At 37.5% G+C, this 193,396-nt stretch carries 135 protein-coding genes, 1 tRNA gene, 2 pseudogenes and 1 riboswitch; of the genes and pseudogenes, 68 read left to right on the plus strand and 70 right to left on the minus strand.

Annotated elements, in window-relative coordinates:
- Nucleotides 1-55: 55 nt before the first annotated feature.
- Together BC008_RS03315 and BC008_RS03320 are read right to left on the minus strand one after the other, a co-directional pair.
- On the minus strand, nucleotides 56-499 hold the full coding sequence (locus BC008_RS03315) for a serine/threonine protein kinase (protein ID WP_058183118.1): 444 nt from the start codon (nucleotides 497-499) through the stop codon (nucleotides 56-58).
- Nucleotides 500-697: 198 nt separating this feature from the next.
- Complete coding sequence (locus BC008_RS03320; RefSeq protein ID WP_027843254.1) at nucleotides 698-2,092, minus strand: hypothetical protein; 1,395 nt, start codon at nucleotides 2,090-2,092, stop codon at nucleotides 698-700.
- 188 nt (nucleotides 2,093-2,280) lie between these two features.
- On the opposite strand from BC008_RS03320, the gene BC008_RS03325 reads away from it, so the two are divergent.
- From BC008_RS03325 to BC008_RS03335, 3 genes are all read left to right on the plus strand, one after another.
- Nucleotides 2,281-4,092 (plus strand): proline--tRNA ligase, encoded by a 1,812-nt coding sequence (locus BC008_RS03325; protein WP_027843253.1) that lies wholly within the window; start codon nucleotides 2,281-2,283, stop codon nucleotides 4,090-4,092.
- A 146-nt stretch (nucleotides 4,093-4,238) separates the two neighbouring features.
- Nucleotides 4,239-5,045, plus strand: a complete 807-nt coding sequence (locus tag BC008_RS03330; RefSeq protein ID WP_027843252.1) for an LmeA family phospholipid-binding protein — start codon at nucleotides 4,239-4,241, stop codon at nucleotides 5,043-5,045.
- Nucleotides 5,046-5,118: 73 nt separating this feature from the next.
- Nucleotides 5,119-5,694, plus strand: a complete 576-nt coding sequence (locus tag BC008_RS03335) for a GerMN domain-containing protein (RefSeq protein WP_027843251.1) — start codon at nucleotides 5,119-5,121, stop codon at nucleotides 5,692-5,694.
- A 116-nt stretch (nucleotides 5,695-5,810) separates the two neighbouring features.
- On the opposite strand, the gene BC008_RS03340 is transcribed toward BC008_RS03335, so the two are convergent.
- From BC008_RS03340 to efp, 3 genes are all read right to left on the minus strand, one after another.
- The gene (locus BC008_RS03340; protein ID WP_027843250.1) at nucleotides 5,811-6,155 is read right to left on the minus strand and encodes an ArsR/SmtB family transcription factor; all 345 of its coding nucleotides are present in this window, start codon (nucleotides 6,153-6,155) and stop codon (nucleotides 5,811-5,813) included.
- A 62-nt stretch (nucleotides 6,156-6,217) separates the two neighbouring features.
- The gene (accB, locus tag BC008_RS03345; protein WP_027843249.1) at nucleotides 6,218-6,769 is read right to left on the minus strand and encodes an acetyl-CoA carboxylase biotin carboxyl carrier protein; all 552 of its coding nucleotides are present in this window, start codon (nucleotides 6,767-6,769) and stop codon (nucleotides 6,218-6,220) included.
- Between the two features lie 561 nt (nucleotides 6,770-7,330).
- Nucleotides 7,331-7,888 (minus strand): elongation factor P, encoded by a 558-nt coding sequence (gene efp / locus BC008_RS03350; protein ID WP_027843248.1) that lies wholly within the window; start codon nucleotides 7,886-7,888, stop codon nucleotides 7,331-7,333.
- A 496-nt stretch (nucleotides 7,889-8,384) separates the two neighbouring features.
- Here efp and BC008_RS03355 point away from each other — a divergent pair, with 496 nt between their 5' ends.
- A complete protein-coding gene (locus BC008_RS03355; RefSeq protein WP_027843247.1) occupies nucleotides 8,385-10,916 on the plus strand; it encodes a sigma 54-interacting transcriptional regulator in 2,532 nt (843 codons plus the stop codon).
- A 157-nt stretch (nucleotides 10,917-11,073) separates the two neighbouring features.
- Here BC008_RS03355 and BC008_RS03360 read toward each other — a convergent pair whose 3' ends face one another.
- Together BC008_RS03360 and BC008_RS03365 are read right to left on the minus strand one after the other, a co-directional pair.
- Nucleotides 11,074-12,354, minus strand: a complete 1,281-nt coding sequence (locus tag BC008_RS03360; protein WP_058183119.1) for a DegT/DnrJ/EryC1/StrS family aminotransferase — start codon at nucleotides 12,352-12,354, stop codon at nucleotides 11,074-11,076.
- A 358-nt stretch (nucleotides 12,355-12,712) separates the two neighbouring features.
- Entirely contained in the window at nucleotides 12,713-15,784 is a 3,072-nt protein-coding gene (locus BC008_RS03365) for a zinc-dependent metalloprotease (RefSeq protein ID WP_027843246.1), read from the minus strand.
- A 499-nt stretch (nucleotides 15,785-16,283) separates the two neighbouring features.
- Between BC008_RS03365 and BC008_RS03370 the strand changes: the two genes are divergently transcribed.
- Nucleotides 16,284-18,059, plus strand: coding sequence for a pentapeptide repeat-containing protein (locus tag BC008_RS03370; RefSeq protein ID WP_036265354.1), 1,776 nt, complete (start codon nucleotides 16,284-16,286; stop codon nucleotides 18,057-18,059).
- Here the strand turns inward: BC008_RS03370 and BC008_RS03375 are convergent.
- Nucleotides 18,056-18,901 (minus strand): oxidoreductase, encoded by an 846-nt coding sequence (locus BC008_RS03375; RefSeq protein ID WP_036265360.1) that lies wholly within the window; start codon nucleotides 18,899-18,901, stop codon nucleotides 18,056-18,058. The genes BC008_RS03370 and BC008_RS03375 overlap by 4 nt on opposite strands.
- Nucleotides 18,902-19,243: 342 nt before the next feature.
- A complete protein-coding gene (locus BC008_RS03380) occupies nucleotides 19,244-20,194 on the minus strand; it encodes an aldo/keto reductase (protein ID WP_027843244.1) in 951 nt (316 codons plus the stop codon).
- 267 nt (nucleotides 20,195-20,461) lie between these two features.
- Here BC008_RS03380 and BC008_RS03385 point away from each other — a divergent pair, with 267 nt between their 5' ends.
- The 9 genes from BC008_RS03385 (at nucleotide 20,462) to BC008_RS03425 (ending at nucleotide 28,098) form a co-directional block, all read left to right on the plus strand.
- Nucleotides 20,462-20,740 (plus strand): SemiSWEET transporter, encoded by a 279-nt coding sequence (locus BC008_RS03385; RefSeq protein WP_027843243.1) that lies wholly within the window; start codon nucleotides 20,462-20,464, stop codon nucleotides 20,738-20,740.
- Nucleotides 20,737-22,383 carry a B12-binding domain-containing radical SAM protein gene (locus BC008_RS03390; protein WP_027843242.1) on the plus strand — a complete coding sequence of 549 codons (1,647 nt, stop codon included), beginning with the start codon at nucleotides 20,737-20,739 and terminating at the stop codon, nucleotides 22,381-22,383. Before BC008_RS03385 ends, BC008_RS03390 begins: the two co-directional genes overlap by 4 nt.
- Before the next feature lie 69 nt (nucleotides 22,384-22,452).
- Complete coding sequence (locus BC008_RS03395; protein ID WP_235595786.1) at nucleotides 22,453-22,818, plus strand: gamma-glutamyltransferase; 366 nt, start codon at nucleotides 22,453-22,455, stop codon at nucleotides 22,816-22,818.
- Nucleotides 22,794-24,437, plus strand: coding sequence for a sensor histidine kinase (locus BC008_RS03400; protein WP_058183125.1), 1,644 nt, complete (start codon nucleotides 22,794-22,796; stop codon nucleotides 24,435-24,437). Before BC008_RS03395 ends, BC008_RS03400 begins: the two co-directional genes overlap by 25 nt.
- Nucleotides 24,438-24,635: 198 nt before the next feature.
- Nucleotides 24,636-24,902: a gamma-glutamyltransferase gene (locus BC008_RS03405; protein ID WP_036265352.1), complete on the plus strand. Its 267-nt coding sequence runs from the start codon at nucleotides 24,636-24,638 to the stop codon at nucleotides 24,900-24,902.
- Nucleotides 24,903-25,158: 256 nt separating this feature from the next.
- Entirely contained in the window at nucleotides 25,159-25,803 is a 645-nt protein-coding gene (locus tag BC008_RS03410) for a class I SAM-dependent methyltransferase (RefSeq protein WP_027846771.1), read from the plus strand.
- 333 nt (nucleotides 25,804-26,136) lie between these two features.
- Nucleotides 26,137-26,325: a CPXCG motif-containing cysteine-rich protein gene (locus BC008_RS03415; RefSeq protein ID WP_058183129.1), complete on the plus strand. Its 189-nt coding sequence runs from the start codon at nucleotides 26,137-26,139 to the stop codon at nucleotides 26,323-26,325.
- 29 nt (nucleotides 26,326-26,354) lie between these two features.
- On the plus strand, nucleotides 26,355-26,804 hold the full coding sequence (locus BC008_RS03420; RefSeq protein WP_027846772.1) for an SRPBCC family protein: 450 nt from the start codon (nucleotides 26,355-26,357) through the stop codon (nucleotides 26,802-26,804).
- 538 nt (nucleotides 26,805-27,342) lie between these two features.
- On the plus strand, nucleotides 27,343-28,098 hold the full coding sequence (locus tag BC008_RS03425; protein WP_058183131.1) for a hypothetical protein: 756 nt from the start codon (nucleotides 27,343-27,345) through the stop codon (nucleotides 28,096-28,098).
- A 443-nt stretch (nucleotides 28,099-28,541) separates the two neighbouring features.
- Here BC008_RS03425 and BC008_RS03430 read toward each other — a convergent pair whose 3' ends face one another.
- Nucleotides 28,542-29,456, minus strand: a complete 915-nt coding sequence (locus tag BC008_RS03430) for an alpha/beta fold hydrolase (protein WP_027842500.1) — start codon at nucleotides 29,454-29,456, stop codon at nucleotides 28,542-28,544.
- A gap of 592 nt (nucleotides 29,457-30,048) precedes the next feature.
- Here BC008_RS03430 and infC point away from each other — a divergent pair.
- The 3 genes from infC to BC008_RS03445 all read left to right on the plus strand — a co-directional run bounded on the left by infC (nucleotide 30,049) and on the right by BC008_RS03445 (nucleotide 34,754).
- Nucleotides 30,049-30,582, plus strand: coding sequence for a translation initiation factor IF-3 (gene infC, locus BC008_RS03435; protein WP_027842501.1), 534 nt, complete (start codon nucleotides 30,049-30,051; stop codon nucleotides 30,580-30,582).
- Between the two features lie 422 nt (nucleotides 30,583-31,004).
- Nucleotides 31,005-34,040, plus strand: coding sequence for an MFS transporter (locus BC008_RS03440; RefSeq protein WP_027842502.1), 3,036 nt, complete (start codon nucleotides 31,005-31,007; stop codon nucleotides 34,038-34,040).
- A 273-nt stretch (nucleotides 34,041-34,313) separates the two neighbouring features.
- Entirely contained in the window at nucleotides 34,314-34,754 is a 441-nt protein-coding gene (locus tag BC008_RS03445; protein WP_027842503.1) for a Crp/Fnr family transcriptional regulator, read from the plus strand.
- Nucleotides 34,755-34,773: 19 nt separating this feature from the next.
- On the opposite strand, the gene BC008_RS03450 is transcribed toward BC008_RS03445, so the two are convergent.
- The gene (locus BC008_RS03450; RefSeq protein WP_063800735.1) at nucleotides 34,774-35,202 is read right to left on the minus strand and encodes a GFA family protein; all 429 of its coding nucleotides are present in this window, start codon (nucleotides 35,200-35,202) and stop codon (nucleotides 34,774-34,776) included.
- Between the two features lie 400 nt (nucleotides 35,203-35,602).
- On the opposite strand from BC008_RS03450, the gene BC008_RS03455 reads away from it, so the two are divergent.
- The 4 genes from BC008_RS03455 to BC008_RS03470 all read left to right on the plus strand — a co-directional run bounded on the left by BC008_RS03455 (nucleotide 35,603) and on the right by BC008_RS03470 (nucleotide 38,123).
- Nucleotides 35,603-35,998 carry a hypothetical protein gene (locus tag BC008_RS03455; RefSeq protein ID WP_027842504.1) on the plus strand — a complete coding sequence of 132 codons (396 nt, stop codon included), beginning with the start codon at nucleotides 35,603-35,605 and terminating at the stop codon, nucleotides 35,996-35,998.
- A 22-nt stretch (nucleotides 35,999-36,020) separates the two neighbouring features.
- The gene (locus BC008_RS03460) at nucleotides 36,021-36,407 is read left to right on the plus strand and encodes a hypothetical protein (RefSeq protein ID WP_058183135.1); all 387 of its coding nucleotides are present in this window, start codon (nucleotides 36,021-36,023) and stop codon (nucleotides 36,405-36,407) included.
- Nucleotides 36,408-36,411: 4 nt separating this feature from the next.
- Nucleotides 36,412-36,780: an HNH endonuclease gene (locus tag BC008_RS03465; protein ID WP_058183137.1), complete on the plus strand. Its 369-nt coding sequence runs from the start codon at nucleotides 36,412-36,414 to the stop codon at nucleotides 36,778-36,780.
- Nucleotides 36,781-36,917: 137 nt separating this feature from the next.
- Nucleotides 36,918-38,123 (plus strand): CsgG/HfaB family protein, encoded by a 1,206-nt coding sequence (locus BC008_RS03470; protein WP_027842506.1) that lies wholly within the window; start codon nucleotides 36,918-36,920, stop codon nucleotides 38,121-38,123.
- A gap of 35 nt (nucleotides 38,124-38,158) precedes the next feature.
- On the opposite strand, the gene BC008_RS49240 is transcribed toward BC008_RS03470, so the two are convergent.
- Complete coding sequence (locus BC008_RS49240) at nucleotides 38,159-38,332, minus strand: hypothetical protein (protein ID WP_161938068.1); 174 nt, start codon at nucleotides 38,330-38,332, stop codon at nucleotides 38,159-38,161.
- Nucleotides 38,333-38,642: 310 nt separating this feature from the next.
- On the opposite strand from BC008_RS49240, the gene BC008_RS50275 reads away from it, so the two are divergent.
- The gene (locus tag BC008_RS50275) at nucleotides 38,643-38,798 is read left to right on the plus strand and encodes a hypothetical protein (protein WP_201026075.1); all 156 of its coding nucleotides are present in this window, start codon (nucleotides 38,643-38,645) and stop codon (nucleotides 38,796-38,798) included.
- Between the two features lie 232 nt (nucleotides 38,799-39,030).
- Here the strand turns inward: BC008_RS50275 and BC008_RS03475 are convergent, their stop codons facing one another.
- The 9 genes and pseudogenes from BC008_RS03475 to nrdJ (BC008_RS03520) all read right to left on the minus strand — a co-directional run.
- Nucleotides 39,031-40,650 carry a cobyrinate a,c-diamide synthase gene (locus BC008_RS03475; protein WP_027842507.1) on the minus strand — a complete coding sequence of 540 codons (1,620 nt, stop codon included), beginning with the start codon at nucleotides 40,648-40,650 and terminating at the stop codon, nucleotides 39,031-39,033.
- Nucleotides 40,651-40,778: 128 nt separating this feature from the next.
- Nucleotides 40,779-42,137, minus strand: coding sequence for a glucose-6-phosphate dehydrogenase assembly protein OpcA (gene opcA, locus BC008_RS03480; RefSeq protein ID WP_027842508.1), 1,359 nt, complete (start codon nucleotides 42,135-42,137; stop codon nucleotides 40,779-40,781).
- 259 nt (nucleotides 42,138-42,396) lie between these two features.
- On the minus strand, nucleotides 42,397-43,926 hold the full coding sequence (gene zwf, locus BC008_RS03485; RefSeq protein WP_027842509.1) for a glucose-6-phosphate dehydrogenase: 1,530 nt from the start codon (nucleotides 43,924-43,926) through the stop codon (nucleotides 42,397-42,399).
- A 714-nt stretch (nucleotides 43,927-44,640) separates the two neighbouring features.
- Entirely contained in the window at nucleotides 44,641-45,690 is a 1,050-nt protein-coding gene (gene fbp / locus BC008_RS03490) for a class 1 fructose-bisphosphatase (RefSeq protein ID WP_027842510.1), read from the minus strand.
- Nucleotides 45,691-46,709: 1,019 nt separating this feature from the next.
- Nucleotides 46,710-47,000, minus strand: coding sequence for an RNA recognition motif domain-containing protein (locus BC008_RS03500; RefSeq protein ID WP_027842511.1), 291 nt, complete (start codon nucleotides 46,998-47,000; stop codon nucleotides 46,710-46,712).
- Nucleotides 47,001-48,196: 1,196 nt separating this feature from the next.
- Nucleotides 48,197-48,415, minus strand: a complete 219-nt coding sequence (locus tag BC008_RS03505; RefSeq protein WP_027842512.1) for a hypothetical protein — start codon at nucleotides 48,413-48,415, stop codon at nucleotides 48,197-48,199.
- A gap of 330 nt (nucleotides 48,416-48,745) precedes the next feature.
- A pseudogene (gene nrdJ, locus BC008_RS03510) lies at nucleotides 48,746-49,819 on the minus strand (ribonucleoside-triphosphate reductase, adenosylcobalamin-dependent); the annotation flags it as partial.
- A 9-nt stretch (nucleotides 49,820-49,828) separates the two neighbouring features.
- Nucleotides 49,829-50,800 (minus strand): NUMOD3 domain-containing DNA-binding protein, encoded by a 972-nt coding sequence (locus BC008_RS03515; RefSeq protein ID WP_027842513.1) that lies wholly within the window; start codon nucleotides 50,798-50,800, stop codon nucleotides 49,829-49,831.
- Nucleotides 50,801-50,978: 178 nt separating this feature from the next.
- A pseudogene (nrdJ, locus tag BC008_RS03520) lies at nucleotides 50,979-52,205 on the minus strand (ribonucleoside-triphosphate reductase, adenosylcobalamin-dependent); the annotation flags it as partial.
- Between the two features lie 225 nt (nucleotides 52,206-52,430).
- Here nrdJ (BC008_RS03520) and BC008_RS03525 point away from each other — a divergent pair.
- The gene (locus BC008_RS03525) at nucleotides 52,431-53,015 is read left to right on the plus strand and encodes an Npun_F5749 family FMN-dependent PPOX-type flavoprotein (protein ID WP_027842514.1); all 585 of its coding nucleotides are present in this window, start codon (nucleotides 52,431-52,433) and stop codon (nucleotides 53,013-53,015) included.
- Between the two features lie 401 nt (nucleotides 53,016-53,416).
- Here the strand turns inward: BC008_RS03525 and BC008_RS03530 are convergent, their stop codons facing one another.
- Complete coding sequence (locus BC008_RS03530) at nucleotides 53,417-54,841, minus strand: DUF4335 domain-containing protein (RefSeq protein ID WP_027842515.1); 1,425 nt, start codon at nucleotides 54,839-54,841, stop codon at nucleotides 53,417-53,419.
- Nucleotides 54,841-55,464: a DUF3038 domain-containing protein gene (locus BC008_RS03535; protein WP_027842516.1), complete on the minus strand. Its 624-nt coding sequence runs from the start codon at nucleotides 55,462-55,464 to the stop codon at nucleotides 54,841-54,843. The genes BC008_RS03530 and BC008_RS03535 overlap by 1 nt, the downstream gene beginning before the upstream one ends.
- Nucleotides 55,465-55,864: 400 nt before the next feature.
- Between BC008_RS03535 and BC008_RS03540 the strand changes: the two genes are divergently transcribed.
- The gene (locus BC008_RS03540) at nucleotides 55,865-56,383 is read left to right on the plus strand and encodes an adenine phosphoribosyltransferase (RefSeq protein WP_027842517.1); all 519 of its coding nucleotides are present in this window, start codon (nucleotides 55,865-55,867) and stop codon (nucleotides 56,381-56,383) included.
- Nucleotides 56,384-56,889: 506 nt separating this feature from the next.
- Nucleotides 56,890-57,939, plus strand: coding sequence for an ABC transporter permease (locus BC008_RS03545; RefSeq protein ID WP_027842518.1), 1,050 nt, complete (start codon nucleotides 56,890-56,892; stop codon nucleotides 57,937-57,939).
- 72 nt (nucleotides 57,940-58,011) lie between these two features.
- Here BC008_RS03545 and recQ read toward each other — a convergent pair whose 3' ends face one another.
- A complete protein-coding gene (recQ, locus tag BC008_RS03550) occupies nucleotides 58,012-60,156 on the minus strand; it encodes a DNA helicase RecQ (RefSeq protein ID WP_036265083.1) in 2,145 nt (714 codons plus the stop codon).
- Nucleotides 60,157-60,656: 500 nt separating this feature from the next.
- Here recQ and BC008_RS03555 point away from each other — a divergent pair, with 500 nt between their 5' ends.
- Nucleotides 60,657-61,826 (plus strand): homocysteine biosynthesis protein, encoded by a 1,170-nt coding sequence (locus BC008_RS03555; protein ID WP_027846357.1) that lies wholly within the window; start codon nucleotides 60,657-60,659, stop codon nucleotides 61,824-61,826.
- A gap of 390 nt (nucleotides 61,827-62,216) precedes the next feature.
- On the opposite strand, the gene BC008_RS03560 is transcribed toward BC008_RS03555, so the two are convergent.
- Nucleotides 62,217-63,236 (minus strand): hypothetical protein, encoded by a 1,020-nt coding sequence (locus BC008_RS03560; protein WP_027846356.1) that lies wholly within the window; start codon nucleotides 63,234-63,236, stop codon nucleotides 62,217-62,219.
- A 376-nt stretch (nucleotides 63,237-63,612) separates the two neighbouring features.
- On the opposite strand from BC008_RS03560, the gene BC008_RS03565 reads away from it, so the two are divergent.
- Nucleotides 63,613-64,509, plus strand: a complete 897-nt coding sequence (locus BC008_RS03565; protein ID WP_027846355.1) for a tetratricopeptide repeat protein — start codon at nucleotides 63,613-63,615, stop codon at nucleotides 64,507-64,509.
- Nucleotides 64,510-64,717: 208 nt separating this feature from the next.
- Here the strand turns inward: BC008_RS03565 and BC008_RS03570 are convergent, their stop codons facing one another.
- The 5 genes from BC008_RS03570 to BC008_RS03595 all read right to left on the minus strand — a co-directional run bounded on the left by BC008_RS03570 (nucleotide 64,718) and on the right by BC008_RS03595 (nucleotide 71,375).
- Nucleotides 64,718-65,359: a TMEM165/GDT1 family protein gene (locus tag BC008_RS03570; RefSeq protein ID WP_027846354.1), complete on the minus strand. Its 642-nt coding sequence runs from the start codon at nucleotides 65,357-65,359 to the stop codon at nucleotides 64,718-64,720.
- 457 nt (nucleotides 65,360-65,816) lie between these two features.
- Complete coding sequence (locus BC008_RS03580; RefSeq protein ID WP_027842554.1) at nucleotides 65,817-67,544, minus strand: succinate dehydrogenase/fumarate reductase flavoprotein subunit; 1,728 nt, start codon at nucleotides 67,542-67,544, stop codon at nucleotides 65,817-65,819.
- A gap of 204 nt (nucleotides 67,545-67,748) precedes the next feature.
- Complete coding sequence (locus BC008_RS03585) at nucleotides 67,749-68,060, minus strand: hypothetical protein (protein ID WP_058183145.1); 312 nt, start codon at nucleotides 68,058-68,060, stop codon at nucleotides 67,749-67,751.
- 466 nt (nucleotides 68,061-68,526) lie between these two features.
- Nucleotides 68,527-68,934 carry a QcrA and Rieske domain-containing protein gene (locus BC008_RS03590; RefSeq protein WP_027842555.1) on the minus strand — a complete coding sequence of 136 codons (408 nt, stop codon included), beginning with the start codon at nucleotides 68,932-68,934 and terminating at the stop codon, nucleotides 68,527-68,529.
- Nucleotides 68,935-69,107: 173 nt separating this feature from the next.
- Nucleotides 69,108-71,375, minus strand: coding sequence for a transglycosylase domain-containing protein (locus BC008_RS03595; protein WP_027842556.1), 2,268 nt, complete (start codon nucleotides 71,373-71,375; stop codon nucleotides 69,108-69,110).
- Between the two features lie 439 nt (nucleotides 71,376-71,814).
- On the opposite strand from BC008_RS03595, the gene BC008_RS50280 reads away from it, so the two are divergent.
- Nucleotides 71,815-72,519: a hypothetical protein gene (locus BC008_RS50280; protein WP_058183147.1), complete on the plus strand. Its 705-nt coding sequence runs from the start codon at nucleotides 71,815-71,817 to the stop codon at nucleotides 72,517-72,519.
- A 477-nt stretch (nucleotides 72,520-72,996) separates the two neighbouring features.
- Here the strand turns inward: BC008_RS50280 and lspA are convergent, their stop codons facing one another.
- On the minus strand, nucleotides 72,997-73,476 hold the full coding sequence (gene lspA / locus BC008_RS03605) for a signal peptidase II (protein WP_027842557.1): 480 nt from the start codon (nucleotides 73,474-73,476) through the stop codon (nucleotides 72,997-72,999).
- Between the two features lie 228 nt (nucleotides 73,477-73,704).
- On the minus strand, nucleotides 73,705-74,292 hold the full coding sequence (locus tag BC008_RS03610) for a biotin transporter BioY (protein WP_027842558.1): 588 nt from the start codon (nucleotides 74,290-74,292) through the stop codon (nucleotides 73,705-73,707).
- Nucleotides 74,293-75,331: 1,039 nt separating this feature from the next.
- Here BC008_RS03610 and pstS point away from each other — a divergent pair.
- From pstS to pstB, 4 genes are all read left to right on the plus strand, one after another.
- Entirely contained in the window at nucleotides 75,332-76,504 is a 1,173-nt protein-coding gene (pstS, locus tag BC008_RS03615; RefSeq protein ID WP_027842559.1) for a phosphate ABC transporter substrate-binding protein PstS, read from the plus strand.
- Nucleotides 76,505-76,719: 215 nt separating this feature from the next.
- On the plus strand, nucleotides 76,720-77,682 hold the full coding sequence (pstC, locus tag BC008_RS03620) for a phosphate ABC transporter permease subunit PstC (protein ID WP_027842560.1): 963 nt from the start codon (nucleotides 76,720-76,722) through the stop codon (nucleotides 77,680-77,682).
- Between the two features lie 20 nt (nucleotides 77,683-77,702).
- Entirely contained in the window at nucleotides 77,703-78,599 is an 897-nt protein-coding gene (gene pstA, locus BC008_RS03625) for a phosphate ABC transporter permease PstA (RefSeq protein ID WP_027842561.1), read from the plus strand.
- Nucleotides 78,600-78,696: 97 nt separating this feature from the next.
- The gene (gene pstB / locus BC008_RS03630) at nucleotides 78,697-79,512 is read left to right on the plus strand and encodes a phosphate ABC transporter ATP-binding protein PstB (protein WP_027842562.1); all 816 of its coding nucleotides are present in this window, start codon (nucleotides 78,697-78,699) and stop codon (nucleotides 79,510-79,512) included.
- Between the two features lie 213 nt (nucleotides 79,513-79,725).
- On the opposite strand, the gene BC008_RS03635 is transcribed toward pstB, so the two are convergent.
- The 3 genes from BC008_RS03635 to BC008_RS03645 all read right to left on the minus strand — a co-directional run bounded on the left by BC008_RS03635 (nucleotide 79,726) and on the right by BC008_RS03645 (nucleotide 84,705).
- A tRNA-Gly gene (locus BC008_RS03635) sits at nucleotides 79,726-79,796 on the minus strand.
- A gap of 40 nt (nucleotides 79,797-79,836) precedes the next feature.
- Nucleotides 79,837-81,120 carry a hypothetical protein gene (locus BC008_RS03640; RefSeq protein WP_027842563.1) on the minus strand — a complete coding sequence of 428 codons (1,284 nt, stop codon included), beginning with the start codon at nucleotides 81,118-81,120 and terminating at the stop codon, nucleotides 79,837-79,839.
- 69 nt (nucleotides 81,121-81,189) lie between these two features.
- Nucleotides 81,190-84,705: a response regulator gene (locus BC008_RS03645; protein WP_027842564.1), complete on the minus strand. Its 3,516-nt coding sequence runs from the start codon at nucleotides 84,703-84,705 to the stop codon at nucleotides 81,190-81,192.
- A gap of 1,256 nt (nucleotides 84,706-85,961) precedes the next feature.
- On the opposite strand from BC008_RS03645, the gene BC008_RS03650 reads away from it, so the two are divergent.
- Both BC008_RS03650 and BC008_RS03655 read left to right on the plus strand, forming a co-directional pair.
- Nucleotides 85,962-86,606 (plus strand): GNAT family N-acetyltransferase, encoded by a 645-nt coding sequence (locus tag BC008_RS03650; RefSeq protein ID WP_058183149.1) that lies wholly within the window; start codon nucleotides 85,962-85,964, stop codon nucleotides 86,604-86,606.
- Between the two features lie 978 nt (nucleotides 86,607-87,584).
- Nucleotides 87,585-88,139: a hypothetical protein gene (locus tag BC008_RS03655; RefSeq protein WP_027842565.1), complete on the plus strand. Its 555-nt coding sequence runs from the start codon at nucleotides 87,585-87,587 to the stop codon at nucleotides 88,137-88,139.
- A 35-nt stretch (nucleotides 88,140-88,174) separates the two neighbouring features.
- Here BC008_RS03655 and BC008_RS03660 read toward each other — a convergent pair whose 3' ends face one another.
- From BC008_RS03660 to BC008_RS03680, 5 genes are all read right to left on the minus strand, one after another.
- On the minus strand, nucleotides 88,175-89,332 hold the full coding sequence (locus BC008_RS03660; protein WP_027842566.1) for a histidinol-phosphate transaminase: 1,158 nt from the start codon (nucleotides 89,330-89,332) through the stop codon (nucleotides 88,175-88,177).
- Between the two features lie 218 nt (nucleotides 89,333-89,550).
- On the minus strand, nucleotides 89,551-90,189 hold the full coding sequence (locus tag BC008_RS03665; protein ID WP_027842567.1) for a YqiA/YcfP family alpha/beta fold hydrolase: 639 nt from the start codon (nucleotides 90,187-90,189) through the stop codon (nucleotides 89,551-89,553).
- A 170-nt stretch (nucleotides 90,190-90,359) separates the two neighbouring features.
- Nucleotides 90,360-91,739: a glutathione-disulfide reductase gene (gor, locus tag BC008_RS03670; protein WP_027842568.1), complete on the minus strand. Its 1,380-nt coding sequence runs from the start codon at nucleotides 91,737-91,739 to the stop codon at nucleotides 90,360-90,362.
- A gap of 116 nt (nucleotides 91,740-91,855) precedes the next feature.
- Nucleotides 91,856-93,202, minus strand: a complete 1,347-nt coding sequence (gene gorA, locus BC008_RS03675; protein WP_027842569.1) for a glutathione-disulfide reductase — start codon at nucleotides 93,200-93,202, stop codon at nucleotides 91,856-91,858.
- A 106-nt stretch (nucleotides 93,203-93,308) separates the two neighbouring features.
- Nucleotides 93,309-94,379: a glutathione S-transferase family protein gene (locus BC008_RS03680; protein WP_027842570.1), complete on the minus strand. Its 1,071-nt coding sequence runs from the start codon at nucleotides 94,377-94,379 to the stop codon at nucleotides 93,309-93,311.
- Between the two features lie 180 nt (nucleotides 94,380-94,559).
- On the opposite strand from BC008_RS03680, the gene BC008_RS03685 reads away from it, so the two are divergent.
- Nucleotides 94,560-94,979, plus strand: coding sequence for a hypothetical protein (locus BC008_RS03685; RefSeq protein WP_027842571.1), 420 nt, complete (start codon nucleotides 94,560-94,562; stop codon nucleotides 94,977-94,979).
- 39 nt (nucleotides 94,980-95,018) lie between these two features.
- On the opposite strand, the gene BC008_RS03690 is transcribed toward BC008_RS03685, so the two are convergent.
- Both BC008_RS03690 and BC008_RS51135 read right to left on the minus strand, forming a co-directional pair.
- Entirely contained in the window at nucleotides 95,019-96,476 is a 1,458-nt protein-coding gene (locus BC008_RS03690; RefSeq protein ID WP_027842572.1) for an alkaline phosphatase D family protein, read from the minus strand.
- 68 nt (nucleotides 96,477-96,544) lie between these two features.
- Nucleotides 96,545-97,927 carry a FecR family protein gene (locus BC008_RS51135; RefSeq protein WP_063800736.1) on the minus strand — a complete coding sequence of 461 codons (1,383 nt, stop codon included), beginning with the start codon at nucleotides 97,925-97,927 and terminating at the stop codon, nucleotides 96,545-96,547.
- 356 nt (nucleotides 97,928-98,283) lie between these two features.
- Here BC008_RS51135 and BC008_RS03705 point away from each other — a divergent pair, with 356 nt between their 5' ends.
- Complete coding sequence (locus BC008_RS03705) at nucleotides 98,284-100,047, plus strand: hypothetical protein (protein ID WP_058183156.1); 1,764 nt, start codon at nucleotides 98,284-98,286, stop codon at nucleotides 100,045-100,047.
- Nucleotides 100,048-100,525: 478 nt separating this feature from the next.
- Here BC008_RS03705 and BC008_RS03710 read toward each other — a convergent pair whose 3' ends face one another.
- Complete coding sequence (locus tag BC008_RS03710; RefSeq protein ID WP_027846304.1) at nucleotides 100,526-101,347, minus strand: sulfurtransferase; 822 nt, start codon at nucleotides 101,345-101,347, stop codon at nucleotides 100,526-100,528.
- An 87-nt stretch (nucleotides 101,348-101,434) separates the two neighbouring features.
- Here BC008_RS03710 and BC008_RS03715 point away from each other — a divergent pair, with 87 nt between their 5' ends.
- From BC008_RS03715 to glmU, 3 genes are all read left to right on the plus strand, one after another.
- Nucleotides 101,435-102,310 (plus strand): tRNA (5-methylaminomethyl-2-thiouridine)(34)-methyltransferase MnmD, encoded by an 876-nt coding sequence (locus BC008_RS03715; RefSeq protein ID WP_027846305.1) that lies wholly within the window; start codon nucleotides 101,435-101,437, stop codon nucleotides 102,308-102,310.
- Nucleotides 102,311-103,260: 950 nt separating this feature from the next.
- Nucleotides 103,261-104,508 carry a response regulator gene (locus tag BC008_RS03720; protein ID WP_027843012.1) on the plus strand — a complete coding sequence of 416 codons (1,248 nt, stop codon included), beginning with the start codon at nucleotides 103,261-103,263 and terminating at the stop codon, nucleotides 104,506-104,508.
- A 337-nt stretch (nucleotides 104,509-104,845) separates the two neighbouring features.
- Nucleotides 104,846-106,222: a bifunctional UDP-N-acetylglucosamine diphosphorylase/glucosamine-1-phosphate N-acetyltransferase GlmU gene (gene glmU, locus BC008_RS03725; protein WP_027843011.1), complete on the plus strand. Its 1,377-nt coding sequence runs from the start codon at nucleotides 104,846-104,848 to the stop codon at nucleotides 106,220-106,222.
- A gap of 76 nt (nucleotides 106,223-106,298) precedes the next feature.
- Here glmU and BC008_RS03730 read toward each other — a convergent pair whose 3' ends face one another.
- Together BC008_RS03730 and BC008_RS03735 are read right to left on the minus strand one after the other, a co-directional pair.
- On the minus strand, nucleotides 106,299-107,252 hold the full coding sequence (locus BC008_RS03730; protein WP_027843010.1) for an isoaspartyl peptidase/L-asparaginase: 954 nt from the start codon (nucleotides 107,250-107,252) through the stop codon (nucleotides 106,299-106,301).
- Between the two features lie 22 nt (nucleotides 107,253-107,274).
- Nucleotides 107,275-107,454 (minus strand): DUF2256 domain-containing protein, encoded by a 180-nt coding sequence (locus BC008_RS03735; protein ID WP_058183157.1) that lies wholly within the window; start codon nucleotides 107,452-107,454, stop codon nucleotides 107,275-107,277.
- A 247-nt stretch (nucleotides 107,455-107,701) separates the two neighbouring features.
- Between BC008_RS03735 and BC008_RS03740 the strand changes: the two genes are divergently transcribed.
- Nucleotides 107,702-108,643: a CPBP family intramembrane glutamic endopeptidase gene (locus tag BC008_RS03740; RefSeq protein ID WP_058183159.1), complete on the plus strand. Its 942-nt coding sequence runs from the start codon at nucleotides 107,702-107,704 to the stop codon at nucleotides 108,641-108,643.
- A 6-nt stretch (nucleotides 108,644-108,649) separates the two neighbouring features.
- Here the strand turns inward: BC008_RS03740 and BC008_RS03745 are convergent, their stop codons facing one another.
- On the minus strand, nucleotides 108,650-111,535 hold the full coding sequence (locus BC008_RS03745) for a GAF domain-containing protein (RefSeq protein WP_027843008.1): 2,886 nt from the start codon (nucleotides 111,533-111,535) through the stop codon (nucleotides 108,650-108,652).
- Between the two features lie 343 nt (nucleotides 111,536-111,878).
- Here BC008_RS03745 and BC008_RS03750 point away from each other — a divergent pair, with 343 nt between their 5' ends.
- Nucleotides 111,879-113,024 (plus strand): quinone-dependent dihydroorotate dehydrogenase, encoded by a 1,146-nt coding sequence (locus BC008_RS03750; protein WP_027843007.1) that lies wholly within the window; start codon nucleotides 111,879-111,881, stop codon nucleotides 113,022-113,024.
- Nucleotides 113,025-113,079: 55 nt separating this feature from the next.
- On the opposite strand, the gene BC008_RS03755 is transcribed toward BC008_RS03750, so the two are convergent.
- Nucleotides 113,080-113,838: a hypothetical protein gene (locus BC008_RS03755; protein WP_027843006.1), complete on the minus strand. Its 759-nt coding sequence runs from the start codon at nucleotides 113,836-113,838 to the stop codon at nucleotides 113,080-113,082.
- A gap of 55 nt (nucleotides 113,839-113,893) precedes the next feature.
- Here BC008_RS03755 and BC008_RS03760 point away from each other — a divergent pair, with 55 nt between their 5' ends.
- The 3 genes from BC008_RS03760 (at nucleotide 113,894) to cobW (ending at nucleotide 116,566) form a co-directional block, all read left to right on the plus strand.
- A complete protein-coding gene (locus BC008_RS03760; protein WP_027843005.1) occupies nucleotides 113,894-114,097 on the plus strand; it encodes a hypothetical protein in 204 nt (67 codons plus the stop codon).
- A 147-nt stretch (nucleotides 114,098-114,244) separates the two neighbouring features.
- A complete protein-coding gene (locus BC008_RS03765) occupies nucleotides 114,245-114,550 on the plus strand; it encodes a hypothetical protein (protein ID WP_027843004.1) in 306 nt (101 codons plus the stop codon).
- 369 nt (nucleotides 114,551-114,919) lie between these two features.
- Nucleotides 114,920-115,076: riboswitch (cobalamin riboswitch) on the plus strand.
- 455 nt (nucleotides 115,077-115,531) lie between these two features.
- Nucleotides 115,532-116,566 carry a cobalamin biosynthesis protein CobW gene (gene cobW, locus BC008_RS03770; RefSeq protein ID WP_027843003.1) on the plus strand — a complete coding sequence of 345 codons (1,035 nt, stop codon included), beginning with the start codon at nucleotides 115,532-115,534 and terminating at the stop codon, nucleotides 116,564-116,566.
- A 45-nt stretch (nucleotides 116,567-116,611) separates the two neighbouring features.
- Here the strand turns inward: cobW and BC008_RS03775 are convergent, their stop codons facing one another.
- Nucleotides 116,612-118,990 carry an EAL domain-containing response regulator gene (locus BC008_RS03775; protein ID WP_058183161.1) on the minus strand — a complete coding sequence of 793 codons (2,379 nt, stop codon included), beginning with the start codon at nucleotides 118,988-118,990 and terminating at the stop codon, nucleotides 116,612-116,614.
- 485 nt (nucleotides 118,991-119,475) lie between these two features.
- Complete coding sequence (locus tag BC008_RS03780) at nucleotides 119,476-125,106, minus strand: chemotaxis protein CheB (RefSeq protein ID WP_058183163.1); 5,631 nt, start codon at nucleotides 125,104-125,106, stop codon at nucleotides 119,476-119,478.
- Nucleotides 125,107-125,334: 228 nt separating this feature from the next.
- Between BC008_RS03780 and BC008_RS03785 the strand changes: the two genes are divergently transcribed.
- Entirely contained in the window at nucleotides 125,335-126,762 is a 1,428-nt protein-coding gene (locus BC008_RS03785; RefSeq protein ID WP_027843002.1) for an FAD-dependent oxidoreductase, read from the plus strand.
- A 154-nt stretch (nucleotides 126,763-126,916) separates the two neighbouring features.
- Nucleotides 126,917-129,610, plus strand: a complete 2,694-nt coding sequence (locus BC008_RS03795; protein WP_058183167.1) for a pentapeptide repeat-containing protein — start codon at nucleotides 126,917-126,919, stop codon at nucleotides 129,608-129,610.
- A 257-nt stretch (nucleotides 129,611-129,867) separates the two neighbouring features.
- Here BC008_RS03795 and BC008_RS03800 read toward each other — a convergent pair whose 3' ends face one another.
- Both BC008_RS03800 and BC008_RS03805 read right to left on the minus strand, forming a co-directional pair.
- Nucleotides 129,868-131,343 (minus strand): S8 family peptidase, encoded by a 1,476-nt coding sequence (locus BC008_RS03800; RefSeq protein WP_063800737.1) that lies wholly within the window; start codon nucleotides 131,341-131,343, stop codon nucleotides 129,868-129,870.
- A 311-nt stretch (nucleotides 131,344-131,654) separates the two neighbouring features.
- Nucleotides 131,655-133,748, minus strand: a complete 2,094-nt coding sequence (locus BC008_RS03805; protein ID WP_027846471.1) for a S8 family serine peptidase — start codon at nucleotides 133,746-133,748, stop codon at nucleotides 131,655-131,657.
- 367 nt (nucleotides 133,749-134,115) lie between these two features.
- Here BC008_RS03805 and BC008_RS03810 point away from each other — a divergent pair, with 367 nt between their 5' ends.
- The 10 genes from BC008_RS03810 to BC008_RS03860 all read left to right on the plus strand — a co-directional run bounded on the left by BC008_RS03810 (nucleotide 134,116) and on the right by BC008_RS03860 (nucleotide 150,528).
- Nucleotides 134,116-134,886, plus strand: coding sequence for a TIGR00297 family protein (locus tag BC008_RS03810; protein WP_235595787.1), 771 nt, complete (start codon nucleotides 134,116-134,118; stop codon nucleotides 134,884-134,886).
- A 605-nt stretch (nucleotides 134,887-135,491) separates the two neighbouring features.
- Nucleotides 135,492-136,253, plus strand: coding sequence for a peptidylprolyl isomerase (locus BC008_RS03815; RefSeq protein ID WP_027845077.1), 762 nt, complete (start codon nucleotides 135,492-135,494; stop codon nucleotides 136,251-136,253).
- A complete protein-coding gene (locus BC008_RS03820; protein ID WP_027845078.1) occupies nucleotides 136,202-139,093 on the plus strand; it encodes a peptidase domain-containing ABC transporter in 2,892 nt (963 codons plus the stop codon). The genes BC008_RS03815 and BC008_RS03820 overlap by 52 nt, the downstream gene beginning before the upstream one ends.
- A gap of 794 nt (nucleotides 139,094-139,887) precedes the next feature.
- Nucleotides 139,888-141,258: a tetratricopeptide repeat protein gene (locus BC008_RS03830; protein WP_058183170.1), complete on the plus strand. Its 1,371-nt coding sequence runs from the start codon at nucleotides 139,888-139,890 to the stop codon at nucleotides 141,256-141,258.
- 543 nt (nucleotides 141,259-141,801) lie between these two features.
- A complete protein-coding gene (locus BC008_RS03835; RefSeq protein ID WP_058183172.1) occupies nucleotides 141,802-143,487 on the plus strand; it encodes a tetratricopeptide repeat protein in 1,686 nt (561 codons plus the stop codon).
- A gap of 289 nt (nucleotides 143,488-143,776) precedes the next feature.
- A complete protein-coding gene (locus tag BC008_RS03840; RefSeq protein ID WP_027845079.1) occupies nucleotides 143,777-144,487 on the plus strand; it encodes a diacylglycerol/polyprenol kinase family protein in 711 nt (236 codons plus the stop codon).
- A gap of 1,160 nt (nucleotides 144,488-145,647) precedes the next feature.
- Nucleotides 145,648-146,913 carry a DegT/DnrJ/EryC1/StrS family aminotransferase gene (locus tag BC008_RS03845; RefSeq protein WP_027845080.1) on the plus strand — a complete coding sequence of 422 codons (1,266 nt, stop codon included), beginning with the start codon at nucleotides 145,648-145,650 and terminating at the stop codon, nucleotides 146,911-146,913.
- Nucleotides 146,914-147,656: 743 nt separating this feature from the next.
- Nucleotides 147,657-148,514 (plus strand): ABC transporter permease, encoded by an 858-nt coding sequence (locus tag BC008_RS03850; RefSeq protein WP_082650474.1) that lies wholly within the window; start codon nucleotides 147,657-147,659, stop codon nucleotides 148,512-148,514.
- A gap of 47 nt (nucleotides 148,515-148,561) precedes the next feature.
- Entirely contained in the window at nucleotides 148,562-149,605 is a 1,044-nt protein-coding gene (locus tag BC008_RS03855; protein ID WP_027846417.1) for a taurine ABC transporter substrate-binding protein, read from the plus strand.
- A 116-nt stretch (nucleotides 149,606-149,721) separates the two neighbouring features.
- Complete coding sequence (locus BC008_RS03860; RefSeq protein ID WP_036268436.1) at nucleotides 149,722-150,528, plus strand: ABC transporter ATP-binding protein; 807 nt, start codon at nucleotides 149,722-149,724, stop codon at nucleotides 150,526-150,528.
- A gap of 134 nt (nucleotides 150,529-150,662) precedes the next feature.
- Here BC008_RS03860 and BC008_RS03865 read toward each other — a convergent pair whose 3' ends face one another.
- Nucleotides 150,663-151,130, minus strand: a complete 468-nt coding sequence (locus BC008_RS03865) for a hypothetical protein (protein WP_058183174.1) — start codon at nucleotides 151,128-151,130, stop codon at nucleotides 150,663-150,665.
- A gap of 258 nt (nucleotides 151,131-151,388) precedes the next feature.
- Here BC008_RS03865 and BC008_RS03870 point away from each other — a divergent pair, with 258 nt between their 5' ends.
- Entirely contained in the window at nucleotides 151,389-152,093 is a 705-nt protein-coding gene (locus BC008_RS03870; protein WP_027846415.1) for a hypothetical protein, read from the plus strand.
- 740 nt (nucleotides 152,094-152,833) lie between these two features.
- On the opposite strand, the gene BC008_RS03875 is transcribed toward BC008_RS03870, so the two are convergent.
- Together BC008_RS03875 and BC008_RS03880 are read right to left on the minus strand one after the other, a co-directional pair.
- Entirely contained in the window at nucleotides 152,834-152,986 is a 153-nt protein-coding gene (locus tag BC008_RS03875) for a hypothetical protein (RefSeq protein WP_027845976.1), read from the minus strand.
- Between the two features lie 1,033 nt (nucleotides 152,987-154,019).
- Nucleotides 154,020-154,655 (minus strand): cysteine dioxygenase family protein, encoded by a 636-nt coding sequence (locus tag BC008_RS03880; protein ID WP_036267827.1) that lies wholly within the window; start codon nucleotides 154,653-154,655, stop codon nucleotides 154,020-154,022.
- Between the two features lie 189 nt (nucleotides 154,656-154,844).
- Here BC008_RS03880 and BC008_RS03885 point away from each other — a divergent pair, with 189 nt between their 5' ends.
- Together BC008_RS03885 and BC008_RS03890 are read left to right on the plus strand one after the other, a co-directional pair.
- On the plus strand, nucleotides 154,845-155,405 hold the full coding sequence (locus tag BC008_RS03885; RefSeq protein ID WP_027845974.1) for a sigma-70 family RNA polymerase sigma factor: 561 nt from the start codon (nucleotides 154,845-154,847) through the stop codon (nucleotides 155,403-155,405).
- Nucleotides 155,402-156,247, plus strand: coding sequence for an anti-sigma factor (locus BC008_RS03890; RefSeq protein ID WP_027845973.1), 846 nt, complete (start codon nucleotides 155,402-155,404; stop codon nucleotides 156,245-156,247). Before BC008_RS03885 ends, BC008_RS03890 begins: the two co-directional genes overlap by 4 nt.
- Before the next feature lie 323 nt (nucleotides 156,248-156,570).
- Here BC008_RS03890 and BC008_RS03895 read toward each other — a convergent pair whose 3' ends face one another.
- Together BC008_RS03895 and BC008_RS51140 are read right to left on the minus strand one after the other, a co-directional pair.
- The gene (locus BC008_RS03895) at nucleotides 156,571-158,871 is read right to left on the minus strand and encodes an NACHT domain-containing protein (RefSeq protein ID WP_027845972.1); all 2,301 of its coding nucleotides are present in this window, start codon (nucleotides 158,869-158,871) and stop codon (nucleotides 156,571-156,573) included.
- 694 nt (nucleotides 158,872-159,565) lie between these two features.
- Nucleotides 159,566-161,695, minus strand: coding sequence for a CAP domain-containing protein (locus BC008_RS51140; protein ID WP_063800738.1), 2,130 nt, complete (start codon nucleotides 161,693-161,695; stop codon nucleotides 159,566-159,568).
- 1,635 nt (nucleotides 161,696-163,330) lie between these two features.
- Between BC008_RS51140 and BC008_RS03910 the strand changes: the two genes are divergently transcribed.
- Nucleotides 163,331-164,275 carry a hypothetical protein gene (locus BC008_RS03910; RefSeq protein ID WP_027846208.1) on the plus strand — a complete coding sequence of 315 codons (945 nt, stop codon included), beginning with the start codon at nucleotides 163,331-163,333 and terminating at the stop codon, nucleotides 164,273-164,275.
- A 222-nt stretch (nucleotides 164,276-164,497) separates the two neighbouring features.
- On the opposite strand, the gene BC008_RS03915 is transcribed toward BC008_RS03910, so the two are convergent.
- The 6 genes from BC008_RS03915 to BC008_RS03940 form a co-directional block, all read right to left on the minus strand.
- Nucleotides 164,498-166,849, minus strand: a complete 2,352-nt coding sequence (locus BC008_RS03915; protein ID WP_036268184.1) for a two-partner secretion domain-containing protein — start codon at nucleotides 166,847-166,849, stop codon at nucleotides 164,498-164,500.
- Nucleotides 166,850-167,284: 435 nt separating this feature from the next.
- The gene (locus BC008_RS03920; protein ID WP_058183176.1) at nucleotides 167,285-167,728 is read right to left on the minus strand and encodes a hypothetical protein; all 444 of its coding nucleotides are present in this window, start codon (nucleotides 167,726-167,728) and stop codon (nucleotides 167,285-167,287) included.
- Between the two features lie 195 nt (nucleotides 167,729-167,923).
- Complete coding sequence (locus tag BC008_RS03925; protein ID WP_058183178.1) at nucleotides 167,924-168,367, minus strand: hypothetical protein; 444 nt, start codon at nucleotides 168,365-168,367, stop codon at nucleotides 167,924-167,926.
- A 1,625-nt stretch (nucleotides 168,368-169,992) separates the two neighbouring features.
- Nucleotides 169,993-170,328, minus strand: a complete 336-nt coding sequence (locus tag BC008_RS03930; RefSeq protein ID WP_027846577.1) for a XisI protein — start codon at nucleotides 170,326-170,328, stop codon at nucleotides 169,993-169,995.
- Complete coding sequence (locus tag BC008_RS03935; RefSeq protein WP_036268625.1) at nucleotides 170,316-170,729, minus strand: XisH family protein; 414 nt, start codon at nucleotides 170,727-170,729, stop codon at nucleotides 170,316-170,318. Before BC008_RS03935 ends, BC008_RS03930 begins: the two co-directional genes overlap by 13 nt.
- Before the next feature lie 116 nt (nucleotides 170,730-170,845).
- Nucleotides 170,846-172,126, minus strand: a complete 1,281-nt coding sequence (locus BC008_RS03940) for an ABC transporter substrate-binding protein (RefSeq protein ID WP_027846579.1) — start codon at nucleotides 172,124-172,126, stop codon at nucleotides 170,846-170,848.
- Nucleotides 172,127-172,654: 528 nt separating this feature from the next.
- Between BC008_RS03940 and BC008_RS03945 the strand changes: the two genes are divergently transcribed.
- A complete protein-coding gene (locus BC008_RS03945; RefSeq protein WP_027846580.1) occupies nucleotides 172,655-174,358 on the plus strand; it encodes an MFS transporter in 1,704 nt (567 codons plus the stop codon).
- 463 nt (nucleotides 174,359-174,821) lie between these two features.
- Here the strand turns inward: BC008_RS03945 and accD are convergent, their stop codons facing one another.
- Entirely contained in the window at nucleotides 174,822-175,781 is a 960-nt protein-coding gene (gene accD / locus BC008_RS03950) for an acetyl-CoA carboxylase, carboxyltransferase subunit beta (protein WP_027846608.1), read from the minus strand.
- 699 nt (nucleotides 175,782-176,480) lie between these two features.
- Between accD and BC008_RS03955 the strand changes: the two genes are divergently transcribed.
- On the plus strand, nucleotides 176,481-177,968 hold the full coding sequence (locus BC008_RS03955) for a CoA-acylating methylmalonate-semialdehyde dehydrogenase (RefSeq protein ID WP_027846607.1): 1,488 nt from the start codon (nucleotides 176,481-176,483) through the stop codon (nucleotides 177,966-177,968).
- Nucleotides 177,969-178,088: 120 nt separating this feature from the next.
- Here the strand turns inward: BC008_RS03955 and BC008_RS03960 are convergent, their stop codons facing one another.
- Nucleotides 178,089-178,361 (minus strand): DUF2087 domain-containing protein, encoded by a 273-nt coding sequence (locus BC008_RS03960; protein ID WP_027846606.1) that lies wholly within the window; start codon nucleotides 178,359-178,361, stop codon nucleotides 178,089-178,091.
- A 397-nt stretch (nucleotides 178,362-178,758) separates the two neighbouring features.
- On the opposite strand from BC008_RS03960, the gene BC008_RS03965 reads away from it, so the two are divergent.
- Nucleotides 178,759-179,148 carry a hypothetical protein gene (locus tag BC008_RS03965; RefSeq protein ID WP_027846605.1) on the plus strand — a complete coding sequence of 130 codons (390 nt, stop codon included), beginning with the start codon at nucleotides 178,759-178,761 and terminating at the stop codon, nucleotides 179,146-179,148.
- A gap of 255 nt (nucleotides 179,149-179,403) precedes the next feature.
- On the opposite strand, the gene BC008_RS52020 is transcribed toward BC008_RS03965, so the two are convergent.
- Nucleotides 179,404-179,532: a hypothetical protein gene (locus BC008_RS52020; RefSeq protein ID WP_268768194.1), complete on the minus strand. Its 129-nt coding sequence runs from the start codon at nucleotides 179,530-179,532 to the stop codon at nucleotides 179,404-179,406.
- 1 nt (nucleotide 179,533) lies between these two features.
- Nucleotides 179,534-180,442 (minus strand): formylglycine-generating enzyme family protein, encoded by a 909-nt coding sequence (locus tag BC008_RS03970; RefSeq protein WP_036266602.1) that lies wholly within the window; start codon nucleotides 180,440-180,442, stop codon nucleotides 179,534-179,536.
- A gap of 374 nt (nucleotides 180,443-180,816) precedes the next feature.
- Here BC008_RS03970 and BC008_RS03975 point away from each other — a divergent pair, with 374 nt between their 5' ends.
- Complete coding sequence (locus tag BC008_RS03975; RefSeq protein ID WP_027844767.1) at nucleotides 180,817-181,302, plus strand: hypothetical protein; 486 nt, start codon at nucleotides 180,817-180,819, stop codon at nucleotides 181,300-181,302.
- On the opposite strand, the gene ptsP is transcribed toward BC008_RS03975, so the two are convergent.
- Nucleotides 181,299-183,851 carry a phosphoenolpyruvate--protein phosphotransferase gene (gene ptsP / locus BC008_RS03980; RefSeq protein ID WP_027844768.1) on the minus strand — a complete coding sequence of 851 codons (2,553 nt, stop codon included), beginning with the start codon at nucleotides 183,849-183,851 and terminating at the stop codon, nucleotides 181,299-181,301. The two genes, BC008_RS03975 and ptsP, sit on opposite strands and share 4 nt — an antisense overlap.
- A 380-nt stretch (nucleotides 183,852-184,231) precedes the next feature.
- Here ptsP and BC008_RS03985 point away from each other — a divergent pair, with 380 nt between their 5' ends.
- From BC008_RS03985 to BC008_RS03995, 3 genes are all read left to right on the plus strand, one after another.
- Entirely contained in the window at nucleotides 184,232-184,588 is a 357-nt protein-coding gene (locus tag BC008_RS03985; protein WP_027844769.1) for a CU044_2847 family protein, read from the plus strand.
- A gap of 93 nt (nucleotides 184,589-184,681) precedes the next feature.
- Entirely contained in the window at nucleotides 184,682-186,847 is a 2,166-nt protein-coding gene (locus tag BC008_RS03990) for an AAA-like domain-containing protein (RefSeq protein WP_027844770.1), read from the plus strand.
- Nucleotides 186,848-186,850: 3 nt separating this feature from the next.
- Entirely contained in the window at nucleotides 186,851-189,685 is a 2,835-nt protein-coding gene (locus tag BC008_RS03995; protein WP_058183180.1) for an AAA-like domain-containing protein, read from the plus strand.
- 87 nt (nucleotides 189,686-189,772) lie between these two features.
- Here BC008_RS03995 and BC008_RS04000 read toward each other — a convergent pair whose 3' ends face one another.
- Nucleotides 189,773-190,000: a hypothetical protein gene (locus tag BC008_RS04000; RefSeq protein WP_058183182.1), complete on the minus strand. Its 228-nt coding sequence runs from the start codon at nucleotides 189,998-190,000 to the stop codon at nucleotides 189,773-189,775.
- A gap of 554 nt (nucleotides 190,001-190,554) precedes the next feature.
- Here BC008_RS04000 and BC008_RS04005 point away from each other — a divergent pair.
- Nucleotides 190,555-191,478 carry a nucleoside hydrolase gene (locus BC008_RS04005; protein WP_027844771.1) on the plus strand — a complete coding sequence of 308 codons (924 nt, stop codon included), beginning with the start codon at nucleotides 190,555-190,557 and terminating at the stop codon, nucleotides 191,476-191,478.
- Nucleotides 191,479-191,573: 95 nt separating this feature from the next.
- Here the strand turns inward: BC008_RS04005 and nadC are convergent, their stop codons facing one another.
- Together nadC and BC008_RS04015 are read right to left on the minus strand one after the other, a co-directional pair.
- Complete coding sequence (gene nadC, locus BC008_RS04010) at nucleotides 191,574-192,458, minus strand: carboxylating nicotinate-nucleotide diphosphorylase (protein ID WP_027844772.1); 885 nt, start codon at nucleotides 192,456-192,458, stop codon at nucleotides 191,574-191,576.
- Nucleotides 192,459-192,517: 59 nt separating this feature from the next.
- Complete coding sequence (locus BC008_RS04015; protein ID WP_027844773.1) at nucleotides 192,518-192,943, minus strand: VOC family protein; 426 nt, start codon at nucleotides 192,941-192,943, stop codon at nucleotides 192,518-192,520.
- Nucleotides 192,944-193,396 lie beyond the last annotated feature (453 nt).

A 193,396-nucleotide genomic window follows, 5' to 3' on the forward strand; every position in this document is an offset into this window, starting at 1 on the left:
CTGAATATATTCCTTGGGTCTGATAATGTATTAACCATCACCTTTTTGTATTTATTCAGCAAGCCCTAATTAAAATATTACTAGGCTTAATATCCCGATGAATACAATTACGATTATGGGAGAAAGCAAGTGCTTCTAACACTGGATAAGCCACAGATTCCCAAAAAGAATCCCAACCTTCAGGTGGAGATTCTTTTAGAAATGTCGCTAAATTCTTCTCCATCCACTCTAAAACAAGAAAATACTCACCTGTATTTTTATCCTCACCGGAGTCAATGAGTTCTACAATTCCTGGATGTTTTAACTCTTTAAGTGCTTGGGTCTCTCTTTTGAAAGACTCTGCTAATATATCAGTCTCGATCTGTCCATGTTTAAATATCTTGACAGCAACCTGTCGTTGATTATCAACCATATCTCTTGCTTGATATACATCAGCCATTCCACCCGAGCGAGGATTTGGAGATAGAGCATGGCGACCGTGGATCAAACGAACTTGCATAAATTTTATACACTTAGAGTCTTTTTCTTTTTAACACAATGTTCGGTTGGGTATATCCTTGATTTCACTGGTTTGTGAAGTGAGCAAGTAAGTAGTAATTATCTCAAAGATTATTTATTAGACCTTACGATATAAATTAATTCAAACCTATTTTTTATATAAATCTCCATAAATGTGCTGATGGTTATTCATCAACCATCAAAAAATCAAACCTTCCATCGCTTGTTGCAAATCTAAAGTCAATTTAGCAACAGCTTCCCTCGCACCTCTGCGCGAAGACTTATAAGCAGCAAATCTTTCAGAAACAGATATCGGTTCCCCTATAGTAATTTTTGCTTTTTGTTTGCCCAATTGGGGACGCTTGAAAGGATTACCACCTTCGATCCGAGTTACCATATCCGATAATAATAAAGTTGTCTCAGCAAATCTTTCCGCGCTGGGTTTTTCTCGAACATACCTACCCGTAACTGCCACAAAACTTTCTACTAACCTCATGTGCCACATGCGCAGATTCGCTTCTTCTGCGATTTTGTCAGCTAAACCCCTTTGAACCGCTGATAAAGCTTTTATATCCTTAAACTCTTCCCGAAAAATATAATTCCAACCAGCTTGCTCCACGCGACGACAGCGATCAGTAAAGTTACCTTTAGGACGTAAATCAAAATATTTCTCTGCAACTTGTAATGCAGTATCTAATAAAGCTTGCAAGCGTGCAGCAATTACTTCGTTACCATCACTTATTTCTGTTTCTGGAATTGTTGCAGTCGGTATATTTTGACCATAAAACCGTTGATAAAATTCTTCCATTAAAGACAGTAAATGTTTTGCCAAAGAAATTAACCGAGGATAGAGAGATTCCTGTGGTAAACGGATATCATAACCGCTTTGGCTTGGAGTTAAACCGGTACTAACTTCCAATTTAGTTAAAATTTGTTCTATTTTCTCCCAGGGAGAATCAACATAACTGTATTGGATACCTATTGGTAGAATTAAAACTTGTTCGTTGCGCTGGGCTTTGTGCAAATCTTCCGCACACCAAAAGCTTAACTGAGCAATACCGGGTTCCAATGGGTTGAGAATTTCGGAAAGTCCATTTGTTGCACCTTCCGGAGCCGCAGCAATGGGAAAATTTCCATTTGTAAATAAATTTCTTGCCGATCGCAAACCCGTCCAATCAGCTTTACCCCGTTGTATTGGGGTTCCACCCAAACGAGATAAAACCCAACCAATATGGGAACCAGCCCATAAAGGAATTCCCCGGTCATAGATAAAATGGGCGTGAATTGGATGTTGGAGAACTATTCCTCGTTCTCGTGCAGTTTGAGGTACCAGCTTCGAAAACAAGTAACCAAGACAAAGTGGATCTTCCACTTGGGGATGACGAAACGCCACCATCAAGCGGATTTTTTTTTCCTGAAATTGGCGAATCAAATCGATTAAAATCTCAACATTGTCAGCTTCAACTTTGGCGATTGCTGTTAAAGTATCGAGCCAAATTGGTAGTGCAAACTGAGTAACCCTGAGAAATAGAGGGTTAAGTGCTGGGGGTATAAACTCTAGGGGTGGCTGTGCTCGTTCAATTGGATGGGGCAAAATAGTTTTCTCCTAAAGTTATAAAAAATGGAACTGTAAAAAGTGGGACTGCAAAAAGTAGAACTACAAATAGGGAAATTTCAAACAGCGAACTTGTAAATAGTGCAACTGCAAACGGACAATTTTGACTTTTAGATAAGCTAAACATTATCTAAAAATTATCTAATTTTAATTAAAGGAAAGAGAAAATGAAACTGTCACAAATGTTATTCCTTACCCTCAGGGACGATCCGGCAGATGCCGAAATACCCAGTCACAAACTACTTTTGCGTGCTGGTTACATTCGTCGTATAGGTAGCGGTGTATACGCGTATCTTCCCCTAATGTGGCGAGTTCTGCAAAAAATCTCCCAAATCGTGCGCGAAGAAATGAATGCTACTGGCGCACAAGAATGTCTGTTACCCCAGCTCCAACCGGCAGAACTGTGGAAAGAATCCGGACGTTGGGATACGTATACGAAAGCTGAGGGAATTATGTTTTCCCTTACCGACCGACGGGAGCAAAACTTGGCGCTTGGTCCCACCCATGAAGAAGTAATTACAACGGTAGCGCGGGATATGATTCGTTCCTACCGTCAACTACCGGTACATTTATATCAAATTCAAACAAAATTCCGCGATGAAATTCGTCCCCGCTTTGGTTTAATGCGCGGTCGGGAATTTATTATGAAAGATGGTTATTCTTTCCATGCTGATGAAGAAAGTCTGAAAGAAACTTATGAGGATATGTACCAAGCCTACAGCAATATGCTGCGACGCTGTGGTTTGACTTTTCGAGCAGTGGAAGCTGATTCCGGTGCGATCGGTGGTTCTGGTTCCACAGAATTTATGGTTTTGGCGGAAGCAGGGGAAGATGAGGTCCTTTACACTGAAGATGGTAAATATGCCGCGAATGTGGAAAAAGCTGTTTCTTTACCTCCCGATGCTGAAACTTCTCCCTTTAGCAGCTACGAAAAAAAAGAAACACCAGGAACAGAAACAATTGAGAAGCTTTGTAAATTCCTCAAATGTTCTCCAACCAGTATAGTTAAAAATGTTCTTTACCAAACAGTTTATGACAACGGTACCACTGTCCTGGTAATCGTCAGTATTCGGGGCGATCAAGAAGTTAACGATGTTAAATTACAAAATGAATTAACAAGATTAGCTCCTAACTACGGTGCGAACAGTATTATTGCTTTAGATGTACCTAGTAGTGAAGCTCAATCAAAGTGGACAGCTAAACCCTTACCTTTAGGTTACATCGCACCCGATATTAGTGATGATTATATTAAATCTGGTTCTAATGAAAAGATAGTAGGAAAGTTTTTACACTTTGTAGATAAAACAACTATAGACTTAAAGAATTTTGTCACCGGTGCAAATGAAGGGAATTATCACGTAGTTGGTGCTAATTGGGGCGACCAATTCCAATTACCAGAAATTATCGTTGATGTACGCACAGCAAAAATTGGCGATCGCGCGATTCATGACCCCACACAAACACTCCAATCTGCTCGGGGAATCGAAGCCGGTCATATTTTCCAATTAGGAACAAAGTACTCTGAAGCAATGGGTGCAACCTACACCAGCGAGCAAGGTAAAGATCAACCCTTATTCATGGGATGTTATGGGGTTGGCGTTTCCCGTTTAGCCCAAGCAGCAGTAGAGCAATCCTATGATGATAATGGAATTATTTGGCCGGTAGAAATTGCTCCCTACCAAGTTATTGTGACAATTCCTAATATCAAAAATGCCCAACAGGTAGAAATCGGCGAAAAACTTTACGCGCAACTCAACCAAGCCGGAATTGAAACCTTACTCGACGATCGCAACGAACGCGGAGGTGTGAAATTTAAAGACGCCGATTTAATTGGTATCCCCTATCGCATTGTTACAGGTAGAGCGATCGAGAATGGGAAAGTAGAATTAGTTGAACGTAAAACCCGTAAAACACACGAAATTCCCATTGATGAAGTTGTATCTAAATTAGGGGAGCAGATTAAATCAGTTGACAGTTAACAGAGAACAATTATCAGGGAACAGGGAACAGGGAACAGAGAACAGTAGACAGTAATTAAATAACAGTTAACAGTCAAATGTGGTCTGTAAAGTCTTGGCGCTAGCCATAAACTGGTAACTGGTAACTGGTAACTGATAACTGAAAAATGGAATTACTGACAATTTTTCTATCCGGCTTGTTAGGTTTTATTACTCCTGCGGGGTTATTAGTAGATCGAACAGCAGAAAAAGCTATTCGTTCCCGACTGAAAACAGCACAAGAACTCCAAGTCAGAGTTGATAACGTTCCCACACACCAATTACTACAAGGTCGGGTAGAAAAAGTCAGAATTGCAGGACGTTCTTTGCTTTTAAAAAATCAAAACATCCATATTTCACAGTTAGATTTAGAAACCGACCCGATTGAATTAGATATTCATGCTCGGGGACAAAAAAGACTTCCGTTAAAAAAACCTTTACAGATGGGGGTACGTTTAGTTTTAACTCAACAAGATGTCAATAAATTATTAGAATCACCGGATTTTTTAAATCGTTTGAAGAAGTTTAATCTTGTTTCGGTATCTTCATCTAATAATTCTTCATCAGATGTATATAACTTAGCTAATCCTCAAATCAAAATTTTAGAAAACCGCTTGCGTTTCCAGCTAAAATTAAAGCAGGAAGGGAACGGTAAGCCTCTAAATATCCGGGTGGAATCAGGACTAAATGTAATCGCAGGTAGGCAGATTCAATTGGTGAATCCGACTGTAGAATTAAACCAAGAAAAAGCACCGGAAAAATTAATAAATCAAATTGTAGATAATTTAAATGAACAATTGGATTTAGGTAATTTAGAAAGTGAAGGAATACAATTGCGGATTCTAAAATTGAATATAAAACCGGCAGCAATTGAAATTGCAGCATTTATAAAGATAGAGCCTTCTTCTAAATTTTTAAAAGAACTGAGCTCATAGGTCTTGTCTTTTCATCTACCTAATTTCTCCTCACAATGTAAAGACTTTCTCAGCCCTGATGGATAATTTGGAAATGAAAGAACAACAAAAATCTAAAGGTATCTCTTCTGCTGTAATTGCAGCTGTCTCCGCTGCTGTTGTAACGGTAGGTGGTGGTGTAGCTTGGTTGACTTCAAATACAAATCCAACCCCCGAACCACCTGGTCGCGAACAGCTTAAAAATCAAAAAGTCAGCGTATATTGGCTTGAGAATGCTGGTACAAATTTAAAGCTTGAATCTCAACCAATTCAAGTTAAATCTGATGGTGAGCCAAATAAAGTATTACAAACAGCTTTTAAACAGTTACTCGCAGGCCCAACAGAAGGCACTGGATCGACCACCATACCCCAGGGAACACAATTGTTGGGTATTAAGGTGGAATCTGATGCAGTACGCATTAATTTATCTGAAGAATTTACTAGTGGTGGTGGTAGTACCTCTATGACTGGTCGCTTAGGACAGGTAATATACACTGCCACAAGTTTAAATTCCAAGGCAAAGGTGTACATCGAGGTGAATGGTAAGCCACTCGAAGTTTTAGGTGGTGAAGGTTTAGTTTTAAACCAACCACTAACTCGCGAGAGCTTTAATCAAAATTTTGAACTTTGATTCAGGTTTATTTACCTGAAGCTTATTTGACCGAGATAGAACCGTTATCTGTCAACAGTCCATGGTTATATTTGAGACTTTGAATGTGTAGACACAATCGATTCATATTTCGATGATTACTTAGTGTTCAATACACGAAAGTTACGGGCTTGTTGTTCTAACCTTGTTGCAAGGCGATCGCAAACCCGATTACACAATTCAAAAATCATCTGGTCTTCAACACTGTAATAGGCACAAGTACCTTCACTGCGTCGACTCAGAATACCCGCTTGCCACATAACTTTCAGGTGTTTTGATACATTAGCCTGAGAAGTTTGTGTTGCATCTACTAACTCTTGGACGTTTTTTTCTTCGTCCCGTAGTAGATGCAACAATCGTAGACGCATTGGTTCGCTGAGTAGGCTGAAGTATTCAGCCACTTGTTGCACGACTTCAGAGGGTACAGGCAATACTTGTTTCATCAGAATTGACCCGCAAGAACTAACAAATTTTACAATGACATGTCCGTTATATAGATTAATACCTAATCTGGATTAATTCGCATCAAAGGTTGACCATATTCGACAGGTTCTCCATTTTGGACGAGTATTTCCATGACTTGTCCCGATGTTTCTGCTTCAATTTCATTCATTAATTTCATGGCTTCGATAATACACACCGTCTGATTACTACGGATTCGGTCACCGATTTCTACAAATGCAGCTTCTCCTGGAGCCGGAGCACGATAGAAAGTTCCGACCATTGGAGAAGTAACCTCAACTAATCTTTGGTCAATGACACTAGAATTAGTATTGGCTTGCGTACTACTAGTAGCATAATTGTCTTGACTGCGATCGTTGAGTGAATCTGTAGTTACTGTTGATTGTAAGCTAGATGTGTTAGATGAGACTGATGTTAATCCTGAGTTTACCTCACTAGCAGAGGAAATTTGTTCTACAGATAACACTCGCTCGTTAAAACTAACAGCCTTACGAACAGCAATTTCAAAATCGTTACTTTTTAGGGTTACTTCTGCAATATCTGTTTGTGCAATAGTTACCAACAACTGGCGAATTTCATTAAAGTCCAATGGCACAGGTTTTAATACCTCAATAATTGTTTAGTTTTAGATAGGTTTATATTTCAAGAAAAATATTTCCAAAACAGGGAAATAAACTTGGTTTAGATATGAGCATCCCAAGGACGCGAAATTACAGCAGGAGATTATAACGGATTGTGAGTCAATGAGATAAAGTTCGACAATCAGACAGGTCACATCAAAGACTCTGCCGACGCCACAGACTCTGATTGACAGGTAACATAAACGAGGTATGTTGTTTTCTTGCTAGAGGTTTGTACGCCCTTTACTAACCCCTACAAGTCTTAACTCTTGGAAGTTTACTCCTGAAAGTTTTACTCCTGGAAGTTTTTACTGTATAGCTACGCATTTATAGCTACGCATTGAGCGCAGTGGGGCGCGTCTCACTCGCACAATTCTGCTATAGCTTGCTCGCAATCAAGAAATTTCAATCTCTTTTTATCTGCGGCAAAACCGCTGTATAACAGTTTTGCGTACGGATAAATCGCACCCTGTCCTGATGTCACAAATCCTGACTGCCAGGAGAATTGAGAGCACATATCTTAATTAAGATTTATGTTATTCCCTGCCTAAGTATTTATCATCACGAGTATCAATACGAATACGTTCTCCTTGAGAGATAAATAGAGGAACCATTACTGTTGCTCCAGTTTCTAGAGTTGCCGGTTTGGTTCCACCAGTAGCAGTGTCGCCCTTAATTCCTGGGTCAGTTTGCGTGACTTCTAGAGCCACCGCATTTGGTAATTCTACTTCCAATACTTGTGAATCCCAGCTGACGACGTTCACTTCCATACCTTCTTTCAGGTACTTGACTCCCGTGCCAATTTGAGAATCAGTCAAGCGATTTTCTTCATAGGTCTCCATATCCATGAAGACGTAATCATCGCCATCCTTGTAAGTATGTTGCATGGTGCTTTTTTCTAAAGTTGCTTGGGGTACAGTTTCCCCAGCACGAAATGTTCTTTCAACAACGCTCCCAGTTTGCACACTTTTTAGTTTTGTCCTAACAAAGGCAGAACCTTTTCCTGGTTTGACGTGGAGGAATTCTACCACCCGCCAAACAGACCCATCTAACACAATCGATACACCGGGTCTAAAATCATTACTCGAGATCATGAAGCTTTCAAATTTGGAAGACAATCGGCATTTATTGTACCCCTCAAGGGGAAGATTTAGTTATTACTCATGACTGATTAGTGATTACTACTCATTGAAGGTAAAAGCTTAGTCGCTATTAGCGATAAATTCCAGTATCCAGCTAGACATTTTATAAAATTGTTTACCTGAAGTACCCAGTTGTATATCGTCCAAGAGTTATGTAATAAGGAATTGATCGGATCGATTTTGCAAAAAAAAAACTCTTTACTCAATCATTCACAATCTATATGATTTGTAATTGATTAATAAATGTAAATATATATATTTGTGACAATCTTAGGTTAAAGGGTAATAGGTAATCTTTAACCCATTACCCTTTACCCATTAGCAATTACCAATTACCAATTTCCAATTTCCAAAAATCTATCTTTAGCAAGATAAGTTTTAACTTGTGGTTTGTGTCAGTATTTAGTGATAATTACTTACATGTATCAGCCTGTGTTGAGTACGTATAATGAAGTTTCCAGATTCAGTTATCTGGCTAAAAGAAAGCACGGCTTTAGGAATTCTTAAAGAAGATTCTCTGAATGCGATCGCTCAAGCGATGGAATCACAAGCTTACCAAGCCGATGAAGTTATTGTGAGTGAAGGTGAAGTACCCCAAGGGCTATACATTCTCTTGGAAGGTAGGTTAGAAACTGATTGCAGCGAGTCAAATAATCCTGGTAAGCTGCGCAGTTTACTTCCTGGAAGTGTAATTAATCTTCAAGAATTACTTTTAAACGAAGCTGCTTCATGTGGGGTTAAAACCTTAAGTGAATGTAAATTTTGGGTTGTCCCTGCTGCTAAATTTCGACAAATAATTAACCAATTTCCGGAGACATCCCAAGCGATTTCCCGTCTATTGGTGACTGAGCTAGCACAGCTCGCTTCAGTTTTAAGTTACGAGCAGGAACGTACTATTGCTTTACGTCCTTACTTAGTAACCAAAGCCCAGCGAGGAATTATAGGTTCGAGTCGCTACGCAAAACGACTGCGAGAGGAAATTAAAGAAGTTGCAAATGAGCGTTCCTCTGTATTGATTTTTGGAGAACCTGGTTTAGAAAAAGATAATATCGCTGCTTTAATTCACTTTAGTTCTAAGTACCGCCGTACTCCCATAATTCAAGTTAACTGCGCTATTCTTCAAGCCAGTGGTGCAGATTTATTTGGTCGATTTGGGGGTAAACCAGGACTAATAGAATGGCTTGGTGAAGGAACTTTGGTTCTTAACAATATTCAAGAATTACCATCCCAACTTTTCCCTAAGGTAAACAACTGGCTGCGAACAGGTGAATATAAACCTATTAGCCGTTCTGAAGCAGATGTAATTGAACCTCGTACAAGTAAGGCTCGCATTCTGATTATTGGGCAGAAAAGACAAGTAGATCTGCAAAAATGTGTTGAGCAAACTATCAATGTTCCACCATTACGAGTCCGGAAAACGGACATCGAAGCACAGGTAAAGTATTACATCAGTCTTTATTCCCGCGATAAAAGTATTCCTCGCCCGAAAGTCACTCCAGAAGCATTACGGCGTTTGCAGTCCTATGATTTCCCCGGGAACTTAAAAGAATTACAAGATTTAGTTGAAAGGGCTATAGTTCAAGCCGGAGAAACACAGGAACTGACAGAAGAAACTTTCTGGTCAGTCGATACTAAGAAAAAGCGATTTCGAGTCAATTTATTAAACGCCTACCCCAAGCTGAGAAGATTTTTGCGTAGTCCTTGGTGGACGGACAGAATTAATTATGGTTTTGTAGTTCCTATATTTGCCATTGTGGTCTTAGTACTGTTTCTAGGTCCACAAACCAGAGATCGAAATTTTGCTCTCAATCTGTTTTGGGCTTGGTGGTGGACTATTTCCCTGATAATATTTCCCTTTGTTGGTCGGATTTGGTGTTCGGTTTGTCCATTTATGATTTATGGGGAAATTACCCAAAAAATATCTTTATGGTTATTCCCGAGAAAGTTAAAATCTTGGCCTAGACAAAAAGCAGAAAAATGGGGTGGATGGTTTTTATTTGGATTGTTTGCACTAATTTTTTTGTGGGAAGAAATTTGGAATTTAACTAATACAGCCTATCTTTCTGCTTGTTTGCTGCTATTAATTACCGCCGGAGCAATGATTTTCTCCACAATTTTTGAACGGCGGTTTTGGTGTCGGTATTTATGTCCCATTGGGGGAATGAATGGTTTATTCGCCAAACTCTCGATGACAGAACTGCGAGCACAGCAGGGAACTTGCTCGGCTGAATGTACTACCTATCAGTGCTATAAAGGTGGACCAGAAAAAGGAGAAGGGATGGAAACCGATGGATGTCCCGTATACTCCCATCCAGCCCAGTTAGAAGATAATCGAAACTGCGTGCTGTGTATGACCTGTCTTAAAGCCTGTCCTCACCGCTCTGTAGAGTTTAATTTGCGTCCCCCTGGTATTGAACTTTGGACAACCCATGTGCCCCATAACTACGAGGTTGCATTGTTATTTTTGTTATTCGGTGGGGTTTATCTTCATCACTTACCAGAATTACAGTTTTATTTGGGTTTAGAAATCAATTTAAATAACTTTTGGGCGCATCTAGCTCTATCACTATCAGCTTTAGTTATTCCCATAGCTATTTCTTTACTAGCACATAGTTTAACGAAACTTTATTGCTGGCAAAATCGTACCAAAGTTCAACCATTTATGAAACTTGCTTACGGCTATATTCCATTAGTTTTGGGAGGAAATCTAGCCCATTACTTACATTTGGGTTTATCAGAAGGTGGAAGGATATTACCGGTTACTTTAGCAACTTTTGGTTTAGACGGAACACAATTACCGGTAGCAGTTGCTCATCCGGCTGTAATTGCCTTTCTACAAGGTTCTACTCTAATTATTTCCACCTTACTAGCATTTTTACTCACGCAAAAAATTGCTCGTCAACCTTTGAGAAAACTTATTTGGCAACATTTAGCAAGCCTAATTATGGCAATTAGCATGTGGAAAATTATTCTGCTTTAACCGTTTATTTTTAAGCATCTATTACTTGTAGGGTGCGTTAGGCGTGCAAGAAAATATCTTTTATTGGTCATTTTTACTACCACGTCATAACGCACCGGCATATAAAATTTATGTGCAAAGCGACCGCAGTTTAAATTTAAAACAATCGTTACAATACTTAATTCTGTATACGTTGACTATTTTCAGACTGATTTGATATTTGAGTTCTAACTAATTGAGCAAGATATTCTAATTCCTCTGCTGTCAATACATTTGATAATGGCAAACATAAAATATGTTCCATTAGACTTTGACTTTCAATTGGTAATAGATGACTAGGTGTATTTGGCTTTGCATCGATAGCAAATAAACTGCGATTTCCCCTTGCACTATCAAAACCAGCTTGGCGTAGTTTTGTGGCGATACTATCGGGAGAATCAATAAATATTGGCATTACCCAAAACGAATTATATTCAGATAGATCACCAGGAATACTAATATTACTTGGCAACATTTGTAAAAAATCCTTGGCTCGCTGGGTACGTTCTTGAAAATCACCACAGTTAGTGAGCCTATAGTTTAATAACCATAGTAAACGACGCGGCGGACGATAGCGAAGTTTGGTGGGTAATTCTCCCCTAGGAAAACCAAGAGTTACTTTTTTGATAGTTGATTCCACATCTAAATTTAATAGTTTCATTAAATTTATTAGTTGAGAATACAACCAAGGCATTGAACACAGCTTTAATAGATAAAATTTAAATACCCTCTTCAAATACCAAAAATCACTTTTTTGCGGATATTTTTGCTCAATAATAGCCATTTTTTGAGCTAATTTTTTATCCTTAATTAATGTTACTGCACCACCCAAAGCGGTACAAGATTTGATGGGACCAAAACTAAATAGACTAATATCGGCTGCAGGAGAACCGTAATATTTTCTCCCTGCAAAAGATTGGGCACAGTCTTCTACAAGTAAAATTTGATGTTTATGACAAAAATCAACGTAGGGCTCTAGGGGAATAATAATCCCAAATAAATGGGCAATTAGTAATAACTTACTGCGAGGAGAAACAAGTTGTTCTAATACTTCTATCTTCGGAGCGATTGTATCTATAGAAACATCAATTGGGACGGGAGTTAACCCATGACTGTGGATTATTTTCGCCATTTCCCGAATATTAATTCCACTAATTAATACTTCTGACTCAGGAGGTAAATCTAATGTCTGTAATAATAAATCTAAACTAGTTCTGACAGATAAGGTCACTAAAACTTCTTTATCTGTATGCCAAAAAGATTCAATACTACTTAAATAATTTTGTTGATTAATAAAAGGATTGAATTTACTAAAACAAGCGTGGAAATCACTAAAAGTAATATCCAATTGGATTGTAGGATGGGCGCGAAATCTTGGACGAGATAATTGATGATTTGATGTTTTTTCAAGTAAATTCATCTGTTTCGACCTGTTTCTTTAATCAGCCTATCTTTCTAATTTGTTAGAACAAACATCAAGAATCCATTCAATAGAGATGATGTATAAAACTACTAAGTATAAATCAATTACAACTTTCAAAGTATATAATTTAAGATCCTATAATTTAAGATCCTATGACTTGAAATTATTTAGTAGTTTTACAAATAAATGTTGCACATTGTTACTTAATATTAAATATTGGGTTGAGAATGCTGTGTTACTCAAACCACCAATAACGAAGTGAGTTAACCGAACAATCCCATCCCTGATATTCGCGAATGAATTCCTGATTTTTAATTACTAATTTTTGACTACTAATTTTTGACTGATGTTTCGCTTAATTTGTTTCTAAAGGTGCATCAAGAACTTTCTTAATTCTATCTCTAGTTTCTAGTAGATGAATTTTAGTATATTCATCCTTAGAATCAGCATCTTTTAATTCTTCACGCAGTTGCCGTAACTTATACCAAGCAACTTTACGAGCATCTTCAGGAACATAGCGCTTTCGTAGAACCATTTCAGACAAAAGATTCACATATTGTCCTTGTAAACCCCTACGCAAACTGGAAATTTCGATTCCCTTACCCCTATCTGAATCTCTATCCGTATCTTTGTCTTTATCTTTATCCTCAGGTTTGAGTACTTCTGTCCAAATCCCCGTTTGTAAAGTGTCAAATAATTCTGGGATTGTCAGTGCTTGACCGATTTCTGTCTTGAGTTCAATATCTTTCAAGCGAGAAATGCGATCGCTAGAGAGTAAATCCCGTAATAACATGGTCTGTAAATATAACACCAAATCATGAATTGGATAGTCCAAACGACCAGTACGCGGGTAACTACCCCAATGACGCCAGCGAGATGGTGCTAACTTATTTAAGAGTTGTGGAGAAAATTGAAGGGCTTCATCAGCAAAGACATACTTTTGTAGAGTTTTTAATGCCTTTCTTTGTTTTTCCACGGGAACAGGTTCAAATGGTAGTTTTCCCCGACTATTATTGGGACTAACTCGATGAAATGACTGACCGCCAATGTATTTTGAGATGTAATATACTTGTTGGAAATAGTGGCTTAATACTTTACCAAAATCTTCTTTAACTTCACTAAAACTTCCATTCTTGGAACCGGAACCTTTATTGAGTAGGTCCCACATCAGCCGGGAATTTTCTAACTGCCACTGAGAATAAACTAACACATCACCGCTGTTATCCCATGCATCTGCAGTAGGGTCTAAATTACGCACATCTTCATCCGTCGCGTAGCTTAATTCTGGTTTCTCCGACTCCCGAGCAATTTTTTCTAAAAATGGTTTTTCCGATATTGGGGATGTGGCTTTAGTTGGCATATAACCATACTTTATTGCCCATTCATCATAAACTCCCACCCCATTCGGGAAATAATCTCCCTGTTTGGTTCCTTTAGGAGCAATATTTGGTGGTAAATAATCCATCACAGAGGTGCTTATTCCCCGACGACGGGTAACACCTTTATCATTCATTTCATCTGGTTCTAGTAAAGTCGAACCGCGAAAATTATGTCTTAAACCCAAAGTATGACCTACTTCATGGGCAATAATTAATCGTAAGTATTGATGAACGTATCGTTTTAAATTGCTACTATTGGGCGGTTCTTGATACAGAAGTTGCATTGCTAAAGAACCAAAAGCATATTGGTTGGCAGCTTCTATGCCGTAACATAAATCATAACGTTGTGCTAATTCAGATAAATTACTAACTAATCCTTGGATATGGGGCGGCGATTTTTCTTTCTGCTCGCTTTCATTCTCACCTAATAAACTGTTACCAGTACACAGCATACGATTTTGCATGAACGCTGATAGGGAAGTTCTGGGGGGAGTTTTTGTTGGTTTAACTATTTGACGATATTCATGTTTTAGCGCCCGCACAAAACTAGCATCTACTAAAATATCAGCATCTAAAATTTCTCCAGTTAGGGGATTAACTCGGGATGGTCCCATGGCAAAGTACCCATCTACTGTGTTAATCCAACGAATAGTATTGTAGCGAATATCTGATGGATCCCATGTCGCGTCATCCGGCATTTGACGCACCTGAATTGCATCTTTGAAGCCTGCATTTTCAAAAGCTTTATTCCACATCAATACGCCTTCTTTGATTGCATCCCGGTATTCAAAGGGAACAGCATTATCAATCCAAAACACAATTGGTTTTTTCGGGGGTGAAATCGCCGCAGAAGGATCCTGTTTTTCTAAATTCCAACGATTGATATACCGGACAAAGGGGTCGCCAGTTTCAAAATTAGATAAATCTTGGTAAGCAGTAATAAAGTAACCTACCCGTTCGTCAGCTAAACGGGGTTGATAATTGTTATCTGGTAGCTGAGACAAACTGTAATGTACCCGCAGAGTAAAACCTCTTGAATCAGGTAATGAGCCAAATTTTTTATTTTTTTTAGTAGATCTACTTGCTTTAGAAAAATTTAATACCGACTCAATTTCTACATTTTTAGGAAAAGCCTTAGCATTACCAAAATAAGATTTATCTTTACTACTGGAAACACCCAAACTACTAGATAGCCCAGCCAAATCGGATAATAACAAATCTCCTAAGTCAATTAAAACCGTTTTCCGCTGGGGATGAATGCTTTTGATTTTGACCGTGTAAAGCACTGAATCGCTAAAGGAGCGGGCTAGCGATCGCGTTTGAGGGTCTCCTTCTTGCGCCCGAAAATTAACGTTACGAACAATAAAGTGTAATTGTTTATTTACTCTTTGAAAATAAAATAAAAAATCTTGCAGTGGCATTCCACTGTATATACCAGCTTCTCCAATACCTGATTCTAAAGTTGCTGTCGCTAAAAAGTTCTTATTAAGTTGTGAGGGATGAATTTCTAAATAAATTTTATTTTTTTCTTTATCTTTATAAAGATTAAATAAGCCTTTGACTAATTCTGTATTTTTTGTTATCTGACTAAAGGGTTTTAAAGCTGTTTTTTTGGTTTTTTTCTTAATAGCAGTACTCTTTCCCGTTGTACCTGTAACTTTCTGGAGTTGACTATTTACTTGTAAAAAAGGTTGTCGATCAATTTTGTTGATATCCTTGACTTCCCACATGAAGGGTTGCTTTTGTGCCTTTTCTCCCCCATCAATAACCCATACTTGGGAAGTATTTAATTTCTGTTGCCGTAGAACGGGATATTTTTTGACAGATGTTGATGTTGCTGACAATGTTGACCCGGATTCTTTCTCATAAATAGTAACTTGGTTTGTGGCAACTTTTTCTACGAGTGACGACTTTTGTTTTTCTACTGTGTTTGACTCTCTTAATTTAGCACTTGCCAACGCTTGATTAACTGGGAAGTTAAAACAGGCAGCTACCACCCCCAAACACAAGCTTTGCAAACAAATAATATTAAAAATTAATCTCTTCATCTGTTATATCCTTGACCACTACCATCAAATACTGGTATTTTCTGCAAACTTTCAACACAGGCACATCCACTTCACCCTATTTGACCAGAAAACAGCGACTACAGCGAAAAGTCAAGCAGCTAGCCTCTTGCTAGAATTCGTATTGCAATTTTTTCTAGTTATTTTGCACTGTTTTACTGTAGTATTTTTCCTAACCACTACGTCTGTAGCAAACAGTACATATTATTTTTGCAATAGTTCCGAAAAGATGCTGGGAAGATAACATAACAATTTCATCTGGACAATCAATTTTTTTGACAACCTAAAGATACTTTAAACAAACTTTTTTTATTTGTCTGTTAGAGCAATCCCATACAAAGGAGTCGTAAATGAATCAATATCCCGACGAGTAGTGGTACAAAATAATACTAGCTGATTTTAATCTGAAGAATCAAAGCCTCAAAAAAACTTTATTTGAGCTACATATTCCCAGTAATTAAACGTAGTAATTTGCGTAACTATGTCACATCTAACTCAATTTTTGCGACTACTTAAAGGTTATGTGAGAGACAGGTGGAAAATACAGATGGGGAAGAAAGATTTGGGGGTAACAGAAAAAAATTGTTCGCGAGGGAAAAATGTTCAAAAATGCACAAATAATGTTGAATATACTCAAACAAGTTTAGAAAAAAATCTATTCGAAGAAAGACTAAAAAAAACCTTACAATCATGGGCAAAACAGCGAATTAATGGTGCTTTTGTAATTAACGTAAAACAACTGCATTGGGAGATTTACGACTTACTAGGAAATAATGTCCTCAAGCCAGAAATTTTAGAAAAATTGATGTGCGATTTAATAAGTAGTAATGATATCTTACCCGTGCAGTTGTATTCCCGGTTAACAGATTTTTATGAGCGTTGGTGTCAGGGAGAATTTATCGATGCTATACCGGAGGATAATTTACCTCAGCAAAAAATGCTTCAATTGCGTTCTGAAGTTAGCACACATCAGACGGGGTGTTACGGATATGAGCAAAGCCGAACTCTAACAAAAAACCTCAACATTGGACTGCGCCAAATTGATATTAGTGCCGGTCTAAATGTGATGATTTTACTGTTTGAATTACATCGAATAGCTCAACAGAAAGGTGAGTGGAAAGAGAAAATAAGTTTCTCGCCATCTGGTTTTCGAGATACAGATAATTTTTTTACTTCTAAACTCTTACGAGTAATTAACTATAGTGATACGGTAGCTATCGGTAATTTCAGTACAGTGGTAGGTGAATTTCTCAAAGGAGGAAGCTTTAGCGATGCTTATTTAGGTGATGCCAACCTTACAGGTGTTAATTTGAGCAATGCTAATCTTAGTAATAGCTTTCTCGGCGATGCCAACTTAACAGCCGCTAATCTTAGTGGTGCTAACTTTAGTGGTGCTAATCTCGGTGATGTAAACTTTAGCGGTGCAGACCTTAGTGGTGCTAACCTTAGGAATGCAGATCTAAGTGGAGCCACTCTAAGTGGTGCAAACTTAAATGGAGCCGATTTTAGTGGAGCAGACCTTAGTTATGCAGACCTTAGCAGCGCTAAACTCAAGAATGGGATCCTCGAGCGCGCTAACTTGACTAATTCCCTACTCATAGATGCCGATCTTACATCTGCCAACCTGAGTCATGGTGTATTTTTCGGTGCGAATCTTAGCGATACGAAACTCGAGCAAGTCAACCTCAGTTATAGCGACCTTTGTCGTGCAGATCTAAGTGGTGCGAATCTGCAGGGTTCCAATCTTTTAGGTAGTAATCTTAGCGATAGTATTCTTTTTGGTGCTAATCTTCACAACGCGGCATTGCTAGCAGCAGATCTCAGCCACAGTAAGTTTAATGGTGCATTCCTTAGTGGTGCTAACCTCAAAGGTGCAATTCTTTTAGGTGCAGATCTGAGTGGTGTAGATATGAGCCAGGTAATACTTAACGAAGCCGATCTCAGTGGAGTATTACTCTATGAAGCCAATTTATCAGGCGCAGATATGCGTGACGCTAATCTTTTTGGTAGCGATCTTAGTTACACAAATCTCAATAACGCCAACCTCAGTGGCAGCAACCTCAGTGGTGTAATATTTAACGGTGCAAATCTCAGCCATAGCAATTTGAGTTATGCCATATTGGAAGATATTGACCTCAGGGAAGCAAACTTAGAAGCAATGACTTGGAATGAAAACCAACAGTGGCGAAGTGTGCGAGGATTAGAAAAAGCAGTGAATATACCAAATGGTCTCCGGGTACACTTGAAACTAGGTTAGCTAACGTTCATTGCATTTAGAATCACTTTGTCGAAAATGCCATCGCCTAACCACTTGCGTACAAACATTAATGGTTTAGCAAATTGTCCCACTGCATATCTTGTTTTGGGTTTTCTAGCTTTAAGCGCCTTAGAAACAGTTTTAGCAATTAACGAAGGGTCTGAACCACCACCACCTTGTTCGTAGGAATTCTTGGTCGCTTCAGCAACAGCATTTGCCATTGACTTATAGGCAGAACTTCCGGATCTTCCTAACATCGGTCCCAACATCGTTGTCCCAAACTCTGTTTTGATCACCCCCGGTTCAATGATAATTACATCAATACCAAAAGGATCAAGCTCTAATCTCAAACAGTCTGACCATCCTTCCAAAGCATGTTTTGTTGCATGGTACCACGAGCCCATAGGTATATAAATTTTACCGCCCATGGAAGAAATATTTACAATCCGACCAGCTTTCTTTTTCCGCATATAAGGCAATACTGCTTGAGTTAGTCTAGCCAATCCGAACAAATTGACATCAAACTGATATTTCGCATCATCAATTGTTGTGTCTTCCATAGCTCCATAGCTACCAAATCCAGCATTGTTCACAAGAACATCTACACCACCGTGATGCTGTTTAATTTTTTCCACCAAATTGATTACATCATCTTCGTCAGTAATGTCCATCTTGGTAGCAATGGCTCCCTGCTTTTCCAAATCAGTCATTTTTTCAACTCGGCGAGCAGCTGCATAGACCACGTATCCATCATCAAGTAGTTGCTTTGCAATTTCCTTTCCTATACCTGATGATGCACCAGTTACTAAAGCCACAAGTTTGTGTGTATTCACATTAGACATAAAAGTTCCTGTGTTTACTTTTCTGGGAGTACGTGAGAATTCATCATTATTAAAACTTGATTCAGAATTTATATCTATAGCAAGTTGCGCTATTACAAGCAAAAATACGTATAAATCTTGTAAAATATAGGTAAAAACTTGTATCAGCGACTTGTCAATGGGCGTTGGAGCGAAATTATATTGTAGAGTGGAGTTCTTGGGAAGAAAATATTCCATCGATAGCTTTAGCCCAAAGTCTCGGTTTTAAGCAATTTTTATCCGAACATGAATTCTCTGTTACTTGAATCCATGTTATTTGGACTCATACTAATAACTTTTCGCTAACATCCTTTAACAAATACCTTAAACCCAAAAATTATCACCTTCACAGGTAATACCAGGGAGGCACCATTCTTTTATATCAACGTACCGGAAACGGGTATCAATTTCATTGATCGCAGACCTGGCTTTAGCTGAGAGAGTATGGGATGCAGCCGCCAAATTTTCAGCAATTCGCCCAGGATTAGCAGATTTGGGAATCACACTCGTTCCTCGGTCAATCGCCCAAGCAATTAATAACTGCGCAGGTGTTAAACCTTCTTCGGCTGCGGTAACTTTCACTATTTCATTTTCGAGAACGGGGGACTCTCCTTTATGTCTCAGAAATTTAGGGCGATCGCCAGAACCCAGTGGTGAGTAAGCAGTAAGATGTATCCCTTTGTCGCTACAGTAACTAAATAGTTCTTCCTGTGGGTTGTACGGATGCAATTCCACTTGATTAACCGCTGGAACAACGCCACTCTCTGCAATCATTTTTTCCAACTTAGAGATACTGAAGTTTGAAACCCCCACACTTTTTACAAGTCCCTGATCACGGAGCTTCAGCATTGCTTCAAATGTCTTTGATAAAGGCAAATCGGATAATGGCCAAAAATCTTCAGTACCTTCCGGCATCAATTTACCAGATCGAAAAGCAACAGGCCAATGCATTAAGTACAAGTCAACATACTCAAGACCAAGTTTAGTAAGCGTTTCCCGACAGCCTTTCTCAACGTCTTCAGGTGCATGAAAGGAGTTCCAAAGTTTAGATGTCACAAAAACTTCTTCGCGTTTAATTATGCCTTCCTTAATTGATTCACAAATTCCTCGCCCTACTTCATCCTCATTTTGGTAGATCCAAGCCCCATCAATGTGATTGTAACCAACACGAAGGGCTTCCTTAACTGCTCGATATGCATCATCTTCGCTAGACTTCCATGTACCAAGACCGAAAGCAGGTATTGCGTTTCCGTCATTAAGTGTAAATGTCTTCATAGATACTCCTTTTAATCCCTGAACTGCTATTCACATCAATAAGTTCTCGATAATTAAGTTCTCGATAATTAAGTTCTCGATAATTAAGTTCTCGATAATTAAGTTCTCGATAAAATCGCCACCGATTAAAATAGAAAAGCTACGGGTAATACCCAATATTCCAAATCACTGCTGATAAGGTATAATTACTCAAGTCAAGTATTTTTAATGATTCGTAATAATCTATTTCGGCTTCAGCCTTAGAAAAACAAATTAAATTACGGGGCGATGAATTATCTAACTGTTTTGGGGTTGTCTGCTGCGACTTTGACTACAATATCTTTTTTGCCGCAAATGGTAAAGACCTGGCAAACCAAATCAGCCAAAGATGTGTCTTACATCATGCTGATTACTTTCATTTTGGGTGTTTCCTTATGGTTGCTATATGGAATTCTTCGCCAAGATATCGCAATTGTTCTAGCCAATGCCATCACCTTAGTTTTTAACCTCACGATTTTATGGCTTAAAATAAAATACGGAAAAACTCGCCCTCGAAAATATCTGTGACAGCTTCTATATTCGCTGCTGAACGTCTTCTATTTAGTCCTGCTATTCCCGATAATGATGCAATCCCTACTATCTTTGCTTTTCCCAATGAATACACTGTGGGGATAACCAGTCTTGGGTATCAGATTGTATGGGCGACTTTAGCAATGCGTTCGGATTTACAGGTAAGTCGTTTATTTACCGATATTCACGAACATTTGCCCTTAAAGCCGGAAATACTGGGTTTTTCCATGTCTTGGGAACTGGACTACGTTAATATTTTAAATTTATTAGAAGATTTGCAGGTTCCCATCAGGGCTAAGGAGCGCAACGATAATCATCCTATAGTTTTTGGTGGCGGACCAGTACTTACAGCAAATCCCGAACCCTTCGCTGATTTTTTTGATGTAGTTTTACTGGGAGATGGGGAAAATTTACTGGGTAATTTTATTGATGCTTATAAAGAGGTAAGAAATGCACCTCGACAAACTCAATTAAAAGCATTAGCACAAGTACCAGGGATTTACGTTCCTAGTTTATATGAAGTGGTATATCGCGCTCCCGATGATGCGATCAAGTCGATTGAACCAATTTCATCAGAAGTTCCAGCTGTAGTTCAAAAACAAACCTATCGGGGAAATACACTTTCAGCATCAACGGTAGTCACAGAGAAAGCAGCCTGGGAAAATATTTTCATGGTGGAAGTGGTGAGAAGTTGTCCGGAAATGTGTCGCTTCTGTCTTGCGAGTTATTTGACTTTACCGTTTAGAACTGCGAGTATCAATGATTCTTTAATTCCAGCGATTGAAAAAGGTTTGACAGTTACTAATAGAATTGGATTGTTAGGTGCTTCAGTAACCCAACATCCAGAATTTGAAAGTTTGCTCGATCGCTTAAGTCAACCTAAATACGATGACGTTCGTTTGAGTATTGCTTCTGTCAGGACAAATACTGTCAGCGTCGAATTAGCGCAAACTTTAGCAAAAAGAGATACTCGTTCCCTGACAATTGCTGTAGAAAGTGGATCTGAAAAAGTACGCCGCATCGTTAATAAGAAACTTCAACAAGATGAGATTACTCAAGCAGCGATCAATGCTAAAGCTGGCGGACTCAAAAGTTTAAAATTATATGGAATGGTGGGAATTCCTGGAGAGGAACCCGGCGATTTAGATGCGACCGTAAGCATGATGCGCGACCTTAAAAAAGCAGCACCTGGTTTGCGTCTGACTTGGGGTTGCAGTACTTTTGTTCCCAAAGCCCATACTCCATTTCAGTGGATGGGAGTTAACCCACAAGCCCAAAAACGCTTGCAGTTTTTACAGAAGAAACTTAAACCCCAAGGAATTGATTTTCGTCCGGAAAGCTATAATTGGTCAATCATTCAGGCTTTGCTTTCTAGGGGGGATAGAAGACTATCTCACCTATTGGAATTAACCCGCGACTTTGGTGATTCTTTAGGTAGTTATAAGCGTGCATTTAAAGAATTAAAAGGAAAAATCCCTAAACTAGATTTTTACGTTCATGCTAATTGGTCAACAGAACAAGTATTACCTTGGGATCATTTGCAAGGACCATTACCTAAATCCACATTAATTAAACATTTGTCAGAAGCAACCACTCATTTTGAGCAGTCACCAGAAAAAGCTTTGGTTCGGAATGGGTAATTTTTACGCGATCGCATAGCAAACGTCATTATATTTTTTATACCAAGCTTGTTGCTTAAAGGTGGAACTGTGTACCTTGTAGCAGCTGATAGTGAGCTAATGGTATCGTTTATCCAATCTAACTACATGGGTTTTGGTAGTGGAATTTTACCTGCTCAAACTGGTATTGCATTGCAAAATAGAGGTTGCTGTTTCACCTTGGAGTCAGATCATCTCAATCAATTAGCACCTAACAAGCGCCCCTTACATACAATTATTCCTGGTTTCCTAACCCAAGATAATCAACCGATAGGACCTTTTGGTGTAATGGGTGGTTCTATACAGCCTCAGGGACCTCCACCCTACTTATCCAGGCTAGGCTCACCCAGCCCAGGTATGTCTAAACCATCATTGGGAACAATAAGGCTGATATGGAACCACCACTCAAAGTATTGAAGCAAATGGTCGCCCGTTTACTCAAGTTCTTCTCGACGAATCAACCCACTGTCCAACGTCGATTCAATCTGCTGCGTAATTTTTCGATTGTTAGCTTAAGTGGATTTGTCCTGTCCATTGGCTTACTCTCTGTGTTATATAAGGAACGGGCTATTCGTACTTTAGTAGTGTCCACCGAAGAGAGTAATGTCACCCTGACCAATGTGTTTGCCAAGAAGCTTTGGCCAGAACACGGGACGTTTCTAACCTCAACCCAAGGACTTAGCGATGAAGAACTGGCCGCAGATCCTCACACTCGCCAACTCTATGACGAACTCACCATCCAACTAGAAGACTCTCCCATCGCTAAGGTTAAGGTATTTGATCTGCAGGGGCGGACAGTGTTTTCCACTAATACCGATCAGTTGGGAGATGATAAGAGCGAATCTCCAGGTTTTTTATCTGCCAGGACTGGCCGAGTCCTCAGTCAACTGGGTCATCGCGATACCTTTAAGGCCATTCAACAAGTTCTTGAGGATCGTCACTGGCTATCCAGCTACATTCCTGTCCACGAAGACGGAAAAATTGTTGCGGTATTTGAACTGTACACCGATGTCACGCCCTTACTTCAGCGGATTGAGCGCACTCAGAAAGAAATCATGTTGGGGAGTCTGCTGATTCTGGGCCTGCTTTACCTAATTTTGAACCTATTTGTGGGGCGGGCAGATACTCTACTCAAACAGCGCACACAGGAACTGTCTGATACTCTGGAGGAACTGAAAAGCACCCAAACCACGCTAATTCATCAGGAGAAAATGTCTGGTCTGGGCGAATTGGTGGCGGGGGTTGCCCACGAGATCAACAATCCAGTCAACTTTATCTATGGCAACCTCTGTCATGTGGAAGGCTATTCTAAAACGTTACTTGAGGCTTTAGGGCTCTACGAACAGTACTATCCAGAACCCGATGCGAAGATTTGCGAACAGATGGAAATGTTGGATGTGGATTTTATAAAAGAAGATCTGGAGAAAACGCTGTCTTCTATGAAAGTCGGTACGAAACGAATTCGAGAGATTGTACTGTCACTGCGCAACTTTTCTCGTAAGGATGAGGCCGACATCAAGGCGGTGAATATCCACGAAGGAATAGAGAGTACCCTGATGATATTGCAGCATCGTCTCAAACCGCATCTACCGCGTCCGACCATCAGCATTGAGCGTAACTTTGGCAACCTACCGCTAGTGGAATGCTATGCTGGTCAGATCAATCAAGTGTTTATGAATATTCTCTCGAATGGGATTGACGCCCTGGATACCGCGTTTGAGCAGAAGACACAGGTAACTCAAAATTCACCTAAGATTACTATTACCACCGTAGCTTGCCCGGAGAGTGTTCGCATCAGCATTGCAGATAATGGGATTGGCATCCCTGAAGCAGTCAAAGCTCACATCTTCAACCCATTTTTCACTACAAAAGCCGTAGGTAAGGGCACTGGCATAGGTATGACAATCAGTCATCAGCTGATTGTTGAAAAGCACGATGGCAAGATTGAGTTTATTTCCGAAGAGGGTGTTGGTACGGAGTTCATTATTGAAATTCCTATCGTACTCGGAAAAATGCGAAATCAGTCCAGGCTTTGACCTGGGTTATTTTGTTACAAGAGTTAATACCCTTCCCAGAACTACATAGACCTTAAGGCTTGGTCATCTCAAGTTTTTGGGCATTCCATACTTTCAAAAAGAAAGATTATATTTTTGACCTCAAATAATGATACAAAATTTGCATGAAGTTTTTTCGAGCTATTTTTCACAAAGTAAACACCCTAGCCTCAGGGACATTTGCAAGTAGTTGTGAATTTGGCTGATTATGGCATGAATCCCCAAGCAGCTTTGGATGCTCCAAGATGGCGATTTATTTGTGATTCAACAGTTAAAATCGAGTCAACCTCTAGTCCTAGGATTATAAGTAAGCTACAAGAGCGGGAACACAATGTGATAGTCTCCTCCCAAGAATCATTCGGAAAGGGTCAAATTATCGCTCGACACGAGCAAACATTAATAGCTGCTAGCGAACCTCGTGCTGATGGCTTAGCGATCGCATGGTAGTAATACGAGTCGTTGGCGGATTGCAACTAAGTGAGGTAAAGTTAAAAAACTGAAAGTCAGTTATAAAGCAGATTCTACTCCTCACTCCTGTCTCCTGCTGTGCTTACGCCCCGGTCCATAAGGACATGACCTGTCCTGTTAGTAAAGCGCATAATTCTGCAATAAATCATCGCACTTACAAGTTATCTATCATAGAGAAGTCTGGACATATCTGACTTTGTATGAATTAGCTATAAGTATTTAAGAGAGGTATGCGATGAATAATTCAATTAAATTTTGGGACAAAATTGCAGAAAGCTATTCTAAACAACCCATTGCTGACGAAGAAACTTATCAGAAAAAACTGCAAGTTACACGGGAATACTTTAAGCCAGACATGGAAGTGCTGGAGTTTGGCTGTGGGACAGGATCTACCGCGATCGCTCACTCACCTTACGTTAAACATATTCGAGCAATAGATTTTTCGTCAGAAATGATTGAAATTGCCCGAAGTAAAGCTGAAGCAAACAAAATCGAAAATGTCACCTTTGAACAATCGACCATCGATGAATTAAGTGTTGGCGATAGCACCTTCGACGTGGTGTTAGGACTCAATGTTTTGCATTTACTTAAAAACAAAGAAGAAGTTATCGCCAAAGTTTACAAGATGCTCAAACCAAATGGGGTTTTCGTCACCAGTACGGTTTGTTTAGGAGATACGATGAAGTGGTTTAAGATGGTCGCGCCGATTGGAATATTTTTGGGTTTGATACCAATGGTTGTGGTTTTTACCACGAAAGAATTATTAGACAGTTTGACTGATGCTGGTTTTACGATTGACTACCATTGGGAACCAAGCAAAAGCGTAAACAGAGGGTTATTTAAATTAAAAGGGGTGTTTATTGTGGCGAAGAAATCTTAGTAGGATTAAATGCTTCACGAATTCGGAATCTTAATTTAAAGCAATATCAACCTCTACAACATCTCCATCTGTCCTGTTAGCGCAAGCGCGTAAGCGTAACGGATCCGCTAATTACTTATGTCCTACAGACACGTGCTTAGGCTAACGCCGACGCCATAAAAGCTCTAGCTGCGCGACCTACGGTACGCTAATAACTTGCGCTTAGCGCTATATCTTCCCAGATTGTAGTTATTGACGACTCGTCCTAAAATAAGTAATAGATATTTTATGTTTAGGCTTCTATTGCAATAACTAATGATATTTTTTTTATAATTGTTATCTCTTTATTAATTAATGCAAACAACTGCTGAGTATTATTGTGCTTATTGCGGCGAAACAAACTTAACTTTTGTCGATTTAACCGGTGGTTATCAACAATCTTATGTAGAGGATTGTCAGGTATGTTGTCGCCCCAATGTTTTGTTTCTACGGATTGATGAAGAAACCTTAGATATAGAAATCGACACTGAATATGAAGAGTAATTAAGAGTTGAAATAATGGAATTTGCTTAATGTTGCAATTTAAATATTCCTCGGTGATCGATGCACCGGTGGAAGTGGTTTGGAAATTTCATGAGAGGGCAGATGTATTACAGCTATTAACCCCACCTTGGCAACCCGTACAGGTAATTCGCCGAGAGGGGGGATTAGCAACAGGTGCAGTTACAGAATTTCGTCTGTATCTGGGACCCTTACCTTTAACTTGGTTAGCGCGTCATACCGAGTGTGAACCACATAAATCGTTTACCGACCAACAAATTTCTGGACCTTTTGAACATTGGACTCATCAGCATAAATTTGAATCAGAAGATGGAAAAACAAGATTAACAGATGAGATTTGTTTTGCAATGCCAGGTGGCGAACCAGTAGAATTTGTCAGTGGTTGGCTGGTACAAATGCAGCTTGATGCGATGTTTCGTTACCGCCATGAAGTAACAAAAAAAGAATGTGAATCAAAGTAAAGGATATTACTTAACCAAAATCTTATTTTCAAATTATTTTCTGTAAAGAGTAGATGATTACCTCAGATATTTGTTGTCTGGGGTTATTTTCATATTTATACTTACCAAATAAGATATCCCTCAATAAAAATACCGACGTGAAAATACCAAGTTAGAAATACCAAGTTAGAAATACCAAATTAGAAATACCAAATTAGAAATACTGGGTTGAAAATATCAGGTTGAAAATACCGATATACCGATAAATATAGGAATCATATTTGATTTTGTTGGCGGCTCCGAAGGTAGGGTAGCTATAAGCTTGTACTTCGATCAAAAAAGACATTCTTTTGTCCACCTAACACACCCTTATACATTAATGTGACATGGCGGTGCGTTACGGCGTGGAAATAACGGCAACCAAAAAAGAAATTCTTTTGCGCGCCTAACATACCCTACAAATAACTAATTTTCTATGCCCAGAGGGTACGCTTTGCTAACAATAATCAACCGGTTTCCTATCGTTAACTATCTTGACAAGAGATGGTGACATTTTTACATGTCAAAACTGGAAAAAATGATTTTATTAAAACAGAATTTAAGTTATAAAAAAGTATTTAACATTATACTTTTAAGTTCATTTTATATACTGTCGTTAGCAGCTTCAAGTGTATTAGCGAAAGAAATTAAAAAACCACGAGAAAAACCGATTTTTAGCCAAAATATTTGTCCTAAAGCTAATCTACTGCCAATACGTAGTTTTGAAACGCAAAAATACCGGGTATATATTTGCAGGGGAGATCGGCGACATCGTCTGGGGTATTATGTTCGGATTCCCAAAATTGGAGGTAAATTTACTACTCCCGTAACAGCAAGAAGAGGTGAAACTTACATTGCACAACGTGAGGAAGCGAAATATTCTGTGAATCCCTACGAAATGTTAGCAATCAAAGCAAATCGTGTGGTCCTTCAAGAAGAAGTTAAATACGCTGTTAGTGCTGATGGTAAACCTTTAAAAAAAGGATGTCCCCAAGGTCAAAAGACTTTTGTCAAAGCTGAAACTAAAAGTTTTATTACTTATATTTGTGGTGATAGTATTCCAAGTAGTTACATTGCTGTTCTCAGAAGTGGTATTGTCATTAACCTTCCTTTGAAAAGTTACAAGCACTCAGAAAAATCACATATTAGCAATAGTAAGTATTTAGCAAATCAAGGAAATATTAGTTATGTCCTCACTCGAAAAGCTCTAAGAATTTATCAGTCTGGAAGAATCACGATCAAAGAAAAAATACTTAAGTGGAAAAGTAAGGAGTAATAAGTAAGGAGTAATAAGTAATAAGTAATAAGTAAGGAGTAATAAGTAAAAATTTAGTGCAACTGTAGGATTGTAGGATTATCAGGAAAGGCAGAAGTTTGTACGCACTGCGTGAACGTAGGCAGAAGGCAGTTAGCGTAGCGTTGCGTTAGCAATAGGTCTAGAGCCTGCGGCGTCGGCTGAAGCCTCTGTCGTAGAGCTTCTGGCGACCGCAGGGAGCAAGGGTTTAAGACCCCACCAAAATTTCCATTTTGGTGGCTTGCAATTGGTAGTGGGTCGGTTAGCGCAGCGTGACCGCAGGTCTAGCCCCTACCATATTCTTCTGCCCTCTGCCCTCTCTCTGCCTTCTTCACTAAGGTCTTGCAGGGTACGACGGCGTATAGTAGTGAATTGTGGGTAATGGGTAATGAGTTGTTAGTATTTGGTGATTATAAACGACAAACTTAATCCAAATATTTATCAATCCATCCCAAAATTTCTTTATTTACTCGTTCGGGACATTCATCATGTGGACAATGTCCAACACCTTCTAAGTAAATAACCTGTAACTTATTGTTACATTTAGCGAATCCTTCTGCCGATTTTACAGGAAAGAATCTATCTTGTTTGCCCCAAATTAACAGCATGGGAATAGATAAGGTAGGCAAAATTTCCTTGATGTTGGGACTATAATTGGGACTAACTGAAGACCTTACTAGGGCTAGAAGAGCTCCAGGAGAACCTCTATCTTGAGGAGGTGTAGCATAAATTTCTACTAGTTCATCAGTGACCGTCTTCGGATTAACGTAAGCTTGGTTAAGTCCGTAACGTATAAACCCACTTTTACGTATGAAGTAGAAAAAGGGTTTAATTAACAAAGGTAAAGCGATAGAAGCAACAATATTTTTCACAAATCCCACTGCTGGGTAGAGAAATGCAGGGGTTTGTTCTTTTTCTAGTGACGGATCCGCAAGATTCGTCATCGCTAATCCTTTCACCATTTCCGGATAAGTAGCAGCAGCAGTAAGGGAAATTAGGGAACCGATGGAGTGACCTACTAAAATTACTGGTTGACCAACAAATGTTTCCCAAAAGTCGTGGACTTGATTTACCCACAAGTCCACGCTGTAATTAGCTGTAGCTTTTTCTGAAGCTCCAAAACACAATATGTCTAAGGCGTAAACTGTATGAGATGCACTAAATACTTCTAAATTATGTCGCCAATTCGCAATAGAACCGGCAAAGCCGTGCAGAAAAATTATGGGAGGTTTTTGACTTGTTTGAACTGCGCGGATATATGTGTAGCGAATCCTCCAACCCCGCCATATCCAATCTCTCTGGTTACCTAATCTTTGTTGTAAGTTAGCTGTGGGGTTCAAACTTACCTCCTATTGCTACATAATGAAAATATAAGTCAATATAAGCTTCATATCGAATAAATTAACCTGAAAAATACCCACAAGGGGATAATTGCGTTAAACTAATTGTGTATCCTAAGTTTTATCTTTTAGGCTGTTACAAACTTGTATGCTATCTTAATAACTATTATATTTTAAGTCTTACTCATATTTTGGGTACTAATATTTTAGGTACTAATTCCGATTTTCACTTTAGAGTAATCTATTTAGAAAATCATATTTAAAAAATAATAAATATTTTCAGGGAGTCAATACCATGTAGTCCTATCTTAGCAAACAGTATAAATGCGTAATTTTTGCTGTAGCAAATAGAAAAGTAGATGTTACGATAATTAAAGTTTGCAACACTTATGTAATTTAGATTAACTATTGGATAGAAATTCTCTGAGTGTGAGTAGAATGACAGATAAGGTCAGGAAATTACTTTTTAGATTAGTTATCCTAGAAGTACATGTTTCAATATTAGACCTCAGTTATTTCAAAATGATTTATCTGAGATACGTTACTCAAGCCCAAGCCAAACCCTTAACATAACAGCTCCCACAATTCATATATGCCTGTGATAGAGAAAAGAAGAAGTCGAGATCTGCCACAAATTAACGAACGAATTCGCTTTCCGAAAATTCGGTTGATTGATACTGATGGTGCTCAGTTGGGGATTATGCCCCCTCAAGAAGCATTAAGACTAGCAGAAGAAAAAGAGCTAGACTTGGTATTGCTTTCTGATAAAGCTGACCCACCAGTTTGTCGGATAATGGACTATGGGAAATTCAAGTTTGAGCAAGAGAAAAAGGCGAGAGAGGCTCGTAAAAAGCAGCATACAGCTGATGTTAAAGAAGTAAAGATGCGCTACAAAATAGAACCACACGATTACCAAGTACGTGTGAGACAAGCAGAGCGCTTTCTTAAAGATGGCGATAAAGTAAAAGCTACTGTAATGTTCCGCGGTCGAGAAATTCAACATAGCGATATGGCAGAAGTTTTACTCAAGCGAATGGCAAATGATTTAGAAGGTCTTGCCGAAATTCAGCAAGCGCCAAAAAAAGAAGGTCGAAATATGATGATGCTTCTGTCTCCTAAGAAATAATCTGTAAAGAAGTTAGAGTGAGATTTCTTAAGTGACGAGTTCTTAAATAAAACAAAGAGCAGAGCCAAAAGTCACTGCTGAATTTTCTATAACTTAAAAATCTTTAATTTTGAAGTCTTGATAAGACTTATTAAGATTTTTATCCTCTATCTTTTAATAGTCTATTTCATTAATTTTGACACACTGACGTATCAGAGTCTACCGTATCAGCTTAGGCTCTGGTACGTTCTTGATTTTTTAAGTTCAAAGTTTGTCAGGTAACTTCAAATTTTTTAACTTCAAACTTTGTAAGGTCACATATAAAACTCAAATGTAAAACTTATTGTTCGAGAAGCGATAGTCCCGAGTGCTGAGTGGGAAAACTAATACTCAGTTGCTCGGGACTTCTTATTGTTTATATTTCAGTAACTTATTGGGAGGTTATGGAACTGAAAAATCATTCGCTTACTCCAAAAACAGGTATTTTGCCACGAATATTACAGTTAATCAATCTCCGACCGGAAGAAAGCGATCGCACTTGGCTGATGTTTGCTTTTTACACCACAACTTGTATTGGGTTGCGCTGGTCCGAAGATACTACTGTTGCGCTATTTTTAGATAAATATAATGCTGATTCCTTACCGTGGATTTATATTGCTAGTGCAGTAACTGGAGCGGTATTAGTTTTCTGCTATTCCTGGTTGCAAAAGATATTTTCCTTGCGTTGGGTAGTAATAGGGACTGTACCCTGTATGTTTGCGGTTTTATTTTTACTGCGTCAGGGTTTAGAAGTTTCATATGCTGCAGTTATTACTATATTTTTATTGCGGTTATGGGTTGATGCATCTTATGTTCTCAATGACCTTAATACTTCGATCGCCGCGAATCAGCTATTCAATATTCAGGAAATAAAACGTGCTTACCCACTTGTAAGTAGTGGAATTTTAGTTGCTGATATTCTTGGTGGTTTTAGTTTACCTTTACTGCTAATATTTGTTGGCTTAGATGGAGTCATCTTTCCCTTTGCAAGTATCTTAATCGTTGTGGGTGCGGTGATTCTTTTTTATCTAACTCATAACTATCGCTATGCTTTCCCTAGCGTTCCAAATAGATTAGTTTCCAAAGTTCAAAGTTCTTCTGGGCGTCGTCTTTCTACTCCTTTAAGGCATTATGCATTATTATTATTTGCTTTTTTCGGACTGCTACAAGTTATTGGTATATTTATTGATTTTCAGTATCTTGCCCAATTAAAGTCAAATTATAACGAAAAGGATATTGCTAGCTTTCTGGGATTATTTGGTGGTGTCGCTGGTATCTGTGAGTTATTGGTACAACTATTCCTTTCCAGTCGCATTCTTCAGCGTTTTGGAGTCTTTGTAACTATTGCTTTACTACCAATTACAGTGGCAATTTTTGCATTCTCTTTAGTAATTTTATTATCTTTAACATCGGCAACACCCCAACTACCTATTTTTTGGGGAATGGTATTTTTGAAATTCCTTGATGAGCTTCTACGCTATACCTTTGTTCTCAGCAGTGGTCCATTATTATTTCAACCGATTCCAGATAAAGTACGTACAAAAATCCAAGCTTTAGCTAGTGGTGTTGCTGAAGCATTTGGTGCAGGTGCAGCAGGGGCATTGATTTTAATCACTTTGTGGTTAGTGACACAGGCTATACCCCAAAGTAAAACAGTTATTTTGATAGAAACTATTATCATTGCACTTATTTGTTTAGTTGTAATTTGGGTATTGCGATCGCATTATGTAAGTTTGTTGGTCTTTAGTGCGGGAAAAAAACAACTAAAGGGTACAGATATTGATTTACGTTCTTTCAAACAAGCAGTTATCAAAGCTTTAAAAGAAAATACTGCTTCCGGAGATCGAAGTTCTTGTATTGAACTCTTATCGGAACTCGACCCCCAAGGAGCAGAAGCAGTTTTAGCTCCACTATTAATAGATTTACCCCCAGATTTGCAACAACTGAGTTTAGAAAAAATGTTGCAAAGAGGTGCAAACCCTACATACTTAACCCAAGTCGGACAACTGCTAAATGAAGAAACTATCAATAACATTACTCCCGAAGTTTCTGCACTAGCTATTCGTTATGTTTATTTAGCTGAATCTCACCCCGACTTAAGGAAACTTGAGGAATACTTACACGGGAAACAACATTCAATTGTCCGTGCAACAGCAGCTGCATTACTTTTACGTCAAGGGACACCAATCCAACAATTAGCAGCAACCAGAACTTTGCGCTGGATGTTAACTCACAAACAGGAACGCGAACGGACAAATGCTGTTAAAGCTTTACGAGAAGCTGTTTATTTACAAGTTTTACGGATTTATATTCCATCTTTATTGCAGGATAAATCATTGCGAGTGCGCTGTGCTGTATTGGAAATGATTGCTGCAAATCGTTTAGAAGAATACTACGGAACATTAATTAGTGGACTTCACTACAAGTCAACTCGAAATACAGCAATGACCGCTTTAGTACAGTTAGAAAACGAAGTACTAGAACCACTATTTCAACTTGCAACTAATCTATCGAAACCCCAAACAGTAAGGATGTTTGCTTGGCGAACAATCGGTCAAATTTCGACTTTGGAAGCAAGTGATACTATTTGGCAATATTTAGGAAAATCTAAAGGTACAACTAGAGACAATATTCTTCGAACCCTATTAAAAATCCATCAACAATCGGGAAATACTATTTTAGTAGATAAGTTTCAGGAAATTAAAATTAAAACATTTATCCATGAAGAGTTACAATTTTTAGGTGAAATTTATGCGACATATATAGATTTAAAAATTCAAGGTAAAGTCTATGCTAATTACGTTGATTTTAAGAGTCAGCCTTTATTTTATAATAATCAATTAAGCGATAAAATAATCGCCAGAGGGGAATTACTACAAAGAGCAATATTAAATTTAGAAATTGATGTCAAAGAACGAATATTAAGATTATTAAAATTACTTTACCCGATAGATAAAATTCAGGCTGCCACTATTAATATTCGTTCCCAATCATTAGCTAATTTAGCACGGGGTTTAGAAATTTTAGACCATACGGTTACTCTTCGTTCTAAACCTATATTATTAAATATTTTAGATAGATATCCTCCCGAAGAAAAGCTACAAAATCTTGTAGAAAACGGCATAATCGAATATCAACAGATGATAATCCGCGAGCGCATTCACAAATTACTATTAATGGAAGAATTTCTTTCAGATTGGTGTTTAGCTTGCTGTTTCCATTTTGCTGAAGTAGCGCGTATCAGCTTAGAGATATCTCATATTTTGAGGGGGCTAAAACATTCTACAGGTTTTGTCAGAGAAGCATCAATTGCTTATTTAAGTATTGTTTCTCCTCGGGTTTTAGTTAGTATATTACCTCAAGTAAAAAATGACCCTCATCCATTAGTTGTGGGTCATATCGATAATTTTATTTCTAAAAATGGAGTAAATGAAAAGTAATAAGTAATAAGTAACAAGTAATGAGTTTTATTTTTGTAATACTACGTAATAAATTTAAGGAATTAGTAAACTCTATTGGTCGTAGACGCCCCTAAAGCTATGATTTGTAAGTTTTTATCCGTAAGGACGCGGTTTGTTTTGTTCGCATTTTAACGCAGCAAGCTGTTCGCGCACTGTGTGCGGATGAACGCGTAGTGCGTTCTCAGCATGTCCGCAGAACATATTTTGAATTTTGACCTTTGAATTTTGACTTGCGCGTAGCGCTATATTCCCATGCTAACCAGTGTTGACCGTTTATTATTTGTTCGTCGAGTTCCAATTTTTAAAGAGTTAAGAGATGATTTTCTGGTGCGTTTAGCATCGGTGATGGATGAGTTATCTTTTCCATCTAATTACACTATTTTCCGACAAGGAGAAGAAGGAAGGTCTCTTTATATTGTGATTTCTGGTAAAGTTAAAGCCCATTTGGGAAATCGTAAATTAGCAGAATTTGTACAGGGAGAATCTTTTGGTGAAATGGCGGTTTTTGATTCTCAACCCCGTTCTGCTTCCGCTACGACTTTAGAAGTTACCGAATGTTTGGAGTTAACCCAAGAACAACTTTATGATGCGATTGAAGAAACTCCGGAAATTGCTGTGAATATTATTGGTATTCTTTCTCGACGCATTCGGGAGTTAAATCAGAATTTAAATATTATTGGGGTGAAGAATTAGTTGTGAGTCTAGAGACTTTTTATTGACTGTTTCCACTTCGATACTCTGGGTCGGGAATGACATTGTCTTGGTAACGGGGAAGTGAGTCAGAAAGTTGAAACCAACTAAGTTGATTATCTGTAAAAACATGAACTTTAGGTTCTACAAGTTCGGGATTGTCTAAAGTACCCAAATTAATTTCAATATCATCGGATACTTTGTTTCGGTAGAACAGTTGCGAACCACAAGTCGGACAAAAACCCCGAATTCCGTTTTCAGAAGAAGCATATTCAGTAGGTGTACCTTTAACCAACCGAAAATATGGCGCTTTTACAACACCCCAAACTAAAACAGGTGCACCACTGAGTTTGCGACACATTGAACAATGACAGTATCCGGAATCAAAGACTTCATCAACTTCATAGCGTATGCTCTTACACAAGCAACCACCTGTTAGTTTTTGTCTCATCACATGGACTCCAAATAAAGCGCTATTTTTAGCTTAACGAAGCACTTTAAGTATAGAATTCAAGCTTTTTATTCCTCAGCTCATCGGATTTATCTGAGAAGAAAAATTATAGAAGAAATCCCGGAATTGGTTAGAAAACATATGTAGCAAAATAAGGTGTCAACTGCATTATGCTTGTTGGTCTTTTGCTGCTCGAGTACTTAAAATATTTCACTTAATGAAGCCATAATTGACTAAGAGTAAAGATTGCTCAGAAAAATAATTTAAAGATAAATAAATTACATCAGAACACTTGTCCTAATTAACAAGTGCAAGCTAATCAGCTAAAAAGAAGTAAGACTACCTAGTATTTTTCAGCTTTTAAAAAAGTAATTACCGCTCGCAACAGCCCACCAGAACTATGACCACCAAAAAAGAAGCTATTGAATATGCCAAAAAATTTAACTGGACTGCAGCAGATGCTAAGAGAGCATTTGCTAATCTAAACTTGGAAGAAGCATCAGAACAAGATATTTTGATGGCATTGGTTACATTTGCAGGCTCAGAACTATTAGAGCGACAACGTTTGCAAGCAGCACAAAAAGGTCAAGTCACTAAGAAAAATAACTACATTAAACAAGTTGAGCAGGACTTTGCAACTAAAATCGACCAATACGAAGAAACCCTGAAAAAAGAGCGTAGTTTATTTGTCAGTACGATCGCCAAAGTCTACCAATTTGCTCAACGCTTTGGACTCTCTGACCCCTGGATTGAAACTTTGCTATCTCAATATAATAAGTACCAAGATGCAGCATAGTTAAACGCATCAGATAAAAATTATGAACGCCGATAAGACCACTACCCGCAAACAATTACAAGGGTATGGCGCAAGTCGTTACCTAGCGTATTCTCTTACTAAAAATTTAACTTCAGTGACAAAACAAGGTAGAGCTTATGCTTACCTCCTCAGGGATGTGATTGTTTCGATTCGGAAATATAAAAACCGCCCTCGCATTAAACCAACAACTAGCCAGACCCTGGAAATTATTCTGCGATCGCTGCTGGAACGATTAGGTAATGTCACAGAAGTTCCTTTCACCCGTGGTACAGACACCGAAATGAGCGAAATAGCCAAACAACTTATTCAAGCTATGTCTGATACTGATAGCGTTTTAGCCGAACTCAAAGCTACCGCTGCGACCATCAAAGCAAAGTACAGTAGTTAATCAAGTGTCAGATTATTCTTTTGAGCAATTGGTAAGACAATTATTTGAAGCTACTAAGCAGGTTGATATAGCTTTAGATGAACTTAAAAGCGCTGCTGCTAGTATTGAAGAGAAATACGAACCACGTACAGAATTTAACCGCTGGCGTAAATCTCATGAAGGAAAACTCTGGAAACAGCAACAATATAAGATTCAGAAAGGACTTTGTGCTATTTGTCGCCAGCCAATTGAATTTAAAGGCTCTCATATTGACCACAAACAGCCGTTGAGCAAGTATCCTCAATTAGCTTTAGAGCCAAAAAATCTGAGAATTACCTGTCCGGACTGCAACGTATCCAAAGGTAGTAAATATACTAATTACAACTTGGGGTAATTCTTTTCATTGTATTAATCTAACTTTTTTGAGAGGTTTCCTATTCTCTGGGTTAGGGACTTTATAAGCTTTATCTTCTAATATAACTATATGTAAATTATTTTATTTATATTCTTTCTCGGCAAATTCGGGAATTAATGAAAAATTACTATTTTTTTCGCCGTTTCACCTTAGCTATTATCACTTCATTATTTACTTTAAGTTTTGAGATTACTAGTGTAGATTCTGTTAATGCTCAAGACAGTGAAGTAACTTCAAATACTCAAGAACAAGATTGTTCTATTCCTCCTCGATTCGCAGCAGGAAAACTTAGAATTGCAGTTGCTGATTTTAAATTTAGTGCTACAGCTCTAAACCTAAATAATGATAAAAATTTTTATGACTATCAAGACGAAGTAACAAGAATTAGTGACATCATAGCCAGTTACTTAGCTAGAGACAATAATTTTACAGTAGTTGAAAGAACTCAAATGAAAGAACTTTATGAGGAGGGAAAATTATGTAAAATTCGTCAAAAATTTGGTGTCGAAGCTATAATTATTGGATCTATAACTCAATTTAATATTACTAAGAGGAAATCTGGGGGAGGATTTCTTGGTTTTGGTAAGGCAACTACTAACAAAAATGCTGATGTTGAATTGAATGTCAGGATTATTAATACTGCTACAAGTGAAATAGTCAATACCTTTGTAGAAGTTGGTAATAGTAATTACTCAGAAAGTAATTTAGAAGTACCTAGAGTAAGTGTAGAAGTTAGAAATGATAATGATTATACAAATAAAATAACTCGCGATGATGATTATTCCAGGAATATTTCCGATAAAACAGGTACGGAATTCGTATTAAAATTAAATACTAGTGATAAAGAGAAAATTAGTTATTCTTCAACGGAAAATGAAGACATTTTGATTAATTCAGCAACGAAGAAAGCTATCGATGGAATTGTTACGATATTAAACGCAAATTATCACAAATTTGTATCTGATATAAGAAAAGTAGATAGTAATTATACTCGCGTTGCTGGTATTTTCGGAAAAAATTATGTTGTCCTCAATCATGGGAAATCATATGGTTATAAGAAAGGAATGAAGTTTGTAATCAAAGAAATAACTAAAAAAATTGTAGATCCACAAACTAAAGAAGTTATTCGTATATTTACCTTACCTATTGCTCATATTGAACTTATTGATGTGGACAGTAAGTCGAGTCTTGCTAAGATTCTTCCTAATAATACAAGCCAGATTATCTGGAGTGAGGAAATTAGAAAGCAAATTGAGCAAGGAAATATTATTGCTAAGCCTATTAACTATATAGATTTCTTCCCTAAGGATAGGAAATTATGAGATAACATCGCCTCCTGTACTAAATCTTGGGCGAGTTATTGATTTCTCAACATATTCAAAGCAATACCTTTAGCCATTGATTGGTAATGTTTAATCAAACAGCTAAATACTTTTTTATCGCCGAAACGCGCTCTGCTAACTAGCTCTGTATCTGTTATGTTCTCATTGTTATTCGCTTTCACCACATCACTGTTATTCGCTTTCACCACAACTGTTACTTTCGACGCTGCTAATTGATAGTGGGGGAAGAGATAAAAAAGGTTACTTTTTTATTTAATTCTGCATAAGTCTAGTACTCGCGATCGCAATTTCAATACTTGAAAATATGAAAATCGAACAAACTGGTAAATTAATTTTCGCAATGCTATGAGCTAAACCCAAACACCCTATTAGAAGACTTAGTAGAAATTGTGGAAACTACTACCTCAGACCAGTGTTACTCTAATGCTTTTAGTTGATTGATTTTCTCTGAAAAAGAATTAATTTAAGAACAGCAATTAACACAAGGAAAGCAATTAAATGAGCTACCAAACAACATTAGGATGGTCGCTACTAAGTTCTGGAATGACTACGCTTTTACTGAAGGTTCTTCCTGGTGACTCTCTTTGGTGGGGAGTCTCTCTACTAATCTTTGGGGCTATTGCTCTTTTTATACGCAAAGGTGTGACTGAATAAAGATAATAATTATTTACTGTTTTGTAGTGTAAATACTTAAAGAGCCAAGCTAACTAGTTTTGAATCTGTTCTGCTTCTAATCCGGGATTTATTACAATTTTGTATTTAACAGTACATTTTGAAACTCTGGTTTAATTTGGCTCCTAGCTGGAAAATAGTTGCAAAAGTACTCAAGATGTCAGACCTGCGTTTGAATCTTGGCTGTGAGATTAGATAAGGATAACAGTGGCGTTCAAATAAACATCGAATTAAAACAACATTCTAAAAATCTTTGGGGGATTTCCGGAGTCGCTCCCCAATGTAAGTGAACGTAAGATGCATGAAGATTTGCTGGAAAAACCCACCCCTCGTCACCTGTAAATTCTTCCAAATCGTACCGATAAGTTTGCCACAAAGATTTTTCGGGACTAACTCGCAGATGAGAGCGATGAAATTCATGTCCGCAAACAACTTTACCTTTAGATACTAAAATAGTGTCTTGCAAAGCTACAGCTCGACGATATCCCAAACTTAAACGTTTATCCATCACAGTTGTAGTTGGTAACGCTCCCACCATCGACCAAGATTGACCTGCAAAATCAATAATTTGTTCGCATAGATACATCAATCCCCCACATTCGGCAATTGTTGGTATTCCCGAAAAAATAGCTGTTTTAACAGATAAAAGAACATCAACATTTGCTGCGAGCTGTGAAGCGAAAACTTCCGGGAAACCACCCCCGAAATACATTCCCTGAATATTTTTAGGTAATTCAGTATCTTGTAACGGACTCCAGAAAACTAATTCTGCACCAAATTCCTCAAGTAATTCAATATTTTCTTGGTAGTAAAAATTAAAAGCTTTGTCCCAAGCGATTGCAACGCGCGGGGCGTTCTCAGCGTGCGTTGTGTTCAGCTTGCTGCGTTCAAACGCAATTTTGATTGGAGGATTGTTAAAAGCCCGCGCCTTAGGTTGATGTGGTAACTGGTAATCGGTAATTGGTAATTGGTCAAAAACAAAATCTTCTGTTTTTTGTTCCCCCTTCTCCCTGGTCCCTTCTCCCTGCTCTCTTCTCCCTGTTCCCTTTCCTATTACCCGTTCCCCGTTACCTACCTCTAAAAGTGGTAATAATCTTTGCCAATCAAAGCAAGTTTCTCCCAAAAGAACAAGTTTTTCAATTAAAGTATCCATTTGGGGAAGTTCTGATGTAGGTATTAAACCCAGATGGCGATCAGGAATTGCGATGTTATCCTGTCTTCTTAGTATTCCAAAAATGGGAATTTGTAGCGGTTCGAGAGCATTTTTGAGTAAAGATAAGTGGCGATCGCTACCAACTCTATTTAAAATTAATCCGGCAATTTTTATACTTGGGTCAAAGCTGCAGTAACCGTAAACGATCGCCGCCACAGAACCAGATAAACGACTGCAATCAATTACTAAAACTACGGGTAAATTTAGTAACTTAGCAATGTGGGCAGTACTAGCGAAGGATATGAATATTGGGGATTTGGTAAAAACCTCTTCCTTATTACCACTGTACCCTTCCTCCCCTATTTCATTAATTTTTTTGGAAAAAGGAGTTATTCGACCCACTCCATCAAATAAACCCATTACACCTTCAACCAAGGCATAATTGACATCTTGAATATGACGAGCAAAACACTGTTTTACATATGTTTCTGAAGTTAATATTGGGTCTAAATTACGACAAGCACGTCCCGTCACATATTTGTGAAACATGGGGTCAATGTAGTCAGGACCGACCTTGAAAGATTGCACTTTGTTGTAGCGTTTGCATAAAAACGCCAACAGGGTGAGCGTAATTGTTGTTTTGCCCACCCCGCTACGTTCTCCTGCAATAATTAAGGCCATAAGTCAGAAAATTAGGAATTATAAGTTATGAATCATGAATTATAAAACTTACTGATGTTTTTACCCACAATTCATTATTTTTTAACTTTTCACTCCCAACTAATGGCTTATTGATTGGTGACTTGTGACTACGAATTTGCCAGTTTAAGCATTTTGACTGTAAGTGCAAGGCTTTCTTCAAATAGCGCCTCACGACCCCAACGTTGCACTTGCTTGGAAAGCAGGGATTCTGCTTTTTGTTCTGAAAGTGAAGTTACCTGCTGGAATACACCGGTAGATTGGGCACCACCTTGGGTTTCCATACGCATACAACCGCCAGTTTCAGAGCAAATTAATGTACCGCAATTTGCCTTTGGATTAGTAGAATCCAGACGAATAGCAATTAAGTCCCCGACAATATCACCAATATCAGCGACAGGAACCCCTGCTAGCTCAGCTTCTATCGGTCTTTGGTCAGGTGCTAGTAGCTTGACTTTTGTAATGTTATAGTCACCTAATTCTTTTTGATAAGCAACAGGACGCCAGTTTAAGCGACTTGCTAACCAACCTAAAAATAGTAGGGCTTGGGTAGGATTACCTTTTTCGTAATCAATGTTCACTTTATCAATTTCTGTGATAGCACCACGGCGCTGGGGTGGGTCATATGCTTCTGCTGTTAGTTCCTGCCAACCTGAAATGCGTCCCCAGTTAAGATCGGCTAAAGGAATTTCTTTTTCTACTAATTCTTGCAGACTGAGTAAGTCAGAATCTGGTTTATTAAAGTTGCAAGAATCAACAATGACGTTATCGCAAAAATCCCCGAGTCGTTTAAATAATTGGTTATTTGGATCGGGAGTTGCTTTCCACCAGAGAAACTTAGGTAAGCCACCAATCAATAATTCTGGAATCATCCCGCCAACACGTTCTAAAGCTGCTGCTGTACCTGTGATGGTAATATATTCGCAACATACTAAAGTACTTGATGATTGCTTTTGAATGGGACAATAAGCAGAAACTTGTGCCTTAACACCCGTATCTTCTCCAGCTAAAGGAATTAAGCTGATAATCCGACAAGGATTACGCAAAGCAATTTCATCAGCAATTCTGGGACTACTAGCATTAGGAGAATAAGATTCTTGACCAGAAGTGTTCTTATTTCTGTGACTTAATTCTTCACGAAGTCGTTCAAGAGTTGCTGAATTTGCCTTACCAGTACGTTCTAGTCCAAATGCTTTTTGGGCATCTCGTAGGGCGGAAATCATTTGTGGTCCGAAAATTCCGTCAATGGGACCGTTATAAAATCCTAAATTCGCCAACAAATATTGAGTTTCCTCTGGTTCGTAAACCATCAGAGTAAAGGTTGTGGCTCGTGTAGCCGCAGGTAAAGCTCCGTCTTCGCCAGCAATACCGTAACTTTGCCAAATTTGGTTAAGTTCCGTTTCAATTTCTGTTAGCGAAACATCTTTCGGAGCCTGAAGTGAAAAAACTGTAGGAGCTTGAACAGTCATAATAGGTTTGAGTTTGAGTTTGATTTTTAATTTTTGGGTTTTATTTAGAGGAGACAGGAGTCAGGAGTTGGGAGTTAGGATTTAGGAGTAAAAAGTGAGAATTCCGAAGGAATTGTCTGATTCTACTTGTACTTACGTTGCTCTAGGTTTTGTTTGGTTTGTGTCCTTATCCTGTAAGATATACAGAGCGTCCTTACAATGCTCCAAGGCAAAACCCCAGCAAAATTATTCCTCCTGTCTCCTGACTTCTGAATTCTGTTTAAAGTCGCCGCCAGCGACGACCATCTTGGTTAATGAGAAATTCTGCTTCTACTGGTCCCCAAGTACCAGCTTCATACTGGGGAACAATTTTTGGATCTGCAGGTGCATCCCAAGCACTTAAAGCAGGGGTAACAACCTGCCAAGCCGCTTCTACCTCATCTCCCCGAGTGAAAAGTGTTTGATCGCCCATCATGCAATCAAGGAATAAGCGATCGTAGGCATCAGATTTGGCTTCTATACCAAAGGAGCCATAACTAAAGTCCATATCAACAGAACGGGTGCGGAAGTCTCCCCCCGGCATTTTTACATCAAATCTCAAGGAAATACCTTCATTGGGCTGCATTCGCATTGCCAAAATATTGGCACTTCTCTGTTGCGCAGCTGATTGAAACATCCGAGAAGGTACTTCGCGGAAATGGATGGATATCTCGCTGACTTTTTTGGGCATTCTCTTCCCAGTTCGCAGATAAAAAGGAACTCCTTGCCAGCGCCAGTTATTAACAGCAAACTTCATTGCAACAAATGTCGGATTGACAGAATTTGAGTCAACTCCTGGTTCTGTTCTATATCCGGGAACTTGCTCTCCTTTCATCCAACCGGCACTATATTGACCCCGTATTGATGAAGATCCCAAGTTTTGTATGTTCGCCAATTGAGTTGCTTGGAGAACTTTAACTTTTTCTGTACGAATACTGTCAGCATCCATCGAGTTGGGAGCTTCCATTGCTGTTAAACAGAAAAGTTGCATCAGGTGATTTTGCAACATATCCCGCAGTGCCCCGGAAGTTTCATAATAGCCAGCGCGGTCTTCAACACCTACGGTTTCTGCTACAGTAATTTGGACGTGGTCAACAAATTGACGATTCCATAGGGGTTCAAAAATCGCATTAGCAAACCGAAAAACTAGCAAGTTTTGAACGGTTTCTTTACCTAAGTAGTGGTCAATTCGATATACCTGGTCTTCTTGACATACTTTTTGCACTACTCGGTTGAGGCTTTGAGCAGAAGCTAAATCGCGACCAAAGGGTTTTTCAATTACTAGACGATGCTTGTAGGGATCTTTAATCATTCCCGCGGCACCTAATTGCTTAATTGCCTCAGGGAAAAATTTTGGTGCGACGGAGAGGTAAAACATCCTGTTACCTCGAGTACCCCGTTTCTCATCTAATTCACTTAATAGTGTGTTCAGTTTTTGGTAACTTTCAGGGTGATCTATATTACCAGAACAGTAGAATAAACCTTGGGAGAAACTTTCCCACATTTCCTCTAATGGAACGTCACTATGAGCTTCTTCCATACCTTTGCGCATTTGTTCGCGGAAGTACTCGTGGCTCCAATCTCGACGTGCAACACCAACAATTGTGGTTTCTCCTGGAATGCGCCGTTCCCTTCTTAACTTATAAAGCGCTGGCACTAATTTACGCCAAGTCAGGTCTCCGGAAGCACCAAAAATAACGATGATTTGGGGTTCGGCCATTCCTTGCTGTTGTAAACCGACCCGTAAGGGATTTTCTAACAGACTAACCATAGCAATTTCGTTTTGATGAGATTTGTTGTGGTAAGGGAATTGTGGACTGAGATTTTTGCGATAACCCGGTCAGGGATGTGCGAAACGATCAGGGATCGGGGTTACCGCAAGTGCGGCTAGACTGATGCCTTTTTGCGCTAATGATTATGCATATTCACAAAGGGGGCATAAAAATAGACACACAATTTTCTATAAAGTCATATGGGGACTAGGAAGTGGGAATTAGAAGTTGGAAATTTGTATTCCATTTCTCCTTTCTCAAGCAGATATCAAAACTCAGAAGCATCAAAAAATCACAGGGTGTCTATGAGGATATAAATACCAGTAAGCTATTGATTAACTTGCCAACCGTTTCTACTCAAGTTTGCTGGTGGTTCATAACATAGCAGCCATTTTTGCGAAAATCTTAGATGAGGGTAAGACATACTTGATTAAGTAGGGCTTTGCGGCGCTAGCTTACTATTTGTTCGCCTTATTAGATGTAATTCCACAAATGTCTTAATTTTTCAGCAGTTTCTAGAGTAAATCCCACCAGAGTAAGTAGTGTAGTGTTGTTCATCTACTTATTCCATAGAGGAAGTATTTCCTGTTTTGCCATGGATAATTTTTGTGAAATTTTATACAAATTGAGCTTACTGCTGGTAATGAATTTCCATTTTTCTAGCATCAATTACCCAGCACCGGTTCCCAAAGTCAGGCTATAGCAATCCCAATTCAGTGGCCATTTTGGATAAAGGATTCCACTTTGGCAACATCTTGCTTGCTACCAATAATCAGTGGGGTACGTTGGTGTAATTTGGAAGGTACCACATCTAATATATTTTGATGCCCTGTAGTTGCCTTACCTCCCGCTTGCTCGATCAAAAAAGCTAAAGGAGCTGACTCATAAAGCAAACGTAACTTACCTTCCGGCTTTGGTAACGTTCCGGGATATAGAAATACACCACCCTGCAACAAAATTCTATGAATGTCGCTCACCATTGCTCCACTGTACCGTGCTGTATAACCTTCCGTACGATGAACATAGCGAACATATTCCCGAATTGGTTCATTCCACTGCCAAAAATTACCTTCATTGACACTATATACGGGACCATGAACCGGAATCTGAATGTTTTCTTCTGTGAGAATAAATTCCCCTAAGCTTGGATCGAGGGTGAATGAGTGAACCCCTTTCCCCATGGTATACACCAGCATTGTACTTGGACCATAAAGGATATACCCTGCAGCAATTTGCTTGTGTCCAGGTGCCAATAAATCTTTAGCATCACCATCAAGGTCATCACCTTCTTGTTTGCGAATCGCAAAAATCGAGCCCAAACTGAGATTAGTATCGGTATTTGAAGAACCATCAATTGGATCGTACAGCAAACTATAGCGGCCAATGGGACAATTCTCAGGAATATAGTATGGTTTATCCATTTCCTCAGAAGCTAAGCGGCATACTAAACCACTTTGCTTAAATACGGAAATAAACACATCATTAGCATAGACATCCATCTTTTTGACAGATTCTCCCTGCACATTGACTTCACCAGTGAATCCCAAAACACCTTCCATTAACCCAGCATGACTCATACGACGTGCAATTAGTTTTCCTGCTAGGGCTATTCGATTCATCAGGGCGCTCAAGTCTTGCGCCTCTGGGGAAAAATTCTGAAATTGTTGTAAAACATGACGTGACAAAGTTGTACAGTCGCGGTCTAAACTTTTATCTGTACCTTTATCCATTGATGACTCCAAAGATTCTGCTGCTTTAGTCATGCGTTTATCCTCGCTGCGGACTACTAATTAAACTGCAGTTTTTTCACAACACCTTGGTTGCTGACTCTATCTTAGAAAGCTTATTTCAGAACTCAAATATGATTTTAGATAAACTAAAGAAACTCAGCTTTTTTTCGATCGCATCATTGATGAATGGTAATGCAGTATACATCCTATCCAAGAAATATACTGTTTTGCCGATTAAATGGGGGCTCACATCTAGAGTGGGACGCCTCTTTGGCGATCAAATTGAAAAATAAGGAGTTTATGCCGTATAAATTACGTCAAATTATCGCTGCAGTATTTTTCGTGAAGCCTAAAGGAGATGGTGATGTATGAAGTTTTGTTGTTCTCTAATTCTCCTTTCAAAGCAGCCTGTGTAAGTGCCGTAAACATTTTCGGATTTTATTCTGTTATAGAAATAATCACAGAGTATTCTGGACCCATAACTCCAACCAAGTTTGACATTGACTTTACCCAACGGGTATATCATTTACAGATATAAGTTTTAATTCTACTCACCTTACCTCAATAAAGTCTCGGAAATATATTAACTTATCAAAATTAGTGTGGCAGAATTGATTATCTTAATTTTATCCAAAGCTACTACTATTTCATTCTAAAAGTTAAAACAATATCCAATACCTATAATGTAATTATCTAGCAGAAAAAATAAACATTCTACTCTCAAAAAAATACAATAGAAAAGGTGACAAATTAGGGACAGTAGAACATTAAAATAGGTTAAGTTAAATCAAGTATATTTTATTTTTTATTATCAATGAAGCAATTCATTATAAAATTTACAAAGTATAAAAATAAAGACTATAGAAATACAAAGTATAAATAACCATCTTAATAGCAAAAGCCGACCAGTCGTGAGGTTATTAATAGAGCCTCTGCGACTTGTCGGAATTTAGTTTATTTTTTGATAAAAATCTAAATTATTTCTAGTAAAAAGTGACTTTTGAAGTCTTGTACGACTAGAAAAAAAGTTATTTAGATAAGAGCATAATTAATTATTGCGTAACATCTTGAGGTTTTGCCCAACTAGTGCGTCGGTTATCTTCCCTTGGCTTAGCTTTATTGACTCTGATTTGTCGACCCATCCATTCAGCACCATCGAGTTCAGAAATAGCTTCATCCTCTTGTGCTTCTTCTGCTAGATCGACAAAAGCGAAGCCACGCTTACGCCCTGTTTCACGATCTGTGGGTAGTACCGCTCTTGTAACTTCGCCATAATCAGCGAATACAGCTCTTAAATCTGCTTCAGTAGCGCGGTAGGAGAGATTACCAACGTAAATAGTCATGTGGATATACTTGAGTTAAACAAAAAGCAATTTATTTACTAGAGGAAACAGATTTAAATAATAAAAAATAATTCTGTTTTCTCAATAATTATTGAGAGGCAAATAAAATATAAGTTTGCAATTTATATAATTTCTGCTTTACTTACTAGTTTGCCTAGATGTGTGAGAATATTCAGTGTACGCTTATATAATAACTGATTGCCCTATTTTTCTAGGTATGAGAAATTACAAATGCATCTAACTTAAAATTAGCCTCACTTATATATTTTTTAACTCATATTATTATGTATAGTCGTCATGTATAGTAGTTGCTTGACTATTGATTTTATCCAATTAGAAATGTATATATATTTACTGCTTGTAAAATAAATTATATCGAGTTATTTTAGCTTCTATATTCTTATAAATTTGAGATGAAAGTTAGATGTAAATTGTTTATTATTTGTTTGTTGATATTTTTTGATAAATGTAAATAATTCACATCTTACAATAAGGTTTTTTTTGTAATAAATAATCTATTTGTAAAGTACTATTATGCGCTCTAGCTAACATATTATTATGAGAATTTAACCCATTACAGTCTTTGTAGCAAAAAATGCGATTAATTCCCTGAATTCTAGAATAGCAAAGACAGTAGGCTGGGCTGGTATTTATAGCGGATTGTAAGTAAGTGAGGTACAGCCAAAAAGCTAAAAGTTATATGTAAAGCAGCTTTCACTCCTGACTCCTGCTTATAGGTTCTGGTCACACATAGGCCATTAACATATAGTCATAAAGCAAACAAAATCAAATATTATTTGTACGTTAGAATCTAGTTTAATTTACGCGAATAAAAACAATTAGTACTTGTAAGTATCATTTAAAATTACAAAATTTATTACAAAATTTTAATAGTGAGAAGTAATACATTACTAAAATAATAGTCAATATTTGAAGTGAAGGATTAAGTATCTTCGGGAAAATAATAAGCGATACCGATAATAATTCATTAATTATTATTCGATATAACTTACGAACCATAAGACTAAATTTTACTATTCGTTATCTTTAAAAAAAAACCGGACTCTGGAAAGACCGGATTTTTCAAGTATATTTTCAGTTAATTAAAAGCAACAGAAATAACAATCAGTATGTGATTCAAATCTATTGGATAATAGTATTATTTGCTGCTTCTAAGATACAAATTTTATCAAGTTTTATTCGATAGAAATTTGTTGAGGACCTTTAGCTTTACCATTGTGTGACTCGTTCGCAGAATTTATATTGCTGCTGTGTCCAAGTTGTTCTTCAAGCCAACTTTTGACCGGATCCTCAGCAAGGTTAAGTCGAAGAGCACCAGAAACAAAACCACCCATAAATGAAAGAGGATGCTGCGTAAATTCTTTAAAGATAGGTGTTAATTCATCTAGAAACATAGCTGTTTTCCTAATGCTGTTCGTGGGTAGTTGACTAGAATTACTAGGCAGCAAATACTGTGTAGCAAAATTAGTCACTATTCTCCAATTATAGATAATCAGTATTTAGACAGAGAATGTAAGGAAATTCTCAGGGATAGATTTTTCAGATTTGAGCAATTTGTTGATAAGACCAAGTTGTTGATAAAATTCTCAGTAGAATAACATAATTTCAAAATTTTAGGAAAATTTTTATTGTTTAAATTTTGAATAAAGTATCCATTCTCTAGATACTTACTCTCTGAAACAAGGAGAACCTAGTCTCACAAGAAACTAGGTATTCTCCATTTTCTATAGTCTTGGTTCCGCTTCAGGTAACATGCACTTATCCGAGTCACATCCAGCAGGGCCTGCTTCTATTAGTTCGCCAAAGTCATAACGGCTTAAAGCTGTATGGAAATCATCATTTTGGCGTCGTTTCTCCACTGCTTGCATCGACTCTTCGTACTTTTCTTTAGAAATTGGTTCAAATGGTAAGCGAGGAAAAGTTTGGTGATCGTCAAATCGTGCAAGAAGTGCGGCACTAATGTAACCCTGATCGTCTCTGATGGCTTCATATATGCGAGTACCTAAAGATTCAATTTCAGGTTCTCGTAATTCTATAGTGGCAGATGTATTATGAGTTACGTAGAATTCTTGCACCTGCATGTAGAAATCCATCTGAGCTAGGGCGCTAAATTTACTGATATCAATTTCATCTGCACCCGGTAAATCTGCCCAAGGTACGGCGACGGGAATTTCTACCAACCATTCAGTACAGCGCGGATCGAATGGATCGTTTAGCAAATTACCATTTTCATCCTTATCCGACTGAGAAGGTACAACAGAATAACCGTAGTCAATACAAGCTAGGGCTACAGGGTCATTTTTCCGGAAAGTAATCCGGCGGATGAATCGTTGTGCTTTCGGGGGATGCCATCCCGGCGAAGCTCCTGTAAGTAAAGATTTGGTGCCAGAAGGTTGAACGGTGGTACAGCGATTGGGTTGTTTGAGGTTGTGGCGATCGCAGTAATCCCAAACTACGCGATGTACAATTTCTTTCCACATGCTGAGGTATTCTTGCTCTCGGCGCTTAAATGCCAATCCTTCAGGGGTTTGGGGTCTTCCTGCTTCCCACCAGCGTAACCAATCTACTCCAAAAGCTCGGACAAAGAAATCAAATAAGCCGGTGAAGGAAACACCAACAATCGGATCTAATTCCCGACTGTATTGGTAACGCGGTTCGATAAATTTGTGATTTAATAATCCGGCTACAGATAATGCACCTGCAGTAAAGGCTTCTTCTTGTTCTTTGTAATTTTCAGGATCGATTTGATTCAAGTGTATTTCGCTAAGGTTACAGTGAAAATTAGAACCTATAATTTCCAATTCTTGTTATCCTAGGGGCTTTTTATCCCCTAGTTCTACTGCTTCCTGATTTGCAGTAGTTCCGCGTACATTTTGTACATATGACCTTAAATAGTAAAGAAAATCTTTCCTGCTACAAGGTTTACCAACAACAATTTTGCTAATAGTTCTGATATCCAAAATTTTGTATTCTTTTGCGATTGAATCCCATAAAGGCTGAAACAACTGTTTTAATTTATTCAGCTTTACTGAAAAAATTTTCTCAGAATTTTCTAAAGCGAAACTGTGAGCTAAAGCTTGAATACCTGGATCTGTCAGTGTAGTTTTACCATGTTGTGCTTCAACAGAACAATGTTTTGAGCAAAATTTTCGTTGAGACACTTTATGTGGTAGAACTTCAAAGTTTTTGTGGCACATCTCACAACTAAGAATGATTCTAGGAACTAATGGTCCTGTCTTCCTACCTTGACGGGAGAGATGATAAGCTTTGCGCTTGGGACTATTGAGAAACTTTTCTTTAAATACAGGATTGGCAAATCTGGCTTTTGCTTTGGCACGAATTTTAGCCTTGGTACTTTCAGATTGAGTCACACCAAACATTGGGTTTCTTTTTCCAAAGCTATCCATACCTCTAACTTTAGTGCGAGATTTCCATTCCTGCTTTAGGTGTTCAAATACAAAAGGAGTTGGTTTAATGAGCTTTCTTAGGTCTTTCTCTTGTAAGATTGTAACTTTGACATTGTAATCAGACTCGAACTGCTGAATTTTTGGCAGGTCATTTTCAAAATTAAAAATACCTTTTATTTCGACAAATTCCTCATTTTCCAATAATAGGAAATCAGGTTTGTACCGAACTCCATTAGAGAGTACATAAGTCTTATGTTCGTATGTCCAGTCAATGTTCATGTAATCCAAGTATCTAGCGTAAATATATTCGAGACTAGACCTTAAACAATGCTCACGATAAAAACCAGAGTAGCCATAGAAAGTACTTGTCATACATACCCCCACACTCTTGGAGAAGTATATTCTAGAATACGATTTTCATTGTAATCTAGTTTCATTCTCTACGCTGTACGGTGTCAAAAGCTTTTTAGTTATTTTGATTACCTCGGTGTTGGCATCTCAGCTTTCACCGATTTTGTGGGGTTTTTTACGTGAGGCAAAATTATCGATTACCACACGGATTTAAGCCCATACGAGCTGTTCTATGTTCTATTTCTTGAGCACCTAAATCTGGATATTTTTGTTTTAGCCACTGCTTTGCTTCTCCTTGCTGGTAAGCAACCAAGAAATTATTTTTTAGCTCTGGTGTAGTTAGTAAATCGCGGTTAGCTCTTGCGACAGCTTCACCAGCCCATTGAATCGCACCTTCTCCGCTGTAATATTGTTTGCGAACTGCTGCTATACATTCTTCTAAGCTAGGTTTTTGATGAAATACTCTGGTATGATTTGCCATCCTGAGGGCATCTCTGTCAGGATCGATCCGCCAATTACCATCCTCACCTTGCTGCCATAAGTTAGTTTTTGCATCTGCAAAAGAGTTGTCATAGCTAGCACCTTGACGGATACCTGCTGAGCGTCTAATGTTTCCTGCGACGATAGTTACAGCCGCTTCATCAATTAACAAACAACACTCAACTGAAGTTAATCGTCTTCCTACAGCTTTGTTGAGAATTGACGCACAGCGCTGATAAAGACCGGGTAATTTCACCGGATTTGCAACACCACCAAAACCTTGAAGGGGTTCACCAGCATTGCGGACATCACTAATATCAACGATTACTTCTACAACACCCTCAAATCTTTCATCAGAGGAAAGTTCTAAAAGACTTTGATAGGAATCCACCCAACCTTCACGGCTATCACCCACATGGATGATGACGCGATTTTCCTCAAATTTAACTTCTGTGGACTCCCGGCGTTGTTCAACTGGTGTTTTACCAATTTCTCCTTGCACTGCAAGGTTGATACGATTGCGAATAGAAGGTAAATGACTGATATACCTTGGTTCTATAACTGCTCCGGTTCCGCAGCCCATCATGGCTAAGCCCATCATTAACCCAAAAGCACTCCAGTCAGTCAGGTTAGTGGAAGTACAATTATATGCCCCAGAAAAATTTTTGGATTTGGCTAACCAATCAGTACCACCAACCCACAACCAACGTCCGCTGGGTAAGGCTTTCAAGTTACGCTGCATTTTATCCAAGATTGCAGATTCTTCAGAACTGAGTTGAGCCAAATCGACTAATCCCTTCAGGGTACGGGAACACACATCATCCCATGTTTCCCTCACTCCTGCCGTCAAGCGACGACTATAAGTTCTAAAAAATACAGGATTAGCAGCTGGGGCAGTTTCCGGAAATTTTGCACTCTGGTATTTTCTTTCAAGCTCTCGAACCATTTTGGGAAACCTTGTTGTTCTCTGACAGATTAAGACTATACGCTAAGTGGTGGTAGCTAAGAAAGAATTGCAAAATAATCAGATCTGCGGTAGACCCATAACAAAGCTCTAGAAATAAACCTAAAACTCATAAAACATGGGAATATGAAGAATTGAGGAAATTATGAAAAAGTTTTATTATCATCATCTCCATTATCTATTTCCCATCCTTTAGTTCAAGTAAAAATGTCTCTTGCCCCTTGGCGTTCTTACCTTGCTCGCGCTCTGCAAAAAAATCGTTCCCAACCCCATAGTCGCTATTTTCAACTAGCAACAGTTCAAGGTGATGGATATCCCGCTAATCGCACCGTTGTGTTTCGTGGCTTTGTTGAAGATGGTAATCAATTGAAAATAATTACTGATGTGCGTAGTGAAAAAATTATCCAAATTCACCATCAAGCCAGAGGGGAAATTTGTTGGTACTTTACGGTGACCAGGGAACAGTTTCGTTTAGCTGGAGAATTAACTCTAGTCGATTACAACCACCCCGATCCCCAATTACAAGCCGCTCGATATTCTACCTGGGAGCAAATTTCTGATAACGCCAGATCGCAATTTACTTGGGCAAATCCAGGAGAACCAAAAAGCATGAATACAAAATATTTTCCAATATCTGATATAGATAGAAATAAACCTTCAGATAATTTTTGTTTATTATTACTAGATCCTGTAAGGGTAGACCATTTGCAATTACGGGGCGATCCCCAAAATCGTTGTTTATATATTCTTGATAATTCTGGAATTTGGAATACTACTGAAGTTAATCCGTGATTAGTAAGTAACAAGTAATGTTAGCGTAGCGGGGCGCGTAGAAGCGCGTAAGCGTACCGTAGGTATTGCACACAGTAATAAGTAATAAGTAATAAGCAAAAGTTTATCAGAATAAATCCTGCTTTTAGTATTATTGCTTATTAAATTACTGGTTCATTACCTAATTACTTACGCAATCAAATAACTACAGTATGCTGGAGGCTTAGACCATAGCAAAATCGTAAGATTAATAATACCGTGAAGTTTAAGGCCGACACCATCACAGTCTACCTTACTTCATCCAGTATTTTTGTATAGTTTCTTGCGTCATTCTCCGCGATCTAAGCGCTTTTACTAAGCCTCATTACTTATTGCTGTGCGCTAACATTACTCATTACTTATTACTTATTACTTATCACTCATTACCGAGATACTTGCCAATGACTTACTGATAGATCGGTATCAGGCTGAAATTCTACTTGGAATTGAGCAACAGCTGCTGGGTCCAAGTTGGATGTTTGGGCAATTTTAGTAGATTTGTACAAATGCGGTAGGGGAGTATCTCGAAAGTTTTCTAATGCTGCCTCATTTAAAGGTTCATAATCAGTAATAGATCCTTCTCCATTCACTGCGACGCGATATTTCAAAACTTCTTCGAATTTCTGCTTTTCGCTCAACTTCTCACGAATATTTGTCTCCAGATTTTTTTTTAAACTATCAACCTTAACTGGATCTTTAATCTGAGTCCCAATAATTTCTCTTCCGTAACCATGCCAAGGAGAAACTTGCAAAATCCCTTCCGGAGTAAAAACTATCCTAAATTGAGCAATTGGTTCGCTGCCTGCTGGATTACGCTTATTTGGATTGTAAAGTAATTCGGGAAGTGGGGTACGCTCTAGATGAGTATTAGCTCCCTGATTTATGGACTTGTAACCCAAAATAGCCGCATCAGTACCTACACCTACTCGGTAAATTAAATTCTCTGTAATCTGAGAACGATTATTCCAAGCATTGTTGAGTTGATTGTGAACTCTACGAGTTAAAATCTTTAACACCGAGCTATCAGTAATTTCAGGTACTTGACTCAAAAGAGCTTCTAAATCTTGTACTTGGGAAGATAAATTTTTTGCCGATTTTGTAGATGAACTATTTGATTCCGATACATTTGAATCAAGATTTTTTTCTTCACCCGTTTGTGAAGACTTAACTGCAGAACTAACCTCTTTTTCCGTTTCGGGTTTTGGTGTTTGTATTTTCGGTGCAGGAATCAAAGCAAATATTGCAGCAGCAGCAACTAAACCAGAGACTCCAAGAGTTGCAGGTACAGCTTGCTGTACTACAGTTTTCTTCGAATTGTTATAACGTTTACCAACGGGCTCAAGTTGCAGTGTAAATTCTGGTAAAGTTTGGGTGTCAGCAAAAAACTGGTCGATTGCTTCCACTAAGTCAAAAAGCTGTACTGTATTTAAGTTAACTTCAATCGGTGGTTTAATATTGCTTTTGTCATAATCCAAAGTTGGTTGAGGCAACTCCGAATTGACAACCATTTTATGCTTGTTAGTATCTATTTTTTCAATTTGTACTAACTCCACCTCGATATTGTGAGCTTGTGGATTTGGTACATTACTTAAACATTCCTGAGCATAGGAACTGGCGACCCTAGCCAAACTTTCAAAAAATTCTCGTCCTCCCAAAAGTGGTTGATGTCCAGATATTTGACACTCCGCATTTACCAAAATAGATAATACGGGACGCAATTCTTGGACATGAGAAGCTTTTGAAGAATCACTCAAACCTTCTAGGAGTAGGGTGCAATTAGGCAAACTGTATTTACGTTGAATATTCATTACACTTCACCGTCAAAAAGACTAATCCAGAACCTTTGCATTCCTGATGTACCAGCACAAAATAGTAATTGTCCTAACAAATTCATCGCTAGTTCATCTACTTTTTCATCGGAAGTTAATAATGGAAAACCAGCACGCCTGGGATTCATCCGACTTTTAAAGTGTGCTCTGAATCTTTCCAAATAATTTGAAAGACGCAAATTTTGCTCGAGTGGTATTTGTTTTTCACTCAATTGCTGATATATCATTAATAATTGACGAATCACAACAGTCAATCTTCGAGCTAAATAACAAGCAATTACAACTAATGCTTTTGCTTCAGTTGTACTTAGAGGACGGCGAATGTGTGCTCTACGCATCGGATTAGTGTTACGCAACCGCCAAAGGTTTACTCTATCTTTAATAATTATTTTTAAGTCTAACTCTTGTGCGAATGCCAAAATAGCTTCGGAACCTCCCAGCTCCAAAGCTTCGATTGCCAATAAAATTAAGTCGATTTGTACTCTGGTGTTACGGGGACATACCTGCCCTTCAATTACAGGATCTGGCAGATTTTCCAAAATCATTGGCGTTGATTCGGGTGCTGAATTGTCAAATGGCGTTAAACTCGCGGAAACACTCATCCTCTAAATACCTTATACGGGTGAAAATAATTTAATGACAACTAATTAAAATAGGTAGCTAAACTAGGTTAATTGAATTTAATGCGATTTTATGACTGCATGATATATACATTACTTACCTTTTCAAATTAAAGTTTTCCGTATACTTACATTTAATTTTTGTTCTTACTATCATCAACCAAGATCAACTAGTACAACTACATCCCTACCTTGGTGTAGATTATAACAATCGTCAATAACCACCAAAATCAAATCTAATTTCAAGGGTATGATTCCAAGGGTATGACATTATAGTGTACGATTTTCCAAGCATTTACTTGATAAGAGCAAGCTTCTCGAGGTAGGGAAGGGTCGCAAACAACAATAGTATTAAAAATTCAACTTTTGTTGACAAAGATTTATGGACTTGAAGCCTCTAATTCGTGATATTCCTGATTTTCCTAAGCCAGGAATTTTGTTTCGAGACATCACCACGCTATTGCGAGATCCAGAAGGACTACGCCATACGATAGATTTATTAACCCAAAAGTTTACAGAAGCCAATTTACAACCCGATTATGTGATCGGCATGGAGTCTAGAGGCTTCTTATTTGGTACACCACTAGCTTACAAGCTCGGTGCAGGTTTTATTCCTGTCCGAAAAAAAGGTAAGTTACCGGCTTCTGTTCATGCAGTGGAATACGAACTAGAGTATGGTACAGACTGCTTAGAAGTTCATCAGGATGCTTTACAACCAGGAAATAAGATTGCTATTGTAGACGACCTGATTGCCACAGGCGGGACTGCAAGTGCCACTGCTAAGTTAGTTGAAAAAGTTGGCTGTGAGTTACTGGGATTTGGCTTTATTATCGAACTGCGCGAGCTACAGGGACGGGACAGATTACCTGATGTCCCAATTGTTACTCTTGTTGAGTATTAATCTGGGACAATTTATATTAAGTTAAGTTAATACTTACACTTTCGTTTAAGTAGCGATCAAGTAAGTATTTATCGATTTTTGATTTTTTTGCTTTCCTTAAACCTCCTATTTAATGGAGGTCTTATGGAATTTATATAAGTTTGCATTACGAGACAGTTTTATACTTAAAACCATGAAACTAATGATACCTCATTGCTTTTTTTGACGCAGTATGGAAATTGGCAAAATTCTGCAAATAAGGAGTTAGAATCCAGAAGACAGAATCCAAAATAATTAGAAAGGATTTTATACTCACATTTTTAACTAGAACATACCTAAAAAAGTTTTTTAAATACAAATCCTGAAAAGGTTCAGATAAATTTTAATTTTTATTCTTACCTGAATTTTACTCCTAGCTTCTATTCACTTGTCAGAGTGCGGTCGTCTGTCCTGACTTCTGACTCCTGAGTCCTGACTCCTGACTTCTGGCTCAAAAGGCGCATCAACTGATAACTAGCATCCGTGTTATGAATACAACATCAAGAAGTTACTGGGAAACAAGTTTAGATTGGTTACAAAGACTGGTTACAAGTGATAACTTCCTTTTTGTCCTTAAAAGGATTTTGCAAGCACTGCTAACTGTCTTACTTGCTTCTGCATTGTCATTTTTTATTATTAAACTATCTCCGGGAGATTACATCGATACACTACGGCAAAATCCGAAAATTTCTCCAGAAAGAATTGAAGAACTGAGACGACAATTTGGTTTGGATAAATCAAATATAGAGCAATATCTCTTATGGCTGAGAAATATTGTGACGCGGGGTGATTTCGGTACTAGTTTTGTTTATCAGCGCTCTGTTGCTTCATTGATTTGGGAAAGAATACCAGCAACTTTGCTCTTAGCAATTTCTTCTTTGATTGCAACTTGGGCGATCGCCATTCCTTTAGGTATCATTGCTGCGGTCAATCAAAATCGTTTTGCTGACAGGGTTTTGCAAGTTATTAGCTATATAGGACAAGGTTTTCCCAGTTTTATCACAGCTTTGTTATTACTCATATTTGCTCAAATAACTAGCCCAGTATTTCCAGTGGGTGGAATGACGAGTATTAACCACGACGAACTTTCATTTTTTGGTAAAGCACTAGATATTACTTGGCATATGATTTTGCCAACCGTTGCTTTAAGTATTACTAGTTTTGCCGGTTTGCAGCGGATTGCTCGCGGTCAGCTATTGGATGTCTTGCGCCAAGATTATATTAGAACTGCCCGTGCTAAGGGGTTACCAGAAAATGTAGTGATTTATGTCCATGCTTTACGTAATGCTATTAACCCCCTAATCACCTTGCTGGGTTTTGAATTATCTAATTTATTGGCGGGTGCTTTTATTACGGAATTTTTCTTTAACTGGCCGGGTTTAGGTAGACTTACTTTGCAAGCTGTGAATGCTAAAGATTTATATCTTGTAATGGCTAGTTTGGTGATGAGCGCGATTTTACTGATTATTGGTAATTTAGTTGCGGATTTGTTACTGAAATTTGCCGATCCCCGCATTCGTTTAGAGAATTTGAATTAGAAGGGAACGGGGAATAGGGAACAGGGAACAGCCAAGAAAATCTATTTGCTATTTCCTGTTTGCTTCTTGTACTTAACTATTCTTTTTTTTACGCCACATCGCCCGCACCAAATTAATTTCATCAAAGCTATAATCATCGCCCAAATATTCTTTAACTGGTGTTAGGGCTACATTTCCTAAAGTTTCTAATACCTGTTGAATTTTTTCCTGTTTTTCTACTGGAACTAATAAATTTATATCTACTGGTTGATGTTTTTCTATTAAGTCGGAAAGGTGACCGATAACTGTTCTTGCTTTTAGATTGCGTTGTTGAGCAATTTCTTTAATACTTAATCCTTGTTTATGTAATTCTAAAGTTTGTAATTCAGTGTATGTTGCTGTGGCTTGCAAGGAAATAGAATCATTTTCCGGTAAATTATTTTCTTGGCAATAAGCACGAATTTCTGCCAGAAATTTATCGCCATACTGTGCTAATTTATGGGTACCAACTCCAGAAAGTTTGCTAAATTCTTGCTTATTTCTCGGTTTAACTTGCGCCATTAATCTCAAGGTAGAGTCGCCAAAAATGGCATAAGGTGGGACACCAATTACATCTGCTAGTTGTTTGCGCAATTCTCGTAATCTTTGCCATAACATCTCAGCTTCTATAGCTTTAGGACTCTCTGTTTTCCAAGTTGCTATTTGCTGTGGACTTACAGCGATGGAAACTGGACGCTGTCGCCGCATAACTTCCCAACTATGGGCATTCAGTTTTAAAACGCCGTAACCGTCCGCACTTTGGGTGAGTAAACCTTGATGTAGTAAAGAACGCCCCAACATGCGCCACTCATCAACAGTTTTATCTTTACCTATTCCATAAGTAGAAAGCTTTTCATGTCCTCTTTGGATAATTTTTTGGTTCTTCGACCCCCGCAAAACATCAATGATGTAAGCCATGCCAAATCTTTCTTTGCAGCGCGCCACACAGGATAAAAACTTCATGGCTTCAATTGTCCAATCTTCAACTGGTTTGGGATGGCGACAATTGTCACAATTACCACAATTTCCGGCAAACTGTTCGCCGAAATAACCGAGTAAAATTGTCCGGCGACAGTCAGTACCTTCGGCATAGTCAATCATTTGTCGCAGTTGATGTTTAGCAATTAATTGTTCTTGGGGATCGGTTTTTTGATTGATGCTCCATTCAATAGTTTTCAGATCGCCGTAGCCGTAAAAAACGGTACAGCGGCATGGCTCTCCATCTCTACCAGCCCTTCCCGATTCTTGGTAATAACTTTCAATATTCCGGGAAATATCATAGTGAACTACAAATCGCACATCTGGCTTATTAATTCCCATGCCAAAAGCAATTGTTGCGATCATTACCCGAGCATCATCGCGAATAAATTTGGTTTGGTTTTCGCTACGTTCTGTATCACTTAAACCAGCGTGGTAGGGAAGGGCAGAAATTTTGTCATGCTGTAGTTTAAATGCCAGTTCTTCTACCTTTTTGCGGGTTAAACAATAAACTATTCCCGAACCTTCAGTTTTTCGAATAATTTCTAATAGCTCAGTGTAAACATATTTCTTTTTGGGGCGAATTTCGTAGTAAATATTTTGGCGGTTAAAACTGGCTATATGAACGTTTGGTTGTTTGAGTTGGAGCTGAGTAATAATATCGCTTCGGACGCGATCAGTAGCTGTGGCAGTAAGTGCTAATGTGGGAACTCCGGGATAACGTTGTCTTAAGGTACTTAACTGGCGATATTCAGGACGAAAGTCGTGTCCCCACTCAGAAACGCAATGGGCTTCATCAATGGCAAATGTGGAAATTCCTATTTGATGATTTACTAAATCCAGAAAAGGAAGAAATCTTTCGCTGAGCAATCTTTCTGGAGAGACATAAAGTAATTTTACTTTGCCACCGAGGATATATTGTTCCCGCGATCGCACTTTATAGGAATTAAGACTACTGTTGAGAAATGTTGCCGAAATTCCATTTTTCCGTAGTGTTTCCACCTGATCTTGCATTAAAGCTATTAAAGGTGATACCACCACCGTTAAACCTTTTTTGAGTAGTGCTGGTAACTGAAAGCACAAAGACTTACCCCCACCTGTAGGCATCACAATTAGTAGATCTCGGTTTTGTAGCGCCTGAGTAATAATGTCACGCTGTCCGAGACGAAAACTATCGTAACCAAAGTGATGTTTTAGTGCTTGTTCGAGATGAGGATACATGTTATCAGCTACCAGTTATCAGTTGCCAGTGACCAGTTAATGCGCTGTCGCGCACGCTATAGCTATAGCTGCGCTACCTGCGGATCCGCTACCTACGGATCCGCTAACAGTTTATGGCTAACGCCACGCCCTTACGGGCTACAGTGACCAGTTATCAGTTACCAATTATTGTTGGTTAAATTGTTTTGTCTTTATATTTTTTATGAGGTAAAAATGATTTGTGTCCAATTAAACTCAAAAATCTTGCTGTCTGAGCATTTTATCCAAAAATATTAACACTTCTTCCCATAGAGATACACCTGATAGAGATACACCTGAGAGTATGGGTGTGATACGCTGATTTTGCTCAGTGCGTTCAGAACTTTTTCCCAGTACTATGCAGAACTTACCAGAACGACTTAACGCATACCACTACAATTGATGTTATTTAGCAAACAAGAGAAAATAATTCACTTTCCCTTTCCCCCTTTCTTATCCCTGCTCTATTTAAATAATTTAATATGCGAACAATTGCGGAAATAAATGACAAAATCAACCGCAAAAAAGCGGTAGTCCTCACCGCACAAGAATTAAAAGCAAAAGTTGCAGAAGAAGGTGTTACATCTGTAGCCAAAGAAGTCGATGTAGTAACCACTGGAACTTTTGAACCAATGGAATCTAGTGGAGCTGTGATTAATTTGGGTCATACCGATCCACCAATTAAAATTCGTCGCTGCTGGTTAGATGGAGTACCAGCATATTCTGGCTTTGGGGCAGTAGATTTATATTTGGGTGCTAGTTGTCCCGTAGAACAAAAAGAAGGGGAAGAACTCAAAGAACGTGGTGGCGGTCATGTTATAGAAGATTTGATCGCAGGTAAGCTCGTACAAGTACGCGCTCAAGGACAAGTAACAGACTGTTATCCACGGGGAACTTTTGAGGCTGCAATTACCCGCGAAACAATCAATCAGTTTTATTTATTTAATCCCCGGAATATTTATCAAAATTTTATAGTTGGAGTCAATGGTGGAGAACGCATGCTGCATACCTACCTCGGGCCTTTACATCCGCGTTTGGGTAATGCAGTCTATTCTAATGCTGGTGCCATCTCTCCTCTACTCAATGACCCAGATTTACAGCTTGTTGGTATCGGTACACGAATTTTTCTTGGTGGTGGTGTAGGTTATGTCACCTGGGAAGGTACTCAACACTTTCCATTACAAAAACGTTTACCCAATCGAACGCCTGTAGGACCAGCAGCGACCTTAGCTTTAATCGGTGATGCGAAACAAATGGATTCGCGCTGGGTTAGGGGCTGTTACTTCAAAAATTATGGTCCTTCTTTGATGTTGGGTGTGGGAGTGCCCCTACCAATACTAAACGAAGAAGTGGTTGTTAGATGTGCTGTCGAAGACAAAGACTTAGTCGCACCAATTGTTGATTTTTCCATCCCTCGCAGGGTACGTCCCACCTTTGGCTTGGTAAGTTACGCTCAACTTAAATCAGGACGGATCGTTATTGAAGGTAGAACGGTGCGCGTAGCTCCTTTAGTAAGCTTATATCTATCAATTCAAGTTGCCCAAGAGTTAAAACAATGGATCGAGGCTGGTAACTTCAATCTTACAGAACCGGTTTGTCAAATTCCTACAGAGCGAACTTTTTTGCCCCAAAATCGTTGGACAGAATTTTGAATTAGAACCAATAACTTGTTAGCTATCGTGGGCGTATAGCACTATTTTGGTACAGTCTGCCCCCAGAAAAAAGGTAATTTGGAATTAATAAAGCAATTCAGTAATTAATTTAGATTGGTAATTAATTTAGAAGCAAATTCTCCACTTTTAGTAGTTTTAAGCACCTACGGTGTGGCTGCGACGGAACGCCCTGAGAGTGGGCGTGCCGTATAATTTATTTATTGATGAAATAAAAAAATACGCAGCATCATCATTACAATCCCCTGGATTCATCGCACCGGGTTATTACGATATACCACAAGGGGCACGCTATGCTATGACCAATTAGCGATCACCTCAGTCTTTAGCAAAGTATACCGTAGGTACTGTTTGGCTTTAGCCATGTTTTAACTACTCCTGTTGAGGTTTTTGGCGTTTTACTGGCTTTGGAGTAGGTCTATTTTCTGCAGCAGGTGCAGCAGGTCTTGATGATGGTCTTGGACTATCACTTCTCTTGACAGGACGAGTTTTTTCCCCATCTTGTCTGCGGAATGGTTTTTTCCCTCGGTCAAAGCGCTTTTTCTTAAACTTATTGTTGAACGGATTGCGTTTTTTCGGTAAATCGGCAATTAGTTCAGCTTTACCGATTGTTAAGTTATCGGCTTGGCGCTCTACTTCAAAATCCCAGAATTTACCAACTGCTTTGGTATCCAGTTTGCCCTTCAGTTTAACCTTGAAATACTTGGGTTTATCAGATGCTTTCCGAGGAGCTTGTTTAATTTTTACAACCAGGCTTTCATCGCCATAGGATTGGTAAACAACTTCACCTCGAATGGAGAAACCACCATCGGCAACTTCTGATGAAGGAATAAAGTTATCTGTTGCTTTTTTATCAGTTTCTGAAGAAGATGGATCTTCTTCCATTTCTTCTTGTGGTGAAGCTTCAGATTCTTCAAGCGCATCTGGGGATTTTTTCGCCAGATTTTCTGGCTCCCAAACACCAACTATTTGGACGTGTAACTGGTCATTTTCTTGTCTGGTTCGGGGATAAACTACCCATAAGTGCTCTTGCTCTAGAGAAAGGTGGTTTTTTACCAAACTCATAATTCGACCGAGAAGGACAGCGTTTAATTCTGTACCATCTGCGGTCAGCAGTAAGCCTTGGGTAAATTGTTCGCTGCTAGCTTGATAACGCCCTCTAACTAATCCAATGGCTCGGTATTGCATCGGTTCGCTAGGGGGTGGAATTGGTTGCTGACGACTATCATTACTTTTATTTTCGTCAGCATCGGTATGGCTAGCCTGTGAATTGTCAACTTCAGCTGCGGGAGCATCCGTATGCTCAAGCGCCGGTTTAACAATATTATTTTCTGCCTGATCGGGGGCAGTGGAATTGGAAGATTCAGGTGACGGCATCAGGTCGGAATTCATAAAAACTCCTTGCGGCGGAGACACATCCCGTAATGGGACTTAATAATATTGCGGTTCTCAAAAGCTTTTGTGCGGCAGATCGAAGTAGATAAATTCAATTTGCCACCCAATCGCACAGTGTGTGATACTAAAAACGCATTTGGAATGCATACACACACTAAATGTGTAATTTAGCGCCTTTATACTAGTTTCGGAAGCATACCATAGCTACAAATCCAACAATTTATCCTAAAATCATTGCTAGACTTGGCTGTTCAAATGCCTGTTTGTTATAAAGTTCACAAGCAATTCATGGTATTCCGCAAAGTTTGTAAATTTTTTGGTTTTTTCAATTTTTACAGTCCATAATTTGTAAATTAGAGTAAAGGAAAGTTTTGTGTCTCAAGCACGCAATCGCTGGATGGTGTTTTTGGTTTTAGGTTTGGCTGGTGTGGGTTTGCTTGGAGCTTCAGTTGCTCCCCTTATCGCTGCTTTTAACAACGAGCAATCCTCAAACGAAGAAACTGCTACTGTAAGAAACACACTTAAAACAAGTTCGCCTGCAGCAGCACAAATCTCCAAACTCACGAAAGACGTACAGTTTTATCAACGTTTGTCTCAGGAGGAGCCAGAAAATACAGCTGCTCTCAAGCGCCTCATCGAAGCAAGGCTACAGCTATTAAGTCTAAAACAAGGTGACATAAAAGCGGTAATTGAAGATTTAGAAAAGTTAGTAAAAAAAGCTCCCGAACGAGCAGAATATGCTGTATTGCTCGGTCAAGCTAAGCAGCAAGTAGGCGATAAAGAAGGTGCTGCCAAAGCTTTTCGTTCCGCTTTGAAAACTAAACCCGGCGACTCTAAGGTGCTAGAAGCATATGTTAGTCTTTTGCTCCAACAAAAACGACCTCAGCAAGCTATTAGCTTGTTGAAAGATAACCTCTCTACTGCAGCAAAAGCAAATAAAGTTGAGCCAGGCAGTATTGATGTTACAGCAGTTCAGACTTTACTTGGTAGTGTTTATGCTAAGGAAAATCGCTATGGGGAGGCGATCGCTGCTTTTGATATCGCCATTAAAAATGATAAACAAGATTTTCGTCCGGTGATGGCAAAAGCATTATTACTTAAGCAACAAGGGAAAGTAGATCAAGCAAAACCATTGTTTACTAAAGCTGCAGAACTAGCCCCTGCTAAGTACAAGGATGAAATTAATCGTCAGGCAAATAGCACTCCGAGCCCAAATCCTACAGCTTCCACAACTGAAACACCTTCGTCCAAAAATACTCCTAAAGAGTGAGTACAAAGTATAGTATTCTGCGATGCTATGGGCAGTGCAAGATGGTCTTATTGCCCTGTGCTAACAAAATTCGAAAGCTATAGCGCTATGTACAAATCATTAGCGAATCCGTAGTTAGCACAGCAAAAAGGACCGCGCCCGTAGGGTGACTAAAAGCTTGCAGTTCACAGCTTTTAGAATTGAATTCATAACGAATTGCCCAAACTAATTACGTAGTTATGATTTTTATGACTGCTAAAGTGGCAAAGATCAGAAATAGAAATCCACCAGCAAAAGTGAGTTGACGTTCGGATATTCGTCTATTCAAGAATCGCCCAGAAGTAACTGCGATCGCAGCACAAATTGTATGTCCCAAAATAGCACCTGAACTCACTGCTACAGGATTATTTCCTGCCGCTAAAGCAATAGTGGCAATTTGGGTTCTATCTCCCCACTCAGCAGTAAATATTAATAAAAACGCTTCGAGGAAAATCAGAAAAATATTTTTGTAGCTAACATTTTTATACTTCGGTATTTTTTTTTCTGCTGCATTTACCTCAGCATTTGCCTCTTTTATTATTTCTGACTCGCCAATGATTTTATCCATCCTAATGGCGTCATAAAGTAGTTTTATCCCAAAAACAAAAAATAAAATAAATTCTGCGACCTCAATGTAAATTTTCGGTAACAGTGAAGCAACTTGTCCTAGGAGTGCAGAAAGTACAGTCATTAATCCTAAAGCAGCAATCGCAGCTAACAATACCAATTTTCGCGAGTGCTTTATAGACAAAATCATGGCGATAAAAAAAGTTTTATCACCAAGTTCTGAAATTCCAATTAATAGTAAACCTTTAGTAAAAGCCTCTAGCACTTTCTCAAGCTCCCTGATATTTACAAATCCTGCGAGCTTGATGAGAGTTGCAAGACTTCACCAAGCTCGCATCTCTACGAACTTAGTGAAGGTCTCGCTTACTTATAGCTTATGAAGTATTCTTCTAAAAAGCCTTATGTTACCGAACCAGGCTCATCACCAGTATGTTGATTCAGGTACATTGGCAGCATTTAATGCTTTACCAACAGCTACTCCCCTTCATTAATAAGTAATTATACTGCAAATTGCTTAATCTTTAGTAAAAACTCAAAAGTAACAAGTAACANCAATTGCAGGCCACCAAATTTCATTTTGGTGGGGGCCTTAAACCCTTGCTCCCTCCGGTCACCAGAAGCCTTACGGCACAGGCCTTCTGCCTTCTGCCGTCGTACTTCTGCCTTTCTTGGTAACAAATTACCTAATCTCCAATCTCCAATCTCCAATCCTCAATCTCCAATCAATACTTTCGTTCCTTGGGTTGAAACATACTTATATTTACAGGAGCATACCGAACATCAATATCAGCACTTGAATAATAAGCCATCGTATGGCGGAGAAACTTAGTATCATCTCTTTGAGGATAATCATCTCGACAATGAGCCCCGCGGCTTTCCTGGCGATTCAAGGCTGATGTCATTATCATTTTACCTACCACCATCAAGCTTCTTAATTCCAGAGCTTCGATAATTTCTGTATTCCAACCACTACCTTTGTCATCTAAGTATATTTCTGCACACTGCTGCTGTAGCTCTTGGATTTTTTCTAATCCCTTACTCATTAATGCTTCTGTACGGAAAACACCACAATATTGGGTCATGCAATCTTGGAAAGCTTGACGAATTTCTCCAATGCGATATTTTCCAGACTGATTTAACAAGCTTTGAATTTCCTCTTTTGCTTGTTCGAGGTATTCTTGCTCGTCTATGGTAGGTAATTTACGATTTTGGACATACTGAGCGATCGCAGCGCCGGTTCTACGTCCATAGACTACACACTCTAACAAAGAGTTGCTACCCAGGCGATTAGCTCCATGAACTGAAACGCAAGCACTTTCCCCCGCAGCAAAAAATCCTTCTACTAAGGTATCAGCACTACCACGGACTTTCCCATCAGTATTAACAGGAATTCCACCCATACAATAATGAATGGTTGGACGTACCGGAATTGGCTCTATTACCGCATCAACTCCCACCAGACGGTGTGCTTCTTCCCAGCAAAAGGGAACGCGACTCATGATTTTCTCTTTACCCATATGTCGTAAGTCCAGGTGCACAAAGGAACCACCAGCACTACCATCAGAATTAATTCCCCGTCCTGCATTAATTTCACAGGTGATTGCTCGAGAGGTGATATCTCGCGGCGCTAGTTCCATGCGAGAAGGAGCATAATTTGTCATAAATCTTTCTCCTTCCGAATTAATCAAATAAGCCCCTTCCCCCCTTACGGCTTCGGAAATGAGTACACCTACAGGATATAAACCAGTGGGATGAAATTGGACGAACTCCATATCTTCTAGAGGTAATCCCGCCAAAGCCGTCATTGCCAAGCCATCACCAGTGGAAGCATAATCATTGGAAGTAGTATTAAAAACTCGACCATAACCCCCAGTGGCAAACATTACAGCTTTAGCCCGAATTACCTCTAAATGTCCATCGAGAATTCGGTACGCTACCACGCCTTTTGCTTGACCTTCAGTCAAAATTAAGCGCATTACATACCATTCATCTAAAATTGTTACCCCGAAGCGCCGTAGGTTATTTACTAACTCATGAAGAATCGCATGACCTGTTTTATCTGCTGCGTAACAGGTTCGATTGTGGGAATGTCCACCAAAAGCACGTTGGGCTATACGTCCGTCCGGTAGACGGGAAAATAAAACTCCCATGTGCTCCAAATCGATCACAACATCAGGTGCTTCCTGAGTGAGAATTTCTACTGCATCTTGATCTGCTAAATAGTCAGAACCCTTAACTGTATCAAAAGCATGAGCTTTCCAGCTATCTTGCTCATCAACATTTTTTAACGAAGCAGCAATACCCCCCTGTGCTGCAACAGAATGGGAACGAATCGGGTGAGTTTTAGCTACAACTGCAATTTTCAAACTAGGATCGGTCTTGGCAATTTCAACCGCAGCACGAGACCCAGCCAATCCACCCCCAACAATAATTACATCAAATTCAAGCATAATTAGTCCCTGATATCCTAGATTGCAATTTTTATTTTTATGTACTTACTAATCAATAAAAATTATCAAATTCTCAACTCAAACACACAAAAATTCCCTGCTTCACACAGGGAAATATAGTTACATTAGGTATTGGTTTATAGTCTACCCGCGAATAACTTAAGTATGTAAATTCGTTATTTTTATTTCCAACAAATTATTGATTTAACTATTCGCTTGTACGGGTCTTTGTCCTGAAATACCACTGGGTATTTTGTCCATACTACTTTCAGTATCTATAGCAGATAATTCTACGTGATTTAATAAGGTGGTTACGAAGGCAAATAGCAAAAATGGTAATGATAGCAAGACAACTAAACCTACTGTGGCTAGAGCATATACAGGACGTCTAGCACCCATTAAAGCTAGGGCTGATGCCAAACTCAAAGTAACCGTAATTAACCAAACAACTATCTGACCATAAATATCGCCAAAAGTTAGGGTACAGACAAAACGATATTTTTGAATATTATTCATGGGATTTGTCTCGTCGCTTTCCTTAAGTTCTACCTTAGAGCCTGGTTTTTATTTCAGACAATTTCTCAATATTTTTGCATCAATTGTAATATCACTTAATAAACTCTTAGCCAAGCTCTTAATTCAAGGCAATTATTGACAGTTCTAAAATCGGATTCATGGAAATTTGTGATAAAAATTAATAATTTAATTAAGCTTTAGCAAACAAAATAATTAGCGTCAATAAAATTATCAAGGTATTTTACTACTCTCAATTTGATATTTTTGTAATTAAATAATTAAATAATATTTACTTAATAAATCTTAGTAAAAAATACGTTGTTAATTTTAAAGAATAATTTTAGAAAATATTTTGGACACCTCTCTAATTCTGAAATTTTCCACACTCATTCCTAAAAAAGTTAGAAACAAACACAGAACAACTACTAAACGTGGAAGATATAAAAGCACCCAAATTGATTTGAACCTAAACTGATTTAACAAAGATGTCGTCACCTTCGATTTTGGTCGCATAAATTGTCAGAGGTACTCTTGCTGGTGCTCTTGTTACTTGACCGTCAGCAGTAAATTCTGATTGATGACAAGGACAAACAAATTTCTGACGATCGCTGTTCCAATCCACCGCACAACCAGCATGGGGACAAGTAGGATCGACAGCTACGGGATTATCTGTATTGGATATTTGTACTAACAAAACTTTACCAAAAGCAGCCCCTTCCTGAAGTAATTGTTTGTTAGCATCTAAATTGGCTTTACTACCTACTTTTTGCCAATCTTTGATCACACGGCGAGAGGAACAAGCAGCAATCGTCACCGGTAAAAAACTTGCTAACGCACCTACGCCAACCCAAGAAATAAAATCACGTCTATTCATCGTATTCCGTTGTTTAACCCTAGGATTTCTTAGTTATTTATTTAACACTAAAATTCTATAGGGATGGGTAAAACGGGATTATGCTAATTTACAAAAAAATACTAAAATTGCGTGATTTTGGCTGTAAAAAATTTTTTGGAATTACTGGTATTTCTGATTAATAAAATTGATTTTCAGCGTAAAATTTTGCCCATATAACTTCCCCAAAGTTGCGCAGCTTGGGCACTACTACCTCGTGTGGGAGAATTATTGTCATTTCCCAACCAAATACCAGTTGCAATCCTTCGACTGGGGACAAAGCCGATAAACCACAAGTCAACATTTCTATCAGTGGTTCCAGTTTTACCTGCGGCTCTTAATCCAATCTGTGCTCCACGACCGGTACCTCTGGTAACCACCTGCTGTAGCAACCCGGTCATTCTATTAGCAATACTAGTTTTAAGAACTCTTCTGTTTGCTTCCCGATCCTGATCGAAGGAGTAAATAACCCGACAATTTTTTGGGTTGTTATCCGGACAATCGCTGCTGTCTAATATTCTACTAATGGCATGGGGGCGATTCCACAAGCCTTGATTGCCAATAGCCGCAAAAGACCCGGTCATTTCCAAGACATTAACAACACTTTGACCCAAAACTAATCCAGGAACTGGATCGAGCTTGGATTTTACCCCCAAACGCTGAGCATTTTCTACTACATTATCAAGTCCTACGTCCTGTGCTAAACGTAAGGCTATTGGGTTTTCTGAAAGAGCAAGACCAGTTGCAACATCTAAACTACCAGTGCTACTCGTTCGACAGGGTTTATACCTAAAACCCCGCCACACTAAAGAGGTACAAGAATAATTTCTTCCTAAAGAAATACCTTGTTCCAGTGCAGCAGTATAAGCAAAAACTTTAAAGGTTGAACCGGGCTGTCGTTTTGCTTGAAAAGCACGATTAAACTGACTGGTTTTGAAATCGGTACCCCCCACCATTGCCAAAATTCCACCAGTACTTGAATCAAGAGTTACTATTGCTCCTTGGGAAAAGCGAAATCTTGAGCCAGCATTACTCACATGATTTTTTAATTCAGTTTCTGCTTGTTTTTGGATTTTTGGATCTAATTGGGTTTCGATAATTAAATTTCCTTCTGTGGCGAGTTCTCGTCCCAAAATAGATTCTAATTCTTGAAAGACATAGGTGTAGAAATAAGGCGCGATCGTTCCTGCTTGTCTCTCACAAACTTTAGGATCGATTTCAATTGCCGAACGGCGCGCGCGATTTGCTTCTTGTTCTCTAATTTTACCCTGGCTTAGCATCCGTTTAATTACACGGTTACGATAGCCAATAATTGATTGTTTACTCCTAGCGCTACCGCAAAAGTTAAACCCGTTAGGTGCTGGTAAAATTGCAACTAAAGTCGCAGCTTCTGCAAGAGTTAGTTCTTTAGCCGATTTTCCAAAATAATAATTAGAAGCATCCTCAAAACCGTAAGTATCAACACCCAGATAAACTCTGTTTAAATAAGTTAGTAAAATTTTATCTTTGCTATAAAAAGTTTCTAATTTTAAGGAAACGATCGCTTCTCGTAATTTTCTTCCTAGAGAATCTTGCCTTCCAACATAATCGCGGAACAAACTGCGTGCTACTTGCTGGGTAACTGTACTCGCTCCCTGTTGGACATCGCCACTGCGGGTGTTAATTAGTACCGCTCTGGTTACTCCTAAAGGATCTACTCCAAAATGCCAATAATAACGGCTATCTTCTGAGGCTATTACTGCATTAGCTAAATATGGCCCAAAATCAGAGATTTTCTTTTTATCTACATGTTTAATACTGTTGGGTCTACGTAAAGGAGTTTCCCCATCACCAGCATAGATAATTACAGGTGCCCTTGTGGCTCCCGGTAAAGGTCGCACAGGAAATTTTAACCACTCAATACCAATTACCAATGCAACTAAAGTTGTGACACCAACAACCCCATAACCGGCAAAAGTTACAGCCTTAAACAGTAAAGGTGGTGGATCGATATACTGGAGTCGCACAGAAGCTGCTAATTCTGGTGGTCCCAGGGTAAGGACATCTCCATGTCGCAGTTCTAAGGAATTAACACGGCGCTTGCCACGATAAATTCCATTAGTTGAGCCTTCATCCTTGATAATGAACGCGGGCTTGCGTTGTGTTGAATCCCGCGACAGGGACAGATGAATTTGGCTGACAACTGGATTGCGTACAATGATATCGCAGGACTTAGAACTGCGACCTAGTACATACCGATCGCCCAGTAGCGGGTATACCTCTGCCTTATCCGTCCCGGTATCTTGCACTAATAATTCCGGCACTCTAGCATTTGGCTTGAGTGCCAGTTTAGAAAAATCAACCCTCGCTTGAAATGTCTGTACTGCTTGAGTCATTTGACCAAGGAAGGTTTTTGGTTTTTGTGGGGGTTGGGAGGAACTCATCGACTATTCACACCAGGGTTATTACTGAAGAATCGGGCGAACTGCAATTTACGATGCTGGTTATTCCACCATTCTACTAATCAGCCGTCGGAGACATCGGCTCTACGGAATAGTTTCCAATTACGATAAACATAACAATACAATCTCTACCAATTTTTTTAGTTGTGTTTTTTACTACATTGTGTTGTCATGAATAATGCTGTCATTGGGTTCAGATTGTCAGATAATTATAGTTTGTATACCCTCATTCAGGAAGATTTAACTCGAAGTTCGATATTTTTGCAAGGTCGCGATCGCTGAAGTCATGATAAAATTGTGACTCAATTTACATAGAGGAACACTATCTTGTAGAAATATACATCCCCATATGGGAAGATTTTCTAAATGTTATAGTCTGATTTAATGAGCGGAGTATTATGTTGAGGAGGCTAATTTTACTATGAAGGGAAAATTATTTACCCTTTTCGGGACTGTTTTGACCCTAGCATTAGTAGGTAATGTAGCAGTAGTACGAGCAGAGGGAGAATCCAAGGCTCCCAGCGCAGAAGATATCAACATCAGTCCAGAAGGTATGGAGATTTTATGTGAGAAAACTCCATGGAATAGCCGTTGTGAAGGAACTCAAGCAACCACAAGCGATACTGACACCGAAAAAATCACTGTACCGGCAGACACTACAGACACAACAGATACTACAACTCCGGATCCAACCACTCCGGATGTAACAACTCCGGATCCAACAACTCCGGACGTAACAGTTCCGGATGCAACAACTCCGGATCCAACAAACATTAATCCTGTTACTCCCGTACCTGGTACTACAGCTCCAGATGCAACAACTCCGGATCCAACAAATATTAATCCCACACCTGACAGCACACCAGATGCAGCTACACCAGATTCCGACCAATCTGGCGATATAATTCAGCAAGATACAAATCAGCAGGAAAGAATCCAAAATCAAAACATGAATCAGCAGCAGGAAATTAAAGTTCCTGATAGTTCTGCTCCAGATAACATGCAAACACCAGGAAGCGGTTCAAATGATGACCCATCAAATTTAAATACTCCTGCGACCCCAGATCAAAATTCAGATAGTCCTGCGACCCCAGATCAAAATTCAGATGGTCAAAGCGGATTTTAGTCTGTGTCTTAAGATTAATCTTATAGAGCACATGAGTTCCGTTGAAGATTGAGATAAATTCCAATTTCCAAAGATTAACACTCTTAAGTTCTTTCCCATAAGGTGTTCTGATACCAAATTACGGTTTTTCCCAAATAATTAACTTTAATTTGGATAACAAAAATATTTGAGATATTTTAGGGCGAGCTAAATAGCTCGCCCTTTATATGCAATAAAATAAAGTCTTGGAATACGTTAGGCGCTATAATACTTTTTGTCTGTAGGGTTTTGGCTTTTCTAGCCATATTCCTGGCTTTCGATATCTGATATTCTTTTCTCTTATATTTTGGTGTTTAATTAATTAATTAATTAATTAGTTCATTAGTTAAATATAATTTATTTATTTATTTATTTGGCTAATTGTAAATTATTAAAGCAATCTTTCAAAAGCTAAAACAGTAAAACTAAAACTAGAAGAAAAATATAAAATCAAGCTCATTACCTAAGTTTGTGCTGACTACTGTTGGGTTTTTGTTGAAAATAACTAATCAACAAGCAAGCAAGACCAATATTAATAGATACATCAGCGATATTAAAAACAGGAAAATCGATCAACTTAAAGTGTAAGAAATCGATTACATAGCCCAACATAAACCTATCAATACCATTACCTACAGCACCTCCCAATATAAAGCCATAACCCAATTGCTCCCAACGATTTAAAGTTGGACCAAATATTGCAAAAGCAATTAATCCTAAGCTAACAATTAAGGAAAGCCAGCGCAACCAAGACACATGTCCGCTAAATAAGCTCCACGCTGCACCATAATTATGTACATAGGTAAAATGAAATACACCTGTTATCAGCGCTTGTGTCTGTTTCAAAGTAAAGTTTTGTTGAACCCAAAATTTGCTTAATTGATCCAAAACAAGCATAAATAAGGCAGCAATCCAAAAAAAGCGATTTTTAAAACTCATAATAAATGATTTGGTGCTCGTTACTGGAACTTCAGAATTTCAGGTAGTAATACGGATTTTAAACCTTACAAGAAAGGAAATTTAATAAATAAATCAGGGAAAGTAAAGGGAAGCAGAAAATCTCAAGAAGGTTATAGGATTCAGGTTTTAGTTCCAGACTCATCTTCACAGCAGTAATCCTAAAACCATGATCGAGTAATGGAAGAAAACAATTAATTAATAATATTCTTAATAAAACATTAGGTGTCGCAGAACGTATGCAAGTACTGTCACAGCGCATACTACTACTAATTGTCCCGGAAGTGCGAACCAGGAATATCTTAGGATTGCTTGTGTTAAACTCAAAGCCTCTGTACCTTTAAACTGAAAAAAATAGCTAATAAACAAATAACTAATACCGCAGATGTGTACGGTAAACAAGCCAATTAGACAACTAAATGCTAAAGTTTCCAATTTTGGTCTGGCTTTGAAAGCGATTAAGCCACATAACCAAGCTCCGGGAATAAAACCAAGCAAATAACCAAAGTGTGCTAGCTTAACATAGCCAATACCCCCACCTTCAGCAAAAACAGGTAATAAAGTTAAGCCCATCACTAAATAAGCAATTTGGGAAAGTGCTCCAGCATTCTTTCCACCCAAGCAACCGACGAGCAAAACTGCGCCGATCTGATAAGTAACACCTAAAGAAAAAGTCTGAATTCCTTGCTTACTCCAACCAAAAGGCAGGGTGGTAAAATATGCTTCTAAAAAAGTTCCACCCATAGTTAGCAGTAAGCCAATCATAGACCATAGTAATTGATTGGATGCAGCCAACATTCGTTAATATAGATTAATCAGAGTTTTAGATTTTAAATCTGGGTAAAAATAATGATAAAACTTTTACTCAGAAAATTACAATTGTGAAAGATTCGCTACAAGATAAAATAAATAGATAACAAGAAAAAAGAGATATATTTACTTTTCTATTGACAATTAATTCTACCTCGATGGCTTTATATCAAATACAAAATACTATTTTATCAATAGCCAACAACTTATTTTTCGAGCGCAAACAATATTAAGCATAGCCTCATTGAGCTTTATTCGCTAGTTCTTCAGTACATTTAATAAGCTTCACAGAGCACAAAATTAGATTTCAGTTCCATATCGCGACCCTAAAATTAGTTTGTTACCCTGCAACAAGCAACATTAACGATAGGAAGACTTAACTCTTTAATTTATTGGTACTCTGTGCCACAAAAGTTTTGAGACAAGTATAGCCATTAACTTTAGTCATTTATTGGATTGAGTACTTTTATGCTACTGCTTACTCCAATGATTTTTAAATCTTAATGATTGTTGAATTAGTAATACCTACGCTGTTAACTGATTGGCAAAAGCATACTTGATTTTGCTTCTATTGGCTGCGAAATGCTCGTATTGAAGAGTCATATTGTCAGCCTTATAGCCAGTAATTTTCAAATAAGTATGTTTGATATCATTTTTGATTCGCAAGGGCTTAAGCGTAGATTCGTGGTTATAACTCCGCATTACGAAATAAAACTTCATCAAAAAAAATAAAATAATGACATTTATTTTGTTCCTTTTCTAGTAGTATATTCGGTAATTATAAATATCTACCTAATTAACAGTTATTTGTATATCAGTAAATATATTTAAGACTAAATTTTACTCAGTATTATTTACACATAAATTTTGATGATTTAACGTATCTAAAAAACTACTAAGCAAAGATAATTAAACTTTAATTTTGCTACTTTATTAGTGGTTGAAAATCTATACTTTGTTAACCTTACCTTTACTCTGACGCGGTATATTATAATCGCTCAGCAGCAAAATTAGTAACAACACCTCCATGCTTTTTTCTAACCCTGTAAATAATACTTCTAGAATTCTCAAGACTCTTTCTGTATTAGCACTAACAGTTTCTTTAGCAGCCTGTGGTGGGCAACAACCCGAAGGTGGTGAAAACGCCGAAGGAACAACCGGTGATGCGACTAATACTACAGCCAGTGGCGACAAATTAGATTTAGGTGGAAAAGTTAATCTTAATGGAGCTGGCGCATCTTTTCCAGCACCTTTATATCAAACCTGGTTTAAAGGTTTAAACGAAAAAAATCCTGATTTACAAGTAACATACCAATCCGTTGGTAGTGGTGCTGGTGTAAGACAATTTACCGCAGAAACCGTTGACTTTGGTGCGAGTGACGTCGCAATGAAGGATGAAGAAATTGCTAAGGTTTCTCAAGGCAGAGGCGTACTTTTACTACCAATGACTGCTGGTAGTGTGGTACTTGCTTATAACTTACCTGGAGTAAATGAACTCAAATTATCCAGAGAAGTTTACACTGAAATTCTTCTAGGTAAAATCAATAAGTGGAACGATCCTAAAATTGCTAAAGATAATGCAGGAGTAAATCTACCAGACAGAAATATTACGGTGATTCACCGTGCTGATGGTAGTGGTACTACAGGAGTATTTACCAAGCATCTAAGTGCTATAAGCCCAGAGTGGAAAGAGAAAGTGGGTGCAGGTAAAACTGTAGAATGGCCTGTTGGAGTTGGTGGGAAAGGCAACGAAGGTGTAACTGCTCAGATCAAACAGACTGAGGGTTCAATTGGTTACATCGAGTATGGATACGCGAAAAATAATAATGTAACTTTTGCCGCTTTGCAAAACAAAGATGGAGAATTTGTTACACCAACAGATGAATCTGCATCTCAAACTTTATCTGCTGTAACTTTGCCAGAAAATCTCCGTGCTTTCATTGAAGATCCAGAAGGGAAAGAATCTTATCCTATTGTGACTTACAGTTGGATCTTGGCTTATAAGAAATATGACAATCCAGCTAAGGCTAAAGCCATGGAAGCAATGATTGAATATGGCTTAACTGAAGGTCAGAAGGTGAGCAAAGAATTGGGCTACGTTCCCTTACCAGAAAATGTCGTTCAGAAAGTTGCAGCAGCAGCTGATGCAATCAGTCCTGACTATAAAATTGCTGTAGGCGCTTCTCAAGCAAGTAAGTAGTCTGTAAGTAAGTGGCATGGGCATCCTACGCTTTGCGTTAAGTCTAATTACAACGAAACGATGAATTGTGAATCGCGATCATTGATAACATTTATTAACAAATATAATTCACAATTAACTGCTGACTAAATACGTTTATGTGGTTCGCTCCCACATTTCTCTGTATTTAACCATAATTCAATATGGGTTAATATTTTTGATTGGTAAATATTTCCATGACTACAAATCCCCAAGATGTTCGTTCGGCACTTCCTCACCGTTCGAAGTTGGATAAGTCACTTGATAAAGGTTTTGTTTCGTTAACACGGGTTTTTGCACTGGCTGTAGCAGCTGTATTGTTAACAATTGCAGTTCAGGTTGCAGTTCAAGCTTTACCTGCAATTCAAGAGTTCGGGGCTAATTTTATTAGTCAAAGTTCTTGGAATCCTGTCAGAGAAAGCTATGGAGCACTACCTGTAATTTACGGTACTTTGGTCAGTTCTTTTATTGGTCTCCTAATTGCTGTACCCATTGGCGTTGGGACTGCAATTCTATTGAGTGAAAATTTGCTTCCGGTCTCAATTAGAACAGTATTAGTCTTTTTAGTAGAATTACTAGCGGCAATTCCTAGTGTTGTATACGGTATTTGGGGAATTTTTGTATTAATTCCTTTCCTAGGAGATCTTGCAGGAACCATCAATCAGTACTTTGGCTGGTTGCCGATTTTTGGTACTCCCAGTTCAGGAACCTTAGAAGGTCCCGGTATGTTACCAGCAGGGATAATTCTGGCAATTATGACTTTGCCAATTATCACTGCAATTTCTCGAGATGCTTTAATCTCCGTACCTCGTAATTTACGGGAAGCAGCAGTTGGTTTAGGTGCAACCCGTTGGGAAACAATTTTAAAAGTTTTGGTACCCGCAGCTTTTTCTGGTATTGTCAGCGCTGTAATGTTGGCACTAGGTAGAGCAATGGGCGAAACAATGGCTGTAACAATGATTATTGGTAATTCCAATAAAATCGAAGCTTCTTTGTTTGCTCCGGCTAACACAATTTCTTCTTTGTTAGCAAATCAATTTGCAGAAGCTGATGGTATTCAAATTGCAGCTTTAATGTATGCAGCTTTGATTTTGTTTTTCCTAACTTTAATAGTCAATGTTTTAGCTGAATTAGTAGTCCTACGGGTGAAGAAACTGTAACATCAGAGGTATGTTCAATTATGACTTCTAGCTTTTCCGAACAGCCTGAAGGACTCGCCAAAGGTAGTTTGAAACGTTCTTCAAGTTCTCCCCGAACCTTGTTCAATTCATTCATGAACGTTGTCGCATTTACATGCGGCTTATTAGCATTGTTGCCATTGTTAATGGTACTTTCCTATGTACTCATTAAAGGATTTGGCAGTTTAAACTGGGGTGTTTTTACAGAACTACCACCTACTCCTCTCGAGCAAACTGGCGGAGGTTTTCGCAATGCTATTGTTGGAACACTCTTATTAGTGGGAATTGGTAGTGCAATTAGCGTCCCTTTTGGAGTTTTAGCAGCAATTTATCTTACAGAATTTAGTTCTGGGAAAATAGCTCGCTGGGTGCGCTTTGCGGCAAATGTTTTAAGTGGCGTACCATCAATTATAGCTGGTGTTTTTGCATATGGTATTTTGATCGCCACGAGGATAGTTAATTTTTCACCCATTGCTGGTGGTGTTGCGTTGTCAATTTTGATGTTACCAATTATCGTCCGAACCACAGACGAAGCACTACAGTTAGTCTCTAACGATTTGCGACAAGCAGCCGTAGGTTTGGGATGTACTAAATTTCAAACGGTTGCACAGATAGTACTACCATCTGCTTTACCAGCTATTGTCACTGGTACGACTTTAGCTGTTGCTCGTGCAGCAGGAGAAACTGCACCAGTAATTTTTACAGCTCAGTTTAATCAATTTGCATTTAGTGGTTTCGACCAACCGATCGCCTCTTTAGCTGTATTGGTTTATAAATTCGCAACTTCTCCCTATCCCAACCAACAGTCACTTGCTTGGGCTGCTTCTCTGATTTTAGTGTTATTAGTTTTGCTAACCAGTATCATTGCTCGTTTAGCAACAGCACAGAAAAAGTATTAAGTAAACCGATTTGATATTCTAAGTTGCAAAATTTTTAATTGCAAGATTCTCACTACTTAAGGACTCTCATTTACATTTGAATAATGGCATATTATCTATGACTACCGACCTTCACAAAGCCGATAGCGCTGACACTAGTCTCGATACTGTTTTACGAACAGAGGGAGTCAATGTTTATTATGGTAAGTTCTTGGCTTTAAAGGATATTTGGTTAGATATCCCCAAAAATCAAGTTACAGCTTTTATTGGACCTTCTGGATGTGGTAAGAGTACTTTACTCAGATGCTACAACCGCCTTAACGATTTGATTGAAATATTTAGAGCAGAAGGCAAAATATATTATTACGGTGAAAATTTGTATGCGCCTGAAATCGATCCTGTAGAGGTAAGACGTCGAATTGGAATGGTATTCCAAAAACCCAACCCTTTCCCTAAATCTATTTACGATAATATTGCTTTTGGAGCCAAAATTAATGGTTACAAGGGGGACATGGATGAGTTAGTAGAACGTTCCTTAAGACAAGCTGCTTTATGGGATGAAGTCAAAGATAAGCTACGCCAAAGTGGTTTATCTATTTCTGGAGGACAGCAGCAACGTTTGTGTATTGCTCGTGCTGTTGCAACTCAACCCGATGTAATTTTAATGGATGAGCCTTGCTCGGCGTTAGACCCAATATCCACTCTACAGGTAGAAGAATTAATCCATCAACTCAAGAAACAATATACTGTTGTAATTGTGACTCATAACATGCAACAGGCTTCCCGGGTATCTGATATGACAGCTTTCTTTAACGTTAATACATCTGAAGGCGGTCGTACTGGATATCTTGTTGAATACGATCACACAGAGTCTATTTTCCAAAATCCCAAGCAACAAGCGACTCAAGAATATATCAGCGGTAGATTTGGTTAAAAAAAGTCCGAAAAATCAGTTAAAAAAAACTGTCTAGGGAATCATTTATCCCTAGTTTTTACTTTTGTAAGCAAATTATTCTAATTGATAAGATGTTTTAATTATTATTTATCAACGATAATATTTCTAAGACATTAATTTAATTCTAGTTTTAATCTGTATTACAGACGTACAAGCATCATTCTACGACAGTAAAGCTTACAGACTAATAAAAGCGGGCGGCGGGAATCGAACCCGCATCAATAGCTTGGAAGGCTATGGTTTTACCACTAAACTACGCCCGCGTTTTTGACTTATACAGAATAACATGCCGATATGTAAAAATCAAGGTTGACGAGGCATGATTTTTACTTTTACCAAAATTTGACTTAACTCGGGAGATCTACCACCGCTTTCAGCTGGGACATATTCTCGATCTTGAAAAATTTTTTCTGCATATTCTTGGTATTCAGGTGGTTTTGCTAACAAACTGTTGAAACTACCATCTTGATTAATAAATATCACTGCTTCAAATTCAGTTGGCTCGAGAATATTTTCAGTCGATAACGACAGAGAATTTATACCTTTAAGGTCAAATTCTTTTCTCCTAGTTGTTATATCGGCGGCTTTATCTTGTATATCTTTTTTCAAAGCAGTGCGATCAATTTCCCAAGTTGCGACAAATCCTCCAATATTAGATTCAGGTAGAGGTTTTCCCCCATCCGTTGTAATATCTGACCCGGTATTTGGAAATGGATTTTTTAAGTCTTCCTGCTCTCCTGTACTTCCCTTTAAATCGTTATTAAGATCGTTTCCGGAAGGGTTATTGGCTTTTTTTGGGTCGGGTAGGTCTTCAGTTTCCGAACTACTGTTTTCGGTAGTTTTGTCACTGGAGATTTGATTCTTGCTGTCTTGCTCGGAAGTATCTGTTTGAGGGTCTGAAAATTCATTTTTTGGTTTTTGTTCAGCTATTTGCTGTTGACGCTCTTGTTGCGCAAGTTTTTGTTTTAGAAGCTCTTCCTGGCGTTTTTGTTCGGCGATTTTTTCCTGAAGCTTCTGTTGAGCAAGCTTTTCTTGCTCGATTTTTTGTTGTATAAGCTCTTCCTGGCGTTTTTGTTCAGCAATTTGTTCCTGAAGTTTTTGTTGAGCAAGCTTTTGTTGCAGAAGTTTTTCTTCAAGTTTCTGCTCAGCTATTTGCTGTTGAAGTTTTTGCTTAGCGAGTTCTTGCTGTCTAATAACACCAACTCCGCTGGAGTCTTGATTTTCTAAATCAGTTTTTGTTTTCTGTGATGGAGGTGCTGAATTTAATTTCTGAGATCTGCTTACTTGTGAAGATGGCTTTGAATTTATTTTTGTTTGTGATTCAGATTTAAGTTTAGGCTTTGGCTTTAAATTTAGTTTCACAGGAGATTTTTTCTCCGAAGAAATTCTTATTAGTTCAACTGGAACTACAGAGGAAGAACTTCCCGCCGCATCAGAACTAAACTTATATTGAGCTAGCAGCCAGAAAGCAAGTAAATGCAAAACAACAGAGCTAAAAAATAAGATTATCCACAAACCTGGTGGATCTGCATACTTTTGTTGATTTTTAGTCAAAGTCGAGATTTTATCGCTAATAGACTGTGTCATAAAAAACTACACTTCCGTCTACCGTCAGTGCTATTACTTATTTATAATAATTAATTTGCTTATCTTATATTAGCGATTTGCCACAACTTCAGGGTTGATAATAAAAGTTAAAACCGTCTCATCAACACCTTTTAGACCTAAAGAGCTACCTTTTGTTATCTCTTCGTCCTTTAAATAGTCAGCGACAGCAGCAGAGACGAGTATCGTACCAGGTTTTGCTGCTTGTTGTAACCTTGCAGCAATATTTACGCTCGGACCAATCGCAGTATAATCTGCACGTTCTGAACTACCAAACATTCCCACAACAGCAGTCCCTTGATGAATACCACAACGGAATTGCAAACCATTACGTCCATCTGTTTCAAATAAACCTTGCTCTGACCATTGTTGGTTTAATTCTGCAAGCGATCGCATCATTGCTCGACCCGTGTTAATAGCACGACGAACTTGTTCGTTTGGTGTGAGTTCTTCTGGTGCACCAAACAAAGCTAATATGGCATCTCCCATAAATTTGTCCACCGTACCACCGTTATCGAACACAGCTTTGGTCATTGCTTCTAAATATTGATTGAGCAATTCTGCAACTCTTCGCGATCTAAGGGTGTTTGCTAGCTGTGTAAAACCTACTATATCGCTAAATAAAACTGTAATGAGGCGGGGTTCTGGTCGCAGATCTAAAACTAAATCGCCTGTTGCAGCTCTGTTAACCAGTATGGGGGGTAGAAAACGGTTCAGTACCGATTGGGTCAAATAAGTATTTAGCTCCACTACTCGCTGTTCGTTTTCTTTTAAAGCTAAAAGATTTCGTACCTCTGCTAATAATTCGCGATCGTTAAAGGGTTTTGCTAAATAAGCGTCTGCTCCCCTTTCTGCACCTTCTACCCGACTATCTTCATCAGCTTTTGCAGTCAGTAAAACAATTGGAATACCCTTCAAATTCTCCTCGCTGCGAATCATTTGGATCATTTCCAACCCGGTAACAATCGGCATCATTAAATCGGTAACAATTAAGTTGGGTGTAATTGCTTTTGCTTGCTCAAAACCTTCGGAGCCATTACGTGCAGTTTTTACCCTATAGCCATTGTCACGTAGTATTTCAGAAACATAAGCTCGCAAATCTGGATTGTCATCAACAACCAAAATTAGTGGCGATGTTGGTAAAAGTGAAGAATTACTTTCATCTTCTATTCTTAACTGATTTTCTCTTTCTTGCTCTTGAGATTCCAATAAATCTAAATCTGCTAATTCAACATTTGCACGGCTAGGATTTATTTCTGCTAAAGTCTGTTGTACTTGTTCGGGATTTAAGTGCTGATTACCAGGAAGCAATGAAACTGTAAATATGGTTCCGACCCGATATTCTGACTGAACAGTAACTCGACCTCCATGCACCTCCACTAATTCTTTAACCAACGCCAAGCCTAAACCAGTTCCTTCATAGGAACGATTTTCTGAACCCTCTGCTTGACGGAAGCGCTCAAATAAATGAGCAATTTGTTCTTGCTTGATCCCTATTCCAGTATCTTGCACTTGCAGAATGCAATTGTTAGGGTTATGTCTAACTCTAATAGCGATAGTTCCACCTTCGGGAGTAAACTTCATCGCATTGGAAAGGAGATTGTAAACGACCTTATCAAATTTTTCTATATCTAAGTATATATTGGGGCATGCCTCAAATTCTGTAACTAATTTCAGTCCCTTTCTCTCACAGTATGGACGAAATGATTCAACAATTTGATGAACAAATTCTACTAAATCGCAAGGATGAAATTTTGGTTGCATCCTACCTGCATCCAAGCGTTGTAAATCTAATAATTGATTGACAAGCCTGAGCAGACGCCGCGAATTTCGTAAAGCAATTTTGCTTTGAGATGTTGATAAACCTTGTTGTGAAGTTACCGCTGACTCTAAAGGTCCTTGAATTAAAGTAATCGGAGTACGAAACTCATGGGAGATATTTTGAAAAAATTCAGTTTTTTGTTTATCTAATTCCAACAGACGTTCAGCCTGTTCCCGAGTTTTTTGATAAAGACGTGACTGCTGTACTGCAATTGCAGCCTGTGCAGCGACCGTTTTTGCTAACTCAATTTCTGAAGGTAACCACTTACGGGTTTGATTGTACTCATGTAGCGTAATACTGCCAATACTTTCACCATCTGCCAACAACGGTACAACCACTAGGGATTTTGCTGCTATTCCCTCACGTAACTCAAATACCTGTAATTGGTGTATCCATGCTTTGGTATCCCTAATTATTACTGGTTGTTGCGTTCTCAACATTTCCTGTAATATCGGATGACCTTCAATGGGTATTTGTAACTGCAGTAATTCCTTGGAATTAGAATTACGCCGTTCGTTTGTTTGATCGATAGGGTTGACAGAAGAGTTAGGAATCGGGTCCAAGCTTTGATAATAACCTACACATTCCGTAAACTCATCCGAATCAGTCCACAGAGAAAGCACACAAGCATTTACTTGTAATGCTTGCCCTAATTGCTCGGTAATAGCGGCAAAAATATCTTCGGGGTCCAAACTGGATCGAATAGCGCTTGTAATGGTGTTGGTTAACGCTTCTCTTTTGGCAAGAGCGTGGGCGCGTTCGTAAGCATAGGCTTGTGATAAGGCTAAAGCTGCCTGATCTGCGACCATATTTACTAAGTCAACTTCATCTTCTTCCCAAATCCGAGATTTTTGACATTGATGTAATGCCAACATTGCCATCAATTCTTGACGGCAAATGAGTGGCACTATCAAACTAGAGCGGATTCCAGAAACGTTAAATGCACGCATGCGCTCTTGTGACTGCGCAGTCTCTGCCTGTATTACAGAATCTGCCGTAACATCTGGGATTGCCAATACTTCTCTAGTTTCCCATACAGTTTCTGCCAAACAAGAATCTGTCAACGAAGATGATGAACCTATTTCATTACTGCTTGTTTCTAGCGATTGCAGTTCATTGCTATTCTGTTTGACTGCAAGAGAGGGATTTTGATAAATGAATTTTTCATCTGCTAACTCTCCATTCAAGAATGGTCGCAACAAACAAACATCTGCTTCTAGCATATCTCCTACACTATCAACAATTGTTTGCAAAATTTGTCGATAATCTAAGGTGCTGCGAATAGTTCCAGTTACGGTGTTGAGTAAATATTGTTGACGCAGGCTACGAGAGATTTCACGGGTACGAGCTTTAAGAACGTTATGGGTATCAAGAGCCTGGCGTACCACCGCCTTTAATTCTTCAGCTTCCCATGGTTTAGTAACATATTTAAATACCTTACCAGAATTGATTGCTTCTACTAGATCTTCTACATCTGTATAACCGGTCAAAATGATCCGCATTATATCGGGATATTGAGTTGCTGTTAAGCTCAAAAACTCAGTACCGCTCATCATTGGCATCCGTTGATCGGAAATAATCACCGCAACGTCTTCTTCTTTTGCCAACAAATCAAGAGCATCTGGACCAGAATCTGCTCTCAACACCTTATATTCGCGATAGAACGTGCGGTAAAGCAGATCTAGGTTATCAGGTTCGTCATCAACGACCAAAATTTTCGACTTTTTGTTTACTTGGGAACTCATGCACCGCTTTCCTGCTGCAATGGCAGTCGGATAAACAATAATCTCATCAGCTATACATACCTCTTAATTGGGCGGAAGCAGATCATTCGACCAGTAAGACTCAAAGCCTACATGACTGCTAAATAAAATAAAATAATAATTTTCTTCACAGCTACTTGCTGGCGATCGCTAGTGCGGATTGCCATCTGCTTTGGTACACCCTATGTTCTGGAATTATAAGTATTAGTTTTACAGAATCGATGCTTGCTTGCCAAATTTTGCTTCACCTCCAGTAAGAAAAATTTCGTTCCATCTACAGTTTTAACGGATGAGGAAAAATTAACTGCAGTCGTATATCTAAGTTTTCCCGCCTTTATCTCATCCCTAACATATTCCAATAAATTCCAATAAATATTTATATTGAGGCTTACTTGGCAATTGGGCAATATCAGAGCAATAAAATTAATCATGGGCAGGTTTTATACTTATGGGCATACGATAAATAGATTCTCCTTGCGATCGTGGTAAGTATTCCTAGTCTCGAACGGTACTTTAGTATTGCGTGACTACAAAAACTGGGGCACGATGGCATCGTATATTTTTAATATGCCGATGATAAGCATAGTATTTGAGCATAATATTATAAATATTCTGTTTTACTAATACCGGCGACCTCTAAGAGCGAACCTCAAATATTATTTATACAGCTACTAGTTAAAGTTTTATTATTTTCTAGCTTAGTTTAATTGATTTTTTTTATGAAAGTTTTCCCGATACTCCCAAAAATCAATGCAAATAGTTTACCAATACTCACTTAAGGTAGAAATAAAATGATAATTGATTTTTGATTAAAATTTGTATTTTACTATATGCTCCTTAAAGCAATCACTAATTGTATTGTGCAAACGCATAAACAACTGTATTAATCATCCTGAGTTATCTTCAAATATGAGCAACAATCCACTAAAATTGGCTTGATGGTTTTGGTGTAGTTATATTTTCACTACCCGAAAACCCCATCAGTGGCTAGTCTGCATATTGATTGTCTAATAACCTCATTAGGTCAATCAATCGCCCACAGTAGATAAGTAATGTACTCAGAATTATGATTTTCTATTTAAATTTATCCAAACTTGTCCATCTTACTTAAATTTACTGTACCTGACATAATTAAGAACTATAATTAAAGCCTTGCTCGTATTGTGTTGAGGCGGTCGATGTTGGGAAAATACTTTCCACAGACACAATAGAACTTTATATTTTTTAGAAATAAATCTTTGAAAAAAGTTAATTCTAAGTTTCCTTTAAGACCCTGGTTTTATAATCAATCTAACCAAGATATATTTACATCTGTCACGAATAAAATTTCATCCCCATTGCAAATCCGTCCAGCAAACCCAGCCGATCTGAGTGTTGTAGCCCAAATTATTGCTGAAAGCTTCCACTCTCAAAGTGGTGTTTGGGGTTTACTTTTTCCTCTATTACGTTTGGGTATTTATGAAGATTTACGACATCGTCTTACTTCATCAGCACCTCATCACATTTGTTTAGTGGCTGTTGATATAAATGGCAATGAATCAAATAATCTAGTTGGAAGTGTGGAATTGGGAGTGCGCTTTAGTGATTCTTGGACGCAAAGTGGTCGTAGCTTTCCCTATCTTTCAAATTTGGCTGTTAATCCAAAATATCGTCGAAGAGGTGTGGCTTCTAGCTTGTTACTAAGTTGCGAGCGAGTTGCTCTTACTTGGGGTTTTCAAGACATATATCTTCATGTTTTAGAAAATAATCATCAAGCACGGCAACTTTATTTGAAACAAGGATATCGCGTACAGAAAGTAGAATTTAGTTGGAATAGTTTTATCTTCCGAGGCTCTCAGCAAATTTTCTTACATAAACACTTGAATAAAGATACCAAATCTTAGTTGCTTGTTTAATCTTATTTAGTTTTTTATTCAAAAATCCGATAAATTGAATTCATTTTTTGTATTTACCTCAAAAATAAAGTTTTGATTTACTGCGATATTTTTTTGTAGTATCTTTTATTATTTTTGAGTCATATAGTGAATAAGACAATAAATCAATCATAAAATGTTAGGAAAACACTATATTGCTAATGATTTTTTTATTAAAATTAAGTAATTCCTATTTATTCTTATTGTATCTTAATAATATTCCCATTTTTTTACTTTATTCTTATCGCACTTAGTTAACAAAAATCTTTTAAGAAGGATGTTATATCTAAATAAGTAATTTTTTAAATCAATGAATCAATAAAATTAAAGTATAAAAGTGTTGTCATACTTACTTTTATAATTTTAGGAAAATTTTTTTATTTCTATGATATCTCTATGTAATGATTCTTTCGAGCTACTAGTTCTACACTGTACTGAATTTAGAATCACTAAAAATTTCATCTATTGTGTACAAAAAAATAAATAATTCTGAGATAACTATATTTTTGATAAAAATCTCTGCTTATTTTTAATAGAAAAATTTAATGCGAAAAAATTTAATTAAAAAATATTTAATGAACTTTTGTTGATACATATAATAATAGTTCTGAGAATGTCAATTATCTTAAAGATAGACATTATTTATTTGTCACCGTTGGATATTAAGTTATAAAAGTTAAAACAAATTTGATAATCCTTATACTAACTTTGTCAGTAGAATATCCATCTTTATCGAAAATTTAAGTAAAGCTATGGACTGCTAGCAGACAAACAAAGTCATGTATCATAAAATATGATTAATCAATCAATGATAACGACTGTTTTTGCTACTTCTAGTTTTCAATAACTGAAAAAGTTGTTGGTAATGAAAAAATAAATTAGAAGCTGAATTTAGCTTTTAAAAAGCTAGACTAGTATAAAAACGATCAACATTCTTGACAAACACAAATGGATAGCGAAAAGCGCCTACGCTATCAAAATTCTATGGTATCTACTTATTACCCTAACACTAGATTGTTTGAGTGTATTGTTATTCCCGATGAAAGAGAGCGAGAAGAATGTTCTGACCTGCTTACCACTCTGCGCAGTGGTAAAGTACTGATGGTAAATAGTCGCAGGAGAAATGGGTTAATTTTATTCAAGCGTTACCACGCAGAATTTGCAGGTCCTGGTGCTGTTGTCGGTGGTAGTTACGATTTAGATTGTTATGGATTGCTACCAATAGGAAATCTTTCTTTATTAACTCCTGAGTCCCACGAGGAACGCCAAAAGGCTTATTTGATTAGGCGTCAATGGGTGAGATTGATTAAACAAATTACAGAAAATGCTGTTCCACAGCAAAGAGTACAGAAGATTCTCGATCAATTTGAAGAATATTTTCCAGTTAATGTTGTATCTCAATTACCATCAGAAGCTTTTGCAATGTTAGTGGGGGTATTACCACAAACTGTGACAAAAGTTAGAGGTTTGGTTTCCCAAAAAAAAGGTGGATCCAATTATTAATTTTTATTATTTAATCCAAGTTTTAACTCTACTTATTAAGCAGTAACTTGAGGATAAAGACTATTTAAAACAGTTTTTAATCTTTCTATTGTACGGATATTTTCTTCTGGAGTTCCTATAGTAATTCTTAGTCCACCGCTAATTTGTCTGACAAGAGTACCGTTATCTTTTAGTCTTTGAGTGAGAGTTACAAAACCTTTTTGTTCGGGATTAAGTAGATCTTGCTGAAGTTTTAGAAAAACGAAATTAGCTGAACTTTGCCAAATTTTCAATTCTGGGTTTTTAGAAAAAGTTTCAATAAAATTTATCCGTTCTGAAATTGTTTGGGGGATTGTTTCTAATAAAGTATGACGGTTTTCCATTGCTATTAAAGCCGCTGCAATTGAAAAACTGGGAAGATTATAAGGTAAACGGACTTTTTCCAGAATCGCAATTAAATTTGGATTAGCTACACAATATCCAACTCGCATTGATGCTAACCGAAAAGCTTTGGAAAATGTGCGTAATACTATCCAATTAGAGTGATTTTGCAATTCACTAACTAAGCTGTGCTGACAGAATTCAAAGTAAGCTTCATCAATTACGACTAAAATATTTTCTGGTATTTTTCTTAACCAGTTTATTTCCGTTTCAGTCAAAGGGTTTGCTGTGGGAGAATTAGGATGGACAACAAAAACAACCCTAACTGGTGGATTTTGATTTTGTTCTATAGCTGTTTGTGCTGCTTGTAAATCAATTTCGAAGTTTTCTTGATTTCTACCTACCTGTATTACTGGTATACCAAGGGTTTGAGCCGTAATACCATACATGGAAAATGTGGGATTTGCAACTAATATTGAACCTTCTCCCAAACAAGTTGCAATTAATATGGAGCGGATTAATTCATCGGAACCGTTACCGACAGAAATATTATTCTCACTAAAAGTATTTGGAGGGAGTGAAACTGATTCGTTGACATATCCTGCGATCGCACGCTTCAGATTTTGATGTCCACCGTCAGGATAGCGGTTAGTTTCAATTATCCGTTCGTAGTTAGCAGCTAATTTTTTTTTCAATTCGATTGGTAAGTCATAGGGACTTTCATTGGTATCCAAACGATCAAATTGAGTAGCAACAGGTTCTGCTGTATTGCTACCGGGATGAGGTTTATAAGCGCTGAACTTAGCTAAATCGGAACGGATGAACGGAAGCATGAGAATAATAAAGCTGTAGATACACAAATTTATAACAGAATTCGGGAGTCGGCAGCTATATCTTGTTTGCTTAAATTGTTATTATTTTCTATTTTTGAGTTTTATTGATAACTGGTCGATTATTTAAAGTGCTATCTGATTTTATATTCTAAGGAGTTTTTAATCTTGATATTTTTAGTTAAACCTCTGAATAAAAGAATACCCTTGAATTTTAAATCTTAAACTTCAAATTGACAAAAACTGTGAATTTCGCGCCATATTTGAGGAAACACATTACCTAAACTATGGTCGCTATCAAGCTCAACTAATTTAACCCAAGGACGTTGACCAGCAAAATCACGACTGGCTTCAATGGGGATAACCTCATCATTTTTCCCATGCAAAATTAAAGTTGGAATGGAACGTTGTAATCCGTCTTCGGAATATTGATTCGCATCTGTGAGAAAATCATAACTCAAAGGTACTTCCCGTTCTTCTCTATAGTGATAAACCATTAAATATTTTTCTTTTTCCCAGCGCTGTATCTTTTCTTCCCCAAGCTTTGGTAACCAGTGAGATAAAAATCCAAAAGCTGGAGCAAGTAATACCAAGCGTTGCACCACTGGATGTTTTTCTCCCAAATGAGCTGCTGTTAAACCCCCTAAACTCGAACCAATTAAAGTTACAGGTAACTCTGCATTATCGAAGTATGCAGTAACTTGCTTTACTTGTCGCGTAATTGTTAAATGGGAAAAATCATTGTTATTTAGATCGGGAATTATCAAATTAATTTTATTCTCTGCAAAACGTTGTTCTATGTAACGAGCTTTGTTAGAGTTTGGACTAGATGCAAAGCCATGAAGGTAAATGTATTGCAATTGTTTTATTTAGGGAACGGGGAACAGGGAACGGAGAACGGGGAACAGGTAAATTCCCCAAGAGTTATTGCAAGTTATATTAGTCATAATTTTTACCTGCAGGGGCGCACCGCAGTGCCCCCTAATAAAAGATATATTATTTGTGAAACCTATTGTGAAAATTCCTTAAATCATCGCATTGTGACAAATTCTTCTGCTGATGAGGGGTGAATACCAACCGTAGCATCAAAATCTTTTTTGGTTGCTCCCATTTTGACGGCGATCGCTACACCTTGAACAATTTCAGCAGCATAGTCACCTACCATATGAGCGCCTAAAACCTCATCGTTTTCTGCATTGACTATCAGCTTCATCATTGTTCTTTCTTGTTGATCTGGTAAAGTGTAGAACATCGGACGAAAGCGACTGCGATAAATTTTGACGCCATCTTCTCCAAATTTTTCCTTAGCTTGTACTTCTGTCATACCCACCGTTGCTGCTTCCGGTGTGGAGAATACTGCTGTGGCTACTTTTTCGTGGCTGAATATCCTACGGTTATTACCGAATTCACTGTCAGCAAATGCTCTACCTTCACCAATTGCTACTGGAGTTAGGTTAATTCTTTCAGTAACATCACCGACAGCATAAATATTTGCTTGTGTTGTTTGACTATATTCATTGACTTTAATAGCATCTATGGTGCTATATCCTGGTCCTGCAACAGAACTGTCGACCATTTTAACGCCTACATTTTCTAGACCCAATCCACTGACATTGGGAGCACGACCAGTTGCAACTAAAAACACATCAGCAGCGATGTTTTCTTCTGTATCTCCAGATAAATTTAGCTTCAAACCTGCTGATACTTTCTCTACCGAATTAACCACGGTGTTTGTGATGATGCGGATACCATGGCCAATCATTCCTTCTTGAATATTATTGCGGATATCTACATCAAAACCTTTAAGTATCTTATCTTTACGAATAATTTGGGTAACTTCACAACCCAAACCACGCATAATACAAGCAAACTCAGTACCAATGTAACCCGCACCAATAATAGCAATATGCTTTGGTTTTTCTTGGAGATGAAAGATTTCTCTGGAAGTGATACTGTGTTCCATACCAGGTAAATCTGGTTTAATAGGACGTCCACCAACTGCAATCAAAATTTTATCAGTAGTAAATTTACGCCCATCTACTTCTACTGTATGGGGATCAATCAAGCTAGCACGACCTGTAATTAGTTCGACACCCGCTTTTTCCAAAAAACTAATATGTAATCGTGAAAGTCGTTTAACTTCGTTATCTATAGAAGTAATAAATTTTTCCCAGTCAAATTCTATATCACCGACCTTCCAACCGTAACCAGCAGCACTCTCAAACAAAGAAGGAAAATGAGAGCCATAAACCATTAATTTTTTTGGAACACAACCGCGAATTACACAGGTTCCACCTACTAAATCATTTTCGGCGATCGCTACTTTTGCTCCATAACTTGCAGCACGTTTGGAAGCTGCTAAACCACCGGAACCAGCACCAATCACAAATAGGTCGTAGTCGTATGACATATATCTTAAATGATGTCTTTCTCGTAATTATTAAATCTTAGAGGACTTATACAAGATTAAAGAAGAAATACTTAAATTAGATTCATGTGCTTTAACTTGTCAGTCCTACCCCAAATTTAACTTAACGTGAGAAATTCCTCTGCGGTAGTAGGGTGAATGGCAATGGTATCATCTAAATCTTGCTTAGTAATACCTTTACGAATTGCAACACCCAAACTTTGAATAATATCAGCAGCGTGTTCTCCCACCATATGAGCGCCTAAAATCCGCTCTGATTCTCCTTCTACAACTAGTTTCATTAAAGCTTGTTCATCTTTGATTGTTAACTGAGATATCAAGGGCTGAAACTTAGTTTGGTAACATTTGATGGAATCACCAAACTTTTCTTTAGCTTTTTCCTCACTCATTCCTATACTTGCTGCTTCCGGACGGGTAAAAACGGCAGAAGGGACATGTTCGTAATTTACAGTTTGTGGTTGATCGCCAAAAACCGTTTTCACAAAAGCTGTTGCTTCCGCTTTAGCTACAGGTGTTAATTGTAAGCGATCAGTACAATCCCCGACAGCATAAATGTTTTCCTGGGTGGTACGACTATATTCATCAACTAGGATTTCTTGTTTTTCTCCTAATTTAACTCCTGCATTTTCCAAGCCTAAATTGCTGGTATTGGGAGCGCGACCAGTTGCAACTAAGACGCTATCTGCAGTCATGATTTTTTGGGAATCACCAGCGATTGTTAATAGCAAGTTATCTTCACAAAACTTAATTGCCTTTGCCGTACTGTTACCAATAAAACGAATTCCTCTATTGCTCAAACCATCTTGAACGTGGCGACGAACATCGCAATCGAATCCAGATAAAATTATTTTACTGGTATCAATTACAGTTACCTCACAACCAAAAGCATTCATCATGCTGGCAAACTCGACTCCTATGTAGCCACCACCAATAATTGCGAGACGTTTTGGTAAATGGGGTAGCTTAAAAATTTGGCGGGAAGTAATGCCATATTCGATACCTCGGATATCAGGTTTCATTGGCTGCGCGCCCACCGCAATTAGAAATTTATCGGCTGTAATGTTGCGTCCGTCGACTTCAACTGTATGCTCGTCAACGAATTTTGCGTGACTCCGGAATAATTCAATCCCAGCCTTTTCTAATGTTTCTTGATAAGATTCGTGAATACTTTTAATCTGTTGGCGTACAGAATTAATAAAACGCAACCAGCTAAAATGCCTTTTACTCTCGCTCCAACCATAGTCATGAGCCATTCGATTTTTTAAGGCAAAATCAGCAGCGTAAACAATAAATTTTTTGGGTACACAACCGCGGTTCAAACAGGTTCCACCAAGGGCTTCCTTTTCGGCGACCCCAACACGAATACCGTATTGAGCTGCAGCTTTTGCTGCTGCTGCACCACCAGAACCAACACCAATCACAAATAGGTCGTAATCGAATGGCATATCTACTTTGCACTTTTTGTCAACAACTATAAAAATAGAAAATCTCTGATTATCAGGTCAGTATCTTAAGGAAGGATATGGAAATCTAATGTGAAGATTTTTGTACTTAATTTACCACTTTTTTACCAATATTTTGCCGATTGTGTGGTTCCCAAAGATTCCTAATATCTGGACCGGAAGGAATTATTCCTCCAGGATTAAGGGGGAACAAGTTTCCGTAATAATCCTGCTTAATACTATTTAGATCGCAGGTTTCTGATACTTTGGGAAGTTGATACAGGTCGCGTAAATAAGAGCCCAAGTTTTGATAATCCCGAATGCGACGACGGTTACACTTGAATAAGCCGTAGTACACAATATCAAAACGAAACAAAGTAGTAAATAAGCGCACATCTGCGATAGTTAATTCTTCTCCACACAAATATCGATTTGTTGCTAAAACTGCATCAATCTCATTCAAAGTTGTAAATAACTCGTCACAAGCTTGGTCATAGGCTGATTGAGTTTGGGCAAATCCACAACGATATACCCCATTATTTACTGTATGGTAGATTTTTTCGTTCCACTCATCTATTTGCGAACGCAATTTTTCTGGATAAAGATCTAATGTGGGGTTAGTCGCAAAATCATTAAACTGAGAATTTAGGATAACAATAATCTCTGCACTTTCATTGTTGACTATTGTTTGAGTTTGCTTATCCCATAGGACTGGGACAGTACAACGTCCTTGGTAACCTGGCGACCCAAGATTATATAGTTCTGGGAGCGTGCGCAAACCTTCTTCCTCTTGGGAGAAAATCCAAATTCCTCGGTCGGGGGAAGGGAATACTATTGATACTTCTATTGAATCTTCTAAACCTTTTAGCGCTCTTACAACTAAAGTTCTATGAGCCCAAGGACATCCTAAACCAACATACAGACGATAACGTCCTTTTGCTGATTGATAGGTACTTTTGGGGCTATTAACATCAACGGTAGCAATATTAGGAGTTGCAATATCAGTGGTATCAATCAAATTTCTAAACTGACTTTCAGGACGAACATATGCTCCGGTTTTACTACGAGGAGCAAGATTAGACATCATAAATTTCCACATGGTTGTCCAAACAAACTTACCAAGTTTGATCATGAAACCAGATGGGAGGGACTTACCTTGTTTTTTGATTTGTTTATTCATATACAAAAGTATTTTTTATTCAATTATTATGCTGTTCACCCGGAAATCATCTCAGTCATGCTGTTGTAAAATATAAGATTTACTAAGGTAAATTGTGCCGAAGATTATTTAGCAGATTATTTAGTAAGTTTTATAATTTACCGTGTAATACTTAATTGGATGAGGTTAGAGCAGAAAAATATGGATATTTCAAGTATTCCTAAAGTGTTTTGGTATTCTTTGAGTATCTCATTATTGTCGCTTACAACAGGTTTGACAGTATCATCAATTTTTGCAACTAGCGTTTCGGTTGAAGTTGCAAACTCAAAAATAAATCTTAGCAAAAATATTAATAGCGTCCAAAGAATCAATCAGGACTTAAAAAATAAAGTTGAAGAATTGGAGGAAATAGATAAAGCTTATAAACAATTACAGCAAAAATATAATAGACTTCTCAAGTCTACAAAGCCATCAGTGACCCAAGAGTTAAAAGAGTTAAATCGTGAAATACAAAAATTTCAGAGCCGAGTAAGGAAAATAGAGAATGAAGATTTGAAAGAGAAAATACTTCAAAATGAAGAGAAACTAGAAGCTATTAATGAACAAATATCAGTAAACTAAATTATTGATTTTTTATATTTTACTTCACATATTTAATAATTATAAGCCGCATTTTTTTGTGTATACTAGCCTCCCTTTGCGAGAAAATACCTCCACTTTTAAATTACTTTCATCGAAGGATGATTTTTCAACACTAACCCTAGTAAAATTATCATTGGAATAAACAGGACTAACATTAACTAATTTATAAGAATGGGAAGAATAAGTTTTCAATTTTCCATCTAGCTGAAAACTACTAGCTTGAGTATGGGCATAGGGCCAAAAAAAAGCAGAAGATACTATAGAAATAATTTTAAAATCAGTTTGCTCTGGACATATTAACTCTGCTGACATTGAACAGTGAACATCACCAGATAGAAAAACAACTGGTTTAATTTTATTCCTAAAAATAAAATCAATTAATTCAGTACGCTGGGATAAAAAACCACCCCACTTATCAGAGTTTTTTGTTTTAGAATCAGGGAAAAATGGGACTGATGATGCAATAAATTTTATTCTTCCCGAATCATTAGTTAACCAAGTTTTAATTGCCTCCATCTGGTGAATACTGATGATTTTTCTTTCACTTTCCTCATTACTTAAATAACGTTCAGTTCGAGTATCAGTAATAAAGAAATCACAACAACCATCGCTAAAGGTATACCAAAATTTTGTTGGTGTACCAGTAATTTTACTTTTATCTTCTGATAGCTCAAATAATGGGCTATGACTCAGTTGATAAGTCATATATGCATGAATCGCCACAGGGAAAAGAGTCACCAAATCTTTTTCTGAGGCTTTCGATGGCCAATTGTCTTCAATCTCATGGTCATCTAAAGTCATATATGTTGGGACTTGCGCCATCAATTTACGGATATATGGTTGGGAAAAAACTTCTTGATAACGTTTAAAAAACTGATGAATTCTTTGGTCTGCAGCAATAAAGTTAAGATCATCAGCGTATATTTGGTCACCAACCATAATTAACCCATCAGTTGCGACCCCTGAATCTATTTGCCGTAAAATAGATCTAAAAGTTTTGTCACCCCGGTCATCAAATAAAGAGCTTCCTAATATTCGTAGTAAATAGCGACAGGAACCAAGAATAAATGAACGATTTTGCTCAGGGTTGTTTGCCGCTGTTTTGAATTTATATGTTGGAATATTAGACCAATCAAATCTTTCAGCTTCAAGATTTTCCAAATTTTTTCGGTAGCATTTAACCCACCCAATCTGATATTCATAATCTTTTTCGGGTAGGAGATTATTGAAAATTACTACCCCAGTCATATCAAAGTTAGGATTTATTCTAAAAATCCTTGGTCTTTGAAAATTTAATTCTCCACCTACGCGAATTCTTGCTATGCCAAAATAGTGAAGTTTTCTATCAAAAAGAGAATTCCACCATTTGAATAAGTCTTGAGTATATTGTTCGTACTTACCACGACCAAATATACGAGCATTGTTACCAGTCACAGACCCTAAAATTGGTCCGACAGTTAAAGTTTTTACTTTCAATGTTCCTAACCCTCTTCAATTAATTTCAAAATTTCTCTATACTTATCAGATATTGAAGAAGTTTTACGTTAATAATTAACCTGCGTTGGTGGAACTGTGGGAGTAGTAGGTTGGTGTTGTTGTGCAGGTTCTTGAGTCGGTGGAACTGTAGGAGTAATAGGTTGGGGTTGTTCCACAGGTTCTTGAGTTGGTGGAACTGGTGGAGTAGTAGGTTGGGGTTGTTCCACAGGTTCTTGAGTTGGTGGAACTGTAGGAGTAGTAGGTTGGGGTTGTTCTACAGGTTCTTGAGTTGGTGGAACTGATGGAGTAGTAGGTTGGGGTTGTTCTACAGGTTCTTGAGTTGGTGGAACTGATGGAGTAGTAGGATTTGGTGGATTTGACGGACTTGTAGGAGTTATAGGTTGTCCTGGTTGTGTTGGTTGATTAATAGGTGGGGTCTTAATTATTACAGTCGGTCTTGATGGCGGTGATGTTGTAGGTACGGGTTTTATTACAGGTTTTGAAGTGACAGGTGCAATAGATGTTGCAGGTACAGGTTTTGTTACGGGTTGATTTACAGGTTTTTTAATAGTGTTATTTCTTCGGGTATTTGGATTATTATTTTTTCTAACTGCTGAGCCAACCTCGGACGCATCTATTAAGTTTGTATCCTGTTGATACCGAGCAGCTGCACCTGCTGTTGTTTTACGAGGAGTTTGAGTACTTAATTTAATAAAAGATGGATTTTTTTCAACCTTTGCACCAATCAAAGGCTTTTGCTCAGCTAGAGCATCTGTAGTTTCAGCTTGAACGCTAGCGATCGCTGGGTCTGGATTTGGTACTTTAGAGTTTGTTAGATCCAATCCCTCTACCAACTCGCTAGTCTCATAAAATGTTCTTAGATCGAAATCATACAAACCTGCGATTCTATCTTTAACTATTACCAATAACTGACCCGCAGCTAAACCGTGAGTTTGCGATGCATCTTTATTAGATACTTGAATCCCACTATCTGTTAGTGCTCCGACGATAGTAGTATCTGTTGCTTTGTCGTAACGTACAAATAATGCGGAACCACGAATTGCAGTAGCAGCATTCGGGGTGCGGATACGTGCTCCTCCCCTACCCGGTGGAATAAGTAACAAAGCTGTACCATTGGACAGAAAGAAACGCCTTCTTTTCGGTAAAAAACGAAATATAGCCCGCTCTCCTACCCTTGCGAGAGAGCCATCATTAAAACGTAAATCGGCTAGGGAAGCTTTACCCGTAGATAGACTATCTCCAGGTATCATGCGATCTGTTATCCGTGCTTTGCGCCAAGGTCGTTTTTTTAACCTAAGTTCTACAATATTCCGAAGCTTGTGGATTTCCGCTCTTGTCAACGGAATCTTAGCATGGGCTACCCCAGAAAAAGGTAAAAGTATCACTCCCCATACACCAAGAATTGAAATTGAAAATATTTTGCAAAACATATTTATCTGGGAACCTTAATGTTTTAACTGATATTCAAACCAGTTAGATGCGGATCCTAATTTTAATCGCTTTTCCCTGATACCATTTATAACAAATTTAATAAGTAATTACGCTGACTATTTAAAAACTTTTCAAAATATCAACATAATAAATTTATTAGTTATTTTCACAAGTCACAATATCGATCAGCACAATTTGAGAAAAAGTATTATTTATCACTTTTATTTTTGCTCGATTTTTGAAAAACTGAGTACAAGAATGGCAACAAAAAACTAAACTTCTGATAAATTAGATTTTTATATTAGAAGTATAGTTAAAAAATATACGTTTGTTTAATAAGTACAAACTACTAAATATGCGAACCAAGAAAGAAAAAAATTCCTGGTTACCAATTCTTATTACTGCCAATGGAGTATTAAGCTTTGTTATACAACCAAATGCAGTTTCAGCAAATGAAACAAGTCTGTATATCGGCAATCAAATTCAAGTCTGCACGAACCCAAATATAGCACTTTCTCAGTTTAGGTTACAAAAAACTTATACATGTAATCAATACCAGCCTGATATTGTAAATCGAGAGAATTATGTATTAGATCGACAGCGTTATTCTCGAAAAATACTACCCAAAGAGAAAAAAAATCCAAAGAAAATTCTACCCAAAAGTATAAAATTTTTAGCGCATTCAGCAGGTCCCATAGACCAATTTAATTTAAAATCTCAATTGAAAAACGCTTCAATTCTTGATGCTGTGACTGAGGAAATTGATTTAGAGCAAAAAATAAAAAATACTAAATTTTCCCTGATTTGTGACCGTATAAATACTGAAATAGAAAAAAAGTCTGACAGTGAAAGTCAGTTTGGGAAACTTGAAAGCATAAATGCTTTGCAATTTTGTCAGAACCCAGTCAATCGGTTTATCCGTGAAGATTCTCAGCCAAACAAAAATAATCAGATAATTGTAAGTTACTCACCAACCTCCTTTCCTTACTTGCTTTCCCAGACAACTGAATCACCACCACAAACTCCTACAGAATCAGCAGTTCAAAATGAGGAAAGTCCCAATCCAACCCCAGAAAATTCTCAAATATTAGATCCACCACCAGTGGAAGGTGAAGCAGCGAATATTGACAGCAATCCATCCCCCGCACAAGTAGAAAAAAATTTAAGCACAAAAAAATCTAAAAGAACTAAAAAAATTGAAAGGTTATTAAAAGTACTAAAATTAAATCAACAACAGCAGTCCGTAAGTTCAAGTAGTGATAAAGACGTAAAGAATGGCGTAAATACCGACGACAATAGTGATACTGAATTAGGAGTAGTTAGAGTCTTAGAAAGACCCTTAGAACAATTACCAATACCAGAAGAACCTGTCGCAAAATTTAAGCCTGTAGGTTATTTGTTAGCTCGCTTCGGTTATTTCCAAACAAGTAATATTTTTTCTGCAGAAGTAGATCCACAATCAGATGGTCTATTTTATTCAGGACTTACACTGTCAAGCATTCCTTTCCGAATCGGGGGTCAAACTTACTTGCGAGGATCTATTGATGGCAATATATTTCGCTATATGGATCAAGTGGACTTTAACTATAACCAGCTTCGATTTAATCTAGGAATTTTCCAGAGACTAAATCCAAAGATGTATGCAGAAATCGGTTGGAGAAACCAGCAGTTATTTTATGCCAGAGATAGCGATCGCTATAATATTGGATCGGGAGAAAAATTTCTGAATGAAAATGCATTCCGCTTGTCTTTGGGAAGACGAGATCCATTAAGTAAAAAATTAATGTTAGATAGCTTTTATGAATTGCGTGTAAGTTTAACTGATATTCCCAGGAAGCGGAATCGCGTTATTAATTATCTTTCGATTTTCTTGAATTATTATTTACAAAAACCTTTGCAAGTTGGTTTGGGTTATCAGTTCAACTACTCAGATTTTACCGAACGTATACGAGAAGACAATTACCACAGATTCCTAGCTAGTCTCAACTATAAAATGTCTGACTATAGCAATCTCAGCCTACAAACAGGAATTTCTCTTGGTAGTTCAACCCAAGATAATATTGACTTTGATGGTTGGTTTTTTAGTATTAATTACAACTTGGATTTAGGTAGATTTTAATTCAAGTAAATTTTAGAACTAGGAATTGGTAACTAGAGATTAGTAACAGTTTAACTAATAACTGTTAGTGGCTCCATTCCGTAGATACCGTAGTGGTACACGTGAATATACACAATACATCAACTAGTAACTGATAACTGATAACTGTTCACCGAAGTCAGAAATATTAACAGACCGCGCCTACGGCGTTAACGTAAGTGGGGCATAAGCACAGCAGAAGTTTTACCTCAACAATAAAGTAAGAGGATTCAAGAACGTTGTTCTGGAAAGCAGGCGGCTACGCCTATCCGCGCAGCACCAACCTGCCGCAAGCAGTTGATCCGCGTAGCACCAACAAGCACAACGCAGTTGAAATGTATTTATTTCTTCCGACCTTAAGGTCGATGGCTTTAAACCAATTCTGGTCTGTTTATTCCGCAATTCTGACTTCTGACTTCTGACTTCTGCCCGGAAGGGCACGGTAACTGGTAACTGTTAACTACATATAAGAAATCCAATCACTCCAGCTACCAGCATAAAGTTTACCGGTATGGATTTGTGCGAGTTCTAACGAAAGTAAATTCACACAAGCAGTAACACCAGAACCACAATAAACCAAAATTTCTTCCTTACCCTCTAAATCTAACCATCGACGACGTAGTTCTATTTGAGAAATTACATAACCATTTTCATCTGTTACTTCTTTCCAAGGATAATTAACTGCACCATCAATATGTCCAGCAATTTTATCTATTGGTTCTCTAATTCCTTCATAGCGATCGCGATCCCGAGAATCAACCAAAGTTACCCCTGATAAATTTTTACGATTTTTCACCCCATTAATATCGACTTTTATATTTGACTGGATCTGGGGATCGAATTTAGCTTGCTTAATAGGAGGAATTTTATCTGTTAAAGAATAATCTGCTTGATCCCATGCAGTAAAACCACCGTCAAGTACAGCGACACGGTCGTGTCCCAAATAACGCAACAACCACCACAAGCGCGAAGCAAAAGCTAAACGGGAGTCATCATAGGCTACTACCAATGTTTTTTGGAAGTTTACCCCCATCCTGGATAACTTATTAGCTAACTCCGTAAGATTTGGTAAAGGATGTCTTCCACCATGTTCTCTCACTGGAGAAGACAAATCTTCATTCAAATCTAAGTAGTAAGCTCCATCAATGTGGGAAGTTTGGTACTGCTTGCGTCCTAGTTGGGGATCGGGTAGGGAAAAACGACAATCTACTATTACAACATCTGGATCTTCGAGATGTTTTGATAGCCATTCACAAGAAACAACAAATTGATCGCGACTCATTACAGATATTATTTTGGTTATTTTGCAATTAAGGTTTCTAATTAATATGTCTAGTTAATAATTTACTATTATCGATTTTTTGTCCCCATGTCAGAACAAGAAAGTTTTACCCCCAAAATTACAGGAGACGGTTCTTTCACTTTCTTTTCCACAGAATTTGATGAATCTTTCCATAGCCATTATGGAGCTCGCCAAGAAAGTTTTTTAAAATTTGTTAAACCAACATTACTGGATCGAAAAGCCCATCGTTCGCAATTAAGAATATTAGATATTTGCTATGGTTTGGGATATAACACTGCTGCAGCTTTACAAACAATTTGGCATATTAACCCCAACTGTAAAATTGATATTATTGCTTTAGAAATAAATACTTCTGTACCACAAGTAGCGATCGCTCATAATTTATTTGACAATTGGCATTACGAATATACAGATATTTTGGCCGAAATTGCATTTAAACAAAAAGCCAACAGACAAAATCTTCACGCCCAATTACTAATCGGTGATGCTAGATCCTCCATTCAAACTATTTATCGTTCGGGTTTTCGCGCCGATGCAATTTTTCTGGATCCTTTTTCTCCACCCCAATGTCCTCAGCTTTGGACTATTGAATTTATTAAACTAGTTTCCAAATGCTTAGAAACTGACGGCTTACTCGCAACTTATTCTTGTGCTGCAGCAGTGCGTATGGCGATGAAGGCAGCCCTATTAAGAATAGGTTCAACTGCACCTGTTGGTAGACGAACTCCCGGAACTATTGCAACTCCCAGTGAGGCTGTAGAGTTATCATCTTTATCTCAATTGGAGCAAGAGCATTTACTGACTCGAGCTAGTATACCTTACCGCGATCCAGAATTAACAGATTCAGCAAAGATTATTGTTCAACGGCGACAGGAAGAACAAAACATCTCACAATTAGAACCTACTTCTCGCTGGCGAAGGCGATGGGAATCAAAATTGTAAAGAAATAATATACTTAAGGTAATATATAACCCGTGATTTTACTTAGCTGTCATATGTAGCGAATACTGAGCTATTGTAGCTATACTAACTTAGGACTTTACAAACACCAGGAGCCAAGAGAAAGAAAATTGTTTTGTGCCGGTTTTTCTATATTGATTGTTATGTTGGTTCTTACTGCAACCAGAATCAATTTTTTGCGTGAAGTGAATAATGTAAAAAAAAATACCAATTAGACAGATGAACGAGCTTTAAGCTGCATCGATAGCATACCCTACTGGGACTATATTAATCCCCAAGATCTAAGTAGGTCGGCGTGAAAAAATCAAGGTATGTCATTGCGAGTGGAACGAAGTGTAATGAAGCAATCGCAAGGGATACAGCCTTATTTACATTTTGTTACATGATTGGGTTTATTTGTGCTGACTTACTTATTTTCTCATTCCCTATCTTCAAATTGCCTCTGAATCAAAATAATGTATTTTATTTTGTGATGTATATCACAAAATGAATAAGTTAGATATCACTGCAATGACTGTTTAATAATAGTTTCATATTGCCGGTAAGTAGTATCACGGTAAACCTCAAAAACACAGTTATAACCTTGCTCGTAGTTCACAGAAAGTTTGAGTTTTATTTAAACTTCAATAGTGAAATATTATCGGAATTATTCTATGTTAATAAATTTCCGTAGAAAACCTGATTTAACCTTTGCAAAAATTCCTCATACTAGATTACAAAATGAAAAGTATTATTTAAAATCGAACTTTTTGTGCTTTCATAAATCTGTTTTCATAAAAGCATCTAGAATATTTTCTTGGTTCCAAAAGGATAAAGCTAGCTGCATTGCTATAATGTTTGATACAAAAACTTTAAATATAGTTCTTTGAGTTATTTTTACTTTGTCTTTTAGATCTTGCCGTTAACCATTTTTAAGATATTGGAGCACCTTTGTGATTCAATGGAAATCCAATTATAGAATTCCTAGTGAAGAAACAATTAATGAGTCAAGTTCCTTGATTCAAGATAATACTATTGATTCAGATTCTACAGTCATAGGTTTAGAGAATTTAGAGACTTATTATTCCGAATTATCTCAACCAGACTTAGCTGAAAAAGAAGAGCTAGAAAAAAAAGGAGAATTTTCTGACATAGAAAATAATCCTCATGTTAAGTATATTTATGATTCAATTCTTGGGACAAATTTACAAGCCAAAGGTTCTATAGTGAATGGCTTTGAAGCAGATGCACCAAAAGTTTTAGTAGTTGATGATAATGCTGCTAGTCGTATGACTGCTGTTGCTTTATTGGCGATGGAAGGATATCAAGTCATCGAGGCGGAAAGTGGTGCAACTGCCGTAGATTTAGTCAATCACAAACAACCAGATTTAATTTTATTAGATGTGATGATGCCGGAGATGGATGGCTTTGAAGTTTGTCAAATCATCAAACAAGACGAACAAACCAGGTTAATTCCGGTGATATTCATTACAGCACTTAATGATCGGCGCTCTCGTATTCGTGGAATTGAGGTCGGCGCTGATGATTTTCTATCTAAGCCCTTCGACCGAGTGGAGTTAGCTGCTCGAGTAAAATCCTTGGTTCATCAAAAACGTTTAAATGAAGATTTGGATCATGCAGAAAAAGTCTTATTTTCCATTGCAAGAGCAATAGAAAGTCGCGATCCTAATACTGGCGATCACTGCGAGCGTTTAGTTAGTCTCGGTCAAGCATTTGGAGAATATTTAAATTTACCTCGCCATCAAATTAGAGATTTGATGTGGGGTGGTTATCTTCATGATATTGGTAAAGTCGGAATTCCTGATGCTGTATTACTAAAACAAGGAAAGTTAACACCTCATGAATGGGAAATTATGAGGGGACATGTTTTAATTGGAGAGAAAATTTGCCAACCCTTAAGAAGTATGCGTGGGGTTATTCCAATTATTCGTCACCATCACGAACGTTGGGATGGCTCTGGTTATCCTGATGCTTTGAAAGGGAATGAAATTCCTTATTTAGCACAAGTATTTCAAATTATCGATATTTACGACGCTTTAACTAGCGAACGACCTTATAAACAGGCTTATGCTCCAATTGAAGCACTTAAAGTAATGCAGGAAGAAACAGAGAAAGGGTGGCGCAATCCAGAACTTATGAGACTTTTTGCTGATTTTATTAATTATTGTGAAAGTCGATAAGTTTTTTTATTAGCTAATTATCGCCGGTTATCAAAAATCAATATAACTACTCAATATAATTATTTTTGATATATTAAGAATATTCAAAGGAATTTCGCGTCAAATTTCTATGCCTACATCCTTATGAAGGAATAATGCTACCGTTTCAAAGCATATAACAGGCTAGAATCTAACCGACTAGAGCTAAAATATAACCGGTTAAAGATTGTATAAGACTTTTTAAAAATTGTAAACTACTAAGGTTTCGGGTTAATCTAGTAAGCTGCTATGATCTGGGCCGAAGTCTTAATTGATGTCGAGCATTCATAGTAATTTACAGATAGCCGATAGCTAAATTATGGTAGTTGTAGCAATTTTAGCGGCAGGACGCGGAACCAGAATGAAATCTCACCTGCCCAAAGTTTTGCATTCTTTGGGAGGCAAATCACTTTTAGAAAGAGTAATAGATAGTGTTGAACCACTTTCGCCCTTACGCCGCATAGCAATAGTTGGTTATAAGGCTGAAGAAGTTAAAATAGCTATGAAACCAATTCCAGACCTAGAATTTGTTGAGCAAACACAACAATTAGGTACTGGACATGCTATTCAACAACTTCTTCCCCACTTGGAAGGTTACGATGGGGATTTATTAGTGTTAAACGGCGATGTTCCATTGCTGTGCAGTGAAACGATCGAGAATTTATTAGAAACTCACCAAAAATATCAGAATGCTGCAACAATACTTACTGCACAATTCTCAAATCCCAAAGGTTATGGGCGAGTTTTCTGTAATAGTTTAAATATTGTGGAAAAAATAGTCGAAGATAAAGACTGTACTTCAGATGAGAAAAAAAATTGTCGTGTTAACGCAGGAATTTACTGCTTTCGTTGGCGAGATTTAGCTCGTGTATTACCTCATCTAGAAGCAAATAATGCTCAGAAAGAATACTACATCACAGATGCAGTTACTAAAGTTGCACCCGTAATGGCTGTTGATATAGAGGACAGTCAAGAAATTCTTGGTATCAACAACCGCTTGCAACTAGCTAATGCATATGAAATTTTACAAAGACGAGTAAAAGAAAAATGGATGGCTGCTGGTGTAACTATGATTAACCCCGGTAGCGTCACTATTGATGAAACAGTAGAATTAGAATCAGATGTAATTATTGAACCCCAAACTCATTTGCGGGGAAGCACCAAAATTGAAGCTGGTTGCCGCATTGGTCCGGGAAGTTTAATTGAAAATAGTAAATTAGGTAAAAATGTAACTGTTCAGTATTCCGTGATTACTGATAGTTCAATTCAAGGTGGTACGAGAATTGGTCCTTACGCCCACCTCCGCAATCATGTAGAAGTTGCTGCAGAGTGTCGTATTGGTAATTTTGTCGAACTTAAAAAGACGACATTAGGTGAGAAGACTAATGTTGCTCACCTTTCCTATCTTGGCGATACTAGTACTGGAAGTCAGGTAAATATTGGTGCAGGTACAATTACTGCTAATTATGATGGCGTTAACAAACACCGTACTATTATTGGCGAGCGCGCCGGTACTGGTTCTAATAGTGTCTTAGTTGCACCGGTTAGTATTGGTAATAATGCTTATATCGCAGCTGGTTCAACTATTACAAAGGATGTCCCCGATAGTTCCCTGGCGATCGCTCGTTCTCGTCAGATAGTTAAAACTGACTGGAAAATGAAAAATAAAGCAGAGACTCCAGAACCACAAAAATAGACATCCAACTAAAAATAGAGACATAGCAGTGCTACGTCTCTACAAATTCTCTAAGTTTTTCTACGAACGAATTTCTCTAGAAACAAAATGTTTGGACTTCTTTGGTCGCTTCAAGAGTATCACCAATACTTTCCCCATCATGATAAGCCGCTAATAGAGTCTGACTGGTTTTACCCCAAGCTATTTTCCCATTACCATCAAGAGCGATCGCACCAAAATCTCGCTGACGTCCTTCTGCTTCCTCAAATGAACGTTCCATAGCTTTTTCTAAAGTCATTCCGTCGGTAACGCGTACGACGATTCTCGCTGCTAAGCATTCATCAATAATGTCTTCTCCAATTCCAGTACAGCTAACTGCAGCGTATTTACTAGCATAGTTACCTGCTGGCATTGCAGAGTCGCTAACACGACCGACTCGCTCAAAGCCTTTCCCCCCAGTTGAAGTACCTACAGATAATCTTCCGTTAGTATCCAAGGCAACTACACCTATAGTACCGCGTCGGGCAGTTTCACTAGCTACCAATTCTTCTTCGGCAACGACTCCAGCCATGGAACGTTGGAAATTATCTTGTCTTTCGAGTAACCACTCTTGCAAGCGTAATTCAGTTAAAGCATTGTAACTGGGAATTTGTAATTCTCGTGCAAGTTCTGCTGCACCATAATCCGAAAGCACGCGATCAGAAGAAGTTTGTAAAAATTTAGCTAAATTTATTGGGTTCTTAACTCTAGTAACGTTAATTACACCACTTAAACTTTGGGATGTACCATCCATCAAAGAAGCACTCATACGGATTTGTCCATCTGATTGGAGTACCGAGCCAGTCCCAGCATTAAATCGGGGTTCGTCTTCCAGCAATTGACAGCCTCTCACTACAGCTTCATTTGCAGAGGCTCCTGATACTAACAGTGTGTAAACCTCCTCTACAATTTGATGAAGAGTTCGACGTATGACCTCAACTCCGCCTTTACTTTTTAGGGAACTTCCAGCCCCACCGTGAATGATTAACTTTGGTTGCACCTTTGGTTTCATTTCTGTTTTTTACTGTTGATATCTAAATAGAATTTGTATCGTTGTTTTTTGTTTTAGCTTCCGAACGACGACGACGGCAACGTTCCGAGCAGTATTTAACTTCATCCCAACAGTCTTCCCATTTCTTTCGCCAGGAAAAGGGGCGTTGACAAACCGGACAGATTTTTTCCGGTAAGTCAGATTTAGAACGAGAACGTCCCATATTGATTCTGGATTTATCAAATATGAATAATAGTGGGGTGGAAGTTAATTATAACTACTTAAGAAGATATAATATAAGGTTTTTTCTTCCTAGAAAACCGAATTGATTAGAAAAACAACTCGCGATATAGTTGTCTTCGCTAATTTGGTGATGAATTCCTAACGTAAAAACATTATTGTCTGAAAATAAGTATATTCGGTATTGTTTACCACATTCTCAAAGTTAAAAGTGTGACAATTTTAGCTTTTTGGATAGAAGAATTGAGATTCAGTCAGATGAGATACTTCCTGCTGTAACATTGGAAAATATCAATTATATGCAATCCAAGTATCTAGAACTAGCAGGCAAAGGAAAAAATGATTGGTGGCGTTATCTGCTAGGAATACTACTAATTTTAGTTATATGGATTTACGTTGGTGGAATTGCTGCTTGGATTTTTCTCAGCTTTTTTACTACAGATATAGCTCAGCCAACACCATTGTTAACATATGTCAGCAGTAAGATTACTGATGCTTTTCTGTGGCTGGGAGTTTTTCTGACTGTCACAAGGTTACACCGACGTCCTTTCTTGTCGCTAATCAGTGTAAATGGATCGATTTCTATTCGTCGTTTTCTGTCTGGATTAGCTGTTTGGTTTTCAATGTTGTCTATTGTCTTGCTCGGAAATATTCTGTTTACCTCTAATAAATTTTTATTCAATCCTGATTTGGGTCAATGGTTTGTACTCATTCCTTTGGCATTAATCTTGACTCCCATTCAAGCAAGTAGTGAAGAGTTACTGATGCAGGGTTATATCCTTCAGGGTTTTGCTCGTATAACGCGCAAACCAGTATTTCCTATTATTTGTACCAGCTTATTGTTTCTTATCGGTCACCTTCATCGGGTAGAAATGAAGCGAGGGTTGATTTGGGGAGGATTGTTTTACATTATCGTAAGCGTTTTTAATTCAATTATTACTTTGAAAGACAATAGATTGGAGCTTGCTGCTGGACTACATACAGCTACCAATTTTTACTCCGTTTTGATCGTTCAAGGAACAGACATACCTTTTTCAACAGCTTTGCTACAGGTCAAATCTAGAGACCCGAAAGTTTCTTTAGGAATGTGTTTACTTTTGATGTTAGGGTTCTACTTCATTTTTTTCATTAAACCCAAGGTGATTTTGGGATTTGGTAAATGTAAAAAGTAGCAGTTTTTAATCTTTAGTAGCTAAAGGTAAAACTAAACGACTGACTAACCTACTATCTGCTAATTGATAGAAATGCAATTCTCCCCCCAACTGCTGGATTAATTTTTTGCAAATTTGTAAATGTAAACCTGGGGGACATTTAGTTTCAGAAGGAACAAGAATATCTGATAAATTATTACCTTCTAATTCTTCTAATAGTCCTTCCTCAATCCTGCCATTATCTGTAATTGATACTTCCAAATGTTTTTCATTGATCGGACGACACCAAATATCAATTCTGCCATTTGTAATAGAGCGATAGCATACAGCAAGCAAAATTTCATAGATTGCTAATTCTATTTTTATGGTGTCGCCAGCAACTATTAAGGATTGAGGCGAAGATTGATAATTCTCAGTTTTTGTTTCGGGTGGGGAGTTTTCTTCAAACTGTTTTCCCAAACCATGTACCCCGATCCATAATTTCTGTTGTTTGAGCAAACTATCAATTCTTTCCAAGGAACGCTTGAGGATGCTAGCCATGGGTATTTTCTCTGGAGCAAACATTAACTCCCATTGTTCTTGAGCGATCGCTCTATTCACTGATGCTGTTGTTTGCTCTAATTGATGAAGTAATTGTTGGTAACGCATATGGGTGAGTTCATCACCAGTTATTCCCAATTCTTTTATTTGTGCAAGTAGTGCTGCTACAGTCCTGTGACTTTCTTCTAAACGTCGATGTTTGTACCAATTTAGTTGTTCTAAAGTTTCAGCTTTTGCAGTTAGAAGTTGGGTTATTTGCTGCTGACGCCGCGACCATGCTAGCTGCTGAATTAATATACTTACTGCATCAAGAGAAAGTCTTGACCACTGACGTCCTGGTTCATCAGCAATTACCAAAACACCTGAGGGTTCGCCCTTCCCTCCTGTATCCAATGTCATAATTAAAAGTTCTGCGATATGGGAACCATGAAGCCATTTTTTGGTTTCCCCAGGTAGCTTATCGATGCTTAAACTAAGCATACCTTCATTCGCTAATGCCAACTCAATTAAAACCTCTCTTTTGCGTTTAACTATCGCATCTTGAGAAATCGCAAATTTATTATTGAGAACTACTCCTGGAGTAATCTTTGCAATCTCTTCTCCTGGCATCCAAGAGAGTAATAATACTAAAGGAGCATTGAGAAAAGAAGCAATTTGCTCCATCCCTGTTTTTTCTAATGTTTCTTTTAGTTCTTCATCTAACGTTGGGATATGTTGGGTTTTTCCTAAAATACGCAAAGATTTGCCCAAACTATCTAAAAAGTGCTGTTTTTGTTGGTTTGATTCATTTAACTGCCATTGTCTGACAATTGTGCCAATTTGTCGGCTAACTGCTTGGATTAATTCTTTTTCTAAGTTAGACCAATAACGGTTTATGTCAGTTGTTACTATTAGTAATGTATTGGGGAAGCGGTTGGGAGTACAATTCGCAATTAATAGCGATCGCACACCTTGGGAAAGTAAAATCGTGCGCCAGTTAAATAAGCATAGATCTTCTTCTAAATTTTCAATCCCTACTGCAAGTTTTTGATATTCCAAAAGTTGTCGGTCTACTTCCCTGAGGGCTTCAAAGGTAATATTTACAGGCAAAATCCGCTGATTTTTTCTTTGACCTTGGTAAAGAATTTGATAACAATCCCGTTCGGAATTTAACTGCAATACTAAAAACCGGTTAGCATCAAGTCGCCCTAATATAGTTGACGCAGCATCACTAAAAATTTTTTGAATATCTTGAATGTCTTGTTCTTGATAAATTCCTTGTAGCATTCCGGTTGTAATGCGTGCATGTTCCTTCACCTGTTGAATCGTATTTTCCATTGAGTCAACTGGCGTATTTAAGGAAATTAGTCCTGCTGCACCTCTAATAAAATTTTGCTCTGCTTCTGCCCAAATTCGAGGTTCCTTATTTTCTACCGCCAAAAAACCTAATAATTCTTTCTGCCAAATAATCGGAGCAGCCAATAAACTTCGTGCTTGTAGTTGTTTTAATAATTTAGTTGTTGAATAGCTATTTAAGGAACTTTTACCGTCACCGATAAATATCATGTGACCGCCTGACAATGTATAGTAAAAGTCATTAAACTCTCGAGCATTGATTTGCGTCTGTGCCGGAATTCCATGTTTATTTAAAGCATTTAAACCTAATTTCTTCCCTTGGTTTCTTTTTCGCTGCCAGAAATAATTACCTTTACGCTCAAACCAGTAAATATTCGTGCGGCTGGGTGAAATAAAATCATGGGTGGTATGAACTACTGCTTCTAGCCTTTGTTCGAAATCGTTCAGATTTGGTAAACTTTGCAATAATTCCAATAATGGTTCATCTGGATGCTTGGTTTGCTTATGGAATAAATCTACTTCATGATGATAAAGTATGGTTCCCAACTCGCCTAAAATAGTCATCAGCATGACTTTAATCTCTGAAGAAAGTAGGTATCCCCAACGCTCCGATGCCATTAAAACGATACCTAAACAACAGTCACGATAACGAATTGGTAAAATAACTGTTCCTTTAAGATTATGTTTTTCGGCCAATTCTTGCCATTCCTCAGCCCTAGTCTCAAGTCTTAAATCAGCTACGCCTAGGGGACGTTGTTCAATTGTGACTTGCTCTAATAAATCTCCAGGACTCAGCACTAGTCTTTGCTGCAAAACCTTGGTTTCATTTCCTGGAGTAATGCCGCCTTTACCAAATAAAATATGGTTTAAACGGTCGTAAAGCGCAACCCAAATTAGGCTGTATTGAAAATACTCTTGAAAAAAAGAAACAGTTTTTTCAATTAGAGCATCAACGTTGTCTTCTTCCCTTAAATTTTGGAGAATACGTCCTAGAGAAAGAATTTTTTGTTCGGTGGTAATCTTATTTAGCTGCACCATCCGGCTTTAAGTCGAAATACCTTGTTAATAATAGGGTTCCCATAAAAGCATCTCAATCGATAAAATTTTATTGGAGGTTGGGGATTGGCAACTGGCGACTGGCGACTGGCGACTGGGAAGATAATCTACATTAATCATCATCTCCCCTACGCTAAAGGCTTATAGCTGCGCTACCTACGGATCCGTCGACGCCGCAGATTCTACCTACCTATCATCTTCTTCTTCGCTACCTTTGGAACGAACGGATTCCTACGTACCGTTCATCTGTCGAGATGCGTCCTAATGCTAATGTCCAATCCCTAATCCCCAACCCCTAATCCCCAATCCCTAATCCCCAATTACCTTGAATATCTATCAATCTTTAGTTCGCCCAATTTTATTTAATCTCCTTAAAGCTGACCCAGAGCAGTTACACTCATCAACCCTCAGTAGTTTGAGTTGGCTGGAGCAAAATCGTCATATTGCAGGTGTAAGCTCGATCGCTCGTCACCTAGAAAAAACTTTATGTATTTCGGACCAGAAGCTAGAGCAAAATTTATTTGGTCTGCATTTCCCCAATCCCATGGGTTTAGCTGCAGGTTTTGATAAAGATGGTGTTGCTGCTGCGATCTGGTCTCACTTTGGATTCGGATTTGCGGAACTGGGAACAGTAACATATTTAGCACAACCGGGTAATCCTAAACCTCGCTTGTTTCGTTTACCTTTAGATTACGCAGCTTTGAATCGAATGGGTTTTAATAATCGTGGTGCAGAAGCAATGGCAACAAGATTAAAATCTGTTAGTATCAATAGTTCTTCTATTCCTATAGGAATAAATCTAGGTAAATCGAAGGTTACACCACTCGCAGATGCTGCAGATGATTATTTGAATAGTTTTCGTCTACTCAAAGATTACGGTAAATATTTTGTTGTTAACGTTTCTTCTCCTAATACTCCCGGCTTGCGAAAACTTCAAGACGCCTCATTTTTAGCTTCAATTTTAACTGCATTACAAGCAGAAAATTCTCTACGCAAACCAATTTTTGTTAAAATTGCTCCAGATTTAGAATGGGAAGCGATCGCCGACATTATTTCCCTAGTACAACAATCTGGATTAGCTGGAATTATTGCCACAAATACTACTATCAGTCGTGAAGGTCTTAAAACCCAAGCGATCGAGAGAACTGGTAACTCACCCCAGCAAGAAGCTGGCGGTATCAGTGGTGCACCAGTACGCGATCGCTCTACGGAGGTCATTCGATATATTTACCAACAAACCGGAGGTAAAATGCCGATTATTGGTGTTGGTGGTGTGTTTAACGCCGAAGATGCTTGGGAGAAAATTACAGCTGGTGCAACTTTGGTTCAAGTTTACACGGGTTGGATTTATCAAGGTCCAATGATGATACGTCAGATTCTTGAAGGTTTGCTTGTCAAGTTAGAACAGAACAAACTAAATTCCATCTCCGAAGCTGTGGGTTTGCAAGTTAAACAGCAAAAATCGATCTAAAGTCATCGATTCAAAAAAATTCACTTGGAACTAGTTACCGATCTAGAACACACAACTATGCTTCGCCATCCACAGGGAAAAATTCCTTCGTTTCCTTAGAATAGGTCCAAGCAATACCGTCAGGGTCGCGATTGCGAGACCATTCGGAAAACTGTGGATCGTTTCGCCGTTTAAAAACAGTACTTGAATACACACCTAAACGTTTAGCAAGCTCTGATTGAATTAAAGAACCAAATAATAGTTGCTTTTCTAAAGGTTTCTTATCTTCTGTGTGGAGGTGCTCTGGTTCGGCGTTAATTTGTTCGGAGATGGTTTCATTTACCAAGCTTTCAGCATGACTAACTTCCTTTTTAGGCTCTAATTCTGCCAAAATCTGAGTACTTGATTTTAGCGTTGGAGCAGAAAATTCTTCTGCTTCTGGTTCGCTAGAATCCAATAAACTGCTCAAAGTCTTAGCAGTAATAAAGTGATAAACTTGATTGCCATCTTCAACTTTAACGATTCTGGCACCAAATTCTCCGGCTTTTGTATCCAGGTAACGTTTTGCTTTTGTTCCAGAAAAATTACCCTTAATTGCTAAGTCTATCGGTGTAATTCTACCTTGATTACTTTCAATTAGTTGGTGAAATGTCGGATTAACTTTTGTACACCATTGCTGCCACCGATAACTCTGAAATAATCTCAAACCAATTAATAGTGCTACAAGCACTATCCAAATTCGCCAAGTGTTGACAAAGAAAATAATTGCAACCGAGATTGGCAAAATTAAAACGAGAAAACCTTTCCCGTAACCTTCTATCGTTTTTTCACTCATGCCCATCGTTGCCAAGAGGTTTGTTTGGAAAATAATTTAAGAAATAATATTATCTTTGCAAAATTTTGGACATTTGTTTGTAGCGTTTGCTGATTTGCCAAAAAATTATTTGACAACTACTACTGGAGCTAATGATTTCTCAAAAGCCTGGTATATAAGGATAGCATCCATTGAAGATAAAGGAAAATTTTGGCAAAAATTTGCGAAAAAAAGCAAAAATGCTTCTTTAGAGGGAAATTTATTTCAAATAATTTTTTAAATCTTACGTAAGTTTTGATTTGTAATAGGTATCTTTTTATCGTAGTTTAAGTATAAAGAAGGCTATGGAAATAAGGCTATTAAAAATACAAGCTTTCGCTGTTCCCAAACCTAATGACGTCAAAATATAAAATTTAACAAAACTATAATGAAATTTACTGCCTTACTATTGTCAATACATTTTCTATTTTCGGGTATTTCCGTTTTCGGGATCATTCCTAACAAAGATGCAATGTGCAGTAATTATGATGGACATGAGATTTGTATTCTCAATATTCAACGTAGTGCAAAAAGATACTGGAATTACAGAGTCGCAATCAGTGTTGACGGAGAGAATAAGCCCGTTGAAATATATAACTGTCGTGGAAGATTTAAGATTCAGCGCAATGGTAAAGTTGTTCCATTTGAAGAAAATAGTCCTGGTAAGCTGATATGCAAATATTTTAAAAAGTAGATTCTGAAAAATAAATTTAAATTTAGAAAATAGTTTTTATCGGTCTCTGATACATATTAGGGGTCAACAATTCTCTAGCAAAGAAAAAAAATTAATTTGAATGATAAATCTATTTGCGGGAATTCCTGTTAACTGGCAAGACTGGCTAACTGTTTTCTCTTATGTCGGTTTTACAGTCTTCATCATTGTTTGTATTTTGGCGACCCAAAAAAACTAGTTAGGATTCATCACACGAAAACTCCTAACTCAGTTAATTAACCTGGAGGGCGATCGCAATGAATAAATTTTTGAGTCATTAGCCCTAAATCTTGAAAATATCACCTGTGGAACCAAAATCCAAAGCTTTACTCACTCATATTGTGCTATCTTCTGTAGATATGTCATATCGGTTCTGGTAGGGAACAGCTATCAGAGGTAATGGGGAAAGATTGGTGAAAATCCAACACTGTCCCGCAACTGTGATGAGATAAAACAAAAGCTTTGTTTATCTCTAAGTCAGGATGCCCGCCGTATTTTTTCTGAGTCAGGTAAAACGTCTGCGAGGTACAGATGATGTCGAATCAATTTTTATTGCAATTAAATGAAATAGATATGCGAGATATATACCCAGAGGGTATTGCATTTGGTAAGTAGATTTTTAAGTTATTAGATCTGTATAAACATTAATTTTTGTGTTTCAAAGTATGGATGCAGAAGCAATTGCTTGAAAAAATTCCTCTTAAATTTGTTTCTACATCTATGCTCCATTTGCCCTACAAAACTTAGCTATTTTGTTCTGCTTTCAAAAAGACTGTACTACAGTTCATCTTTGATGAGACTTCTTGCGTACGGTTAGCTGAAGAAATGTACAGATACTTCAGGGCGAAGTGCTGGTGCTAAACTATCTCGTCTACAAATGAGGACTCAATTGGTAAATCCTCAAACGAGAAGAAATTAACTTTCTGTAATTTGAGTCAATAATTTTTCGCGAACATTATAACAATGCATAAAATTCCTGTAACTGTTATCACTGGATTTCTTGGTGCTGGTAAAACTACTCTTGTCCGCAATCTTCTCAAAAATAATCAAGGGCGTCGTATTGCTGTTTTAGTCAATGAATTTGGCGAAGTTGGTATTGATGGTGAAATTTTACGTGGGTGTCAAGTTTGTGATCAAGAAGGGAATCCACAAACTAATATTGTTGAACTGAATAATGGATGTCTTTGCTGTACCGTCCAGGAAGAATTTTATCCAGTGATGCAACAGTTAGTTGAGAGACGAGATAGTATTGACTGTATTCTTGTAGAAACTTCAGGTTTAGCTTTACCGAAACCTTTGGTACAAGCTTTTCGCTGGCATCAAATTCGTAACGCTGCAACGGTCGATGGTGTTGTCACGGTTGTGGATTGTCAAGCCTTAGCCATGGGACATCTTGTTAACGATTTCGCTGCTTTGGAAAAACAACGAGAATCTGACGAAAGTATTGAGCATGAGACTCCCCTCGAAGAATTATTTGAAGATCAGTTAGCTTTTGCAGATTTAGTTTTATTAACGAAAACAGATTTAGTTGATAAGGATACTGTTGCTAGAGTTACTGAATCATTACAAAATCAAGTTCCACCGGGAGTTAAAATTGTACCTTGCGATCACGGAGAAATTAATACCGATTTATTGTTAGGTTTTAATGCTGCAGTTGAAGATAATCTCAAAAATCGTCCTAGTCATCATGACCATGAAGAAGAACACGAACATGATGATGGAATTAACTCGGTGGAATTTGTTTTAGACCAAGGATTTGAACCAAAAGTTTTGATTAATAAACTACAAGAGTTAGTGCAACAAGAAGAAATTTATCGCATTAAAGGTTTTATAAACGTTCCTCAAAAGCCAATGCGGATGATTCTTCAAGGAGTTGGTAATCGCTTTGATTCGTTTTACGACCGCATGTGGTTAGATGAAGAACCTCGTCAAACCCGTTTAGTATTTATTGGTCGGGAGCTTCAAGCAGCAAAAGTAGAAAAAGCGATTTTGAACTAGTTTGGGGATAGCACTAAGATGCCGCCGCCTTGCGGCACATGGGGGTTAGGGATTGCTGGAAACTGGATGAGATAAAACGTCCATCAATATTCCTGGGCGACCTAAATGAAATCCTTGAACATAATCTACTTTTAATTTGCGTAAAGCATCTAAAATAGTTTGATTTTCGACAAATTCAGCTATGGTTTTAAGACCAATTCCTTCGGCTATGTGATTAATTGCTTCCACCATTACCCTTGAGGCTTTATTACTATTCAATTCCTTGATGAAAGAGCCATCAATTTTTAAATAATCCACAGGTAAATTCTTTAAATAAGTCAAAGAGGACATACCTTTACCAAAGTCATCGAGAGCAAAACTACAGCCAAGATTTTTGAGAGAATTAATAAACTTTGAGACTCTAGTCAGATTAGAAACTGCCACGGTTTCAGTAATTTCAAAGCAGAATAAGTCCGGAGGAAGATGGGAATCGGTCAGTTTTTGTGACAAAAATTCTAGAAAAGATTCGCTGTTGAGTGATGCTCCCGAAAGATTAATGGAAAAGCGATAATCTTGTAAATCAAAGTTAGTTCCAGAAGATTCACCCTCCGAATGAAAATTGCTGAGCTTTTCCATTAAATTATTAACGACCCAAGTATCAATATCAGTAATTAGGGAGTTACGCTCTGCTATGTCTAAGAATATATTGGGGGAAATAACTCCATTACTTTTATCTGTAAGGCGCAATAAAATTTCAAAGTATCTTTTTTTGTCATCTACTTCCAAAGGAACAATGGGTTGCGCGTAGAGGCTAAACAAATTTTCTTGGAGAGCTTGGCGAAGATGTTTAACCCAGCATTTGGTTTTTTCTTGACGTTCTTTGAAAGTAGAGATGGGGTCTGAATAAACAGTAATACAATCTCGACCTCGCTCTTTAGATTGATATAAAGATAGATCGGCAGCTTTGAGCAACAGATCGGGATTATTTTCGGAGGTGGGTATTACACTTGCGATACCAACACTAATGGTGACAACAGAATTTGTTGAGGAATCAAGATGAGGGATATTTAATTCTCTAACAGCAATCCTCATATCTTCGGCAACTTTAATTGCTCCAGATTCGGGTGTGTGGGGTAAGATTGCAGCAAATTCTTCTCCTCCGTAACGCGTTAATACATCTCCAGGTCTTTTGATTGTGCTGGCAATTGCTTTAGCTACTTGTTGCAAGCACTCATCCCCGAGTTGATGACCATAGGTATCATTATATTTTTTGAAACAATCCACATCACAGATGATTAATGACAGGGGAGAAGAAGCGCGTTTAAGCCTATACCACTCTTTATATAGTTGTTGGTCGAAATAACGGCGATTATAGAGATTAGTTAAAGAATCTACAATAGCTAGTTTGGATAATTGTTGGTAAAGTAATCCTTGTTTAATGCCAATGGCTAATTGGGTTGTCAATTTTTCTAGTAAGTCAATCTCTCTTATTTGCCACTGTCGGGACGATTTATATTGGTCTGCAATAAGCCATCCCCACAAGGTATTTTTAACAGTACTAGGATCTGCTGATTGAGTAGGATTAATTAAAATTGGAGCTATTAATCGTGCTTTAGGATTAAGTAAGGATTGCGCATCTAAGAGAATTTCTGTTTTCTGCTTTCTGTTTTCTGTTTTATTTACTTCAATTTTATGAATTTTGTTTTGTAGATCGCATTTGCTGTAAGGTATGTTGCCATCTACACTATTTGTGTAACAGATATGTTGATGGTTGTTTGTATTTAAGAGAAAGTAATCATAGGGTATATTTTCCTCAAAATCAATTGTAATACCACTGGAAGCATAGGCTTTAATCGATATGCTTTGATTGTTTATTTGAGTTTGATTATTTATTTGAGCTAACCAAACAAGGTCACAGTCTAATAAAGCTCTTATCTCTTTAGTTGCAGTTTCTAAAATTAATTTTAAATCTAGTGATTGACGAATACGATCGCTGATTTCTCCTAATAATTTTTGTTGGGCAGCATCTTGGGCTAAATTTTGACGTAAGCTCTGAAGGGAAAGATGGGTTTCAATTCGTGCTAGTAATTCTTCTTCCTTAATCGGTTTAGTTATGTAATCTACCGCCCCTAATTTAAAGCCCTGTACTTTGTTTTCGGTCTCTTTTAGGGCAGTCATAAAAATAACCGGAATATCTTTGGTACTGGGGTTACTTTTTAAGTAACGACAGGTAGCAAATCCATCAAGGTTCGACATCATCACGTCTAATAAAATTAGGTCGGGATGATTAGCTTTGGCAGTTTCAATAGCTTTATTTCCACTCTGAGCAATGAGAATTTTATAACCAACTTTTTTCAAATATTGAAATAAAAGCTGTAAATTATTGGGATTATCATCAACTATTAAAATTATTTTAGATGGTAGAGAATTTACTAAGTTATTCATGTTAATCTTAATCTATTTTCACCCATATTATGGGTTTTAACCGACTCGGAATTAACTAGTAACCAGTAAAAATACTTGTATTGTTTTTGGATATTACTAATATTTTTTAATTTTATTTCATCATTATTACGCTTAGGGAAACATAAAATCCTTGTTAGTTCGGGCTTGAAGTGAAAAGCGATTATTGCTTCTATAATATTAGAAAATAAAGCTTAAAAGCTAATAATAGTCTAAGGTTTACAAAGTTGTTTCCGATTTTTATGTTTCCAGAGTTACGCAAGAATACGAAGCCCTAAAACTCATATTTCATCACTTCATAATGTAATATTAATTACTATGTGTTTTGCGACTGAAAGGCGAAAATCAGAAAAAATAAGTGTTTATACATAAAAAAAGCCTAGTTAAGTAATACTTAGACATTACTTAAAATATTACAAAAAATCTTTAAAGGCTAGGGCGGTAATACTGCTGATAGTCATCGACATTTAATTTATCAATTTCTGAAATAAAATTTCTAATTGCTCCTGCTGACAATTAAGAACAAGCTGTCGAACCTTTTGCACAAAAGGGATATATTGAGAATTTGTTTCTTCGAAAAAATTTATCTGCTCTTTAATTGCTTCTATATCTCCGAACTTGGCTAGTTCTAATAATTGGATTAATTCCTGCTGAGGAGGTACAACCAGAACATATAAGTCTTCTTCTGTAACGGTTTCGACTGATTGCCAATCTAACTGTAAATTACTTTCTAATAGTTCTAGCAGTTGTTCTAAGTCTACAGGTTTAGATAAGAAGCCGTGACAATTCATTTCCGATTGTTTGAGAATTGACTGGCTATTAGCCGAAATCATAATAGTTACTGTATTTTGTAACTCATGGTGTTGTTTGATTCTAGTAATCATTTCTTTACCATCCATGACTGGCATAACTAAATCCACCAAGATAGCATCGGGTTTAAAAGTTTCAGCTATAGCTAAACCTGTTTCACCATTATTAGCTTCTGCAATGATAAAGCCTAAGGGTTCTAGATATCTAACCAATAAAGCTCGGTTGTCATTGCGATCATCCACAACGAGGATTTTTTGGGGTTCCCTCAAACAACGGATATTTTGATAATTAGGCCCAGATGATGTGGGTAAAATATTGGCATCTGCTTCCAAGATTTCTAAATCGAACCAAAACTTAGTTCCTTGACCTACTTTGCTTTTCAGTTGGATTTGACTACCCATAAGTTGAATAATGTTTTGGCTAATATTTAATCCTAAGCCGGTTCCTTCAGGATTTTCAGTTATATTTCTTAATTGTCTAAATGGAAGGAAAATTTCAGTGAATTTAGTGCTGGGGATGCCGATTCCCGTATCTTCGATCTGAAAACGGATTTTTTGGATTTTTCCAGGCTTAAGGCGTTTCTTTTGTTGCTTTGTTTTTATATTAGAAACTTTGAAGGTTATGGTGCCATTTGAGGTAAATTTAACGGCATTACCCAGTAAGTTTAATAAAACCTGTCGCAATCGGGTTTCATCAGCACTCACTATTTTAGGTAGAGAAGGTGAAATTGAAGTAGAAAATTTTAAATATTTTTGCTGAGCGCGGAGACGAAAGATAGTCGCAATTTCGTTTAAGAATTGAATAAAATTAAATTCTTGTGGTTCTAATTGCAGTTTGTTAGCTGTTATTTTCGATAAGTCAAGGATGTCATTAATTAGAGTCAGCAGATGTTGACCAGATTGATTAATGATTCTTATGGAATCAAGTTGCTGTGTCGTTAAATCAGAGTCTTTTTGCAAAATGCTACTAAAACCAAGGATGCTATTTAGGGGTGTGCGTAATTCATGGCTCATATGAGCAATAAAAGCATCTTTAGCTTGGTTAGCTTTTTGGAGTTTGGTTTTACTTTCTTTAAGATCAATTTCCGCTTGTTTGCGATCGCTAATATTTCCAACTATGGCAACAAAATATTCCGCTTTTCCCGACTTATGTTTGATTAGAGTGACTGTTAAATGAGCCCATACGATCAAGCCATTACTGTCAATGTAGCGTTTCTCACAGGAATAACTTTCGAACTCCCCAGCTAGCATTTGTCTGACATATTCTAAATCAAGAACTGAGTCTTCGGGGTCGGTAACGTCTGCGAAGCCTTTCTGTAATAATTCTGCTTCAGAATAGCCGAGCATCTGGCAAAAGCCTTGGTTAACCTTAAGAAAACGAAATTCTGGGTTAAGATGGGCAATACCTATTGCTGCTTGTTCAAAAGTACTACGGAAGAGTTTTTCGTTTTTTCTGAGGGCTGCTTCAGTTTGTACAGAGGCAATAGAATTACCAATATCCTTTGCCATCAACTCGATAATTTTTCTTTCCTCTTCAGTAAATTCTGATTTTCTAAATTTAGTATCGCAAAAGATTAATCTTCCGTAGAGATTGCCATTGACAAAAATTGGCGTAATGATAAAGGATTCTAATTTTAAGTCGAGACAAGTGGGAGGATTTTTGATTGATTTGCTTTCCCCAAGCTGATTGTAGGTAATGGTAGAAAGATTTTCTTCTACTACCGACCCACAGTAAGTACAAAGACAAGGAGATTTGTAACCCACTTCTAAATCTAAAGGCGATTCAACAGCGACAATATTATATATAGAATCATTGACCTCGCTGACAATCCCCGTAGGTAGATTGAACATCTGGCATCCAGCTTGGAGATAATTGCTAAATAAATCATCTAACTGTTGATAATTGGAAACCGCTAGACGATGAATTTGTTGAAGGCAATTGCTAAAATTGGCTAAGCTTTGCGTACGCTGGGCAACTCGCTGTTCTAGCTCAGCATTGGCTTGCAGGATTTGCTCTTGAGCTTGTTTAATTTCGGTGATGTCCCGACAACTAGAAATTAAATCCCCTGCGGGAGTAAAAGTGAGAGTTAATTCTTCATTAAAAGTATGACCGTCGCGGTGTTTGGCTAAAGCTTCTCCCTGCCATTTTCCCCGCTGTTGTAAAATAGGAAATATTTCTCGTTCGAATCGACCTAATTCTTCAGGTTCGTAGAGAATATGCCAAGATTGACCGATTAATTCTTCGGGTTGAGTGTAGCCAAAAATCTCTAGGTGAGCTTGATTAAGATAAATAAACCTATCATCACTGAGAATTGCAATGCCATCACTAGCGGTTTCTATCGCTGCCAATTGACGGCTCTGCAATTCTTGAGCAAGTTTTTGTTCGGTGAGGTCGCGGGCGCTGGCATATAACAGTCCCTGATAGGAAGTTGCCATCCATTGAAAATAACGATAAGAACCATCTTTGCAGCGGTAACGATTCTTAAAACCTATGGTATCACGATCTTTTTCCAGTCTTTTTAGCTCTTCGATGCTAGATTGTACGTCGTCAGGGTGAATAAAATTCAGGAATGGTTGATTGAGCAATTCCTCTTGGGTATACCCTAAAATCCTTTCAAAACTGGGGTTAATTCGTCTAAAACAATTATTCTGTGGAGTAGCTACACATAAAAGTTCTAGAGATAGATTAAAAAAGTTGTTTATTTCCTGTTTTTTACTTTGTAACTCTGTTAAAGTATTTTCTAGTTGCAGCTGAACTACTTTAATTTCATCTATTTTGACAAAACTAATTACAATTCCCTGTCTTTGTTGGTTTTCCGTGTGATAAGGGTGGATTCGCACCAAGAGATAGGAGTCACATTCTAGATGCTTAACCTCTAATTCAATAGATTTTTGATTTGAATTGACTTCCTCCAACAATGCTTGTAAATTAGGGCATTCTATTTTGAGGGTAAGTTCTTTTAACGGGCGTTCTAGATCTGTGTGGCGTACGGAGACTGCTGCTGTTGCAGCAGGGGTAAACTTACGAATTTTTAACTCTGAGTCTAAAAAGATAACTCCAATTTCTGTACTCTTAAGTAAATTATCAATGTCGTCATTGAGTTGAGTAAGTTCTAAGATTTTTGACTGATACTCAATGTTAACTGTGTGCAGTTCTTCATTAACTGAATGTAATTCTTCATTAGTGCTTTGTAGTTCTTCATTGGAGGCGGTTAATTCTTCATTTGATGCCTGTTGTTCTTCGTTAGTAGTTTCTAATTCTTCGATTAATGCTTGAAGATTTTCCCGGGTATGTTGCAACTCATGCTCTAATTCTAAAATTCGCCGTTGAGCTTCATTGTTAGCTTCAAATATTTGTACTGGTGTTTTTTCTAGAGACGGTACAATTTCTTTGCGATTAATTTGTACCAGATAAAAGTTCCCACTTTCCCAATTATTTTCTGGGGGAATAACCTTGAGGTTTATATAATACGTATTCCTTCCCTGTTCTAGTTTAATTTCAGAATAAATAATCGATTTCTTTTCTTTTTTAGCTCGATGAAGGGCAGTATTTAGAGGTAGCTGTAAGGGCAATACTACCATTTTGGTAACATCAGTAACAATTTCCCCATATGGAGGTTTAAATAGTTTACTTGAGTTGCCATAAACATAAAGTAATTGATAATCTGAACTCACCAGCATGATAACCGAGTGAGAGTCGTTTAACATGCGTTGGAGACTATGCTCATGAATTGATTTTGTATTATTTGGAAATTTAGGTTTTAAAGTCTGAGAATAAGAGTTGACGGTAAATTTAGAGATGGTTCTTGGAGGAATGGCGAACTTAATATCTCTTCTTTTTTGGTAAATTTTCCATTTTTTGTTTAAAGCTGTAAATTCAGAAGTAAATATTCCTAAAGATTCAGCTTCTCCTAGAAAGAGCACTCCCTTGACCAATAAAGAGAAATGAAGATTACGCAGTATCTGTTGTTGCAAATCCGACTGCATATAAATTAGGACATTACGGCAGCTGATTAAGTGCATACGGGTAAAACCCGCATCTTTAGTCAGATCTTGGGGGGAGAAAATTAACATTTCTCTTAATGTGCGTATCACCTGAAAAGATTCATCTTTGGGGATGAAATATTTTTGTAATCGTTCGGGAGTGATATGATTAACAATAGATTGGGGGTAAATTCCCGTAGAAGCTTTTTTTAACGCAGTGTGATCTATATCGGTAGCAAAAATCTTTACTCTCTGGGATTTATTTAAATCCTCTAAGGCTTCATGGATCAAAATCGCTAGGGAATAAGCTTCTTCCCCCGTAGAGCAAGCCGCTACCCAAAACCTCAATTCTTCCTGGGGTTTGGCCTGCTCGATTAAAACGGGCAAAATATTATTTTCTAAATGATTCCAGGCTGCTTGATCGCGGAAAAAATGAGTGACGTTAATTAGTAAATCCGAGCAAAGAACTTTCCTTTCTTCCTCAGAGTGATGGAGAAATTTAAGATAACTGGCGATATCTGGAAAGTTATTAATCAAACGGCGACGGTGAATCCGTCGTGATATGGTACTAGTTTTGTAGTGAGAAAAATCGATTTTTTCCGTTTCAAGCAAAAGATTAGCCATTTGCTGAAGGTGAGAAGAAGTCAGAAAGCTTGTGTCATTAGACTCAATTTCTAGACAATCTGCAGGTGAGAGAATGCATTGATAGATTAGTTGCGCTAGTTCTTGGGGGGGGAGAATTTGGTTTACGACTCCAGTAGCGATCGCACTGCGGGGCATACCATCAAACTCTGCCGTTTCTGGATCTTGTACTAAAGATACTCCCCCTGCTTCATTAATAATCTTTAAGCCATGGGTTCCGTCACTACCTGAGCCTGACAAAATTACCCCAATGGATCGTTCTTTGTAGTTATTAGCTAAAGAGGTAAAGAACAGATCGATGGGAAAGTTGAGTTCGTATCTATCATTTTCGTTTTTTTTACGTTCTTCTAACCTTAATAAGTTGGTTTCTAAAACTAAATTCTTACCTGGAGGAATTAGATACACCGAATTGGGCTGCAACTGCATATCTTGTGTAACTCGATGAACTTCCATACCCGTGTGTCGCTGGAGTAATTCTTTCATCAAGCTTTTAAAATCTGGCGAGAGATGCTGAATCACAACAAAAGCAGCACCGCTATCGGAGGGTAGGTGATCGAACAGTTCTTCTAAAACACTCAACCCACCTGCTGATGTACCAATACCAACTACGAATAAGTCATCATTTACTGTTTCCTTGAGATACAGTTTTTTACGAGTAGGCATAGTTTCAGTAGGATATTCAAGTTAGGTGCTGATACTTGTCATATTTCAGTATAAAAAGAAGTGTAGCTCATATACTGTTATTAAGTGTATAAATTATTTTTGATTAACTCGCTCCTTGTTAAGGCAGCTACAACAAATGGAGTCCGTCAGATTTTGATTTCTGTAAAGCTAGAGCAATTCTCGCTAAGATCGGATTACAAGTTTTACAAATTGGATTAGTAAAATAAAATGCACGCGTCAATATCGCAGCAAAATACTAATGATCGCACTGCCATAGTTATCGGTAGCAGTATGGCTGGACTTTTAAGTGCAAGGGTTTTAGCAGATTATTTTGCTCGTGTAGTTGTAGTTGAGCGCGATACCTTACCCCAAGAGCCCCAAACCCGTACAGGTGTTCCTCAAGCAAATCATGTTCATGTACTGCTTACCCAAGGAAAAAGAATTTTAGAAAAATTATTTCCTGGGATAGATTCAGAGATAAAGGAAGCTGGAGCACCAAAAATCGATTGGGCTAAGGAATACGCACTTTTTGGTTTTTGGGGCTGGCATCCGCATATTGAATCGGATTTGATCACCCACACTTGTAGTCGTGCATTTTTAGAATGGTTGGTACATCGTCGTCTTTTGAGTTTTGATAATGTTAAGTTTTTAGAAAAAACTCAAGTTCAGGAATTGCTAAGTGATGAGTCTAATTCTCAAGTCAAGGGAGTCAAGGTATATCACTTAGATCGGCATCAAGAAGAAGAATTAACTGCAGATTTAGTTGTGGATGCTTCTGGTCGTAATTCCCAAGCACGTAATTGGTTAAAATCAATGGGTTATCAGACACCAGAAAAAACAGAGATCAATTCTTTTTTGGGTTATAGCACTCGTTGGTATGAACGTCCTCAAAATTTAGAAGTAAATTGGCAAGCTTTAGGAGTTCTCTCTAAACCTCCCCATAATAAACGAGGAGGAGTTTTGGTTCCTGCAGAAGGTAATCGTTGGATTATAACTTTGGGAGGTATCGGTAAAGATTATCCACCTACTGATGACAAAGGTTTTTTAGAATATGCCCGTACTCTACGTAACTCAGCGATTTATGACCTAATCAAAGATGCTAAACCTATTTCCAAGGTGTATGGTTATCGTCGTACAGAAAATTGCTGGCATCGTTATGAAAAATTAGCGCGTTTGCCAGATGGTTTAGTCATTATTGGGGATGCAGTTTGTGCTTTCAATCCGATATATGGTCAAGGAATGACAACTGCTGCTTTAGGAGCTTTAACTCTACAAAAATGCTTACAAAAGCAGTTCAGTGGTTCCAATTATACAATTGTGGGATTAGCTAAAAAGTTTCAAAAACAGTTAGCTCAGGTGTTAAAAACTCCGTGGTTAATGGCGACAAGTGATGATTGTCGTTGGGAAAGTACTGAAGGTGGAAAACCCGATACAATGACTCGATTTATGCATAAATATATGGATGAAGTGATGTTATTATCAACCCGCCAGCCAAAATTACATCGGACATTTTTTGAAGTCATACATATGATTAAACCGCCTGCAGCATTGTTTGCGCCTGGTATTGTTTTGGGAGTTTTAGGACAGGTAATTAGGGCGAAAATCAATGGTAATTCACGGAAGGTTTTAGCTACTTCTACAGAAGTTCTTTCTTAATGAATTTATAAGGAAATAGTAAATAGGGATACTTAGACATTTTTTTCTTGTTTTTTGTCTGAGTCCCTATATTTTTTATAAATATTTTTCCGAAATGTAAAATGAACAAATTGATTCTATTTAGATAAGTATTTTTGCGAAATATACAAAATACATGACCCATGAACCAGGAATTTCCATCAAAAAGCCCGACAAATTCTGGAATAAGTCTTTGAAAATAGAAGATCCCCGCAATTTGTTTTCGTCAGTAGGAAAGGCTGCGTTAAATGGTCTTTTGGGTAATTTAGATAGTGCTGCTGAAAATCTAGTGGAAGCTTCAGCAGAATTAGGAATAGCAAAAACACCGGGAGAAATTGCTTGGTTACTGATTTATAATTCTTTGACGACTGCAATGGTTGCTTTAGTGAAGAGCAATCAAGATTTGCAGATAAAAATAGATAATAATGAATTGGAAGTTAATGAACTCAAGATAATTTGTGATTATCACTTAGATCGCTTTTTGAAAGATAACGAATTACGTATTAACCAAAACTTTTTTACAAATCCCAAAGATTTACCCATTATTGAAATAATCAAAGTTCCTTTGAGGCAATGGTTAGAAGAGTTTGGGGAAGATAAAGCCGCAGCACAAAGTATTAGTGATCGCCTACCGACTTATTTTGTCTATGCTTTACGTGAGGAATGGAACAAAGATTCTCAAAAATACGCCTGTTTAACAGAACAGCCTGATACTCCTTTTATTAAAGCTAGCGAACAGGAAAATGCATGGCGGCGCTACTCAGCTTGGCTGCAAAGACAGGTTGAAGAACCGATGTTTTTCGAAGCATTTGGTCTCAAACAAATCTATGTTCCTTTGTATGCCTACTACAATTGTGAAGTTGAAGAAAATCAGCAGGATGATAAGTTTGAGGATAGACTACATGAAAACAAGCAATATCAGCGGGTTGTTGTTGATTTAGAAAGTCAACTCGAAACCTGGTTAAATCAAGCAGACCCTCATGACGCGATTCGAGTTATAAGTGGTGGACCAGGAAGCGGTAAATCTTCGTTTACAAAAATATTTGCTGCCAAGCAAGCAGAAAAAGAAAAGGTTCGAGTTTTATTTATTCCTTTACATCAATTCAATCCTACAGATGATTTGGTGGATGCAATTGGTAAATTTATTCAATCGGACATTGATAATATTTTACCTTCTAATCCTCTATCAAAAGAAAATGCTGAACCACGCTTACTGATTATTTTCGATGGTTTAGATGAACTAGCTATGCAGGGTAAAGCAGTTCAAGAAGTTGCTCAGCAATTTGTTAGGGAGATAGAAAAAAAAGTAGATAGATTTAATTCTAATAAAACTCGACTGCAAGCTTTAATTACTGGACGAGAACTGATAGTGCAGGCGAATAGTAATGAGTTCCGCAAACCAGAGCAAATTTTACACGTTCTACCTTATTTTGTCAGTAAAGATGATAAAGGAAAACATAATTACAAAGATGAACGCAAATTATTAAATGAAGATAAGCGCCAGCAATGGTGGAAGAAGTACAGTTTACTTAAGGGTCAAAAATATAGTAGCTTACCAAAAGAATTAGAAAAAAATAATTTAATTGAAATTACTTCCCAGCCTTTACTAAATTATTTGGTTGCTCTGAGTTTTATTAGGAAGAAAGTAGATTTTTCTCAAGAGAGTAATCTGAATATAATTTATGCAGATTTACTCAAATCTGTTTATGAAAGAGTTTGGGAAAATAAACGACAACATCCTGCAGTTAAGGGACTTAAGGAACAAGATTTTATCCGTGTTCTAGAAGAAATTGCTTTATCTTCTTGGCATGGTGATGGACGTACAACAACAGTCAGAGATATTGAAAATCATTGCAACCGCAGTGGTTTAAAAAAATGGCTGATGGAATTTCAAAAAAAAGCTGAGGAAGGCGTAACTAGGTTGTTACTTGCTTTTTATTTTCGTCAAAGTGGCTCGAATAATCAAGGAGACAAAACTTTTGAATTTACTCACAAGAGTTTTGGTGAGTATTTAACAGCAACACGCATTGTGCGGGAAATAAAACTAATTCACAAAAAGCTGAAAGCACAACAAAACGATCCTGATGAGGGTTGGGATGAAAAAGAAGCTCTAACCCGCTGGGCAAATTTGTGTGGTGCTTCACCGATGGATGAGTATTTGTTTAACTTTGTATTAGATGAAATACGCTTACAGAGTATACAAAATCCCTCGGATATTGCTAATTGGCAGCAAACACTATGCGAATTAATTAGTTTTATGCTGCGTCATGGAATGCCAATGGAACGTTTGAATCCTCGACCAGATTTTCATCAAGCAAATCAACAGGCGCGGAATGCAGAAGAAGCACTGTTGGTTGTATTAAATGCTTGTGCTAGGGTAACAGAAAATATTTCTCAAATTGAATGGGATTCCCCTGAAGCTTTTGGAAACTGGATTTCCCGACTACAAGGACAAAGAGTAGACGGTATTGTATTTTGCTTGAATCATCTGAGTTTTTTGAATTTGAAAGATTGCATTCTGTTATTTAGAGAGTTTTACTGGGCGAATCTTGAAGGGGTGATTCTTGAAGGGGCGAACCTTTATCGGGCGAATCTTTATGGGGCGAATCTTGAAGGGGTGATTCTTGAAGGGGCGAATCTTTTAGGGGCGACTCTTGAAGGGGTGATTCTTTATGGGGCGAATCTTTCAGGGGCGAATCTTTCAGGGGCGATTCTTTCAGGGGCGATTTTTTATCGGGCGACTCTTGAAGAGGTAAAAAATTATGAAAGTGCTAATTTTAAAGGAGCTAATCTCACAGAAACAGTACTTGAAGGTAAAGTAAAGACTTAAGTGATTTAAAATTCCTGTATGAGCTAAAAGTGAATTGTGTCGCTACTATGGTGCGAACTTATACTAATTCAATAAATCATTGCAACAGATTCTCCGGTAGAGACGTTGCATGCAACGTCTCTACAAAATCTATCTGTCTCATTATTTTTCCAAATTGGTATTATCTCAATGCTCCACATCCAGAGAAAGACCATGCAAAGCAACTAGAAGCAAGATGACTCTTTCAGTTCCTAGTTGATATGTACCTCATGGATTATTCATCTCGACAAACTTGGAATTGAAGGTAATTCCTCAGGATTGTCATCTTTTGTGATTTCTTCAATACCTTTCATTAAATTCAAATAACCGCGATATAAATTCAATAATTCAGAGGTAATTGCTGGATTAGAAAGTATGGGATTATTCAGCAAGTTATTGTTATTGGCAAGATTATTATTAGCAAAATCAATATCTAAAGTTGATAAAGTTGATACATTAAAATTGTCAATTACACTGCTAATTCCTGATTGACTAGAAATATTACTGGAAAAATCAATAATTTTATTCGCTTCAAGGTTAGCAAAATCAAAATTAAAATCGATACTGTCAAAGCTATCAAAAGTTGTCTCAACAAAGCTTAAATAATCAAGTTCTAAATCTAAACCTAAAATTTTGCGATCGCTATTTGTTGCTTGACTACTATTACTTGCCGACTGAGTAACAATTTGACGAATTTGATCGGGAGTCAGATTTGGGTTTGCACTGAGCATTAATGCAACCATTCCACTGACGTGAGGAGCCGCCATAGATGTACCACTGTAGGATTCATATCCATCATTTGGGACTGTAGAGTAGATATTTACGCCCGGAGCGGTCACATAAGCAATTTCATCATTACCAGCACGGTTGGAAAAATCAGCCAATTCATTATTTCGATCTACTGCTCCAACTGCAATTCCATAATCATCTGCATAGTTAGCCGGATACAAAGGAACTTCTCCGGAACTATTTCCAGCAGCCATGACAACAGTTACACCATTTTTATGGGCATATTCAATTGCTGATTCCACATCCCAACTGGGATATTCACCTCCAAGACTCAGATTAATAACATCAGCGCCGTTATCTACTGCGTAGTAAATTCCATCAACAATCGAACTGTAATAACCAGAACCACTATCATCAAGTACCTTCACGGGCATAATCTGGGCATCATAGGCTATACCAGTTACGCCATAATTATTATTAACACCAGCGATAGTACCTGCAACATGGGTACCATGTCCATCTTTGTCTAACGTGTCGTTGTTATCGTCATGGAAATTCCAACCGTAAATATCATCGATAAAACCATTACCGTCATCATCTTTGCCGTTACCAGCAATTTCCTTACTATTTGTCCAAATGTTATCTCGTAAATCCTTGTGGTTGTAGTCAACCCCACCATCAAGCACAGCAACAATTACACCTTCTCCGGTATATCCTTCATTCCAAGCACTTGGAGCATTTATCAAATCGGCTCCCCAATTATTACCACCTAAATCTGGAACTTCATTGATTTCTTTACCTGTAATTGTTTCTAAAGCTTCTTTTGTATCAATAGAACCATAACCTGTTGAAGAGTTATAACTACTGTTACTAACTAATCCTGAATAAGTGGGTTCTTGAAAGCTGAAAGTATTCTTTGAAGAGAAAGTATTGATATTTTGCCCTTTGCGATAATCGAGATTATTATTCAGGTAATCGATGGACATAAATTATTTTTAGAAAAAATTGTTATTTATTAGCAGCACGAAACTTTAAAAGCTTCACCGAAGTAAAGTTTTTAGTTATTGATATGCTTATGAAATTAAAAATAATGTAAATAAAAAAAATAAACAGATAATTGATTTACAGATTAGTTATGAACAAGAGAAAATTTGTCATCAAATAGTGACAGGATGTGCGATCGGCATCAACACACCCTGTATTAAATTTGAGCTAATCAGTAATCAGCTGCAAACTAATTTATATATCTGATAACTGTTAACTGTTAGCGGAGCGTGCGCGTTAGCGCATTAACTGATTAAGAAAATCCTCTAGAAATTGCCATTGCTCGTCTTACTGCTGCATCAGCATTTATTAATCCATGACCGTATTCCGTGTCATAACCAATAGCACCTAGATCGGTAGCAGTTTGAGAAATAATGGATTTAATTTGCTCTGCAGTTAAATTTTTATTGACACTCCAAAGTAATGAGGCAATACCAGATACCATTGCTGTTGATGCAGAAGTTCCATTAAATCGAGGGTCGTAGCCGTGAGTGTGGAAGCTACTAGATGGGTTAATTATGGCATTGGTACTAACAAATTCCGATGGAGCCATTAAGGTTAAACCATCTCCACGATTTGAACCCCACCATCCAATTCCAGAATAATCAATTCTTTGACCCGGTGTTTTTGGATTACCATACCAATCTGCTGTACCCCAAGAAGCACCGACAGCCATTACATTACTGTATTTTGCCGCTAAGTTAGCAGGGCTAGCAATACTATTACCACCGTCATTACCAGATGCAATTACAAAGAGAGCATTACTTTGATTGTTAGCAATTATCTGTTCGAGTTGTACTGAGTAACCGCCAACTAAACTTAAGTTGATGACTGCAAACTGTCCTAGGGAATTTGCTTCTTTAATTATTGTGTCAACAGCTCCAACCAGGTTATAGTCTCCAGAATCGCCACCTACAACATCAATGGTATAAATGGAAGAATTCCAATTAATTCCAGCAATACCTTGACCATTATTTGCTGCTGCTCCCATTGTTCCTTGAACGGGAGTCCCATGAGAAAAACCTTGCCATTCATCTAAATAATTATTACCAACAACAATAGTATCTCGTAGGTCGGGGTGAAGATTACCATTACTGTCAGTACCCAAGCCCGTATCGACAATCCCCATCAGCACATTATTATTACCTTGAGTAAAACGCCAAGCATTTTGAACGCCCGTCATGTGCAGGTTCCACTGCTGATTAAATAAAGGATCGTTAGGTATAACGGATAAATTAAGAGTGGTATCTGCAAATTGAACTACTTCGATATTTTCAAATAGGATCTGACGACCGTCACTAAATTTAATCGCATCAAATACACGTGCGCCATCGCCAGGATTGTAAACAACACCTCCATTTCCATTATTTGCAAGGTTGATTCCAACCGTGTTGGAAACATAATTGGACAAGTTGAGTGTGTCAAACAAACCCGAGGAGTAATTATAATTGCCATTACCGGAGAAAATATTCAAGTTGTAGCCCGACTGATAAGTAAAAGTATCAGCTCCAAAAGTTCCTTGGATATGATTTGTATTGCTATTTGCTGATTGAGGAATCGGAGATGCTACAACATTACTATCCCCACCTGCTGTTGGTAATGGTAAAGGACTACTACTTGTTGGTACAGGTGAATTTGTCTTGGGAACTGACGAAAAAGTTAGATTATAATCTGCTTCATTAAGGCTGTATGAATAAATATATACGTTATGTTCGTTATGTTTTCCGGGTTCTAAAGTTTCAATAATTGATTCATCAGAACCTGGACTCGTCGAACTAGAAACGATCTGACCATTAATGTCGAGTAAATGTACATCAATATCACTATCGCTATTATTATTGAGACCACTTACCGTTATATCAATATCGCTTCTACCATCTAAAGTTAATTGGTAATAATTATTTAAATCTAAACCACCGATGCGGTCGCTAATCGCTGCTCCATTTTCTAATTTGTACGCTTCGGTAAGAGTATCTCCCCCTAGATCTAAAAGTTCTGCACCAACAGTTAATCTATATCGGATATCCACATCTTCTTCGTAAGGATAAACTCGAATATAGTAATCACCTTCTTCCAAAATTTCATTGATCAATTCCGACCTCGTACCGCCGCGATTGGAATAAGCTATTACTTCGTCTCCATCTATTTGCAAGTTAGAATTGCGATCTTGAATTAGAGTGACGTCAGCATCGGCACTCAAATCATCCAAGGACAAGTTAAAACTGCTACTAGCACCGATAGTAAATTTATAGAAGTCACTTCCTTCTAACGAACTGACTGTATCAGTAATAATGACATTGTCAGTACCAAGATTTATATCGAAGGGATTTGAAATTTCCACTGCCATAATTTTGAGCCTGTGGTGGTACTACATATTCTATGAAAGTCGATTGTCTCTTAATTTACAAACTAATAAAGCTATCTTGTTCTAATTTTTACGAATGAGTAATCAGTATTTTATTAAGTTTTTATATTGGTATAAAGTCATTTTTTTTACATTTCGTCTTTACAGTATTATGAAGAGTTGATAAAAAATATACTCGTGACAAAATATTGCTCTATATTTTTGCAGCAAAAAAATTATTAATTCCTACTCCTTACTCATTACTCATTACTTATTACTCATTACTTATTACTCAAATCGTCTTCTCCTGCTAGTCTGAAAAAAATACTAGTGCTGATAATTTTTAAAGATGTTCCTGGAAAATTATGTGATGAATTCCGGGCTATTGGGTATTGGGCTAAATACAGTTTTAGTTTTCATAGCCTGGATCGCTCCCAAAAAACTTTTAACTCCCGTTGGTTTAATACATGCTTGGTTTTTGGGTGCAATACTTTGGTTAACTTTAGGTTGGCAAGGATATTTACTGGTAATATTTTATTTCTTGGTTGGTTCTGCTGTTACCCGTATTGGTATGGCAGAAAAAGAAGCTTTGGGTATTGCTGAAGAACGTTCTGGTACGAGAGGTCCGGGAAATGTTTGGGGCTCGGCATTTACGGGTTCGGTTTGTGCTTTGGCTGTATTAGCAGTTCGTTTGTTTTACCCGACAACTGATGGAAATCTGAAGCTAACCATAGTTTCCCTGCTAATACTAGGATTTGTTGCTAGCTTTAGTACAAAACTTTCTGACACTTCTGCAACTGAAGTTGGTAAAGCTTATGGTAAAAGCACTTATTTAATTACCACTTTAAAACCTGTTCCCCGTGGTACGGAAGGAGCGGTGAGTTTGGAAGGAACCCTTGCTGGTATTTTTGCTTCTGCTGCGATCGCATTTTTTGGATGGGGAATTGGTCTGATTGATTTAATTGGAGTTTTGTGGTGTACTCTAGCTGCTTTTATTGCAACTAATATTGAAAGTGTCATCGGTGCAACTTTAGAATCCCGCTATGATTGGCTTACCCATGATGTTGTGAACATTGTAAATACCTCAATTGGAGCAATTGTTGCGATCGCACTAGCTTTGTTGTGGAAAAGTTTTTCCTGAAGTTGGGTAATGGGTAATTGGTAATGGGTAATTGGTAATTGGTAATGAATGGAAAAGTATAGCGGATTGGTACAACCAAAAAGCTAAAAATTAGATGTAAAGCAGGTTGCACTCCTGACTTCTGACTTCTGACTTCTGATTCCTGACTCCTGCTAGAAATATTGAAAATACCTTTATTTAATTCCCAATTCCTAGTAGTCCACCACATAAGTTATGAGGGGTTAGTAATAAGAATAAAAAGTTCTTGTCTCCCCCCTCTCCCCTTACCTGCCTTCACCCGTCAAAATTAATGTGGTCGAGTACTAGTTCCCAATCCATAAATTAACGCTACAATTACGGGATGTTTCGCTTAGTCAATTATTGAGATCGAACGTTTAAATTGCTTTGCGCAAAAACATAAATCATATCGGGGAATCATGACACTTAAGATCTTCGGCAAATAATTTTAAGTGTTTATACGTAATTATTTCGTATATTAGTTGCTGTTTAGCACTTCTAGATTTAGGATATCTATGGTGAATTGGTGAAAGGATATTCTTCTAGAATGTGAATTATCTGATATCAAGGCTTGCACTATTTATTAGTCGTTTGTACGTATTCATTTTATGGAACCTTTACAGTTTTTGACCGTAGACGAAAAACCAATCGGTATAGGGGAAGTAATAAAATATTTACGAGCTTCAGGAAAGTTAGGACATTTTATAGGAGATGTTCTCCGTCAAAAAGTTATAGAACAAGAAATTAAAGCCAAAGAAGATGAAATAGAACTTAATTCTGTAATTGTCGAACAGGCTGCGATCGACTTTAGGCTCAAAAATCAACTTACTGAACCCCAAAAGTTTCAGGAATGGCTAGTGAAAAATAATACTGATTACACTACTTTTCATGAATCTATATCTTTTGGTTTTAAGTTAGACAAGCTCAAAGTTTTAGTTACAGAGGGAAAAATTTCCGAATATTTCATCGAACGTAAAATTTTTCTGGATCGAGTAGTTCTCTCAAGGATAATTGTTGATACTCGAGAATTGGCTGAAGAGTTACAAACTCAAATTCAAGAAGGTGTTAGCTTTGAGCAATTAGCTAGGGAATATTCCCTCACAGATGACCGCATTCTTAACGGGATGATGGGAGCAGTAAGTAGGGGAACAATGCCGGATGTACTCCGTGCTGCAGTGGATATAGCTAATGCTGGGGATTTATTAGGACCGATCCAACTAGAGGAACGTTATGGTTTATTTCGGGTCGAACAGTTTCTCCCGGCGACTTTGGAAGATATTCAGTTAAAAAAAGCTCTACAGAATGAATTATTTGAGAAATGGCTAGCGGAGAAAATTCAAAAACTGACGGTCAAGCTGGAAGTGAAGTAACAGCAGTTGATGATTCTTTTGCGGCTCAAGTGCTAGCTTCTTTGGCTTGGAATCAACCACCATTGTCTTGGTTAACAACCGAACAACAGTCCCGAGTGGAAGAACTTGGGAAAGTGTTGCGCTATAAATTAGGAGAAAAAATTTGGTCGTCTTTCTCGACGTCAACAGAATATCAATTTTTAATTATTTCTGGTAAGGTTCGTTGGCGAGATGAAAAGACCAGTCAACCTATAGGAACAATAGATGCAGGGAATTGGTTTGGCGATTTAAAAAAGTCAGTTGTTGACTGTAAAGCAGTTGCAGCAAGTAAAGAAGTTATTATTGTTCGTTGGGAAACTACTGTTTGGGAGGAACTTGCTACGCCTCAAATAGTTGAATTCTGGCGTGAAGATGATTTGGAAACTCCTGAGAAAACTTCTGAGAAACTTTCTGAAAAAACTCTTGATAGAGGTTTAAGTGATAACGGTTTAATTTCCAAACAAACTAATACTGAAATTAGGGATGAAGAATTTACAGAGCAAGCAGCTACAAACAAACAAGCTCAAACTCAACTAGATCTATCTAAAGTACAAGAATTAGCAGTAAATAACAGTAACTATTCCGGCGATACAGAACCTCCTTCAAATCATTCTTCTCGTCAAGAATACAGTTACTCCAGTACTCGCCAAAGTTTACTTAACCTGACCCTTCCTCCTCAAGGTTTGAATTCTGCAGCTTATCCATTTGTTAGTAGCTCGAATACTGGTGCTGCTTGTTTGACAATGGTGGCGCAACAGTTAGAACACCCTGTAAAACTAGAATGGGTGCAACGTCAACTCAGAGGACAACGTCCAAAACATTTGATTGAAGCCTCAGAAAAATTAGGTTTTGTTTTGCGCCGCTTGCAAATTAATAGTTGGAAGGAATTACGACAACTTTCATATCCAGTTTTATTACGATGGGGTACATCTGGTCATAATGACGGTAATTGGGTGGTAGCTTACGCGATGGCTGGCGATCGCCTGATTATTGCTAATCCCCTCAATACAGAACAACGTTGTGAAAGTCTTACCCAAGAGATAGTTGAAGAGTATTGGGATGGTAAACTCTGGCAAGCAGAACTAGTTCAAAAACAAGAAAAGTTTAACTTAGGTTGGTTTACTCCAGCTGTTTGGCGCTACAAAGGTTTACTTTCAGAAGTTTTAATAGCTTCTTTTACTCTGCAGTTATTGGGTTTAACTACCCCATTAATTACCCAAGTCATTATTGATAAAGTCATGGTACAGGAGAGTTTACCAACTCTCGATGTCATGGCGATAGCTTTATTATTAGTTGCGGTTTTTGAAGCAGTTCTGGGAATTCTCCGTTTATTTATTTTTACCCATACAGCCCGTCGCTTAGATTTAAGTTTATCAGCGCAATTATTTCGCCACTTAATGCGTTTACCATTAGCTTATTTCGAATCGCGACGGGTGGGAGATACGGTAGCGCGGGTCCAAGAATTGGAACAAATTCGTCAGTTTCTTACCGGTACAGCATTAACAGTTGTACTCGACAGCATCTTTGCTGTGGTCTACCTGGCGTTAATGTTCTATTACAATCTTTCCCTAACTGTAGTTGCTTTAGCCGTACTACCTTTATTTGCCACATTAACCTTAATCGCCACACCGATTCTTCGTAATTGGCTAAACCAAACCTTTAACCGCAGCGCCGATAGTCAATCATTTTTAGTCGAGACAGTCACCGGGATTCACTCTGTTAAAGCCCATGCAGCCGAACCCATAGCTCGCGATCGCTGGGAAGGATTATTTGCTCGGTTTGTTCGTACTGGATTTAAAGCTTCTACTACTTCCAATATCAGTAGTAATATTGGTGATTTTTTAACTAATTTTTCTAGTTTATTGATTCTGTGGTTTGGAGCCAAATTAGTTATCGAACAAAAGCTAACAGTCGGTCAATTGGTAGCCTTTCAAATGCTATCTGGACGGGTAACTGGACCACTGTTACGTTTGGTGCAACTATGGCAAAATTTGCAACAAGTTCTCCTATCAGTAGATCGAATTGGGGATATTCTTAACGTTGCGCCAGAAGCAGAACCGGGAACGGGTTTAGTTCTACCAAGCATTAAAGGACAAGTTACCTTCGAGCAAGTATTCTTTCGCTATAAAAGTAATACCGAACCCGTATTAAGAGGAATCTCCTTCGATGCTCAACCAGGACAATTTGTCGGTATTGTCGGACGCAGCGGTTCTGGTAAAAGTACTCTCTCCAAACTTTTACAGCGCCTATACCAAATCGAATCAGGTCGGATTTTAGTAGATGGTTTTGATATTAAAAGTGCTGATATTGCATCTTTACGTCAGCAAATAGCCGTAGTTCTCCAAGAAGATTTTTTGTTTAATGGCACCATCTTAGAAAATATTACTTTGGGACATCCTGATATTAGCGCCGAAGAAGTTGTTGAAGCTGCTAGACTTGCAGTCGCCCATGATTTTATCAGTCAACTCCCCCACGGTTACGAAACCAATGTGGGCGAACGGGGTACAGCCTTATCAGGGGGACAACGTCAACGGATCGCCCTCGCAAGATTATTCCTTTCCCATGCTCCAATTTTAATTTTGGATGAAGCAACTAGCGCTTTAGATAGCGAAACCGAACAACAAGTTCTGCAAAACCTACAAAAAATCTCTGAAGGAAGAACAGTATTTCTAATTGCTCACCGTTTTGCACCTCTGAAGCGTGCTGATTTGATATTAGTGATGGAAAAAGGTGTAATTGCAGAGCGGGGTAACCACCCAGAGTTATTACGACAAAAAGGTTTGTATTGGTCGTTGTATCAAAGACAGCAAGCAAATGTTTAGGATCTTTTGTCACCAAAATTTTTCTCAACTGAAATATTAAATGATAATTCCTAATGTTTGAATAATATGCAGAACTTCCCAAAAATGATTTAGACAGGTTAAGAGAACTCAAACATTCTATTGAATATAGTTCTCAAAATAAATCTAAGTATGCTTATAATTTCGATGAATATTATGAGGAATTGAGTGAGTTCTTCCAATTGATGGCTGACCCACTTCCTCCAGATTGTGAATTGAAAGAATCGCTATTACCTAAGCTATTACCTAAGCTATTACCTAAATATTATCTTGATTTCAAAGAAGAATATTACAAAACAGGGCCTTATACATTTTTGAATCATTGCCAATATTCAAAAATAATTATTTTTACTAAATTGAAATCTGCCAAAGACTAGGCAGTCAGCACAAATTTATTCAATTATTAAGAAGAAGATAATTAAACAATTAATGGGAGTATACAATAAAAACCTAACTGCCAATTACCAATTACCAATTATCAATTACCAATTACCAATTACCAATTACCAAAATTTGTTTATTTATACTTATTTACTTAAATAATGTTGGTATTGTATCTTATTTGAGTAATAAATCCGATATTTAATTTTGTTTTTTTAGAGTATTTTAGATAGTTTTTCAAAACACAAAAAAATCTAATTTAATTACAAAATACAAAAACATAAAACTCTTTATATTCCCATATTAAATATTTAAATAAACAAGTATTTTTATGGATAGTATTCTTAGTTTAAAAGTGTAAAAATTTACGGTAGTACCTATTGAGGTCTTACCGAATGGATGAACAGCGTCTGCGCGCTTATCTGACACTGATTCAAGAACTGCTACGATGTCCGAGTGGAGAAGAACTGGCACTATTGAAAGAACATTCAGATCTGCTTGATGCTGATTTCATTAAAATTATGGAACATGTAGCAAATCAAGCAGAAGAGCAGGGTGCACAAGGGGCTGCATATTTTTTACGAAATTTAGCACAACAGTTAAAAGAAGCAGTAGAACAAGCATCGGGAAATCTTGAAAGTGACCCCGAAGATCGTTATTCTGCTTATATTAAATTAATTGAAACTTTATTAAACTGTCCTAGCGGTTCAGAAGCAGAAGTTTTACGTAAAAATCAAGAATTAATTGATAGAGGTTTTATTCTTAAAGTTACTCAAGTTGCAGGAATGTTGGAAGAGATTGGTGAAGGAAGAGCCGCTAATTTCTTACAAAATATTGCTGCTCCCCTTGCTGAAGGATTAATTACTTCATTACCGCCAGATGTTTCAAAAAGTCATATAGATTTTCTGGCGGAAGCTTTACGAATAACTTCTAACAGTAATGCTAACGCTAAGATGGTTTATCCATTGTTACAAAATAATTTGGATAAACTCAATCTACAATTAGCTAAAGCAATTACAGAGTGGGTTAAGGACATTACAACTAGAGTCCAGCCTCCCATCGCCCAAAGTATTGCTGTTGATATTGTTCACTTTAGTATTTTGATTCAAAGATTTCCCTTAGGAAACCATAGTGATAATCTGGAAATCGCTGTTAGTGGATATCATGCAGCATTGACAATTTTTGAGCGCGATCGCTTTCCCGAACAATGGGCTGGAACTCACAATAACCTTGGTAATGCTTATGTGGAGAGGGTCCAGGGTGACCGAGCAGACAATTTAGAACAAGCAATTGCATCTTATAAAGCAGCTGCGGAAGTCTACGGACGAGACCGCGCTCCTGATGATTGGGCGATGGTGCAAAATAACCTCGGTACTGCTTACTTCAACCGCATTTTAGATGAAAAAGCAGAGAATGTTGAAATTGCTATTGAATGTTATCTAAATGCGCTGCAAATCTATCAACGGGAATTAACTCCCTACAAATGGGCAGCAATTCAATTTAATCTTGGTAATGCTTATAGCGATCGCATTTTTGATGACAGAGAAGAAAATATTGAACTAGCAATTGAATACTATTTAGCTGCATTAGAGGTATATCAACGCGAACGTACTCCCAACGAATGGGCAATGGTTCAATACAATTTAGGTAACACTTATAGAAACCGCATTCGTGGAGATGAATCTGAAAATCTAGATTCTGCTAATAGATGCTATTTAGCTGCCTTAGAAATATACAAAAATAATCACTTTCCATCACAAGAATAATAGATTATTTGGGTTAAATTGTAATCGCTTAAGGGTAAGTGCTACGAAAATAGCTATTTTAGAAAGTGTATCTTGAGGGCGCATGGCAGTGCACCTACGTCTTTATAGTATGGTGGGCAATGCCCACTTAATACTATAAATAGTATAGATGAAATAGTATAAATAAAAATACGAAAATTACAAATTTTGTTTTATCATTAGTTCCAACAATTATTTACTTATTATATTATTTACACTTTATTTTATACAAGTTGCTACAGTAAATTATATCACTTGTTTTATGGTTACAAAATAATCGAAATTTTAAAATTAAGACTTGAAAACCAACTAAAACTCTTGCAGACCAAGACTAACAGAGTAACCTGTTTATTTAATACCCGATACATGATAGTTTAAAAATCCACAAACAAATTAAGATAGAATATCTTTTGTTTTTTCTACAAAGGATTTTTAAGTTTGCTGACGTTTTATCAGTATCTTGAATTTAAGTTAGGATTTTAGTTAAAAATACCCAAGTATATTTATAAGCAATTAGAAAATCATATGATAGTCGCAGATCAAAAGCGCTTCCGTGCATATCAAAATCTAATTGAAGAATTATTGAGTTGTGAAAAAGGTCAAGAGAAAGATGTTTTAAAATCAAATCAAGATTTGATTGATGAAGAACTAATCCAAATATTGCTTTCAGAGGCAGATAAAGTATCTAGCCAAGGCAACGAGTTTGTTAGTAACTTGATGTTATCAATTGCAGTTTGCATTGGTGAAGAATTAGATTCTATATCATCTACAATTGATCGAAAAAAAATAGAAAATTTAGACCGACAGCAAAAACAAAATTATCTAAAATTTCTGCTACAAATTCTGGAAGTTACAGCGGAAAGTCAAGGTAGAAAAGAGTCAATTTATCCTATGATGATGGATAATCTTGATAAATTAGATTCGTCATTTACCGAAATTTTACGCCAGTGGGGAGTTGATGTATTGTCTGAGAATAAATCAGAAGATGCAGAATCTCTGGCGGCAATTTTAGTGGAATTTGGTAATTTAATTAGCCAGTTTCATGCAGGTGATAAAGCTAATAATATTGAAATAGCCATTGTCTGCCATAAAATGGCTCTCACTGTATTCGAACGGGATAAATACCCCTTTGATTGGAGTACTACTCAGAACAATTTAGGAACAGCTTTTTTCTACAGAATTAATGGAAATAGAGCCGCTAATGTCGAGAAAGCTATTGCAGCTTATAATGAAGCACTCAAAACTTTAAAACAGGTTCCTTTACCACAACAATGGGTGGCAATAAAATATAACTTAGCTAATGCTTATCGTCATCGTATTAGGGGCGAACGCAGCGAGAATTTGGAGCAAGCTATTGAGGCTTACACTGAGGCTTTATCGGGTTATACGCGCGATACTTCGCCTTTAGATTGGGCAAGAATTAAAAATTATTTGGGTAATATTTATTACGAGAGAATCAAAGGCGATCGAGGACAAAATTTAGAAAAAGCAATTGAGTTTTATAATGCTGCCTTAGAAGTGATTACAGCTCGAATTAATCCCACTGAATGGGCAACAATCCAAAATAATTTAGGCAATGCTTTCCGCAACCGCACAAAAGGTAATGAAGCTGAAAATTTAGAACAAGCAATTAATGTCTATAAACAAGCTTTAGGAGTTTATACTAGTAACACTTATCCTGAAGAATGGGCAATGACGCAAAATAATTTGGGTAATGCTTTTCGTCATCGACTTTATGGGGATACAGCCGAAAACATAGAGCAAGCTATTAACGCATACCGTGCAGCGTTGCAGGTAATTACTCGAGAAGCCTGTGCAAAAGAATGGGCAATGACACAAAATAATTTGGGTAATGCTTACCGCAATCGGATCGAGGGCAATCAATTTGAGAATTTAGAAAGAGCGATCGCTGCTTATAATAAAGCATTACAAGTAATTACTCGGGAAACTTTCCCACAACAATGGGCGACAATCCAAAACAATTTAGGTCATGCTTACCGCAGCCGGATCAAAGGCTCTCAACCTGAAAATATCCAACAGGCGATGAGAGCTTATAAAAAAGCTTTATCTGTTTATAATCGTCGCGATTTCCCCCAAGAATGGGCAACAACACAAAATTATTTACATTCAGTTTCTTACGTGAAAGCTCAAAGCAATCGACCCCAAAGTTTGAAGTCTACCATCTGTTCTAATTTACTTTATCAATATTAGCTTGATTTTAAGCGGTTATTTTTTTTGGAAGTAACAATCGCCAACAAAATATGTAATTAGTCGCATTAGCCTTATCAGGGTCTAACGAAAATTATGCTTGTGGGTATTTACAGAGAGAACATATTATTATCGATTAACTATGAATCATTAACTATAGCCAACGAACAGACGAGATAGTTGTGAAATTAGATTATGAAATTAGATTATGAAATTAGAAATAATTTTATTAATTCAACGCTGATGTAATAAATTGGTAACAAAGGGAAAATTTTTAGCATTTTGGTAAATTTTGTTGAGTTTATCTGTTGCCTCGGAATCTATTTCACCTTTGTGGATACAAATTAGCTTGGTTGCTGTCTGGATATTGCTAATTGCTCTTGCAGCATGGTTAGTATGGCGTCTAGGGAGTGACGATTCAGAGGTTATCCGCAAAATAGTTCATATCGGTACTGGCAATGTGATTTTACTCGCTTGGTGGTTAGACATGCCTGCCATTATCGGTATTGTAGCTTCAGTGATCGCTAGTGCTGTCATGTTGTTGTCTTATCGCTTCCCTATTCTCCCCGGAATTAATAGTGTTGGTCGTCAAAGTTTGGGGACATTTTTCTATTCTGTGAGTATTGGAATTCTGATTGCTTGGTTTTGGAATATTCAACAACCACAATATGCTGTCCTGGGTGTTTTAGTCATGGCTTGGGGCGATGGTTTAGCAGCTTTGATTGGAAGGCGTTTTGGAAAAAATAAGTATGAAGTTTTTGGCGGTCAGAAAAGCTTGGAAGGGTCTGCAACTATGGCTGTCGTGACTTTTACTGTCAGTTTTTTAGTCTCTATTTTCGTGAGTGGTAACTTTTGGCAGGCTGCTTTAGTATCAACGATAGTTGCAGTAATTACAACTGCATTAGAAACCTTTTCTTTATTGGGTATTGATAATTTGACTGTTCCTTTAGGTAGTGCGACTCTAGCATATATATTAGACCGGTTAACACAAGGTATTGGTTAGAGATATTTTTGTTAATGCCAAAATATTAAATACTATTACTAAATCAAAGCGTGAAACTTTAGGACTCATAGCGAAACTTCGGTTTGCTAACTTTAACTTTATATAATCGAGATTTTTATATAAACGCATTAACAGACAGATATATTTTGTAGAGACCTTGCAGAGCCTGGGGCGTCGGCGTTAGCTTCTGCAAGGTTTCTACCGAAGGATCTGTTGAAATGATTTATTGAATTGGTATTAGGTATTGGGCGATTGTCAGTTCATATAGCGCTACGCGTAGTTTTCAATTACGAACTGCTTGAGATTTTGCTCTTTTCAAGCTCGACGGTAGGTGGTTAAACAACAAGCAATACTTGTTAAAAAACTCATTAACAACACCTATTAAATAATTATCTGAGCAGAATTAATTTAATATTTCTTAGCATTTGCCAACAGTTGAAAATACATTTAATGTAGTCTCGTTGTCAGGCTATAAGCAATTTTGCTTACCTGCTTTAGATCTATATTCCACCTCTTGAAATCAAATATCCAGCAGCAAAGATAATCGCTAATTACGTATTAAGTTATATTAGCTATAAGTGAAAATCATGAAAAATTGCGATAATCATCCAAGTTTGAAATATATTTGGGATTGAGCAGCACATTGGAACTACAAACAATTAGGAGTATGCAAATCTAARTATRRSYYATATTTATTGTGTAGCTAATTTATCATAAATAAACTAATGATTTATGCTTGACTATAAGCATCATTTGTTTTAATGCCACAAAATATACACTTATAACCAATAGATCATTTTTTTTAATAATAAACGTCATTTAATTGTCTTTTAACTTATAAAATAATTTGACATAAATAAGCAAATATAAATGACCCCTTATGGCGCTACATAGTAGAGGTTTCAAGGATTTTTCAGATGCGAAATTTTCCTGGTTTATAAGAACTTATATCTGCCAAATTGAATATATTTTTGTGCAAGGGTGCAAAATAATATTGCAGGTATGCCGATAATTTTGCTGTGTTTGTTCCAGACAATCGGTTAAACTTTATAGTTGTATAGTTGTCAGGATCATTGCTTGCAACTACCTGAAGCTATGTGGTAATTGCATTCTCGTAGTTCATTGACCCCGACTTCACTTGTGAGAAATTCACTAAAAGCATGATGGAATTTACCAAAGATTTTAAGATTCCCGATCCAGTTCCCCAAGCAGGTATCGAGCAAGCGGTAAAATTGATGGAAACGGGGCGAATGTATCGCTACAATTTCCACGCAGAATTTGAGGAAGAAATAGACCCCTCTGAATTAGATGATGAATTAGCAACTGAAGTCACTAAACTGGAATATGAATTTAGTCGCTATATAGAACATAAATATGTGATCGCTGTTAATTCTTGCGGCAGCGCTCTTTTTATGAGTCTTAAAGCCGCTGGATTAGAATATCAAGATAAGGTATTCAGTAATGCTTTTACCTTTACTGCAGTTCCAAGCAGTATTGTTCATGCTGGTGGTATTCCCATATATCTGGAATGCAACTCTCAGTATCTGATTGACGTTGAAGACTTCAAACGCAAGATCAAACAGCATCCTGACGCCAAATACTTTATCGCATCCCACATGCGAGGACATGTATCGGATATGGAAGCTATTAAAAAAATTTGCGATGAAGAAGGAATTTACCTAATAGAGGACTGCGCCCACAGCTTGGGTGCGAAGTGGAGCAATGGTAAGCACGTAGGACATACCGCCAAAATTGCTTGCTTTAGCAGCCAAAGTTACAAAATGCTTAACTCTGGTGAAGGAGGGTTTATTGCGACGTCTGACGAAAGGGTTGCAGCTTACTGTATTTTGGCTGCTGGTTGTTACGAAAAACTTTACAAAAAACATTTAGCTCGACCTTTCAACGATGAAATATTTGAAGAGCTAAAACCCTATGTTCCAAATTTTAGTCTGAGAATGACAAATTTAACTGCAGCAGTACTCAGACCCCAGCTTGGAATTTTGGATGAGAAAATAAATCGCTACAACACACTGTATGACCAATTGGCGGGTATTTTGGAAACAGTGGAAAGCATTCATATTCCTCCATCCCTAGATAGAGTGAAACGTGCGCCTGACAGTATGCAATTTAACCTTCTAAATTTCACTAAATCACAAGTAGACCAATTTGTCAAAGACACGGCGGTTAAGGGTTTAAAAATCCAAATATTTGGACGCCTCGATAACGCTCGTTATTTTAAAAATTGGCAATACTCGTTTACAGAAATGCCTGAACTCAAGCAAACAGAAGAGATTATTGCTTGTGCTTGCGATCTGAGATTGTCGCCTTCGTTTACTACAGAGGATATTGATACAATTGGCCGTATCATTAAAGATGTTTTAAAGGATATTGTCGGCGAGACAAATCAAGCACTTTCTTCTGTCTAGATAGCCAGCAGTTTTGAGGGTAAGAAACTGTTGACAGGATTTCCTGTAGGTAGTGTGTTGGGATACTAGTCCTAACATACCCGCTTCATGTGGAAATTTGGCGTTTATGATTGGTGGTATGTTACGGAAACTTGTCCTAACATGCCCCATATCTGATGATTATGAATATATTTTTGGATTAGGATATTTCTCGTATCTTGTCCACAATTCTCATTTACTTTAAAGAAAATTATGATTTCCTAAACCATCACCTTGATATTATTAGGCTTAATATTATATTTTGTTGATTTAGACTTTCTCAATATTTTAAAGACGGTAGATTGCATATTTAAAGCAATCGTATAAAAATGTGACAGCTTTGACCCATATTATATGATGTCCGCTTAATTACTTATGAAAAAATATGTTTGTAGTAGCGCTTTAGCGCCAATGTTTGTCTATTGCGCTAAAGCGCTACTACGAACCTTATTACAAGTGTTTTACCGGACATAATATTACTTAATTTTTTTGAATTTAAATGATTGAGTAAATAAGACTATATGCATGTACGTGCCTCATATGTAAATTATTACTAGGATAAGGAAAGGCGTACAGTTCGAAATAAATTAATTAGAAGCTATGGGAAACCATATTCCATGCAGATAAAGTACTATCGCCTAAGCGGAGATATTTCCGTTTAGGCTTCAAGCTATAAAAAAAGATATTCCTATTTGTAGATATACCGGGTATAAACCCAATTCATTATGGACTTGAAAGACAAAGAATCAACAAATAAATTTTCTCCACCCAACAAGAAACTAAATGGGAAAAAATCATTCTCTCTCCAAGGAATCTTAACCCGAGAACGGATTATTTCTTTGACTACTGTGGCGATCGTATTTACTGCTTGGACGATGGTGACAGAAAAGGAATTAGTCAGTCCATTATTTTTACCATCTCCCATGAGAGTTTGGGCTGCTTTTGTAGATATTTGGCAAAATGGCTATAAAGGAAATTCGTTGATTTTTCATATCGGCGAAAGTATGTATCGCTTGGTATTTGCTTTAGTGTTAGCAATTGTCACAGCAATACCTTTGGGGATGTTGTCTGGTTTTTCTAAACCTATTCGGGCTGCACTGGATCCGATTGTTGAATTTTATCGCCCTTTGCCACCACTTGCATATTATACATTGTTAGTAATCTGGCTAGGGATAGAAAACCCTTCTAAAATTGCCCTACTTTATTTGGGAGCATTTGCACCGTTATATATTGCAGCCGTATCTGGAGTCCAGAGAATACCGCGCGATCGCGTTAATGCTTCTTTGAGCTTGGGTGCAAGTTCGTGGCAAGTATTTACTTTTGTAATTTTTCCTTCTTGTTTGCCAGACTTATTTACTGGATTGCGTACGGCAATTGGATTTACTTACACTACCCTAGTAGCAGCAGAAATGGTGGCGGCGGTTTCCGGTATCGGTTGGATGGTATTAGATGCAAGTAAATTCCTTAGAAGCGATCAGATTTTTGTCGGCATCATTATTATGGGTATCATCGCGATCGCGATCGATGCTTGCATTCGTTGGGTAGAAAAAACTCAGTTACCCTGGATCGGTCACGACTCATGAGCCATACTATTTGCTAGTAAATTATCAAAAGTGAAAATTCGCAAAATATGCGTTTAAAAAGAAGAAACGTTCTGTTCGGATTAGCAGGATTGGGTGGAACCTTACTTATATCCAGCTGCGGTAATTCCCAATCTACCCCAACTGATGGAACTGCTACATCTGGTGCAGGAATGCCATCAGAAATTCGCATTGGTTATCAAGTATCTGCTAATGCTGAACTATTAGCTAAAGCTGCAGGGCTAGCAGAGAAAGCCTTTACGGATTCCAAGGTCAAAGTCAGATATATCAGCTTCAACTCCGGTAGAGATGTGAACACAGCCATGGCTTCCGGTGGAATCGATGTCGGATTAATTGGCTCTGTGGGAGTTGCTGTAGGTGTTGCCCAAAAATTACCTTATCAGCCTTATTTTATTCATAGCGTAATTGGTGAGGCTGAAGCCCTGGTAGTAAAAAAGAATATTAATAGTATTGGTGATATTCGTGGGAAGAAAATCGCAGTTCCCTTTGGTTCTACTAGTCACTTTACTTTTCTTTCCCTACTGAAATTAGAGAAAATTGAGGAAAAGGAATTAACAATTTTAGATTTACAGCCCCAAGATATGGTCGCAGCTTGGCAGCGAGGTGATATTGATGGGGGTTATATTTGGTACCCAAATTTACCTAAGCTTGTCGAAAGTGATGGAAAAATTTTGATTACTTCAGCCGATATGGCAGAAAAAGGAGTCGTAACGGCTGATTTAGGGGTAGTACGCAAGGAATTTGCTGACAAATATCCCGATGCGATGAAAAAGTATGTAGAAGTTTTGGATGAAGCTGTTAACTTATACCGTAAAAGCCCAGAAGAAGCCAGCAAACAAATTTCTAAAGAAATGGGTATCAGCCCAGAAAAAAGTCTAGAAGCGATGAATAAACTAATCTGGTTAACTTCAGACGAACAAGCAGATGCAAAATATTTAGGTAAACCTGATAATATCGGGAATTTTGCTGGAGTTCTCGAAGAATCTGCTCAATTTATGGTTACTCAAAAAACAATATCATCAGCACCCGATCTCAAAACCTATCAATCGGCGATTCGCAATGAGTTCTTGTAGTTATGAATTGTAGCTACCAACTCTTGTAGTTAATTATTTGTCACTTGCTCCTTTCCTTCTCCTTTAGTAATTCCCAACTTGCATTTTAGTTTTGTATTAGCACCCAGGATAAATATATGGAAGTATATTCACAACAAAGCAGTTCATTGGAAAAAAATACCATCTGTCAATTGCAGGGTATTGGTGTAACCTTTGGTTCTGGGAGTGATCGCTCGGAAGTGTTACGAGATATTAACCTAGATATGAATTTGGGAGATTTCGTATGCGTACTGGGATCTTCTGGGTGTGGTAAAACTACTTTATTGCGAGTTTTGGCTGGATATCAACCACCAACAACAGGTTATGTCAATGTGTCTGGGAAACGACATTTTAAACCTGATGCGGATGTGGGGGTAGTATTTCAACGTCCCAATTTATTTCCTTGGCTGAGTATTGCAAAAAATGTTGAGTTTGGTCCTCAAATGCAAGGAGTATCAAAGCTCGAACGCAAAAAGAAAGTTTCTTATTACCTGGATATGGTGGGTTTAATAGATGCTGCAAAGTTATTACCCCACCAGATTTCTGGAGGAATGCAGCAACGAGCGGCGATCGCTCGGACACTTGCTGCAGATCCAAAAATAGTTTTGATGGATGAACCTTTTGGTGCTTTAGATGCTTTGACTCGCGAGTCGATGCAAAGCCACTTACAAGATATTTGGGAACGCACCCAAAAGACGATTTTTTTCATTACCCATGACGTTGAAGAAGCTTTGCTTTTATCTACTCATATTGTAGTGATGCACGCACGTCCTGGAAGAATCGTCAAAATTGTAGATAATCCTTTTGCTCACGGATTGAAAAAACAATCTGCTGCTAGTTTGCGGGTAACACCAGAATTTATTCACATGCGAGAACAGTTAGTTGCTAGCATCCATCAAGACTGAGGTTTAATTACTCCTATCTCGGTAGAAGGTTACCTAATTGAGAGAGATGGGGAAGTGTGGGAAGAGGAAAAGAATTTTTTTATAGGTAATCTTAGGGTGAGAAGGTAGTAACAGATTATAGATGGGGAGTAGATTTAGTACCCGTAGTAGTAATTATTATGGCGCTTCCTAGGATAACGCCGATAATTAACGTTGTTGTGATAGTAGTTTCTAGAACGACGTTTGCGGTAATGGACTTTTTTCGGGCGATAGTATCTCCGCGTCCGACAAGGGCGTCTATATTTTTTGTAATGATGTCGCCGCCGCTTTTTGTGGTGATGATGTTTGTAGTGGTAGTTACTTTTTGTCTGTTCTAGTTCTTCACTGTCTACTTCTGGTTCAATCCCTAATTCTGGTTCAACCTCCAATGACAAGCTATCGACTTCAAGGTGTTGAATGTCAGGAGTTTGAGTGAAGTTAATCAGGTTTTGATTTATCTCTTGTGAGGAGGGCTGTTTATCAAGTTCTTTAGTAACAGATGCTTGTGCTACCCCAAGTCCTAAAAAACCAGGTATTACCACAGCACCAACTGCAAACTTCCAAAATATTTTTTTGGAAAACATTAAAATATGCTCCTAATTTTGGTTTCCCTTGCTCCACCTAGGAATGTCTTCGAATGGACTTTAGCTGATTTCTATCGATGTTGCTGCTACAGCTTTAAGAGCCCATAACAATGGTTTAGCACTTCTAAAACTACTAAGGCGTATCCTGGCGATCGCTATTGGCATTTTTTATTGGTAAAAACTTGCAAAGTTTTGTTAATTTTAATTAATATATTGTTAATAACATATAGGTGTGTTTACAAATCACGCGAGAAGTTAATGACTTTTATCCCATTGACTCAGTCTCTCCTACGCGAAAAGCAGCAAGATTTAGATTTTCAAGATTTACAAGGGTTATTACGCATCAATGCCAAAATTGGTAAGGTAACCATTTTCTCGGGATTTTATACGCGAATAGATCAAGTATTTATCGTTTGGGGATTAATTTGTGGTGTCATATTTATCTCTGCCCAATTTTTAGCCCTTAGTTGGCAAACACAAGCTATTATTTGGTCAACTTTTTCTGCATTGGGAACCTTGGGAATGATATTGCTAACTTGGTTCTGGGTTAGCGTTGAAAAACTGCGCTGGCTGGTTTATTCCTGGTTCGTCTTAATGTTTGGTGGTATTGTTATTACTGACTTGGGTATTTTTTTGGGTTGGGCGCAAGTGTTAATCAATTTATGCCCCATATGGTTGAGTTTGTGCGCCCTTGGATATATCATTACTGCATTAGCAGTGCGGTCGCGTGCCTTTGTTTTAATGGCGATCGTACATTTGCTTGGAGTTGGAATTTTGCCTTTATTTTCTGGCTGGCAATTCTTAGGTACTGGTTTAGTAATGTCAGTAAGTTTGCTGCTACTTGCTGAAATGCAATGGGATATGCGTCCTCCGATTGAATACAGTCTTTTGAGTGCAAAACAAAAACAATTTAATCGAGAGCAACAGCAGCAACGTCTGTTAAGTTTGCAAAAGAATATTTAAGTAGTCTATATTATTTATCTCTTTTCTTGATCGTTGTCCCAAAATATAAATATGCAATTTAAATAGCCTTATTTATATTGCATTTGCTAGAGCAGGTGTTATGCTGTTTGTCCTGCTGATTGCTTACCAAAGGAGAACGGTGTCAGGAAAGCAACTAGTTATGAGATTGTTAAATATGAGATTGTTACATTTAACATCTGTTGGGGTAAAAACCCAGTTGAGAAAGGTCAAAAACAAGTGTTATGGGGTTTTTGCCGTTTCCCCCATTTTGCGGTCATCGAGGGGATGCGAAACCATCCATCAGAACAGTCTGAGGTGACTGACACTTATACTAATGACATTAATAATAAACTTTAAACTGGGCAATTGCACTCCTTAAGAATCAAATTTTCTTTACTAACTATTTATACTGGTCCGAAGCTAAATGCATTTGGACCAGGTTTTTTTGCAGAAGGGAACGGGGAACAGGGAATAGAGGAAGCAGAGGAAATTTAAGGAATGAGAATTTAATAACCTGTAATTCTGAAATTTGGAATGGTGCGTTACGCGATGCTAACAGCACCCTACTTTTATAATTTATTTAATCCACATTCCTAAATTAAATATTTGGTTAATTTCCATTACCCATTACCCATTACCCATAAAAAAAATCGGTGAATCGAACGTGTAATTCTTCACCGATATGGTTGTGATTGACTCATATGAAACTTTATTTATTTACCAGGATTAACCAGGATTTATTACCAGTTCTTTGCTAAACCTGGTTTGTATGGATCGCCTGTGAATGGTTGAACTCCGATTACGGGGTAAGAGTCATCTGTTGGAGCGAAAATTCTCATTGCTGCTTCTGAAATGTATTTCATTGCATTAGCGAACATTTTGGAAATTACCATTTTCAATTCTCCCAGAGTTTGGAAAATGCGTTTATTGATCGTGCGGAGTAAAGGGGTTGCGAACCCACTACTAAGCTTGAAAACTCCGTTCACACTCCTCTAATAACAATTTTTAGAGCCCGCATATCCAAAAATACTAGTTCAACCCTTAAGTCTGTTTAGTTTTTTTGGTTTTAAAGTTCCGAAAAATTATATTTAACAGAACGACATTTTAATTCCTTTCTATTCAATTCCTCTTTCAGAATAACTTGTTAACTGATACCAATTTGCATTTTTAAATGTAGTTTTACTTTGGCTTTGTAGTAGTGCTCTAGAGTGAGCTTGCTCTGAGGAAATTTTTCCGGGGGCATTTATTACTACAAATAAATTTTTCTACTTAATGATTACGGATGAAAATGCGAGTTGATATTAAGTTGAGCAAAAGCTTTATAATTTTGGCTATACTTGATAGTTTTGACTATAAATGCCAATTTTTTATAAGGCTTCCTATTGATAGTTAGGAATTATTTACGGTATCGGACTCCCTACACTTGTGATTCGCTGATTGTCTAGATACAGATCTATAATTTAGATATGTCTTTAACTTAATATCAATAATCCTTATTTGTCTCACATTTTCAACATATCGATAATAAGAGCAATGCTTGTTGAAATATGTTTGAGATACTTTACTTTGTTCGCTAGTATAAGTCTTTTAAGTGAGTTGCAAATTTAACAAGTGAACTCGGTCAAAGTGAAGGAAGAGGAAACAAGGAAACGAGAATGGAGAACAGAAAAACGTCCTAAAAATAATGGCGACAGCTATACACCTCCCTTTATCCGTATCCTTACGGATGAACACGTAGTGCGTTCAAAATTTCCCCCGTCTGCTCATGAACGAGGCTTGCATCCTTTTGTCGGTTAGCGGATCCGTGAGATAGCACAGCTATAAGCCTCCAGCTTTGCGTTAGCAATAGGAAGGAAGCTTCTTTTTGGGAAACCCGTGCATGAGAGCTACAAGAAACAAACTGAAAATAAAATATCAGCAATATAACTAGAAATTATTTGCTTTACCAGTTGTAGGGTCGAATTCAAAACGTTGTTCGTAATTAGTTTCACCATACAAGTTGAAACTGATAGTTGGTTCATCTCCAACTACTTCAATGCTATGAATTGCATTGGGAGTAAAACTAATAATTTCTCCTGGGAGAAGTAACTTTTCCCCAATCTGAACAATACCCCCATCGCTGTCTTCATCTGCTACTTGCCAAAATTTATTCTTCTCCTGTCCATCCAAAATTGCAACTACTCCCCAAGCAGCATGATTATGGATTGGTGAGGAACTCCCTGGAGCCCAAGCAACAGTTTGCACCGTGAGAGGAAAATCTGGTTCGTCGTACAAAGTAGTTACTGACCAACCTGTTTCTGGGTTTGGTTCTTCAAACTCATACTGCAGCCATTCGGAACTATTTAACAAACGACGAACCAAAGGACAGATTAATTTTAGTCTTTGAGTATCATCTGTAACATTAATTAGGATGTCTTCTAAATCTGTTAAAAATCTGTAAAGTCGGTAAGGTCGCTCGCTATCTGATGCATCAGTTGTAGTTTCGTATGGTTGACACTCACCGTTGTCCAATACTAACCAGTCGGTATTGGTTGTGCTCTCGATATTTTTGAGTAAATCCATTTTTATTCTAGCTTCGTAATAATAACAAATTCCTAATAGTATTTATCATCGATCGCCGGTCGCCAATTATTTGTCACTAATTATTTAACACCGAGCATTTATTACCAACTGCACTAAAAACATTGATTTTTTATCTCAGTATAAGGTATGTATGTTGTGCATTTTACTTCAAGGATTGAGTTTTAAACAATGCTGTCTAATCAGACGGATGCGGATGTGTTCCAAGCATTACGTTCGGGAAACCTTGTGGCACTAGGTATACTATACGACCGTTATGGAAGTATTGTTTACCGCTTGGCACTACGTATGCTAGGTAATACTCAAGAAGCAGAAGATCTCACTCAAGAAGTTTTTCTAATATTATGGCGACATCAAAATTATGAACCCAAGCGCGGTTCTATGAATGCGTTCTTGAGTACTTTAACAAGATCTAGAGCTATCGATCGCCACCGTAAAATGAGATCGCAAAGACAGCTAATCCAAAAATGGAGCAGTAGTATTTTCCCAGAAAATCAAAATAGTTTGATGGATAAAATTTCCTTTCAAGAAATTTCTCATCGCGTGCGGGAAGCACTTTCTCAGTTACCAAATAATCAGCGACAAGTCTTGGAGAAAGCTTATTATGAAGGCATGAGTCAGTCAGAAATTTCTCAAGATTTGAATATACCTTTGGGAACAGTTAAAACTCATAAACGTAAGGGTTTAATTCAACTAAGGCAAATCTTGAAAGACTTGGTAGAGAGTAGATGAACGATTCTCATAATTCAAAATTTCACAATTGGGAACCCCACAACTGGAAAGAAAAACAAGAACTTCTTGCAAGCTATGTACTAGGAGATCTAACTCCGGAAGAAGTCGCACAAGTCAATAAATTATTGGCAGCAAACCCAGAATTAGTGGAAGAAGTCAAGCATTTGCAAGAAACCTTAGCATTATTGCCTTTTGCTTTACCTGAAGATGAACCTCCTCAAAAGTTAGGTTTGCAAATTATGCAAGCAGCGACGAAAGTGTCCAATAATCAATTACAACTTGATACAAATAAAAATAGTGTAGATAAAGACAGTACAGAAAACAGTATAGAAAAAAATATAATTAGCAAAAAATTTAATCACAAACAAAAAGTTTGGTTGGGTTTGACTGGTGCGATCGCAGCTAGCGTTCTTTTAGGTCTGGGGTTTTATAATTATAGTCTTCAGGAAGAAATGCTTACAACAAGAAATAAGCTATCTTATTATCAAGAAACTGTAGCTTTGCTTCGTCAGCCTAATAACCGTTTATTACCTTTGAAAGGTATTAATGATAAGTCGGAAGCCACTGGAAGTTTTGTAATTATTCCGAATTCTGGTAAAGGTGTACTAAGTTTGCAAAATTTGAGACCCTTACCAAAAAATAAAGTTTACCGCTTGTGGGCTGTAAGTAATGGCGAAAAAGTGGATTGTGGTGATTTCCAAGTAAACTCCCGAGGACAGGTTTTAGTACAGCTTCCAGTTGATAACTCAATGGTTGATATCTCTTCTGCTTTGGTCACCATTGAACCTTTACAGTCGGTCTCTTACCCGACAGGTCAAATGGTCATGAAGGGGAATATGTAGTGCTGTGCACAAGTAAAAAGTAAAAAGTAAAAAGTAAAAAAAGTAATTAGCGGATCCGTAGGTAGTGCAGCTAGAGCGTGCGGCGTCGGCGTTAGCCTAAGCGCGGCTAGTCGTCCGTAGGATAAACAGATTTACTGATGTTTTAACCTTACTACGTAGTGCTATATCTTGATAATTTTTATCTTGGGGAACAGAGAGCTATAGTCGTACAGGATGCTCAAGAATGAGTAGTTTTGTGCGGGTTAAATGTTGCAAACAGAACAGAGTTTTCCTAGATTTTAATGGTGATTTCGCGTAGCCCCCCAGCTACGCCGATAATTTGCTTAAACTCGTAGCAGCCGCTTTTCTAGTTCTTCCCAATTAGATTCTGATACCTGCACTGCTGTATTCTTACATTGAAATATCAAGTTGATAGCATAAAAGTAATTTTCCATCGCCTTTGCTTCATCTTTAGATAAGTCAACTGTATCCATATCTAAAGAGAAAGCACTCAACCATGTTTGCTCGATACGTTCTACAAATTCCCTATAGACTTCAGAAGATTTCCTTCGTTCGGGAATTTTATTTTTCAATGAATCCATTTTGGAAGTTAGGGAAGAAAAGTTAACTCCCTTGAATATTCTCAATGCTTCCAATTTTTTAGTTTCTTCAATTAACTGATCGATGGAATCAACAGACGTGTTACAAATTGCATTCGCGACTGCAATTCCATTTGCGTTACTGATGGAGATTGCAAATTTGATGATGTAACTATTTGCAAATGTATGAGCAATTGCATTAGCGATCGCATTGGAAACAGCGAAAGCATTAGCTGTTGCAGCAGCGTTAGCAATAGTGCTACTGAAAGCAAGTGAGCTTGCATTTGGCGCATCTTTGGCGCTCACAAGTGCTTTAGCGTTGGGATTAACCTGCAAGACCGTATCATCGCCTTTAGGGTTGGGGAGAGAGATGCTATAAGCGTTTGTTTTAGCTTTTGCAACTGCACAACTTTTGGTGAAAGCGTTAGCAAAGGCGGAGATAATGATAAAAGCTAAAGCACGCTTACCCGCTGGGTTCATATCCGCTTCAGAACCATCTGTTACCTTGTCTGCCCATTTTACTAACCGCTCTAATTTGGGTGTATTTATATAGCTTTGGGCTCCCTCTTCCATTTCCAAGAACAATTCGTCGACCTTTGGTGCCATAATTCCCGCTAGAAGCAGGAATACTTCTCGCCAACGTTCATCTGGTAAATGTTCTACAACTAGACTTTTATACTGGCTATTTTTATGAACACAGTATGCTGCTAAGTACTCTTGGATTGTTAAATGGGAAAACCCAAATACACCTTTAATTTTTTGTTCTAATATGTCGTTTTTAACGAAGATAGTGTTTAAAACCCCTTTGGCGTCTAGGTTTTGAGGCTGATTGAAATAATTTGTCAGAAAATCATCTATTAGACCAATAATTTGCTGTCCAGAGAATAATAAACTTTCTGTAGCGAAGCTTGCATAGGCGATTTCTGATAATAAAATTTCTTCTAATTCTTTGTGCAGCCCTTGATAATTTTTGTCTTTTATAATTTCTTTTTGGTTAGTCCATTTTTCTAAAGAAATCAACAGTGCCTGATTATAAAGCTTACTGCGGTTATCAGGGAAATCTTGAGAATGTTCGTAGACTAAACACAAAAAATTTAGCAACAAGGGTGTATGTGCTAAATTCTTAATTGCAATGTTTTCTGGCTCTTGCAATAGTTTCCAGCATTTTTCTGCGGTTCCTGCTTGTTTGTTTTCACTATTGCGAAACCAGTTAGCAATGAATTTTTTAATCTGGCGATCGTCAAGTTGTGTAACAGCAGCATTACTAAAATTGTCAAAACCACTGAGATAAACTGGGCTTCGGCAGGAGACAATAAAGCGATTGAAACTATATTGTTCAATAAAAGTTTGGATTTTCTTTGTTACCCGGCTTAAGTTGCTATATGGAACTTCATCTAGACCATCAAGCAGGATTAATAATTTACCTTGACGCAATAACTCTAAAGTAAATCTATCTGGAGACGGAAACCCACAATTATTGAATTCTTCAACGATGCATTGTTCGATGTCTACATCATTGGATATGAACCTTTTGAGTTCAATAAAGACCGGAATCAGAGAATGTTGGAATACTTCTGTCCTACCACTGAGGACTTCTAGAGCAACTCTACGTAAAAATGTAGATTTTCCGACGCCAGGACACCCTTGTACCATCAAGTATCGTTGCTCGTTCGCAATTTCAATACCTGACTGTTGAGAGGGTTCTTGAGGTGTTCGACGACTTTGCTGTTGCTCGTAAGCTAGTTCTAAACCTTCATCAGATTCAACTGTACGGGTTCTCGTAGGAGCATCTAAAAATTTAACTGTTGTATTGATAGATCCAACTTTGAGCGGTACGGTCATACCCAATACTTGGGAGAAGCCATGACGTTGTTTAAATTGTTTTTCATATTGTTTTGATGCTCCGACAATAACATCTCTAACTTTTTTATCTAATGATTTACCAAATATTCCCAAAAACTTACCTCCACTTCCCGAAAGGGAGCGGAAAATGGGAATTGCGATTTCACCTACAACTGATACTCCCCAAGATTCCATTCCTGTCATAGTTTTGCGACGAGAAAACTTACGGACACATTAGCGAGAATAGACTTAAACTCTTAACGCTGAAAGTTATTAAAGTAAATAAACAAGGCTATAACACCTTGTACTCATAAGCAAATATAGATTACATTCTTTGAGCGTTTATTTAAACCCCTCCCGCTTAAAGGAGGTTAGTGCGAACTCGGGATAGGATCCAGGTCCATGTAGTATTATGTCAGCATATTATCGTATGTAAATTTCTACAATAATCTAATAATCACGCTAAATTTTCAAGTGAATTATGTTATTTGAAGCTTAAAAGCTTTACGAAGCTCAAATTGATTTGGAAATGTTGTATTCCTGGAGCCTTATGGTTCCACACTAAATCTTGCTTTGTATAGCGATCGCTTTAGGTTTATGAAGATATTGCAAAGGATAAAAATTTAAAGTTTACTATTAATAATTTGCTATTCCGATAAGATTTACAGCCGTGCGTTACACATGCTGACAGCACCCTACTTTTATTATTTTTTCTGTTTGATCAGGACTATAATTTCCATTTGAAGCAATTTGACGATTGACACTTAAAAATCAAGCATCAATCGTCAGTCAAATTTTGCGATTAGCGCTCGACTGTAGAAATTGATTTAATAAACCCAGTTAATGAATCTAATTTCAACAGTGACTCAGCTAAAGGTCATGATTTACCCAAGCATCACTACCCAAATAAATGAGCACCTCCACCGCAATGCTTTCCAAAGTGAGCCAACTTATGACCTTTACCTTGGTGAAGTCCTTCAAGAAAACTATCTTTTAATCCCATCCAGTCATCTTGGGAAAACTGACCAACTCCTAAACCATCATAACTAAGGTCATCGGGTAGCATTGATTCCTTTTGATTTTGAAGGTTTTGATTTTGGAGGTTTTGAGCGTCAATTGAATCTCTTCCCCAAATAAACTCTGGATTATAGTTTTTCATATTTCCAGAGGTAATATCATTCATCTGGATTTTGTTATTCCCAAAGTCACCTGCTAAAGATTCATTTTTAGATGTACCCATCAGCATATCTTTGTCACCTTTAGCACCAGATTGTAAAGTATCGTCAATATCAAAGTCATCACTGTCGGATTTTGATTTTCCAGGGGGAGTACCACCACCTCCAAAATCTTGAGTCCAATAGTGTCGATAGTTTACACGACCCTTGTCAGATTTTTCTTCGTGGTAACCGACACCAAGGTATTCATATTTAGGATTGAGCATATTTGCTCGATGACCCGGACTATCAATCCACCCTTTTACGACCTGTTCTGGAGTACGATAACCTGCAGCAATATTTTCTCCAACCCTGTTATTATCATCACCTGCGGCTTTTGTTCTATCCCAGGGTTGGGAACCATCTTTACCTTTATGGCTGAAAAAGTCTTGCATGCCCATGTTATCAGAGTGTTTTTGGGCGGCTGTTGCTAATTCAGGATCCCACTTTAAGGGGTCTAAACCATTGTCCTTGCGGAAGTCATTAGTTAGTTCCAGTACTTGCTTGGTAAAGTCGTCATTTGAATTACTTCGGGAATTGTTATTTCCCATACCTGCATTAGGATTTTTATTCTCCTCAGGATTATTTCCGGAGTTACTTCCAGAATTACTTCCGGAGTTATTTCCAGAATTATTCTCAAAGTTATTCTCAGAATTATTCTCAGAATTATTTCCAGAATTACTATTGCTGCTATTACCACCAGAATTGTTATTTTCACTGACGCTACTACCACCAGGAGGAGTACCACCACCTCCAAAGTTCTGAGTCCAATAGTGTTGATAATTTACACTACCCTTGTCAGATTTTTCTTCGTGGTAACCGACACCAAGGTATTCATATTTAGGATTGAGCATATTTGCTCGATGACCCGGACTATCAATCCACCCTTTTACKACCTGTTCTGGAGTACGATAACCTGCAGCAATATTTTCTCCAACCCTGTTATTATCATCACCTGCGGCTTTTGTTCTATCCCAGGGTTGGGAACCATCTTTACCTTGATGGCTGAAAAAGTCTTGCTTACCCATGTTATCAGAGTGTTTTTGGGCGGCTGTTGCTAATTCAGGATCCCATTTTAAGGGGTCTAAACCATTGTCCTTGCGGAAGTCATTAGTTAGTTCCAGTACTTGCTTGGTAAAGTCGTCATTTGAATTACCTGGGGAATTGTTATTTCCCATACCTGCATTGGGATTTTTATTCTCGCCAGGATTATTTTCGGGGTTACTTCCAGAATTATTCTCAAAATTATTTCCAGAGTTATTTCCAGAGTTATTTCCAGAATTATTCTCAAAATTACTTCCAGAGTTATTTCCAGAATTGTTATTGCTATTACCACCAGAATTATTATTTCCGGAACCCTGGTTACTATTTTCACTATTACTACCGCTAGGAGGAGTACCACCACCTCCAAAGTTTTGAGTCCAATAGTGTTGATAATTTACACTACCCTTGTCAGATTTTTCTTCGTGGTAACCGACACCAAGGTATTCATATTTAGGATTGAGCATATTTGCTCGATGACCCGGACTCTTAATCCACCCTTGTACTACTTCTTCTGGAGTTCTCTGACCTGCAGCAATATTTTCTCCAACCCTGTTATTATCATCACCTGCAGCTTTTGTTCTATCCCAGGGTTGGGAACCATCTTTTCCTTGATGACTGAAGAAATCTTGCCTACCCATGTTATCAGAATGCTTTTGGGCAGCTGTTGCTAATTCAGGATCCCATTTAAGGGGCTTTAAACCATTTTTCTTGCGGAAATCATTGGTTAGGTCCAGTACTTGTTTGGTAAAACTTTTAGTTGTATCAACCATTACTGATAAGCTCCCTTAATTGAATGATTTGTTTGGATTTCAATTCATTTGTATGCTTAGACCCGAACACTATTGTTAGATCGATGTGGAGACTGCTGTAGGCGCTCTATGTTCCTATCAAGCTTTTTGAGAATAGCTTTCTATATCCCTCAAATCTGATGGACTTTGAGAGTTTTAGTTTCTCCCAAATACAGCTGAAGCCATGTAATACATACCGTATGCTTATACTAAATGCTAAGCAATAATGGGGTTACAGGGCGTGTTTTAAAATATTCATTATACATTTTGTTCGATTTGAAGCTCCCCTAAATCCCTTTTAAAAAGAGGGGATTTGACTATTTCTAAGGCTTAAAGAGAATCGGAGCACAATTTTAAAACACATCCTGGGGCTGCAAAATCATCTCTCAATTAAGCAACCCTTTGTTTCCTTTGATGGTAGAGTATTAGGCTGAAATTCCCAATTTTACTCATGTTGAACGTTAGATCTAAATAAAGTCAGGTCTAAATACGGAAAGTACAATTGTTTTAGTAACTGTTTCTATGACATAGATGATTTTGCTTTTTTCTTACCTGTGAATGTCGACTGACGCTTTTGTGTTTGTTATGCACACATAAATATAGGCGAGATCGATCTAATCAAAAAAGCATTAAACCAAAAAAAATGCTAGTTCAAACCGATAACTCCGTTAGGTCAAAACACGGAAACAAACTTCTTAAATTCCTCACACCACTCAATTACTTCCATCAAAATTTATTTTTTGGAAGTATTTATTTTTTGGACCTCAACAAGCCTAAGTATTGTGCTTAACTATAGTTTTTTCAGCTACAACTACTTAGGTTAAAAACCACAGGTATAAGTATGGTACGAGTAAAGTGAGGAATTCAAAACAATTTTGTGACAAACTCGGGACAAATTTTTATTTCCAGTAATAAAAAATACGATTGTAGTGCGGGAGTTACGATTTTAAATTAGATTATGTTTCTAAGTATTGGTATATTTCCTTGAGAGTTTAAATTCTAATGTAAAGTGTCTTAAAAGCTTGCTTTTAAAGGAAAATTATCAAATTTATTAAAATTACTCAGTGATTCGAGTTAATAGTTTCAAAATATCTCTCGGGTTAGTATTTATCAGTATTCTGGAACTTAAGAGGATAAATTGACACCATTTGTAAATCATTTTGCAAACTCTATCATCCTATACGGTCTGCTCGAAAAATATTAGCTATCATACGATACATTCGAGCCTTGAGGTGAAAGTAACTCACAGACTGGAATCAGTTTTATATTTTTGTACAAAGCGCTAAAGCGCTACTACGAACCTTAAATAACCCATCGAAATTAATTTTGAGGAGTTTGTAGTTGGGGTTTTAGCCCTTCAAAATCTTGATAATAGAGCGCTAAAGCGCTACTACGGACCTTAAATCACCCATCGAAATTCATTTTGAGGAGTTTGTAGTTGAGGTTTTAGCCCTTCAAAATCTTGATAATAGAGCGCTAAAGCGCTACTACGAACCTTAAATCACCCATCGAAATTCATTTTGAGGAGTTTGTGGTTGGGACTTTAGCCCTGTTGGGAAATAAATAATCAAGCTTTTAGATCCAAAGCAGCAATCTATTTTTAGGGGATTATTTGCGATGAAATTGGTAGTTCCACCTACCGAAATTGCTCTGTACCAACTTAGAGTATTAAAAACGGTAGCAGTTGCTGATGGAAAACTCGACGATTTAGAGTATCAGATGCTGATGTCGATGCAGACCTATATTTTCAAAACTAATGTATTGATTGATGGACTGAAGTTAATTACACCGCAAGAGTTAAGTAGTAAGATAATCAGTCGAGAGTTTTGTAAGCAACTTATTCACTACTGTATTTTAATTTCAATTATCGGTGCTAGGGTTACAAGAAATAAAACCAGAGTGGTAATTGAGTTTGCTGAAGCACTGAAAATTAATGATTGTGCAGTGCAAACACTTAAGCATTTAGCAAACAATCGATTAGCTTTAGTCAGATTTAATGTTTTCCGTCATGGATTTATTGGTCCTAAGGTGATGGACACACTACGCAATGAGGGTATTGGTGGAATGATTCCAACATTAAAATATTTGATGAGTAAAGGAGATCGAAAAACTGCTGCTCGCTATCAAAAGTTAGAATTTTACCCAGAGGGAAGTTTAGGGAAAGAACTTTATCAACATCTTCGCAAGCATGGTTTTAATTTACCAGGAGAAGAAGGAGGAACCCCAGAAATTTTCCTGGTTCATGACTGCGTTCACATTTTGGCAGAATATCATACTTCAATGTCGGAAGAAGCTGTGATATCTGCGTTTCAAGCAGGTTTTTTAGATAAAGACCCATTTTGGGGTTTATTGTTTACTCTCCTCCAATTCCATTTGGGTATAAAAGTATTGACAGCCTCTTTTACCAGTCGAAATGAGGTGGAACCAGAGTCTTTGTTCAAAGCTTTGGAACGTGGTACTCACGTAAAAGTTAATTTATCCAAAAATTGGAATCCTTGGTTAGTATTTGAGCGACAGGTTGAAGATTTACGTCGAGAATACAATATTCCACCACGAACTTAGAATCTGATAATTAGGGTTAAATTTTGATATAGCAATCCTAAATCATTTGTGTTAGTCGCATCAAAGATGTTTGCAAGCATCCTGTGGATGAACACGTATTGCGTCCAAACGCGTAAGCGTACCGTAGGTAAGAATCAATATTGTAGAGACGTTGCATGCAACGTCTCTACAGGATTTATCTATTTACAAATCAATTACATATATACGATCGCGTTATCAAATTTAATTACAGTCTGATTTTTGCGTGCTGGAAACAAAATCCTCAGAAGTTGCAAGATCTGGATCTGCAGTTAAAACCACATCTCCATTTTGATTCACGAACCAACCTCTAGCTTCTACTATGGGTTCTGGAAGATTTTTTAATTGTTTAACTTCATATCCTTGTCCCCGAAATTTCTGTTTTTTTATATTTTTTTTATCTATTTTTTTTCTAGGAGGAAGGGCGATCCAATTAGGTTCTATATGGGAATCTCTAAGAAATGTTCTCGGATTTTGGGGAAACCCACCTTTTCCTGTGATGATAAATGAGTTTTTCCCCCGCGATCGAGGTGCACGACAAACAGATGAAACTTTAATTTTTAGTGCTACAGTTGGGGCTTTAAATAATTTCACACTGGGGTCTTGTTCGGGTGACTTAATAATTACTTCCCCATTCAAATCGGGGTTACTTTGGGAAATCGCCGTGATGTCACTAGTTTGTAATTGAAATGGGTCTAAAATTGAAAAATCGCTAGTTGCTAATTCTTTAGTTAGGTTTTCTCGACTACGAGGTTCAATACCAAAAAGATTTACAGCCTGAATTCGCACTTGACCGCCAGAACCTTCAAAAGCATTTGCGGTAATATCATTATTTTCTAAACTGTTGGCAATGATAAAGCCTTTGGGAGTATTGATTGTAATATTTCCCCCATTTCCGCCCATTTTTGCTATTCCTGCATTAGTTGATATTTGACTATTACGACGCATTAATAAGAAATCTCGCACCTGTAAAGAAATATTTCCACCATTTCCTGATTGGGTATCAGAGATAAGTTTTCCTTTGTTATTTAAAAATATGGAGTTAGCAGTGATATTTAATTCACCTGCTTTTCCTAAATCGTTTATATCGCCTAAATAAGGTACATCCTTCGCTAAACTTGGAAGCTCGCTATTTACACTCACTGTTGCTCCATCTTTAACAATTAATTTTTTTGTGGTAATTGTCAAATTTCCAGCATCTCCAAAACCTTGAGTTGAAGCAGTTAAAGTACTTGCAGAACCTGTAGCTGATTTTCCAATTACCTCTACAGATTCTGAAGCATTTACTATCAAATTTCCTCCATCTCCGTTAGCTGGTATTATCTTTGCACCATCAGGAGTCAAGACTGCAGTAGATTGTGTTGAGATTATCGCACCATCTCTAAGAATTAACTTGGAAGTATTGATGTTAGTGTCACCCGCTTTTCCATCAGCAGCAGTAATGCTAGACAAAGCACTGGGGAAGCTGGGACTATTATTTTTTGAAAATCTTCCGATTAGCTCTACAGATTTGGAAGCATTTACAGTTAAATTTCCTCCTCTTCCTTTCCCTCCAGTCAAAGCTAAAACTTGTGCCCCATCTTGAATACTTAATTTGTTTACATTTATCGTTAACTTTCCAGCATCTTTATCACCTGTAGTTCCAGTACTTAAGCGTACTAAATGACCAGAAATTTCCACAATATTCCCTTGAACTTTAATGTCACCACCACCTTTACCACTCGCATCAACAATAGATGGAAATGATGAACCGTTCACAATTCTTCTAGATATATGAATATTTTGAAAATTCTTGACATTTCCATAGTCGAAATTCCAACCAGTATTTTTTGGTCTTAAGTCTACCAAACTATTAAAACCTACACTCCCAAGCTCTATTCTTCCTTGTACAGCAGTCAAATTTCCACCTTCCAAAGTCAAATCACCGCCAATCAGTGCTAAAGTTTTCCCTGTAGGTACTTGTAAACCAACAGGTTGACCAAAAACATTAGTTGTACCATCAGGACTAGCTTGAGATTGATTTCTTATAAGAGCTGCAGTGGCTCCAAATTGTAAACCAGTGGGAACATTTATTGTTAGAAGAGGCTTACTTTGAGGTTGTGTTGCACTAAATTTTGTCCCATTGGCAAAATTTACACTGCTTGCAGTACTTCCAATAAATGAACCACCAATATTTAAAGAAGCGTTAGGACCAAAAATAATTCCATTGGGATTGATTAAAAATAGATTAGCGGTACCATTGGTTCGAAGAATACCATCAATATTAGAAATAGAATTTCCCGTTACCCGAGTAATAATATTCTGAATGTTTGTATTGTTTCGGAAATGTGCAGTAACCCCAGTAGGTACAGAGAACTGTCCAAAACTATGAAAAAGATTCCCCCCAGAAGCGGTTCCACCTTCAATGATTCTGGTATTTCTCTGCGTTCTGACACGAGAATTATTTGGTAGAGTTCGGTCTGGGGTGATTTGAGCGCTAGCTGGACTGACAGACAAAGCAATCGCACCACTTATTGTAATTCCCAGTTTTCTGGAAAAACAACTTACAATTTTCATCTTTTACACCACACTTCTATCAAGAATTTCAAATAAGCTTGAACTCTACGAAATAAAGCCCACTGGTCAAAGCAGTGATTCCACAAGTCAGAAATAAGGAGTTAGGATAACAATACAGAAGAAAAAGCAAGAATACAGGAGTTAAATATATTAAATATAGCTTATATATCGATATAGCGTGAATTTAAAAGCTTTGATTCATTAATATCAACTTGATTTCGGTCATCAAGCTTGATATTACAAGCATGTATGAAATTAAAATATAGGTTGCTTGCTGTTAAGACTGCGGCTTTGTTAGTACACAAAAAAACCCTATTTTCTAAAAAATAGAGCTTTAAAATATCTTGAAGTTATATTTTAAATGATAAAAAGTGAATAATTGCGTGCTAAGAGATCAGTTAGTTTTAAAGTGATAAATCACAACAGTTATAATAACTAACCGCAAGAATAACCACCCGTACATATGTAACAGTCTTGAATTACAACTTCTTTGCCAGAAATTTTCATTAAACCATTTTCTAGTACCGAATCCGTCATCATAGGTTGTTGTTTGTTGACGCGATTATTCATATGTTCCCGCATCTTATCTAACATAATTGTTACTTCAACTTTTACTGATTTCTCTGGAAAACCGTATTTATCTAACATCATAAATAAGTTAGATAAATCCAGAGTTTCTATTGCTTTTTCTTGAACTTCTTTTTGAAAACGACTTAATCTATCAGCGTCAATATTTGTCCCAACTGCTGTTACTTCTGTTTCTGTTGTGGGTGTTTCAGCATTAGAACTCTCTTGAGTTAAAGCCGCTGCTGCTGCAATACTTCCAGGTACAGCAACACTACCAATTAAAAAGTTGCGTCGTGTTTTATTATCTGTCATTTTTATTCTTTATAACAAACAGAAAGTGAATATAGCAATTCCCACTTCAGTAAGTTATATTTTTAATCTATATTATTCTGAAATATTATTCTGAAATTCAAGATTAAAAAATATCTAATGTAATTGGGAAAAGCTATAGTTAAGAACCCATTAATTCAGTATTTTAAAGCTTATAAATTACTAAGTTTACAATCACTAACCACAAGAACTGAAAGGAAAACATAACAGACAATCCTGAACCACAATTTCTTCTGCTGCAATCGCCATTAAACTATTTTCTAACTCTGGATCTTTCATGGTAGGTTTTTGTTGTTTTATATCTTTATTAAGAGTCGTTTTCATCTCATTTAACATAATTTTTACTTGAATTTTTACCACTCTATCTGGGAAACCATATTCACCTAACATTTTGAATAATGGAGAATAATCTAAAGTTTCTATAGCTTTCTCCTGAACTTCTAGCTTGAAACGACTTAATCTATCAGCGTCAATATTTGTCCCAACTGCTGTCACTTCTGCTTCTGTTGTGGGTGTTTCAGCATTAGAACTCTCTTGAGTTAAAGCCGCTGCTGCTGCAATACTTCCAGGTACAGCAACACTACCAATTAAAAAGTTACGTCGTGTTTTATTATCTGTCATTTTTCTAAAATTAGAAAGTGAATCTCGGTAATTTTTGCTGATTTAATCAATCAATCAGCTGTATACTACTAGGCTAGCATGTTTATTAGTTAAATCATCATTTAAACTCTCATTCTTTTCAAATTTTTATTGACTATTAACACTCAATTTTATACATACTTAATATGTCTATTTGTTCGATATAAAGTGTCGAAATAATTCAGAATTAGAATAAACAATTAAATATATATATTATGTACAAAAATAAGCTTTTTTCGATGAAAATATTATTTTTTACTCTCTAACAAGTTTTTGGCAAACTAATAACACTCAATGAATATGTCATGAAAAAATGATTATTTTTAGTCATAGATAAATCTAGAGTATGAAATCCCTAGTACCGCTATGCGGAATTAAAAACTAAAAAGTCAAAATTCAGAAAATTTATAGATTAAACTTTCTAGTGATTTCAAATTGTCTATTTATTTAAGCCTTAGCGTAATAGTTTCATATCAACTGAGCATTAATTCATGCTTCTTTGGGATATCATATCCATGGATGATGACAAATATAACTCACGAAAACACGTGAGTGCATAGATAGTAAAACACCCTAACTGGACTCGAAAATCATTTTTAAGTTACACGAACGAGTTGAAATTAATTGTCATTAAACCTGAATCAAATAAGCATCTATTTATCAAAAATAGAAATCTACACAAAGACTTAAAGTTAATTTGTATTTCAATATGAATACTTGTCCCTAATACTATGATTCCCGTTTGTTGTGTAGCAGTATTCTTGTAGAGCTACTACTAAGACCATAGTATCAGGTGTAGCGATACTGCTACCTGAAAGTTTGCATCGCGTTTTATTATCTGCCATTTTTCCTCTTTTTTAATAATAAAAAGTGAAGTTAGCAAGATCTTCTATTTGTTTTCCCGAACACTCCTATATTATGAAGCTATCACACTTGGTGATTCAACTAGTATTAAATATTTCTGATTACCAAATATTTACTAAATATAAACATCTGCTTTGTGGCTATTTAAATTATGTAGATAAATTAGCTAGTGAGCGCCCAAGTCATTGAGTATTAGGATTAATAGTAAAAACTACCTATTGCAGCATAAAAAAAGTGATTTCAAATCAGTATCCCGTTTTTTGTATACTTAACAGCTGTTAATGACTGCACCGGTAGAGACAAATCATGTCATGAAAACTTGATATTCATCCTTCTGTTAGACGTATTATCTTTACGATTGTTTGTTCAGCGTTATTAAAAATGTTAGTCAATTTTGTTTTTCAACTGTGGTAAACCTAAATTGCAAATTTCATATGTGCAGTGACATAGCTGTTATTAACAAAATACTAACAGTATACAAGCTAATATTCTAGCTTGATAGGAGAGAGTATTATTTTGATCACGTAAGTTAATTAGACTTTGGACAAAAATATTTACCTAGTAGTCCACCACATTAATTTTGATAGGTAAATTAAGGTTCGTAGTAGCGCTTTAGCGCTTTAATATCAAGACTTTACCGGGGCTAAAGCCCAACTACAAACCCCGCAGAATTAATGTGGTGGAGTACTAGTTTTCTCTGAATTCATTGGACTTAGCACACTAAAAAAGTTCGAAAAAACGCCTTAACCCACTGCAAATCCGGTATATTGCCTTACTAAGGGTTCATGAAACGCCAAAACAATATCTGATTTAGGAACTCCTAGATTTACTAACTTTGAAGCAATATCAATTTCTGTACCATCGTGGTGGATCCAAACCTTTCCACCTTTTATATCAAGATGTAAAACACATCCATACAGAGGTTGTCGATTTTTCCATCCTGTATGAACAACCTGATAGCGGTCACGTTCAGTGTCGAAAATCAACTCAGTTTCAGCTTCACCCTCTGATGGACTCAAACTTGCATAATCGCTCAATAGTTGTTTGATATAAGTGCGATAGCGTTCTAATTTTTCCATTCTAAAATCACCTCGCCAACTGGATCGTAAACGATTAATGTAATTTGAAAACGTTTAATTATGGTTTGAACAAATGGAAGCTTAAAAAACTTACGATGTACCCCGATTGGAACAGCTAGATATAAAACACGTTCGGATTGTCCTTCTTCCAAGGCTACTCGATAATTAATAAACTGCCCCACCGCAGTATGAAAATCAGAAATATTTGATGTACCGATAAAACTTTTTATTTCAACAGCGATTTTTTCCTCTCCCCGTTCTGCTGCAATAATTTTTTCTGCTCCCAAGTCAATTTCCATATCAGCCCCACCTGCTTGAATCCTAAGTGGGTCATTTGTAATTAACCAACCCTCCTTTTCTAAACCTTTTCTAACTGCATAGTGAAAAACATCTTTAGCCATTGAGTTGGTTGCATCATAATTCCGACTAATTATGACTATTACTTAGAAGTATAGCAAGCCTGAAATTTGCCTCGGTACTGAATTGTAAGGTAATTATGTTATTGCCGCAGCCACCCCTAATATTCCATCATTTGAATTTGCTTATTAGCTGTATTTTGTGCTCGTACCATAGCTTGCTCTAAACTCTGCTCTCCCAACATCGCGCTGAGAAACTGATTGTCGAAACTATTGACGATCGCAGCAGGGTACTTACCCACTTCCCAAGGTGTAGCGTAATTAACTCCAGCGACCAAAGCACTTCTCAATGGATCTTGCTCGTAACCTAACTTCTGTGCGACAGATTTACGACTAGGTAGAGCAAAACCTTTGCTCGTCCACTTTTTCATTCCTTCTTTACCGGTGAGATAGGAAATTAACTTCCAAGCTTCAGGTTTATGTTTTGTTTGCTTATTCATGACATAGGCTACGGTAAATGCCATAGTACCTGCTTTACCATTGATCCTAGGTACTTCAGCAGTAGCAAATTTTAATTGGGGATAAGTTTCTTGTAAATAAGGAATAGCCCAATTACCTTCGATCGCCATTGCGACTTTACCTTGTCCAAACATTTCACTACCGGAGTTTGTACCCACATCGGTCTTTTGAACTGAAGAGCGATCCCGAATATATTGATCTACTACTAACTGTAATCCCTTGAGTCCACTTTGACTTGCAAAAACTGCATTTCCACTTTTATCGACAATTCTTCCATCAAAAGCTTTAATTTTGTAAGCTTGACGCGCTAGTTCTAAAGTTTCACCAAAACCATAACGCTTGATTTTATTATTTTTATTATCATATGTAGTTAACTTACGGGAGTAGAGACGTAATTCATCCCAAGTCGCGGGTGGTTTTTCTAATCCTGCTTCAGTAAATGCTTTGAGGTTATAAAACAGCGCCAAAGTAGAATAATCCTTTGGTAGACCGTAAATCCGATCGTTATACTTAAACGAATTTAATAAAACCGGTTGAAAATCTGATAGATCAAATTCGGGAGTAATATAGCCATTTAAAGGTTCCAGGACATTTTGACTCATTAAAAATGGTGCTTCCAATCCATCCAAGTAAAAAACATCGGGAGCAGCATCACCAATTAAGCGAGTTTTAATAACATCCATATATTGGTCAGAGATTTCCTCGTACTTGACCTTAATTCCAGGATTCCCAGTTTCAAAACCTTGTAGTACTTGTTTTAATAACTTCTGCTCCGTTGGAGAAGCTCCCCAACCACTAAGTTTGACGGTAACTTTTTCGGAGTTAGTTTGTGGGGTTGAATTGATGAATATATTTTGACAACCAATGATAGTTACAGCGATCGCGACCAAGGCGATCGAAAAACTGAATAAACTTTTCTTCATCTCATGCGACCAATAAACGGGCGAAACAGTCAAAGTCTCCCTTTTTAAGTGGAATTTAGGGAGACCCAAAAATTTTTTGCTTTATAAATAACAGTTTGAGTTAATACATTGGATTAATACATTCAGTAGATGGGATTGAATACCATACCCAATCGAAGGTTTATTTGTTACCAGTTTTTTCGATTCATTAATTCTACTAATACCGTAATATCCCTTAACTTATCTCAGCTATATGCTTTACAAATAATTCTGTAATTTTAATTTTTATTTAATATTTTTCACAACAAAATTCATGTATAGAATAAATCTAATTCTCTGAAAGTCTTGTCATGCAATGAATTGAGCAATTCATATTATTCCCCGATTGGGTTATAAAAAAAATTAAGATATGTTTTGAGAAAATGTACTTACGTTGAGATATGTAAGATAAAATGACAAATAATTGTCAGGAGAAATCTGATAAAAATCTCACATCTAAAAGAACAAAATTAACAAACCATTAGGAACTTTCGTCCCTGAGGATAGCAAATGCATTCTGTTTTGATTAAACCCGCTGTCACAGTATCTCCGGAGATTACTCAGGGTGTAGCATCTCCAGCAGCACTACCCCCGACGTCACAAACGTTGACTCAGAAAGTTCAAGATCAAAATAATCCCGTTCAAAATAATTCTGTTCAAAATAATTCTGCTCAAAATAATTCTTTTCCAAAAACCTCCGCTCTCAAATTTCCCAAAAATGCTATTCGTAGGAGTTTAAAAGCTTCTACGGTAGATGCAATATTCGCCGCAATTTTTACCATAACTACAACCGGTGCGACTACAGGGATTTTACTGAGTAACTTTCTTGTAGAACTGGAAGCTTCCCCTGTAGAAGTGGGAATGCTGTGCTCTATCCCCATGATGGTAAATCTACTGCAACCACTAGGCGCTTATTTCTCTGAACGCACCACAAGTCGTCATAGTTATTGCTTATGGACCCATGGAATAGCCCGGATAATGTGGTTATTTTTAGCGATCGCGATTGGATTAACGACCTTGGGATGGAGTCACTTTAGTAACCATCAGTTAGTAGTTTTAACCCTACTAATTATTTTAGTAAGCCATATTGTAACTGCTTTGGGTAGTGCATCTTGGCTGAGTTGGATGGCAATACTTGTACCTAGTAAATTGCGAGGTAGGTATTTTGGATTACGTAATTCTTTAGCAAGTTTAACTCAACTACTGAGCGTACCATTAGCTGCTTTGATAGTCTCTAACTGGTCTGGAGGAAGCATTCAGGGTTACGGTATAGTTTTGCTGCTGGGAATCATCGCTGGAATGATTAGTTTGTCATGTCAGTTCTTCAAGATTGACGTTAATCCCCAAGAGCAAAATGCAACCTCTAGCGAGGAATTTGACAGTCTCTCAGGAGCAAATGTAGATTCTGATTCTGATTCTCAATCCTTAGGTTCCAAATTCTCAGCTTGCGAATCTTTAGCTTCTAAATCTTCAAATACTCAGCCTTCAAATACTCAATCTGTAAATACTGAATGCTTAGCCTCTGAACCTTCGGTTAAAGCAAACAAAGCTACGAGAAAAAGCATTTTTAAAGACAAAAATTTTTTAATATTCTTGGTTTATTTTGGGTTATGGATGTTCGCATTCAATCTCAGCACACCATTTTTCAACCTGTACATGCTCGATACCTTAGATTTAGATGTGAGTTGGGTCAGCTTGTACGGAAGTTTTCAGGCCGGGGCTGGAATGTTAATGTTGATAGTATGGGGTCGAATCGCAGATAAATTCGGTAATCGTGTAGTGCTATTACTGACAGGAATTTTAATCGCAATTACACCTATTTTTTGGATATTAATTGGTAACAGTTCCACTGATATCTGGCTGTGGTTACCGCTATTACATATTTTTATTGGTGGTAGTGTTAACGCCGTTGAATTATGTGGTAACAACTTACAAATAGCGATCGCACCAACCAGAAATCAATCAATCTATTTTGCGATCGCAGCTGCTGTAGCGGGTGGAGCGGGTGCATTAGGAACAACGATCGGTGGTTTTCTCGCAGAAAGTACTTCTTTTATTGGGGGTCTACCTGGGTTATTTGCGATTTCAGTCGGATTTCGACTAGTTGCGCTCATTCCTTTAATGTTCGTGGAAGAGAAGCAAAATATTCCCTTATCTTTACCGGGAATTTTTCAAGGTTTTAGACAAAGACGTAAATTATTGGCTCGTGGTTAATGGTGTTTGGTAATTGGTAATTGGTAATTGGTAATTGGTAATTGGTAATTGGTAATTGGTAATTCTTAGACTTCCTCATTACTTATTACTTATTACTTCTTACTGTGCGCTGTAGACACTAAAGTGTCTCACTTTGTGTTCAGCTTTGCTGTCTATAACGCGCCCCGCTTACGCTAACATTACTTATTACTCCTTACTCCTTACTTTTCAAAAGTGAATACGTGAGACGTTACACCACAAGAAATATACATAATGTAACGTCTTCACCTTATTCAATACCTTCAGCTCTAGGGTAAGCAAATCCAAAAAATCAAAAATCCAAAATCAAAAATTTAGACAATCGAAATTTAGACAATCGAAATTTAGACAATCGAAATTCAGACAATCGAAAATTTAGACAATAAAAATTTGAGACATTGAAGAACTCAGACTGTCAAGAATCTGGATAATTCAAAATTGTCTATTAATCTACCAAAGTTGGACTCAAATTTTTGGTTTTTTCCCACACAACAACTTCTTCGTTAATGGTGTGAGTCAGAGGTTGATGTAAAGCAATTAACTGCGCCAAACTTTTCTTGAGTAGAGTGCGAGGTATAATCTCGTCAACAAAACCGTGTGTGAGTAAATCTTCTGCTGTTTGGAAATCTTCCGGTAGTTTTTCCCGTAGAGTTTGTTCGATTACTCGTCTACCTGCAAACCCAATTGTTGCTTTAGGTTCTGCGATAATAATATCCCCTAACATTGCAAAACTAGCAGTTACCCCACCTGTCGTTGGATTTGTCAACACAGGTATGTATAACAATTTTGCATCCTGATGACATTGTAATGCACCAGAAATTTTTGCCATTTGCATCAGCGAGAGCATTCCTTCCTGCATTCTCGCACCACCAGAAGTACAGACAATCACTACAGGATAGCGACGTTGGGTAGCTTGTTCGATTAAACGAGTAAGCTTTTCACCTACCACAGAACCCATGCTCGCACCAATGAAGCGAAAGTCCATTACCGCTAAAGCAACAGGTAACCCATCAATCTTACCCAAACCAGTTTTTACCGCTTCAGTTAAACCAGTTTTTTCCTGCATATCCCGCAAACGATCGGCGTAAGCTTTGCGATCTCTAAATCCTAAGGGATCGTTGGGACGTAGATTTTCATCCATTGGAGTCCAAGTATTGGGATCGATTAACTGACGGATGCGCTCGTCGCTATCTACCCGGTTATGGTGTCCACATTCGTTACAAACCATTTGATTGGCTTTTAGGTCTTTGGTGTAACTGAGAACAGCACACTTAGGACATTTATGCCATAGTCCATCAGCAATTTCCCGTTCTTGGGGTTCAATGCTAATTTGACCAGATTTTCGTCGATTTGCAAACCAATCCAGCAGAGATTTCAAGCCACGTGATTCTTCGTTGTTCGCCATTTTTATCTTATAAAACTAGATAGTATGTCGAAAACCAACCAAGCTACAACTACAGGAGGTGAAGCTTTTTAGAGGTCGGTATTGATCTTTAGTATCTTTAGTAAGCACTCATTAGTCGGTGAACTAATAAACTAACGCCGATAACTAACGATCAATTGCTTAAATTTTTTATCCAAGCAATTCAGACCATATGCAGGCATATTTGGTTGCCAGCTTAACGAAAATACAGAACCCAACACAAGTCAGATCTTCGCATTTAAGAAATTTTATCGGTCAGATTTGACTTCATTTTTACATTTAATGTATTCTTACAACTTTGATGTTTGATTGTTTAAATTCATATAACTTAATTTCTAAATAAGTAACTTAACTAGGAACTCTGTTGGCATAGACTCGCCACTCGATAAATCTTTTTTGCCAAGGGGACTTTGTCATGAAGAGTTATACAAGTCACATTTTAATGTTATCAAATTATTAAGACTATATAAAGTAATTAAATCTACAGTATGGGGATTGGGGATTGGGGATTGGGAAATGAAGAATTAGGAATTACAAGTTATATATAAATTGCAAACTACAAATTACAAGCTATAAGTCACAAGCTATAAGTCACAGACTATAAATCACAAACTATAAATCACAGACTATAAATTACAAGTTATAAGTCACAAGCTATAAGTCACAGACTATAAATTACAAATGACAAACTATAATTCAATCCCTACTCTTTCTAATTACATTAATGGTCAATGGGTAACATCAAAGGCTAAAGACTTTCTTGAAGTTAAAAATCCTGCAACAGCCGAAATCCTCGCCAATGTCCCATTATCACCAGCTTCTGAAGTTGAGCTAGCTACTGAAGCTGCAGCCGAAGCTTTTATTACCTGGCGACGTACTCCACCCACCCAAAGAATCCAATATTTGTTCAAACTAAAAAATCTCCTAGAGGAACATTTGGAGGACATCGCTCGCACAATTACCTTGGAATGCGGTAAAACCTTGACGGAATCTAAAGGTGAAATACGCCGTGCAATTGAAAATGTTGAAGTTGCTTGCGGTATCCCAATGATGATGCAGGGAAGTAACTTGGAAGATATTGCTAAAGGTATTGATGAAATTATGATTCGTCAACCTTTAGGAGTCTGTGCTGCGATCGCGCCATTTAATTTTCCAGCCATGATACCCTTTTGGTTTATGCCCTATGCGATCGCTTGTGGTAACACCTACATCGTCAAACCATCGGAAAAAGTACCCCTAACAATGCAAAAAATCTTTGAGTTGTTAGAAAAAACAGGTTTACCAAATGGGGTTGTTAACCTAGTTAATGGGACAAAAGAAACCGTAGATGCAATTCTCGAACACCCAACAATTAAAGCAATTAGTTTTGTTGGTTCCACTGCAGTAGCTAAGTATATATATAGTTGGGGAGCAGCAAATGGTAAACGGGTACAGTGTCAAGGTGGTGCCAAAAATCCAATTATTGTTTTGCCTGATGCAGATATGGAAATGACTACCCGGATCGCAGCAGATAGTGCTTTTGGCTGTGCGGGACAACGTTGTTTAGCCGCATCTCTCGCCATAACTGTAGGTGATGCAGGTAAAACATTTACAACAGCGATGGCTGAAGCTGCTAAAAACCGGGTTGTAGGTAATGGTTTAGAAAATCATGTACAAATGGGACCAGTAATTAATTCTCAAAGTCAGATGCGAATTGAGAATTTGATTGAGAAGGGTGCTGTAGAAGGCGGAAATTTATTAGTAGATGGACGAAACCCCAAAATTTTTGGATGTGAAAAAGGTAGTTTTATCCGTCCCACTATTTTACAAGATGTAAACCCATCCGGAGAGATTGCCCATACGGAAATTTTTGGTCCGGTTTTAAGCACAATCCACGTCAATAATATTGACGTGGCGATCTCGTTGGTAAATAGCGGTAATTACGGTAACATGGCTTGTTTATTTACCAGTAGTGGTGCTGCTGCGCGGAAATTTCGTTATGAAGCTGAAGCAGGAAACATTGGAATTAATATTGGTGTTGCAGCACCCATGGCGTTTTTCCCCTTCAGTGGTTGGAAAAATAGCTTTTTTGGTGACCTACACGGACAAGGTAAACACGCGGTTGAGTTTTTTACCCAGACAAAAGTTGTTGTAGAACGTTGGCGCGATGAATGGGAAAGAAAGTTTTAAATCCTCAACGCGATCGCAATATTGAGATTTTCTCTAGCCTGACATCTTTGTAGAGACGTAGCACGATCTTTGTACATAAAGACGTAGCATGCTACGTCTCTACACTAGGAAGCGAATAAACTAATTGCACCAGTAAGCAGAACCATCGCGTTCTCTGTTAATGAATCCTTTTTCAAATAATTCTCGCCGTAACATAGCATGATCGCCAAAAATGTGATGCTGCTGAAGAATTGTATTAACTTCTTTTTCTGTGTAATTTACTCCAGTTTCAAACTTGCTAGCTAAATACTCCAAAGCTAATAATTGAAATTTACCCTTATTTCGTTTAGAAGGCCATTCTTTTAAACGTCCTTCTTCATCCAGATAATTTTTGAGTTCAATTTTGTAATCCATAACTTTGCCATATTACCAAGCATCAAAACTCAGAGCGTGTTTGCGCGCAAGAGAATATCTTTGTTTAGGTCACCTTTATTTCCGCCCCGTAACGCATTGCCATCAAGATTTATTTTATAAATATTTTCTAAATATTTTCTAAACATCAAAATAATATGATGGGCACCTAGATTTTGTAAATTCGTCAAGTTTCAAGTATGTTCTAGTTTTAAGTGTGTTCTAAAATAGGGTTTTGCTAAAAAGATAATTAAATACTAGGTTTTATTTATACATTAAATTGCGAAAAACTGAGTAGAAAGTATTCTAGATTCTTGTTTTAGTAAGCTTTTTAATGATTTATTGACATTAAATACTTAGATAATTTTTTACAATCAAACAGATATTTGAGGAGAAGAATGTGAAACGAGTAGCAATAGTAAAAACATTAATCGCATCTTTAAGTTTATTGACTGTTTTTGCACCTTCCGCAGCCAAAGCTCAAATTGTACCCCGTCCTTGGGTTTCTGTTGGTTCCCAAGAAGGAGACGTAACCTTTTCTGTCGGTGCTAGGGCTGTAGGTGTGGGTGTAGAGTTGGGTAGAGGACCTGACGAATCTACTGGAGTAGATGTATTGAAATTTATCAATTTTCCTTTTGTCGCGCCCTATGTCGGAGTTGGATACTATTCAGAAGATAAGGGATTTGCTTATTCTGGTGGAGTACAACTGAATAGTTCCGATAATGTTTTCATCGGTGCTGGTTATAATTCAGTTCGGGGAATTAACGGACAAATTGGGGTTAAATTTTAAGTTCAGGAGTCAGGAGTCAGGAGTCAGGGGTCAGAAATTAGAGAAAATGAAATTCACCTCTCTAAATTTTTCTACAAAGTATCTTTTAACTCCTGTCTTCTAATTCCTGTAGAGCGGGTGAGGAGGGGCTGAGACGCGCCTAAAGGCATAAATAAGCGCAGCCATACCGTAAGATTTAACGCCGCACCGTAGGCTCTGCTACATCTCTACTACTTCTGATTCCTGACTTCTAACTTCTGTTAGCAAAGCGGTGCGCTATTGCGCACTATTCTGACTTCTGACTTCTGACTTCTGACTTCTGACTCCTGACTTCTGACTCCTGACTCCTGACTCCTGACTTCTGACTCCTGACTCCTGACTCCTGACTCCCCAATTCTCCAACATTCTATTCCCGCACTAATCGAAAACCAAACAAAATGTGACGGGATTGAATCGGACGAGTATGAAAATAAGCAGCCCGACAAAATCCAGGTAAGTCGTCCCAAGAACAACCTTTCATAGCTGAAACCGTACGAACAACTTGCGATCGCAAAGTAGAAGTATATTCAAACACATTTCCTGCCATATCCTCGACACCGTAAGGACTACGACTTTTCATGAAGGTAGCGATCGCATTAGTGTAATTTAAGCCACTACCAGCCCAGTTAGTTGCATTGGGATTCCATTTGTTACCCCAAGGGAAGTAACGTCCATCTTTACCACGGGCGGCTTTTTCCCATTCCTTTGCCGTTGGTAATCTGTAAGTATAATTATCTTGTTTGCTTTTCCATTGAGCAAAAGCGATCGCATCTTCGTAGGATATTAATACTACCGGGTGTTGTGCTTGTCCTGATGGATATTTACCGTTATTCCAGCGATAGGGTTTAACTGTAGTATAAGGGTGTACTAAAAAACCTTGTTCTTGGTAATCCGATTCGGAAATATCTGGTGGGCGATGATTAGTCGCTTGGACAAAACTTTGATATTCTGCATTTGTGACTAAATTCCGACTGATGCAAAAAGCAGGAAGAAAAATCACTTTTCGGGGAGACTCCCCATTAAACCAACCAACCTGTCGTAATTCCCGTTCTTCTTTTGCTACTGTTGTGGAGTTTTTTACTGCTGCTTCTGCTGAAATCCGATAAGCATAATCTCGTTCGGTTTTGTCACTACCAAAAATAAATTCACCTGCAGGAATAAATATAAAAGAACTATCATTATCAGTCTCACAGCGACTGCGGCTAATTGACTTTGGTGAAACTGAAGATTGTTCGAATATAAAATTTGCGATCGTCCCAGTTATAACAAGCGTCATTCCAACCCATATGAAAATTGGAAGTCGTCGCTTTATTCGCAACATAAGCAGAATTATTCTGGATTCTCAGTGAAAAATCATACCACTATCAGGTTACTCTCATCCACGAAGATACTTTCTGAATAAACTTAAATTATTGTTGGTAATTGTTAACTGGCAATTGGTAATTGGTATGCACCCGCACTGCTAGCGCAGTGTTAGCAAGGCGTGAGTGACGCATAAGCGTCATATGGTAATTGGTAATTGGTCGGAGTATTCGAAAAGCTTACAGATTTTTAGGTTACGAAAAATTTCCTAGATCGATTATCGCCCATCTTCATATATCTAAATATAATTTTGGAACCAGTAAATTTAAAGTAGGTAGGTAAAAAATAATGCAAAAAAACTTATTTTTGGGTAGCAGCTTATTACTATTAATGTTTGCTGCAGGTTGTGGAAACGTTCAATCAAATTCCGAACAGGAAATTGGTGAAACAGGAAAACCTCAAATTGTTACTTTGACTCAAACTGGCTGTCAATTTGTCGAAACAGAAAGCAAGGACCATCAGTTTAAAACAACTAAAGCTGAAGACTGTAAGGGAATCAATGCTAAAACCTTAGCAGAAAGACAAAAAGGATTTAAGCCTTTACAACTCAAACCAGGAAAATATATTTTTCGAGTTGCTAACCGTGACGTTCCCTATGAATTAGGTTTTTATCTCAGGGGAGAAGGTCTTAATCAGGTAACTTTACCCAAGGTTAGCGGTGGTGGTCTAACTAAAGGTGCAACTCAAGATTATGAAATTACCCTCAAACCCGGTAAATATGTTTTTAGCTGTCCGTTGAATCCCACACCCGATTATCCAATAGTTGTGTCTTAAGAAATCAACATTCTCACACATTCAGATGAATCTAACTTTAATGCTGCTTGGGCGATCGCTTCCGCTTCTGGAAAACTTAATTGGGCGATCGCTTTTTTGATTTTTGGAATTGCGTGGGGATTTAAACTAATTTCGTCGATTCCCAAACCGACTAAAATTGAAATAGCTTGGGGATCGGAAGCAAGTTCGCCACATAAACCAACCCAAATACCTGCTTGATGTGCAGCTTGGATGCTTTGATTGATCATTTTTAATACTCCCGGATGCAAACCATCAGCTAATTTTGCTACTCTCGGATTAGTGCGATCGGCTGCAGTTGTATATTGACTTAAATCGTTGCTTCCAATGCTAAAGAAATCTACTTCTGTTGCTAATCGATCAGCGATCGCCACGGCTGAAGGAATTTCAATCATCATTCCTACTTCCATGTTTTCATCAAAGGGAATATTTTCTTGACGTAATTTTGTTTTTACTTGATTTAATATCGCTTTTGTTCTTTGGAGTTCGGCTAAAGTTGCAATCATGGGAAACATAATTTTGATCCTATGACTGGAACTAACCCTTAAAATAGCTCTGAGTTGAGTTTTAAATAATTCCACATTATCTAAACAAAAACGAATTCCTCGCCAACCTAAAAAAGGATTACTCTCCAAGGGTTTTTGGAGATAAGCTAAAGGTTTATCACCTCCCACATCCAAAGTGCGAATTATTAACGGTTGGTTTTCTAATGGTTGATTTACTAAAGATTTATGTTCTAAAGATTGATTATCTAAAGATTGAGCAATTTCTTGATAGATACTAAATTGTTCCGCTTCCGTAGGTGCTTTAGCTCGATCCAAATACAAAAACTCAGTCCGTAATAAACCGAAACCTTCAGCCCCCATTTTTAAAGCTACTCGAGCATCTTTAATCCCAGATATATTTGCTAAAACCTTGATTCGTCGTCCATCGCGAGTCCTTGCTAATTCACGAACGCTTTCAAGGGCTTGGTTTTGGGTATTTTCCCACTCCTGCTGTTTTACTTGTAGCTCAGCTTTCACACTTTGGTCTGGATCAATCCAGATTTGACCCGTTTCTCCATCCAGTGCGATCGTAGTTTTATCTGTGACTTGCAATACTTGTTTTGGTGCGCCCACAACAGCAGGAATACCCAAACTCCGAGCTAAAATTGCACTGTGAGATGTTGCACTACCTTGAGTTATACAAATTCCCAAAACTAAACTACTATCCAACTGAGCTGTATCAGAAGGTGTAAGGTCTTTGGCAACTAAAATAGCTGGTTGGGATAACTTGGGAGGACTAGTAACGCTACCTCCAAGCAATTGCTGCACCCTTTGTCCCACATCTATCATGTCAGCTGCTCGCTCCCGCATATAAGGGTCGTCCATTTGGCGATAACCGTTAGCTATTTCTTCAACTGTAAATTGCCAAGCAGCTTCAGCATTTAAGTTATGCTCATAAATGCGATGACGAACTGCATCTAACAGTGCGGGATCCGACAAAAATAATAAGTGAGCGTCAAATATCGCAGCTTCCGAATCACCTATTTGGGTTGAAGCATGGGAAAGTAAAGTCTGAATTTCTTGATACGCTGTGATTAAAACAACTTGTAAACGTTCCCATTCTCCTTCAACATCATCCACATATCGTTCTTCAACAGCTAAAAAAGTCGGTTGATAACGGACAGTAGGAGCTATAACCACGCCAGGAGAAGCTGGAATTCCTCGTAGGAAAGAATTATTAGGACCATTGGGAATTTCGGTTGAACTTGGAGATGTAGTAGATGGGGACTCATCAACGATTTCTGGTTCGCCAAAATTACTTTCGATTAATTTCTGTAAGGTCATTAACGCTTCATGAGCATCCGTACCCGTAGCAAAAATCGCCAAATCATCACCGCAACGAGCGCCCAACATTGCAACTTCGTTGATACTCTCACCGCGAACAGGTACCCCACCTTTGGTTAGATTTTGTACTCTAATCTGGGATTGAAATTGGTTTGCTGTTGCAACAAACTTCGCAGCTGGACGGGCATGTAAACCCATTCGATTACTGATTTTGACCTGTATCCGATCTGCATGTTGTTCCTCTTCACTATCTATTAAATGAGACTGGGATGCAGATGTAGTAAATTCAATATCCTCCCCTAATTGTGCGGATTTTGCTGCAAGTGCGCCCTTGGCTTCAGCTATTACCTGATCGATATTTGCTCCAGAAGCAGCAGCAACCACAGCAGCGATCGCACCTTCAACCAGAGGAGCAGCACATAAATGAACCTTTTCTTGTTGTTCGCTGGGAAGAAACTCCAGAGCCATTTCTGCGCTCATCAAAGCACTTCCCAAATCCATTAAAATTACTACACCATCGTCACTGTAAACCGACTCGATGGCAGCATGTACTTCCATGACATCGGTACCTAGGGGGTTTTCCGGGTCATCTATTCCCGCAGCGATCGCTAACGGAACCGTACCTTGAACCATTTGTGTAGCCAGTTCCCGGACGCCTTGGGCTAGCTGTTTGCTATGAGAAACTATAATAATTCCGACCACTACAACACTATTAACCTTGTTGAGGGGTGTTTAAATAAGAGAGTTACTTTAACTCAAGATAATATTATTATGCGAGCACCTGTAATTTAAGAGTACTGCATAACATAAGTTTAAACATCTTCATTTGATAAGCTGGATTTATTTATTTTTTTTAATGAATTCTATTTTTGAGATAAGTGTGAAGGTGTTTTCGAGCAAAAGCTAGTGATAAAGCTAAAACCCTACAAAATAATTCTGAAATAAACGATTCAATAAAATAACAAATTTTAAAGACCAATAATAAGGATTTTACTCGAAATTAACCGTATATTTGCTGTAGTATTTTCCTAGGAAGTCAAACTTGGCTAAATAATTCTACAGAAATATTATTAAATTTGATTATGGGGCGGGAAATTTTAGAACTAAATACTGAAGATAGCAGCACTATCCTAGTAGCAGTAGAAATTCCAGAAACAAATGTTGGTCAAGTATCAGCAGTTGGAGAAACATCAATCAAGAAGCTCGACCAAAGCTTTAGTATTGTCCAGGATTTAATTGTTCGCGCCTCTCGTCCATTGACAAAGGCATTTCAGCAGCTACACGAAGAAACACAAGCTACAGATGCAGAAGTTGAGCTAGGTATAAATTTTACTAGCAAAGGTTCAGTTTATTTGGTAGAAGCATCTGGACAAGCATCTCTGAAAGTGACTTTAAAGTGGAATTTAACACCAAAACTAAAAAGTAGTAATCCTGGCTGATGATTAATTTATAAAATCAAGCATTAAAATCAAGCAATTCTTTTAGTTTGTTAGTTTTCGAACTATTTATAATCGTAAAGGTAATAAATTCTCATGTCTTGGGATTTAGTTAAAAAATGTACTGAAGCCATTACCTCGGAAGATGGTAAAGTTTGGGGTACAGGCTTTTTTATCTCATCCGAAGGACATTTACTTACCTGTGCCCATGTAGTTGAAGATGCTGGTGGTTATGAAAAAATACGGGTAAATGGGCAGCCTGTAAATTTAATTTACTTGGGTAGTAGAAGTCATGATGACTTTGCAGTTTTGCAATTATTTGACTATCAGGGTTCTTCAGTTCCCCTTTCAATAAATTTTCAGCCAATGGATAGATTTTTGTCTATTGGCTACGGACGTCCCGATTTTCCTAAAGGCGCATCTATTGACGGTAACATTACGGACATTAATCCTCAGTCTGTCTTTGGTAATTTGCCAATGCTTCGATTACGAATAAAGGCAAATTCACAAAATGTACAAAGAGGTTATAGTGGTTCGCCAGTCTTTGATGCAGAAAATCAACGAGTCATTGGCATAATTGCTGCTTACGATAATACAGAAGGTGCATTGGCTGTACCCTTATCAACAGTGCAAGACAAATGGGTAAATTTAGAGAAATTCATGAATTTACAACCATTTGTACCGCCAATTGAAGCAAATAAAAGTGCTAGAGTTTTTATCAGCTATCGCAGTCAAGATCCAGACTTAAGCCTTGCTCAATACTTCTATGAAAGTTTGAAAGCAGATGGACACGATCCATTCATGGCGGGGGAAAGTATTCAACTGGGAGAAAAATGGACGCAGCGTATCGATCAAGAATTAGAACAATGTGATTATTTCTTGTTGCTATTATCTCCAAAATCTGCAACAAGTGAAATGGTAATAGAGGAAGTACGACGAGCAAAGGAATTAGCAGACTTACGTCCCGAAAAGAAACCAGTTATTCTACCTATTCGTGTTCAATTTCCCATGAATTCTCCGCTCAATTATGACTTACGGGGTTATTTAAGGCAAATTCAGCAGCGAGAATGGAAATCATCTGCAGATACTGCAAAAATTCTCGAAGAAGTTTTAAATTTATTAGCAAGGGAAGACAGTAATAATTATTCTGAAACAGATAAGACAGAAGATTTATCTGTCATACCTACACTTCAACCATCTAATATTACCTCAACAGAATGTTTTGCTCTTCCTCTCCCAGTTGCAGAACCAGAAATACCAGGGGGAAAAGTAAATTTAGCTTCAAAATTTTATGTAGAACGCTCTCCCATTGAAGAACGTTGCTATGAAACCATAGTCAAGCCAGGTTCTCTAATCCGCATCAAAGCACCTCGACAAATGGGTAAAACTTCTTTAATGGCGAGAATTCTACATAAAGCTTCACAAGCAGATTGTTTAACAGTACCTTTGACATTTCAACTAGCAGATAGCAAAGTATTTCAAGATTTAGACAAATTATTGCAGTGGTTTTGTGCCGTTGTAGGAAGAAGATTAAAAGTATCTAATAAATTAAAAGATTATTGGGATGATATTTTTGGCAGTAAAGATAACTGTACGGTTTATTTCGAGGATTATCTTTTAAAAGAAATTAATCAACCTTTAGTTTTGGGATTAGATGAGGTTGATCGCGTATTTGAACATTCTGAAATCGCGGCTGATTTTTTTGGACTTCTACGTGCTTGGCATGAACAATCAAAAAGCACCGACATCTGGAAAAAATTACGACTGATAGTAGTGCATTCTACAGAAGTTTATATTCCCATGAATACGCACCAGTCACCTTTTAATGTTGGACTACCGATAGAGCTACGTGAATTTAATTGCGAGCAAATACTCGATTTAGCAAGACGACATGGATTGAATTGGGATTTTAATCAGGTAAATAAACTTACAGAAATGGTCGGTGGGCATCCATATTTAGTAAGAGTTGCACTTTACCGTATTGCTGGCCGAGATACTATACTCGATCAACTTTTAAGTATTGCACCGACTGAATCTGGCCCTTATTGTGACCATTTGCGGCGACATTTGTGGAATTTAGAACAACATTCAGATTTAGCTACTGCAATGAACAAAGTCGTCAGTAATACTAAGGCTATCAGGTTAAATCCGATAGAATGCTTTAAATTACTCAGTATGGGGTTGATAAAAGTACAAGGTAATGATGTTACCCCACGTTGTAATTTGTATCGTCATTACTTTAGCGATCGCTTGAGAATTTAACTGATGAGTACAGAAAAACAGCCAGCCTACGAATATCAAGTAGGGGGTAGTTTACCAGTTGATGCCCCCAGTTATGTTAAACGTCAAGCTGATGAAGATTTATATCAAGCATTAAAAGCTGGTAAATTTTGCTATGTATTGAATTCGCGCCAAATGGGTAAATCCAGTTTGCGAGTTCAAGTGATGAAACGCTTACAATTAGAAGGTTTTGCCTGTGCAGCACTCGACCTGACACAAATTGGTAGCCAGCAAGTTTCTTCTCAACAGTGGTATGGCGGTATTATTAGAACTTTAGCTAGAAATTTTCAGATCGCGGACAAATTTAATGTAAGAGAATGGTTACGCGAACAAGTGCGTGTATCTGATGTACAACATCTAAGTGAGTTTGTTGAAGACATATTACTTGTTGAACTTTCTCAACCAATAGTTATTTTTATCGATGAGATAGACAGTGTTCTTAGTCTGAATTTTCCCACCGACGATTTTTTTGCATTTATTCGATATTGTTACAATCAGCGTGCTGATAACTCAATTTATAAGCGTTTGACATTTGTACTTCTGGGAGTCGCCACACCCTCTGATTTAATTCAAAACAAAAAGCGTACACCTTTCAATATTGGTCAAGCTATCACTCTTAATGGTTTTCAAGAAGAAGAGATTGAGCCTTTAGCTAAAGGATTGAAGGGTAGAGTAGATAATCCTCAAATTGTTCTAAAAGAAATACTACATTGGACTGGAGGACAGCCATTTCTGACTCATAAGCTTTGTAACTTTATTCAATTTAGTAAAAAATTTACCTCTGTAGAAGAAATAGTACAAAATAGCATAATTAAAAACTGGGAATCTCAAGATGAACCAGAGCATTTACGTACAATACGGGATCGAGTTTTTAGAAAAGAAGAACTCGCTGGAAAGTTATTGGGATTATATCAACAGATTTTGCGACATAGAGAAATCGTAGCAGATGATAGTCTAGAGCAAATCGAATTGCGACTATCAGGATTGGTTGTAGAACGGGATGATAAATTAAAAGTTTATAACCGAATTTATAAGTCTGTTTTTAATCAGACTTGGCTTGATAGGGCGTTAGCCAATTTACGCCCATATGCTGAAGCAATAACAGCTTGGCTAGCTTCTAAACGTAGAGATAAATCACGTTTATTAAGAGGAAAGGCATTACAAGATGCGCGATTATGGGCAGCAGGAAAAAGTTTGAGTAATGAAGATATTGATTTTTTAAGTGCTAGTCAAGAACTTCAAACTATAGAATTACAAGATGCTTTAAGATTACATACATTTAGGTTTAAAAAAGGTCAAGTTTCTGACATTATTCAACTCATTAACTTATGCCATAAATTTCCAGAAGAAGCTGTAGATTATTTTTTCAATGGTGATATTACTCAATGGTTAAGGGGACAAGGTAGAACAGATTTAGTAAATATTTCACAAAAAATTATACGTGATTATATAATTCCCGATACAACAGAAATTTCACAAAAACTTATATCTCGTAGTGTTAACACTGACATTACAGATAATTATGAATTTAAACGACGTAAAGGGTTAGAATTATGTTTACGTGAATTCTGTGAAATAGAAAATCTAGAAATATATCCAAAGATATTTATAGAACCAAGTTTTGTAGATTTTGGTGAAATACCACTAGGTTCAAAAATAACATTTAATTTGCGAGTTGTTAATAAAGGACGTGGCTTTGTATGGGGAAAAATAGAAAGTGATAAGCACCTTTATGGCATCACATTTTTAGAAAAATTTAATTATTTAAAGAATGATATATTATATGTCACGCTAGATACTATTGATGTTGCTATAGGTCATTATCAAGGGAATATATTTTTTAAATTTGAAGGCTTACCAGAGTGTTTTAAAATCCCAATAAAATATATAATTACTTCTATAAATGTTATTATAAATCCTTCTAATGTAGATTTGGGGAAGATAAAATACTCAAAGTCACCAATATTTCACTTGAGAGTTACTTGCAAACCATCTAATGGAAAGATTAAAGGAAAAGTTTTTACAGAAAAAAATTTCTTAATTGTAAATCCTTATAATTTTGAAGAATCATCATTTAAATTACAAGTAAAAGTAAATACAACAGTATTAGGTCAAGGGTGGCATGAGGATAAGGTCTTGCTCAAAACTAATACAGGAGATTATGAAATACCAGTTGAATTCATAACATCTATAAGAATAGAAGAAGAAGTACCAAGAATACTTATATCTGGTTGTATTATCGGATTATTAATGTTGTGTATCCGAGCGGGTATAGGATCAATTATAGGAACAAATGAACTGTGGATATTATCATTTCTAAATGATCAACCTAACTCTTTTTCTCAACTATGTACATTTACAAATAATAAGTCTGAAATTATTAGTGAAATAAATTCAACATTTAATTTATTAGGGCTAACTATTTATTTACTTTCTTTGATTATATTACTACAAACTAGTATTGCAAATAAAAAAAATAATTTTTTTATTAGAAAATATAAAATTTTGTCAATTATTTTATTTTCCCCATTAATATTACTAGGATTTAATTATAGAGATTTATTAGGAAGTTTATCATTAATAGTTCTTGATTCAAGCGCATATTTATATACAGTTATTGGTATAACACAACCATTTAATGGATGGTTCTGGTTAGGGTTTTTTGCCACAATGTTATTCAGAATAATAAGTGTAAGAATTAATTACATCAAAAAGATAAATTCTATTCAAATTAGTGTATTTACTATTTTAGTAGTCATTTTAATAGTATTTGCTGGTTGGTTGACGGTACAGTTTCAAAAAAACACATGTTTTCTATAAAATCATCATATAATCTCTATATCTAAATAATATTTGTCCGTTACACAAAAATTTACTTCAACAGCAATTTTAAACCAAAAACATAAATTATTCTCCAGACATCACACTCTTCAAAACCTGCTGAAAACTTTCAAAATCAGCTACAGTAATTGAGTTAGTAAAAAGCAATTGTAATACCGACTCTTCACTTATTCCATTAATAGTTTCTACGACTTGCTCTGGTATTTCCTTAAATCTGGTACGTAAAATTTTAATTATATTAAATCGTGCTTTATGGATTTTTGTAAATCCTTCAAAACTTTCTTCCTCACCCATTATTATTGCCTATAGTCAAAACTTTACTCGTATTTAATCATACCAGAAAAACCATACAATATTTGGTGTTGTATTGAAATATCAACAGGGAATAATCGAAGTTTATTATACACACCTAAAGTGAATTTTATCTAAGTATTAGTACTTTTGGAAATTTATAAATATTCTACTAATTTTCTGTTATTTCTAATAATCAATCAAAATGTCAACTAACTTTATACTGAAACAAGCAAGCATTTTCGATGCTTTGTATTACAAGTTACTTACTTTTGTTCTCCTATGTTAGAAGATTTATGTGTGATTAATGAGTCATATTATTCAGTGTAAATATCATTTGTACCCTCGATACAGACCTTTCTAAAATCAGTTGAAAATCTTCTCGAAAAGGTATAGTTTCCATATTCTGAAAAGTATTTTTAAGATATAAATCTGAATATTAATTTCAATATAAAAATGTATATGGAAAAAATAAGCAGCTATTTCATGCATTTGACCCCGATCAAAAGTTACAAATTATCTATGGAGTGAGATATCTGGTAACTGATTTTATTGTTATGTCCAAACAATTAGTTTTAATGGATCACGATGGTGGTGTTGACGATTATTTAGCTACCATGCTGCTGATGACAATGAACCAATATGAACTTATTGGTGTTGTTGTTACTCCTGCTGACTGTTACATTCAACCTGCTGTTAGCGCGACGCGAAAAATTTTGGATTTAATGGGAGGTTCTCATATCCCTGTAGCAGAAAGTAATGTCAGAGGTATTAATGCTTTTCCTTATCTTTACCGTCGAGACTCATTTGTGGTGGATCATCTCCCCATTCTCAATCAAAAGGAAACTATTTCTACATCTTTGGTAGCTGAATCTGGTCAAGACTTCATGCTAAAAATGCTGCAAGAAGCAACTGAACCTGTAACTTTGATGGTCACTGGACCTTTAACAAATGTGGCATTTGCTTTGGAGCGATCGCCAGAAATTGAAGCAAAAATTCGCCGGATTGTTTGGATGGGTGGTGCTTTGAACGTCTCCGGTAACGTCGAGAAAAATTGGGAACCCGGACAAGATGGTTCAGCAGAATGGAATGCTTATTGGGATCCAATTTCTGTTGCGCGGGTATGGCGATCGCAAATTGAAATTATAATGTGTCCTTTAGATATAACTAATAGCGTCCCAGTCACATCTGAGTTAGTGCAAAAACTTGGACAACAGCGCGATCGTCCAATCTCTGATTTAGCAGGACAATGTTATGCTTTGGTTATCCCCCAAGATCACTATGCTTGGGACGTTCTAGCAACATCTTATTTAGGTAACCCAAAAGCTTTTGAGTTAAAAGAATGGGAAACAGAAATTATTACCTCCGGTTTAAGTCAGGGACGGACTAAGGTTGTTACCGGAGGAAGAAAAATTTTCGCAATGGATAAAGTTGATAAAGATTGGTTTTATTCTTACCTATTACAACAGTGGAGAAGATAAAAAGTAATAGAAACAAAATTTTGCTATCTGTAGGGGCGCACCGAAGTGCGCCCTGATGACTGATATATTTCTTATGTGCAAATCTTTGCAAATTCTCAACTTATTCTCATACTCAGATCCAGCCATTTGGATTGAGTAATCGGAGCGCTACTAGATATATAATCAACTCCAGTTTCAGCAACGCTTCGGATCGTATCTAAATTAATATTTCCCGAAGCTTCTATTTTGATGCGTTCGCCCCGCGCGTTGCAATAGCTGAAATCCCGAATCATCTGAACTGCTTGCTTCATCAAATTAACAGGCATATTATCCAGCATAATGATGTCAGCCTTGTACTCTATTGCTTCCTTTACCTGATCTAAGTTTTCCGTTTCTACTTCTATCATTAATGGATAAGGTATGCGGGAGCGAATACAAGTAATTGCTTTTCCAATTCCTCCAGCAGCAGCAATGTGATTATCCTTAATCATCACCGCATCATCCAAACCCATACGATGATTAATTGCTCCTCCCACCTGAGTTGCATACTTTTCCAAAATTCTCAAACCTGGAGTTGTTTTCCGAGTATCGACGAAATTTGTGGGTAAATCGGCGATTTTTTCTACATATATATAAGTGAGACTTGCAATACCACTCAACCGCATCGCTAAGTTTAAAGCTACTCGCTCCCCAGTCAGCAGCGCATCTAAAGAACCTTCGATTTTTGCGATCGCTGTACCAGATTTACAATATTCCCCTTCTTTTACTAGGGGAGTAAAACTGACTTTCTCATTCAGAAGTTGAAATACCCTAGCAGCGATCGGTAAACCAGCAATAACACCATCAGCTTTGGCGATCCACTGAGCTTGACCCGTAACCGTATTTTCAGCAAGCAAACTTTGAGTCGTGCGATCGCCCCTTCCAATATCTTCTTGTAACCAAGCTTTCAAATAATCATTCAGCAGTAAGTTTGGTGGTAATACAGCATTTGAAGTTCTCATTGAGTATTGCTCATCTCAAATTTTCCGATATTCAATCTATATATATGATGATTATCCGATTAGGGAAGTACTAGATTATCTGAATCATCAAATTCAAAGAATGGATTCCAAGCGACCTCCCATAAGTGACCATCAAGATCGGCAAAATATCCACTGTAACCACCCCAAAAAACTTTTTGTGCTTTTTTGACAATTTTTGCACCCAGTTTTTCGACATTCCTCAAGACTTCATCTACCTCTGCTTCATTTTTGGCGTTGTAAGCAAGGGTGATTCCCGAAAAGCCATGTCCTTCAGGAGCGATCGTCACATCTTCAGCCAATTTATCTCGTGGGTAAAGTGCAAAAACAATTCCACCCAACTGGAAAAATGCAATATTCTCCGTACTCGCGCTGGATGTTTTCCAGCCCAAACCGTTTTGATAGAAATTCAAAGACCGCTGAAAATCTTCAACTCCCAAAGTCACAATATTTAGTTTCTGTCTCATAGACTAAAAATAATGAACGCCATACTAATGTACTAGCGGATGTTTCTTCGGACAATATATTTAGACGTTCCATCCGTGTGAAAGAAATCGCAAATCAAGACAACAAGTGATTTCACAAAATTCAAGTACAGAAATTCAAATACAGAATATTGTGGCAGTCTAGCTGGAGTGGAGTAAGACCTTCAACTAACTTGATGCCTTGAAGGGATTTCATATATATAGATAGTGAGATGACTTGAGGGATTGAATTTTGTCGGTGCTTCAGGGCTCAAAGCAGGGAAAATAAAAAATATTTTACGGCTACAAAATTTGCTGTACAAGGATTTGAGGGGTTACAGCAGAAAAAGTCCCAAAATTTTTCGAAAAAGGTGTTGACAGGTCCTGGGAGTATCGGTACTATAAACAAGTGCCTGAGAGAGGGGAGCGCGAGAGCGCAACACTCTGAAGGCTTCG

The sequence above is a fragment of the Mastigocoleus testarum BC008 genome (assembly GCF_001456025.1).
Classification (GTDB): Bacteria; Cyanobacteriota; Cyanobacteriia; order Cyanobacteriales; family Nostocaceae; genus Mastigocoleus; species Mastigocoleus testarum.

What these genes read in the sequence shown, in the direction of transcription:
- pstA (WP_027842561.1), top strand. Translation starts at nt 77,703, where the DNA reads ATGACTTCTAGCTTTTCCGAACAGCCTGAAGGACTCGCCAAAGGTAGT.
- BC008_RS03960 (WP_027846606.1), bottom strand. Translation starts at nt 178,361, where the DNA reads ATGGATTACAAAATTGAACTCAAAAATTATCTGGATGAAGAAGGACGT.
- BC008_RS03340 (WP_027843250.1), bottom strand. Translation starts at nt 6,155, where the DNA reads ATGAAACAAGTATTGCCTGTACCCTCTGAAGTCGTGCAACAAGTGGCT.
- BC008_RS03555 (WP_027846357.1), top strand. Translation starts at nt 60,657, where the DNA reads ATGCGAACAATTGCGGAAATAAATGACAAAATCAACCGCAAAAAAGCG.
- BC008_RS03355 (WP_027843247.1), top strand. Translation starts at nt 8,385, where the DNA reads ATGAAGTTTCCAGATTCAGTTATCTGGCTAAAAGAAAGCACGGCTTTA.
- BC008_RS03500 (WP_027842511.1), bottom strand. Translation starts at nt 47,000, where the DNA reads ATGACTATTTACGTTGGTAATCTCTCCTACCGCGCTACTGAAGCAGAT.
- BC008_RS03370 (WP_036265354.1), top strand. Translation starts at nt 16,284, where the DNA reads ATGTCACATCTAACTCAATTTTTGCGACTACTTAAAGGTTATGTGAGA.
- BC008_RS03590 (WP_027842555.1), bottom strand. Translation starts at nt 68,934, where the DNA reads ATGAATAGACGTGATTTTATTTCTTGGGTTGGCGTAGGTGCGTTAGCA.
- BC008_RS03860 (WP_036268436.1), top strand. Translation starts at nt 149,722, where the DNA reads ATGGAAGTATATTCACAACAAAGCAGTTCATTGGAAAAAAATACCATC.
- BC008_RS03450 (WP_063800735.1), bottom strand. Translation starts at nt 35,202, where the DNA reads ATGAGACAAAAACTAACAGGTGGTTGCTTGTGTAAGAGCATACGCTAT.
- accD (WP_027846608.1), bottom strand. Translation starts at nt 175,781, where the DNA reads ATGGCGAACAACGAAGAATCACGTGGCTTGAAATCTCTGCTGGATTGG.
- BC008_RS04005 (WP_027844771.1), top strand. Translation starts at nt 190,555, where the DNA reads ATGTCCAAACAATTAGTTTTAATGGATCACGATGGTGGTGTTGACGAT.
- BC008_RS03985 (WP_027844769.1), top strand. Translation starts at nt 184,232, where the DNA reads ATGGGGCGGGAAATTTTAGAACTAAATACTGAAGATAGCAGCACTATC.
- BC008_RS03410 (WP_027846771.1), top strand. Translation starts at nt 25,159, where the DNA reads ATGAATAATTCAATTAAATTTTGGGACAAAATTGCAGAAAGCTATTCT.
- nadC (WP_027844772.1), bottom strand. Translation starts at nt 192,458, where the DNA reads ATGAGAACTTCAAATGCTGTATTACCACCAAACTTACTGCTGAATGAT.
- BC008_RS52020 (WP_268768194.1), bottom strand. Translation starts at nt 179,532, where the DNA reads ATGTTGGAGAATTGGGGAGTCAGGAGTCAGGAGTCAGGAGTCAGAAGT.
- BC008_RS03400 (WP_058183125.1), top strand. Translation starts at nt 22,794, where the DNA reads ATGGAACCACCACTCAAAGTATTGAAGCAAATGGTCGCCCGTTTACTC.
- BC008_RS03880 (WP_036267827.1), bottom strand. Translation starts at nt 154,655, where the DNA reads ATGGATTTACTCAAAAATATCGAGAGCACAACCAATACCGACTGGTTA.
- BC008_RS03865 (WP_058183174.1), bottom strand. Translation starts at nt 151,130, where the DNA reads ATGTTTTCCAAAAAAATATTTTGGAAGTTTGCAGTTGGTGCTGTGGTA.
- BC008_RS03680 (WP_027842570.1), bottom strand. Translation starts at nt 94,379, where the DNA reads ATGAATAAACAAATCAAAAAACAAGGTAAGTCCCTCCCATCTGGTTTC.
- BC008_RS03660 (WP_027842566.1), bottom strand. Translation starts at nt 89,332, where the DNA reads ATGCTTCCGTTCATCCGTTCCGATTTAGCTAAGTTCAGCGCTTATAAA.
- BC008_RS03845 (WP_027845080.1), top strand. Translation starts at nt 145,648, where the DNA reads ATGATGGAATTTACCAAAGATTTTAAGATTCCCGATCCAGTTCCCCAA.
- BC008_RS03580 (WP_027842554.1), bottom strand. Translation starts at nt 67,544, where the DNA reads ATGCTTGAATTTGATGTAATTATTGTTGGGGGTGGATTGGCTGGGTCT.
- BC008_RS03440 (WP_027842502.1), top strand. Translation starts at nt 31,005, where the DNA reads ATGGAACTGAAAAATCATTCGCTTACTCCAAAAACAGGTATTTTGCCA.
- BC008_RS03655 (WP_027842565.1), top strand. Translation starts at nt 87,585, where the DNA reads ATGGATAGCGAAAAGCGCCTACGCTATCAAAATTCTATGGTATCTACT.
- BC008_RS03530 (WP_027842515.1), bottom strand. Translation starts at nt 54,841, where the DNA reads ATGAATATTCAACGTAAATACAGTTTGCCTAATTGCACCCTACTCCTA.
- BC008_RS03515 (WP_027842513.1), bottom strand. Translation starts at nt 50,800, where the DNA reads ATGACAAGTACTTTCTATGGCTACTCTGGTTTTTATCGTGAGCATTGT.
- BC008_RS03990 (WP_027844770.1), top strand. Translation starts at nt 184,682, where the DNA reads ATGTCTTGGGATTTAGTTAAAAAATGTACTGAAGCCATTACCTCGGAA.
- pstC (WP_027842560.1), top strand. Translation starts at nt 76,720, where the DNA reads ATGACTACAAATCCCCAAGATGTTCGTTCGGCACTTCCTCACCGTTCG.
- BC008_RS03380 (WP_027843244.1), bottom strand. Translation starts at nt 20,194, where the DNA reads ATGAAGACATTTACACTTAATGACGGAAACGCAATACCTGCTTTCGGT.
- BC008_RS03365 (WP_027843246.1), bottom strand. Translation starts at nt 15,784, where the DNA reads ATGAAGAGATTAATTTTTAATATTATTTGTTTGCAAAGCTTGTGTTTG.
- BC008_RS03535 (WP_027842516.1), bottom strand. Translation starts at nt 55,464, where the DNA reads ATGAGTGTTTCCGCGAGTTTAACGCCATTTGACAATTCAGCACCCGAA.
- gor (WP_027842568.1), bottom strand. Translation starts at nt 91,739, where the DNA reads ATGTCATACGACTACGACCTATTTGTGATTGGTGCTGGTTCCGGTGGT.
- BC008_RS03420 (WP_027846772.1), top strand. Translation starts at nt 26,355, where the DNA reads ATGTTGCAATTTAAATATTCCTCGGTGATCGATGCACCGGTGGAAGTG.
- BC008_RS03925 (WP_058183178.1), bottom strand. Translation starts at nt 168,367, where the DNA reads ATGACAGATAATAAAACACGACGTAACTTTTTAATTGGTAGTGTTGCT.
- BC008_RS50275 (WP_201026075.1), top strand. Translation starts at nt 38,643, where the DNA reads ATGAGCTACCAAACAACATTAGGATGGTCGCTACTAAGTTCTGGAATG.
- BC008_RS03810 (WP_235595787.1), top strand. Translation starts at nt 134,116, where the DNA reads ATGAATTCCGGGCTATTGGGTATTGGGCTAAATACAGTTTTAGTTTTC.
- BC008_RS03525 (WP_027842514.1), top strand. Translation starts at nt 52,431, where the DNA reads ATGTCTCTTGCCCCTTGGCGTTCTTACCTTGCTCGCGCTCTGCAAAAA.
- BC008_RS03780 (WP_058183163.1), bottom strand. Translation starts at nt 125,106, where the DNA reads ATGCCTACTCGTAAAAAACTGTATCTCAAGGAAACAGTAAATGATGAC.
- zwf (WP_027842509.1), bottom strand. Translation starts at nt 43,926, where the DNA reads ATGGTTAGTCTGTTAGAAAATCCCTTACGGGTCGGTTTACAACAGCAA.
- BC008_RS03955 (WP_027846607.1), top strand. Translation starts at nt 176,481, where the DNA reads ATGACAAACTATAATTCAATCCCTACTCTTTCTAATTACATTAATGGT.
- BC008_RS03415 (WP_058183129.1), top strand. Translation starts at nt 26,137, where the DNA reads ATGCAAACAACTGCTGAGTATTATTGTGCTTATTGCGGCGAAACAAAC.
- BC008_RS03895 (WP_027845972.1), bottom strand. Translation starts at nt 158,871, where the DNA reads ATGACAGGAATGGAATCTTGGGGAGTATCAGTTGTAGGTGAAATCGCA.
- BC008_RS03970 (WP_036266602.1), bottom strand. Translation starts at nt 180,442, where the DNA reads ATGACGCTTGTTATAACTGGGACGATCGCAAATTTTATATTCGAACAA.
- BC008_RS03885 (WP_027845974.1), top strand. Translation starts at nt 154,845, where the DNA reads ATGCTGTCTAATCAGACGGATGCGGATGTGTTCCAAGCATTACGTTCG.
- pstB (WP_027842562.1), top strand. Translation starts at nt 78,697, where the DNA reads ATGACTACCGACCTTCACAAAGCCGATAGCGCTGACACTAGTCTCGAT.
- BC008_RS03745 (WP_027843008.1), bottom strand. Translation starts at nt 111,535, where the DNA reads ATGGTGCAGCTAAATAAGATTACCACCGAACAAAAAATTCTTTCTCTA.
- BC008_RS51135 (WP_063800736.1), bottom strand. Translation starts at nt 97,927, where the DNA reads ATGTTTTGCAAAATATTTTCAATTTCAATTCTTGGTGTATGGGGAGTG.
- BC008_RS03995 (WP_058183180.1), top strand. Translation starts at nt 186,851, where the DNA reads ATGAGTACAGAAAAACAGCCAGCCTACGAATATCAAGTAGGGGGTAGT.
- BC008_RS03375 (WP_036265360.1), bottom strand. Translation starts at nt 18,901, where the DNA reads ATGTCTAATGTGAATACACACAAACTTGTGGCTTTAGTAACTGGTGCA.
- infC (WP_027842501.1), top strand. Translation starts at nt 30,049, where the DNA reads ATGCCTGTGATAGAGAAAAGAAGAAGTCGAGATCTGCCACAAATTAAC.
- BC008_RS03935 (WP_036268625.1), bottom strand. Translation starts at nt 170,729, where the DNA reads ATGGCTAAAGATGTTTTTCACTATGCAGTTAGAAAAGGTTTAGAAAAG.
- efp (WP_027843248.1), bottom strand. Translation starts at nt 7,888, where the DNA reads ATGATCTCGAGTAATGATTTTAGACCCGGTGTATCGATTGTGTTAGAT.
- BC008_RS03870 (WP_027846415.1), top strand. Translation starts at nt 151,389, where the DNA reads ATGACTTTTATCCCATTGACTCAGTCTCTCCTACGCGAAAAGCAGCAA.
- BC008_RS03805 (WP_027846471.1), bottom strand. Translation starts at nt 133,748, where the DNA reads ATGGCAGTGGAAATTTCAAATCCCTTCGATATAAATCTTGGTACTGAC.
- BC008_RS03335 (WP_027843251.1), top strand. Translation starts at nt 5,119, where the DNA reads ATGAAAGAACAACAAAAATCTAAAGGTATCTCTTCTGCTGTAATTGCA.
- BC008_RS03890 (WP_027845973.1), top strand. Translation starts at nt 155,402, where the DNA reads ATGAACGATTCTCATAATTCAAAATTTCACAATTGGGAACCCCACAAC.
- BC008_RS03835 (WP_058183172.1), top strand. Translation starts at nt 141,802, where the DNA reads ATGATAGTCGCAGATCAAAAGCGCTTCCGTGCATATCAAAATCTAATT.
- BC008_RS03710 (WP_027846304.1), bottom strand. Translation starts at nt 101,347, where the DNA reads ATGAGTCGCGATCAATTTGTTGTTTCTTGTGAATGGCTATCAAAACAT.
- BC008_RS03645 (WP_027842564.1), bottom strand. Translation starts at nt 84,705, where the DNA reads ATGAGTTCCCAAGTAAACAAAAAGTCGAAAATTTTGGTCGTTGATGAC.
- BC008_RS03850 (WP_082650474.1), top strand. Translation starts at nt 147,657, where the DNA reads ATGGACTTGAAAGACAAAGAATCAACAAATAAATTTTCTCCACCCAAC.
- BC008_RS03735 (WP_058183157.1), bottom strand. Translation starts at nt 107,454, where the DNA reads ATGGGACGTTCTCGTTCTAAATCTGACTTACCGGAAAAAATCTGTCCG.
- BC008_RS03920 (WP_058183176.1), bottom strand. Translation starts at nt 167,728, where the DNA reads ATGACAGATAATAAAACACGACGCAACTTTTTAATTGGTAGTGTTGCT.
- BC008_RS03755 (WP_027843006.1), bottom strand. Translation starts at nt 113,838, where the DNA reads ATGAGTGAAAAAACGATAGAAGGTTACGGGAAAGGTTTTCTCGTTTTA.
- BC008_RS03540 (WP_027842517.1), top strand. Translation starts at nt 55,865, where the DNA reads ATGGACTTGAAGCCTCTAATTCGTGATATTCCTGATTTTCCTAAGCCA.
- BC008_RS03330 (WP_027843252.1), top strand. Translation starts at nt 4,239, where the DNA reads ATGGAATTACTGACAATTTTTCTATCCGGCTTGTTAGGTTTTATTACT.
- BC008_RS03830 (WP_058183170.1), top strand. Translation starts at nt 139,888, where the DNA reads ATGGATGAACAGCGTCTGCGCGCTTATCTGACACTGATTCAAGAACTG.
- BC008_RS03820 (WP_027845078.1), top strand. Translation starts at nt 136,202, where the DNA reads ATGGCTAGCGGAGAAAATTCAAAAACTGACGGTCAAGCTGGAAGTGAA.
- BC008_RS03315 (WP_058183118.1), bottom strand. Translation starts at nt 499, where the DNA reads ATGCAAGTTCGTTTGATCCACGGTCGCCATGCTCTATCTCCAAATCCT.
- BC008_RS03975 (WP_027844767.1), top strand. Translation starts at nt 180,817, where the DNA reads ATGCAAAAAAACTTATTTTTGGGTAGCAGCTTATTACTATTAATGTTT.
- BC008_RS03385 (WP_027843243.1), top strand. Translation starts at nt 20,462, where the DNA reads ATGAATTATCTAACTGTTTTGGGGTTGTCTGCTGCGACTTTGACTACA.
- BC008_RS03595 (WP_027842556.1), bottom strand. Translation starts at nt 71,375, where the DNA reads ATGAGTTCCTCCCAACCCCCACAAAAACCAAAAACCTTCCTTGGTCAA.
- BC008_RS03715 (WP_027846305.1), top strand. Translation starts at nt 101,435, where the DNA reads ATGTCAGAACAAGAAAGTTTTACCCCCAAAATTACAGGAGACGGTTCT.
- BC008_RS03475 (WP_027842507.1), bottom strand. Translation starts at nt 40,650, where the DNA reads ATGGCCTTAATTATTGCAGGAGAACGTAGCGGGGTGGGCAAAACAACA.
- BC008_RS03795 (WP_058183167.1), top strand. Translation starts at nt 126,917, where the DNA reads ATGACCCATGAACCAGGAATTTCCATCAAAAAGCCCGACAAATTCTGG.
- BC008_RS03800 (WP_063800737.1), bottom strand. Translation starts at nt 131,343, where the DNA reads ATGTCCATCGATTACCTGAATAATAATCTCGATTATCGCAAAGGGCAA.
- BC008_RS03585 (WP_058183145.1), bottom strand. Translation starts at nt 68,060, where the DNA reads ATGAATAATATTCAAAAATATCGTTTTGTCTGTACCCTAACTTTTGGC.
- BC008_RS03560 (WP_027846356.1), bottom strand. Translation starts at nt 63,236, where the DNA reads ATGAATTCCGACCTGATGCCGTCACCTGAATCTTCCAATTCCACTGCC.
- BC008_RS03930 (WP_027846577.1), bottom strand. Translation starts at nt 170,328, where the DNA reads ATGGAAAAATTAGAACGCTATCGCACTTATATCAAACAACTATTGAGC.
- BC008_RS03360 (WP_058183119.1), bottom strand. Translation starts at nt 12,354, where the DNA reads ATGAATTTACTTGAAAAAACATCAAATCATCAATTATCTCGTCCAAGA.
- cobW (WP_027843003.1), top strand. Translation starts at nt 115,532, where the DNA reads ATGCATAAAATTCCTGTAACTGTTATCACTGGATTTCTTGGTGCTGGT.
- BC008_RS03610 (WP_027842558.1), bottom strand. Translation starts at nt 74,292, where the DNA reads ATGTTGGCTGCATCCAATCAATTACTATGGTCTATGATTGGCTTACTG.
- BC008_RS03915 (WP_036268184.1), bottom strand. Translation starts at nt 166,849, where the DNA reads ATGAAAATTGTAAGTTGTTTTTCCAGAAAACTGGGAATTACAATAAGT.
- BC008_RS03455 (WP_027842504.1), top strand. Translation starts at nt 35,603, where the DNA reads ATGACCACCAAAAAAGAAGCTATTGAATATGCCAAAAAATTTAACTGG.
- BC008_RS03730 (WP_027843010.1), bottom strand. Translation starts at nt 107,252, where the DNA reads ATGAAACCAAAGGTGCAACCAAAGTTAATCATTCACGGTGGGGCTGGA.
- BC008_RS03445 (WP_027842503.1), top strand. Translation starts at nt 34,314, where the DNA reads ATGCTAACCAGTGTTGACCGTTTATTATTTGTTCGTCGAGTTCCAATT.
- opcA (WP_027842508.1), bottom strand. Translation starts at nt 42,137, where the DNA reads ATGACTGTTCAAGCTCCTACAGTTTTTTCACTTCAGGCTCCGAAAGAT.
- BC008_RS03425 (WP_058183131.1), top strand. Translation starts at nt 27,343, where the DNA reads ATGTCAAAACTGGAAAAAATGATTTTATTAAAACAGAATTTAAGTTAT.
- BC008_RS03460 (WP_058183135.1), top strand. Translation starts at nt 36,021, where the DNA reads ATGAACGCCGATAAGACCACTACCCGCAAACAATTACAAGGGTATGGC.
- BC008_RS03875 (WP_027845976.1), bottom strand. Translation starts at nt 152,986, where the DNA reads ATGGTAATTTCCAAAATGTTCGCTAATGCAATGAAATACATTTCAGAA.
- BC008_RS03855 (WP_027846417.1), top strand. Translation starts at nt 148,562, where the DNA reads ATGCGTTTAAAAAGAAGAAACGTTCTGTTCGGATTAGCAGGATTGGGT.
- BC008_RS03640 (WP_027842563.1), bottom strand. Translation starts at nt 81,120, where the DNA reads ATGACACAGTCTATTAGCGATAAAATCTCGACTTTGACTAAAAATCAA.
- BC008_RS04015 (WP_027844773.1), bottom strand. Translation starts at nt 192,943, where the DNA reads ATGAGACAGAAACTAAATATTGTGACTTTGGGAGTTGAAGATTTTCAG.
- BC008_RS03505 (WP_027842512.1), bottom strand. Translation starts at nt 48,415, where the DNA reads ATGTTTCTAGATGAATTAACACCTATCTTTAAAGAATTTACGCAGCAT.
- gorA (WP_027842569.1), bottom strand. Translation starts at nt 93,202, where the DNA reads ATGCCATTCGATTACGACCTATTTGTGATTGGTGTTGGTTCTGGTGGT.
- fbp (WP_027842510.1), bottom strand. Translation starts at nt 45,690, where the DNA reads ATGACTAAAGCAGCAGAATCTTTGGAGTCATCAATGGATAAAGGTACA.
- recQ (WP_036265083.1), bottom strand. Translation starts at nt 60,156, where the DNA reads ATGTATCCTCATCTCGAACAAGCACTAAAACATCACTTTGGTTACGAT.
- BC008_RS03940 (WP_027846579.1), bottom strand. Translation starts at nt 172,126, where the DNA reads ATGAAGAAAAGTTTATTCAGTTTTTCGATCGCCTTGGTCGCGATCGCT.
- glmU (WP_027843011.1), top strand. Translation starts at nt 104,846, where the DNA reads ATGGTAGTTGTAGCAATTTTAGCGGCAGGACGCGGAACCAGAATGAAA.
- lspA (WP_027842557.1), bottom strand. Translation starts at nt 73,476, where the DNA reads ATGAGTTTTAAAAATCGCTTTTTTTGGATTGCTGCCTTATTTATGCTT.
- BC008_RS03705 (WP_058183156.1), top strand. Translation starts at nt 98,284, where the DNA reads ATGCGAACCAAGAAAGAAAAAAATTCCTGGTTACCAATTCTTATTACT.
- BC008_RS03775 (WP_058183161.1), bottom strand. Translation starts at nt 118,990, where the DNA reads ATGAATAACTTAGTAAATTCTCTACCATCTAAAATAATTTTAATAGTT.
- pstS (WP_027842559.1), top strand. Translation starts at nt 75,332, where the DNA reads ATGCTTTTTTCTAACCCTGTAAATAATACTTCTAGAATTCTCAAGACT.
- BC008_RS50280 (WP_058183147.1), top strand. Translation starts at nt 71,815, where the DNA reads ATGAAGGGAAAATTATTTACCCTTTTCGGGACTGTTTTGACCCTAGCA.
- BC008_RS03545 (WP_027842518.1), top strand. Translation starts at nt 56,890, where the DNA reads ATGAATACAACATCAAGAAGTTACTGGGAAACAAGTTTAGATTGGTTA.
- BC008_RS03470 (WP_027842506.1), top strand. Translation starts at nt 36,918, where the DNA reads ATGAAAAATTACTATTTTTTTCGCCGTTTCACCTTAGCTATTATCACT.
- BC008_RS04000 (WP_058183182.1), bottom strand. Translation starts at nt 190,000, where the DNA reads ATGGGTGAGGAAGAAAGTTTTGAAGGATTTACAAAAATCCATAAAGCA.
- BC008_RS03785 (WP_027843002.1), top strand. Translation starts at nt 125,335, where the DNA reads ATGCACGCGTCAATATCGCAGCAAAATACTAATGATCGCACTGCCATA.
- BC008_RS03765 (WP_027843004.1), top strand. Translation starts at nt 114,245, where the DNA reads ATGAAATTTACTGCCTTACTATTGTCAATACATTTTCTATTTTCGGGT.
- BC008_RS03945 (WP_027846580.1), top strand. Translation starts at nt 172,655, where the DNA reads ATGCATTCTGTTTTGATTAAACCCGCTGTCACAGTATCTCCGGAGATT.
- BC008_RS03325 (WP_027843253.1), top strand. Translation starts at nt 2,281, where the DNA reads ATGAAACTGTCACAAATGTTATTCCTTACCCTCAGGGACGATCCGGCA.
- BC008_RS03910 (WP_027846208.1), top strand. Translation starts at nt 163,331, where the DNA reads ATGAAATTGGTAGTTCCACCTACCGAAATTGCTCTGTACCAACTTAGA.
- BC008_RS03685 (WP_027842571.1), top strand. Translation starts at nt 94,560, where the DNA reads ATGGATATTTCAAGTATTCCTAAAGTGTTTTGGTATTCTTTGAGTATC.
- BC008_RS03815 (WP_027845077.1), top strand. Translation starts at nt 135,492, where the DNA reads ATGGAACCTTTACAGTTTTTGACCGTAGACGAAAAACCAATCGGTATA.